Annotated in this window: 158 protein-coding genes, 3 tRNA genes and 1 riboswitch; of the genes, 88 read left to right on the top strand and 73 right to left on the bottom strand. The window is 37.2% G+C overall.

Annotation, left to right across the window (positions count from 1 at the left end; genetic code table 11):
• Window positions 1-576: 576 nt before the first annotated feature.
• Together pruA and GVN22_RS10600 are read right to left on the bottom strand one after the other, a co-directional pair.
• Window positions 577-2,205, bottom strand: a complete 1,629-nt coding sequence (gene pruA, locus GVN22_RS10605) for an L-glutamate gamma-semialdehyde dehydrogenase (RefSeq protein ID WP_166550995.1) — start codon at window positions 2,203-2,205, stop codon at window positions 577-579.
• Window positions 2,206-2,298: 93 nt separating this feature from the next.
• Window positions 2,299-3,228: a helix-hairpin-helix domain-containing protein gene (locus GVN22_RS10600; protein WP_166550994.1), complete on the bottom strand. Its 930-nt coding sequence runs from the start codon at window positions 3,226-3,228 to the stop codon at window positions 2,299-2,301.
• A 219-nt stretch (window positions 3,229-3,447) separates the two neighbouring features.
• Between GVN22_RS10600 and thrC the strand changes: the two genes are divergently transcribed.
• A complete protein-coding gene (thrC, locus tag GVN22_RS10595) occupies window positions 3,448-4,755 on the top strand; it encodes a threonine synthase (RefSeq protein WP_166550993.1) in 1,308 nt (435 codons plus the stop codon).
• A gap of 32 nt (window positions 4,756-4,787) precedes the next feature.
• On the opposite strand, the gene GVN22_RS10590 is transcribed toward thrC, so the two are convergent.
• The 8 genes from GVN22_RS10590 to ybeY all read right to left on the bottom strand — a co-directional run bounded on the left by GVN22_RS10590 (window position 4,788) and on the right by ybeY (window position 16,164).
• Window positions 4,788-6,560, bottom strand: coding sequence for a long-chain fatty acid--CoA ligase (locus GVN22_RS10590; RefSeq protein WP_166550992.1), 1,773 nt, complete (start codon window positions 6,558-6,560; stop codon window positions 4,788-4,790).
• Window positions 6,561-6,778: 218 nt separating this feature from the next.
• On the bottom strand, window positions 6,779-7,879 hold the full coding sequence (locus tag GVN22_RS10585; protein ID WP_166550991.1) for a hypothetical protein: 1,101 nt from the start codon (window positions 7,877-7,879) through the stop codon (window positions 6,779-6,781).
• A 95-nt stretch (window positions 7,880-7,974) separates the two neighbouring features.
• Complete coding sequence (locus GVN22_RS10580; protein ID WP_166550990.1) at window positions 7,975-9,810, bottom strand: tetratricopeptide repeat protein; 1,836 nt, start codon at window positions 9,808-9,810, stop codon at window positions 7,975-7,977.
• A 486-nt stretch (window positions 9,811-10,296) separates the two neighbouring features.
• Window positions 10,297-11,946, bottom strand: a complete 1,650-nt coding sequence (locus GVN22_RS10575) for an Ig-like domain-containing domain (RefSeq protein WP_166550989.1) — start codon at window positions 11,944-11,946, stop codon at window positions 10,297-10,299.
• Between the two features lie 207 nt (window positions 11,947-12,153).
• A complete protein-coding gene (locus GVN22_RS10570) occupies window positions 12,154-13,044 on the bottom strand; it encodes a methyltransferase domain-containing protein (RefSeq protein ID WP_166550988.1) in 891 nt (296 codons plus the stop codon).
• Between the two features lie 271 nt (window positions 13,045-13,315).
• Window positions 13,316-15,178: a tRNA uridine-5-carboxymethylaminomethyl(34) synthesis enzyme MnmG gene (gene mnmG / locus GVN22_RS10565; RefSeq protein WP_166550987.1), complete on the bottom strand. Its 1,863-nt coding sequence runs from the start codon at window positions 15,176-15,178 to the stop codon at window positions 13,316-13,318.
• 1 nt (window position 15,179) lies between these two features.
• Window positions 15,180-15,677 carry a hypothetical protein gene (locus GVN22_RS10560; RefSeq protein ID WP_166550986.1) on the bottom strand — a complete coding sequence of 166 codons (498 nt, stop codon included), beginning with the start codon at window positions 15,675-15,677 and terminating at the stop codon, window positions 15,180-15,182.
• A gap of 55 nt (window positions 15,678-15,732) precedes the next feature.
• A complete protein-coding gene (ybeY, locus tag GVN22_RS10555; RefSeq protein WP_166550985.1) occupies window positions 15,733-16,164 on the bottom strand; it encodes an rRNA maturation RNase YbeY in 432 nt (143 codons plus the stop codon).
• 190 nt (window positions 16,165-16,354) lie between these two features.
• Between ybeY and GVN22_RS10550 the strand changes: the two genes are divergently transcribed.
• Complete coding sequence (locus tag GVN22_RS10550; protein ID WP_166550984.1) at window positions 16,355-17,605, top strand: OmpA family protein; 1,251 nt, start codon at window positions 16,355-16,357, stop codon at window positions 17,603-17,605.
• A gap of 30 nt (window positions 17,606-17,635) precedes the next feature.
• Here the strand turns inward: GVN22_RS10550 and GVN22_RS10545 are convergent, their stop codons facing one another.
• Both GVN22_RS10545 and GVN22_RS10540 read right to left on the bottom strand, forming a co-directional pair.
• Complete coding sequence (locus GVN22_RS10545) at window positions 17,636-20,980, bottom strand: DUF4175 family protein (RefSeq protein ID WP_205690851.1); 3,345 nt, start codon at window positions 20,978-20,980, stop codon at window positions 17,636-17,638.
• 133 nt (window positions 20,981-21,113) lie between these two features.
• Window positions 21,114-21,875, bottom strand: a complete 762-nt coding sequence (locus tag GVN22_RS10540) for an exodeoxyribonuclease III (RefSeq protein ID WP_166550983.1) — start codon at window positions 21,873-21,875, stop codon at window positions 21,114-21,116.
• Between the two features lie 372 nt (window positions 21,876-22,247).
• On the opposite strand from GVN22_RS10540, the gene GVN22_RS10535 reads away from it, so the two are divergent.
• On the top strand, window positions 22,248-23,699 hold the full coding sequence (locus GVN22_RS10535) for an SGNH/GDSL hydrolase family protein (protein ID WP_166550982.1): 1,452 nt from the start codon (window positions 22,248-22,250) through the stop codon (window positions 23,697-23,699).
• A 74-nt stretch (window positions 23,700-23,773) separates the two neighbouring features.
• On the opposite strand, the gene GVN22_RS10530 is transcribed toward GVN22_RS10535, so the two are convergent.
• Together GVN22_RS10530 and GVN22_RS10525 are read right to left on the bottom strand one after the other, a co-directional pair.
• On the bottom strand, window positions 23,774-24,130 hold the full coding sequence (locus GVN22_RS10530) for a hypothetical protein (RefSeq protein ID WP_095163539.1): 357 nt from the start codon (window positions 24,128-24,130) through the stop codon (window positions 23,774-23,776).
• A 47-nt stretch (window positions 24,131-24,177) separates the two neighbouring features.
• Entirely contained in the window at window positions 24,178-24,525 is a 348-nt protein-coding gene (locus GVN22_RS10525; RefSeq protein WP_370520409.1) for a carboxymuconolactone decarboxylase family protein, read from the bottom strand.
• Between the two features lie 111 nt (window positions 24,526-24,636).
• On the opposite strand from GVN22_RS10525, the gene GVN22_RS10520 reads away from it, so the two are divergent.
• Window positions 24,637-25,320, top strand: a complete 684-nt coding sequence (locus GVN22_RS10520; protein ID WP_166550981.1) for a ComF family protein — start codon at window positions 24,637-24,639, stop codon at window positions 25,318-25,320.
• A gap of 50 nt (window positions 25,321-25,370) precedes the next feature.
• Here GVN22_RS10520 and gldJ read toward each other — a convergent pair whose 3' ends face one another.
• The 5 genes from gldJ to GVN22_RS10495 all read right to left on the bottom strand — a co-directional run bounded on the left by gldJ (window position 25,371) and on the right by GVN22_RS10495 (window position 33,556).
• A complete protein-coding gene (gene gldJ, locus GVN22_RS10515; RefSeq protein ID WP_166550980.1) occupies window positions 25,371-26,615 on the bottom strand; it encodes a gliding motility lipoprotein GldJ in 1,245 nt (414 codons plus the stop codon).
• A 154-nt stretch (window positions 26,616-26,769) separates the two neighbouring features.
• Complete coding sequence (mfd, locus tag GVN22_RS10510; RefSeq protein ID WP_166550979.1) at window positions 26,770-30,135, bottom strand: transcription-repair coupling factor; 3,366 nt, start codon at window positions 30,133-30,135, stop codon at window positions 26,770-26,772.
• A 150-nt stretch (window positions 30,136-30,285) separates the two neighbouring features.
• On the bottom strand, window positions 30,286-31,929 hold the full coding sequence (locus GVN22_RS10505) for an OmpA family protein (protein WP_166550978.1): 1,644 nt from the start codon (window positions 31,927-31,929) through the stop codon (window positions 30,286-30,288).
• Window positions 31,930-31,990: 61 nt separating this feature from the next.
• Window positions 31,991-32,572, bottom strand: coding sequence for a TIGR00730 family Rossman fold protein (locus GVN22_RS10500; RefSeq protein WP_166550977.1), 582 nt, complete (start codon window positions 32,570-32,572; stop codon window positions 31,991-31,993).
• A 75-nt stretch (window positions 32,573-32,647) separates the two neighbouring features.
• The gene (locus GVN22_RS10495; RefSeq protein WP_166550976.1) at window positions 32,648-33,556 is read right to left on the bottom strand and encodes a TIGR01777 family oxidoreductase; all 909 of its coding nucleotides are present in this window, start codon (window positions 33,554-33,556) and stop codon (window positions 32,648-32,650) included.
• Window positions 33,557-34,118: 562 nt separating this feature from the next.
• Here GVN22_RS10495 and GVN22_RS10490 point away from each other — a divergent pair.
• Both GVN22_RS10490 and recO read left to right on the top strand, forming a co-directional pair.
• Window positions 34,119-34,922 (top strand): 1-acyl-sn-glycerol-3-phosphate acyltransferase, encoded by an 804-nt coding sequence (locus GVN22_RS10490; protein ID WP_166550975.1) that lies wholly within the window; start codon window positions 34,119-34,121, stop codon window positions 34,920-34,922.
• Window positions 34,923-34,926: 4 nt separating this feature from the next.
• Window positions 34,927-35,610 (top strand): DNA repair protein RecO, encoded by a 684-nt coding sequence (recO, locus tag GVN22_RS10485; RefSeq protein ID WP_166550974.1) that lies wholly within the window; start codon window positions 34,927-34,929, stop codon window positions 35,608-35,610.
• Here recO and lptB read toward each other — a convergent pair.
• Complete coding sequence (gene lptB / locus GVN22_RS10480) at window positions 35,607-36,338, bottom strand: LPS export ABC transporter ATP-binding protein (RefSeq protein ID WP_166550973.1); 732 nt, start codon at window positions 36,336-36,338, stop codon at window positions 35,607-35,609. The two genes, recO and lptB, sit on opposite strands and share 4 nt — an antisense overlap.
• Window positions 36,339-36,443: 105 nt before the next feature.
• Window positions 36,444-38,153: a single-stranded-DNA-specific exonuclease RecJ gene (recJ, locus tag GVN22_RS10475; RefSeq protein ID WP_166550972.1), complete on the bottom strand. Its 1,710-nt coding sequence runs from the start codon at window positions 38,151-38,153 to the stop codon at window positions 36,444-36,446.
• A 168-nt stretch (window positions 38,154-38,321) separates the two neighbouring features.
• On the opposite strand from recJ, the gene GVN22_RS10470 reads away from it, so the two are divergent.
• Window positions 38,322-39,653 carry an alpha-L-fucosidase gene (locus GVN22_RS10470; protein WP_166550971.1) on the top strand — a complete coding sequence of 444 codons (1,332 nt, stop codon included), beginning with the start codon at window positions 38,322-38,324 and terminating at the stop codon, window positions 39,651-39,653.
• Window positions 39,654-39,971: 318 nt separating this feature from the next.
• Here the strand turns inward: GVN22_RS10470 and GVN22_RS10465 are convergent, their stop codons facing one another.
• The gene (locus GVN22_RS10465) at window positions 39,972-40,565 is read right to left on the bottom strand and encodes a NifU family protein (protein ID WP_095163552.1); all 594 of its coding nucleotides are present in this window, start codon (window positions 40,563-40,565) and stop codon (window positions 39,972-39,974) included.
• Window positions 40,566-41,052: 487 nt separating this feature from the next.
• Here GVN22_RS10465 and mutL point away from each other — a divergent pair, with 487 nt between their 5' ends.
• The 4 genes from mutL to GVN22_RS10445 all read left to right on the top strand — a co-directional run bounded on the left by mutL (window position 41,053) and on the right by GVN22_RS10445 (window position 46,126).
• The gene (gene mutL / locus GVN22_RS10460) at window positions 41,053-42,972 is read left to right on the top strand and encodes a DNA mismatch repair endonuclease MutL (RefSeq protein WP_166550970.1); all 1,920 of its coding nucleotides are present in this window, start codon (window positions 41,053-41,055) and stop codon (window positions 42,970-42,972) included.
• A 45-nt stretch (window positions 42,973-43,017) separates the two neighbouring features.
• Window positions 43,018-44,049 (top strand): M28 family peptidase, encoded by a 1,032-nt coding sequence (locus GVN22_RS10455; RefSeq protein ID WP_166550969.1) that lies wholly within the window; start codon window positions 43,018-43,020, stop codon window positions 44,047-44,049.
• 150 nt (window positions 44,050-44,199) lie between these two features.
• Window positions 44,200-45,297, top strand: a complete 1,098-nt coding sequence (gene gcvT / locus GVN22_RS10450) for a glycine cleavage system aminomethyltransferase GcvT (RefSeq protein ID WP_166550968.1) — start codon at window positions 44,200-44,202, stop codon at window positions 45,295-45,297.
• A gap of 124 nt (window positions 45,298-45,421) precedes the next feature.
• Window positions 45,422-46,126 carry a 2-phosphosulfolactate phosphatase gene (locus GVN22_RS10445; RefSeq protein ID WP_166550967.1) on the top strand — a complete coding sequence of 235 codons (705 nt, stop codon included), beginning with the start codon at window positions 45,422-45,424 and terminating at the stop codon, window positions 46,124-46,126.
• 150 nt (window positions 46,127-46,276) lie between these two features.
• Here GVN22_RS10445 and GVN22_RS10440 read toward each other — a convergent pair whose 3' ends face one another.
• The 3 genes from GVN22_RS10440 to GVN22_RS10430 form a co-directional block, all read right to left on the bottom strand.
• Entirely contained in the window at window positions 46,277-47,284 is a 1,008-nt protein-coding gene (locus tag GVN22_RS10440; protein WP_166550966.1) for a S41 family peptidase, read from the bottom strand.
• A gap of 6 nt (window positions 47,285-47,290) precedes the next feature.
• Entirely contained in the window at window positions 47,291-48,064 is a 774-nt protein-coding gene (locus tag GVN22_RS10435; protein ID WP_166550965.1) for a hypothetical protein, read from the bottom strand.
• Between the two features lie 263 nt (window positions 48,065-48,327).
• Entirely contained in the window at window positions 48,328-49,029 is a 702-nt protein-coding gene (locus GVN22_RS10430; RefSeq protein ID WP_166550964.1) for a DsbA family protein, read from the bottom strand.
• Window positions 49,030-49,212: 183 nt separating this feature from the next.
• Between GVN22_RS10430 and GVN22_RS10425 the strand changes: the two genes are divergently transcribed.
• Window positions 49,213-49,800 (top strand): DUF4136 domain-containing protein, encoded by a 588-nt coding sequence (locus GVN22_RS10425; protein WP_166551002.1) that lies wholly within the window; start codon window positions 49,213-49,215, stop codon window positions 49,798-49,800.
• A 332-nt stretch (window positions 49,801-50,132) separates the two neighbouring features.
• Window positions 50,133-50,675 (top strand): DUF4136 domain-containing protein, encoded by a 543-nt coding sequence (locus tag GVN22_RS10420; protein ID WP_166550963.1) that lies wholly within the window; start codon window positions 50,133-50,135, stop codon window positions 50,673-50,675.
• A 260-nt stretch (window positions 50,676-50,935) separates the two neighbouring features.
• On the opposite strand, the gene GVN22_RS10415 is transcribed toward GVN22_RS10420, so the two are convergent.
• Window positions 50,936-51,448 carry a cupin domain-containing protein gene (locus GVN22_RS10415; protein WP_166550962.1) on the bottom strand — a complete coding sequence of 171 codons (513 nt, stop codon included), beginning with the start codon at window positions 51,446-51,448 and terminating at the stop codon, window positions 50,936-50,938.
• Between the two features lie 377 nt (window positions 51,449-51,825).
• On the opposite strand from GVN22_RS10415, the gene GVN22_RS10410 reads away from it, so the two are divergent.
• Genes GVN22_RS10410 through GVN22_RS10400 form a run of 3 tightly spaced genes read left to right on the top strand, consistent with a single transcriptional unit; the run spans window position 51,826 to window position 54,186 of the window.
• Entirely contained in the window at window positions 51,826-52,335 is a 510-nt protein-coding gene (locus GVN22_RS10410; protein WP_205690850.1) for an RNA polymerase sigma factor, read from the top strand.
• A 44-nt stretch (window positions 52,336-52,379) separates the two neighbouring features.
• Window positions 52,380-52,979: a hypothetical protein gene (locus GVN22_RS10405; protein WP_166550961.1), complete on the top strand. Its 600-nt coding sequence runs from the start codon at window positions 52,380-52,382 to the stop codon at window positions 52,977-52,979.
• A complete protein-coding gene (locus GVN22_RS10400; protein ID WP_166550960.1) occupies window positions 52,954-54,186 on the top strand; it encodes a hypothetical protein in 1,233 nt (410 codons plus the stop codon). The genes GVN22_RS10405 and GVN22_RS10400 overlap by 26 nt, the downstream gene beginning before the upstream one ends.
• A gap of 98 nt (window positions 54,187-54,284) precedes the next feature.
• Here GVN22_RS10400 and GVN22_RS10395 read toward each other — a convergent pair whose 3' ends face one another.
• The gene (locus GVN22_RS10395; protein ID WP_166550959.1) at window positions 54,285-55,379 is read right to left on the bottom strand and encodes a DNA replication/repair protein RecF; all 1,095 of its coding nucleotides are present in this window, start codon (window positions 55,377-55,379) and stop codon (window positions 54,285-54,287) included.
• Between the two features lie 409 nt (window positions 55,380-55,788).
• Between GVN22_RS10395 and pdhA the strand changes: the two genes are divergently transcribed.
• Window positions 55,789-56,796 carry a pyruvate dehydrogenase (acetyl-transferring) E1 component subunit alpha gene (gene pdhA / locus GVN22_RS10390; protein ID WP_166550958.1) on the top strand — a complete coding sequence of 336 codons (1,008 nt, stop codon included), beginning with the start codon at window positions 55,789-55,791 and terminating at the stop codon, window positions 56,794-56,796.
• Between the two features lie 83 nt (window positions 56,797-56,879).
• Here the strand turns inward: pdhA and GVN22_RS10385 are convergent, their stop codons facing one another.
• Together GVN22_RS10385 and uvrB are read right to left on the bottom strand one after the other, a co-directional pair.
• Window positions 56,880-57,224, bottom strand: a complete 345-nt coding sequence (locus GVN22_RS10385; protein WP_166550957.1) for an arsenate reductase — start codon at window positions 57,222-57,224, stop codon at window positions 56,880-56,882.
• A 101-nt stretch (window positions 57,225-57,325) separates the two neighbouring features.
• Window positions 57,326-59,353 carry an excinuclease ABC subunit UvrB gene (uvrB, locus tag GVN22_RS10380; RefSeq protein ID WP_166550956.1) on the bottom strand — a complete coding sequence of 676 codons (2,028 nt, stop codon included), beginning with the start codon at window positions 59,351-59,353 and terminating at the stop codon, window positions 57,326-57,328.
• Window positions 59,354-59,722: 369 nt separating this feature from the next.
• Between uvrB and GVN22_RS10375 the strand changes: the two genes are divergently transcribed.
• Window positions 59,723-61,126: an alpha-L-fucosidase gene (locus tag GVN22_RS10375; protein WP_166550955.1), complete on the top strand. Its 1,404-nt coding sequence runs from the start codon at window positions 59,723-59,725 to the stop codon at window positions 61,124-61,126.
• A 93-nt stretch (window positions 61,127-61,219) separates the two neighbouring features.
• On the opposite strand, the gene mazG is transcribed toward GVN22_RS10375, so the two are convergent.
• Both mazG and GVN22_RS10365 read right to left on the bottom strand, forming a co-directional pair.
• Window positions 61,220-62,026: a nucleoside triphosphate pyrophosphohydrolase gene (mazG, locus tag GVN22_RS10370; protein WP_166550954.1), complete on the bottom strand. Its 807-nt coding sequence runs from the start codon at window positions 62,024-62,026 to the stop codon at window positions 61,220-61,222.
• Between the two features lie 194 nt (window positions 62,027-62,220).
• Complete coding sequence (locus GVN22_RS10365) at window positions 62,221-62,868, bottom strand: thioredoxin family protein (RefSeq protein WP_166550953.1); 648 nt, start codon at window positions 62,866-62,868, stop codon at window positions 62,221-62,223.
• A gap of 521 nt (window positions 62,869-63,389) precedes the next feature.
• Between GVN22_RS10365 and rplU the strand changes: the two genes are divergently transcribed.
• Both rplU and rpmA read left to right on the top strand, forming a co-directional pair.
• A complete protein-coding gene (gene rplU / locus GVN22_RS10360) occupies window positions 63,390-63,701 on the top strand; it encodes a 50S ribosomal protein L21 (RefSeq protein ID WP_095160938.1) in 312 nt (103 codons plus the stop codon).
• Window positions 63,702-63,781: 80 nt separating this feature from the next.
• Window positions 63,782-64,042 (top strand): 50S ribosomal protein L27, encoded by a 261-nt coding sequence (gene rpmA, locus GVN22_RS10355; protein ID WP_095160939.1) that lies wholly within the window; start codon window positions 63,782-63,784, stop codon window positions 64,040-64,042.
• Window positions 64,043-64,095: 53 nt separating this feature from the next.
• Here the strand turns inward: rpmA and GVN22_RS10350 are convergent, their stop codons facing one another.
• Together GVN22_RS10350 and GVN22_RS10345 are read right to left on the bottom strand one after the other, a co-directional pair.
• On the bottom strand, window positions 64,096-64,743 hold the full coding sequence (locus GVN22_RS10350; protein WP_166550952.1) for an NAD(P)H-binding protein: 648 nt from the start codon (window positions 64,741-64,743) through the stop codon (window positions 64,096-64,098).
• Window positions 64,743-65,480, bottom strand: coding sequence for a glycosyltransferase family 2 protein (locus GVN22_RS10345; protein ID WP_166550951.1), 738 nt, complete (start codon window positions 65,478-65,480; stop codon window positions 64,743-64,745). The genes GVN22_RS10350 and GVN22_RS10345 overlap by 1 nt, the downstream gene beginning before the upstream one ends.
• A gap of 422 nt (window positions 65,481-65,902) precedes the next feature.
• Here GVN22_RS10345 and GVN22_RS10340 point away from each other — a divergent pair, with 422 nt between their 5' ends.
• From GVN22_RS10340 to GVN22_RS10315, 6 genes are all read left to right on the top strand, one after another.
• Window positions 65,903-69,994 carry an AAA domain-containing protein gene (locus tag GVN22_RS10340; protein WP_205690849.1) on the top strand — a complete coding sequence of 1,364 codons (4,092 nt, stop codon included), beginning with the start codon at window positions 65,903-65,905 and terminating at the stop codon, window positions 69,992-69,994.
• An 86-nt stretch (window positions 69,995-70,080) separates the two neighbouring features.
• Window positions 70,081-70,953 carry a UbiA family prenyltransferase gene (locus GVN22_RS10335; RefSeq protein ID WP_166550950.1) on the top strand — a complete coding sequence of 291 codons (873 nt, stop codon included), beginning with the start codon at window positions 70,081-70,083 and terminating at the stop codon, window positions 70,951-70,953.
• A 171-nt stretch (window positions 70,954-71,124) separates the two neighbouring features.
• A tRNA-Gly gene (locus GVN22_RS10330) sits at window positions 71,125-71,200 on the top strand.
• Between the two features lie 58 nt (window positions 71,201-71,258).
• Window positions 71,259-71,347: transfer RNA gene (locus GVN22_RS10325), tRNA-Leu, on the top strand.
• A gap of 306 nt (window positions 71,348-71,653) precedes the next feature.
• Window positions 71,654-72,451: a DUF2520 domain-containing protein gene (locus GVN22_RS28410; RefSeq protein ID WP_166550949.1), complete on the top strand. Its 798-nt coding sequence runs from the start codon at window positions 71,654-71,656 to the stop codon at window positions 72,449-72,451.
• Window positions 72,448-72,960, top strand: coding sequence for an HAD family hydrolase (locus tag GVN22_RS10315; protein ID WP_166550948.1), 513 nt, complete (start codon window positions 72,448-72,450; stop codon window positions 72,958-72,960). Before GVN22_RS28410 ends, GVN22_RS10315 begins: the two co-directional genes overlap by 4 nt.
• Window positions 72,961-73,086: 126 nt before the next feature.
• On the opposite strand, the gene GVN22_RS10310 is transcribed toward GVN22_RS10315, so the two are convergent.
• The 3 genes from GVN22_RS10310 to GVN22_RS10300 all read right to left on the bottom strand — a co-directional run bounded on the left by GVN22_RS10310 (window position 73,087) and on the right by GVN22_RS10300 (window position 75,499).
• Entirely contained in the window at window positions 73,087-73,809 is a 723-nt protein-coding gene (locus tag GVN22_RS10310; protein WP_166550947.1) for a pirin family protein, read from the bottom strand.
• A 159-nt stretch (window positions 73,810-73,968) separates the two neighbouring features.
• Complete coding sequence (locus GVN22_RS10305) at window positions 73,969-74,496, bottom strand: YceI family protein (RefSeq protein WP_095160946.1); 528 nt, start codon at window positions 74,494-74,496, stop codon at window positions 73,969-73,971.
• 121 nt (window positions 74,497-74,617) lie between these two features.
• Complete coding sequence (locus tag GVN22_RS10300) at window positions 74,618-75,499, bottom strand: AraC family transcriptional regulator (RefSeq protein WP_166550946.1); 882 nt, start codon at window positions 75,497-75,499, stop codon at window positions 74,618-74,620.
• 148 nt (window positions 75,500-75,647) lie between these two features.
• On the opposite strand from GVN22_RS10300, the gene GVN22_RS10295 reads away from it, so the two are divergent.
• From GVN22_RS10295 to serS, 12 genes are all read left to right on the top strand, one after another.
• Complete coding sequence (locus tag GVN22_RS10295; protein WP_166550945.1) at window positions 75,648-76,919, top strand: voltage-gated chloride channel family protein; 1,272 nt, start codon at window positions 75,648-75,650, stop codon at window positions 76,917-76,919.
• 124 nt (window positions 76,920-77,043) lie between these two features.
• Window positions 77,044-78,264 (top strand): M14 family zinc carboxypeptidase, encoded by a 1,221-nt coding sequence (locus GVN22_RS10290; RefSeq protein ID WP_205690848.1) that lies wholly within the window; start codon window positions 77,044-77,046, stop codon window positions 78,262-78,264.
• A 39-nt stretch (window positions 78,265-78,303) separates the two neighbouring features.
• The gene (locus GVN22_RS10285) at window positions 78,304-78,936 is read left to right on the top strand and encodes an acetyltransferase (RefSeq protein ID WP_166550943.1); all 633 of its coding nucleotides are present in this window, start codon (window positions 78,304-78,306) and stop codon (window positions 78,934-78,936) included.
• Window positions 78,937-79,230: 294 nt separating this feature from the next.
• Window positions 79,231-80,964: a tetratricopeptide repeat protein gene (locus GVN22_RS10280; RefSeq protein ID WP_166550942.1), complete on the top strand. Its 1,734-nt coding sequence runs from the start codon at window positions 79,231-79,233 to the stop codon at window positions 80,962-80,964.
• Window positions 80,965-81,018: 54 nt separating this feature from the next.
• Window positions 81,019-81,888, top strand: coding sequence for a DUF4292 domain-containing protein (locus GVN22_RS10275; RefSeq protein ID WP_166550941.1), 870 nt, complete (start codon window positions 81,019-81,021; stop codon window positions 81,886-81,888).
• A 364-nt stretch (window positions 81,889-82,252) separates the two neighbouring features.
• Window positions 82,253-83,530, top strand: coding sequence for a murein hydrolase activator EnvC (locus GVN22_RS10270; RefSeq protein WP_166550940.1), 1,278 nt, complete (start codon window positions 82,253-82,255; stop codon window positions 83,528-83,530).
• A 321-nt stretch (window positions 83,531-83,851) separates the two neighbouring features.
• Window positions 83,852-84,541, top strand: a complete 690-nt coding sequence (locus tag GVN22_RS10265; RefSeq protein ID WP_166550939.1) for a tetratricopeptide repeat protein — start codon at window positions 83,852-83,854, stop codon at window positions 84,539-84,541.
• Window positions 84,542-84,632: 91 nt separating this feature from the next.
• A complete protein-coding gene (gene ribH, locus GVN22_RS10260) occupies window positions 84,633-85,109 on the top strand; it encodes a 6,7-dimethyl-8-ribityllumazine synthase (RefSeq protein ID WP_166550938.1) in 477 nt (158 codons plus the stop codon).
• An 89-nt stretch (window positions 85,110-85,198) separates the two neighbouring features.
• Window positions 85,199-86,557, top strand: a complete 1,359-nt coding sequence (locus tag GVN22_RS10255) for an aspartate kinase (RefSeq protein WP_166550937.1) — start codon at window positions 85,199-85,201, stop codon at window positions 86,555-86,557.
• Between the two features lie 95 nt (window positions 86,558-86,652).
• Window positions 86,653-87,813, top strand: a complete 1,161-nt coding sequence (locus GVN22_RS10250; RefSeq protein WP_166550936.1) for an AAA family ATPase — start codon at window positions 86,653-86,655, stop codon at window positions 87,811-87,813.
• An 8-nt stretch (window positions 87,814-87,821) separates the two neighbouring features.
• Window positions 87,822-88,664 (top strand): DUF4435 domain-containing protein, encoded by an 843-nt coding sequence (locus tag GVN22_RS10245; RefSeq protein ID WP_166550935.1) that lies wholly within the window; start codon window positions 87,822-87,824, stop codon window positions 88,662-88,664.
• Between the two features lie 16 nt (window positions 88,665-88,680).
• On the top strand, window positions 88,681-89,952 hold the full coding sequence (gene serS, locus GVN22_RS10240) for a serine--tRNA ligase (RefSeq protein WP_166550934.1): 1,272 nt from the start codon (window positions 88,681-88,683) through the stop codon (window positions 89,950-89,952).
• Window positions 89,953-90,118: 166 nt separating this feature from the next.
• Here the strand turns inward: serS and hpt are convergent, their stop codons facing one another.
• The gene (hpt, locus tag GVN22_RS10235) at window positions 90,119-90,661 is read right to left on the bottom strand and encodes a hypoxanthine phosphoribosyltransferase (RefSeq protein ID WP_205690847.1); all 543 of its coding nucleotides are present in this window, start codon (window positions 90,659-90,661) and stop codon (window positions 90,119-90,121) included.
• Window positions 90,662-90,949: 288 nt separating this feature from the next.
• Between hpt and GVN22_RS10230 the strand changes: the two genes are divergently transcribed.
• Window positions 90,950-92,161: a lipopolysaccharide assembly protein LapB gene (locus GVN22_RS10230; RefSeq protein ID WP_166550933.1), complete on the top strand. Its 1,212-nt coding sequence runs from the start codon at window positions 90,950-90,952 to the stop codon at window positions 92,159-92,161.
• Between the two features lie 479 nt (window positions 92,162-92,640).
• Window positions 92,641-95,595, top strand: coding sequence for a DEAD/DEAH box helicase (locus tag GVN22_RS10225; RefSeq protein WP_166550932.1), 2,955 nt, complete (start codon window positions 92,641-92,643; stop codon window positions 95,593-95,595).
• A gap of 10 nt (window positions 95,596-95,605) precedes the next feature.
• Here GVN22_RS10225 and GVN22_RS10220 read toward each other — a convergent pair whose 3' ends face one another.
• Genes GVN22_RS10220 through GVN22_RS10210 form a run of 3 tightly spaced genes read right to left on the bottom strand, consistent with a single transcriptional unit; the run spans window position 95,606 to window position 98,461 of the window.
• The gene (locus GVN22_RS10220) at window positions 95,606-96,598 is read right to left on the bottom strand and encodes a VWA domain-containing protein (protein WP_166550931.1); all 993 of its coding nucleotides are present in this window, start codon (window positions 96,596-96,598) and stop codon (window positions 95,606-95,608) included.
• A gap of 48 nt (window positions 96,599-96,646) precedes the next feature.
• Window positions 96,647-97,576 (bottom strand): hypothetical protein, encoded by a 930-nt coding sequence (locus tag GVN22_RS10215; protein ID WP_166550930.1) that lies wholly within the window; start codon window positions 97,574-97,576, stop codon window positions 96,647-96,649.
• A gap of 15 nt (window positions 97,577-97,591) precedes the next feature.
• Window positions 97,592-98,461: a DUF58 domain-containing protein gene (locus tag GVN22_RS10210; protein ID WP_166550929.1), complete on the bottom strand. Its 870-nt coding sequence runs from the start codon at window positions 98,459-98,461 to the stop codon at window positions 97,592-97,594.
• A 170-nt stretch (window positions 98,462-98,631) separates the two neighbouring features.
• Between GVN22_RS10210 and GVN22_RS10205 the strand changes: the two genes are divergently transcribed.
• The 3 genes from GVN22_RS10205 (at window position 98,632) to GVN22_RS10195 (ending at window position 100,510) form a co-directional block, all read left to right on the top strand.
• Entirely contained in the window at window positions 98,632-99,009 is a 378-nt protein-coding gene (locus GVN22_RS10205) for a DUF4296 domain-containing protein (protein ID WP_166550928.1), read from the top strand.
• 217 nt (window positions 99,010-99,226) lie between these two features.
• On the top strand, window positions 99,227-99,958 hold the full coding sequence (locus GVN22_RS10200; RefSeq protein WP_166550927.1) for a polyprenol monophosphomannose synthase: 732 nt from the start codon (window positions 99,227-99,229) through the stop codon (window positions 99,956-99,958).
• A 6-nt stretch (window positions 99,959-99,964) separates the two neighbouring features.
• Window positions 99,965-100,510, top strand: coding sequence for a CopD family protein (locus GVN22_RS10195; protein WP_166550926.1), 546 nt, complete (start codon window positions 99,965-99,967; stop codon window positions 100,508-100,510).
• 101 nt (window positions 100,511-100,611) lie between these two features.
• On the opposite strand, the gene GVN22_RS10190 is transcribed toward GVN22_RS10195, so the two are convergent.
• Together GVN22_RS10190 and GVN22_RS10185 are read right to left on the bottom strand one after the other, a co-directional pair.
• Window positions 100,612-101,484 carry a DUF1080 domain-containing protein gene (locus GVN22_RS10190; RefSeq protein WP_166550925.1) on the bottom strand — a complete coding sequence of 291 codons (873 nt, stop codon included), beginning with the start codon at window positions 101,482-101,484 and terminating at the stop codon, window positions 100,612-100,614.
• 197 nt (window positions 101,485-101,681) lie between these two features.
• On the bottom strand, window positions 101,682-103,154 hold the full coding sequence (locus GVN22_RS10185) for an aldehyde dehydrogenase (NADP(+)) (RefSeq protein ID WP_166550924.1): 1,473 nt from the start codon (window positions 103,152-103,154) through the stop codon (window positions 101,682-101,684).
• A gap of 183 nt (window positions 103,155-103,337) precedes the next feature.
• On the opposite strand from GVN22_RS10185, the gene GVN22_RS10180 reads away from it, so the two are divergent.
• The gene (locus tag GVN22_RS10180) at window positions 103,338-103,517 is read left to right on the top strand and encodes a hypothetical protein (protein ID WP_166550923.1); all 180 of its coding nucleotides are present in this window, start codon (window positions 103,338-103,340) and stop codon (window positions 103,515-103,517) included.
• Here GVN22_RS10180 and GVN22_RS10175 read toward each other — a convergent pair.
• Complete coding sequence (locus GVN22_RS10175; protein WP_166550922.1) at window positions 103,514-104,536, bottom strand: toxin-antitoxin system YwqK family antitoxin; 1,023 nt, start codon at window positions 104,534-104,536, stop codon at window positions 103,514-103,516. The genes GVN22_RS10180 and GVN22_RS10175 overlap by 4 nt on opposite strands.
• A gap of 238 nt (window positions 104,537-104,774) precedes the next feature.
• Here GVN22_RS10175 and GVN22_RS10170 point away from each other — a divergent pair, with 238 nt between their 5' ends.
• Complete coding sequence (locus GVN22_RS10170) at window positions 104,775-105,716, top strand: GDP-L-fucose synthase (RefSeq protein ID WP_166550921.1); 942 nt, start codon at window positions 104,775-104,777, stop codon at window positions 105,714-105,716.
• A gap of 120 nt (window positions 105,717-105,836) precedes the next feature.
• On the top strand, window positions 105,837-106,568 hold the full coding sequence (locus GVN22_RS10165; protein ID WP_166550920.1) for a class I SAM-dependent methyltransferase: 732 nt from the start codon (window positions 105,837-105,839) through the stop codon (window positions 106,566-106,568).
• Between the two features lie 65 nt (window positions 106,569-106,633).
• Here GVN22_RS10165 and GVN22_RS10160 read toward each other — a convergent pair whose 3' ends face one another.
• The gene (locus tag GVN22_RS10160; protein ID WP_205690846.1) at window positions 106,634-107,056 is read right to left on the bottom strand and encodes a YraN family protein; all 423 of its coding nucleotides are present in this window, start codon (window positions 107,054-107,056) and stop codon (window positions 106,634-106,636) included.
• 23 nt (window positions 107,057-107,079) lie between these two features.
• Here GVN22_RS10160 and lipB point away from each other — a divergent pair, with 23 nt between their 5' ends.
• From lipB to GVN22_RS10140, 4 genes are all read left to right on the top strand, one after another.
• On the top strand, window positions 107,080-107,793 hold the full coding sequence (gene lipB / locus GVN22_RS10155) for a lipoyl(octanoyl) transferase LipB (protein WP_166550919.1): 714 nt from the start codon (window positions 107,080-107,082) through the stop codon (window positions 107,791-107,793).
• A 51-nt stretch (window positions 107,794-107,844) separates the two neighbouring features.
• On the top strand, window positions 107,845-108,252 hold the full coding sequence (locus tag GVN22_RS10150; RefSeq protein ID WP_166550918.1) for a hypothetical protein: 408 nt from the start codon (window positions 107,845-107,847) through the stop codon (window positions 108,250-108,252).
• 59 nt (window positions 108,253-108,311) lie between these two features.
• Complete coding sequence (locus GVN22_RS10145) at window positions 108,312-109,040, top strand: 3'-5' exonuclease (protein WP_166550917.1); 729 nt, start codon at window positions 108,312-108,314, stop codon at window positions 109,038-109,040.
• A gap of 266 nt (window positions 109,041-109,306) precedes the next feature.
• Window positions 109,307-110,485, top strand: a complete 1,179-nt coding sequence (locus tag GVN22_RS10140; RefSeq protein ID WP_166550916.1) for a hypothetical protein — start codon at window positions 109,307-109,309, stop codon at window positions 110,483-110,485.
• 437 nt (window positions 110,486-110,922) lie between these two features.
• On the opposite strand, the gene GVN22_RS10135 is transcribed toward GVN22_RS10140, so the two are convergent.
• Window positions 110,923-111,378: a sterol desaturase family protein gene (locus tag GVN22_RS10135; RefSeq protein ID WP_166550915.1), complete on the bottom strand. Its 456-nt coding sequence runs from the start codon at window positions 111,376-111,378 to the stop codon at window positions 110,923-110,925.
• A gap of 263 nt (window positions 111,379-111,641) precedes the next feature.
• On the opposite strand from GVN22_RS10135, the gene GVN22_RS10130 reads away from it, so the two are divergent.
• The 7 genes from GVN22_RS10130 (at window position 111,642) to GVN22_RS10100 (ending at window position 124,234) form a co-directional block, all read left to right on the top strand.
• On the top strand, window positions 111,642-114,272 hold the full coding sequence (locus GVN22_RS10130) for a valine--tRNA ligase (RefSeq protein WP_166550914.1): 2,631 nt from the start codon (window positions 111,642-111,644) through the stop codon (window positions 114,270-114,272).
• 129 nt (window positions 114,273-114,401) lie between these two features.
• Window positions 114,402-115,763, top strand: coding sequence for an AAA family ATPase (locus GVN22_RS10125; RefSeq protein WP_166550913.1), 1,362 nt, complete (start codon window positions 114,402-114,404; stop codon window positions 115,761-115,763).
• Complete coding sequence (locus tag GVN22_RS10120; protein ID WP_166550912.1) at window positions 115,763-116,596, top strand: HNH endonuclease; 834 nt, start codon at window positions 115,763-115,765, stop codon at window positions 116,594-116,596. The genes GVN22_RS10125 and GVN22_RS10120 overlap by 1 nt, the downstream gene beginning before the upstream one ends.
• A 359-nt stretch (window positions 116,597-116,955) precedes the next feature.
• A complete protein-coding gene (locus tag GVN22_RS10115; RefSeq protein WP_166550911.1) occupies window positions 116,956-117,348 on the top strand; it encodes a hypothetical protein in 393 nt (130 codons plus the stop codon).
• Between the two features lie 327 nt (window positions 117,349-117,675).
• Window positions 117,676-122,004 carry a CusA/CzcA family heavy metal efflux RND transporter gene (locus GVN22_RS10110; RefSeq protein ID WP_166550910.1) on the top strand — a complete coding sequence of 1,443 codons (4,329 nt, stop codon included), beginning with the start codon at window positions 117,676-117,678 and terminating at the stop codon, window positions 122,002-122,004.
• The gene (locus GVN22_RS10105) at window positions 121,997-123,151 is read left to right on the top strand and encodes an efflux RND transporter periplasmic adaptor subunit (protein WP_166550909.1); all 1,155 of its coding nucleotides are present in this window, start codon (window positions 121,997-121,999) and stop codon (window positions 123,149-123,151) included. Before GVN22_RS10110 ends, GVN22_RS10105 begins: the two co-directional genes overlap by 8 nt.
• A 309-nt stretch (window positions 123,152-123,460) precedes the next feature.
• Entirely contained in the window at window positions 123,461-124,234 is a 774-nt protein-coding gene (locus GVN22_RS10100) for a hypothetical protein (protein WP_166550908.1), read from the top strand.
• A 177-nt stretch (window positions 124,235-124,411) separates the two neighbouring features.
• Here the strand turns inward: GVN22_RS10100 and GVN22_RS10095 are convergent, their stop codons facing one another.
• The 3 genes from GVN22_RS10095 to GVN22_RS10085 all read right to left on the bottom strand — a co-directional run bounded on the left by GVN22_RS10095 (window position 124,412) and on the right by GVN22_RS10085 (window position 126,775).
• Complete coding sequence (locus tag GVN22_RS10095; RefSeq protein ID WP_166550907.1) at window positions 124,412-124,984, bottom strand: cytochrome c oxidase subunit 3; 573 nt, start codon at window positions 124,982-124,984, stop codon at window positions 124,412-124,414.
• Window positions 124,985-125,018: 34 nt separating this feature from the next.
• Window positions 125,019-125,831 (bottom strand): 4-(cytidine 5'-diphospho)-2-C-methyl-D-erythritol kinase, encoded by an 813-nt coding sequence (ispE, locus tag GVN22_RS10090; RefSeq protein ID WP_166550906.1) that lies wholly within the window; start codon window positions 125,829-125,831, stop codon window positions 125,019-125,021.
• Window positions 125,832-125,941: 110 nt separating this feature from the next.
• Window positions 125,942-126,775 (bottom strand): glycerophosphodiester phosphodiesterase family protein, encoded by an 834-nt coding sequence (locus GVN22_RS10085; RefSeq protein ID WP_166550905.1) that lies wholly within the window; start codon window positions 126,773-126,775, stop codon window positions 125,942-125,944.
• Between the two features lie 264 nt (window positions 126,776-127,039).
• Between GVN22_RS10085 and GVN22_RS10080 the strand changes: the two genes are divergently transcribed.
• The 5 genes from GVN22_RS10080 (at window position 127,040) to GVN22_RS10060 (ending at window position 132,673) form a co-directional block, all read left to right on the top strand.
• Window positions 127,040-129,481: a penicillin acylase family protein gene (locus GVN22_RS10080; RefSeq protein WP_166550904.1), complete on the top strand. Its 2,442-nt coding sequence runs from the start codon at window positions 127,040-127,042 to the stop codon at window positions 129,479-129,481.
• A 56-nt stretch (window positions 129,482-129,537) separates the two neighbouring features.
• Window positions 129,538-129,909, top strand: a complete 372-nt coding sequence (locus tag GVN22_RS10075; RefSeq protein WP_166550903.1) for a hypothetical protein — start codon at window positions 129,538-129,540, stop codon at window positions 129,907-129,909.
• A gap of 237 nt (window positions 129,910-130,146) precedes the next feature.
• Window positions 130,147-130,749 carry an OmpH family outer membrane protein gene (locus tag GVN22_RS10070; protein ID WP_166550902.1) on the top strand — a complete coding sequence of 201 codons (603 nt, stop codon included), beginning with the start codon at window positions 130,147-130,149 and terminating at the stop codon, window positions 130,747-130,749.
• Between the two features lie 327 nt (window positions 130,750-131,076).
• Complete coding sequence (gene smpB, locus GVN22_RS10065; RefSeq protein ID WP_095160986.1) at window positions 131,077-131,532, top strand: SsrA-binding protein SmpB; 456 nt, start codon at window positions 131,077-131,079, stop codon at window positions 131,530-131,532.
• A 121-nt stretch (window positions 131,533-131,653) separates the two neighbouring features.
• Window positions 131,654-132,673, top strand: a complete 1,020-nt coding sequence (locus GVN22_RS10060; RefSeq protein WP_166550901.1) for a GTP-binding protein — start codon at window positions 131,654-131,656, stop codon at window positions 132,671-132,673.
• A 42-nt stretch (window positions 132,674-132,715) separates the two neighbouring features.
• Here the strand turns inward: GVN22_RS10060 and GVN22_RS10055 are convergent, their stop codons facing one another.
• Window positions 132,716-133,585, bottom strand: coding sequence for an AraC family transcriptional regulator (locus tag GVN22_RS10055; protein WP_166550900.1), 870 nt, complete (start codon window positions 133,583-133,585; stop codon window positions 132,716-132,718).
• A gap of 304 nt (window positions 133,586-133,889) precedes the next feature.
• Here GVN22_RS10055 and GVN22_RS10050 point away from each other — a divergent pair, with 304 nt between their 5' ends.
• The 8 genes from GVN22_RS10050 to GVN22_RS10015 all read left to right on the top strand — a co-directional run bounded on the left by GVN22_RS10050 (window position 133,890) and on the right by GVN22_RS10015 (window position 145,133).
• Window positions 133,890-134,810, top strand: a complete 921-nt coding sequence (locus GVN22_RS10050; protein ID WP_205690845.1) for a dihydrodipicolinate synthase family protein — start codon at window positions 133,890-133,892, stop codon at window positions 134,808-134,810.
• Window positions 134,811-135,068: 258 nt separating this feature from the next.
• Window positions 135,069-136,535: an aldehyde dehydrogenase (NADP(+)) gene (locus GVN22_RS10045; protein ID WP_166550899.1), complete on the top strand. Its 1,467-nt coding sequence runs from the start codon at window positions 135,069-135,071 to the stop codon at window positions 136,533-136,535.
• A gap of 320 nt (window positions 136,536-136,855) precedes the next feature.
• Complete coding sequence (locus tag GVN22_RS10040) at window positions 136,856-137,857, top strand: 4-hydroxyproline epimerase (protein ID WP_166550898.1); 1,002 nt, start codon at window positions 136,856-136,858, stop codon at window positions 137,855-137,857.
• 306 nt (window positions 137,858-138,163) lie between these two features.
• Window positions 138,164-139,573, top strand: a complete 1,410-nt coding sequence (locus tag GVN22_RS10035; protein WP_166550897.1) for an APC family permease — start codon at window positions 138,164-138,166, stop codon at window positions 139,571-139,573.
• An 81-nt stretch (window positions 139,574-139,654) separates the two neighbouring features.
• The gene (locus tag GVN22_RS10030) at window positions 139,655-142,042 is read left to right on the top strand and encodes a beta-L-arabinofuranosidase domain-containing protein (protein WP_166550896.1); all 2,388 of its coding nucleotides are present in this window, start codon (window positions 139,655-139,657) and stop codon (window positions 142,040-142,042) included.
• Between the two features lie 293 nt (window positions 142,043-142,335).
• The gene (locus GVN22_RS10025) at window positions 142,336-143,172 is read left to right on the top strand and encodes a hydroxymethylglutaryl-CoA lyase (RefSeq protein ID WP_166550895.1); all 837 of its coding nucleotides are present in this window, start codon (window positions 142,336-142,338) and stop codon (window positions 143,170-143,172) included.
• A 32-nt stretch (window positions 143,173-143,204) separates the two neighbouring features.
• Window positions 143,205-144,401: an acyl-CoA dehydrogenase family protein gene (locus GVN22_RS10020; RefSeq protein ID WP_166550894.1), complete on the top strand. Its 1,197-nt coding sequence runs from the start codon at window positions 143,205-143,207 to the stop codon at window positions 144,399-144,401.
• Window positions 144,402-144,527: 126 nt separating this feature from the next.
• Entirely contained in the window at window positions 144,528-145,133 is a 606-nt protein-coding gene (locus GVN22_RS10015; RefSeq protein WP_166550893.1) for a porin family protein, read from the top strand.
• 237 nt (window positions 145,134-145,370) lie between these two features.
• On the opposite strand, the gene GVN22_RS10010 is transcribed toward GVN22_RS10015, so the two are convergent.
• From GVN22_RS10010 to GVN22_RS09980, 7 genes are all read right to left on the bottom strand, one after another.
• Window positions 145,371-147,797 carry a TonB-dependent receptor gene (locus GVN22_RS10010; protein ID WP_205690844.1) on the bottom strand — a complete coding sequence of 809 codons (2,427 nt, stop codon included), beginning with the start codon at window positions 147,795-147,797 and terminating at the stop codon, window positions 145,371-145,373.
• A 103-nt stretch (window positions 147,798-147,900) separates the two neighbouring features.
• Window positions 147,901-147,997, bottom strand: a riboswitch (TPP riboswitch).
• A gap of 61 nt (window positions 147,998-148,058) precedes the next feature.
• The gene (locus tag GVN22_RS10005) at window positions 148,059-149,036 is read right to left on the bottom strand and encodes a MoxR family ATPase (protein ID WP_166550892.1); all 978 of its coding nucleotides are present in this window, start codon (window positions 149,034-149,036) and stop codon (window positions 148,059-148,061) included.
• A gap of 319 nt (window positions 149,037-149,355) precedes the next feature.
• A complete protein-coding gene (locus GVN22_RS10000; RefSeq protein ID WP_166550891.1) occupies window positions 149,356-150,600 on the bottom strand; it encodes a DUF4350 domain-containing protein in 1,245 nt (414 codons plus the stop codon).
• Between the two features lie 126 nt (window positions 150,601-150,726).
• On the bottom strand, window positions 150,727-151,287 hold the full coding sequence (locus GVN22_RS09995) for a hypothetical protein (protein WP_166550890.1): 561 nt from the start codon (window positions 151,285-151,287) through the stop codon (window positions 150,727-150,729).
• A gap of 22 nt (window positions 151,288-151,309) precedes the next feature.
• Entirely contained in the window at window positions 151,310-152,056 is a 747-nt protein-coding gene (locus GVN22_RS09990; protein WP_166550889.1) for a DUF4129 domain-containing protein, read from the bottom strand.
• Between the two features lie 176 nt (window positions 152,057-152,232).
• Window positions 152,233-153,198 (bottom strand): hypothetical protein, encoded by a 966-nt coding sequence (locus GVN22_RS09985; protein WP_166550888.1) that lies wholly within the window; start codon window positions 153,196-153,198, stop codon window positions 152,233-152,235.
• 161 nt (window positions 153,199-153,359) lie between these two features.
• On the bottom strand, window positions 153,360-154,310 hold the full coding sequence (locus GVN22_RS09980; RefSeq protein WP_166550887.1) for a stage II sporulation protein M: 951 nt from the start codon (window positions 154,308-154,310) through the stop codon (window positions 153,360-153,362).
• Window positions 154,311-154,380: 70 nt separating this feature from the next.
• Between GVN22_RS09980 and GVN22_RS09975 the strand changes: the two genes are divergently transcribed.
• Window positions 154,381-155,115 (top strand): RDD family protein, encoded by a 735-nt coding sequence (locus GVN22_RS09975; protein ID WP_166550886.1) that lies wholly within the window; start codon window positions 154,381-154,383, stop codon window positions 155,113-155,115.
• Here GVN22_RS09975 and GVN22_RS09970 read toward each other — a convergent pair whose 3' ends face one another.
• Window positions 155,116-155,976: an AraC family transcriptional regulator gene (locus tag GVN22_RS09970; RefSeq protein ID WP_166550885.1), complete on the bottom strand. Its 861-nt coding sequence runs from the start codon at window positions 155,974-155,976 to the stop codon at window positions 155,116-155,118.
• Between the two features lie 174 nt (window positions 155,977-156,150).
• On the opposite strand from GVN22_RS09970, the gene GVN22_RS09965 reads away from it, so the two are divergent.
• Window positions 156,151-156,966, top strand: a complete 816-nt coding sequence (locus tag GVN22_RS09965; RefSeq protein WP_166550884.1) for a phytanoyl-CoA dioxygenase family protein — start codon at window positions 156,151-156,153, stop codon at window positions 156,964-156,966.
• Between the two features lie 124 nt (window positions 156,967-157,090).
• Here the strand turns inward: GVN22_RS09965 and GVN22_RS09960 are convergent, their stop codons facing one another.
• A complete protein-coding gene (locus tag GVN22_RS09960) occupies window positions 157,091-157,285 on the bottom strand; it encodes a hypothetical protein (RefSeq protein WP_095160999.1) in 195 nt (64 codons plus the stop codon).
• Window positions 157,286-157,709: 424 nt separating this feature from the next.
• Window positions 157,710-160,805, bottom strand: a complete 3,096-nt coding sequence (locus GVN22_RS09955; RefSeq protein WP_166550883.1) for a TonB-dependent receptor domain-containing protein — start codon at window positions 160,803-160,805, stop codon at window positions 157,710-157,712.
• Between the two features lie 223 nt (window positions 160,806-161,028).
• Between GVN22_RS09955 and GVN22_RS09950 the strand changes: the two genes are divergently transcribed.
• Window positions 161,029-162,054: a DUF3089 domain-containing protein gene (locus GVN22_RS09950; RefSeq protein WP_166550882.1), complete on the top strand. Its 1,026-nt coding sequence runs from the start codon at window positions 161,029-161,031 to the stop codon at window positions 162,052-162,054.
• Window positions 162,055-162,293: 239 nt separating this feature from the next.
• Here GVN22_RS09950 and GVN22_RS09945 read toward each other — a convergent pair whose 3' ends face one another.
• The 4 genes from GVN22_RS09945 to GVN22_RS09930 all read right to left on the bottom strand — a co-directional run bounded on the left by GVN22_RS09945 (window position 162,294) and on the right by GVN22_RS09930 (window position 167,702).
• On the bottom strand, window positions 162,294-163,172 hold the full coding sequence (locus GVN22_RS09945; protein WP_166550881.1) for a MerR family transcriptional regulator: 879 nt from the start codon (window positions 163,170-163,172) through the stop codon (window positions 162,294-162,296).
• 152 nt (window positions 163,173-163,324) lie between these two features.
• Window positions 163,325-164,014, bottom strand: coding sequence for a carotenoid biosynthesis protein (locus GVN22_RS09940; protein WP_166550880.1), 690 nt, complete (start codon window positions 164,012-164,014; stop codon window positions 163,325-163,327).
• Window positions 164,015-164,281: 267 nt separating this feature from the next.
• Window positions 164,282-166,453 carry a 3-hydroxyacyl-CoA dehydrogenase NAD-binding domain-containing protein gene (locus GVN22_RS09935; protein WP_205690843.1) on the bottom strand — a complete coding sequence of 724 codons (2,172 nt, stop codon included), beginning with the start codon at window positions 166,451-166,453 and terminating at the stop codon, window positions 164,282-164,284.
• A gap of 43 nt (window positions 166,454-166,496) precedes the next feature.
• Complete coding sequence (locus GVN22_RS09930; protein ID WP_166550879.1) at window positions 166,497-167,702, bottom strand: acetyl-CoA C-acetyltransferase; 1,206 nt, start codon at window positions 167,700-167,702, stop codon at window positions 166,497-166,499.
• Between the two features lie 344 nt (window positions 167,703-168,046).
• Between GVN22_RS09930 and GVN22_RS09925 the strand changes: the two genes are divergently transcribed.
• Window positions 168,047-168,409: a hypothetical protein gene (locus GVN22_RS09925; RefSeq protein ID WP_166550878.1), complete on the top strand. Its 363-nt coding sequence runs from the start codon at window positions 168,047-168,049 to the stop codon at window positions 168,407-168,409.
• Window positions 168,410-168,693: 284 nt separating this feature from the next.
• Here GVN22_RS09925 and GVN22_RS09920 read toward each other — a convergent pair whose 3' ends face one another.
• Window positions 168,694-169,419 (bottom strand): pyridoxine 5'-phosphate synthase, encoded by a 726-nt coding sequence (locus tag GVN22_RS09920; RefSeq protein WP_166550877.1) that lies wholly within the window; start codon window positions 169,417-169,419, stop codon window positions 168,694-168,696.
• 378 nt (window positions 169,420-169,797) lie between these two features.
• Between GVN22_RS09920 and GVN22_RS09915 the strand changes: the two genes are divergently transcribed.
• The 6 genes from GVN22_RS09915 (at window position 169,798) to GVN22_RS09890 (ending at window position 176,621) form a co-directional block, all read left to right on the top strand.
• Complete coding sequence (locus GVN22_RS09915; protein WP_166550876.1) at window positions 169,798-170,247, top strand: GatB/YqeY domain-containing protein; 450 nt, start codon at window positions 169,798-169,800, stop codon at window positions 170,245-170,247.
• Between the two features lie 73 nt (window positions 170,248-170,320).
• Window positions 170,321-170,845 carry a CvpA family protein gene (locus tag GVN22_RS09910; RefSeq protein ID WP_166550875.1) on the top strand — a complete coding sequence of 175 codons (525 nt, stop codon included), beginning with the start codon at window positions 170,321-170,323 and terminating at the stop codon, window positions 170,843-170,845.
• A 331-nt stretch (window positions 170,846-171,176) separates the two neighbouring features.
• A complete protein-coding gene (gene rlmN, locus GVN22_RS09905) occupies window positions 171,177-172,238 on the top strand; it encodes a 23S rRNA (adenine(2503)-C(2))-methyltransferase RlmN (RefSeq protein WP_166550874.1) in 1,062 nt (353 codons plus the stop codon).
• A gap of 298 nt (window positions 172,239-172,536) precedes the next feature.
• Window positions 172,537-173,604, top strand: coding sequence for an acyl-CoA desaturase (locus tag GVN22_RS09900; protein ID WP_166550873.1), 1,068 nt, complete (start codon window positions 172,537-172,539; stop codon window positions 173,602-173,604).
• 237 nt (window positions 173,605-173,841) lie between these two features.
• A complete protein-coding gene (locus GVN22_RS09895; protein ID WP_166550872.1) occupies window positions 173,842-175,248 on the top strand; it encodes a DUF3500 domain-containing protein in 1,407 nt (468 codons plus the stop codon).
• Between the two features lie 194 nt (window positions 175,249-175,442).
• Window positions 175,443-176,621, top strand: coding sequence for a HupE/UreJ family protein (locus tag GVN22_RS09890; RefSeq protein ID WP_166550871.1), 1,179 nt, complete (start codon window positions 175,443-175,445; stop codon window positions 176,619-176,621).
• A gap of 87 nt (window positions 176,622-176,708) precedes the next feature.
• Here the strand turns inward: GVN22_RS09890 and GVN22_RS09885 are convergent, their stop codons facing one another.
• The 3 genes from GVN22_RS09885 to GVN22_RS09875 form a co-directional block, all read right to left on the bottom strand.
• The gene (locus GVN22_RS09885; protein WP_166550870.1) at window positions 176,709-179,069 is read right to left on the bottom strand and encodes a glycoside hydrolase family 127 protein; all 2,361 of its coding nucleotides are present in this window, start codon (window positions 179,067-179,069) and stop codon (window positions 176,709-176,711) included.
• 64 nt (window positions 179,070-179,133) lie between these two features.
• Complete coding sequence (locus tag GVN22_RS09880; RefSeq protein WP_166550869.1) at window positions 179,134-180,384, bottom strand: FAD-binding oxidoreductase; 1,251 nt, start codon at window positions 180,382-180,384, stop codon at window positions 179,134-179,136.
• An 86-nt stretch (window positions 180,385-180,470) separates the two neighbouring features.
• Entirely contained in the window at window positions 180,471-182,192 is a 1,722-nt protein-coding gene (locus tag GVN22_RS09875; RefSeq protein ID WP_166550868.1) for a DUF885 family protein, read from the bottom strand.
• A 374-nt stretch (window positions 182,193-182,566) separates the two neighbouring features.
• On the opposite strand from GVN22_RS09875, the gene GVN22_RS09870 reads away from it, so the two are divergent.
• The gene (locus GVN22_RS09870; protein WP_166550867.1) at window positions 182,567-183,091 is read left to right on the top strand and encodes a helix-turn-helix domain-containing protein; all 525 of its coding nucleotides are present in this window, start codon (window positions 182,567-182,569) and stop codon (window positions 183,089-183,091) included.
• Here the strand turns inward: GVN22_RS09870 and GVN22_RS09865 are convergent.
• Both GVN22_RS09865 and GVN22_RS09860 read right to left on the bottom strand, forming a co-directional pair.
• Window positions 183,081-184,043, bottom strand: coding sequence for an HNH endonuclease (locus tag GVN22_RS09865; RefSeq protein WP_166550866.1), 963 nt, complete (start codon window positions 184,041-184,043; stop codon window positions 183,081-183,083). The genes GVN22_RS09870 and GVN22_RS09865 overlap by 11 nt on opposite strands.
• A gap of 138 nt (window positions 184,044-184,181) precedes the next feature.
• Window positions 184,182-184,254, bottom strand: a tRNA-Phe gene (locus tag GVN22_RS09860).
• Between the two features lie 367 nt (window positions 184,255-184,621).
• Between GVN22_RS09860 and GVN22_RS09855 the strand changes: the two genes are divergently transcribed.
• The 5 genes from GVN22_RS09855 (at window position 184,622) to GVN22_RS09835 (ending at window position 189,068) form a co-directional block, all read left to right on the top strand.
• A complete protein-coding gene (locus GVN22_RS09855) occupies window positions 184,622-185,950 on the top strand; it encodes a (Fe-S)-binding protein (protein WP_166550865.1) in 1,329 nt (442 codons plus the stop codon).
• Between the two features lie 133 nt (window positions 185,951-186,083).
• Window positions 186,084-187,082 carry a carboxylesterase gene (locus tag GVN22_RS09850; protein ID WP_166550864.1) on the top strand — a complete coding sequence of 333 codons (999 nt, stop codon included), beginning with the start codon at window positions 186,084-186,086 and terminating at the stop codon, window positions 187,080-187,082.
• A gap of 12 nt (window positions 187,083-187,094) precedes the next feature.
• Window positions 187,095-187,889, top strand: coding sequence for a (Fe-S)-binding protein (locus GVN22_RS09845; RefSeq protein ID WP_095161025.1), 795 nt, complete (start codon window positions 187,095-187,097; stop codon window positions 187,887-187,889).
• A gap of 74 nt (window positions 187,890-187,963) precedes the next feature.
• Window positions 187,964-188,455, top strand: a complete 492-nt coding sequence (locus GVN22_RS09840; RefSeq protein ID WP_166550863.1) for a hypothetical protein — start codon at window positions 187,964-187,966, stop codon at window positions 188,453-188,455.
• 127 nt (window positions 188,456-188,582) lie between these two features.
• On the top strand, window positions 188,583-189,068 hold the full coding sequence (locus GVN22_RS09835) for a GAF domain-containing protein (RefSeq protein ID WP_166550862.1): 486 nt from the start codon (window positions 188,583-188,585) through the stop codon (window positions 189,066-189,068).
• Window positions 189,069-189,265: 197 nt separating this feature from the next.
• Here GVN22_RS09835 and GVN22_RS09830 read toward each other — a convergent pair whose 3' ends face one another.
• The gene (locus GVN22_RS09830) at window positions 189,266-189,676 is read right to left on the bottom strand and encodes an Rrf2 family transcriptional regulator (protein ID WP_095161028.1); all 411 of its coding nucleotides are present in this window, start codon (window positions 189,674-189,676) and stop codon (window positions 189,266-189,268) included.
• Window positions 189,677-190,049: 373 nt separating this feature from the next.
• Here GVN22_RS09830 and GVN22_RS09825 point away from each other — a divergent pair, with 373 nt between their 5' ends.
• Together GVN22_RS09825 and GVN22_RS09820 are read left to right on the top strand one after the other, a co-directional pair.
• Window positions 190,050-191,399 carry a flavin monoamine oxidase family protein gene (locus GVN22_RS09825; protein ID WP_166550861.1) on the top strand — a complete coding sequence of 450 codons (1,350 nt, stop codon included), beginning with the start codon at window positions 190,050-190,052 and terminating at the stop codon, window positions 191,397-191,399.
• Between the two features lie 121 nt (window positions 191,400-191,520).
• On the top strand, window positions 191,521-192,234 hold the full coding sequence (locus tag GVN22_RS09820) for an SIMPL domain-containing protein (RefSeq protein WP_166550860.1): 714 nt from the start codon (window positions 191,521-191,523) through the stop codon (window positions 192,232-192,234).
• A 175-nt stretch (window positions 192,235-192,409) separates the two neighbouring features.
• Here the strand turns inward: GVN22_RS09820 and ftsZ are convergent, their stop codons facing one another.
• The 3 genes from ftsZ to GVN22_RS09805 form a co-directional block, all read right to left on the bottom strand.
• Window positions 192,410-193,822, bottom strand: coding sequence for a cell division protein FtsZ (gene ftsZ, locus GVN22_RS09815; RefSeq protein WP_166550859.1), 1,413 nt, complete (start codon window positions 193,820-193,822; stop codon window positions 192,410-192,412).
• A 385-nt stretch (window positions 193,823-194,207) separates the two neighbouring features.
• Window positions 194,208-195,704, bottom strand: coding sequence for a M20/M25/M40 family metallo-hydrolase (locus GVN22_RS09810; protein WP_205690842.1), 1,497 nt, complete (start codon window positions 195,702-195,704; stop codon window positions 194,208-194,210).
• Window positions 195,705-195,817: 113 nt separating this feature from the next.
• Window positions 195,818-195,961: a hypothetical protein gene (locus GVN22_RS09805; protein ID WP_166550858.1), complete on the bottom strand. Its 144-nt coding sequence runs from the start codon at window positions 195,959-195,961 to the stop codon at window positions 195,818-195,820.
• Window positions 195,962-196,244 lie beyond the last annotated feature (283 nt).

Raw genomic sequence — 196,244 nt, 5'->3', positions numbered from 1 at the left:
GTAAATATTTTAATGAAATGTTGTTCTGTCTTATTCTAAAGAATTATAACATCACAACCTATCTTAGAATGTCGTATCTTCTTTTATCTTTTCTTACCAGCTTTTCAAAGAACTCTTTATCCCAAAATAATTAACCAACTTATCGTCAGTGCATTATCTCAAAATTTGTCGTCAAATCTCTTTCGATTTAACCGCTTCCCGTTGTTTGGGAGTGCAAAATTAGTAGCTTTATTTTTAACTTCCAAATGTTTTTGAAAATATTTTTTAAAATTTATTTTCAAAACTCTTAACTCTATCTCTTCGCTACAACTCCTTTCCCGTCATTTGGGAGTGCAAAATTCCCACTTTATTCTCAACCTTCCAAATCTTTTCAACACTATTTTTAAAAGTTTTTTATAAGTCGTTGATTAGTAGAATCATACTATTGAAAGTTTTTTGCCTAGTATAAAACACTCAAATGATTACATTTGAATATATCTTTTTTAGGTACAAAAAGCCCCCCCCAATAATACAAAATAAAAAATCCTCACCTTAATGAAAAGATGAGGATTTCAATTGAAATATTTCTCAATATCCTTATTCGGCTAAGAATGGATACTTATAATCTGTTGGAGATACAAAGTTTTCTTTGATTGTTCTTGGAGAAACCCAACGTAAAAGGTTTAATGATGAACCTGCTTTATCGTTTGTACCAGAAGCACGACCACCACCAAATGGTTGTTGCCCTACCACTGCACCTGTTGGCTTATCATTAATATAGAAGTTACCAGCAGCATTTGTCAGCTTTTTGGTAGCTAATTCTATTGCATAACGATCTTGAGAGAAGATAGCACCAGTTAAGGCATAAGGAGATGTTGTATCTACTAAATGCAATGTTTCCTCAAACTGATCGTCTTCATATAAGTAAATTGTGAGAACAGGTCCGAAGATTTCCTCTGTCATTGTGGTGAACTTAGGATCTTCAGTTAAGATAACAGTTGGTTGAATAAAATATCCCTTTGACTTATCATAGCTTCCACCAGCAATTATTTTAGCTGTATCACTATTTTTTGCCAAATCTATATAAGAAGCTATTTTATCAAAAGCTTTCTCATCTATGACAGCTGTTACAAAGTTGGAGAAATCCTCTACGCTACCCATTTTCAATTCTGCAAGATCTTTTGAGAAATACTCCCAAGTAGATTCCCACAATGATTTTGGAACATAGGCACGAGATGCCGCAGAACATTTTTGTCCTTGGAATTCGAAAGCTCCTCTCAACAAACCAACCGCTAAAGCTTTTGGATCTGCTGAAGTATGAGCAACAACAAAGTCCTTTCCACCTGTTTCACCAACAATTCTCGGATATGATTTATATATATGGATATTCTCTCCGATTGTTTTCCAAATATGTTGGAATACTTTAGTTGAACCAGTAAAGTGAACACCCGCAAATTCAGGATGACGGAAAGCGATATCCCCTGTTAAAGGACCGTCTGTATATATAAGGTTAATAACGCCATCTGGAAGACCTGCTTCTTTTAAGATTTTCATCAAAACATAAGCTGAATAAATCTGAGTTGGAGAAGGCTTCCATACTACAACGTTACCCATCAAGGCTGCTGAAGCTGGAAGGTTTCCTGCAATAGCAGTAAAGTTGAATGGAGTTACGGCAAAAACAAAACCCTCAAGAGGTCTGTATTCAGATCTGTTCCAAACGTACTCAGAAGATTCTGGCTGTTGTGCATAAATTTGAGTAGCAAAATGAGCGTTAAATCTTAAGAAGTCGATCCACTCACATGCTGAGTCAATTTCTGCTTGGAAAGCATTTTTTGATTGTCCTAACATCGTAGCAGCATTTAGCTCCATGCGATATTTTGAAGCAGACAAGTCGGCAGCTTTCAAGAAAATTGATACACGATGTTCCCAGGACATATTAGCCCATTTTTCACGTGCAGCCAAGGATGAGTCAATTGCTTTATTGACATGAGACGCATCACCCTCATAGTAATATCCCAAAACATGTTGGTGGTCATGTGGACTTGTTAAAGGAAGTTTCTTTCCTTCTTTAAGTTCTTCAGAACCGATAAACATAGGAACCTCGATTACTTGAGATTTCATTTCAGCAAGCTTTGCTTTCAATGAAACTCTTTCTTTGCTATTAGGAGCATATCCTAAGATAGGTTCGTTCTTGGGAGTTGGTACATTAAAAAATCCTATGGACATTTGATGAAGTATTTAAATTACACAATTCAAAGTTACGCAGTTGTTTTGGTTCCTCCAACCCTACGATAACTAAGTATTTATAAAGGAATAATGCTAGAACGATAAATATGGTTCTAGCTTTTGGATTATATCTGGCGTTAGAAGTTTAATGGCTTTTAAATCTTGAATAGACTGAAACTTTCCGTGCTGATTTCGGAAGTTAACAATGGCCTTAGCTATGTATGGTTTTAGGTAAGGATGTTTCATTTGTTCGAATGAAGATTCATTAACATTAATTTTTCGAACTTGAGGGTTATTTATGTATCCATATCTTAGGATTTCTTCTACTACTAATGAATCTAGTCCATATACTTCTCGTATCTGTGAAGTGCTTACGAAGCTGCCGAGTACATCTCGGTACTTGACAATTCGAGCTGCCAATTTGCTTCCTATTCCTTTTAGTTGGATTAATCTTGTGGTATCTACCGTATTCAAATCAAATTTTGCAGGTGTTTTGGGCGTTTTTTCTTGCAGAATGAATGAACGTTTGGCAAACTTACCGTTTTGAGGAACGGATATAGTGATGTATGGTATCAATTTCTGATAAAGTGTTTCTGGAAAATCATAAACCTTGAGTAAATCCTCTTTCTTGTAAAACTTTCCTCCTTTGCTTTTGAAACGGTCTATTCTCTTAGCAAGCCACGGTGGCATACCTAATTCTTCCAATTCTTCAACACTTGCTACATTAGGGTCAAATGAATGAAGTCGAATTGGAATAATTGAATAAGCCTCCTCTTCTTTTTTCTCAAAACTTTTAAAGCGACTAGGAGGATTTTCGGCAGTTTCAATCAATGACACTAATTCTGAATTTTGATTGAGTTGATTTTGTGTGAAAGCTAGAGAAGATTTACTTGGGGACAACCATATATATAAGTAAATAGAAAGATAGGTAAATAATAGCATCAATAGTAATATAAAACCTTTTGCTTCGGTACGATTGTAGCCAAAGGCATACTGAATCCATTGCATCCATTGTTTTTTCATAAGGCAGAACTTGTTTTTAGGTGAAGATTTAACTGAAAGTTATACAATTGAAGAGACATTTTGAAGTTTATTCGAGACTTTCTAGTGTCAACATGCTGAATTATATAATGTTTAAAATAATTTTGTACCACAAATTGTCCATCAATTTCAATTGCTAACATATCAAGGAGCACTCTGTCTGCAAAGAAGTTAGCAACGATTTAACCAAAAAACGAGAATATGATACTTTATAGTACCAAGCATGCAAGCCCAGATGTATCGTTGGAAGAGGCGGTATTTAGAGGACTTCCCCCTGATAATGGATTGTATATGCCTTATGAAATACCTACATTACCACAAAGCTTCTTTGATACCATTGGTGATTTAAGTATTTCGGAAATAGCATTTGAAGTAGCAAAAGCTTTGTTGGGTAACGATGTGCCTGAAGGTGATTTAAAAGGTATTATCGAACGTTCAATCAATTTTGAAGCTCCATTGGTTGGCATTGAGCCTAACAAATATGTGCTTGAGTTGTTCCATGGACCGTCTATGGCATTCAAGGATTTTGGTGCAAGATTTATGGCAGCATTGATGTCTTATTTCTTACAAAAATCTCATCAGGATATTCACATTCTTGTGGCAACTTCAGGCGACACAGGAGGAGCTGTAGCACAAGGATTTTATAATACACCTGGTATCAAGGTTACGATTTTGTACCCTACAGGAAAAGTATCTGATATTCAGGAAAAGCAATTGACCACTCTTGGAGGAAATGTTACTGCTTTGGAAGTAGATGGTACCTTTGATGACTGTCAGAGCTTGGTAAAGCAAGCATTCTTGGACCAAGAGCTTTCGTCTAAATACAATTTGGCATCAGCAAACTCGATTAATATTAGTCGATTGATACCTCAATCGTTCTATTATTTCAATGCTTATGCACAATTGAAAAAAGCGGGTGTGGATAAGCCAGTGGTATTCTGTGTACCAAGTGGAAACTTTGGTAATCTTTCGGCTGGGCTTATTGCACAGCGAATGGGATTGCCAGTAAAAATGTTTGTTGCGGCTACGAACATCAATAACATTGTTCCAAATTACTTAGCGAGTGGCGTTTATGAGCCTCGTCCATCACAAGAAACGATTTCGAATGCTATGGATGTGGGCAACCCTTCTAACTTTATCCGTATGCAATTATTGGCTGGTGATGCTTATGAAGAGGTAGTTAAACATATTGCTGGTGATTTTAGCAATGATGATGATACTAGAGTAACGATGAAAGAGGTATATGACAAAACGGGTTATATCATGTGTCCTCACACGGCAGTCGCTTATCGTGGATTGAACTCTTATATGACAGAATTAGGCGAAGATGTAACAGGAGTTTTATTATCTACGGCTCATTATGCGAAGTTTTTGGATGTAGTTGAGGGAACCTTAGGAACAACTGTACCAATTCCAGAACGTCTTTCGGCTTTATTATCTAAAGAGAAAATAGCGATTCCAATGAGTACGAAGTTTAGTGATTTTAAAAACTATTTATTGCAATTATAATTAAAAAGGATGCCCAATTGGGCATCCTTTTTTTATTCGTACATGGATAATATTTCTTGTTGATATTTCGAATGAATAACCTTTCGTCTCAATTTTAGGGTTGGGGTAAGTTCACCGCTATCGATAGAGAATAATTTAGTTAATAATACGACCTTTTTGACTTGTTCATATTTTGCTACATTATTCATCAAGTGCTTTACCTCTTCATCAAACTTCTCTAAAACTTTTGGTTGTTTCACCATTTCGTCATTTGAACCACAAGGAATCTCATGACGTACACACCATTCTTTTAAGGCATTAAATTCAGGAACGAGCAAAGCTGATGGAAACTTTTCGCCCTCGCCAACTACAATTGCCTGTTCTACGAAGATTGATTCCTTTAATTTATTCTCTAATAACTGTGGTGCTACATATTTTCCTCCAGAAGTTTTGAAGATTTCTTTCTTTCTATCTGTAATTTTCAAATATCTTCCTTCGGCAAACTCTCCAATATCGCCTGTATGAAACCAGCCCTCCGAATCAATTACCTCATTCGTTAATTCAGGCTTGTTATAATAGCCTTTCATGATACTTGGTCCTTTTACCAAAATTTCGCCATCTTCGGCAATTTTTACTTGAACATTTGGTAAAACAGTACCCACACAACCAATTCTAAAGTCGGTAATAATACTAGATGAAATTACTGGAGAGGTTTCGGTAAGTCCATAACCTTCGACTATTGGTACGCCTGCTGCCCAAAATACTCTTGAAAGACGAGGTTGTAAGGCTGCGGAACCAGAAGCAATAAATTTGATATTTCCTCCCAGCGCTTCTTGCCACTTACTGAAAATCAATTTTCTGGCTATTTTAAGCTGGATATCATATACTAAACCCATTTCTTTCATTGGGTCGTATTTTAGCCCGAGGTTTAATGCCCAAAAAAACAGTGATTTTTTGACTCCGGTTAACTCATATCCTTTTGCGACAATCTTATCATATACTTTTTCCAATAATCTTGGAACGGTTGCAAAAACGTGTGGCTTTACTTCTTTGAGATTATCGGCGATAGTATCCATGCTTTCGGCATAGTATACCGAAACACCATAACGCAAAAAGACATAAATATCTGTGCGCTCGTAGATATGGCATAATGGCAAAAAGCTCAATGCTTTATCCCCTGCTTCTAGCTCTAAATGTTTTCCTTTGATCAGTCCTTCAACATTGGCAATGATGTTGTTGTGAGTCAGCATCACACCTTTGGGTTTTCCAGTAGTTCCAGAAGTATAGATTAATGTCAATAAATCATCAGGAAGGACCGCCGACTTATGGGCTTCAAGAGATGCCACGTCATCATTCTGAGCTATTTCGAGTACCTCTGTCCAATGTTTTGCTCCTGCAATTTTATCAAAAGTATATATAGCTTCGACCGAATCGATTCCTTTACTAGCTTCTGTCGACTTTTTCAACAAATTCTCATCAGAAACAAAAATCAATTTAATATCTGCATCTGAGAAAATATAATGATAGTCTTCTATCGTGATAGTTGGGTACATAGGAACAGATACAGCGCCTATTTGTTGGATTCCAAGCTCAACAAAATTCCACTCAGGTCGGTTGTTGGAAATTAAAGCAATTTTGTCATCACGCTTTACTCCTAGTTTTAATAGACCAAGACTTATCTTATTAACGGTATCTATAACTTCTTGCGCACTATATTTTCTCCAATTGCCTTGGATTTTACAAGCAAAAACGTCCTCTTTATTCAGTGGTTTAACACTTGTTTCTAATAGGTCAAAAACTCGTGTTGCGGTTTGGTGATTGTTCATATTTGATAGCTTGCTTATTGATGAGACACCAATCTTTTTTTAATACAATTTAAACAAGATTAAGCACAATTCATTTTCTCAAAGATAATAGGTTGTAGAAATTAAAAATAGTATGCATGCATAATTTTTTTAATATTTTTTCACTTAATCTTATTATTTACAAAAGCTTATAAAAAATAAAAAGGATAGGTAAAAAAGCCCTATCCTTTTTGTATGCGTTATTTTGGTATTTTCATAGAGCTTACCTCACCATTTGATTGCACATAATTTAGTTCACGTGGTTGAGCTCCAGACTGATTGATGAGGCGACCCTCTTTTGTTGGGAAGTCATTTTCGAATACTGCTTCCAAATAAATGTTATTAGAAAAGTAATATATCCCATTTCCACTTCGCTTACCACTTTCGTACATACCTTCAAATAGTTTATTTCCATCTGCTTTAAATTGTACACCAATCCCTTCTCTTATTCCATTTTTCCACATTCCTTTATAACTTCCTTGAGATTTGTGGATATAGTATCCATATCCATTGATGCAATCGCCTTCCACACAGCCGTACTTTCCAACTTCTATATTTGAATCTATTTTTTTTGCCTCTGGCTGTGGATAAGTGTTCAAATTCTCAGAAGAGACTATATTATCATCATCTGAAGCAGTTTTATCAGGAATAATAACTTCGTTGTTTTGATATGCTACGACATTTTTTTCTTCTTTCCGTTTTTCTTCTAGCCATCCTTTTGCGATTGCCTTCATACGTTGCGAGCGTGGTGGGTGCGTAGTTGTCCACACTTCTTCTTGGAAATACTGCATGGCAAGTTGTGCTTCCTCAAGGGTTGCGCCCATCTTGTAGAGTGTTGCCCCGGAAAATTCATCAGCTTCTAGTTCTTTTTGATGTTGGCTTCCCTTTTGACTTGTTGGATGATAATAAACCAAATGTCCAACCTCATGAGCCAAAATAGATATAGCAGCCCAATCCTTTTGTGTTACAGTATGAACTCTTTGCAAAAAACTTCTATCATATATAATATAAGGTACTCCTTCTACAAGCGTAGCGTAACAGTTGTCAGTATTGGGGCATTCCATCATTTGAAATGGATTTCTAGAAAGGTGCATCAGTTCTGTAATCTTTTTAACTTCTCTTTCCGCTCGGCTACTTCCATATCCCATTACTGAATTGCATAAATCGCTTTCATTGATTTTTTTGCCATAATAGTGACAAATAAAAAGGGGTGTTGATGTGGTTCGGTTTTGTCCACAAACACCAGTGGATACTGTTATTCCGAGTAGGAATACACAACATTGTGTATAAAATGTTTTCATTGTGGATAAGATATTAACTAGGTTCTAAGAAGTTTTTTGAGGAAAAAAAAGAGGCTCGTATGTGTATACGAACCTCCTAATTACGTGATTTTTATTTAATTTATTGTATCGCCTCTCAAATTTCTGAATCTCTTGCGAGCATCAGCACCGTAAATACTTCCTGGGTATTTCGTGAGTAGTTCTTGATATAGCTTCATTGCCTTTGAAGGCTGGTTTTTCTTTTCTTGATATGTCTTCGCTAAAATATACAAAGCATCATCTCCGAGTATATCTGTGGGGAACTTTTCCACAATTTTCTCTAATTGTTCTATGGCTTCATCTACCTTTCCTTCCTTTAAATAAGTGGTTGCCATTAAGTACATAAATTCGTCTTCGAGTGGATGTCCTTTGTGCTTGGTCACCATACTTTTCATTTCAGCCATAGCTTCTTCATTTCTATGTTGAAAAAGCATTAATTCTACATTGGCATAGTCTTTTAAAGCTTGGTCGGTAGTATCAATACCCGTATTATCTTGAATAAGAAGGCTTAAATTCATGGCATCGTTGGCAATTTCACGAGTGGTAGCCTGTTTGAGAATATCCAACACATCCTTTGCCAGTTCAAAATCGCCTTTGTAATAGGACAATTTAGCATTTCGAAGTTTGGCTTCGTATCCCATTGGGCTATCTTTTTCAGATTTTTCTACTTGTGAATAAAGTAGGGTAGCTTCCCATGGTTCGGACTTTAGTACATAAATATCACCAAGGTCTAATTTACACTTATCCACAAACTCCCTATTGCCTGTGGATAACTTTATAGCACTTTCCAACACAGCTATGGCAGTATCTTTTTCGTTTAGGTAAAAACCATATAAAAGACCTTTACTTCGCAACGCCTCAAGAGTTCTTTGGTTTATTCCCAATTCGTTTAAAAGTTTGGTATATTCCTGAATCAAGATTCTAATATCACTTTGATTCACGGGGTAAGTGTTTTTGATGACCTCTTCTTTTGAGTTTATCAACACTCTTCTCCAAAGTGGATAATTTTGCTGCTTTGGATACTCTTTGACCAAATATTCAAAAACCTTACCTGCACTACTGAAATCTTTGTTCTGATACGCTACAAACCCTAAGTCGGCTACTTGGGCACCTTCACGCTTATATCGCTTGTCTAAGGCCCGTGCTTGGACGAATGCTTTGAAGAATTCCTTCTTTTGAGTGAGATGCCAAATCAACATTTCGCTGAAATAGGGATCTTCTGGAAATTTCTGAACTTTGGCATACAAAACCTTTTCTAAAAGCGCTTGATCGTTTTCGTCTCTAAGCTCATCTTGGAGCATTCCTTGAAGGATTTCTCGGTTTTCTATATCACGTCCAAAATTTAGGTATTCCTCAAGCATTTCTTGAGGTTTTCCAGCCAGTTTGTACAATCTACCTACCTGAAGAGGAAACTTGCTGATATCCTTAAAATAAAGCCTGTTTTTCTCAATCAAGTTAATAGCCCAATCATACTGTTGATAAGTACTCAATTCATTTACCATTTTGAGTGTTAACTCATCTGTAACTTTACATTTTTCGAGTATTTGATTATAAAGTTTATCTGCTTCCTCTTTTTTCTTCTGTTCCTCCAACAAATGTGCATAATCGAGTATATAAAACGGATTTCCATCAGACCACTTGATTTGCTTTTTCAAAAACTTTTCAGCTTCATCCACTTCTTTCAATTTGTACAATGTCTGAAGATAGGGTTTATGAATACTCCCAGCGATGTCTTTATTTTTAGCCAATTTCTGAAAAATGCTTTTTGCTTTTTCATATTCTCCAGCTTTCACATATTCAATCCCCAATTCCACATCTTGTCCACTTGCCTGATATATTCCCGTGATTAGAAAAAAGGCAAAGCACATAAATTTGAAAAAAGGACGATTTAACATACACACTTCACTTTTCATATTTTAGGCGTTAAAGATTTGACATTCATTTCAGTTTTCAACACAACATAATATATATAGTATTTATTTTTTTAATTTTTTAAAAAGAAAGAATATCTATTATGCTTATTATACTGTGGATTTGTGGAATACTTTTGTGAAAAAATATTTTCACGTTGTGATGTGAATAACTTTAATTTTATACACACTTAATATTTAATTTATATACAATTAAAATATTGTTTATCAGCTAATTAACAAAAAATGGCACTTATCCACAGGTTACTTGTGTGGATAAATAGGACTTTTTCAACGGTGTGTTTGTTGGGGGATAAATGGTGTTTTTCTGTGGTATAACTTATCAAGTTATACACTTCGATATTTGGGCTCATTTTCTTTCCACAAACGCTTCAATTCTTTCCACAATTTTTGTACCCAAAATAGGGGTGTTTATCCACAAGATTTATACAGTCTTACACCGAAAAATGGCACTTATCCACAATTAGCCTATTTATCCTCAATTTTGAAGTCAAAACCTGATAGTTCGAAGTTCTGTTTGAGCTTAATCTTGTCTTTGATGTGCAAAATTTCTTCCGCGGGGGTGTTTTTATCCACAATTGCGGCATCCCAGCGTCCATTTTTGTTTGTATCCACAATTAATCGTACCCGATATACCCCTGGTGTCAAGAAATCGAATGTGTATTTCCCCGTTTTAGTGTGGATAAGTTCTTTTACAACTTCTTTTTTATCGTTTAATACTTGTACAATACACTGTTTTCCTTGTGGATTGTTGATTTGTCCTTCTATTAAACCATAATTTTCTGGATCTCGGAGCGGATTAAGCTGCTTGACAATCTTGTTGGTATCACCTTCTATCGACTGAAATGTATTTACGGGAATCTCAAGGGACAAAAACTCCTTTGGTTTTGGCGCTTCAGGGATTTTCAACAATACTTCTGTTTTATCCACATTCCATGAAAAATGCTTTTCAAGAATATCTACCTTTTTGAGGGTATCATTCAGTATTTTAATTTTTTTCCAATCGAAGGTTCCTATTGGTTTACTGAATTTGATGGTATAACCAACTTCTTTTAAATCAACTTGTTGATTATTCTGTGGACTTACCTCATATCTGAACTCCTCTACAAATGAATCTTCTTTTTTACCTTTTGCCTTGAACTTAATTTTCTGCTTAAAATCAAACTTCCTATCCAGTGAATCCACAACGGTCATAGCGATCTTGATAGTATCTTGACTTACTTTCTTCAAGTTATACACACGTACCATATTCTTTTCCACAAGTTGATAAGGAATACTATCTTGAGGATTTTCGAATTTGATATCGACTTTTTTGACACCCTTGTTCAACTCCACATAGTAATAATTGGTGGTTGTGCGTGTTTTACTCACCTTTACGGGAGAGTTATCTGCCTTGGCTACCTTAATTTTTAGTCCACTGACGCTTTTATTAAGTTGCAGTGTATCAGTTATAAAGCCAATTTTTTCCTTTGTTTCATCATATAGAAGATTACTGTTAACATCGGTAATAGCATAAATTCTGTACTTCCCTGCCGCTACGTTCTCAATTCTGAAATTTCCTGTACTATCTGTTTTTGTAAAATAGTAAGGCTTCATCTTATTGATTTTTAGTGTATCCGAATATCTGTACACTCCGACGGTAGCGTCTAACAGCCCTTTATTCTCGATAATATCTTCGACATTTCCTTCTATAGATAGTGAGTCAATCACCCCGCCAGTACTAAATACAATTCTTACGTTTTTGGCTGGGTTTCTTTCAGTTATGTCCTTAATAGCCTCTCTAAAATTGAAACTATAGGTTGTATTTGGCTGAAAGGCATCTTCAAAAGTAATACGAACACCTCTGGGCATTGTTTTAGTAGTAAAAAAAGGCTCCGTACTTGGCGTTATTAATAGCTGTTGTTGAAGGTTATCCACATTGATATACTCATCAAACTGAATCTCGATACTTTTTCCTTTATAGTTTTTGGACTGATTAGCTGGGATACTCATTACTAATTTTGGTGCGAGGGTGTCTTTTTTACCTCCTGTGGGTGCTACAACCTGCGCACAACTAAATAACGCCTCTATGAATAGAAATCCTAGAAAAGTTATCAAGACTATGTTAATTACTTTCATGTGAATATGTTGAAAACTTTGTTGATAATAGAATCGTATGTGTATAACTTTTGCTATTATATTGAAATTGTTTATTTATAAGGTATTTAGTACTTATAATTATCAACAAAAATAATCCCTCGGCAATATATAATCACCGAGGGATGTTGATAAATATGTTAATAAGTATTAAATCTGTGGGAAAATCAGAGAATATGTCGTGGAAAACTACTTTTTCTCGAAGATATAGATGATGCTTGAGTAATTATTGTTCTGCTTCGCTCCTACCCTATTTGATTTGAGTCCGCTTAAAAACGATTCCACATAGTTAGTATTTCCTTGTTGGTATTTTGTGGAGAGCATACTTACATAGAAAGAATCAAATTTCATGGGTAAGTGCTCTTTCAATCTGAATCCGTGATTTTCGAAAAGTTGCTGAATGCTATTTCTCGAAAAATGATACAAGTGTCTTGGTACATCGTAGGCAGCCCAGTGCTCTTGATAAATTTGAGCATCTTGAGATTCATGGTTCGGAACTGCAATAATTACCTTTCCTTTTTGGGTGGATTTTTCCTTTAGGAACTCCACCGTTTCGTTTAGTAAGTGAACATGCTCAAGTACGTGCCACATCGTAATAATATCAAATTGTTGGTATTGATATGAACCAAGAATTTCTGAAGGAATAGAAATCTGATTAATTTCTTCGGCCATTGTTCGAGCGCCATCGCTTGGCTCTACCCCTGAGACTTTCCATCCATTTGTTTTGGCAGCGTTCAAAAACATTCCTGTTCCACAACCAATATCGAGTAAGCTACCTTGTTTTCCTCCGTTGAGTTTATTGATTAAATCTACTTTTTGCTGAAGCGTTATTTTTCTTACTTGGTGGTAGATTTTTGAAATGATTCCTTTCGAGGTGTTGCTATGCGAAATGTAGTTTTCGGACTGATAGTATTTCCCGATAGTGTTGGCTGTTGGTCTTGGATTGGTAAATTTGAAGCCGCATTTTTGACAAGATACAATATCAAATTTTTCATGACTTACAGTGAAGTCCTCGCAGGTAATATATTTTTGGGTTTGGGTATGCTGACAAACTGGACACTTCTCTAGTAATTCTTGCATCGTATTCTGGATTATGTTGATACAACAAATATACTAAAAGTCTATTTATACTTTGGGGTGGAATAATTGATGACACTAAAATGTGTAGAACTATAATTCATTCACCTTTATAGATGAATGAATGTAATCTGATAGTGGTTCTTATTTTCGTTTACATTCTTAGTTCAAAATCTGTTTTAAATACAAAAGCCACTGTGGAAACAGTGGCTTTTGTTAATTGTATTATTCAAATTATATCAATCAGTACAAGCGTTTCGCTAGCATCTACAACTTATCTTCCCATGAATACCATGAGTACAGAAATATCTGAAGCAGAAACACCACTAATTCTGGATGCTTGTCCGATAGTCGCTGGTCTGATTTTACTAAGCTTTTGTCTACCTTCAATCGAAATAGCTGAAAGTCTGCCATAATCAAAATCTGATGGGATTGCCAAATCTTCTAGTTTTTGCATTTTATCAACCATTTGCTGTTCCTTCTCAATATAGCTTTCGTATTTGATATTGATTTCAGCTTGTTCCAATGTCTCTTCTGTATATTGATCTAAATATTCAGAAATCTCCTCACTTAAGTTTTTAATTTCTGCAAGCGTTACATTTGGACGTCTCAGGAGATTCAGCAAAGAAGTACCCTCTTTGAGCGGAGCTGTTCCGATGGCTTCTAGTTTTTCGTTAACCTCGGCTGGTTTTACTTTCTTATGTTTTAATTCATTTACGAGTTGAGCAGTTGTTTCTTTTTTTGCTTTAACTTTTTGTAAACGTTCATCTGAAGCTAATCCAATATTATATCCTCTTTCTGTTAATCGAATATCTGCATTATCTTGACGAAGTAAAGTTCTGTATTCAGCTCTTGACGTAAACATGCGGTACGGCTCTTCGGTACCTTTGTTGATAAGGTCATCGATAAGTACACCAATGTATGCTTCTGAGCGTGATAATACAAAATCCTCTTTATCATGTGCTTTTTGGTGAGCATTGATACCTGCCATCAAGCCTTGACACGCTGCTTCTTCATAACCAGTAGTTCCATTGATTTGACCAGCAAAGAATAAATTACTAATCAATTTTGTCTCTAAAGTTTGTTTTAGCTGTGTTGGTGGGAAATAATCATACTCAATCGCATAGCCTGGACGGAACATTCTTACATTCTCAAAACCTGGAATTTTTTTCAAGGCTGCATATTGTACGTCTTCTGGTAATGAAGTTGAGAAACCATTCACATAAACCTCCACAGTATTCCAACCTTCTGGTTCCACAAAAATTTGATGACGTTCTTTTTCTGCAAAGCGGTTAATCTTATCTTCTACTGATGGGCAATATCTTGGACCAAGTCCTTTGATACGTCCAGCAAACATAGGAGATTTTTCAAAACCTGTTTTTAAGACATCATGAACTTCTTGATTAGTATAGGTAATCCAACAGCTTCTTTGCTCTTTTAATGGTTCTGTGTCTAAATAGGAAAATTTAGCAGGATTTTCGTCTCCTTTTTGTTCTTCCATTTTAGAAAAATCCAAACTGCGCGCATCTACTCTTGGAGGAGTTCCTGTTTTCATTCTACCAGCTTCAAAACCAAGTTCCACCAATTGCTCGGTAATTCCTGTTGCTTTTCCTTCAGCTGTTCTGCCACCTCCAAAGTTTTTTTCACCAATATGAATTAATCCATTCAAGAATGTTCCATTAGTTAGTACGACAGATTTTGCTCGGAATTCTATCCCAAGTTGTGTCTTTACACCAACTACTTGGTTATTTTCCACTATTAATCCTGAAACCATCTCTTGCCAAAAATCTATATTTAGGTTTCTTTCAAGAGCTAATCTCCATTCTTCTGCGAATCGCATACGGTCTGACTGGCAACGTGGCGACCACATAGCAGGACCTTTTGAGCGATTCAACATTCTAAATTGAATCATGGTTTTATCAGAAATAATTCCTGACATACCACCAAGTGCATCTACCTCTCTTACGATTTGTCCTTTTGCCACGCCACCCATGGCTGGGTTACATGACATTTGAGCAATCGTATTCATATTCATGGTAATTAGTAGCACTTTAGAACCCATAGTTGCGGCAGCGTGTGCAGCTTCGCACCCTGCGTGTCCAGCTCCAACTACTATTATGTCATAGTTACTGTGCATCTTATATATAATTTATTTTACTATAAAATTTTAAAAAATCTAAATCATATTGGTATTTACTATGTATATCATCTTCTGATATTATTTTATCGTACAATGACTGTATTATAGGATTGGTTGGTAAATATTTTCTCCTTTTTTCTAATTCAATTTTTGCAAAGTATGTAGAATTTGCTTTTATCTCATTATCCTTACTAAGCATCGGCATTAAGTTTAAAAAATGCCAACACATGCTTAATTCAGCTTTATCAAGCATATTAAACATACTAGTAGGTACTATATGATCGATTTCCCAATCTATACAATAGTTATCCCAACTCATCCCTTCAATAAACTGATTTTGTAAATATTCTCTAAAATCAGTTCTGCTTAGGATAATATACCGCAATATTTCATTGTTTTGGTAGTTGCTAAGATCTATTGATTCTCCTTTTACAAATCGCCTTAAACCAATTGATAATCTCTTTTTGATATGCTTTTGAGTTTCTTTTAGGTGCATGTGAAAGTTGTGATTTTTTGCAAATGTTCCACGTGGAGACTTTTTTCAAAACTACTTATTTGGCAAAGTCTGTTCGGAAAAGTTGAATATACTTTGATTCAATTACTCTCATCTCTGCCTCTTCTTCATCAGTATGGTCATCATAACCACAAAGGTGAAGAAGCCCATGCGCCAGTACTCTAAGTATCTCATCGTCGAACTGCACGTTCAAATCTTTGGCGTTGTCTTCAACACGTTCCACACTTACAAAGATGTCCCCTTCGATGGTTTCCTCTTCTTCTGAATTATCGAAGGTGATAATGTCAGTTAAGGTGTCGTGGTCTAAGTACTCAACATTTATTTGGTGAAGATAGTTGTCTGAGCAAAAGATATAGTTGAGATTACCCATCCTAAATCCCTCTAATTCAGCTACTTTTTTCAACCACGATTTGGTCTTTACTTTATGTTTCAAATTGAATGAGATGTCCTCATTAAAGAATGTAATCATATCGATAAATATTTACCTTGGATATCTTAATAATTGAGAGGCAAAAGATTTGCTGTTTGTAAAAGCGGTTTGGTATGAGCTTTGATGCAAAAGCCTACAAAGATACTACATAAATTCGACGTAGTGAAAATCAAACAATTAGAACGATACTTTGTATCTTAGTTTTTTAGAAAAAGTAGTTTTAAAATTTATGAAACGCCATCTATCGCTAGTCATTTTATTGCTATTTACTCAGGTATGTGTTTCTGAAGCACAGAAAGATAATCTCAGGAGAGATGAGCAAGTAATAGGCACACCATTACCTAATAACTGTGATAAGATTATTTATGCAGTTACGCTTCCTGGCGTGATTTTGTCTTTGGGTACGCAAGACCAAAATCAAGATCGAGTAGAAATGACAGCCCTCCTACCCTTTCGTTGTAATGCTATCGCTAAAACATTTAACAATAAAATTCTGGCAGTGGAAGCCGACAAAAATGTGTCCTTACCAGTGTATGAATTTAGTCCTTCCTCTAAAACAGGTAAATACACAAAATGGAAATTACCCTCACACAATGATGGAGGATGGATTTCGGGAGGAACAGACGGGCTTGGACGCATCTATTTTGCCACGACTACCATGAAATATTTGGTCAGAATAGATTTAAGATTGAATGATGTGGAAGTGATTTGGAGTTCAAAAGAGAAAATAGATGGAGGGAATAAGATAACCTGTGCAGAAGGATGTAATTTTTATGTGAATGAAAAATCTGAAATCCTTATCAAAGAAAATAAGAAAAACATTAGCTACAAGGTAGTGGCGAATGAAAGCCCGTATTTGTATGAAACAAAAACGATGGAAGGCTTTTTCAATGCAATTACTGTAAATGACTGGTATGAGTTTACCAATGATAAGCAGCAAAATACCTCAATGTTTGTCATGAGAGATGGAATTACGGTATTCAAGGATGGTGAGTATAGACCCAAAGTAGTAAAGGTAGATACAATCAGATTTGGGATTGTAACAGATATTGCAGGCTGTGACGCCAAGGAAAATAAAAAGCCTAGGATTATCATTAATGAAAAAAGGGAGAAAGAAATCCTTGAAGCAGCCACTAAAAAGGAAAGTATAAGACTAGAAAAAATCTTATTTAAGTTGGGACTCTCAGAGTTACAAACTACCTCATATCAAGAATTGGATGAATTGGTGATGATTCTTTTGAAAAATAAACAGCTAAAAATCTTATTAGAAGGACACACTGACATATCTGGAGATGCGGATGATAATTTCAAACTATCCATTGAGCGTGTAAATACTTGTAGAGATTACTTGGTAAAATACGGAGTAAGTTCTACAAGAATCAACACAAAAGGATATGGAGGTACCAAGCCATTGGTGAAGGTAGGAAGTGAAAGTGAACGAGCCGTGAATCGAAGAGTTGAAATAAAGTTTGTAGAATAAAAAAAGGCCAGCAAACGCTGGCCTTTTCCTTTATTGAATCTTTTTGAAGTAGTAATCTACTTGTTGCTTGTAATAAGGATTCAGGTTTGGAGGAACTGTTTTGAGCAATTCCGTTTGTTTTTGCTTATCCTTTACATATTGTTGAAATTGTGGAGGAACCTTTCTTTCGTAGTTTTTAGCTGTTTCTGCTTTACGTTTTTGGTCTTCCTCTTGTTCTTTCAAAGCTTTTTCAGATTCGAGCAAACGAGTTAGAAGTTCTTGTTGACGTTTTATTAAATCAGGATTTAGACGTTTATTGACTAGATCAGTTTCAGTTTCTTCCATTTTCTTCAAAAGGTCTTTTACTTCATCTCCTAGCTTTTTCCCAACCTCTGTACCTTTTTGATTATCCATCATATCCTGCAACATCTTTCTGATTTGAGCTTGCTCGCGGGCTAGTTTAGCTAAATCCTCAGACATACCACCTTTGCTTTGAGAACCTTTTTGCAGGGTTTGTTGCATTTTCTGATTCAAATCTTTCTGACTCTGCCCCATTCCTTTTTGATTTCCTTTGTTTTTACCTTTCCCACTTCCAGAACCAGCCATCATCATTTGCTGGTTTTGTTGCATTTGTTTTTGAACGTCAGATAACAAAAGAGCTAAATTGTTCATCGATGTCATGGCAAACTGTTGTTTCGAGGCAGTCATTGCCATTTTACGATCCTTAATGAGTTTAACGGCATCGCCCATATAAGTTTTCATATTGCCCATTTCTCTTGTTACAAATGTTTCAATTTGTAATACTCGTTTCGAAAGGGTGTATAAGCTATCTTCGATAACTTTAGCATCATCCTGAAGCTTGATCTGTTCTTGCGATAATTTCACAAATCGAGGGTCAGAAGGCATAATGCCTCTAAAGTCTTTCATGAGCTGTTCTTGGTCAAAAGAGAGTTTTACAAGGTTTTCTAAGATTTCACGTAATGTTTCTATGTTTTCCTCATTCTCTTTCATCTCAGCTTGTTGTTTCATCTGTGCAAGCTTTTGAGCCATATTCTTCATGTTCTTCGCTGCTTTCTTTTGTTTACCAGCGGCAGACTTATTATCGCCCTTATCCATTTTCTGCTGAGCATCTTTCTGGTCATCCGAAATATCCTCTTGCTGTTGTTTATCTAATTCAAGCGGATCTGAATTTTTGACTTCATTGTTAAGCTTATCAGCATCTTTCAAGTCTTTTTTAACATCGTCAAACTCTTTACTAAGCTTTTCTTGCTCTTTTTTCAAATCTTCTGTTTGCTGCGACTTATCTTGACTTTGAGGCTTTTTGCTAAGCTCCTCGTTTTTCTCCGCTAGATTTTCCTGTTTCTCAGCTTGCTTTTCAAGTTCTTTGATAGCTTTGTCGAGTTTCTGCTCTACCTGAAGTTTCTTAAAAAGGTTTTGCATACGCTCTAGCTCCTTTTCAGTATTACGCTCTTTGTTTCGAAGTTTATCCATCTGATCATTGATATGATTATCTTCTGGATTTTTCTCTAACATTTTTTTCAATTCTTCGTAAAGCTTTTGCGTCTCAGGATCCATCAATTGATTCATCATTTTCTGCAATGCTTCCATTTTCTGTTGCATTTCAGGTTTTTGCTCATTGAATCTTTGTTGTTTATCTGTTAGATTTTGATTTTGCTCTTGAAGCTTTTTGATTTCATTCATCAAATCTTCTTTTTTCTTAGCAATCTCTTCAATGAGTTTTTTATCTTGAAAATCTAGGTCTTTCTTATTTTTCAAGCGATTTTCTAGCGCTGCTAATTCTTTGCGAAGCTTTTGAGCTTTTTCGAGCGTTTTATCTAATTGAGCCTCAGTTTTATCGATAGAGTTATCAATTTCTTTATTAATGTCATTTTTACTTGGAATGGTATAGTTCAATAATTGCGAACGCGTTGATTTTGGCCCATTTACGCCATCATTATCCCAAACTTGAACATAGTACTCAACTTTGTCCGAAGGATTCAATTTTAGGCTATCCATAGCCCATTGTTGATAAAATCCTTGGATTGATTGCGTTTTGTTTACAGGAATATTGAAATTGCGATAATTGCCATTATTAGGCTTTCCATCGCGCAAAATTTTATAAAATACAGCTAAACGGCTTAATCCGTAATCATCAGCTATACTTCCACCTAAAACCATATAGTTATAAAGCGTGGAATCTTTGTATTGTTCAAGACTGATTTGTGGATATTTGTCAGGAATAACATTTAGGTTAAAATCAATTCCTTGGTTTGAACTAGAATATTGGTTTTTGAGCGATACCTGATAAGCGCTCGAACGAGTTGCTTTCAATCTGAAGTCATATCCCCCACCTAGCATTTTCTTCTCCGCAAAATATCGCTTTTTATCTCCGTCAAAAGAAAATACGATAGAGTCTGTATCAGTCACAGTAAAGTTCCAGTCGATAAGTGTGCCTTCGGGTACTGTGATATTACCCATATTTTGTAGTTGCTCATCAGGTTTGTTCAAATAAGCAGGATAATGTAGTGTTACATCGAAGAAGCCAAGGGTTGGTTTATTAACAACTTCTATCTCATAGTTACCTGATTTAAAGCCAGCTGCCTCGAACGTAAAATCTGTATTGTCTTGCAACTTAGAAAACGTAAATGAGTAGTGACGACTATCTATAGCCTCCATTTTCATTTTTCTATCATTAACTAATACATAAACCGCATCAGGAATCGTATTGCCACGAAGAGCAAGATTTACGGTAAAGTCTTCGTTTTTAAAAGCTTTTAGATTTTTGTTTCCTAATTCAAAGCTAAAAGGAGCTTCTTCTTGATATTCGTTTTTGAAGTTGACAATACGTTCAGTACTTTTTGAAAAGAAGGCAGGATAAATCAATAATAACCCAAAAATTACCACAGCAGGTACTGCCATATATTTGAGGTATCTTTTGTTGTGGTCAATCTTAATGGCATCGGCAAAGCGAATAATAGCCAATTGCTGAGATTTCTGAGCAATGGATGCCATTAACAATTCATTTTGCTCATGGCTCAACGCTTTTGAAAGTTGGAGTGTATTGAGCAATTTATCCGAAACTTCTGGAAAGAATTTGCCAATTTGGTCAGCGGCTATTTCGTCACTTAGAGGTTTTCTGTTTCCATAAAGAAACAATAAAGGCTTGATAACCCAAAAGAATGTGGATAACCCAAAAGCTAGAATAAATCCGAAGAAAAGTATTCCACGGAAAAATGAGCCAAAGTGTCCAAAATATTCTAATGTGTTGAATACCAGATAGGCAGACAAAATAACAGCCAAAGAGAAGATAGATCCTTTGACTAATCGGTTTAGATAAAACTTTCGTTTATATTCTTCAATGCGTAACGAAAGTGCGGCAATAGGAGAATTTGTCATAGTAATAAAATCATTTTGCGGATTATATGACCATTACGAGTCCAATAATCATGCTGAAATGGAAATAGTCGCGAATTCCACAGGAAGTTATCCACAAATTTATACAATGTGGATAACTTCCTGTGGAGAATTATTAATCTAATTCCACAACAGACGGACAGTGGTCTGAATGTTTGGCTTCGGGTAATATATAGGCACGTGTTAGTCGGTCTTTCAAGGGTAAAGTAGCGCAATTATAATCGATACGCCAGCCCAAGTTCTTGGCCCTCGCTCCTGCCCTAAAGCTCCACCAAGTGTAATGATGAGGCTCAGGATTGAAATGACGGAATGTATCAATAAATCCACTTTCCAAAAATTGTCCCATCCACTCACGTTCTTCAGGCAAAAAACCAGAACTATTAGCATTGGATTTAGGATTGTGGATATCTATAGGTTGATGACAAATATTATAATCTCCCGAAACAATAAGATTGGGAATTTGTACCTTCAAATCATTGATATACTCTTGGAAATCATTCATCCATTGAAACTTGAATCCTTGACGCTCGTCGCCACTCGAACCTGATGGCATATATACTGACATTAACGAAAAATCCTCAAAATCAGTACGAAGTACACGTCCCTCGTTGTCGTAGGCTTCTATTCCACAGCCATATTCTACATGCTTTGGTAAGACTTTAGTGAAGATTGCTACACCCGAATAGCCTTTTTTTTGTGCAGAATACCAATACAAATGATACCCCAAATCTGTTAAAAGTTGCTTTTCTATTTGATGCTCTTCTGCTTTTAATTCTTGCAAGCAAATCATATCTGGATTGGCAGCCTGAAGCCACTCAATAAAGCCTTTGGAAATAGCCGAACGAATACCGTTGACATTGTAGGTAATGATTTTCATAAAACAAAAAGGATATTGTTGTTGAATATGCTGTTTTAACAAACATTTTATCTCAAAGATAACCTTAAATCATGGCAAAGCCTCAATATTCTATACAGGAAAGATGATAGTTTTTGGGAGGAAAAAGAAGACTGAAATTTAATTACATTAGAAGGATGCAATAAATAAACTGAGGATTGCTATTTTGTATACATTTGTATCTGAGATGCTTTTCTAACGACTCTTGGCTACATCCTAGATAATTACCCAATGTAGAAAATGCTTTTCTTCCCAATTACATGACCAATCTTTCCTGTCTTTCAAATTGAATGCCATAAAGAGTGACTATTGAGGTAGTCACAAAATAAGTATTTACATCTTAAACTAATGATTATGAAACAGATAGTTAAGTTACTACAATTATGTACTACAGTTCTATTAGTAAGTTGTTCATCCGAAGTATTACCTCCGCAAGTCGAGGTTCAGCCAACGACACCTCCTGTAGTCAATCCTCCTAGTATGACAGGTAATGAGACTTTATTACCTCCATTGTATCCTTTTTCTGATAAATCTTACTTTATCAAAGGCGAAAGTTCTGCTACTGCTAGTTTAGATATTTCTGCCTTTTTTCAAGGAAATAATACTCCTAACCTGGGCTCTATTATCAATAATGGAGAAAAGCTAAACATGATTGCGATGGGTGGCGGATTGACGGCTGGCGTCCGCAATGGTGGATTGTATAGAGTTGGACAAATGACAGCGTTTCCAAATCTTGTAGCATGGCAAATGGGAATGAGTAATTTTCAAAGCCCTTTATTTTCTGGTACGGAAGTAAATGGAACAGGGTATTTAGAGCTTATCAATGATGGTTCCTCCTATCCTACTTGGAAGGAAGTAAAAAATAATATAGCAACGGTAAAAGCTGGTACGCCTCCAGCATTAACAAAATATCAAGGAAATTTGGCTCAAAACTACGGTTTACCTGAAAATGGTGGACTTACCATCGCAGGCAGAGTGGTCAATACCGAAACACTTGATTTACTAGGAAACAGATGGAGTATTGGTGGTGTTTTTGCTAGTCGCATCTTACCCGATGGGATTGACGATAAATCAGTATCATTAAGAGAACAAATATTAAAGCAACCCATTAACTTTTATCTATTGGAAGATGATAGTGATATGTTGCTATCACTCATTAAAAATAATGGAAATGCTCTCAGTTCTTATGGGTATGAAAGGTACACGAATGGTCCCAAAATATTAGAAAAAACAATTGAACTGTTGTATGAAAAGGCAAAAGCAGAGAAAGGTGTTGTATTTACATGGCCAATTATCACCGATTTAGCATATTTTAATTGGTACACCTTGGAGGATTTAAAAACTAAAGCAAAAAATATTTCTATCAATGGTAATTCAACCGATATGTTGTTTATCCCAAGTCAAACGGTAGATAATTTGTTTAGAAGTCTTAAAAAGGGAGATGATGTGTTTACTATTTTGCCTACTTCTACCTTCTTGAATACACAAATATTGAACAACAATACCCAGTTTATAAAACTATATAATGATAGAATTAAGACATTGGCAAAAGAAAAAGGATTGGCATTAGTAGATTTGGAGAAAATTTATCATCAAATCCACATCAACCAATATGTTTCAGCAGATGGTTTTAAAATCGACGGTGGAACACGAGGAAACTTCTTTTCAGCAGATGGTATTTATCCTACAGCTATTGGTCAGGCAGTCATCGCCAATGAGGTAATAAAAGCGATAAATCAAACCTACAATGCCTCTATTCCTCAGATTAATCTGCAAGCATATAGTAAGTTTGTCGGCAAAGAATAAGTATTCAATAAAAACTAAAATGGCACAAAACGGTAAAATCTTATCGTTTTGTGCCATTTTAAGTTTACGCTGATTTAACTATTAAAAACTTCTTTTTCGAAATACTCAATTACATGAGCCTTTAAGAGCTTTTCTTGTTCCAATAGATTCACAAAAGGCAAAGGTTGAACCAGTTTCCAATGTGGCCAGCCATCTTGGTCGGTACCTTCTAGTTCGTATATCCCAGAAAAACTAAGCACCTTGCAAATAGCAATATGCATCAAGTCTTGTTTTTCTTCTTTGGTAAAAAAACGATGTCCTTTTCCTAGCTCTTGTACCCCGATTAAAAAAAGTACTGAATTAAGATCAGAAGGACGTTTTTCCATCATTCTTTCGAGTTTATCTAAAAGAATATCCCATTCCTGAGATAGGTTTTCTAATTCTATATCCATGGTTTTGAGAAAATACGGCTTTATTGAGGTCAAAACCGTATTTCTGATTATTGTTCTTGTTGTAAAGCTTCCCAATACTCAACAGCACGGCGTAAGTGAGGTACAACGATTGTACCGCCAATTAGGGTAGCCACTGAGAAAATTTCTTGTACTTCGGCATCAGTTACACCCAATTCGAAGCATTTGCCCAAATGATATTTGACACAATCATCGCAACGCAAAACCATAGAGCAAGCCAAGCCCATCATCTCTTTGGTTTTTTCTGATAAAGCGCCCTCAGCGTAAGTATTGGTATCTAGATTGAAAATACGTTTGATTACTTTATTATCACCAGCTAAAATTTTTTCGTTCATTTTAGCTCTGTAGTCGTTAAATTCTGTGACTAAGCTCATAATGCTATTGTTTGTTTCTGAAAAAAATCGTTAATTCATTTAAAAGAACGCTAATTTACTAATAAAAAGCGCAAAGTCTATTACACCTAATACTCAACACTGATGACACCTAACATGTTCAAAGCATTTCTACAATTGCTCTTCCCAGACGTATGTGTTGCTTGTAACGAGCCACTAGTATCCCAAGAAAAACATCTTTGTACCGACTGCTTGTTTGATTTACCCAAAACAGACTCACATAAAGGACTTTATCATGTTTTGGAAAATCGTTTTGCAGGTAGAATCATGCCTCAATATCAATTTGCGTACCTCAAATTCAAAAAAGCAAGTAACGTTCAACATATCATGCATGCCATAAAATATGGAGGAAATCAAGAGTTAGGGCAAATGCTTGGAAGATGGTTTGGGGCTGAACTCAAAGAAACAGGTTTAGAAAACACTTTTGATGTATATATTCCAATTCCACTACATCAAAAACGACAATTGGAGCGTGGTTACAATCAAGCGACTTGCATTGCGGATGGTTTGGCAGAAAGTTTGGGTGGTATTGTTTTGGAAAATGCTGTTCAACGCGTACGAGCCACAGAATCACAAGTAAGAAAAAAACGTATGGAGCGATTTGAAAATGTTGAGAAGTTATTTGAAGTAATAGCACCAGAAATGCTTGAAAATAAAAGAATTGTGATTGTTGACGATACGCTGACTACTGGAGCAACAATAGAATCTTGTTTTGAGGTCATAAAGGCTGTAAATCCGAAAGAAATCTCAATTATGGTACTTGCATGTGCTGAACAATAAAAAAAGGGCTTAAAATCGAAATTTTAAGCCCTTTTTAAAAATAGAAAATCTTATTTGTTGGTACCAGCGCGAATCATGGCACATCTAAATCCGATAGTCGATGTCGAAGAGTCTTGATCTAGATATCTACGAGTACCTGGTGCTAACCAGTAAGCTACGTCAGCCCAAGAACCACCTTTGTAAACACGAGAACGGTTATCAATTAACGAATTGTTATTTTTTCTATCGTAGTTTTTCGCATTATCCATGAAATCATTTCTACGAATAGGGTTCAAGTCGTTCATATCTTCGTAAGAAAGTGGACGATATAAGTCATATACCCATTCGTTTACGTTACCTGCCATTTGGTACAAACCAAAGTCATTTGCAGGATATTCATAAACTTCAGTTGTAATAATCGCTTTATCGTTACTCTTACCAGCAATACCAGCATAGTCACCACGACCACGTTTGAAGTTGGCCAACATATCTCCTTTGTGTTTACCTCTTGATAAACGCATTGAAGGACCATCCCAAGGGTAAATACGTTGATTTACTTGGTTTTCATCTTCATATTGAGTTCCAATCATGGCTTTAGCAGCGTATTCCCACTCCGCTTCTGTTGGAAGACGGTAAGCAGGCAATACAATTCCTGATTCGATTGGAAGGCGTTGACCAGCAGAGAATGCAGGTGCAGCTTTCACTTCAGCTCCAGCAGCTTTTCCTTTTCTCTTTGTGGTTGACTTCTTACCTTTTTGGTTTTTCATGGCTAAGTCATTATTAACCGCCGCAGTACGCCAAGTACAGTAGTCTGTTGCTTGAGTCCAAGAAACACCCACCAAAGGATACATACGGAAACCTGGATAACGAAGATATTGCTCAACATAAGAGTCGTTGAACGCTAACTCGTCTTTCCAAACCAATGTATCTGGAAGAGCAGACTCATAAAACTCTTGTGAAGAGTCTTTTTGAATGGCGTTGAGATATTCGAGGTAGTGAACGTTGGCAATTTCTGTTTCATCCATGTAGAATGATTGAACAGAAACGGTTCTTTCCAAGTTGTCACGTGTGTTGATAACATCTTCTTCAAGAGCTCCCATCGTAAAGCGTCCACCTTCGATAAACACGAGGTTAGGACCAGTAGGCTGACCTTTGAATTTTTTATCAACTTGGAATCCTCCTTTTTTGTTGTAGGTAATACCAGTAGCAGTACTGTTTTTACCTAACTTAACACTATTCGGCTTTTTGCTTTTGCAACTGCTCACAAGGGCTAAACCCATGAATAAAACAGCTACTGATTTGATAGACAACTTCATTTCTTAAATACTTGGATTGTCGTTGTATAAATATTTAATACTAAAATCGAGTTATTGATTAAACACAAAATTAGTGTTTTTGGTATAAAAAGCGCTGAAGCGACCCAATTTGTTTGCGCTTTTGAACGATGTTTAGGAAAATACCTCCTAAAAGCTATCCTCGAGAGTATATGTCGGTCAGAATTGTTTGAAGTTCGTCAATAGAAGTGACTTTATCAAAGCTAAGGATTAATCGCCCTTTCGCTTCTTTGAGCGAACATTTTTTCGGGTTGACTTTCACATAATCAAGAATCTTGCCAAAAACACTTGATTTATAATACCTTTCGTTCTGTGAGGAAACGAAGAAACAACGCAGGTTATTATTTTTTAGCATAATTTTTTCAATTCCTAAAACTTCTGCTTTCCATCTAACTCTTACGATTTCTATCATATCTTTCACTTCTGGAGGAATTGGTCCAAAACGATCATTGATAGCCCTTTGAAAATTCACTAAATCTTCTTCCGATTTCATATCATCTAGTTGGGTATAAAGCGATAATCTTTCGGAAATAGAGGTTACGTAATTTTCTGGAATGAGTACGTGCATATCTGTCTCTATTTGACAATCTACTTTTAATTTGTTGGCAGATTCAGCCAAATCATTTTCAAATAAGGCTCTAAATTCATTTTCTTTCAGTTCTTGAACTGCTTCATCGAGAATTTTATGATACATTTCGTATCCCAAATCATTGATAAAGCCACTTTGTTCAGCACCGAGTAAATTACCTGCGCCACGAATATCCAAATCTCGCATAGCCACTTTGAATCCATCTCCCAAATCAGAGAATTCTTCCAAAGAACTTAAGCGCTTACGAGCATCTGTAGTTAAGAGAGAAAGTGCTGGTGTTAGCAAATAACAAAAAGCTTTTTTGTTCGAACGCCCTACCCTACCTCGCATTTGGTGCAAATCAGAAAGTCCAAAATGGTTGGCGTGATTGATGATAATCGTGTTGGCATTTGGAATATCAATACCTGACTCGATAATATTCGTAGAAACTAACACATCATAATGACCTTCGATAAAGTTCATCATTACTTTTTCGAGTTTGTCACCATCCATTTGTCCGTGTGCGATACCAATTTTGGCATCAGGAACCATTCTGAGAATTGAGTTTCCAATACTTTCAAGTTCCGCAACACGATTATGAACAAAATATACTTGTCCACCACGTTTTAACTCATAACTCACAGCATCACGAATCAACTGATCACTTAGTACGTGTAATTCGGTAGTTACGGGTTGTCGATTTGGTGGAGGAGTTGCAATTACCGATAAATCCCTTGCGCCCATCAACGAGAAGTGTAGCGTACGTGGAATAGGCGTTGCAGTAAGTGTTAGGACGTCGATATTGACACGCATTTCTTTGAGGCGGTCTTTGACTTTTACCCCAAATTTTTGCTCCTCATCAATAATCATTAAGCCTAAATTTTTGAAAGAAACATCTTTATTCACAATTCGGTGAGTACCAATCAAAATATCAGTTTCGCCATTGGCTACACGTTTTAGGGTTTCTTTGATTTGTTGTGTTGACTTAAAACGGTTGATATATTCAACACGACAAGGGAAATTCTCTAAACGGTCACGGAAGGTACGGAAATGTTGCATGGCCAAAACAGTAGTTGGTACCAAAATAGCCACTTGTTTGGAGTCTGCAACAGCTTTGAATGCCGCACGAATAGCCACTTCAGTTTTTCCAAAACCCACATCACCACAAACTAGCCTATCCATAGGGTTTGGTTTTTCCATATCAGCTTTTACATCGGCCGTAGCTTTTGCTTGATCTGGGGTATCTTCATAGATAAACGAAGATTCCAATTCGGCTTGAAGGAAGCTATCTCTCGAAAAAGCATATCCTTGAGCCAAACGACGTTGGGCGTAAAGGGCAATAAGCTCCTTGGCAATATCCTGAACCTGTTTTTTGATACGGGATTTCTTATTTTCCCATTCAGGCGAACCTAATTTAGACATCGTTGGAGGTCCACCTTCTTTACCCGAAAATTTTGAAATTTTGTGCAAAGAGTGGATAGATACCATCAATACATCGTTGTCTCTAAAAATCAAACGAATGGCTTCTTGTTCAGACTCACCCACTGTTACTTTGTCAAGACCAGCAAAACGTCCTATCCCGTAATCGACATGGGTTACATAATCACCCACTTGTAAGGTACGAAGCTCTTTGAGCGTAAGGGCTTTAGATTTTGAATACTTGCTTTTTTCTTTGAAACGATGAAACCTATCAAATATCTGATGGTCGGTGTAACAAACAATTTTGTTTTGTTCATCAATAAATCCTTCTCGAAGTCCAATGGTTATAGGTTGAAAACGCACATTGGAGTCGATTTCTTCAAAAATCGTGGTCAGGCGCTCTAATTGACGTTGCGATTCGGATGTGATGATATTGGTAAAATAAAAACTCTGATATTCTCGAAGATTGTCTGCCAAGCGCTTGAAGTCTTTGTTGAACGAAGGTTGAGATTTGGCTTGATAGGTCAGTTTTTCGGTTTTTTCTTTAAAATAAAACCTTCTTCCAAATTCAATAGAGCCAAATCCTTTGACTAACTGTAAAAAACTACGGCGACTTTCAAACAGTTGATTAGGGTCAGATACAACTTGAATTCCTCCACTTTTTGCTAAGATTTCTTGAAGACTTTGCTCCACTTTTTCAAAGCATTTTTCCACAATTTCTAAGGCATGTTCAACATCCTTAAACCAAAGGCGTGTATCGGGCGATAAAAATTGAAAAAATGGTTCGCGAGTTTCCTGAATGAGTTTGGTTTGAACATCAGGAATAATATTGATTTTAGAAACGGATTCAATCGAAAGTTGTGAATCTGGGTCGAAGGTACGGATGCTTTCAACTTCGTTGCCAAATAAGTCAATACGATAAGGGAGTTCGTTCGAAAAACTAAAAACATCTACAATACCTCCTCGAATAGAAAACTGCCCTGCTTCGTACACAAAATCAGTTTTTTCGAAGTCATAGCTTAGTAAAATTTCTGCCAAAAAGTTTGTATCCAACTGCTCGTTCAAAGACACTGTAAGCGTATTTTTCATCAAGGAACGCTTGTTGATAACTTTCTCGAAAAGTGCTTCAGGATACGAAACAATGATTTGCCCTGTATTGGTATTATTGTTGATTTTACTCAATACTTCTGCTCTCATCAACACGTTGGCATTGTCAATATCTTGGTATTGATAGGCCTTTTTGTAGGACATTGGAAAAAGCATAGGAACTTCTTCGCCCAAGAGACTTTGGAGGTCGTTGAGAAAATACGCCGCTTCTTCACGGTCTTCAAGAATAAATAAATGGTCTTGTTTAGGGTTCAGTTGGTGTATTGCCGAAGCAATAACGGCATCAAGACTACCAGAAAGCCCTTTTAATTGAATATGAGGGTACTTTTCTCGGTTTTTAGTTTGCTCCGAAATAGTCTGCACAACGCCATCTTCACGGTAGAGCTTCAGGAAATCTTTAACAAGCATGGTTGAAAAAAGCTAGGGTATGTATTTGCTGTAAGGTAATGTTTTTTCAGTTCTGAAAAACACAATTAGCCACAAAGGCTCAAATACCGAATATTTGAGCCTTTGTGGCAATCATTTCACAAAAATAACTGTAAAAAAGAGTAAATAGTTTTAATTCTTCAAAATCTCAAACTCTACACGTCTATTGGTTGCCTGATTTTCGGGCGTATCGTTGGCTACCTTAGGGCGATTTTTACCGTATCCTTTAGCGATGATTCGCTCGGGTGTTACGCCAAAAGTGATGAGTTGATTACGAACTACATCTGCACGTTCTTGTGAAAGTCGGTTATTGACTTCGTCGCTACCCACGTTGTCGGTGTGCCCACTGATTTCGACATTGATTTTATTCTTTTTGATAAACTCAGCAATACGCTTCAACTCAGGAGTGGATTCAGGTTGTAAGGCTGCTTTACCAAATTCAAAGAAAATATTGTTCATCGTTATCTTTGTGCCAGCCTCGATTGGGGCAATGGTAATATCTTTTCCATCTATTTCAAGGTATTTTCCTGAAATTTTACTCAAGTCAATATTCTGAGAAGTTCCTACAAAACCATCTATTTTGGTCGTAATACCGTAATTTTTACCATAAGGCAATACAATTTTGTAGATACCTGTTATTGGGTCTGGACTAGCTTGACCTAATTCTTTTCCAGTAGTCAAATCTTCGTAAATGACTTTGGCATTTTTAGGTACCTTGCCTGTTTTATTATCAATTACTTTACCAGCAACTAATACAACGGGTTCTGATTTCGTAGCATCGGGTGTGGGCTGATTTTTGGTATTTTTAGTACCGGGCTTGTTTGTTGCCACCACTGGTTCGTTACCTGCCTGAATAGGAGACGTTGTACCAGCATCAAGCTTCAAGCGGAAAATATCTTTTTTGCCAAGAGAGCTTTTACCAGAAATAAAATAAGCATAATCACCAGAGGCTGGAATCGTGTAATAGGCATCATATTCATCGGTATTGATAGGTTCGCCGATATTTTGAGGCTCCGTCCAATTGATCCAAGTATCGTCTTTACGTTTACAAACATAAATGTCGTTGCTACCTTTCCCTCCTTCTCTGTTACTGGAGAAATACAAAGTTTTACCGTCGGCTGCCAAAAAAGGTGTCGTTTCTGTGAAGTTGGTATTGATATCATCGCCTAAGTTCATAGGTTCTGACCAAGTACCATCATCTTCCAAAAAAGAAGCGTAGATATCGTCTTCATCAGAGTTTTTCTTTTCTGAAAAGGCCATTAATAAAACCTTTCCATCGGCAGACAAAAAGCCATGTTCGTTTTTACCTCGACTTAGTTTTTCGTATTTAGGAATATCTAATTTGCGTGGAAGTCCCCAGCCTCCCTCTAGCTTTTTAGCGATAGAAAACCCCCGAGTTTCGTATTGCCCATTGAGATAAGCACCTTTCATGAGAATAGTTTGTCCATCGGGAGATATGCTCAAAATACTGTTGTATTGATCTCTATTGAGGTTTTCGGACATACGTCTGGCGGGTGTCCAAGCTCCCATTGTATTTTCTGAAAACCAAATATCTTGAGAGCCTGCTATCTGTTCAGAACCATTGACTCCGTATTTGTTTTGAGGGTGATTTTTTCGTCCAAAATAGAGCGTTTTACCATCTGGAGACATAACTGGACCAAGTTCAGAGTACTCAGTATTAATAGCAGTTCCAAGGTTTTCAGGTTTGTTTTGTGCCATCAAGAATGCAGATGGCATGCACAACAAAACGATAGCAAACGGAGTATAGATTTTCATGAAAATAGCCAATATTAAGGGTTTATATCATAGGCAAACGAACAAAGCTGTAATTGTATTGTTAGGCTTTATTCACCCATTTCCCAACAGGAAAGTCTGGATACTCAGCTTGTTCCATACGATTGAGGAGGCTTTCAAGATTGTCGTCAATCATCAACATATCCAAATTGGTTTGTTTTAGGAAACCCTCTTTGACCATTTTATGAATCATTTCGATCAATGGGTCATAAAAGCCATTGACATTGAGTAAGCCTACAGGCATTTGGTGTAATCCTAATTGTTTCCAAGTAAGAATTTCGAAAAGCTCGTCGAGGGTTCCCCAGCCGCCAGGCAAAGCAACAACTGCATCTGAAATTTCAGCCATTAGTTGCTTACGTTGGTGCATAGTTTCCACTACGTGAATTTGAGTAAGTCCTTTGTGTTGTACCTCAAACTTTTCCATAAAAGAGGGAATTACACCAATCACCTCTCCCCCATTTTCGAGTACTGCATCGGCTATTATACCCATGATACCAACACTCCCTGCACCATAGACAAGTGTTTTGTTTTTTTCTACCAAAAGCTTGCCTGCAGCGATAGCTGTATTTTTATAAATCTCATCGAAGCCGACAGAAGCTCCGCAATACACCAAGATATTTTTCATGTTCAGAGTGTTCAAAAAAATGTTTATTGTTGAATAAAGTCTCACAAAATAACAGTTTTTAAACTCTCTTTACAGCTATTTTTTGAAAATATCACGTAGGGCTGTTTCCAAATCATTGAATTGAAATTGGAATGATGTTTCATTTTTGAGTTTCTTGTTCGACACATAATTGCCACCAAGTACAATAGAAGCCATTTCACCAAAAACAGCTTTGAGGACAAAAGAAGGTACATTGGGTAGCCATAAAGGTCGATTTAACACTCTTGCTAAAACTTGATTGAACGTTCGGTTGTTGATAGGATTATCTGCAACTGCATTAAAAACACCTTGAATAGAAGGGGTAAATAGTGCATGAATAAAGAGTCTACAAAGATCATCAATATGTATCCACGAAAGAAATTGTTCGCCCGTACCGAGTGGAGCGCCAAAGCCAAACTTGGTTGGTGTAGCCATTTTAGGAAGAGCACCGCCTTTGTCGGTAAGTACTATTCCAATACGAAGTTTAGTGGATCTAATCCCAAGTTCAGATATGGGCTCGGAAGCTTTTTCCCATAAAATACAACACTCAGCCACGAAGTCATTGCCCGCTGGAGACTCTTCTGTAATGATCGTACTTCCAGTATCTGTACCATAAAAACCAATACCCGATGCCGAAACAAACCCTTGAATTTTGTGTGGAAGAGTTTTGAGTTTTTGGGAGATCAAACCGAGGGATTTTGTACGAGAATCAATGATTTCTTTTTTACGTTCTGGCGTCCAACGCTCATCCGCAATCCCTGCACCTGCAAGATGAATGATGTAGTCTGCCCCAAGTAGAGCCTCCTCATCAATGAATCCTTTGTCTATATCCCAAACAAAAGTTTTCACGTTTCCTCTCTGTTGAGCCTTGCGGCTCAAATGCCAAACCGAATGACCTTGTTCTGTAAGTAGTTCAGTAAGTCGTGTGCCTACAAGCCCAGTTCCCCCAGTGATTAGTATGTTCATTAGTTTAGGTTTTTACAATAAAAATAGACAGTTCTATGAATAAAATGAAGATTTAAGAGACCTCAATAAAATAAACAAGAAAAAGAATAGAATGGTTATGGTGAAGTTAACTAAAGTGAAATGTATTGATTATTAAGTTTTTATGTTTTGACTGAACGTTCGGTTATTAAACATGAAGGTTAAATAAAACTTATATTATCCATTTGGTTATTTTATTATCTTTTAAAACAAATTCAATATCTAGTGAATAAGAAGGAATAAAAAATCTGTCAATGTAGACTATAAATAGTCGCATGTCATAGCTGTTATTTGAAAGAAAAACAAAGTATTAAAAGTATTGATTGAACGTTCGAATAGTAATACTTCTAGTAATTCCCTCATAAAATGAAATATGCTAAGCTATTTATAAACATAAGTTAGGCATGGCGAGAGCCAAAATAGGGATTGAGATTATTTGTAAAAAAATGTATATCTTCGACCAATTAAGTAATGTCTAAAACGACTCAAAAACCAAACTATTTCTTAGTCATAAATATGGTCTAAGACACTAAAACTGCAAGCAATGAAATTACATATCCGAAATTTTTTATCCATGTTTGATGTCTTTGGAATTGTGGAGAGAGACCCTTTTGGTAATTCGATGTTTCTGAAAAGAATCATCATGTTTACCTTAGGATGGATAACTTATGGAAGATTGAGAGTTTATAATAAAACTAAAATCAGAGGAACAGAGCATCTCGAAAATTTGCCACAGACAGGGGTTCTTTTTCTCTCAAATCACCAGACCTATTTCATGGATGTGATTTGCTTGTATCATGTTTTCTTTAGTATCAAATGGGGATTCAAAAATTCGATAAACTTTCCCATTTATCTATTGGCTCCGAGGTCACGACTGTTTTATGTAGCAGCATCTGAGACAATGAAGGAAGGTGGATTACTCCCAAAGATTTTTTCTCAAGCGGGCGCTATTTTGGTAAATCGCTCTTGGAGAGCTAAAGGGCATGACGTAAAAAGAGAATTGGATACTGCCGCAAACGATAAGGTTGGATTAGGTTTAAAATACGGTTGGGTAGTAAGTTTTCCGCAAGGAACAACCACGCCTTATGCTCCTCTTCGTAAAGGAACAGCGCACTTGATAAAAGCACATAATCCCATTGTAGTGCCTGTCGTAATCAACGGTTTTAGAAGAGCTTTTGATAAGAAAGGGCTTTTGTTTAAAAAACGAAACACAACGCTTTCGGTTACATTCAAAGAGCCAATTCAATTTGATCCAGATATTTCAGTCGATGACATGATGGATATTTTGCGTGAGCAAATAGAACAAAAAATACCTGTCGAAAAATTGAAGTGGAGAAGAGAAGAATAATGTCATGCTAAGTAAAACTCAAGGAATCGTCATCAACTACGTAAAGTATAAAGAAAGCTCGATTATTGCCAAGATCTACACCAAGGAGTTTGGCATACAGTCGTACATTGAAAATGGCGTGAGAAGTGCAAGGGCTAAAAATAAAATAGCGCTTTTCCAACCGCTCACTTTACTCGACCTTGTGATATATCATAAAAAAGGAAAGGATATCCATCGTATTGCAGAAATCAAATGTAATCATCCTTTCGAGACAATTCCTTATGAGATTGCCAAATCGTCGGTAGCGATTTTTGTCACAGAGATTTTAACAAAAACTTTACGAGAAGAAACCCCGAATGAACAACTGTTCGACTTTGTCGAGGAGTCTATATTGTGGCTAGATGGCGCTAATAAGCATTTTGAATGCTTTCATATTCAGTTTTTATTAGCAATGACAGCTTATTTAGGCTTTTTGCCTGAAACGGTCGAAGAAATGGAGGAGGAATTGAGCTTGTACGGGTATCCTCTGACCAAAGGAGCAAAAGCTGGGCTTCAACTCCTTTGGGGATTGGAATATGGAGACGCACCAAGAATCGATCGTCATTCAAGAAATGAAATGGTAGAGATCCTATTACACTGGTACAAAATACATTTGGAGACCTTTGGAGAAATAAAATCTTTGGCTGTTCTCAAAGAGATTCTGCACTAGATTTTACGCTTCAATTCAAAGTGTTTACCCAAATACAAACGACGTACTTGTTCGTCCGAAGCAAGGTCTTCTGGTGTACCTGATTTTAAAATTTTTCCTTCAAATAACAAATATGCACGGTCAGTAATCGATAATGTTTCGTCTACGTTGTGGTCGGTAATAAGGATACCAATATTGCGGTATTTGAGCTTTGCAACAATCCCTTGGATTTCCTCTACAGCAATAGGGTCAACCCCTGCGAAAGGCTCATCTAACAAAATAAATTTAGGATCAACCGCCAAGGCACGGGCAATTTCGGTACGACGACGCTCACCTCCAGATAATACTTGACCAAGGTTTTTACGAACATGAGTCAATGAAAACTCTTCCAGTAATTGCTCAGTTTTTTCTTTTTGTTCTTTTTTAGAAAGACTTGTTAATTCCAACACCGCTAAGATATTTTCTTCAACAGATAGCGTTCTGAAAACAGAAGCTTCCTGTGCTAAATAGCCAATCCCTAAACGTGCTCGTTTGTACATAGGCAAGTTAGTCACATCCAAATCATCGAGATATACTTTTCCAGAATTAGGCTTTACCAAACCTGTTGCCATGTAAAACGAAGTTGTTTTGCCAGCACCATTGGGACCGAGCAAACCTACAATTTCGCCTTGTTCTACTTGGTAGCTTACATTGTTGTTGACCATGCGCTGACCATATTTCTTTACAAGATTTTCTGTTCTTAGTAGCATAATTGCTGTGGCAAAATTCTTTATAATAAACTTGCCTTTTTTATCTATGAATTAAAATAGAATACGATTTTCAAGAGCAAACACAAATTGAAAATACCTGTGCTTTTATTCAAACTTAATATCTTTCAACATTAGTTGAAAACTTTTTTTCCCTTGCCACTCATTGATTTCGATGGTATAACAAATAGAACAAGTTTGAACTTCCAATAATTTATCGAAAAAGTCTTCAACCATACCAAAACCTACGCAGGTAAATGCGGCTGAGCCCTCTTGGAATGCCTGAAACTTTAGATGTTTCTCCTTCATTTTGATTGGCGCACCATACAGTTGTACTTTATGACTGACAAATACAGGCGTCATATTTTGAGGACCAAATGGCGACATTTGACTCATAATACGATGAAACTTGTCGGTAATAGCTGATAGTGGCAATGCCAAGTCTATTTCTATTAGTGGAGACAGTTGTTCTTGTAAAATTTTACGAGAAACAACTTCTTCAAACTTTCTTTTAAAGTTGTCAATTTGGTTAAGCTCTAACGTAAGACCAGCAGCGAAAGTGTGTCCACCAAATTGAATCAAATGCTCTGAGCATTCTTCAATGGCATCATACACATCAAATCCTGGTACTGAGCGAGCCGAGCCAGCGGCATTGCCATGAGATTCTGTCAAGATAATGGTAGGACGATGGTACTTTTCGATACATCTACTTGCTACAATACCAATAACTCCTTTATGCCAAGCTTCATTGAATAATACCGTACTTTTGGCGGCAACCAAATCGCTATTTTGAGCAATCATTTCAAGTGCTTCGGCTGTAATCGATGAATCAAGTCCTTTGCGGTCGGTATTATGTTGACCAATCACGCGGGCAAATTCTTCAGCTTTTTGTTCGTCTTCAGATAACATTAAGTCAACAGCATCATAAGCATGGCGAATTCTTCCTGCTGCATTGATTCGTGGACCTAATCCAAATACCACTTTGGTAATATCCATTTTGCCTTCGAGCGAAGCGGATTTAATCAACGCTTTTAGTCCAGTTCTTGGATTGGTATTGAGCTGTTGTAAACCATAAAATGCCAAAACTCGGTTTTCGCCTACAATCGGAACAATATCACAACTAATACTCGTCACAACCAAATCCAAATAGGGCAACAACAAATTGACATCAATATCTTTAACTTGACAATAAGCTTGTAATAACTTGAATCCCACGCCACAACCAGTCAATTCCTTAAATGGATACTGACAGTCCTCACGTTTGGGGTCTAATACCGCTACTGCATCTGGTAACTCGTCACCTGGGCGGTGGTGGTCGCATATAATAAAGTCTACGGCATGTTCTTTTGCCCAAGCTACCTTATCAACAGATTTGATTCCGCAGTCGAGGCTTACGATGAGGGCAAAACCATTTTCGGCGGCATATTCAATTCCTTTTTGCGAAACACCATATCCTTCGGCATAACGATCGGGAATATAAAATTCAATGTTCTGATGAATATACTTTTGTAAAAATCCATAAAACATAGCAACCGAAGTAGTACCGTCTACATCATAATCACCATATATTAGTATTTTCTCATTTTGCTCAACAGCTTTACTCAATCGTTCAACCGCAACGGTCATATCGGCCATCAAAAATGGGTCGTATAAATCTGATAAGCTAGGACGAAAAAAATGCTTGGCTTCATCAAATGTACCAACGCCTCGCTGACCTAATAAAGTAGCGATTTCATAACTAACACCTAATTCTTTTGATAGGGTATCTACTATTTCTGAAGAGGGTAATTTTTTATAATTCCAACGTTTTTCGACCATGGATTGTTGACTGTGGATAATAAGATGTTGATTATTAAATAGCAAAGTTATACTTAAATATAGGAGACTTGCAAAGAAGGACTGTGACTATAAGATTTTTTAAGAAATTCACCCTTCATTCTTTGTATTTGAACACTCAATTTTCAAACATTAACAAGTTTATTTTCTATGAAAAGATTATTAACATTTTTATCAACACTCTGTTATTTGAGTTTTAACCTACAAGCTCAGAACAAAACATCACCCAGCTCCTTGCAAGAACGGATGCAGTGGTTTCAGGACGGGAAGTTAGGTGTCTTTATCCACTGGGGTATTTATTCTGTAAAGGGAGTCGATGAAAGTTGGAGCTTTCACAACCACAAAATATCCTACAAAGACTATATGGCGCAGCTCAATGGATTTACGGCAAGTAAGTATAATCCCGAAGAATGGGCTGCCTTAATTAAAGAGAGTGGCGCAAGATATGCTGTTATTACCACCAAGCATCATGATGGTGTAGCACTTTGGCCAACTAAAGAAAAACATTTTAGTACTGTAAAAAACACTCCTGCCAAAAGAGACTTGATAAAGCCCTTTTTTAATGCTCTTGAAAAACAAGGGATTAAAAAAGGTGCCTATTTTTCTTTAATTGATTGGAGTCATCCTGATTATCCAGCTATTTTGAGAGATAGTAATCGTTATAAAATGCAAGATGATTTGGCTCGCTGGGGGCGTTTCAAAACTTTTGCTCATAATCAAATAGATGAATTGTTGGCTAGTTATAACCCTGACCTTTGGTGGTTTGACGGCGAGTGGGAACATAGTTCGAAGGAATGGGAATCTGAAAAAATCAAAGATAAAATCTTGAAAGCTCAACCTTGGGCTATTGCCAACGACCGCCTTTTGGATTTTGGACATTATGAAACTTATGAGCAAACAATCCCTCCTACCCGACCAAAGAAGTTTCCTTACTGGGAAGCTTGTATGACGTCTAATCTCAATTGGGGATATCACCCTGACGATACCAATTACAAAACCCCATTTCAGGTTATCTCAATCTTTGCGGATGTGATTAGTAATGGCGGAGTTTACCTATTTGATATTGGTCCTAAAGAGGACGGTACAATTCCTGCCGAACAAGTTCATATTTTGAAAGAACTAGGGAAATGGAATAAGAAACACGAGGAGGCTGTTTTTGGAACCATTGCAGGTATCGAAGCAGGGCATTTTTATGGACCAACTACGTTGTCTAAAGATTCAACAACTCTGTATTTGTTTCTACAACCACAATCCTCGGGGCAAGTTATGTTGAAAGGATTGAACAATAAAATCAATAAAATAAGGGTCGTAGGAACAAATCACGAACTAACTCATCAAGTACAAAGCAAAATGACTTGGGGTAATGTGCCAGGCATTGTATTCATTGATGTTCCTGCAAAAGTAAATGATACTTATATGACTGTATTAGCGCTAGAACTCGAAAAACCAATTAGTATTTATAAAAGTGATGGAGAGAAATAGGGGCTAATTTGAAGATGTGTCAATTTGAAGATTTGAAAATGTGTTAAATTTCACTTTGAGACGATTATCAAAATAGGCATGAGTCATTCCTAATGGATTGATTTAATGTATATTAAAATTTGTTTCCTAGCAGTAGAGACGCAATGATTGCGTCTCAATCCAAGTGAGATCTAGCATGGAGGTATAAAAAAGGCGTTCGAAAAACTTATTTCGAACGCCTTGATACTATATTTCAAAATGACACCTCTTTAGACGCAAAGCATTGCGTCTCTACATGGCTCAATTATTCAAAACTCTGCACTCAAAACTCTACACTTACTAGACTCCTTCAGCTACTACTTCTTTTACGTCAGGAACCATTCTTGTCAAAAGGTTTTCGATACCAGCCTTCAAAGTCATCGTTGAAGAAGGGCATCCTGAGCATGAGCCTTGGAGTAATACCTTTACTGTGCCTTCGTTGAATGAGTGGAAACTAATAGCGCCACCGTCTGACTCAACGGCAGGACGCACGTATTGGTCAAGAACAGCTTTGATTTTGATAACAGTATCTGAATCTGGCTCGCCCGAAGGATTAGTTTCGTGAGCTTTTATGGTTGATTGAGCAAAAACTTCTTTTTTATCCTCGAAGAATTTTTTCAAAAACTGCTTCAAGTTGAATAATTCATCTTCCCATTTAGTTTCTTCATCTTTCGTTACAGTCACAAAGTTGGAAGAAATGAATACTCTTTTTACAAAATCAAAACCAAATAACTCAACTGCTAAAGGAGAGTTTTTTTCTTCCGAAATTGCTTCTGAAGGTGTTGCGTAGTCGAAAGAAGCACCTTCTGGCGCCAATTCAAAGTTCAACACAAACTTCATTGAATTAGGATTGGGAGTTGATTCTGTATAAATAAATATCTGAGATTTTAACATGATGCCTGTTTAGTTTGATTAGCTATTATGGTTGTTATAACAAAGGATGTCCAAAATTAGTTTGGAAAGTTTGATAATTGCGAATGCTTTCTTTCAAAAATTTGATTTTTGGTACAAATCCTATGGAATAATCTGATAATGAGACTATAGACTAATTACGGGTAGAACGATTACTGAGCGGATCATTTATTGAATGGTCAACTAAAATTTATACCTGCCAAAGGTTTTCTAAGTGCTTTTATACAGAGTGTTCAGACAAGTTAATGTATTGTTAATGAGAATCTTTTCTATCAAAAGATGATATTTTATCGTATTTTTGTAAAGTTTTTTTCCTGAAAAAAGATACCTGATTTACAAGCACTCTGAGTTCAAATGTCGTTTTTTTGTTGGGAATCCCTTCATTAATGCCGAACTTAGTAGAGTGATTGTAGAAAATGAATGTTTTAAAGACATGAGTTTTCAAACCCTAAAAATTTAGCTGATACAAATGTTAGATATAATTCAACTGCTTCCTGATTCGATTGCGAACCAGATTGCTGCTGGGGAGGTAGTTCAAAGACCTTCTTCTGTGGTGAAGGAGTTGTTAGAGAATTCTATAGATGCCGAAGCCACTCAGGTTCAATTGATTGTGAGAGAGGCAGGCAAAACCCTCATTCAGGTTATCGACAACGGTAAAGGTATGTCCGAAACCGATGCACGAATGTGCTTTGAGCGCCACGCTACTTCCAAAATCCGTACTTCCGACGATTTGTTTAAAATCCGTACCATGGGATTTAGAGGCGAAGCTATGGCCTCAATTGCAGCGGTATCTCAGGTAGAGCTAAAAACCCGACGCAATACCGAAGAACTAGGTACAATGGTAAGAATTGAAGCTTCTGAACTAAAAGCGCAAGAGGCTATTTCGACACCTGAGGGCACCAATCTTTTGGTCAAGAACCTTTTTTACAATGTTCCTGCTCGTCGTAATTTCTTAAAGTCAAACCCTGTAGAAATGCGTCATATTATCGACGAGTTTCAACGTGTGGCTTTGGCTAATCCTGATATTGCTTTTTCATTGTACCACAACGATGCCGAAATTTATAATCTGCCTTCTGGCAAATTAAGTCGCCGTATTGTGGATTTGTTTGGCAAAAGCTATCGTGAGCAATTAGCACCTTGCGAGGAGGAAACATCATTTGTCACAGTTCGTGGATTTGTGGGAAAACCTCAGTTTGCCAAGAAAACTCGTGGCGAGCAGTTTTTCTTTGCCAATAATCGTTTTATCAAAAATAGTTATCTCAATCATGCGGTGATGTCGGCGTTTGAAGGATTGATGCCTGAAGGCTCACATCCTTTCTATGTTCTATTTATTGAGATAGACCCCGTTCATATTGATATAAACGTACACCCTACTAAAACAGAAATCAAATTTGATGACGAACGTACCGTTTATGCCATTGTGCAAGCTGCTGTGCGTAAATCGATGAGCCAGCATAATTTGGCGCCATCACTCGACTTTGATACCAATATCAATTACTCCAATCAGTTTTTTAGCTTTAATAATGCTCCTACTCCAACGTCTACGGCTGTTCCGAGCAAAATGAACCAAGCTGATTTTGACAGTGAAAGACCTTTTGCGAAGCCAGAAATGTCGCCTCGTGAAAAAAGCAATCTTTCAAATTGGAACAAATTGTACGAAGGATTAGATAATACCGTTGAAAGTTTTGAGCAAAAAAGAGTGGAACAATCGTCTTTCAATTTTAGAAACGAAGAAGATTATCCAGAGACTCAACCTTTCACGCTCAAAAGCAAAGCCAATGATTTGTTGGAGTCTCGACCACTACGCAGTTCTCAGGATTCAGACGCAACAACTTTCCAGATTCACAACCGATATATTATTTCTCAGGTAAAATCAGGTATGTTGTTGATTGACCAGCGTGCGGCTTATGAGCGTATTTTGTATGAGAAATTTGTACAATATCTTCAAAAAAATAATGGAACATCCCAGCAATTGCTTTTTCCATCAACAATTAAGTTAACTCCTGCGGATTTCCATTTATTAGTCGAAATCCAAGATGAAGTTCGTAATCTAGGTTTTGATTTAAGTGTCATTGGACATGATTCATTTATTGTTAATGGCATTCCCGCAGATTCGCCCGATGAAAATGAACAAGCTTTGATTGAAGGTTTATTAGAGCAATTCAAACGCAACGAATCGGAGTTACATCTCGACAGAGTTGAAAATTTAGCTAGGTCTATGGCAAAACGTTCGGCAGGAAGATTTGGCATGTCACGTTTGTCAAACCAAGAAATGAATACTTTAGTCGAGCAACTTTTTGCCTCATCTAATCCAAGCTATTCGCCAAGCGGTGAGCTTACCATGAAAATTTTGGGATTAGCAGAAATTGCCAATATATTTCAAAAATAAAATTTCCTCCAAGGCATCTTCAAAAGGTGCCTTATTTATATGTATATGAAAACGTCTAAAATCGCTCTTGTTTTGCTAGGCATATTTGTTTTTTCTGGCGTAGGAGTTTATCTCAAATCTTGTCAAGAAAAATCTAGTTCAACAACCGAACAAGCAAGTACCCAAACCCCAGCAGCCGATCAAGGGCTATTGCCAGCTGCTACCTTCAATGCAGATTCTGCTTATAAGTTTGTAGCAAAGCAAGTTGAATTTGGTCCCAGAGTTCCTAATACCAAGTCACACAAAGCTTGTGCTGCATGGTTAGCCGACCAATTAAAAGCTTACGGATGTCAGGTTATCAATCAAGACTTTGTAGCCACTACTTACGATGGTAAAAAGCTTAATGCTGTAAATATCATTGGAACTTATAACCCTGGAGCAGCCAAAAGAATATTGTTGGCAGCACACTGGGATACAAGACCTATTGCAGATAAAGACACTAAAGATAAAGATAAGCCCATCGATGGAGCCAATGATGGTGCAAGTGGTGTAGGCGTTTTGTTAGAAATTGCAAGAGCTATTAAAGATGCCCAAAGCAAACCTAATGTTGGGATTGACTTTATCTTATTTGATGCCGAGGACAATGGTGAGCCAAATGAGTACCGTGGCGATTCGGGCAATCAGGTATGGTGGTGCTTAGGTTCACAGTATTGGGCTGCTAACAAACACGTGCCGAATTATCAAGCATATTATGGTATCTTGTTGGATATGGTTGGCGCAAAGGGTGCTGTTTTTCCACATGAAGGATTATCAATGCAATATGCTCCTATCTTAACAAGAAGTATTTGGGATATTGCCTCAAGACTTGGTTATGGCAATTTATTTATTGATGCCGATGGTGGTGCATTAACCGATGACCATGCTTTTGTGAACGATATTGGTAAAATTCAAATGATTGATATTGTGGAGCTTCGACCAAACGATCCTAAAACTTTTGGCTCGTATCATCATACTCATAATGACAATATGAATGTAATTGATAAAAATACTTTAAAAGCTGTTGGTCAAACAGTTTTGACAGCTTTGTATCAAGAATAGTGCTTTTCGAAGCATTTTGATGATCCCAAAAAATGCAGATTCGTGTTTTTTGGGATTTTTTTGTGGATAAATGCAAAAGCCTTGCTTTTGACACTCGATGGATATAGATACTTTCCGTACCTTTGTGCATCTTTTTCAACCAACTACCAAATGGAACAAACAGAACAATTAAAACTCGTATTTCTCAACGATGTACATGTCGCATTAGGAGCTAAAATGGTACCTTTTGCAGGATATTCAATGCCAGTTTTATATACCAACTTGATTCAGGAACACCTTGCTGTTCGTAATTCAGTTGGGGTATTTGATGTATCTCACATGGGTGAATTTGTGGTAAAGGGCGAGCGTGCGACTGAATTTTTACAGTATGTTACCTCAAATGACGTAGCTGCTTTGTACGATGGCAAAGTGCAATACTCTTGCTTGCCAAACGACAAAGGTGGTATCGTAGACGATTTATTGATTTACCGCCGTTCGGAAAACGAATACTTTGTGGTAGTAAATGCTTCTAACATCGAAAAGGACTGGAACTGGATGCAGAGCCACAATACTTTTGATGTTGAGATGCAAAATATTAGTGATGGAATCAGTCTATTTGCTGTGCAAGGACCTAAAGGGGTAGCTACCATGCAAAAATTGACTGACCTTGACCTTGGTTCTATGGAGTACTATACTTTCAAAGAAGGTACAGTTGCAGGTATCGAAAACGTACTTATTGCCACAACTGGTTATACTGGTGCTGGTGGTATGGAAGTATATGTAAAAAATGAAGATGCAAAAGCCATGTGGGACGCTATTTTTGCAGCAGGAGCTGAATTTGGTATTGTGCCAGTAGGCTTAGGTGCTCGTGATACTTTGCGTACAGAAATGGGATATTGCTTGTATGGCAACGATATTGATGATACAACCTCTCCTATCGAGGCTGGTTTGGGCTGGATTACAAAATTCAATAAAGAATTTGTGAACTCAGCTTTCCACAAACAAATCAAAGAAAATGGTCCAACTAAGAAATTGGTAGCATTTGAAATGGTAGATCGTGGTATTCCTCGTCAGCATTACGAAATTATGGATGCAACTGGTAATATCATCGGTGAAGTTACTTCTGGGACACAGTCGCCTTCGTTGAATAAAGGTATCGGATTAGGCTATGTAGCTAAGGAATTCAGTAAATTAGGTACAGAAGTTTATATCAATATCCGTAACAAATATTTGAAAGCTCAAGTGGTAAAATTACCATTTCTTAAATAAGTCTTTCCGCACTAGGCCATTAGCTACAAGCTTAAAGACTAAAGCATAATAATACCAAGTCAAAAATTTAACCTTTTCGAGCAAGAAGTCTTAGGGCTTTTTGCTCGAAACATTTTGTCCAATCATGAAAACCATTGATGTTTGTTTAACGCCAGAATTATTACATCTTCATAATATCGAAAACTCAATCGTAGTGGTTGTGGATATTTTCAGAGCTACCTCTTGTATGACAACGGCATTTGCCAATGGAGTGGGGTCTATTATCCCAGTTGCTACCATTGACGAATGTGTTGCCTATCAACAACAGGGCTATTTAGCTGCTGCTGAGCGCGACGGAAAAACGCCAGAAGGTTTCGATTTCGATAATTCGCCATTTAGTTATATGGTCGATAAAGTGAAAGATGCAACAATTTGTGTGACTACTACCAATGGTACTTTGGCTATTACAAAATCAAAATCTGCGGTAAAAGTAATGGTTGGGGCATTCCTAAACCTAGGCGCATTGGCAACTTACTTGAAAGACCAACAATATGATGTATTGATTTTGTGTGCTGGTTGGAAAGGCAAACCTAATTTGGAAGATACTCTTTTTGCAGGAGCATTAGTGGAGCGTTTGAAAGAGGAATTTATGATTGAGGAAGATTCTGCTTTGATGGCACTACGTCAATACCAGAATGCAAAAGATGATTTGTTATCTTATGTGGCATCTTCATCACACGTTCGTCGTTTACAAAGATTAGGTATCCAAAAAGATATTGCTTACTGTTTACAACATGACTTATATGACGTTTTACCTGTACTAAGAGGTAATGCTTTGGTAAATATGTAAGGTATTTGTTAACAGTGTCAGGATATATTGTTGATAATATTGATGAAATATATTCAGTACTTGAGCGAATGAGTGATTGTTTTTAAAATAAATATCACCTGTCCAAACGCAATCTTTTGTGTCCAGGCAAGTGTGATAAATAACAATCACTCAATTCAAGAGCGCCATTGCTTTTTCTAAGATTGTATCAATTTTAGCTGTCTCATCCTTTGTGGTAATGTTTACTCGATAATCGGGTTTGATCCCATTCTCAATGTCTTCTTTTTTAGTGTTGGAAAACGCTACAGCCGAAAATCGATATAGCCAACCGTTGGGTAATTCTCCGCCAATAGGTCCAGCTCCTCCTCCTCCTGTAATATCGCCAACTAAAGTCACTTGACTTTGCTCTGCCATAGCCGAAGCAAACATATTGGCTGCACTAAACACTCGTCGGTTGGTTAGTACAATGATTTTTTTCCCATAAAACGAACCACTGGGTTCCACATACACAGGAGTATAGTCTTTAAAATCGTTGAGAGTTGCGCTATTTTTGCTTCGGGTATAACCTATTAGCTTTTTTTCCAAAATAAAGTGTTGCATAAGGCGCTTGATATTTTCTACCGAACCACCGTTGTTGTCTCTAATGTCAATAATTAAACCTTTGGTAATTACCATTTTATTAATAATACTGTTCCACTCATCTTCATCTAAAGTAGTCGAAAAACTGCCATAATAGATATAGCCTATATTTTCATTCAAAATAGTACTTCTTACTTTTTGCCCATAACCAAATTTGAGGTATTGGTTGGTTAAAATACTATCATTAAAATTATGGGCATAGCCTCTCAGCAAGCCTAAAGACGAATAATATGTGTAACTATATCGAGTATTGGGGATTTGCAAATTGACATGACCATCATGAAGCTCATTCATCATTTGACTCACAATGGTAAAAAAGGCATCCTGAGTTAGTTGATCATTTACTTTTGGTCTGTATTTGTCATAAATACTTTGCCAATTAATTCCTTTCAGTTCAAAGTAACAGTACTTATCTCTGACTGTTTTCCACAGCAAATCAAAGTTTTCGGTAGGGGTATTGGGTGGGTTAGGAGAAATAAAGAGCTTTTCACAACTCAAAAATGTGAATCCCAATAGTATTAATAGAATGAATTTTTTCATAGAAAATTAAAATGTAATTACTTTACCAACTGTCAAAGACGTATTTCCAAGTGATAATTCCGAAGGAGCTGTATAATGCCTAAAACTCCATTCAATGCCAACACGCCAAGAAGATTTTCGTTTAGGATGCTTGGCGTTAGCACATTCCTTTTCTCCAAAATACAAGGTAGCTCGATTAGTATAAAAGAAATATTTGTGGATACCCCCAACGTATATGTAGTCGCCCAAGTACTTCCATAACTCTTCCTTGAAGTACGCGTCGTGTGCGTATCCCGAACGCCCTAGTACACTGATTAAAGGCATCATAAAAAAGTTTCGAAATTGTACTTTTCTATGAAAGATACGCATTGATTTCCAATAACTTAAGGCTACTCCAGCTCTTAAGCCCGCATCTACCGATACCTCATTATTTCCGTATCCAAGGTTATAAATATCCGAAAATCTTGCAGCAATATTGAGCCCAGTAAACCCTCCTAAATACAAATGAGTATTAGGTGAATGAAGCATATCATACTGCTTGGCAAAGTAAATATTGAGTTCTCCTGTAGCGACTTTTAGGGTATTTGGGCGAGAAGGAACTCCTAAAGACATTGTGGATAACAATGTGGATAACTTTTGGTTTTTTTGATGTTGTTGTTGAAATTCTAGCCCAATAGCATACAAATCATACCTTAGTGGGCTAATAAAGTCATCTCTAAATGACGTTGAACCTATTTTTCCAGTAAAAGTCCGATAGGTTGTTGATAATGCACTATCAACTTTTGATTGTGCATAACTCATTGATGATACTGCTAATAAACAATAAAAGGTAAATGGTCTCATCCAATATTGTAAGTAATAAGAAAGAATTGTTAAATCGGGTGATTAGAGTATTTAGGAAAGCAATTAAGATAGGTTTGTTTTACAAATAAAAAAGGAATACTTCGGATTTGCTAATAATCTGACCTGATGATGTCAAACTTTGTATAGCAAATCAAAAATATTCCTTTTATAAAGATTATTAAACGCTTATGTCAAATTGGATATTATTAAGGTGGGATTAATTAGCATTCACCTGTTTCTATATCGCAGCTATTACTCTCCGCTTGAACTGTAATTCCTTCTTCTTGCATGATTTGTTGGAATACTTGTTCAAACACGTCACTTGGCTGAGCTCCTGATAGCGCATACTTTTTATTAAAAATGTAAAAAGGAACGCCTCCTACACCATGTTGTCTGAAATAGTGCATTTCTTCTTTTACACTATCGGTAGCTTCATCAGAGTTAAAAAGCGCTAACGTTTTATCTTCTGACCAACCTATTTGCCCTAGTATCTTGATTAACTCTTCCTTTTTACTCAAGTCGACACGGTCGATAAAATAAGCTTTCAGAAAAAGTTCTTTTAGCTCGGCTTGCTTGCCTTCCATAGCAGCAATTGTCAGGAAGCGATGCAAATGGAATGTATTGATCGCTTTTGGCAAAGCTTCAAACTCAAAATCTAGTCCTACGGATTTACCTGCATTTTCGACTTGTGTAAATTTTTGTAAATAGCCATCCCCAAAACGATTTTCTGCGTATGTATTGAAGTCAACCCCTTCGTTCGGAATAGAAGGATCTAACTGAAAAGGGTGATAGATAATTTGCACATTATCAGAAATTTGTGTATTTTCAATAGCCTGTTCAATTCTACGTTTTCCGATGTAACACCATGGGCAAGCTACATCTGATACTACATCTATACGGATTTTCGATTTTTCTTGATTCATTTTCTTGAATTTTATTTATTATCAAAACACCTATCGCTCTCATTAAATTCCTATTCCTGTTTTTTGCTAATAATTCTTTTTTGAAACAATCTAATAGTCAAATAGTTATAAAAATTGTTTAGTCTGTTTGTTATATTTCAAATGTGATTATGCACTCCGTAATCACTCTAAATTTTGAGAATTATGAGGAAAGTTTATTTCATCGCTATCACTGCTATGTTTATGTTGAGTGCGTGCAATCGCCACGACTTTCAAATTGGTACGGCTTGTCATCGAGAAATTGAGGATGAGGTTTTCAAACCAAACTATGAATCTTTTACCTGTATCGAAAAACAGCTCACCATTGTCGATACCACCTATCGGTTTGATGCTGTAATTGATGAGATTGATACTCAAATGCGACTCAGAGGGTATCAAGATACTAAAGAGCGTCCCAACTTGATTGTATTTTACGCACTTTTTCCAACAGAAGTCAATTTGTCAGTTCTTCAGCGCTCGTTTAGGGGTTTGGGAAAGGAAAATATGAGCGAAGAACTCAAGCGAATTAAACTTAGAAAAGGAACCTTATTGTTGCAATTTGTCGAAAATGATTCCAATCGCCCAATTTGGATGGGCTATGCTGCGGGTATTGCAGAAGAGAAAACCAATGATATAGATGAAAAATCACTTCGTTCGGCCACAAGACAAATTTTTGATAACTATAAGATTTTCGCAAAAAACTATTTGACCAATCAGCCTGTTACTGCAATGGTACTGGCACCTAGCAAATAATGGTCAAGCTTCAGCAAATGGATTTTAGTCTTCACTGGTGATTTATATATCGTTTTAAGTATAAGAATATTGGCGTCTTGGTTTTGGCAAAAAATCGTTTTTGCACAGACTATGACGCCTTTTTATATTGTCCACAATACGATAATAGATAGATTATAGTGTAATAGCTTTTAGGAATTCATACTTCTAAAAATTTAATATTAAATAATTGTTAAATTTTTGTAATATTATCATTAAGTCATGGTGGTAAAAAGGTGTTTTAAGCACTGAAGCCGATACCTCCTTTGGTATATGACAGTAATGAAATGTTGGACCATTAACCCAATAGCAAAATGAAACAATTATTCTATTTATTACTACTTGCGACAGTAATCATGTCATGTAGCAATCAGAAATTTGCTGTTCGTGCTAATAATGATCATTTGATGGTAAATAATCTCAATCAGACTTATCAGATTGTTATTGGGCAAAGTGAAGCAAAATTGTCAGAAGAAACCGAACGTGCTATTCAAGATGAAGTCGAAAATCAAATGGAGGCTCGAGGTTTTGTCCGTACAAGCAAATCTCCTGATATCGTAGTTGTATGCTCAGTTTTCGAAACCAAATTAAAAATTAAAGATAGTCGTAAGTTAGAGGAAGATAAATCGGAGTATACTACTCGTAGAATAACACTCAACGGCGGAACTTTAATGATTCAAATGATTGACGAAAACTTGAATAAATCCGTTTGGCTGGGTATGGCATCTGGTTTTATCAAACCTAATAAGTCAATCGAAGAGCGCCAATTAAAGGCTATTACTCGTAGTATTTTTGATGAATACAAATTGGTAGCGTATGGATATATGCCTAAGCAAGAAATGACAGCTACTCGTTAGTTTTTAAACTATAAAGTAAAACATGAGTCATTCCGAATCTTTAGGATTGGGATTATTCTCCAAGTTTTTATCAAAAAAGGGGTCGAAAAATATTTTTCGACCCCTTTTTTGATGCTACAATGCTAAATATGACTTGGCTTAAGACGCAGTCATTGCGTCTCTACTGATGGAATATAAATTTTAAATTAATCACTCATTCATTCAATCGCTAAATCACTAAATTCGGGACGACTCATGTTTGGCTAAACCGAAATATCTCTTTACCTCGTCAAGCCTTCAATCAAATGATGATGCTGAGGAAAAATTGCTTGCAAACTAGCACGCTCGGCTAGTTCGAATCCTTCAAAATCAAAACCTGGCGCTACCGTACAACCAACCAATGAATAAGCCGAATCTTTCTGTGGCTTTGATGCAAACCAATATCCTGCTGGAACTACCGCCTGAAATACTTGTCCTTCGTCGGGATTATTACCCAAATGAATCATGTCGAGTTGACCATCTGGACTAATCATAAATACATCAAGAGCACCACCTGCATAAAAATGCCACATCTCATCAGCTTCTATCCTATGGAAAGCAGAAAAATGATGATTTTCTAGTAAAAAATAAATACCTGTCGAGAAAACTCTTTTTCCTTTAAATCTTTCTGGTAAAGCTTCCTGAGGAATACTTTCTGTTGAACGATAAGTTTCGGCAAAATATCCGCCTTCAGGATGTTCTAGCATCTCAAACTTTTCGACCCAATACTGGGCATTTTTTATAATTTGATTCATTGACAATGATATTTTGAATAAAAGAAGGCATAATTTAATAAGAAAGCTTTTATTTGTATTCGGTTAGCAATCAAATGGTTGATTCCTAAAAATACTTTTATCAGAAATGATAAATTACTAACTCTCCAAAATAGCTTCTAGGCTAACATTTCTGGAAAATGAAAATTCCTTGCTACAAAAAAAATCATATTTTTTTAATTCTCATGCAACATTAGAATAGCCAAATGTTTCATTAGCATGAAATTCAGTTAATTGTTATTCGCAAATAAGCCTCTAAAGACTATCGAAGATTGACGATTAACCAACCAACTAAGTTTATTCACGAATAACAATTTAATACACTGGAACAAACGCTATACATAGACAGAAATGTTCATTTGGTTGAGGCTTGTCGCAGGGGCGAACGCAAGGCTCAGTATGAGATTTATCGTCTCTACTCAAAGTCTATGTTCAATGTGGCTGTCCGAATACTGAATCATGTCGGCGAGGCCGAAGATGTACTGCAAGAGGCATTTTTGGACGCATTTATCAAAATTCATGAGTTTCGTCAAACAAGTACCTTTGGCGCTTGGCTCAAACAAATTGTAATCAATCGGGCTCTCAATCAGCTCAGGCAGCGTAAAGTTGCTTTTCAGGACATCGATGGTGTGCCTGATGATTTTGAGGACGAGCAATTTGATGACGAGGAAATAGAATGGGAAGTAACTAAGGTGCAGCGCGCGATGCATCAACTTCCCGATGGCTTTAGAACAGTTCTAAGCTTGTATCTTTTTGAAGGATACGACCATGAAGAAATTGCGGAAATTTTGCAAGTAGCAGAATCCACTTCAAGAACTCAGTATATAAGAGCCAAAAAACGTTTATTAGAAATACTTAAAAAGGCATAATTGATTGTCGATTTTATTTTCAACAAAAGATATGTCATAGTCTTATGAATCAGTCAAAAAAAGCATCAAATCGTTTAGAAAGGTTTGTTAGAGACCATCGAGATGAATTTGAAAATCTTGAGCCATCATTGGATTTGTGGGAAAAATTAGAAGCTAAATTACCTAACGATACCACATTGGTTCAACCAGTAGAGAAAAATACCATTATTCCATTTTTTCCTAAGATTCAGCGTTATTGGCGCGTTGCTGCTAGTGTGGCTGTAATTATCGGAGCATTAGGGTTATGGTATGCCAATCAACCTTCGAGCAATTCGGACATAATCGTGAGCCAAGTTGGCGATCAGTACAAACAACAAATGGTACATTACGCTAGCTTAATAGAAACAAAGAGGGATGAAATCCGACAAATTGCCGATAATGAACCTGCTTTGTACCAAGAATTTTCATCAGAAATCGAACGTCTCAACAAAGACTATCAAAGCTTGAAGGCGGAACTGCCCCAAACGCCCAATCAAGAAGAGTTAGTAAAAGCTATGATTCAAAATTTACAATTACAATTAGATATTTTGAATCAACAATTATCAATCATTCAACGTGTAAAAGAAGCAAAACAAGGCCATGGAAAAAGTATGCAAACTATTTAAGGTAGTGGTTGTCATGTACGGGGTGTTGATTATATCCCCGAGTATGGCACAGCAAATGCGAGTTACGGCCTCTGCTAATGGCAATGTATATGCCAGCAATAAAAATAGTAGAACTATTACCGTAACTGTTAATTCTAATAACAATACAACAGTTAGTTGCCAGGAGGCAGCCTCTGTCGAAAAAGGAGAATCTGTAGCTTTGGTCGAAAAAAAGAAGTTGATTACCAAGGTATATTCCGTTGAACCGAAGGATTTGTTACAAATTAATAATCAGCATGGTTATGTAAATGTTGAGCTATGGAATCGTAATGAAATAAAAATAGAAATCAATATCGTAGGGCACGGCAGTACTGAAGAAAAAGCACAAGCGTACGTAGATGGAGTAGATATTGCAGAGGCTCGAGTAAGAAACAAAATTACCTTGCGTACAAATATCAGCTCTGAAAATGGTGGTGACTGGTGGGATAAGTTATCATTCAGAAGTAGTAGCAAAGACTCTGACAACGAGAAACAAGGCGTAGAAGTCAACTATCAGGTATATATGCCCAAGAATAATCCTCTTATGGTGTCGAATAGATACGGCAATACAAACGTTCCTGAGTTTTCAGCTCCTTTGTCAATTGTTACTTCTTATGGAAACTTTGTAAGTGACCGCCTTTCTGGCAATGAAAAAAGTATCAATGTTCAGTATGGTAAAGCTAATATTAAACAATTAGACGAAGCAGAATTGAAAATATCTTATTCAAAATTGAATATTGATAAAGCTAATATTATCAAACTCGCCAATATGTTTGGCTCTGTAACACTTGATCAAGTCAATACATTCGATGGAAATCTTCAGTATTCAAATGGAAAAATAGGTACCATAAAAGAAAACGGAAAAATTTTCATTAGTTACTCTGATGGATTAGAGCTTCGTGAATTACCAAATTCGTTGAAGTCCCTAGATTTGAAATGTAATTATACGACTGTAAAATTACCTGTGACTTCAGACTGTAATGCAGACTTTGATGTTACGGTGAATTATGCCAACTTCAAATATCCATCAGATAAGTGTACACTTACTGTGAATCCTGACGAAGAAAATGCCCAAAAACGAATGGGATTCATCCCTCAAAAGAATTATAAAGGTAAAATCGGTAAAGGTACAGGAACCAAAATCGTCATTCACTCAAATTATGGTGGCGTAAAGTTTTTGGAGAAATAGTAAACGCTCAAAATATATTTTACTAATATAAAAGCTGTATGCGACAGGAGACAAGATATAAGCTCGGAGGTATATCTTACTCGAAGCATACAGCTTTTTTATTTTCCTTGAGTCACATCAAAATAACACACTTCTACAGTCAAATGACTCAATAACTGTTGTGTTCTTTCGGGGCGCGCATCTGTCAAAAAAACCTGTTGAAAAGTACCATCTACCATCATGTTTATTAACTGCTGAATACGCCTGTCATCAAGTTTATCAAAAATATCATCGAGTAATAATATCGGCTGAAAACCCTTTTCAAGTGCTAAAATCTCAAACTGAGCTAATTTTAGCGCAATTACATAGGATTTTTGCTGTCCTTGCGAACCATATTTTTTGAGAGGAAAAGCACTTATCTCAAAGGTAAAATCATCTTTATGAATCCCAAAAGTTGTACGCTGTGCAGCTAAATCCCTAGGTCGATTTTTGGTAAAATCATGTCTAAAAGTATCTGCATTGACATCGGTTTCATAGACCAGTTTTACTTCTTCTCTACTTTCTGACAGATTTGCATAGTGTTTTTGGAAGATTGGGGTAAATTTTGACAAAAACTCCGTTCTTTTTTTCTGTAAAATTATCCCGTATTCAATAATTGGGTCAGAATAAATATCTAATAAATCAGCGTCAAAATAATTTTTTTCAGCAAATTGCTTTAAAAGAGCATTTCGTTGAAGTAATACCTTATTGTATTGAATTAAGGTTTCGAGATAATCACGGTCAATTTGTGAAATCACACCATCAAAAAACTTTCTACGCTCTTCGCTCCCATCTCTTACTATATCGGTATCATTGGGTGAAATCAATACCACAGGATAAAGCCCGATATGTTCTGAAATTTTCTCATAAGGCTTTTTATCATGTAGTACAGCCTTTTTTTGTCCTTTTTGAAAAGAACAGGTAATTTGAGCATCCCCTTTGGGTCCCTCTACAAAAGTACCATCAATCATCATAAAGTCAGCCTCATGTGTAACACACAGGGCATCTTGCGAGCTAATGGAGCTTTTGGTTAAAGCCAAAAAGTAAATGGCATCTAGCAGGTTGGTTTTGCCACTGCCATTTTCACCCACAATACAGTTTACACGATTAGTAAACTTAAAATCGCCAAAGTCATAGCTTTTAAAGTTTGTTAAACTGATGCGTTGTAAATACATATTTGGATGAGTAAGAAAGCTTAGGTAATTGACTTTATTAAATGAGCAAAATGCCAAAGGCATAGTGCTTGAGGCGAAATAATATCTAACAGATAGCCGATAATCTATATCCCAAAGCGATTAAGATAAGCTATTTAGTTCTGATGCCTGTCAGATAAATAGTTAAGAAACTTGTTTATAACTAATAATCAAGAGTCTATTGTGATATTTTTTTGGTCGGTTCTTGGTTTTGTACTAATTTCGCATTGCAAATTAACGCCTGTTTCGGGGGATTACAAAATCCTATGTGGCCCACAATGGGATAGCAGTTCCAGGTGAGCAAGAGCGAATAAGACGTTTATTTTATTCCCTCATTTACTTAATCGTAAGATTCAACGCAAGTTAATCACTCATTCACTCATTTTGAAAAATGGCAAAGAAAGCTGAAAACAAAGTAAAATACTCGAAAGAGACCTACATGGAATGGTACGAGTCAATGATGCTTCAACGTAAATTTGAAGAACGTACTGGTCAATTGTATGGTCAACAAAAGATTCGTGGTTTTTGCCACCTTTACATCGGACAAGAGGCTTGTTCTTCAGGAGCAGCGTCGGCACTTCGTAAAGGCGACAAATATATTACAGCTTACCGTGACCATGGTATTCCATTGGCTTTAGGTTCAGACCCTAACACTATCATGGCGGAAATGTTCGGAAAAGCTACTGGTATTTCGAAAGGTAAAGGTGGATCAATGCACATTTTCGATAAATCAGTGGGTTTTGTAGGTGGTCATGGTATCGTAGGTGCTCAAATTCCTCTTGGAGCGGGTTTGGCATTTGCTGAAAAATATAACAAAACTGGAAACGTTTGTATCTGTTACTTCGGTGACGGTGCGGTTCGTCAGGGTGCATTGCACGAGGCCTTCAACATGGCTATGACTTGGAAGTTGCCTGCAATCTTTGTTGTTGAAAACAACGGATACGCTATGGGTACTTCGGTTACTCGTACATCAAACGTTACAGATCTTTACACAATTGGTGAGGCGTATGACATGCCATCTGAGCCAGTTGACGCGATGAGCGTAGAGGCAGTTCATGAGGCAGTTTCTCGTGCAGCTGAGCGTGCTCGTGCAGGCGAAGGTCCAACATTCTTAGAATTCAAAACTTACCGTTATAGAGGTCACTCTATGTCTGACCCTCAGAAGTACCGTACTAAAGAGGAAGTAGAGGCATACAAAATGCGTGACCCAATCGAGCAAGTTAGACAAGCAATCTTGGAAAATGAATTTGCTACAGAAGAAGATTTAGCAGCTATCGATGCTAAAATCAAGGCAAGAGTTGAAGAGTCTGTTAAATTTGCAGAAGAGTCTCCTTGGCCAGATGCTTCTGAAGCATACAAAGATGTATATGTAGACGAATATCCATTCCCAGTGGAATAATCATCTTACATGATAAAAGCCCCAATAGTTTTACGTGAGTAAAGCTATTGGGGCTTTTTTTATTTTCTTCTCAATAAACCACTTTATGATTGAAAGATACCTTCATATAATTCAGGCTTAAAACCTACCGAAATAATCTCCTCTTTTTCCAAAACAGGACGCTTGATTACCGAAGTTTGTTCCATCATCAATTGAATAGCCGATGCCGTATCAGTTGCCTTTTGACTTTCGTCTAGTTTTTTCCAAGTTGTACCTGCTTTATTCACAAGGGCTTCCCAAGGATATTTTTCTAACCAAGCTTCCAATTTTTCTTGCGAGATTCCTTCTTTTTTGAAGTTATGAAATTCAAAAGGAATATCGTGTTCCTTGAGCCAAGTAAGGGCTTTTTTTACCGTATCACAATTCGGTATTCCGTAAACTTTGTACATGGGGTGTTTTTTTTATATGAAAATTTACTTCCAGATGATATAGTCCGTCAATAGAGTTTTTTAGGCAAGGACAAAAGAAAACTCTCCACTCCGCACTCGATTTATTTTCCTTCCAATAATTTCTTTAATCCAAACATTTCGTCTCTTAGGCGCGCTGCTGCGACAAAGTCAAGTTCTTTGGCAGCCTTATCCATTTCATTTTGCACTTTCTTGATTTGTGCTTCAATTTCTGGTTTAGACATATAAGCCAGTACTGGATCGGCAGCCATCTGTACATCCTGCGGTTCAACGTAGTAATTGGTCTTTGTTGTCTTACCCATTACATCGGCAATGGATGTTTGTTCAATAATAGCTTGTTTCGAGCGAAGGATTGTTTTCGGCGTTATACCATGCTCAATGTTGTACTCCATTTGGATAGCTCTACGTCGATTGGTCTCTTCGATAGCCTTTTGCATAGAACCTGTAATGCGGTCGGCATACATGAGTACTTTCCCTTGGTCATTTCTAGCCGCACGTCCAATGGTTTGGATTAATGAGCGAATATCCCGCAAGAAACCTTCTTTGTCGGCGTCCATGATGGCAACCAACGAAACCTCTGGCAAATCCAAACCTTCACGTAAAAGGTTTACCCCAACCAAAACATCAAATACGCCAAGTCGTAGTTCTCTTAAAATTTCTACACGCTCTAAGGTTTTTACCTCCGAGTGAATATAGCGACATTTGACTCCCACACGTTCCATATATTTCGACAGCTCTTCGGCCATACGCTTGGTAAGTGTCGTAATCAGTACCCTTTCTTCTCGTTTTATTCTTATATGTACTTCTTCCAATAAATCATCAATTTGGTTCAGACTTGGTCGCACTTCTATTTCAGGGTCGAGCAAGCCCGTAGGTCTAATGATTTGTTCTACGACAACTCCCTCCGAACGACGTAGCTCATAGTCGGCTGGTGTAGCACTTACGAAAATACTTTGTCCACTAATGTCTTCAAACTCTTGAAAGGTCAAAGGACGGTTGTCCATCGCACTTGGCAAACGGAAGCCATAGTCTACCAAAGATTCTTTTCTTGAGCGGTCGCCACCCCACATCGCTCTGATTTGAGGAATAGTTACGTGGCTTTCATCTACTACCAATAAAAAATCGTCTGGGAAAAAGTCTAATAAACAGAATGGTCTTTGTCCCGCTTGTCTTCTATCAAAATATCTTGAGTAATTTTCGATACCCGAACAGTAGCCCAATTCTCGCATCATTTCCATATCAAACTCCGTTCGCTGTTTGATGCGCTCGGCTTCTGATGTTCTACCTTCTGCTTCAAAATACTTAATCTGTCCAACAAGGTCATCCTGTATTTCATTGATGGCTCTCATCAATACATCTCTGCCTGTGACAAACAAATTGGCAGGGAAGATTGCCACCATTTTTTCTTCAGATAATTTTTTCCCAGAAATTGGGTCTATGCGTTGAATAGCTTCAATTTCGTCGCCGAAGAAAATAATACGATAGCCAAAATCAGCATAAGGGACATAGATATCCACAGTGTCTCCTTTTACTCGAAAATTACCTCTTTGAAATTCTGCTTCAGTTCTGGAATAAAGGATTTCTACAAGTCTAAATAAAAATTGATTTCGAGAAATAATTTCTCCTACCCCAATTCGTAAAATACTTTTTTGGTATTCTTCTGGATTTCCCATACCATATATACAAGATACCGAGGCAATTACGATAATGTCTCGTCGCCCCGACATTAAGGACGAAGTTGTAGAAAGTCGTAACTTATCAATTTCTTCGTTGATGGCAAGGTCTTTTTCTATATAGGTATTGGTGGTAGCGATATAGGCTTCGGGCTGATAGTAGTCGTAGTAAGAAATGAAATATTCAACTGCGTTATTTGGGAAAAACTGTTTAAACTCACCATAAAGTTGAGCCGCTAAAGTTTTGTTATGACTCAATATCAGCGTAGGTCTATTGATTTGAGCAATAGTATTGGCTACGGTAAACGTTTTACCAGACCCCGTCACCCCTAATAGCGTTTGTGCTTGCTCTCCATTTTGGATTCCTTCTACCAACTGTGCGATGGCTTTTGGCTGGTCGCCAGTAGGCTGATATTCTGAACAAAGTTGAAATTCCATTCCGCTTGATTTTTTGTTTATAAAATTAAGTGTAATCTAATAATGAGCCAATCGAATAGATAAGTTTATATTGATGATTAAAAAGAAGTTATTAGTTAATAGAATATCAGTTACTGGGGTGTGCTCATAATCAGAGGAATATGATACAAGTGTGCCACGGATAAATTTTCCTATTACTTAAATAATCCTTTCTTATAAAATCTAGGGCATACTCTAAATAGGTAAAATCCCATCTAGTAATAACGACAAAGAAAACACTTTGGTTTCAGACTTGTAAACCCAAATATTTAATACCCCTATCTCTCAAACCCTAACAGAGTATTAATAGGTGTTTTGTACTTTTCTGAATAAAACCAATTTCCTCATTCTATGAAAAGAAAATTTTTAAAAACTTGTTTGACAGCACTTTGTGGTGGACTACTAGGTTTATTCACAACCAATGCCCAACAATACCAAGCCAATTGGGCGTCCATAGACACTCGTCCTATTCCCAACTGGTTTGAAGATGCCAAATTCGGAATCTTTATCCATTGGGGACTCTTCTCTGTACCTGCTTGGGGACCAACTGCCAAAAATAATGTAGGTATCTATGACCGATATTCAGAATGGTATTGGCAAACCTTGACTAATGCCAAAAGACCGGGGTATCCTTCTACCCTAGCCTTTCATGAAAAAGCATTTGGAAAAGATTTTAAGTATCAAGATTTTGCCAAAGGGTTTACTTGTGAAATGTACGACCCTAGCGACTGGGCAAATATTTTTGAGAATGCTGGAGCCAAATATGTCGTGCTGACTTCAAAGCATCATGAAGGATATACGCTTTGGCCTAGTGCACAGGCTTGGAATTGGAATGCTGTTGATTTAAACCCTCATCGTGATATTGCTGGTGATCTGACAAAGGCTGTGAAAGGCAAAGGCTTGCGCATGGGTTTTTATTATTCTTTGTATGAATGGTTTAATCCTTTGTATAAAAAAGACGTAGATACTTATGTGACTTCGCACATGATTCCGCAAATGAAAGATTTGGTGATGCGATATACGCCAGATATTCTGTGGACTGATGGCGAATGGGATCATCCTTCCGAAAAGTGGAAAAGTACGGAGTTTTTGGCATGGCTTTATAACGACTCTCCTTCAAAAGCAGAGGTGGTAGTAAATGACCGTTGGGGAAAAGAAACTCGTAGCAAACACGGAGGAATTTATACTACCGAATATGACTTGGTACACGATGCTAATTCAAGCAGTATGGAAATAGCCCATCCTTGGGAAGAGTGTAGAGGTATTGGCTCTTCTTTTGGCTATAATAGAAATGAAAATTTAGAAGATTATTCCTCGTCAAAGCAGTTAATAGATATTCTTATTGACAAAGTAGCTCGTGGAGGAAACTTGTTACTAAATGTTGGTCCAACAGCCGATGGACGAATTCCAGTAATTATGCAACAACGTTTGGCAGATATGGGAAAATGGTTGAAAATTAACGGAGATGCTATTTATGGTACTCGTAAATGGGAAAAATCACCGAAGGTTACTCCAGAAACTAAGGTTTTCTTTACTAAGAAAAATAAAGATTTATATGTACTATTGACTCAATGGAAAAATACGCCTGTTACTATTGAAGGCATTTCGGGTGGGACAGTAAGTATGTTAGGATACAACGGAGCTATCAAAGTTCAGAAAAAAGGAAATGCTTTGACAATAACGCCTCCTACGCTTACGCCTGATGTCAATCCAAGTGAATATGCTTGGGTCTTTAAGATTTCTGGTGCGTTGTAAAAAATAAAAACCCGAAGGCTACAAGCTAACGGGTTTCTGGTTTCACTCTCAAAATTAAATTTTGAATCTTTGACTTGAACGTTGTTCGTTCAATTACAGCCTTTTCGCCTCTTCCCAATACACATCCATCTCGGCTAGGGTCATATCTTGTAAGGTTTTACCTTGTTCTTTTGCTCTTGATTCAATATGCTGGAATCGTTTGATGAACTTTTTATTAGTTCTTTCTAAAGCTGATTCAACATTGATATTGACAAATCTTGCGTAATTGACTAGAGAAAACAATAAATCTCCAAATTCAGCTTCGGCCTTTTCGGTATCGATGGCTGATTTTTCAACTACATTAAACTCAGCTTTGAATTCCTGCATTTCTTCTTCGACTTTCTCCCAAACCTGCTCTTTTTCCTCCCAATCGAAGCCAGCTCCACGAGCCTTTTCTTGAATACGCATAGCCTTTACTAAGGCTGGAAGCGATTTTGGTACACCAGCCAATACAGACTTGTTACCTTCTTTCATCTTGAGTGCTTCCCAATTTTGCTTGACTTGCTCCTCGGTTTCAGCTTTTACATCACCATAAATATGTGGATGACGGAAAATCAGTTTTTCACAAAGACCATTCAATACGTCAGCAATATCAAAAGTGTTGGTTTCGGAAGCAATTTTTGAATAAAACACCATGTGAAGCATAATATCGCCGATTTCTTTTTTGATTTCAGGCAAATCTCCTTCTATAATGGCATCCGAAAGTTCGTAGGTTTCTTCAATCGTCAAGTGACGCAATGAATCGATGGTTTGTTTTTTGTCCCAAGGACATTGCTCTCTTAACTCATCCATAATTGTTAAGAGGCGGTTAAACGCCATCAACTGTTCCTTTCTTCTTTCGGGTAAAGCTTCAAATTCCATCCTTTCCTGTTCCCAATACGTTTGTTGTGCTTACAAAGTTAGTGAAAGTTATTTATAAAATCCCCAATGTATAATAGGACTTTTTGGGTTTTGTGGGAATAAAACTCAAAAAAATATACATTTTCTCGTTGGTTAGATACAAAAAATAGGGCATCGCTAAGCCATGCCCTATTTTTTGTATCTAAATTGCTGTATTAGAACCCTTTCCATTTAATAGCACAACCAACAGCTTTAGTATTATTTACCATTACTGGGCGCCCACTCAATAGATTGTTGACGGCATCTTCTACAAACTTTTTGTTTACAGCACTTGCGTCTTGCGTATTGTCGTCTATCGCCCCAATATATTGTACCGTAAATCGATCTCCTTCTTTTTTGAGTACGAAGCACGAAGGTGTTCTGGTTGCACCAAAAGCCTTGGCTACTTCTTGGGTTTCATCTTGTAAATACGGAAACGTAAAACCTTTGCTCGGTGCTGTCAGACGCATATTAGCAAATGAATCTTCTTCGTAAGCATTTGGGTCGTTTGGATTAATAGCAATGACTGGATATCCTTTTGAAGCGAACTTGCTATGCAAATCCACAATTCTTGAATCGTATGCCTTCGAAAATGGACAGTGATTACAAGTAAATACCACGATATATCCTTTTACATTGCGATTGTCGCTCAAGGATAACATGCGACCATCAATATTTTTTAGTTGAAAATCGCTAACAGTTTGCCCAATGTTATAACCAGATTGGGCATTAATAGTGCCTATAGTAGCCAACAGAGTAATGATAATGAATAAAGAGTTGGCGAAAAAGGCTTTTTTGATGATATGATGAATGACTGATTTCATTTTAGATAGTGTATTAAAGAGCGCACAAAATAGTACAAAATGCCAGACAAATAAATAATTACTACAAGATAATTACCAGAATTGAAAAAACTGACTGGTTGTGAATGGATATGAGAAGTGCTACATGTGTGAAAAAGAGTAGGTAAATTGTGCTTTAATTACAATGCAAATACGTAATAATAAAAGACTTAGTTCATTTTTGATTGAGGATTTTATTATTAAACGTAAGACTTTTTAAAAAGGTACTATTCTTGAAAAAATATTTACTAAACGGTCTATTTTTGAATGAATGCGTAAGTAAAATAACCTACAAAAGCCAAGTACTTATGCCTGAGAGTCTAAAGTTTTGATTGTTAGTTGATTATATTTCTAAAAAAGTCGTTACAAGATTTCGAAAATTCAAAATCTCTTGTTAAATTTGCATCCCTTTTAGGGGCAAATGGCATTTGTCAAACCCTCTAATTAGCTTCATTAAATCCATTTGCTTGAATTATAGCTAGTTAGTTTAAAAATACAATACAATGTACGCAATCGTAGAAATCGCTGGTCAGCAATTTAAAGTTGAGAAAGACCGTTACCTTTACACGCATCGTTTGGCGGGTGAGGAAGGCGCTGCACTAGTTTTCGACAAGGTTCTTCTTGTTGACAATGATGGAGATATTAAAGTAGGTGCTCCAATCGTTGAAGGTGCAACTGTATCAGGTAAAATTTTGGCTCACGTTCGTGGCGAAAAAGTTATCGTTTTCAAAAAGAAACGTCGTAAAGGCTATCAAAAACAAAACGGTCACCGTCAAGACTTGACTAAAGTTTTAATCGAAGGTATTACATTCTAATTTAGTCTTAAGTTATTAGTTGAAAGACTTCTGGTTTAGGTCGTATTATTCATAACTTAACGTAAAAACATTACAAAAAAATGGCACACAAGAAAGGTGCGGGTAGTTCGAAGAACGGCCGTGAGTCACATAGCAAACGCTTAGGCGTTAAAATCTACGGTGGTCAACCTGCTATTGCTGGTAATATCATCATCCGTCAGAGAGGTACTGCTCACAATCCTGGCAAAAACGTAGGTATCGGTAAAGACCATACTTTGTTTGCTTTGGTTAGTGGTACTGTACAATTCAAAAAAGGTTTTAAAGGTCGTTCTTTCGTAGAAGTTATTCCTGCTGAAGCTTAGTAACGATTTTACCCATAAAAAAGGATGCTTGTTTAACAAGCATCCTTTTTGCTTTATAAGCCATATATTGCATCAGATTCGATAAATGTTGTTTTCTTTTGAAAGCTTTCTTTAGAAGCCTTTATCAACATTCTTACTATTTTGTCTACATGAACTCCTCGGTATTTCTTTAATGGACCAATCATGAGAGGACTTAAAATCGTATCTAAAACTACTCCCAATTTCTCACCCAAACGAAATTCTTCACGATTTCCTAAAATCAATGACGGTCGAACACAAACGAGCTTGGCAAATCCTAATGCACTAAGTTTTTGTTCTAACTCACCTTTGGTTCTCAAATAAAAACCAGAAGAATTGGCATCCGCTCCTATCGACGATACAAGTATATAACTTTCGATTCCATTCGATTTGGCTATTTGACCGACTCTGTAAGGATACTCGCAATCAATCAAATACTGAGCTTCTTTGCTTCCCGCTTTCTTGAGAGTTGTCCCCATCGCACAGAATAACACATCTCCTTTTACTTTGCTAGTATCTGGATGCTCAAAATCAAAAATGACTTGTTCTAGTTTAGGATTTGTAATAGAGAGAGGCTTGCGAACTAATAGGGTTACTTTTGAGAAGTAATCATCTTGAAGAAGCTGTTGAGTAAGTGTGCTACCGACTAAGCCAGTAGCACCAATGATAATAGCATGTTTCATTATCCTAGAATATTCCATTTGATGCCCCACTTGGCTAAGCGGTACAATATAGAAACGCGAAGTACGCCAAGTCCATATTTAGAGCTTCTCATAAAATTGATGGAAGAAGCCTCTTCAAAATATTTGGTTGGACAGGTTACTTCTGCAATCTCAAATCCATGCCAAAAGATTTGAGCAATCATTTCGTTATCAAATACAAAGTCGTCGTCGCAACGTTCAAATGGTACTTTTTGAAGAACCTCTCTTGAGAACGCACGGTAGCCTGTATGGTATTCAGAAAGCTTTTGACCTAACAAAACGTTTTGGAAAAACGTTAGAAATCTGTTAGCAATGTATTTGTACATAGGCATGCCTCCTTTGAGTGCACCCATGCCCAAGATACGTGAACCAAATACGACTGGATATAACTCATTACCGATGATAGAAATCATCGCAGTAAGCAACATCGGCGTATATTGATAGTCTGGGTGTAACATAATAACAATGTCACCGCCCAACTCCAATGCTTTGTTGTAACAAGTTTTTTGATTACCACCGTAACCTTTGTTTTTGTCATGGCGAATTACATGTTTGATTCCCAGTGATTTAGCTACATCTACGGTATTGTCAGGGCTGTGGTCATCTACTAAAATTACCTCATCGACAAGGTCGAAGGGTATTTCACGATATGTTCGTTCAAGTGTCAACGAAGCCTTATAGGCTGGCATTACAACGATAACTTTTTTGTTGTTATACATTTTTAATCAATTTTCTATGAATCAATAATTGAGTCAAATTTAAAGTAAAAATAGTCGCAAAAATACCTGAAAATCAATACAGTGAAAAGAAATGGAGCTATTAATATGCTCGAAGATTACAAGTGGTATATATTGGTATGACTAAAAGTTTGGCAATTTAAGATTTTACTAAATTTTAAACAAAATCAAGGCCAAACTTATATTTATCTCTCGCTTGTTGTCAATTCCTTTATCTTTGTGTTTTTTTGCCCTTTTACGAATCATTAAAAGCTATCAGTATAACGAGTAAATATTTGTAACAACTTGTAGCTTAGATTATTGACAAAAATAGTACTTTGCAAAGTTTACCATTGCCTATCTTTTCCTGTTAATTATTCATTTGAATTTTCGGAGTCGTACGACTCTTTAAAAATATTTTGTACGTGATAGATTATTCCTTACAAACCATACTCAAAGCTTATGCAAAACGCTTGACCAACCTAAGCGCCAAGAATAAGTCTTTGCTATTATTAAATCTCCCCACTGAGCAGTTTATAGACTTACACGAACTTGATTTTTTACATAATCAACCCTCGTTTATGTTAATTGAGCAGCTTATTGCTCAAAAAAATGCTATTTCTCTGTGTGATACGCTAGACCCTCGAAATGTAAAAGTTAACGAGGTAAGCAAAAGACTGAAGAAGATTTCTCGTACCGAAAAATTTATTGAGGAAGAGCGTGGAGCCAAAGATTTATATGTTGGGTATCCGATGGTAAAAGGGAAGCTGATGGACGGCACTGTAGTACGCTGTCCATTATTATTTTTCCCAGTTACGCTTACGCAAAAAGCACAGCGTTTGTCGCTCAATTCGAGTACCGATACTGGTTCTGGGATTAAGTGGCACTTGCAGCGCCGAGAAGAGCCAGTGACCTTTAACCGTAGTTTTTTGTTGGCATATTCGCACTTTAATGAGATTAAAATTTTTGATAATTTTTTAGAATATACCTTTGAAGATTTTTCAAAAACATCGCTTGAGTTTAGAACACAACTCTATGAATTACTGAAAGTTTCGCCTTTAAATGTGAATTTTAATCAAGAGCTTTTTACTAACCAATTACAGTATTTTGAAAAAAGTACAAAGGCTGATTTAGAGCAAATTGAAAAGAATGGAGAACTAAAATTATATCCTCAGGCAGTACTTGGAATATTCCCTCAAGCAGGCTCATTTTTAGTACCTGATTATGATTTCTTGATAGAAGAATCCCAAAATAATATTACTGGATTATTCCGTGAAGGTGAGGCACAGTGGCTACACCCTAGCTTAAGCATGATTCAGCCCACTAAAATCCGAGAAGAGAAGCTATTAACTCCGCTGGCGATAGATGCTTCACAGGAAGAAATTATTCGGGAAGTAAAGATTGGGAAATCGCTTGTGGTGCAAGGCCCTCCAGGTACAGGCAAGTCACAGTTGATATGCAACTTGGTCGCTGACTTTACTGCACGTGGTAAATCGGTTTTGGTTGTGTCGCAGAAACGAGCAGCCCTCGATGTAGTTTATGAACGTTTGCGCCAAATTGGGATGGAACAATTTGTAGGAAGTGTTCACGATTTTAAGAATGATAGAAAAGCACTGTACAGTCAAATTTTGCATCAAGTAGAGCAAATAGACGCCTATAAAAAGCATAATTATAGTTTAGATAGTATCTTTTTGGAGCGCAGTTTTGATCAAGAATCTCGTCGGATTGACAAAATTGTCGAAGAATTGGATTCTTTCAAAATGGCATTGTTTGATACCTCGTTATGTGGAGTTTCAGTCAAAGAATTATATCTCACTAGTTCGACTGATGTTTCTTATATCGATTTGAACAATTTCTACCAAGACTACCGTTTTGACCAGTTGGACGATTTTTTGACACGTTTTCAAAAATATTGTCAATATACCCGTCTATTTCGCCACGATTCGATTGGGAAGAATTTTTGGAATAAAAGAAAGCGATTCAATAGTCTGACATTCTCGGATGTAAAACACTGGCAAGAACTTTTTTCCAAGACCTATAAAGCTACACAAAGCGCCTTTCAAGAATTAGAAAGCCTATTAGAGTCAAAAATTCAATATGATGATTTGCTCAATCTTATTCAAGAAAAGGATGAACTGAAAAGTATTAGCGCTATTTTGACCTCAGGTAGCTATTTTGATGCACTAAAGTATCGAAAACAACAAAAACACTCACTTAGAGCCTTAGAGTTTTCACAACTTTTTGAGCAAATCAAAGCAATATTTGGTGCAGAAGGTATTGAAATTACCTTGGATTCCTCAGCATTAAAACCATTTTTACATAAGCTAATTGAGGCACTCGATGCCAAATCAAATGCTATCGGAGGAATGGTTTGGTCGCTATTTTCTAAACAAAAAAAGGATATACAAGACGTGGTCATAGCCAATGGGCTGACGATGTCTGCCGATGATTTGAGACGCTTACAAATGCGCATTCAAAACCGTATTCAACTTGAGCAATGGTGGACAGAGTTTGGTCATTTATTTTGGGTAAAATCTCAAGGAAATACTTCTACAGAACGTCCTATCTGGTTAGGAAAAGGCTTTAGGTGGTTTGAACGCCATTTTGAGATGATGCACAAGGCGATTCAGACAGATATGATTTGGCAAGAAACGCACTTAAGTTTGTTATTAGATATTTCGTCATTCGATTATGATTCAGTAAAAAACCTTTTAGAAGACATACACGCAGCACTTGAGGATTACTCAGAGGCGTATGTCTATTCACAACCTTATCTTGCGGATTCTCAGTTAGAAATGTTGGCAAATATCAAAGCTTCGGAGGCAAGTGATATTATCGCTTATCTTGATGAACACTTTGATTTGATGCTCGAAGCAGATGAAATCCATCGCTCCTTTTCTACCAGAGAAATGGATTTAATTAGCTTGCTAGAAAGAGAGGCTAATCTTGAAGATTCGCCTATCGAACTATTCACTAATAATTTAAAACTAGCTTGGATTGAAGCCATAGAGCAGCGTTATCCTATTCTACGTGGTGCTAGTACGCTTAAGTTACAGCAGCTAGAAGAAGATTTACAAAAAGCAATCGAACAAAAGCAACAGCTTAGTAAAGAGATTTTGCAACTCAAACTTCGTGAGAAAACCTATCAATCTCTAGAAGTCAATAGGCTTCAAAATGTTACTACGTATCGTGATTTAAAGCATCAGGTTTCGAAAAAACGTAAGATTTGGTCTATCCGAAAACTTATTGCAGAACTTTCAGATGAAGTATTCAATCTGATTCCTTGTTGGCTGGCTTCACCTGAGACTGTTTCGGCAATATTTCCTTTGACGACTCATAATTTGGCTATTTCGGAGAAAAATTCTACAGGATTTCACCCTGTTATCTTTGATTTAGTCATTTTTGATGAAGCTTCCCAATGTTACGCTGAGCAAGGAATCCCTTCAATTTTTAGAGGAAAACAAACTGTAATTGCTGGAGATTCTAAGCAATTACAACCCTCCGATTTGTATCGCATTCGTTTTGAAGACGACCTCGAAGATATTCCTGCTTTAGAAGTAGATTCGTTCCTAGATTTAGGATGTCAATTTTTACCACAAATGCAGTTACGTGGGCATTATCGAAGCCGTTCGCTAGATTTGATCGATTTCTCTAATCAACATTTTTATAACAATTCTCTTCAGCTTTTACCGCGATTTGAAGATATGAACGATGGAGATGCCTCTATTGAGTATATTCAAGTTTCAGATGGTATTTGGAATAATCATTGCAACGCCGTTGAGGCTGATGTTATTTTGACCTTGGTAAAAGAATTACGGGCAAATACACCTGATAAATCCATCGGAATCGTAACTTTCAACTATCGTCAGCAGGTTTATATTCAAGATTTGTTGGAACAGCATTTACATGCTCAGGAGAAATCAACTAAAAATGGGCAAGAGCCTATTTTTGTCAAGAATATAGAAAATGTTCAAGGAGACGAAAGAGATATTATTATTTTCTCGGTAGGCTATGCTCCCGATGCTTCAGGGCGTTTTACGATGAACTTTGGTGCATTGAATATGGCTGGAGGGGAAAATCGCTTAAACGTTGCTGTAACACGCGCCAGAGAGCGTGTATATGTAATCACGAGTATTGCCCCTGAGCAACTCAAAGTAGAGGATGCCACACACGAAGGTCCAAAATTATTAAAACAGTATTTAGAATATGCTCGTCGAGTTTCGGAAGGAATATATTCACCTCAGCCTCATATTTCAAAAAACTATTGGGCTGAATGGCTGTTAAAAGAACAATTAAGCAAGAAAGTTGTTTCGTTCGTAAAAGAACTTCCTTTTGCGGATTTGACAATTAAATCTTCGCAGCAATACCAAGGTGTTGTCCTGACCGACGATGATTTGTTTTATGATTCTCGTTCTGTGAAGGAATCCTTTGCGTATTTGCCTATGGAATTACAGCGTAAAGGGTGGAGTTTTACTCGTTACTATAGCCGTCAGCTTTGGAAAAAGGTCATTCCTTGATTTTGAGTATGAAGGTTTTGAATCTCTAAGATTGAATCTGTCTCAACGAGACAGGTTCAATATACAATTATTTAACCTTCAAACTCATGAAAAGCACTTTACTACATTTGAGGATTCCTTTTTCGTTTTTTTTGATGCCAGTGTATTGGTTTGCCCTTAGCCAATCATCTACTCTACATACTGATAAAGCTGTTTTAGTCTTTATTCTCTTACATTTATTGATATACCCTGCCTCCAACGCTTACAATAGTTTTTATGATAAAGACGAGTCCTCTATTGGTGGATTAGAAAATCCCCCGCCAGTAACCAAGGGCTTGTATTATACCGCTTGGAGCCTTGATATTGCAGCCTTTATTTTAGCTTGGGTTTTCGATTCTTGGATTTTAGCACTGGGCTTATTGTTGTACAGCACAGTCTCCAAAGCTTATTCTTATGATAAAGTTCGTTTGAAAAAATATCCAATAATTAGTTGGTTGACAGTCGGTGTCTTTCAAGGAGGATTTACCTATTTATTAGTATTGCAATCCGTCGGGCAATTGACTTGGTCAGAATTATTTTCTTCAAATAACCTTTTGCCAGCAGTATTGAGTACTTGTAATCTTTTAGGGTTTTATCCGATGACACAAGTGTATCAGCATGAAGAAGACGCAAAACGCGGAGATTTGACGATAAGTAGACTTTTAGGAATTAGAGGAACATTTTTATTTACAGCAGGGATTTTTTCCTTAGTTACGATTGGCTTTTATTTCTTTTTTGTGGGAAAAATGATTTTTGGACTTCCTATTTTTCTTATTTATTTACTGATTTTGTCTCCAGTTTTACTTTTTTTCAACTTATGGTTCATGAAAGTTTTGAAAAATGAAGCATTTGCAAACTTCAAAAATACCATGATTTTGAATTTTTTGGGTGGAATTTGCTTAAATGCCTTTTTTATCTTGATTTTTTTGAAAAAAAGTTAACAAATTAGTGATTTTACAAGAAAATGATAATCAGTAAATTACGGAAACATTACCAAATAATTTAAAAAAAAGTTAAATTTTTTTTCATCAAACACTTGCATAGTAAAATTATACCCCCTAATTTTGCATCACAATTCAGCGACAAAGTAACGCTGATAACAAAAAGAAAATGCGAAAGTAGCTCAGCTGGTAGAGCGCAACCTTGCCAAGGTTGAGGTCGCGGGTTCGAACCCCGTCTTTCGCTCCACTTTAAAGCACCAATCTGGTGCTTTTTAAGTTTAGTAGGTCAGTGTAAATTGACTGAAGCCAGGGTGGTGGAACTGGTAGACACGCAGGACTTAAAATCCTGTGAGCCGCAACGCTCGTACGGGTTCGATTCCCGTCCCCGGTACCACTTCTAAAGAGAGTAATCAGCAATGATTACTCTCTTTTCTCTTTTATAAGCTTTTCTATCAGCTTTGAGTTTAGCCAAAATATTCCTTTCCAGCACTTTGCTAAAGTATTTTCTGAAAATGTAATTTATACTGAGGCCAAATACCGATGCAGCAACTACTTTAATTTTTCAATTGATCCTTTCGCAGTGACCACTGAATAGTATTTAAATCGATAAAGTACCGTTCCATAACTTATTTATCATAAAATTCTATTGAATAGCCTTATCTTTGTTAGATACAGTTAATCATTTATTCTTTACAAACAGGTGAAAATATCATTCATTGGAGCTGGCAATGTGGCTTGGCATCTTTCTCAAGCACTCGAAACCGCTAATTACGATATTGAGACGGTTTATAGTCGAAATCCTTCTAACGCTCGTGCTCTTACGCAACAACTGTACAATGCGCAAGTACATCGAGGTTTAGATTTTTTGGATTCTAATTCTGATATATTCTTCCTTTGTGTATCAGATGATGCAATGGAGGAAGTTATTCGTAATTTATCACTTCCATCTGGTGCTATTTTGGTACATACTTCTGGCTCAAAAACACTCAACGAATTACAAGAGTTGGTAGACGTATATTTGGATGAGACTATACGTACAGGAGTGTTCTATCCTTTACAAACTTTTACAAAAATGTTCCACGTGAATTTTTCTGAAATTCCTATATGTCTGGAATCCAGTAATTTAGATGTGGAAAACTTGTTAATAACTCTCGCGCAGTCCATTTCTGACGTTACTTATGCTGTAAATTCAGAGGAAAGAAAGAGGATACATTTAGCTGCCGTTTACGCTTGTAATTTTACGAATCACCTTTGGGGAATTGCGCAGGATTTGATGAAAAAGAATGATTTGGAGTTTAAATTATTAGAACCTCTTATCAAAGAAACCTTGAGAAAAGCTTTAGAATCGGAAGATATCTTTGCCGTGCAAACAGGTCCTGCAAGACGAAATGACCAGAAGATTATACAGCGACAAATAGGGTCTTTAAAAGACCATACTGGTTATAAAAAGATTTACGAAAGTATTACTGAAGATATTATTGATAAAAATACGATATGATTGACGCTCAAAAATTACAAAAAATAACCACATTCGTATTCGACATAGATGGTGTGATGACCGATGGGTCTGTTCATGTGCTAGAAACAGGAGAACATTACCGTACTTTTTATATCCGTGATGGCTATGCTTTGGAAAGAGCCATTCAGGCAGGATATCATATCTGTGTGATTACAGGTGGCAAACACGAGGGTGTGCGTAAAAGATTACAAAATCTCAAAATCCAAGATGTATTCATGGGTTCGGGAGGAAAAAGTAAGCTGGAAATTTATACGCAATGGCTGGAAGATTCTGGTATTTCGGAGGATGAAATTTTATATATGGGCGATGATATTCCCGATTATCAGGTAATGTCAAGAGAAAATCTATATGCTACCTGCCCAGCAGACGCTTGTGAAGAGATTCTAGGTATTTCTCAATATGTTTCACCTCATAATGGAGGTCGTGGAGCTGTGAGAGATATCATAGAACAGGTGATGAGAGCACAAGAAAAATGGTTAGTTTTTTAGGAGCTATCGAAGTACTAGTAAAACAAAAAAGCCTTAGTATATCAAAATACTAAGGCTTTTTACTTTATCACAAATCCATGAATGGATAAAAAATTAAACTAAAAGCTGACAGCTCAATGCCGCAAGCTATTGTGGAACTTCCATCAACAACAGTTCTACGCCGCTAGTGGTTTTGAAATGTGCTTCTTGGAGATTTTCCAATCCCAATCCATCTCTTGACTTCAAATTTTCCTCGGCAACTTGCACTTCTCCTTCTATCACAAATACATATAAGCCATTGTCTGGGCGCTTAATTTGATAGGAAAAATCCTGCCCTGCTTCAAAATTACCAATGCTAAAATAAGCATCTTGGTAAATCCAAAGAGCATCTTCCTGTTGATCGTCGGCTGGTGTAACTACCGTTTGGAAACGATTGTGACGAGCCGCTACATCAAAAGATTGCTGAGCATATCGAGGTTTGACATTTTCTTCATTGGGAAATAACCAAATTTGAAATAAAGTCAAAGGCTCGTTTTGTTTATGGTTGAACTCTGAATGATAAATACCTGTTCCGGCACTCATTACTTGAATTTCGCCCGCCGTTATAGTTCCATAATTACCAAAGCTATCTTTGTGTGCCACTACCCCACTAGTCGGAATCGTAATGATTTCCATATTATCGTGTGGGTGCATTCCAAAGCCCATTCCTCCTGCGATATAGTCATCGTTTAGCACTCGCAAGGCACCAAAATGGATGCGAGAAGGGTCATGATAGTTTGAGAACGAAAAGGTATGTTTTGCTTTGAGCCAACCATGATCGGCTTTTCCTCTTGTATCTGCAAGATGGAGTGTTTTTTTTAGCGGTTTCATAAGAAACTCCTTTCTGGGAATAGGCCCTCAACATTTAGTATATCAAATACCACAAATGCTTTACTGAAAGCCTAATAAATAAAATTTAATTTGAGAGTGACAAAATAAGCAGGCTATAAACTTTGTGCTTTGTAGCCAGTTCCCTCCTTGCCTATTATATTAAGCTTGTTTTACCAACTGAATGTTAGCTACTAGTTTAACTTCTTCACTTACCAATGCACTACCAGCTTCTGTGATGGCGTTCCAAGTCAAACCGAAATCTTTACGGTTGATTTTACCTGTTACTTCAAAACCAGCTTTTACATTACCCCAAGGGTCAGTAGCAACACCTTCGAAGTCAACGTCTAATGTAACTGGAAGTGTTACTCCTTTGATAGTCAAATCACCTTTCAATTCAAAATCGCTACCGTCTTTTACAAATGATGTAGATTTGAATGATAAGGTAGGAAATTGTTCAACGTCGAAAAAGTCAGCACTTTTCAAGTGACCGTCACGTTGTTCGCTTTTTGTATTGATAGATGCCGTGTTAGCTTCGAATGAAATGCTTGCATTTTCAAATCCTTCTTCTGCTTCTACTGCACCCGAAAACTCTTCGAAATGACCTGTTACGGTAGTGATTACTAAGTGTTTTACTTTGAATTGGATTTCTGAGTGTGAAGGGTCGATTGCCCAAGTGTTAGTTGCCATGACTTTGTATGTTTAAATGTTGTTTGTTTTAATTTGATAATGCAAATCTATGTATATACATTAAATGTTGTGATATATAATTTACGGATAAACTTGTCGATTTTACGGATTATCAAAAAAATTAGCGTTTTGAGTGGCTGGCAAGCTGTTTTTTATACTCAGAAAAGGTTTGTCCTGTATAATTTTTGAAGTATTTAGAAAAGTGTGCTTCATCTTCGAAGCCCAAATCGAAGGCAATTTCTTTGGCTGATACCATTCCAAAATTGGCTTTTCGTTTAATTTCCAGAATAACACGTTGCTTGATGTGTTCGGAGGCTGGTTGTCCTGTTACTTTTTTGACAGTATCGTTCAAATGGCTTGGTGTAACACTCAGTTGGTCGGCGTAATCAGCAACTTTGTTTTTTTGACTAAAACGAAGTTCTACCAAATCCTGAAATCGTCTGACCAAACAAACAGACTTTGAAGATTCATCATGTGTCGGAGCTAATTGGCTCGAAAATAAGCGTGCGCATTGTATCAAAAACATTTTGATTAAGCTTCTCAGCATATCTTCTTGGTAAATACCATCACGATTTTGATATTCGGCTTGAATGTTTTGAAGGATATTCTCTAAACCAAAAGTAAGAGAGGTATCTAATGTGAAAGGCTTAAACTGAAAAGTATTGTGGAAAAGTCCAGTGTCAATCAGGAGTTCTCTATTATTTTCATAAGTAAAGAAAAAATCACTATCGAACGAAATAACATACCCACTAGGAGGCGATTGAAAATGAAAAGCGTGCGCTTGACCTGGTGAAAGAAACCAAAAAGTTTGAGGATGTAATTCGAATTGTTGAAAATCAACCGTATGTGTACCTGTGCCTTCTTTTACCCAAATAATCACATAGTAATCATGCTTGTGCATTTCGTTGGACTGCTCAGAACGGTGTTCTTCTAGCCACTGCATGGTATTGAGTTCAAAATGAAGTTTAGAAGGCGTCACCTCTTCAAGTCGAAGTGTTTTCATAGAAATTAAAAAATTAAAAATCAGACGAGCTTTGTTTCTACGATTGGTGGTTGAATGGCATAGATATTCAAATATACTAAATCTTTGAAAGGGATAAGGCGATTTATGGAAAATTGGCTGTTTTAAATCAACAACTTAACTTTGCAATATGAATTTACAACTTGTTTCACTTCAGTTTGTCATCAAGTGGCTATTGATATGTATTGTAGTCGGGTTTGTGGTAGGAAGTGCGTCAGCTTTTTTTCTGCTTGCATTAGATTGGGCTACGCATTATCATGAAAATCATACATGGCTAATCTGGCTATTACCTCTGGCAGGCATGGTGGTAGGTGGTATTTATCATTATTGGGGGGCATCTGTTGCCAAAGGAAATAATCAGCTAATAGAGGAATTACAAAAATCGACTCAAACGATTCCTTTGCTAATGATGCCTATGATCCTTGTGACAACTGTCATAACCCATTTATTTGGTGGCTCCGCTGGTCGTGAAGGTACTGCGGTCCAAATGGGTGGAGCATTGGCGGATAACTTGTATCTCTGGGGTTCTAAACTTACTGGAAAACTAGGGTTTAAAAGAGATACCACTCATTTTGATAGAAAAATCATACTCATTGTGGGTATCAGTGCAGGTTTTGCCTCAGTATTTGGAACACCCTTGGCGGGAACAGTCTTTGCCTTGGAAGTGGCCATTATTGGCAAAATGCGCTACGAGGCTATTTTACCAAGTTTATTGGGTGCAATTATAGCAGATTATGTTTGTCAGTCGGTTTGGCATGTAGGGCACACACATTATGTAGTGAGCGAACAAACGCCATTGATACCGACGTCACTCGTATGGGCAATGCTGGCTGGAGCTATCTTTGGACTGATGGGTTTGATATTTGCCAAAATGACACATGCTTGGGGGAATTTTTTCAAGCAAAAAGTATCCTATCCCCCTCTTCGTGCCGTAATTGGGGGCGTGCTTGTGGCAATTCTTTTGATTGGTTTCAAAGCTGAACGATATAGCGGATTGGGCGTGCCAGTAATTGTAGAAGCTTTTCAAAAGTCGGTTAATTGGTATGATTTTCTGGGGAAAACTTTTTTTACTTCTCTTACGCTCGGTTCAGGGTTTAAAGGTGGCGAAGTAACACCTTTGTTTTATATAGGAGCTACTTTAGGAAATACGCTTTCTACGATAATTCCTTTACCTTTGAGTTTATTAGCTGCGATGGGTTTTGTAGGAGTGTTTTCGGGTGCTTCTAATACGCCGTTGGCGTGTACTCTCATGGGTATCGAACTTTTTGGAGCCGAATCGGCTGTATTTATTGCTATCTCATGTATTACGGCGTATTTATTTTCTGGGCATATTGGTATTTATGCTGCTCAGATTGTTGGAGGAAATAAGGCTCCCATGAATGAAATCAATGAATTTTTTTAGATAAATACTAAAGTGATTTTATCAGAGATGTTTTTGTTCAGAGAATAAATGGGTAAATTTAGGATACCCCCTTTTATTCCTCTATCGTCTCATGCGAAATTTTTTAATACTGGTAATTATTTTAATGACACAACTTACCCAGATAAATGCACAAGAATTGCAGAAAAATCTGTTTGATTCTTATGAGCAGTTTCAAGAAAAAGCGATTACCAAACGTCGTTTTGGGCATGCTACTTTGGTAAATTTACTAGAAAAACTAAAGGCAAATCCGTTGTTTGATGTCCAAATTGCAGAAAAATCGACTGAAGGACGAGCTATTTATCAAGTCAAAATAGGAAATGGACCAATCAAAGTACTTTTATGGTCGCAGATGCATGGCAATGAGGCCACTGCTACAATGGCTTTGATGGATATTTTCAATTTTTTTGGAAAAGATACACCTTCATATACGGATTTTAAAAAGACATTGCTCGAAAAATGTACTTTTTATTTTGTGCCAATGCTCAATCCTGACGGTGCCGAAGCATGGTCGAGATACACCGCTTTGGGCATAGATATGAACCGTGATGCTTTGGCTTTACAAACCCCTGAAGGGCGTTTGTTGAAAAAATTGGTCAAAACCTTAAAACCTGATTTTGGTTTTAACCTGCACGATAAAGACCGTAGATATTCGGCTGGACAAACGGGTAATCTAGCAACGATGTCATTTTTGGCAACAGCTTACAACGAGGCTCAAGAAGTAAACAATGTTCGCAAAAAAGCAATGCAAGTAATTGTACAGATGAACCGTGGTTTGCAACAATATTTACCGAATTGTGTGGGCAAGTGGCCATCAGATTTTGAACCAAGAGCTTTTGGGGATAATATCCAAAAATGGGGAACTTCGCTGATACTGATCGAATCTGGAGGATTTAAAAACGACCCCGAGAAACAGTATATTCGTAAGCTAAATTATATTTCTATTTTATCTGCCTTAAATTCGGTTGCTACAAAGTCCTACGTCAACGAAACTACTGAGACTTATGATGCTTTGCCCGTAAATGGGAAGGCAATTTTTGATTTAATTATCAGAAATGTAACTATCCAAAAAGGTAAAGTAAGTTATGTCGCAGATATTGCCATCAATCGTGGCGAAGAACCCGTTAGTGGAGATGATGATTTTGTCAATACAAGTACAGTCGAAGAAATCGGAGATATGTCTGTCTTTTTTGGAACAGATGAAATCGATGGGAAAGGATTGACAATACAAGCAAAAAAAGAAATTAGTTTAGGAATGAAAGCCGATTTTACTTTGTTGAAAAATGACGAAGTAAAATATGTGATAAAAAATGGAGTGATTCAATAAGCTCCGAAAGTCTAGAGACAGTCTAATTCAATCAAACAAATGGAAAATCCAGTGATTATTATTGGTGCAAGCGGTTTGGGCGCAGTGGCACTTGATATTTTTAAGAGAAACAATGTCGTAGTATATGCTTTTTTGGACGATAACGAAAAGCTACACAATACCGAAATAGATGATATTACTGTATTAGGCTCACCTGACGATGAGGGATATACCAAATTGATTGGTAAAAAATGTGAAGCATTTGTCGCAATCGACGAAACAAAGGTGCGTAAAAACATTGTAGAAATGCTTCATGATGTGCGCAAAGTACAGCCTGTCAATGCTATTCATGACCAGTCTATCATTGCTTCAACGGCATCAATTGGTCATGGGAACTTGATTGCAGCAGGTGCAATTATCAACCCAAGAGCTGAAATTGGTAATCATAATATTTTACACAGTAGAGTATTGATAGATGTAGATGCGAAGGTGGGCGATTTTGTTCAAATCGGAGCAGGAACAGTCATTGGTGCAGGAGCAGTAATCGAGGACAATGCCTTTATTGGAACAGGTGTAACAATTGTAGGTGGAGTAAAAATTGGCAAAAGCGCTAGAATTGGCGCTGGTTCTGTCGTAATCGAAGATGTAAAAGCCAAAGAAACGGTATTTGGTAACCCTGCGAAAAAAGTATAAGAAAAAATTGGCTTTGAGTGGACGGGGCTTCAAAATTGAGAACCGATTGCTCAAAGCCAAGCATTTTTATACCAGATATTTATAATTCTACGTTATTGCCCTAAACTATACTCAGATAATTTTATAGCAAAAGAGCAGCCAATAGCTAACAAGTCTAAAGCCATAAAATACCGAATGATTTAGCGAATTGCTTTGATTTCAAGGACTTGAAAATTATTTTAGTAACTTTGAAAAAGATTCCCTGTAGTGCTTCATTTGCCACCACAGAACCACCGAATGTACTACCCAAACAATATGCATATTACATTAAGAAATACTATCCTTGTGGGGGCTGTGTTTGTCATGAGCCATCAAATAGGATTTGCTCAAAAGAAAGATGCCTCTACCAAAAAGATTGAAATTACCCCTGCACAACAATTAGAGGCAGAGGGGCATTTTACTGATGGGATGAAGTACTTCATGATGGAAGATTATGACAAAGCGATTGCTCCTTTGGAAAAAGCATTGTCGATAACTCCCCAAAATAGTGGTATTCTTTATGCTTTAGGGAAAGTATATCGTAAGTTGGAAGCCGAAGATAAAGCCATAGGATATGTGCAAAAAGCGATAGAGCTAGATCCAAACAATGCTAGTTATAACGAGCTTTTAGCAGATTTGTATGTCAAAAACAAACAATTTTCTGAAGCACAAACCGTGTATCAAAAATTGGTAAATCTGTTTCCAAACAATCCTGAATACTATCTGCAACAAGGGGCCTTGTATATCTTCGATAATCGTTTGGATGATGCCGTAAAAGCATTTGATAGAGCCGAAAAAGTATTAGGTATTAGTGAAGAACTTTCTCGCCAAAAACAAGCGGTATTGTTAAAAATAGGAAAAGTAGATGATGCTATCAAGGAAGGAGAAAAACTGATTGCCTCCGACCCCGAAGAAATAGATTATATCATAGACCAAGCCGAGTTATTGATTGCCAACAAAAGAAATGACCAAGCTATCCCCTATCTTGAAAAGATTCTGAAAATGAATTCTGGCAATGCGCAGGCACACGTAATGTTGGCGCAATTGTATCAAGAGAAAGGCGATATGGATAAGTGCAACAAGGAGTTAGAGCTGGCTTTTGCTGACCCCAACTTAGATGTCAATGCCAAAGCTCGTATTCTTATGAGCTACGTGTCGATGATGAAGGATGAGAAGTCGAAACAAATGGCATTCAACCTAGTTAAATCTTTAATTGTAGCTAATCCCAAAGATCCCAAATCTCATGCAATTTATGGAGATTTGTTGTTTCAAAAAGGTGAAGTTGCCGAAGCACGCAACGAATATGTGAAGGCTGCTCACTTAGACCCTTCTGTCAATGAGGTATGGGGACGAATCATTCAGTTAGACTTTGACCTGAATCAAATTGATAGTGCCATTGTGCACTCGGAGGAGGCTATCGAAGTGTTTCCCAATCAGTCTATTTTTTGGTATCTGAATGGCTCAGCACATTATCGTAAACGCAACAACGAAAAAGCTATTGAAGCGCTCGAAGAAGCTAAGCGATTGGCTCCAGAGGGATATGAGCTTGCACAACATATTTTTGCCCAATTAGGTGATACCTACAATAGTATCGGCAAACATGAAAAGTCTGATGAGGCTTATGAAGCTGCCTTGAAAGAAGATCCTGACAATGACCATGTGCTTAATAATTACAGCTATTTTTTGTCTTTGAGAAAAGTAAAACTCGAAAAGGCTGCTCAAATGGCTAATAGGTTAGTTGAACGTCATCCTAATAATGGAACATATTTGGATACTTACGCTTGGGTATTGTATGAAATGAAAGACTTTGCCAAGGCGAAAATTTATCTAGAAAAAGCCGTAGAAAATAACGTCAATAAAAGTGGAACAGTCGTTGAGCATTATGGAGATGTACTTTTTCAATTAGGCGAAGTTGCCAAAGCCGTAGAGCAATGGAAAAAAGCAAAAGCTATTGGAGGAACAAGCCATAATCTCGATCAAAAAATTTCGCAACAAAAGCTAATAGAATAATTCACAGCAAGCATAAATTAAAAACCACAGGTTTGCTTTATTGATAACAGACAAATGAATAAACTAATCATTGGAGGTATCGCATTGATGTTGGGTATTGCTTCTTGTAAAAAACCAGCAATTAATAAATCTCCTGAACTTGTTTCAACAACCACAGACTCGTTAAAAAATGGAACTTCGAATGTTGTAGTGGCTCCCACCACAGACTCCTCGAAAGTAAGTGTGGACAATGCTCCTAAAACAGAAGATGCTGAAATAGAAAAAGTAAGCGTCGATGAAGTAGATTTTAAATACCTTAAAGGAAAAGCCAAAGTAGGAATCAAAAGTGCAGATGTAAACCAGACAGTCAATATGGACATTCGCGCTAAAAAGGATAGCGTGATTTGGTTGAACTTGTCTGTTCCAGGACTTCCTGTGTCAATTGCAACAGCCGTTTTTACGAAAGATTCTGTAAAAATTCATAACAAGTATGAAGGCTCGTACAATGTGTACAGATATGACCATTTTTCAGAAAAATTCAAATTCAATTTGACCTTTGATATTCTTCAAGCTTTGATTGTAGGAAATCGCCCTTTCAAGAAAAATAAATCAAGAGTTATTCGTGAAAATGAATACTTTTTGCTCAAACAACACGAAGGCAAAGTACAGATTGATAATTACATCGGTCAGGATAAAAAGCTAAAAAAGCTTTTAGTAACACAAGATGTAACCAATACCAAACTCGAAATGGATTTTGCTGATTTTACGGCACTGAATAATACGCTTTTCCCGCTTTCAAACTTGATTACAGTTGAGTATAAATCAGAGAAAGACCAGAAAATTTATCAGACAGTAATCAATATCAAGCATACCAAAGTTGAGTTGTTAGACGAGCCATTACAGTTTCCTTTTAAAGTACCAGAAAAGCTTTTGAAGAAAAACTAAAACTTAATAAGATAAGCTTTAAGCAATATTGTCTTTAAAGCTTATCTTGCATTTTTAAAAGATTTCAACATATTACTGGTAATCCTCATTTACCCATATCACTAACACTATTGAATCAAACCCTCAAGTAAGTAAATGAAGCTATAGAGTTGAGGTTAGTTTATTACTGATAAACTCATTATTACTTATTTTAGCAAAAGAAAAATTCATTTAAAGGCATATCTGTAACAGATTTTATTCAAATAACGGATATACAATTAACTGATATAGTTCCTAATAGTGTGAAATGGACGTGGTGAGTTTGGTTTTCAAAATTTCATAAATACCTAAAGCCATTATAGCACAAGTGCAACATATCTACCGAATGAAGGCAGCCCTGAGAGTATTCACAGGACTGTTTGTTGTTTTCTTGGGGTTATACCTCACTCCTACCTATGCGCAACAAACCAAGCGTAAGAAAATAAATCGAGCTAAACTAGAAGCAGAAAAGCAGGCTAACATTCGTAAGATCAACGAGCTTAATGCAATTATTGCCAAAACCGAGCAAAAAAAGGAAGTGAGTGTTGGCAAACTCAATGCATTGGGTGAGCGTATCAATAAACAAAGTAAACAGATCAACTTACTGACTGAAAACCAAGAGCTTTTGGATATCGAAGTAAGTGAGTTAACCCGTGAAAGTGGTCAGCTTTCAGGAAATTTGGAAAAACTCAAGCAAGAGTATGCCAAAATGGTTTTTAATGCTGCCAAAGTGAGTAACAAGTATAATCAGTTGAGCTTTTTGTTTTCGGCTCCCTCATTCAATAAGCTTGTCAAGCGATATAAATACCTTCGTCAATACTCTGAATCAAGAATAAGACAAGCTACTTTGATTGAAAGTGTAAGAGAACAGCTAAGATTAGAACAGCTAAAGATTCTTCAGAAAAAGCAAGAACAGGCTAATGTTTTGAAAGAAAAAATTCAAGAAACTCAAAATCTTGAAGATTTGAAGGTCAAGCAAACTGGCGTAGTGGCAGAGCTGAACCAAAAAGAACAACAGTTAAAAGAACAACTTGATGCCAATAAGAGAGCCGTCGAAAAGTTAGAAAATATGATAGCTCAGATGGTAGAGAGAGAAATAAAGCGTTCTCAGCAACGAATCAAGAATAGAGAAAAAGATACCAATAATGCAAGTTCGGAAAGTAAAGTTAGTTCTAAAACCATCGAGCTAAGTCCAGAAGAACGCAAAGTAGCAACGTCATTTTCTCAACTCAAAGGAAGAATGCCGTGGCCAGTACAAAGTGGCTTTATTTCTGACCGCTTTGGAGTACATAATCACCCTGTTTTAAGAGGAGTCAAGCTTAATAATGATGGCGTAGATATTCAGACCAATTCGGGTAATTCTGTTTACGCTGTTTATGACGGAATCGTACGTTCAGTAGTAAATATTCAAGGCGTTAATACCATTGTAGCTATTCAGCATGGAGACTACTTTACGGTTTATGGCAAATTGTCTAATGTTACAGTACGCGAAGGACAAAGTGTATCGTCAAGTCAAAAAATAGGACAAGTAGCAACTGATGGCGATGGTACCTCAGAAATCAAATTTCAGGTTTGGAAAAACAATGCAAAACAGAATCCAGAATCTTGGTTAAGAAATCGCTAAAGCTGTTTTATAAGGCATTCATAGAGAAGGAGTTTTAGGTGTTTTCTATAAAAAAAAGGGTTTAAAAAGGCGAAAAAAAAGCAGTTTTTGGTCTATGCTCCAAAAGATTACAGAAAAACCTTTAAAATTCCAATAGAATTCATAATTTTGCAGTCCAAATTTTTACTAGCCTACAAAGGTCAAATTGGTAGATAAAAAGAAGTACTTTGAAGAGGAAAAGGTTCATTTACCAACTAAATACAAAATTACATAGAAAGTTGTTTATTAATACATTTCATCCAATTTGGTAAACAACCCTAAACGAATAATTACAAAACCCCAATGGCAAAAAAAGAAGAACACAAAAACCTTGAATTTTTGGAGAGTCCAGAAGGATTGAAGCAAGAATTAGGACACGACATCGAAAAAGTACAACAAGCCGTAGAAAAAAATAAAGGTTTAGTTTCTGGTGTAGCTGGTGCGATTATCGTAGCAGTGATTGGCTATTTCGGTTATAAATATTATGTTGCTACTCAAGATGAAGCAGCACAAGCGAAAATGTTCAATGCTGTTTACAAATTTGAAGCTGATTCAAACAAAGTAGCGGCACAAGAGTTTTCTAAATTAGCGAATGAGTTCGGCGGACATGCTGGTAACTTGGCTAATTTTTATGCAGGTGTTGCAGAGTTGAAAGAAGGTAAATATGATGCTGCTATCGACCACTTAAAGTCATTCAGTAGCTCAGATTTATTGGTTCAAGCTCGTGCATACTCTTTAATTGGAGATGCTTACGCTGAGAAAAAATCTTTCGGCGATGCTATCGACTATTACAAAAAAGCTTCTGAATACAAATCAAACAAATTCTTTACTCCATCATATTTGATGAAGTTGGCTGCTGCTTACGAGGCAAACAAGCAAAACAAAGAAGCTTTGGATGTTTACAACGAAATCGTAGAGAAGTACGCAGAGTCAGCTGAATATATCAACGCCAAGAAATACAAGGCGGTGTTAGAAGGCTCTGTCTCTGAATAAGGAATAAATCAAAATATTGATTACATCAGAAGGGATAAGAGCTTAAGTTCTTGTCCCTTTTTTGTTATAACTTTTACAAAACAATCATAGAATGTCATCGGCCCACAAAAATCTCAGCATTTTTTCAACAGATAATTTACCAGATATTACAGAAAAAAGATTTGCTATCGTTGTAGCAGAATGGAACGAGGAAGTTACCAACGCATTGGCAGATGGTGCTCATAAAACGCTTTTGACTTATGGTGCGCAAGAAGATAATATCTTACGCGTTACTGTACCAGGAAGTTATGAATTAAGCTTTGGTGCGCAAAAAATGGCTCAACGTGAGGATATCGATGCGGTTATTTGTATTGGTTGTGTAATTCAAGGCGAAACCAAACACAATGATTACATCAACCATGCGGTTGCACAAGGACTTACCAATGTAAGTTTGAAATACGACAAACCTGTTGTATTTGGTGTGTTAACGCCAAATACCGAGCAACAAGCTCTTGATCGTGCGGGTGGTATCCATGGCAATAAAGGTGACGAAGCTGCCATTACAGCAGTTAAAATGTTGAAGTTTTAAGCGTACAAAATAAATGGGAAAAGGTTTTACCCATTACCACGACAATCTCAAGCATATAATAACCAGAAAATCAATAATTCACAATAACAATGCAAGTTTGGAAATTTGGGGGAACTTCCGTAGGGAAGCCCGAGCGAATGCACTCGATTAGAAATTTGATTACCGAAGATAGCACACGTAAGATCGTGGTATTGTCAGCTCTTTCGGGAACCACAAACGCCTTGATTTCGATTGGGGAATCATTAAAGGCGAATAATGATGCAGAAGCAACTCAAAAAATCGAAGAGTTGTACGCACATTATGAAACATTTATCAAAGAACTTTACAAAACTCCTGCTGGATATGCAGAAGGTAAAGCAATCATTGATAAAGAATTTTCATTCATTCGCTCGTTGGTAAGCATCAAACCTTTTAGCGTTAAGCAAGAAAAAGAAATCGTTGCTGAAGGTGAATTGCTTTCAACTCAAATGTTCGAAGCATACTTGCGTGAAGAAGGTATCAATGCGGTATTGTTGCCAGCATTAGACTTTATGCTAATCGATGCAGATAATGAGCCTGTATTGAAGTTTACAGAAGAAAAATTGAGCTCTATCCTTTCGCAATTAGAGGATAAACAAGTCTTCATCACACAAGGATTTATCTGCCGTAACCCACGTGGCGAAGTAGATAACCTTAAACGTGGTGGTTCTGACTATACCGCTTCATTGATTGGTGGTGCTATTGTAGCTGAAGAAGTTCAAATCTGGACAGACATCGACGGTATGCACAACAACGACCCACGAATTGTGAAAAAAACATTCCCAATTCGTGAGTTGACATTCGAAGAAGCTGCTGAATTAGCTTATTTTGGGGCTAAAATTTTGCACCCAAGCACGATTACTCCTGCTAAATTGAAAGGTGTTCCTGTTCGTTTGAAAAATACGATGGAGCCTTCAGCTTATGGTACTTTGATTGCAGATAAAACATCTGATCGTGAAATCAAAGCTATCGCAGCGAAAGATAACCTTACGGCTATTTATATCCACTCTACTCGTATGTTAAATGCTTACGGCTTTTTGCGTAGAGTATTTGAAGTATTCGAGAAATACAAAACTCCAGTGGATATGATTACTACTTCTGAAGTATCGGTATCGGTAACAATCGACAGCGATGAGCACTTAGAAGAAATCATGGCAGAATTGAGACAATTTGCTGACCTAGAAGAATGCGATAAAGATCAAACTATCGTTTGTATCGTAGGTAACTTCTCGGCAGACAAAGAAGGTATTGCCTTGAAAGTATTGGATGCCATGAAAAACATCCCTATTCGTATGATATCCTACGGTGCGTCCGAGCACAATATCTCCTTGTTGATTCACGGCAAGCACAAGGCAGAAGCGCTAAATGCACTTAACGAGCGTTGTTTTTTATATGAAGATGCTATGAAAAGTATTTTCTCAGCGCCCTAAGTGATAAAAAGCAATAAATACTAATAGCCGTGTCGTCAGAAGCTTACGCCACGGCTATTTTTTTTATCTTTGTTCTCACAAAAAAATAAAAGCAAATGAAACTATCAAAAATCGAAATAAAAGGTCTTTTCGACATATTTGATTATTCTATTCCTCTTCATAATGAAGAGAGCTTGTCTATTATTACAGGACCAAATGGTTTTGGAAAGACTATGATTTTGAATATCATTGATAGTTTGTTTAATAATAACCTTGCGTTTTTTCAAACTCTAGTTTTTGAGAGTATTTTGATAGAAACCGAAGATAAGACCAAACTTTCCCTAGTGAAAGATCAAGATTATGTATTACTACAATTAGAAAAACTTGATATTGTTTTAGCTAATTATAAACTGGAACAAAATATTAATAAACTTTTTAGTGCTGAGGAACAAGACAATCAATTATCATTTTTTTATCAGAAACTGAATGAAGTTTTAAATTCACCCAAAGTTCACCTAATTAAAGAGCAACGATTAATTAATAGAAGTTCACTCTTTGTAAGTGGCAATTTATTAGAGTTAGATGAAGAAGAATTGACAATCGATACGATTCATAGATGTGCTATTGAATTAAAAGGGTTACTAGATAGATATACACAGCAGTCTTATATTATCAATCAGCAAATAGATAGTACTTTTCCCAAAAGATTACTTACTGAAAACGAAAAAATATCAATTGAAGAGTTTAATAATCGTTTCAGAATACTTAGAATGAAACATGAAAAACTTCAATCTTTTGGGCTTATGGAAAGTATTCAAGAAATACCAATCTATGATGAAAGGAATGCTAATGTGCTGTTAGTTTATTTGAAAGACTCAGAAGATAAGATTAAAGTTTTTGAGGGATTATTGGCAAGGTTAGAGCTTTTTACCAGTATCTTAAACAGTAGTCGATTTATTTATAAAACGATTAAGATAGACCGAAAAAAGGGATTTGTTTTTATTACCAATAAAGGTAAAGAATTAAAGTTAACAGAACTTTCATCTGGCGAACAACATGAGGTTGTGATGTTATACGAGCTAATCTTTAAGACTACCCTAAATACATTAGTACTAATAGACGAACCGGAGCTTTCGTTACATGTGACTTGGCAAAAAGGTTTTTTGAACGACATTTTGCAAATAATGAAGCTTCAGAAAATGCAAGTCATTATAGCGACACATTCGCCGCAAATTATCAATGATAGATGGGACTTAGTATTTAATTTAGAAACTTAATCATTGTGATGAAAAAAGAAGACATTACACCTGCCCAAAAAATAACAGAACTACGCCTCGATATGTCTCACCCTTTAAATAAAGAGAAAGTATTTATTTTACTGGAAGGGGAAAGTGATGTGAGATTTTATCGAAAATTCTTTTATCCTGATATTACAAAGGTAGAATACATTCCTGGCGGAAAAAACTCTTTAGAGCAAGGTATAAAACTACTAAGTAATAAATCAAAGCTGATGGGTATCAGAGATGCTGATTTTTTACATTTGGAAGGGATAAAAAGTACTTACAGTAATTTGTTTCTTTCGGATTATCACGATGAAGAAATGATGATTGTGGCAAATAAGGATGCCATATACTCAGTAATTAGTGAATATAATGGAGATATTAGGTATAGTGAAATGAATGGGTTTGTAACAAAACTCCTGAATGCAATCCAATTTATCGGATATTTGAGGTGGTATAATGAAAGAAATGAATGCGAGTTTAGATTTTCTCCTTTAAATATTAGCAACTTTGTTGATAAAGAATCTTTGATAGTTTATGGGGAAACGCAAATAGTAGAAAAAATACTTTCATTTTCTCCCAATGCAAAGAATAGAAATATTGAAAGTATTATAAGTGGTGTAAAAGCCTTGTATCACGACTCTCATAATTTACTTCAAGTATGCAACGGGCATGATTTTATGAAAGTTTTAGCATTTTTCTGTTCAGGAAATGGTAAAGATATAAGTGAAAAAAATATTGCTGCTCAATGTCGCATTAGCTACAGCCTTGAGCATTTCAAACAAACTCAGCTATTTCGGGATACCTCCAACTGGGCTTTGCAAAACAACTGTGTCATATATCGCTAGTATATAATTAGAATCCATGTTACAAATTCAACAAATCAAGGAAAACAAAGAAGCCACTATTGCTGGCTTGAAAAAAAAGCATTTTAAAAATGCTGAAGAAGCTGTTGAGCAAATCATCGTGCTGGATGATAAGCGTCGCGAAACCCAAAATGAGTTAGACTCTACTCTCGCTAAATCAAACGCTTTAGCCAAAGAGATTGGCGGTTTGATGAAAGCTGGTAAAAAAGAGGAAGCCGAAGCTGCCAAAGCTGAAACTTCTACCTTGAAAACTCGCTCTAAAGAATTGGATGAGACGCTAAAATCTATCGAATCTGAGCTTTATGAGGTATTGGTAACTTTGCCAAACTTACCACATAGCAGTGTTCCTGAAGGTAAAACGCCAGAAGAAAATGAGATAATTCTTGAAAATGGTACTGTTCCAACTCTTGCTGAAGATGCTTTGGCTCACTGGGACTTGATTAAGAAATACGATATTATTGATTTCGAATTAGGAAATAAAATCACAGGGGCTGGTTTCCCAGTGTATAAAGGAAAAGGTGCTCGTATCCAACGTGCGTTGATTAACTTTTTCTTGGACGAAGCTATTGCTGCGGGTTACGCCGAAGTACAACCTCCTATCTTGATTAACAAGGATTCTGGCTTTGGTACGGGTCAATTACCTGATAAGGATGGACAAATGTACCATGCAACTGTAGATGATTTGTATTTGATTCCAACGGCTGAGGTGCCTATTACCAACTTGTATCGTGATGTGATTTTGCAAGAAGCAGAATTGCCTGTTAAAAACGCAGGTTATACACCATGTTTCCGTCGTGAGGCGGGCTCTTGGGGCGCTCACGTTCGTGGACTAAACCGTTTGCACCAATTCGATAAAGTAGAAATTGTACGTATTGAAAAGCCTGAAAATTCTTATGCGGCTTTGGAAGAAATGTCATTGCATGTGCAAGGCTTGTTGCAAAAGTTAGAATTGCCATATCGTGTGCTTCGTCTTTGTGGTGGCGATATGAGCTTCACATCTGCTTTGACGTACGATATGGAAGTATTCTCTGGTGCACAAAAACGTTGGTTGGAAGTTAGTTCTGTATCTAACTTCGAAACATATCAAGCTAACCGTTTGAAACTTCGTATGAAAACTGAAGGAAAGTCTCAGTTGTTGCATACGCTTAATGGTTCGGCATTGGCTTTACCACGTATTTTGGCAGCTATTCTCGAAAATAACCAAACACCAGAAGGTATTCGTATTCCAAAAGCATTGGTACCATACTGTGGATTTGATATGATTGCGTAGATAATGGTGAATGAGTGAATTGTGAATTAGTGAATATTTTTATTTGAATTTTACACATAGAGACTAATGATTTGTGTCTCTCATGCTAAAACACAAATTTTATAAAATCACTAATTCACAATTCACAACCCACTTAATATCTGTGGAAAATTACCTGATAAGCTTATTAGGCTTCATGTAAAACGTATAAATCTGGTAAATTTCTACCTAAACCATCATAGTCTAGTCCATAACCTAATACAAAACGATTTTCAAGCTCAAAACCTAAATAGGCTATGTCAATTGGAGTTTTGAGAGCTTCTGGTTTTTGGAATAAAGAAGCAACTTTTAGAGATTTTGGATTTTTACCTAATAATTGCTCCTGTATTTTCGCCATAGTAAGCCCTGTATCGATAATATCTTCAAGAATAATTACATCACGATCGGTGATGTCCTCTTTTAAACCTAATACTTCTGTTATTTTCCCTGTCGAAGTGGTCGAGTGATAAGATGAAACACGCAAGAACGTGATTTCACAATCGATAGATACAGACTTCATGAGCTCGGCAGCAAATAGAAAAGATCCATTCAAAATCGCTAAGAAAATTGGACATTTGCCTTCATAATCTTTACTGATTTCTTGTGCCATTTGGCGTATTTTATCCTCAATGATTTCTTGCTTAATAAAAATTTCGAACTGCTTGTCGTGAAGTTGGATGATTGGTTTCATCGGATTGGTCTCGTTATAATAGAATAAATCAAAAGTGAAATTACTGTCTATCAGGCAATATTCAAGATTTTGAAGAAATTTTTTAATTAGTTTTTAATATTTCAAATAAGATTTACGTTAACTACTTGAGTAGCTTGCAAGCCTCCCACTGATTGTTGTATGCCTAAGGAAGGTTAATTCCAATATTCACCGACTAATTGTGGATAACAGGACGATATATCTTCAAAAGAGTGATAATTTTGAATCCGAAAAATAAACCAACTCAATCAACCAAGCCAAGTGAATACGATGAAGTCCCTAATTGCTTTTTTGTGTAGTGTATTATTGGTCATCAATACGAGCCAAGCTCAATGGTGGAAAGATACCGAAAAAGCCGAACAAGAGCGTTCGAAAGGAATGCTTTTGCTGACTACAGAGGTGCAGATTGAGGCTACCACGGCCATCAATCACATGTATAATTTTAAATTTTACGAAGCAGAAAGAGAATTTAATTATTTGAAAATCAAACACCCTAATCATCCACTCCCCGATTTTTTGTTGGGATTGATGGAATGGTGGAAAATTGTACCTAACACCGACAACGTACTTTATGACGAAAAGTGTTTGGAATATATGGACGAAAGTATCCGAAAAGCAGAGGTGATTTGGGATGATACCGAAAACCCCGAAGCGGCCTTCTTTATGGCAGCAGCGTATGCTTTTAAAGGACGTTTGCATTCAGAACGTAAACATTGGACAAAAGCGACCTTAGCAGCCAAAAATGCCTTAAAATACTTAGATAAATCAAGAAGTTTCTCAGATTTTAGTCCAGAGCTGATGTTTGGCGATGGTTTGTACAATTATTACTTCCAGTATGTCAAAGATAATTACCCATTGCTCCGTCCTGTGCTTTGGCTATTTCCAAAAGGCGACAAACCAAAAGGTATTGGTCAGCTCGAAAAAGTAAGCTATAATGCCTTTTATACGCGTACCGAAGCACGTTATTTCTTACTTCAGATTTATGGCATGGAAAACATGAATGAGAAGGCTTATGAGTTGTCGAAATACACACATGAGACCTATCCCGATAATCCATTTTTTCATCGATTCCATGCTCGTTCAGCATTTGTGGCAGGACGTGTAGCAGAAGCGGAAAAAGAAGCAAAAGGGATTTTACAAAAAATTGAAGAGCACTATCCTGGCTACGAAGGTGTAAGCGGACGCTATGCAAGCTATATTTTGGGGTATTATGCCTTCAATTATAACCGCGATTATGCAGAAGCAAAGAAATATTACCAAAAAACCATCGATTTTGCTACTTTAACCAATTCTACAAAATCAGGGTATTATCTTTCGTCAAAACTGACTTTAGGCAAAATTGCCTCTATGGAAAAAGATTATGATAAGGCGATTGATTATTTCAAGGAAGTATTAGACGACTCCGAACGTAAATCTAGCCAGCACGACGAGGCTAAAAAGTTGTTGTCAGAAACCAAAAAATTACGTCGTAAGAGTAGATAATCATTGCGTATAACTTAAGAAGGTGAGTGCTCAAATTCCTGTAAAAGAATTTCTTTTACAGGAATTTGCTTTTTGTGGCAATGATGACTGATTTTTAGAAATACAAAAAAACTATTTCCATAAACTCAAATTAGTGCTATAAATCGTGCTATTTAATTGATTTTATTTATATTTACTATTCAGACAAATTCAGAATTTAATCGTTTTGAGTTTAATACACTGCTTTTGAAAGCTTTCTAAATGTTAAAAAAACGATTGTATGGCTGTCAACTGCCATTTTGCAATACCAATAAACCTAATAGCCAAATTTTCATCAACTGCCCAAATTTTAAAGATTGATTGTAGCTATTCGCCTCCGAATCTACTAAAATGAGTTTGATAGGTTTCATTTTCCTTACTGAGAACCAATCAGCTTAGAGGTTATAACATTAACAGACGTCTTTGAGAGTCCTCAAAGACTTAAACAACTTGTAAATCGTATGAAAGTTTCTACAACACAGCCTTTTCAAATTATCTATACGATACTGAGTCATGAGTATCTTGGATATTTATTTGAGGCTTTTGTAGTACAATTGGACGCCAAAGGCGAACTTACTTTACTGAACCAAAATATTTCTACTAAAAATATCCGTGAATTTTGCGAAGGACTTAGCGAATACCAGCCCGATGAAAATGACTTTAAGTTGGTCAAACTAATCGACTCGATTCAGCAAGATGCTATCTTTAAAAAATTTGGAGGAACCAAAAAACGGACTATTGTAGATTTTTTCCTCAAAACGTATGACGTTCAGAAAGGAGATAAAGCGCTTCAAGAGCTAATTACGGATTATAACGAGCGTGTAAAAGCTGAAATCATGCCTTTGTTGCTCAATAAGCAGCTTTTCATTATGGGAAGCGATGGTAATCCTGTGTGGCAAAAAGTAGATGTATTGTCTGAAAGTGCAACGGTTCTTTTCCATTTTATGCGCAACGCTGATAATACACATTACTTTCCGACGATTAAATATGCTGGACAGAAAGTAGATTTTCAGTACAAAAACGCCTTTATTGTTTGTGAAGAGCCTGCTTGGATGATTTTGGAAAATAAATTGTACCATTTTGAAAAAGATGTGGATGGTAAAAAACTTCGTCCTTTTCTCAATAAAAAATTCATAGTTATTCCAAAAAGTATTGAGGAAGACTATTACCGTAAATTCGTCACATCAATCATTACGATGTTTGATGTATATGCTAAAGGATTTGATATTCATTCTGAAAATTATCGTTGTGTGCCAGTTTTGAGTATTTCTGAACAAAAAACGAAAAACCAACTGGTACTTGTAGATAGCGATTCGGGCGCGCCAGAAGAAGATACCAGCGAAACACAAGTTGTGCTGAGTCTAGCTTTTCAGTATGGAAAATATACTTTTCGATTCGATAGTTTCTCGGCATCGTCCAATGTAAGTATGGAAAAGAAGGGTGATGATTATATTTTTCATAAAGTAAAAAGAGATTTACCATTAGAAAAAGAGAAGTTAAAAGTGTTGCAAAGTTTGGGAATGAGTCTCCAAAACGGTAAAATGCTTTTACCCAAAACGGAAGCTTTTTCTTGGCTACAAGCTAGTTACCCACAGCTAATCGAAGCAGGTTTTGAGATTTCTCAACAGGTAGAATCTGACGGAAAGAAATACTTTTTGGGTTATTCTAAAATCGAGGTTACCATCACTGAAGGCAACGACTGGTTTGACATTCATACGTTGGTAAAATTTGGAGATTTTGAAATACCATTCCTAAAACTCCGCAATTTGATTCTTCAGCGAAAGAAAGAATTTGCTTTACCCAATGGCGAAATTGCGGTTATTCCAGAGGTATGGTTTACGCAATACTCAGAGCTATTTGCCTTTGTTGAGCATCATCACAATGATGGTTTTATTCTAAAAAAACATCATTTGTCTTTGGTGCAAGATATGGAACGTGATTCGTTAGCAACGACAATCATGAGCCGAAAACTGCAAAAGCTCCGTGATTTTGAAGAAATTCAAGAGTATTCTGTTCCCAAAGGCTTTGCAGGGAACCTTCGCCCCTACCAAAAAGCAGGCTATGATTGGATGCGCTTTTTGAATGATTACAACTTCGGTGGTTGCTTGGCGGATGATATGGGCTTGGGAAAAACGGTTCAAACTTTGGCACTTTTGCAATCTCAAAAAGAAAGTGGTGTTGCCAGTCCATCGTTATTGGTCATGCCTACTTCCCTAATTTATAACTGGGAGGCCGAAGCACGTAAATTTGCTCCAGAACTTAAGGTTTTGACCTACACAGGTACCTATCGTGATAAAAATATCGAGCAATTTGACAATTATGATGTGGTTTTGACTTCGTATGGCATCGTACGAATTGATATAGATATTCTCAAAAATTATCGTTTTCATTATGCCATTTTAGATGAATCTCAGTCTATCAAAAACCCTTCGTCGTTTATTACCAAAGCTGTTATGCAATTGAATACTCGACATAGGTTGGTGTTGACTGGTACTCCGCTCGAAAACAGTACAATGGATTTGTGGTCACAAATGACCTTTGTAAATCCTGGATTGTTGGGTACACAACATTTTTTCAAAAACGAATTTCAAATTCCGATTGAAAAGAAAAGTGATGAGCTCAAAATACAGCGCCTTTATTCGATTATCAAGCCCTTTATGCTGAGAAGGCACAAATCGCAAGTGGCGACTGAATTACCACCAAAAATTGAAAGTATACATTATGCAAAAATGACCGAATTACAGGAAAAAGAATACGAAGAGGCAAAATCCTATTATCGTAATCTCATCTTGGAGCATATCGATACCGAAGGAATGGCAAAATCACAAATGGTAGTTTTACAAGGTTTGACCAAACTTCGTCAAATAGCCAATCACCCACGCCTTACGGATCATGAGTACGATGGCGATTCGGGCAAATTAGATGATGTATTAGAAAAACTCGAAACTGTCTTGGAAGAGGGACACAAGGTGTTGATATTTAGCCAATTTGTAAAACACTTGGATTTGTTTAGAGAGCGCCTCGACCAAGAAAAACGCCGTTATGCCTATTTGGATGGGAGCACTTATGATCGACAAGCTCAGGTACAGCTATTTCAAGAAAATGATGATGTAAAAATCTTCTTGATTTCTTTAAAAGCAGGAGGTTTGGGTCTCAATCTTACCGCAGCGGATTATGTGTTTATTTTGGACCCTTGGTGGAATCCAGCTATTGAAGCGCAAGCGGTAGATAGGGCTCACCGTATTGGGCAAGTAAAAACGGTATTTACCTATAAGTTTATTACCAAAAATTCTGTGGAAGAAAAGATTTTGTCACTACAACAAAACAAACAAAAGCTAGCTTCAGAGCTTATTACAACGGAAGAACATTTCGTAAAATCGTTGAGTAAAGATGACGTAATAGCTTTATTGGAATAAAAGTATGGCATTAATCTTCCAAAATATTACCCATAAATGTGTTTTTGCAAGCAAAAGAGAGCAATAATAGCATAATTGCCCAACGAAGATAATTATGGTAGAAATCACGTAGATTCTTATAACGATTTTGCTTGATTTCTACTTTTTCTAAACGGTTAATTTCTTTAAAAATATTCTCCAAAGAACGTGCATCCGTTGCTCGGAAAAATTTACCGTTACCAATAGTAGCAATATTTCGAAGAGCACTTTCATCAACTTTTTCGGTATTGAGTTTATTCGAACCAACTGCAATCGTGTATAATTTCATCCCGAAAGCACGAGCCATTTGTGCCGAAAGTGCAGGGTCGAGATTTCCCGCAGTGTTGTCTCCATCCGAAAGCAAAATAATCACTTTTGATTTAGAGGTAATTTCTCGCATTCGGTTGATACACATACCCAATGCATTGCCCAGCGCAGTACCCGAGGTTGCTATCAACGAAGGATGTATCTCATCGATATAATCTTTGAGCATATCATAATCATTGGTGAGTGGACAAAGAGAAAATGGTTCTCCCGCAAAAATGACCATGCCAATTCTATCCTGAAAACGTCCTTCGATAAACTTTTTGGCTACCTTTCTAGCAACGCCTAATCTACTTGGAGGAATATCGGTAGCTTCCATTGATGCCGAAATATCTAATGCCAACATAATGTCAATACCTTCTGAAACTTCTTCCTGTGTAGAAATAGCTCTTTGAGGACGAGCTAAGGCTACTAAAATTAGCATAATACTCAAAACAAGCAATAGTCCAGGAACAAATCGAAGAGCACTTATCCAGCTGGAGCGAAATTGCTGCGCAGGAAATGCAACGTTGAGTTTTTGTACGTTGTTGCCAACGATCCAGTTACGTATTATAAATAGAAAAGGTATGGCAGGGATACAATACAGATAAAACGGTTGTGCCCATTCAAATGATGAAAGAGTTTGAATACTAAACCAATATTTTGAATACCAAGCCTCCATGTGCTATTAATTGCTGAGAAATGAATGTTGAATTGATACAAAACAACATTAAACTGGACTGTCGATAAGGTCTTGGCGATGTTCGCGGTAAAGACCTTCGGCTAGTTCTTGTAAAATTGCTAAAGATGAAACCGTTTTTTTGGAAAAGTTACCTCCATAAATAGTTGCGTCGATTTCTCGAAGAGCTTCTGGCAAACGAGCATCTTTGATATTGTCGAGAATTTCTTTGGTGGTAAATGTGGTAAAGGGTTTCTCCTCAAGACGTTCAATATATTTTTTCCAAAGCACAAGTGCTTTTTCTACATTTTCTAATCTTCTATTTAGCTCATTTGTGTCTTTGCTAAGGCGCTGAAATACACGCTGATACTCGTCAAATCTTCTACGAAATTGGAAAAGTTTGATTTGTCGTTTAATGGGCTTTCCGAATAACCAAAAAATAATCATACCAAATGCTCCTAAGCCCATAAAAACCATAATCGTCAAAGGATAATTGGCTTGTTGCGACAAGTGAATAGGCTGGGTATCCATTTTGAGCTGCAAAGTGTCTATTTGAGCTTTGGCAGGAATCATCGACTGAAAGTAAATCGAGTCTTCGAGTGGCATCACCTTCGTACAGTCACTTTTGGTACGGATATAAACAGGCAACTGAAGTTTTTGAATCGGTTTTACTTCAAATGAAATCAAGGTATAAATAACACTATCAAGACTAATACCTTTTTGTGTTGAAGTGGGAGTATATTCCCTTTTAACTAGTTCGAATGGCGCAAAATTATAGGTAGAATCTGGGAAAAAAACATCAAATTTTTCTGGATGCTTAAAACTTAGAATATATTTAACAGGAATGCCAATACCAATACTATCTTCCATAAACTTACCCTTTACCTGTGCCCAAGCTGATGTATGAGCCAATAATAAAGCCCATACCAGACCAAAGACCTTGATATAACGATAGATATTGTGAGAGGATAATAGCTTCATAAAAATTTTGCCTACTTATTTTTTGCGAACTTTAAATAATTTAATGAGCTTATTAACGTAATCTTCGGAGGCATCGATGGATAAATAATTGGCTTTATTTTGCTTACAAAGTTGTTCGAGTGTTTTGGAGTTATCTTCAAAAAGATTTTTCATACGATTTCTAAACCAACTAGATGATGCATTGACCCAAATGGTTTTTTTACTTTCGGTATCAAATACAGGAATAATGCCCAAACGAGGTAAGTTGGTTTCACGCTGGTCGTATAGGTGAATCACCACCAAATCATGTTTTCTAGCTAGTGCTTTTAGGTTGTCTTCGTAGCCAGTATCAATAAAATCAGAAACGATAAAAATAAGGCTACGTCGTTTGATAACCTCCAAACCAAACAAAATCATCTTTTTGAGGTTGGTTCCTGCTGATTCAGGTTTGAGTTTGAAAAGCTCCAAAATCGTTCTATAGCCATGTTTGAGGGTGTTGGCGGGTTTGATGTATTTTTCTTTTTGGTCCGAAAAACAAAGCAACCCTACGTGACTGGCTTCTTTGATGGCAGATAGAGTTAGAACGCCACAAATTTCTTTAGCAGTATCTAATTTTGAGCGATCAGAGCGTCCTACATCTTGCGAAGCACTCACATCGACCATAAAAAATACGGTTTGTTCTTTTTCTTCCTTAAAGATTTTGACAAAAGTACCATGACCTTTAGCAGTGGTATTCCAGTCGATTAGGCGGACGTCATCGCCATATTGATATAAACGTAAGTCGCTGAATTCTAGCCCAGAACCTTTAAATACAGAGTTGAAGTTACCTCGCATTTGGGAAGTAACCGCTTTGCGAATACGAATTTCAAATTTATGTAATTTCGCTAAAAAAGCCTGTGGGTTCATAGCCTTCTGAGTAGATGGAATTATTTCTAATTAAGAGAAATAACTCGAAACGCTGAAAGGAGTTCACACTTTTATAAAGTGAACCAAGTACTTGTAGATAAAAGTGTTAATAATTCCTAATTATCCAAGAATTGCTTTAAAACTACCTAAAATCCCTGTAATTTTGAAATGTGAGAGCAAGAATTCTTCTACTAATAGGGCTTTTGTCGGCATGTAGCACATCTGACAAACCCGAAAATTTGATTCCAGAGGACAAAATGATTACCCTTCTGGAAGAGGTGCATATCGCTGAAAACCAAGTGAATAATTTACACATGGGCAGCGCAGATTCGGCATTGGTAGTCTATAAAGGGCTAGAAAAAGAAATTTTTAAGAAATACAGTATCGACACGGCTATTTATCATGCAAGCTTTAAATATTATGTGGCTCGACCAGAGCAATTTAAAGCTATGTACGAAAAAGTTGTGAAAGATCTCGAAGCCAAAAATGAACGTTATCTAAAAAAGCAACGTACGTCAAAACCTGATTCTACCAAAAAGCCAATCTAAAAAATGGCATGATAAAATTGTATCAGAGGCCAATACTTTCAAACACCTGCAAGAATGCACTTAAAATAAGTTTTTCTATTATCTGACAAAATTCAGTGGATTTGGGCTTATTTTAGGAAGTTATTCAAGTTTTGAATCATTATTCTATCATTCTACTAATACAAAACCAAAGAGCTCTATAGTTTTTTGAGAAAGAGCTATTAAAATCGTTTTATCAATGAACAATCGTATCGTCATTATCCCAACGTACAACGAAATTGAAAATATTGAAGCTATTATTCATAAAGTAATGAGTCTAGAACCAAGTTTTGACTTGTTAATTGTGGATGATGGCTCTCCAGATGGGACTGCACTCAAGGTAAAAGAATTGCAAGTGCAATATGGTGAGAGACTTCATTTGCAAGAACGAAAAGGAAAGTTAGGACTAGGAACCGCCTATATCCATGGGTTCAAATATGCGTTGGCTCGTGGTTTTGAGTATATCTTTGAAATGGACGCCGACTTTTCTCACAATCCTGATGACTTAGTTCGTCTTTACAACGCTTGTGCCGTAGGAGGCGCGGATTTGGCCATAGGTTCACGTTATATCAAGGGTGTTAATGTTGTAAACTGGCCAATGGGACGTGTTTTGATGTCTTATTTTGCTGGATATTATGTGCGATTTATCACTCAAATGACTATTATGGATGTCACAGCAGGTTTTAAGTGCTACCGTGATACCGTTTTAAAAACGATTGATCTAGATAAAATTCGATTTGTAGGATACGCCTTTCAGGTAGAAATGAAATTTACGACTTGGAAGTACGGATTCAAAATCGAAGAAGTTCCAATAATCTTTACCGACCGTACCAAAGGAGAATCTAAAATGTCAGCAAATATCTTTAAAGAAGCTGTATTTGGAGTTCTTCAGATGAAATGGTTGAGTTTATTCAAATCATACAAACGCTAGTCAGAAATGGATTATAACCATATCAAGGCCATACATATTATTTTTGTGGTGAGCTGGTTCGCTGGATTATTCTATTTGCCACGCTTATTTGTTTATCATACCGAAGCCAATACCAAGCCTGAACTCGAACGAGATATTATCCAAGAGCAGTTCAAGAAGATGGAAAAGGTTTTGTTCAATGCCATCATGGTTCCCGCTATGTGGTTGACCCTGATTTCGGGAGCGACGTTGGTATATTGGTCTTGGTGGGATAGTTTCGCACAACATGGCTGGTTACATCTTAAATTAAGCTTTGTGGTAGGACTTTTAATTTACCATTTTCTTTGCCGAAAAATCATTTTTGAGCTTAGAGAAGGTAAATTTCGATTTACAAGCTTTCAATTAAGACTTTATAACGAAGTAGCAACGATATTCCTTTTTGCAATTGTTTTTCTAGTAATCCTAAAAAATACCATCGACTGGATTTGGGGTGTAGTAGGGTTATTAGTCTTTGCGGTACTGATTATGACAGCCGTAAAAATTGCCAAATCACTCAGAGAGAAGAGAAAATAGCTTGAGAGTGACAAAGCTATTAAGGCACAAAGGCACAAAGTGAAAATAAACACTACACTTTGTGCCTTTGTTACTTTATGCCTTTGCCACTTTCCTAATACTTACTTTTTACCCTTTTTCTTAGCGTATTTGCAGGTATTAGGTAAAGATTTGATAAAATAAGACTTATAGTTCAAAGCTTTAGGATCTGTACAACCTTCTAATTGTAACACTTCAACTTTGCGGAATTCAACAGGATGACTTTCGCTTTGGAGTGAAATATATCCCTCATTCAATAGCTTTCCATCAGGTTTGAAGGCAGGATTATAAGCATCAACATTGCCCCCTCCTACTTGAGGTTTTTGATATTCCAAAACCATTTCTCCATTTACATAATGTCTTACCAATGAATCACCCAAGACCATTACTTCGGCTCTTACCCATTGGTCACCGTCGTATGTTTTTGATTTGGAGTTGATACAGTGTGGTGTAAATAACTTGCCATTCATTTCTACATTTGTTCCTGGGGTACAAAGATTACAAGTAGTACGTTCGCCCTTGCCTGAGCCACCTAAAAGCTGTACTTCAATCGAAATTGGAAAATCTTGGTCTTTCCCCATTGATGCTGCTGGCTGACAGTGAAGCATGATACCGCTGTTACGATATGCCCATCCTGGTCCTTCAGGCGCTTGCTCGCCTACAAAACGATATTCAGTAGCGATGATGTAGTTGGAGAATTTCTTTTTGTAGAAAATATGACCAAATTTTTCATCAAACTTATCGTAACCATCATACGACACAACCAATTTCCCGTCTTTTACACGAAACGTGTTGGCAAAGTTGTCGTTCAAATCATAATGGCGGATTTTGATGTCCCAGCCATCTAAGTTTTTTCCATTAAATAGTTGCTCCCATTCTTTTGTATCGCTCTTTTTTTGTCCAAAAGTCATACACGAAAGCCCTAAAAGCAGAGAGGTAATCAGACGTTTTTTCATTGTTATTGATAGTTGGTAATTAATTTCAGTAAATTCAGTAGGTAAAATAAAATTTAATTTTGAGCCTTTGGCTTTCAGCTTTGGGGATTCGGCAAAAACATATCTATCGTTACTAAAAAACATTTCAACACTCTTTGCCTTGTGCCTGTTGCCTTGTCCCTAAAACACAAAACTTAAATATAATTCAGCACTAATATCTATCTGGTCCATTCATCGTTGACAATCCTCCAGATATTCAGCGGATTTTGACTTTGTAGTTCGGCTGGTAATAGTTTTTCTGGAAAATTTTGAAAACTGGCTGGGCGTACCCAACGTTTGATGGCGTCAGGTCCTACTGCACCAAAACGAGCATCAGTAGTTGCTGGAAATGGCCCACCGTGTTGCATGGCATAACATACTTCCACACCAGTAGGCACACCATTGAAAATCAGTCGACCACAGATATTTCTCAGTGTTTCAACAATTTCAGGATTGTCTTGTAGCTCCTTTTCTGTAGCCATCAAGGTAGAGGTTAGTTGACCTTCTAAATGTTGGATAACCTGCAATAAGTTGTCTAGATCCGTACATTTCACAATCAAGGAATAAGGACCAAATACTTCTTGGTGTAAAGTAGGATTTTCTAAAAATATACTACTCGATACCGAGGCTATGGTTGGAATAGCCTGAATAATACCAGTTTTTTCGACTAATGATTCTACCTCTGTTTTGACACCTTCTTGTGACAGCGCTACCGTTCTTTTTCCTTCAAAATTTTGATAAATGCCTGCATTGAGCATAGCTGCTGGTGCTACCTGTTCAACGGCTTTACTGAGCGTTTCGATGAAAGTATCTAAATCTGGATGATCTATTGCCAGAATTAGCCCAGGATTAGTGCAAAACTGCCCCATACCCAAAGTAATTGAATTGGCATAAGTAAGAGCCACTTGCGATGCTTCAGCTTTGAGTTTTTCTGGCATTAACACTACAGGATTGATACTTCCCATTTCTGAAAATACAGGAATTGGCTCAGGACGCTGATTGGCCAAATCAAAAAGTGCTTTTCCTCCATTGAGTGACCCCGTAAAACCAACGGCTTTGGTTATAGGATGCAATACCAATGCTCGACCAACTTCAAAGCTGTGTCCAGCCACGTGTGCAAATGTACCATCTGGTAAACCACAAGTTGATACAGCTTTTAAAACAGCTTCCGCTACCATTTCGGAGGTTTTGGCATGAGCAGGGTGACCTTTTACCACAACGGGACAACCAGCAGCCAAAGCCGAGGCGGTATCGCCTCCAGCAGTAGAATAAGCAAAAGGAAAATTACTAGCACCAAAAACCACGACTGGACCAATCGGAATCAACATTTTGCGAATATCTGGGCGAGGCATCGGCGCTCGTTCAGGCAATGCGGTATCAATACGAGCCTCAACCCACGAGCCTTCCTCTAGCAAACGGGCATTGGTTTCAAGCTGAAAGCAGGTACGTGTGCGCTCGCCTATGAGTCGAGCCTCTGGAATATTAGTTTCTTGATGTGCTGTTTGAATTAAACTACCACCTAAATCCAAGATATTTTGTGCAATTGTTCTGAGAAAAATAGCTTTATCTTTTCCTGAAACTTTACGATATATCTTAAAAGCCTGAGAGGCTTTTTGCATGACTGAATCAATATGTTGCTGAAGATTTTCCATGAGTTTGTTTTTTGTAAAGAACTAAAGAGAGGACTAAGACATAGAAAAAAGCTATTTCCCACATTTTGGTGCTCTAAAATCATTTCATGAGCAATTTAACAGCCTATCTGTAATTTAGTGTTCTTGACTGAAGATTATCTTTTATAAATGGAGATTACTCTCATATTTCAACTGCATACAATCATGATAAAATACAAAAAGCCTAAGGGATACCCCTCAGGCTTAAAAAATATTTTTAATGCTTTAGGCAGTAAGCTACAGGCATTAAGCAAAAGCTTTACTTATTCTGAAAAATACTTTTTAACTTTTAGCTTATGGCATAAAGTCTATAGCTTAATGCAGGTAAAATTATTACTCACTTAATTGTCGTCATCCTCTGCCTTACGCTTTTGTTGTTTGGGTGCTTCATAAATCAATTTTCCTGTATTATCTCTCTCTTGAAGAACAACCGCTTCGCCTTTTTCGAATTTATCTTTGGGATACATCGTTTCTTTTTTCAGACGACCCATAGCACCAAATTGATGATATTCTCTCCAACGACCCACCTTGATACTGTCTTCAAATTTCCCTTCTTCTTTGAGCTGTCCTCCATCATAAAATGAACGATATTCACCCGTTACTTTCCCAAATTTTACAGGGATTACTTCTTTTAATTTCTTTTGTTCTTTGTCATAATACGAAAAATGAGACTCTGCTGGAAAGCCATTTTTGTATTTATCTTTTGTCAAAAGAATATACTCTTGATTGTAAGTTTCCCAACGACCATCTTTTACGCCAACATAAAAAAAGCCTTCTTCAACCAATTCATCGTTGACGTATTTCTTGTAAGGACCATGACAGACTTCACCATAATCTAAGTCTTTACGAGGAGTATTGGTAATACGACGTAGTTTGGGATCATACCACCAAATTTCTTTGGCATAAGTACTTGGAGTAGCCTCGTCAGGGTTTCTCAGAACATTGATTTCTTCCACAGTGAAGCGGTTTCCCGTACCATATTCACCGATACGGCGTTCAAACTTGATTCCCGAATATTCGTCTTTAGGTGCTTTTTTTACTTTTTTACCTTTCTTGGTATCTTTTTTTACTTTCAAACCAAGGTCACCGCTTAAGTCAGCTGAAAACTCTTCGGCTTTTTCTTTATTATTTTTTATATCGTCTTTTACGTCCGAAATAGTCTTCTTTGCATTTTTGATATTATCGAGCACATCAGTCTGGATAAGTCCTCCCAAAATCCCTTTTTTGCGAGCGGTAGTATCGGTTTTGGGCTTACTACTCGACTTAAATTCGTCTTTTTGTTGGGCAATACAAGTTACAGTACTATGAAGTAGTAAGATGGAAATCAAAGAGATAAAAGTAGTGGGAAAGGATAAACTTCTCATGGGTAGCACGTAGTCAAAGGCTAATCTATTACTTTTGCAAACGAAAAATTTGCTTATTTATTTTTAAACAAAAGAAGGAAGAGAAATCTTGTTATCCAAATTTCAACAAAAAGCCTTCTGGCAAAACTCTTGAATTTAGGTGATATTTGTAAACTTTTGTTTGGCAAAAAAATGTTATTTAAGATATAAATCGCTGGAAATGATTCTGTTTTCCAGAACATCAATAATCAATTAACCCGTGGAAAAAGACGCAAAAATCTATGTAGCAGGACATCGTGGAATGGTGGGTTCTGCCATTTTACGAGCATTACAAAAAGCAGGATATACCAATTTTCTGCTTCGTACATCTAAGGAATTAGACTTACGCAACCAACAGGCAGTAGCCGATTTCTTTGCTGCCGAAAAACCTGACTATGTATTCCTTGCTGCTGCCAAAGTGGGTGGTATTGTAGCTAATAACACTTATCGTGCCGATTTCTTGTACGAAAACCTTTCGATACAGAACAATGTCATTCATAGTGCTTATGTGAATAAGGTGACGAAATTGATGTTTTTGGGTTCTTCTTGTATTTATCCAAAATTAGCGCCACAGCCTTTAAAAGAAGAATACTTGTTAAGTGGCTATTTGGAATATACTAATGAGCCTTATGCTATTGCCAAAATTGCTGGTATCAAAATGTGTGAAGAATATCGCAACCAGTATGGCTGTAATTTTATATCGGCAATGCCTACCAATTTGTATGGTCCTAATGATAATTATGACTTACAAAATTCTCACGTATTGCCAGCAATGATTCGTAAATTTCATGAGGCAAAAATCAACGGTGCTCCCAACGTAACACTTTGGGGTACAGGCTCTCCTATGCGTGAGTTCTTACACGCTGACGATTTGGCAGAAGCATGCTTATATTTGATGGAAAATTACAACGAGCGTGAGTTGGTAAATATAGGAACAGGTACCGACGTAACCATTAAAGAATTGGCGAATACCGTAAAGAATGTTGTAGGTTTTGAAGGTGAACTAGTTTGGGATACCTCTAAACCAGATGGTACACCACGTAAGTTGATGGATGTGTCCAAATTGCACAGTTATGGTTGGAAACATAAAATTGAATTAGAAGAGGGAATTGGTTTGGCTTATCAAGATTTCTTGACCAATCATGACGCTTTAAGATTGTAAAAAATAGCTTAAGGTTAATCACAACCAATAACCTGAAGTAAAATAGTAATAGAGTTATCATCAAAAGCTTACAAACCTTCCTGATAACATATCACTATTCACCAGTAACAAACATTTACAATGATGACGAAAGAATGGTTTAGCTCGTGGTTTGACTCGCCTTATTATCACATTCTTTACAAAGAACGTGATGACAAGGAAGCTCAGCTTTTTATGGACCAACTATCATCGTATTTACAAATTCAGCCAGAACATCATATTATGGATTTGGCCTGTGGTAAGGGGCGTCACGCTATTTATCTCAATCAAAAAGGGTTTGAGGTAACAGGCGTTGACTTATCGCCACAGAGTATTGCTTTTGCTAAAATTTACGAAAATGCACATCTTCATTTTTTTGTGCACGATATGCGTGAAGTTTTTGAAGAAAGATATTTCGATTTTATCCTAAACCTATTTACAAGTTTTGGGTATCTCGAAAATCACGACGAAAATATCAAGGCATTTCAGGCGGCAGCTCGCAACCTGCGTAAAGGAGGTATTTTTGTGATGGATTTTTTCAATACAGAATACGTGAAAAAACAATTATTACCTTTTCAGGTAAAAGAAATTGACGGTATTCGTTTTGAGATTACTAAAACCTTACAAGATGGCTTTATCATCAAAGATATAGATTTTATGGATGAGGGTCATGAGTATCACTTTCATGAAAAAGTACAGGCTATTTCATTGACTGATTTCCAACATTATTTCTCGGCGGCGGGTTTAAAACTCAAGCAAATTTTTGGGGATTATCATCTCAATGCTTTTGATATTGAAACATCGCCACGAATGATTTTTATTTTAGAAAAATAGCGTAAACTTAACCAAAAGGGACAAAGCAAAGCTTTGTGAATAGGCTTTGCCCCTTTTGCTAACATCTAATAAAAGGCATCTTCAAAGTGCTTGATTTCGAAACCATCTGAGCGAAAAACAATCGAAATGACATCAAATCGTATTTGTTTGTGCCAATTGGTTTTGTAAACATAAAAATCAGCGGCACGTTTTACCAAGGAAACTTTGAGTTTGCTAACTGCGGCTTCGGGCATTCCAAATTTGATATTCTTGCGGGATTTTACCTCAACAAAGACTAAAAAAATGCCTTTTCGGATAATTAAATCCACTTCGGCATGACCATAACGGTAATTTCGGGCTACAATTTCGTAGCCTTTGTCGATTAAATAGGACGCTGCCAAGTCTTCTGCTTCGCGACCAGTGTCTAGGTGTTCGGCCATTGAATTATCTACTAGGGTTTGTTGTTTGATAAGAAAATAAATATTTTTTACTTTAAATTTCTTTGGCACTAGAAAGAACAGTGTTGTGAAAAATGGAACAGCATAAAAAGGTAAAGTTTCAGAGTTTAGGAGTAATAGATTACCAAGAAGCTTGGGATTATCAAGAAAAACTCCATGCTGAAATAGTAGAGATTAAACTACAAAACCGTAAAATTAGTCCTGAGGAAACCCCAAGGGCAACGCCTAACTATCTTTTGTTTTGTCAGCATCCGCATGTATATACGCTAGGAAAAAGTGGTAAACCAGAGCATTTATTGTTGGACGACGAAGGTTTGGAGAAGTATCATGCCCAGTATTTTAAAATCAACCGAGGGGGCGACATTACCTATCATGGTTACGGTCAGTTAGTAGGTTATCCGATTTTTGATTTAGAAAATTTCTTTACCGATATTCATCGATATATGCGTTTTATGGAAGAAGCCGTGATTCGTACTTGTGCAGATTACGGTATCGAAGCAGGTCGTATCGATGGGCTCACAGGTGTATGGATTGATTTTGTTGAACAAAAAAATCCTCGTAAAATCTGTGCAATGGGTGTAAAAGCTAGTCGTTGGGTCACTATGCACGGTTTTGCTTTGAATGTAAATACTGACTTGAGTTATTTTTCTCATATTGTACCCTGTGGAATCGACGATAAAGCTGTGACTTCAATTTCGTTGGAAGTTGGTCGCGAGATAGAAATGGCTGAAGTAGAAAGCCGTATGCTAGGGCATTTGAAAGATATATTTGAATTTGAAGTAGCGTAAAATTAGGTTTAAAAAGCTGTTTAAAACAGCTAACCACACAACAAAGCATTTATGAAAAAAGATATAATCCATCCTACCGTTGATGGCGTAAAAGTAGCGGTTGCACGTCGTCAGGATGAACTTGGAAATATCCTTTGGGATGTATATTTAATTAATCGCTTGAAAAACCCTATTGATACCGTATTTGTAACATCAAGTGGTTATGGCATTGATTTGGAAGGAAACAAAATCAAAACGGCTTCTTTACGTCATTTTTTTAAAGAAATTCCTGCTGAAGAAATTGTCAGAATAGAGCCTATCTCCCCTGATGTTTTTCATATTAATAATGAATATTGGGTAAGTTATTATATTGGAAATCAGATTTTTGATAAAAAGTTTATCTTTGTTCCAGAAAGTATTCGAGAAGAAAACCTAATTCCAATAGCTCAATTGGAGCTTGAAGGGGTACTTCATGAATAATCATTTTGGCTGATAGTAATCTATCAGCCAGTTTTACTACACTTTAACCATAACCTTCTATGCTTGACTTAGCTAAAATCGCAAAAAATCTCTTATTTATTGATATCGAAACTGTTTCTGCTCACGGAAGTTGGGACAAATTACCTACACGTATGCAAGAATTTTGGTCAAAAAAAGCAAGTTATATGCAAAACCCTCACCAATACGATGAGGGAAAATTGTATTTTGAACGAGCAGGGATTTATGCTGAGTTTGGTAAAGTCGTAGCGATTGGCTTAGGCTTTTTTCATTGGGACGACGACAATCAACTTTGTTTTAAGGTGAAAACGCTTACTGCCGATTCGGAAACAGAACTTCTATCGCAGTTCTCATCACTCATTGAATCCAAATATAAAGGTAACAGTCTCATGCTTTGTGCACACAACGGCAAGGAGTTTGATTACCCATATCTATGTAGACGAATGTTGGTAAATGGCGTTAATATTCCCAAATCCTTACAATTAGCAGGTAAGAAACCATGGGAAATACCTCATTTGGATACTTTAGAGTTGTGGAAGTTTGGTGATAAGAAAAATTATACTTCATTAGATTTACTCGCAGCCATTTTCAATATACCAAGTAGTAAGGTTGAGTTGAGTGGCGATTTGGTAAATCACACCTATTATGTGGAAAAAGACCTTCCTAAAATTGCCAGATATTGCCAAGAAGATGTGGTCGTATTAGCGCAGCTCTATCTCAAATTTCATAATCTCCCTTTAGTTCCTGAGGACAATATCGAAAGAATTTAAGTAAAAAGAAGTTACAAGTTAATAGTAGATCAGTTATTGGATTTTGGCAGTATAACCTACTTTTGGGAAGTAATAAAGGTGAGTTTTCATATTTCCGAAATCAAAAATCTCAAATCCGAAATAACACATTCACTAAATCATAACTCACTCAATAGCAATAAGTATTAGTACTTATTCAACCGATGTACCTACAGGGAAAAATCAGGAATATAGAGTTCATATCCTTAAATTCTCTAAATTTGATGTTTTAATGCTATCAATAAGCCATGAAACATTATATACTCTTAATCACTAGCCTCCTATATCTGCTTGGTATTAATTACAGCCACGCGCAGTTATATACTCAACCCAAAGCCGAAAAAGCTCTTCAGACCTATCGTGAAGAATTATTAGGCTTTAGAAAAGAACACCCCAAAAAGCGTAATCTTCCCGATGCTAAGTTTTTCTTTTTCGGAATGGGTAATCGTCCTAAAATGTTTTATAAGGACGGACGTATTATTTCACTAAGCGATAAACGTGTGATTCGCCGTTGGAAAGTAAAATCTGCCCTGATTGTACCTTCGGAATATTTGGTTCATTTGGAGTTGCAAGACGGACGTGCTGTCGATATTCAAGAAGATGAAACAGGTATTTATGTGTATGAAAATAGCCTTCAGATTATTCTTGCCGAAAGTCCTATTACCTTACCAACCTTTAGTGATAAAAAATTCCCTACGGTATTAAGAACGCTACATCATGAACTGTTGGTAAATATTCAAGATGGGAAACCGCTAGTAAATACCACAGTTTATACCAAACCTTGGTTTAAAAGTGCCGCAATCATCACAATGGCGCTAAAAAAGACGAATAATTTACCGTTGGTAGAAGCTTGGATTAAAGGCTTGAATACGCCTTTCGACCGTAATAATAATGCTGGCTATGCAGAGGCTGACAACCTAGGGCAGGTATTATATATGCTTTCGACTGTTGCTGATAAAAAGCATCCTTTGGTGAGTAAAATTTTGGATGAAGCCGATAATTTTGATAAAGGAGGTTTCATTGAAGGTCGTACTGCTGATATGCTTCCGCATCCTGTTTATCAGACAAAATGGTTGAAATTTGGCTTGAAAGAGATGCAGTTGCCCGATAAATACAAAATTCCCGCACAATATGATTCGTTCTCTTCTCTGATTTGGTGGGATTTTCAAAAAGACTATGTGAAAGGAGATCAAGTCGATGATAACTTAGCCTTAAACTCTCCACAATATGTATGGGCCGAAGATCATTTTTTCAAACAAAATAAAGGTCCAATCTCAGCACGTGAATATCCTTTGACTTGGGAAGCAGAAGTAACAGATTTGAAATACGAATCACTCGGTATTATTGACCAAACCTTGGTGGATTTACGCATTGCTCCAACCAACGCTTGGCAGGCTGCTGAAATGTTGTTGCTTTTGTTGGAGTAGAATATTGTAAGGACAAAGTGTCAAGTAGCAAAGGTACAAAGTGGATAATGAAATTATCTATTTCGGATTTCTGATGTAGGATTTCGGAAGTGTAATCTAATCTATTTCATGGTATGTTATCTCTAAATTGAGTTCATGAATGATTATGGTAAAATTTTGTGCTAACTGTAGATACGTAATTCTTACGTACCAATCCAAGTCAACTCTAGCATAATAATATTAAAAAAGCGGTCGAAAAAAATAATTTTCAACCGCTTTTTTAATGACTTTTGCTGATATTATCAATCAAAATTCTACCGATTTAGATGCAAAGTATTGCGTCTCTACAAGTAAAATTCAAATAGAAGTTCTGAGCACCTGTCATTAGATTTGGAATGATTCATGTTTGAGAAAATTCTATTAAACTCCGCACTCCTAACTCCGCATTCCGCACTCGACTAGATTCTTTCTTTTCCTCCTTCGTATTTTTTGGGAGCATACAAAAAACCAAATGCTTCTGCTCCATCGCGTGTATGTACTTTGTGGTGAATAAAGTGGGCACGCATAATCCTTTTCATATATTTGCTTTTGGCGACGTATTTAATTTTGAGACGACGATGAACAATAATATCGTGGAAAATAAAGTAAAATGTGCCGTAAAGCGCCACCCCTAGCCCTATCCAGAACAAAAACCATAACTCTGGCACCAAATCCCCTACTATAATTGTAACAGTAGAAACCAGACCAAATACCACCGAAAACAAATCATTTTTTTCAAGTACTTCATTGTGATGCACATGATGGGATTCATGCCAGTTCCACATGATTCCGTGCATAATGTATTTATGAGTAAACCACGCAAATCCTTCCATGAAGAAAAACGTGCCGAAGAATAATCCAAGTTTGAGTAACATAATTTTGAGTAGATGTCTGGTTAAAATCTAAAGGATTAACCAATAAAGAAATATAATTGTTTGGTGAAGATACATGCAGATTTATAAAAAGCGTACTCTTGAAAATCACTTTATTAGCCTGCCATTGCGCCAAAATCCCTATCTTTGCAAACTAAAATTTGTTAGGCAAGATAATCTAAGCTTTTGGTATTCATAATTTTTATCCTAAAACCATGTTATTGAAGGCTGAACTATTTTGCCCAATGCAATAGATTCATACAAATATGATTTCAAAAACGTACACTCCACAAGAAATTGAAGCCAAATGGTATCAATATTGGCTTGACAACAAGCTATTTGCATCCAAGCCTAATCCTGATAAAGAACCTTATTCAATAGTCATTCCACCACCAAACGTCACAGGCGTTTTGCACATGGGACACATGTTGAATAATACCATCCAAGACGTCCTTATTCGTAAGGCTCGTATGGAAGGTAAGGAGGCTTGTTGGGTGCCTGGTACTGACCACGCTTCGATTGCAACTGAAGCTAAAGTCGTGGCAATGTTGAAAGAGAGAGGTATCGAGAAAAAAGATATTACTCGTGAGGAGTTTTTGGAATATGCTCACGAATGGAAAGATAAATACGGCGGTATTATCCTTGATCAATTGAAAAAGCTAGGTGCTTCTTGTGACTGGGATAGAACTCGCTTTACCATGGAGCCATCTTTGTACGAAGCCGTAATCGATACGTTTGTTCGTTTGTACGGAAAAGGACAAATTTACCGTGGCGTTCGTATGGTAAACTGGGATCCACAAGGCAAAACGGCGCTTTCAGATGAAGAGGTAATCGAGAAAGACGTTCAGGCAAAACTTTTCCATATCAAATATCCAGTAGTTGGTGCTGATGGTGAGTTTTTGACGATTGCAACTACGCGCCCTGAAACCATCATGGCCGATACTGCTATCTGTGTGAATCCAAACGATGAGCGTTATGTAGCCTATCACGGAAAATCAGTGGAGATTCCATTGTTGGGTCGTGCCATACCTGTGATTACCGACGAATACGTAGCCATGGATTTTGGTACAGGTTGTTTGAAAGTAACACCTGCACACGATTTGAATGACTATGAATTAGGCTTGAAGCACAAATTACCTGTTATCGATATTCTGGATGACGCTGGTTTCTTGAATGAAAAAGCTGTCCTATATGTTGGTCAAGATCGTTTTGCGGCTCGTCGCAATATCGTAAAAGACTTAGAAGAAGCAGGATTTTTAGTAAAAGTTGAAGAATATAAATCAATCGTTAAAACTTCAGAACGTACTGGTGCTGTAATCGAGCCAAAGTTATCGTTGCAGTGGTTCTTGAAAATGGAAGACATTTCAAAACCTGCACTCGAAAACGTAATGAATGACAACATTAAGTTGTATCCTTCAAAATTCAAAAATACCTACCGCTCATGGATGGAAAATGTTCATGATTGGTGTATTAGCCGTCAGCTTTGGTGGGGACAACAAATTCCGGCTTTCTATTTGCAAGATGGTACGGTAATCGTTGCTAAAAATAAGCGTGAAGCTTTACGCAAAGCTCAACACGAATTACAATTGTTTGCCTTGACCGAAGAGGATTTGACACAAGACCCAGACGTATTGGATACTTGGTTCTCGTCTTGGTTGTGGCCAATTTCGGTATTTGATGGTATCGAAAACCCTGAAAACGAAGATATTAAATACTACTACCCTACCAATGATTTGGTAACTGGACCAGATATTTTGTTCTTCTGGGTAGCTCGTATGATTATCGCAGGTTATGAATGGCGTGACGAATTGCCATTCCGCAATGTGTACTTGACAGGTATTGTGCGTGATAAGCAAGGTCGCAAAATGTCCAAATCATTGGGTAACTCTCCAGACCCATTAGATTTAATTGCGCAGTACGGTGCCGATGGCGTTCGTACGGGCTTGTTGGTTTCAGCACCTGCGGGTAATGACTTACTTTTTGATGAAAAACTGTGTGAACAAGGACGTAACTTCTGTAACAAAGTTTGGAATGCATTCCGTTTGGTAAAAGGTTGGGAAATTGCCGATGCAGAACAACCAACAGGTAATACATTAGCGATTAAATGGTTTAACTCAAAAATCAGTCAGGTTGTAATTGAAGTTCAAGACCATTTTAGCAAATTCCGTATTTCGGATGCCTTGTTGTCGATTTATAACTTGATTTGGGATGATTTCTGTGGACAATACCTCGAAATTATCAAACCTGCTTTTGGTTCACCAATCGACCAAGCTACGTATGATGCTACTATCGAAATTTTTGAAAAATTAATGGCTTTGGCTCACCCATATATGCCATTTATTACCGAAGAAATCTGGCAAGCAATTGCAGAACGTCAAGAAGGCGAAAGTATTTGTCGTGCTGCTTATCCAGTAGTTGGCGAAATCGATACACAAGTCTTGGCTGATTTTGAAATCTTGTTCGGAATCGTTTCAAAAGTGCGTGATACTCGTAACACTAAGCAAATTTCACCAAAGACAGAGTTGCCATTGGCGATTAAAACCGAAGATGTAGCCCGTTACAAACAATTAGAATCTATCATCGTGAAGCTTGCTAACACCTTTGCGATTGAGTACGTTTCTAGCAATGTTGAAAACGCTATTTCTTTTGTATTAAAAGCTGATGAATTCTTTATTAGTCTTGAAGGAGAACTAGATGTAGAAGCAGAATTAGCAAATGCGACCAAAGAGTTAGAATATAACTTAGGGTTCAAAAAATCAGTAGAAGCAAAATTGTCGAATGAAAGATTTGTCAACAACGCCAAACCTGATGTAGTAGAAAAAGAACGCCAAAAGTTAGCCGATGCGGAGTCAAAGATTAAGGCATTGGAAGAGACTATCGCTCGTTTGAAAAAATAATTTTATTACAACAATAAAAAGCATTAAATTACTCTTGGCATCTAAGTGGCGTCAAGAGTAATTTTTTGGTAGATACCTCAGTGCAGCACTCATTTCAAAATGAGCTATTATAAAATAAACCTTTGTTTTATGAAACTAAAAGAATTGAAAATCAAAAACTTTAGATGTTTTGAACAATATTACATTTCATTTGCCGCACAATCTACCATATTGATTGGTAAAAATGGAACGGGGAAAACAACATTATTGAACGCTATAAAAGCATCTTTGAGTTTTATTTTTTCGAAGTATCAAACAAAAAATGAATCCTTTAAGCTTTTAGGAACAAATGCCTATTTGAGCTTAGTAACTCTAAAAGAAACTGATGCTTTTTTTAATATCGATAAAAAACTTTATGAGTATCCTATTGATATACATGCCATAGCGAATTTTGAACAAACGATTATTGATTGGGCCATCGTTAAAAATACCTCTAATAGTAAATTGCTTGATACTAAATATAGAGAGGCCTTTATGTCTTTTATAAAACAATATAATCAAGACTTACAGAATTCACCACTGCCAGTTCTGGCTTATTTTTCTGATTCTTATCCACATACTAAAACCAATATTGGTTCTTATGCCAAAGGAGTTTTAGAAAGTGGAAATATTCCACGAGCCTTTGGGTATTACCAATGGGATGCCGATACAAGTTGTGCTGAGATTTGGCAAAATAGATACGTTTCTCAATACAGCAAGGTAAACGATTTTAAAAGAACAGAAGAAGATACAAAAGCAGAAAGAGATGAGATTGAGTTTATTGATAATCGGATAAAGATATTTACTGAGCAATTGGAGGGTAATTATGACTTTATCAATCCGGAATTTAAGGTTAATAAGATTGTAATGGATAGACCATTGAAAAATTCTAATTCTGTATCTATTAAATTTATTTTTGAGAATAGAAGGGAGATTTTCTTTGAACATTTACCTCAAGGATATAATCGTCTATTATCCATTGTATTTGATATTGCCTATCGAAGTTATATTTTAAATGGTCTTCATGAACCCCAAGGAATTGTAATTATCGACGAATTGGAGTTGCATTTACATCCTACCCTACAACAAGAAGTTCTTCAGCGGTTTCAGAAAACTTTTCCGCAAATACAGTTTATCATTAGCACTCACTCCCCTTTGATTATCAGTAATCAGAAGGCGGATGGTGAAACAAGTAAAATCATCAAATTAGAAAATGATGGAGATAATTACACAAATCAAGATATTGATAATATTTATGGGATAGATTACTCCACTAATTTATCAGAAATCATGGAAGTTGCTCCTCGTTCTACGACTATCGATAAATACATCAATGCCTATTTATTTTTGTATGGAAAAAATAAGCAAGAAGAAGCTGATAAGATGTTGAAAAAACTGGAACAATATGTTGGTGGTGAAATTCCCAGTGTTTTAAAAGAAGAAATTAACCAACTCAAGAAATCGTATAAGTAATGCAGTATATAGATAAATCTACACATCGTATCGAAGGGCATCAGATTATTGATAGTTTCCTTGAAAGTTCATGGATAGCTCAAAATCGAGAGTACAGTAATTTTGACTATGATAATGGGTTACGTATAAGAAAGATTATTTTGCCTGGTAATCAAGATATATCATACTATTCGTCTTTGAAGTTGGTTATTCTACAAAATCAGAATAACTACTGTTGTTATTGTATGAAAGAAATATCAGATGCAGATACAACATTAGAACATATAATTCCTCATAAAACGAAAACACAGGACAAGTTTAATCAATATATAGGAATAGGATTCGATGAACTAGATAGGTATGTGATTTTTCGTGTAAATTTTGACAGGTTTACCTATAGAGCTACGCATCCTCAATATCCTCATGATATAGCTTATTATAATTTAGTTGCGTCTTGTAAGAGTAATGTTCATTGTAATCATGAAAGAGGAAGTAAATTCTTAAAACCTCTTTTTTATGATAGAAATATTCAAAATAAAGTAAGCTATGATCAGGAAGGAAGAGCTTTTGCTGAGGCATATGAAAACGAGCTAGCAATTTTAAAAATTTCAACTAATAATAATTTGATTGTCTACAGAAGAATTTGGAATGAATTGGCAAATGTTGACTTATATCCTAATCCTACTTCTGATGATAACATCAATGCTGCTATCCTAAAGGTTGCTCTCTCAAGAAATGATACAGAGCTAATATTAAATAATTTTTGGGATCAGAATAGAAATTTAATTCCTACTAAGAAAGATGATTTAATGAAGTACAAGTGGTTTTTAACATATTTCAATCTAAATATGTAAGTATTTATTATAGACCACAACAGTTATAAGACCTCCTTAGAATCGTTATAAATAATTAGCCCAATTTAGGACGTTTGACATAAAATCGGCTAAAAAAGACTTATCCACAATTAGGGGCTTTTCCACAGTGGATAAGTTTGCAATGTGGATAACTTTTGTGGAAAATTGTTAGTTTTTCATTAAAAACGGATAGATACGGTTATAAAACTGTCTGTTTTTCAACATTTTTGTAAAAAGAAGCAATAAGATTAAACTTTTTCATCTTATTGGGCTCCAACCAAAAAATAAAAATAATCCAATCTGGAAAAGTTTTTATGGCGAAATACTTTTGGATTGGATTTAACAACTACCTTTGTTTCATGAAACAAATTATTGCCATATTTCTAAGTGTCACTATCCTTTTGGGAAGTCTTTTTCCAAAGGTAGATACTTTGCAGTTGGCAAAAATAGGCGAGTTAGTGAAGCATTACCAATGGCATTGCAAAACTGAGAAGAGCAATATGAGTTTTTTGAGCTTTTTAGCAATGCACTATTCGGCAGCCTCAAATCATACCAAAACTGCCAAGCACTCGCATTCACACTTGCCTAGTCTGGACTCTCAGGCGGTTCATGCCTTTTTGCCATCCTTTTTTCAGCAAATTTCGTTGAAATTTAAGCCCATTATTAGGGGTTTTGTTGGTCCCAACTTTGCTTGGCAAAACCTTTACGACTTCCTATTAGCCTCGTCGCTACTCAATCCACCCCGATTCTAATCGAATATCTTCCTTTTATTTCAAATTAACATTCTCGGCTCTTTATTGAGAGAAAGTGAATGAGTGATTTACTATTGAGTATTTTGTGGTTAAATACGTAGATGAATTTTAATAATATCATCCAAACTTCATGTATTTACCCTTTTCTCAATAATCAGCATGACTATAAGTTTGAGTGTAGTAATGAGTTTAAACGATTCAAATCACTACACAGCCCTCCTACTTGTATTGATGTTTTTGAGAGATTCATAAACGATTATAATCACTCAATCGCTCCATCACCAATTCCCTCAATAACCAGCCTCACTACCTTTATTTTAAAAACTAATGATAGATTCATTAATTCGATTCAGCATAAATCAAAAGCTGATTATTGGATTATTTGTCTTGAGCTTAATTGCTTGGGGTGGAATTTCCTTGACTCAGCTTACCGTAGATGCCCTGCCAGATATTACATCTAACCAAGTGCAGGTAATCACTCAATCTCCCGCTTTACCTGCTACTGAGGTTGAAAAATTTATCACTATTCCACTAGAAATCTCATTAAGAACCGTTCCAAATACGAAGGAAATTCGCTCTTTTTCGAGAATGGGCTTGTCAATTATTACGGTAGTCTTTGAAGACGACGTACCTATAGAAAAAGCTCGTCAGCAAGTAACTGAAAAGCTTAAAGAAGCCGAACCTAATCTAATTGCAGGAGCTGGGCGTCCCGAATTAGCACCTATTACGACAGGGCTTGGCGAATTTTATCAATATACGTTAGCAGTTGATCCAAAATTTAAAAATAACTATTCTCTCACCGAGCTTCGTACGATTCAAGATTGGATTGTGAAACGACAATTGCTTGGTATCAAGGGCGTTGTAGAGGTTAGTTCTTTTGGTGGAAATCTAAAACAATACGAAGTTGCCATTAATCCCGAACGCCTTAGTGCGGCCAATATTACCCTAAACGAACTGTTTACGGCGTTACAAGATAACAACTCGAACTCGGGTGGTAGCTATATCGAGAAAGGTACAGATGCCTATTTTATCCGCTCTGAAGGGATGGTAAAAAATGTCGAGGACATTGGCAATATTGTAGTAGCTAATCGAGGAGGGATTCCTGTATTAGTTAAAGATGTGGCTACCGTACAGTTTGGACACGCTGTTCGTTATGGAGCAATGACGCGTAATGGCGAAGGAGAGGCTGTCGGAGCGGTGGTATTATTACTCAAAGGCGCTTCGGCTCAGGTCGTAACTCAAGACGTAAAAGCTAGAATCAAAGAAATTCAAAAATCACTTCCAGAAGGTATTACAATTCAACCTTTCTTGGATCGTAGTAAATTGATTGACAAGGCGATAGGTACCGTAGAGAAAAACCTTGTAGAAGGTGGTTTGATTGTGATTTTTGTCTTGGTTTTACTCTTAGGAAATCTTCGTGCTGGGCTTGTGGTAGCCTCTGTGATTCCTCTGTGCTTGTTGTTTTCATTTAGTATGATGAACCTCTTTGGCGTATCGGCCAACTTGATGTCATTGGGTGCTATTGACTTTGGGTTGATTGTGGATGGCGCCGTGATTATTGTCGAAGCTATCATTCATCATTTACACGAAAGAGCTCAGAAGTCAGGAACACATACCCTAACGTTGACGCAACAGGAAATGAACGACGAAGTATATCATTCTGCCGTAACAATTCGTAAGTCAGCAGCTTTTGGAGAGATTATCATTTTGATTGTGTATTTCCCGATATTAGCCTTGACGGGTATTGAAGGAAAAATGTTTAAGCCCATGGCGCAAACGGTTGGTTTTGCCATAATCGGAGCCTTGATTTTATCATTGACTTATGTTCCAATGATGTCGTCTTTGTTATTGAGCAAAAAAGTCAATTTGAAAGAGACAATTTCTGATAAAATCATCAACTTTTTATACAAATTCTACGCCCCTATTATTCGCTGGGTATTGCATAACAAGGCGGTGGTAGTTGGTGGAGCAGTGGCGATGTTTGCGGGTAGTTTATTGTTATTCAATTCATTGGGAGGTGAGTTTATTCCAGAGTTAAACGAAGGCGATTTTGCGGTTGAGACGCTTTTGCATAGCAATGCTTCTTTATCGCAAAGTATCAAAATGAACAACCAAGCTCAACAAATTATACTTCGTGAGTTTCCAGATGAGGTAAGTCAAGTGGTATCTCGTATTGGAGCATCCGAAATACCTACTGATCCTATGGGAATCAATTCATGTGATTTAATTATTGAATTAAAAGACATGAAGCACTGGAAAAAAGCAGAAACGATGGAAGAGCTTTCTGCCAAAATGGATGATGCCTTGTCAGAATTACCTGGGGTAAATTTTGAATTCACACAACCTATTCAAATGCGTTTTAATGAGCTAATAGCAGGAACGAAATCTGATGTTGCGATTAAAATTTTTGGAGAGGACTTGGATATTTTATACCAAAAAGCACAAGAAAGTGCCAAGCATATTGCCAAAATCGAAGGTGTTGGAGATTTGAAAGTACAACAAATTGAAGGCGTTCCGCAAATGGTTGTGGACTATAATCGTGAGAAAATAGCTCAGTATGGTCTCAAAATAAAAGAACTCAACGCTCTTGTTAAGACTGCTTTTGCTGGCGAAGAAGCAGGTGTTGTATATGAAGGAGAAAAACGTTTTGGGTTAGTTGTTCGCCTTGATTCTGCGTATCGCAAAGATTTACAAAATATCAGCGATTTGTATGTTGATTTACCCAATGGTGGTAAAATTCCGTTATCGCAAGTTGCCAATATTTCATACCAAGATGCTCCTACCGAAATTGCTCGTGATAACGCTCGCCGTCGTATTACAATTGGGATTAATGTTCGTAATCGTGATGTCGAAAGTCTGGTACATGAAATTCAACAAGTATTAGACAAAAAAGTGGAACTTCCTGCAGGCTACAACTTTGTATATGGAGGAGCTTTTGAAAACCTCAATGCCGCCAAAAGTCGTTTGGCAATAGCGGTTCCTGTTGCGCTATTTCTCATTTTTGCTTTACTGTTTTTTACTTTTAATTCTCTCAAAGAAGCGCTTATTATTTTTGCTGCTATTCCGCTATCTGCTATTGGCGGTGTAATGGCGCTATGGCTTCGTGGAATGCCGTTTTCTGTGTCGGCAGGTATTGGTTTTATAGCTTTGTTTGGTGTAGCTGTACTCAACGGGATTGTATTGATAGCCTATTTCAATAGTCTCGAAAAGCAAGGCATTACTGATATTTATGAGCGAATTATTGAAGGAACTAAAACTCGTTTTCGTCCTGTGGTAATGACAGCCGCAGTAGCCTCTTTAGGCTTTTTGCCAATGGCACTTTCACATTCGCCAGGTGCTGAGGTACAACGTCCTTTGGCAACGGTAGTTATCGGAGGGTTGATTTCTGCAACGTTATTGACCTTAGTCGTATTGCCTGCTATTTATAGTCTAGCGGCCTCTAGAATAAAAGTAAAACCTTCGGTAGTAATCATTATTGTACTGTTAGGTTTTGGGGTAGGAAATACTACAAACGCTCAAAATTCTCCAGTGCTAACGCTTGATCATTGTATTGAAAAAGCGATTCAACAAAATCAGAGCTTACAAGTAGGAAAACTAGAGATTTCAGGAAATAGGGCTTTGGAAAAAACAGCAAAGGACTTACCCAAAACCAGTTTTGATACCCAATTTGGTCGTACACAGACGTATACAAACAATGATGTGACTTTTAGTTTGGGTCAATCATTTGCCTTTCCGTCTTTGTATAAAGCACAAGAGAATTTGTTGAAAAGTCATACAGCTTCGTCCGAAAAGCGTTTGAATATGACAAAGAATCAAGTAGTAGCAGAGGTAAAAAGTTTGTATTATCAAATTTTACTCAATACCCAATTACTCAAGGTGGTTCAGCAACAAGATAGTTTGTACCAAAGTGCTTTCAAGGCGGCGTCTTTACGCTATCAAACGGGTGAAACCAATTTACTCGAAAAGGTTTCGACCGAAACTCGTTTGCATGAAATCCAAAATAGAATTCAAAGTATTTTGTCTGATGAAAAGAGTCTATATCAGAGTCTTTCATTTTTGTTAAATATTACTGCTGATTTTGTGATTGATACGCAGACCAATATGCAAAAACCTTTGCAACTTCAAATAACAGAATTGAGCAATAATCCATATCTGGAATTGCTTAGACAGCAAATTGAAGTAAGTCAATTACAAACAAAACTCGAAAAAGAGCGTTTGAAACCTGATTTTAAAGTTGGGATTACCAACCAGAGTATTGAGCGAAACTATAACCAAAATTTTGTTCAGGCAGGACTCAATTTTCCCCTTTTTGCGAAGGCACAAAAGGCACGTATTAATGCAGCAGGTATCAACGAGCAAATTGCTAAAGAAAGTTTGTCTCTAGCCGAACAGCAAACTGCCAAGCAATTACAATCGCTAAAGATTCAGCTAGAAAAGCTAAGGAAATCAGTACAGTATTATCAAAGTTCTGCTATTCCGCAGGCTAATTTGATGATTAGCACTGCGCATAAAAGCTATCAAGCTGGAGAAATAGAATACGTGGAGTTTGTCCAAAGCATTACGCAGGCTTGGCAAATCAAAGAAATGTATTTGAGCGAAGTCCATAATTTAAATCAAGTAATTATCAATATCGAAACTCTTGTAGGTCATGAATAAGAAAGCCCCTATATATATTGCACTTTTGTCGAGTTTACTTTTATGGAACTGTTCAAAAGACCCCAAATCTGAAGCAAATGCTGAATCGACAGCCGAAAAAGTAGTCGATATCGTTCATGTGAGCGAGGCACAAGCCAAAAATATTCAATTACCAGTAGGTGGTTTTGAACAAACCATTGTAGGCGAAGAGGTTACTGCTAATGGTAAAGTAGAAGTACCGCCACAACAAATGATTTCGGTGAGTGTTCCGATTGCAGGTTTTGTCAAAAGCTTTAGCCTATTGCCAGGTACGCCCGTTCGTAAAGGACAAGTGCTAGCAGTAGTACAGAGTATGGAATATGTTCAGCTACAACAAGAATATTTGCAAGCGTTGAGCAAACAAAAATTCCAAGAGCAGGATTTGAGCCGCCAAGAAACCCTGAACCAAGAAAATGTAGGTTCAAAAAAGAAATTGCAGCAGATTGATTCTGAGTATCAGACAGGTAAAGCAATGATAAAAGGCTTGGAAGAAAAACTAAAGCTGATAGGATGTAATATCGCTAAGCTCAAAGCTGGGAATATTACACCCTCTATCAATGTGATTTCTCCTATTAATGGTGTAACCAAAATGGTTTATGTCAATATTGGAAAAAACATCGCTCCTACCGATGTCATGATGGAATTAGTGAGCCGTGAGCACATGCACTTAGAATTGAATGTTTTTGAAAAAGATGCTAATAAAGTGCAAGTAGGTCAAACATTATTACTCGAAAATCCGAGATTAGCAGATAAGCCTTTAACAGGAAAAGTGATTTTGGTAGGACAAACCATCGAAGGCCCAACCAAAGCTATTCTGGTTCATGGACACTTGGATAATGAAGTACTAGAGCAGAAACTAGTGGTGGGTCAGTATGTCAATACCAAAATTTTGACAGGTAAAAAAGCCGTACAAACTTTACCAGAAGATGCTGTTGTGCGTCGTGGAGAAGGCGGTTTTATCTTTGTAAGACTCAAAACAAATAGCTATCAACAAGTACCTGTGAAATTAGGAATTACAGAAAATGGCATGGTAGAAATCATCCTTGAAAAAACGCTTCCATCAAAAGAAATTGTCAAAGCAAATGCTTCTATTTTACAGGCTATGCTAGCAGGAGGCGAAGGAGAATAGTAGGGTGTTTTATTGAAACATGAATCTTTAGTAGTAGAGACGCAATGCTTTGCGTCTAAAAAGGGGTCGAAAATTATTTTTTCGACCCCTTTTTTTGATTTAGATACGATTGAGCTTTAGACGAAAGCATTGCGTCTCTACAATTAATCACTCATCTACTCAATCTTAATTTACTAAATACCTCACAAGAGTAAGTTTCTGAAAATCAAATGTGAATATATCTTTCCACTTACTCAGAAACCTTCTGTTTTTTTGTAGAACGCTTCATAATGAGCTATTTTAGTTTTGTATTAATCCTAAACTCTCAGTATGAAAACGCTCATATATCTATCTTTTTTCTTTATGTCTTTATTTGAAACGATCGCTCAAAATTTTATTGGTAACTGGCAAGGACAAGTTCAGGGCAGTGGAGGTGCTTTACAAGCCGAAATGTCCATTTCAAGTGCTGGGAATAACCAAATTGTTGGCCAACTACATGTGCACTCAGGTGCAAATCTTGAAAGCTATGAATTAAAATGTATCGTCAATACCTATAACGCATCTGGTACACTTTCATACAAAGATGGAACCGTATTTGGTCTTGAAATGATTTGGCAAAACAACACAATCCAACAACAAATTAGTTATAATAATCAGGTTATTCTACAAGGAAGCTTTTCTAAGAAAACAGAGGCTACAAAGCCTGCTGTCACATCTACAAAACCTGATGGATTATTTCGTGACCCTAACCTTGTTGGTACATGGACGCACCACGAAAATTACTCGTCAAACGGAGGGTTCTATGGCGGGAGTAGTACTTCCATCGTTCTCAATGCCGATGGGACGATAGACGATGGTGGCTCGAGCGCTTACGTAAGTGGACCTAATAGCTCTGGAAATTCCTCAGGCGGAGATAACTCTGTAATTGCTCAAATCAAAGCAGCGGGAGCACGTTGGTTTACCAAAGGGAATATGTTGTACTGGCGTATTACCATTAATGGCAAAGTCACAGATGTACCCAACTCGAAATACTACATCGACAAAGGAGCTTTACTGTTGACGGATTATAACACGGGTAAAAAAATGCTGTATTACAAGAAATAAGTATTAATGCACCATAAAATTGCATTAGTAAGCTTTAAGCGGTAAGCCGTAGGCATTAGGCAATAAATGTATTCATGATTTTATTAGAAACACTTTTATACCTTCAGCAATAGGGATAGCGCTTAATGCCTATTGCGAGTAAAATTAAAATTATCGCTCACAATTCAGCATTTATATCTAATTCTGCCACCATAGATACAAAAATAGGATTACCCAGAGAATATCTACAAAATGCCAATAGAACACGATTAAGTTGACTTTGAGCTGATTGGGAGGATTGACCGAATACACAAAAGATTCTACATAAGAGAGTCGTTTGAGCGATTCAATAAAGATTTTTACCAAAAAAATCAATCCCACAACGATATGAAGAATATGTAGTCCCGAAATCATGACAATAAATCCTCGGGAGGTTCGAATCGCTGAGTTGGCATTGAGTTCAAACAACTCCTTCCAACCTAATAGCTGCATGACAATAAAGCAAATACCAAGGGCGAGCGTGCTACCCATATAGAATCGATAGCTTTTAAAATTGTGCTTATCAAAACTCCATTCGGCAAGATATAACGTAAGACTGCTGATGAGCATTAATAAAGTACTTGCCCAAAAAATTTCAGGCAAAATCAGTTTACCAAAACCAGCTTCGGGTCTGCTCAAAATGGTATAGAATACCAATAAGCCCAAAAACAATAAGCCACTTCCAAACATGGCTAACTGTAGCATAAACTTAAACGGTTCTTTGCGTTGCATAATTTTAACTTGAAGGAAGACAATACCTCTGTACTTATTCCAAAGGACCTTGCCAAACCATATATTCTTTAAATGCTTGTTTTATTGCTGGGGTATTTTCAAAAATACCAAATACCGTTGAGCCCGATCCTGTCATGCAGGCATATTCAGCCCCAAGGCTATAAAGTTGATTTTTGATGTCTTGAATGATAGGATATTTGGGCGCGAGACTTATCTCAAAATCATTTAGTACGGACTCTTTCCAAGTACCTAAGGATTGAGACAAAGCTATTTGCAAATCGACATTGGCTGGCTTAGGCTTAATAGAGCTGTATGCTTCAGCCGTTGAAATATGAATATTGGGATTGACCAATACAATATATTTCCCTTTTAGTGAAACAGCTATTTCATCAAATTGGTCTCCTTTTCCGAAACAATATTTTGGTTTATTTTCGATAAAAAAGGCACAATCACTCCCCAACTGACTCGCATACGCCTGCATGGCTTTATCGTCAAGACCTAAACTAAACAATGAGTTGAGTGATTTAATGGTAAATGCACAGTCTGCCGACCCTCCTCCCAAACCTGCTCCAATTGGTACAACCTTGTGTAAATGAATACGTACAGGAGGCATTTCTGGAAAATCCTTTTTGAGTAAATGATAGGCTTTCAAACAGAGATTTTGACTGGCATCTCCAGGAATATCAATACCTGTACTCTCAAAACTCAAAGTTTCTGCTGGTAATATCTCTAGCGCATCGCTCCAACCCACAGGATAAAAACATGAACTTAAATTATGGAATCCATCAGCACGTTTCTCGGTGATATAAAGCCCTATATTAATCTTAGCGTTGGGAAAAGTTAGCATTTTGAGTAATTCTAATAAGTTTAATGTTTAATAGTCACAAATATACTAGAGGTGTAGGTTAAGTCTATACACTCTAATTCAAGTCTCAGACTAATTTTTTGTAAAGTTTATCAACTTAAAATATCATCTATCCTATTCGGATAATCAGTGATAATTCCATCGACGCCCATCATAATCAAACGACGCATATCTTCAATTTCATTAATCGTCCAAGGCACCACACGAATTCCTTTTTGGTGACAAATCTCTATTTTACCTTCCGTTAAACTTTTGAAGTAAGGGCTAAAATAATCAGGTAAAAATCCCAACTTTTCTAAAGATGGACGAACCCCTTCATTAGTCACTAAAGCCGAAAGTTGTACTTTAGGATAAACTCCCAAATCCATTTGTTGTTTGCAGTATTTCAAAATATTAAAGTCAAAACTCTGAACAATAACATGCTCAGGATTAATATTTTTGAAGACTTCAAATACTTTGTCACAAAATACCTTGACATCGTATGGCTGGCTAATCCCATATTCTTTCTCTTCAGATTTTATCTCAATATTGTATCCAAAATCAGGGTATTTTTTACGTTGAGCTTCACAAGCCTTTAACATTTCAGCAAGCAAGGGTTTGTAAGCTGCCATTGGCTTTTGCTCTGGAAATAACTTATTTCCTCTTTGGCCAACATCAAAACTGCGAATTTGTTCATAAGAAAGCTGAAACAAATTAAGGTTTTTCTCCTCGCTTTTACGCACCGCTTTACCTGTTGGATAAGAAGAAAAAAGTGAGTTGATATACGGTTCATGTGAAACTACTACATCGAGATCTCTACTCAGACAAACATCTAATTCCAGATAGTCAATAGGATACTTCAAAGCCTCCAAGAAGGCTGGAATAGTATTTTCTGGTAAAAGTCCTCTACAACCTCTATGTCCTTGAAAAATAATGGATTGTATCATGATATAACGTGGGATTTTATATGTTTTTGCAAAAAAGACAATATATTTAAGCTAAAGTACTATCGAATAGAAGCTTTATTTTAATAATAGCTTGTTAGGAATTAAAGCCTATCTTACTGAAAAAGCATTGCTAAATACTCAATGTAATCAATCTACTAATTGTTCTTCTGTTTCTAATGTTTATATTTATAAAAAATATTGCAATTGTTCAATTGTTGAACGCTGTAAACTTACCGATTCACCAAACTAAAACGCAAACACCCAATGAAAGTTGTTAAAACTCTTGTCACTGTTGGAATTACTGTAGGTCTTTGCTATGCCCTAAACCGTGGCTGGGGAAATATTCCTCCGATGGGAAATTTTCTAAGTCCATTTACAGGCTTCTGGACCAATGCCGAGGCTATTGCTCCCAAATCTGAGCTTCAAATATTAAATATCCCAGGCTTACAAGACGAAGTTACGGTAGAGTATGACGAAACTGGTGTGCCGCATATTTTTGCTCAAAACGATCACGACTTGTATTTGGCTCAAGGATATGTTACAGCCAAAGACCGCCTCTGGCAAATGGAGTTTCAGACTCATTTTGCCGCAGGTCGCTTAACTGAAATCGTGGGTGAAAAAGCCCTCGAGCAAGACCGCTATCAACGAAGAATGGGGTCGGTTTTTGGTGCAGAAAAATCATTCGAAGGAATGATGGAAGATCCCAAAGGCAAAGTGGCACTCGAAGCCTATTCTGACGGGATCAATGCCTATATTTCTCAACTAAAACCAAGAGATTATCCCGTAGAATATAAATTGTTGGGCTATGCTCCCGAACCTTGGACTCCCATTAAAAGTGCTTTGTTCCTCAAAAATATGTCATTTGTCCTTGCGTCTGGAACAGACGATTTGCGCATGACGAATATTTTAGGGAAATATGGTAAAGCCATAGCCGAAGAGCTTTTTCCTAACTATCCTTTCAAAGAAAGTCCTATTATTCCAGAAGGAACGCCTTTAGATTTTAAACCAATTCCATTACCCAAAGCTCCTGTAGATTTTGTTGGAATGGGAAGTAACAAAGTAGCCGAAGAACGTGACAAAGGAATAGGCTCCAACAACTGGGCTGTAGGTGGCGAAAAGTCCGTGACAGGCTTACCAATTTTATCTAATGACCCACATCTTACCTTGAGTTTACCATCTATTTGGTATCAAGTTCAGTTGACAGCGCCAGGGGTAAATGTTTATGGCTCCACTATGCCAGGAACACCCAATGTAATCATCGGTTTCAATAACGATATTGCGTGGGGTGTAACCAATGTTGGTGCCGATGTTGTAGACTGGTATCAAGTAAAATTTAAGGATGCTAAGAAAGAAGAATATTGGCACGACAACCAATGGAAAAAAATCCAGAAACGAATAGAAACCTATACCGTAAAAGGTGGAAAAACTGTAGTGGATACCGTTCTTTATACACATCATGGTCCTGTAGTGTATTTGGATAATGAAAAGCCTATCCGTGACAATATCCCGACTGGTCACGCTTTGCGTTGGATTGCTCATGAAAAATCACAGGAGTTGAGTGCTTTTTATCATTTGAACCGTGCCAAAAACTATGATGAATATGTGAAGGCTTTAGGATATTATTCGGCTCCTGCTCAAAACTTTATTTTTGCCAGTAATCAAAACGATATTGCCTTGTGGGTCAATGGGAAATTCCCACTAAAAGCTCGTGAGCAAGGCAAATACATTTTGGATGGAACCAACCCTGCAGCTGATTGGCAAGGTTTTATCCCTCAGTTGCATAATCCACATGTGAAAAATCCTAAACGTGGTTTTGTGAGCTCTGCAAACCAATCGTCAACTGACCCTAAGTATCCTTACTATATCAACTGGGAATTTGCTCCTGCCGAGCGTGGACGCCGTATCAATACTCGTTTGCAAACCATGAACAAAGCAACGGTTGATAGTTTGAGAGAATTGCAAAACGATAATTATAACCTTAAGGCAGAAGATTGGTTGCCAACGATGTTGAGTTTTGTACAAAAGCCTTCCCAAAAACAAATGGCTGCGGTACGCGTGTTACAACTCTGGAACAAATTCAATAATCCAGATGAAATAGGACCAACAATATTTACGGTTTGGGTAGAATTACTGAACAACGCTATTTGGGAAGACGACTTTGGCTATGACAAAAACATTCCAATGAAATCGCCATCGCATGCACGCACACTTCAGTTAATCTTAAAGCAACCAGATGCTAAATGGTTTGATGATGTAAGAACTAAAGATAAGAAAGAGACCTTGACAGAATTGGCCAATGTGACACTTAATGCTACAATCGATAGTTTGACAAAATGGCAAAATGCACCAATGGGAACCGCTTGGGCTTGGGAAAAATATAAATCAACGGACATTAAACACTTGATTCCGGGCTTAGATGCTTTGAGTAAAATGGATGTTAAAATCGGCGGTGGAAGTGGAATAGTCAATGCTACAACGGGTCGTACGGGACCATCTTGGCGTATGATTGTACAGTTAGGCAAAGACAAATCGGTAAAAGGATATGGCGTATTCCCTGGTGGACAGTCAGGAAACCCAGGAAGCCCACATTATGACGATATGATCGAAACTTGGCGTAAGGGAGAATTAAATTCTTTACTTTTCTTACAAAACAAAGAAGAAAAAAGTGAACGAATCAAACAAACCTTAGTCTTGAAAAAGAAATAGTAAGAATCTCCATTCATGTCATTTTACGATGTTTTATTCAAAATAGTAGAAAGCAAATGAGCGCATTTTCAAATAACAAAATATTCAGTCCTTTTGCAGGGCTATTGTTGGCTTTGGTCATCTTATTTCAATATTTATTACCATGGTGGTCTATGGCTTTGGCAAGCGCTATTGCGGCGTTTTTATTGGCAGGTTCGGCAGGAGGTGCTTTCCGCATTGGTGCATTCATCAACATACTCGTTTGGTTAGCTATAGCTTTCTGGAGCCATTGGCGAAGTGAAGGTATTTTGACGACCAAAATTGCAGGAGTTTTACCTTTGGGTGGCAGTGCTATTGCCCTATTTGTAGTGACTCTTGTAGTAGGAGGATTAATCGGCGGTTTAGGAGCATTAAGTGGTTTTCAGGTAAGGCAATTAATAAAGAAATAAGGGTAGAATTCCCCCTTCTACTTCTAAAAGTAGCTATTACCAAACCTCAATTTGCATTTTTGGGTCAAGAATGATTATCTTGTCAAAGATTAGCATCAGATAGATAGGCAGTCACCCACACCAATACCATGCTGAGTAACAGTGAGAAAACGATGGATAATTCCTAAAAAAAACTATCTTTGCGAACATTTTTTAACAAGTATCATCTGATTTATCAATACTATTAACAATTTAAAAATGAAAAAATTATCCCTAATTTTGTGTGGAGGTTTGGCAATTGCAACAACTTTATTCTCTTGTAACAAAGGCGAAGAAAAAGCAAGTACAGCTTCTTCATCCTCTGCTGCAATCTCAGTTGACGGAAAAAAAGTAGTTTTTGTAAATACAGATTCTTTGTTGACGAACTATCAATTTTACAAAGACGCTCAAAAAGAATTTGAAAACAAAGGTTACCGTTTGCAAGTTGATTTAGGTCAACGTGAGCGTGCACTTCAAACTGAAGGTTCTGCTATCCAACAACGTGCTCAAGCAATGACTCAAGCAGAATTGCAAGCAGCAGACATGATGTTGAGAAAGAAAGCTGGTGAATTGCAACAATACAGCCAACAAAAGCAAGCTGCTTTGGCTCAAGAGCAAGCTAAAAAACAAGAAGAACTTTATACAAACATTCGTGAGTATATCAAAAAGCACAATGCCGAGAACAAATACGAGTTTGTTTTAGGTTATAGTTCAAATGGTGGTGGTATTCTATATGCTGACAACGCAGTAGATGTAACACAGCAAATTATCGACGGTCTTAACAAAGAATACGCTGAGAAAAAAGGCGCAGCTAAGAAATAATCTTATTTGCCCGACTTAGCTATAAGTCTTTTGCTCATAAAGCCATACAGCCATAAACTGTATGGCTTTTTTTGTCATACCTAGAGCAAAAAACTATTTATGAAATTGAAATGAATGAGATAAATCTCTTATTAGGGCTGTACGAATGACTTCAAACTATTGCAGATTTGGGATTTCTGATTTCGGAAATAAAGTAAAACACCTTTGTTTTTTGCAAAATATAGAAGATTATACTTCCGAAATCCAACATCCGACATAAACAGTTTTTATAATCCTTCGTACAGTACCAATCTCTCATTCATCATTCACACAATCACAATTAAAAAAATGGGAAAAGAAAAAATTGAAAAAAGTATTAACATCAAAAACAAAAGAGCCTCTTTTGAATACTTTTTCCTAGAAACCTATACGGCAGGAATTATGCTCATGGGAACCGAAATCAAATCTATTCGTCAAGGAAAAGTAAATCTTACAGATGCGTATTGCGTGTTTTTGAATGAAGAACTTTTTATCCGTCAGATGAATATTTCGAAATATAGCGAAGGAACTCACTACAATCACGAACCTCTTCGTGATAGAAAATTGTTGTTAACCAAACGTGAGTTAGGCAAGTTACAAAACAAACTAAAAGATCAAGGTTTAACCATGGTTCCCACACGTATGTATATTTCGGATAGAGGTTTTGCTAAGGTTGAAATCGCTTTGGCGAAAGGTAAAAAGCTTTACGATAAACGTGAAACCATTAAGGAAAAAGATGTAAAACGTAATATGGAACGAGAATAAGTGTTGAATTGTGAGTGCTGAGTTTTGAATTGTCCTTTGTCCTTGCCTAAAAAGCTTAAACTCATAATTCACCCATTCGTAATTCATCATCAAAATGCACGTTTCCGTAAAAGATAAAATTATGTTGGAAAGAATACCAGTCAATTTGATTACTGGCTATTTAGGAGTTGGAAAAACAACCGCTATCGTTAACTTGCTCAAGCAGAAGCCAGAAGATGAAAAATGGACAGTATTGGTCAATGACTTTGGAGAAGTCTCAATTGATCATCTTACGTTAGCATCCGAAGGTGATAAGGATTTACAAGTTTTGGAAGTAGAAGGAGGCTGTATTTGTTGCTCAGCGGCACAAAATATGCACTTTTCGCTTCAAATGATGCTCACACGTTTGCGTCCTAATCGCATTTTGATTGAACCAACAGGGATGGGGCATCCAGCGAGTATTTTGGATTTGCTACGAAGCCGTGCCTTTTCCAACGATATCTATGTTGACACCACAATTTGTATCTTGAATCCAGCACAATTGAGTCGTGAGCGTTATCAAACCGATGGCACTTATCTCGACCAGATTTCTCTGGCAGATGTGTTGGTCGCTAATAAAACTGATTTGTGTACCGAGGAGGAACTTGAATTTTTTTGGGAATATGCCGATGAGATATATCCACCCAAATTAGTTGTAGATAGGATTGAGCAAGGACGTCTAAAGCCAGAATGGCTAAGTTTAGGAATTGATGAAAATCGTTTACCTCAATTCCCAAATGAGCATTTAGAGCACGAGTCGCCTGTAGAAAATCATACGACTCAATCAGTTTTATTTCAGCAAGTTCCAAGAGTAGGTAAGCCAATCATGAAACCCAACAAAGGCTTGGGAAGTTATTCATGTGGCTGGATTTTTTCTCATAAAGAGGTATTCGACCTCAACAAACTCAATATGTTGATAGTACGCTGGTATTTTGACAATAAAATTCATCGAGCTAAAGGAATCTTACGAACAGGCGAAGATTGGTATTTGTACAATTGCGTAGAAGGTATGCCAACGAGCCATTATTTGGCATACAGAAGGGATAGCCGTCTAGAGCTCATTTCGTCAGAGCCACTCGATTGGAAAGCATTACAAGTACAGATTCTGGAGTGTATTGTATGATAGATAACTATAGCATATTCAAAACTTAACATTCCCAATTCCTCACTTAAAAAACTCCTCCAAATACTCACTTGGGGATTTGCCCTTGATGCGTTTGAAGATACGGTTGAAGTTGGTAATACTATTAAAACCACAACTGTAGGCTACTTGTGCAATACCAATGGGAGATTCGTTGGTGAGTTTTTTACAGGCTTCATTAATACGTACTTCATTTAGGAACGATAAAAAGGTATGACCTGTGTGCTTTTTGAAATATCTACAAAAAGCATGCGGAGTCATGTGCGCTTTATTAGCTGCATCTTCGAGAGTAATAGGCTTTTCAAATTCTTGAATGATAAAATTATAGATATTACTCATTCTCAAGCCCTCGTTTTCACTGTAAAGTTTTGGTCTTGAGCCTTCCGAAAGTGCATCCAGTGGTTCTATGCTAGAAATTAGCCTCAGCAAATCCATAAAATGAATCATTTGCTCGATACCGATATGTTCGTGAATGAGCATCATTTTGGTCGAAATCTCCTCCGCTTTTTCTGCTGGTATCTTAAATCCGTTGGGATTTTGTTGTAAAAAGCGTTTTACATTGAGCATTTCGGGTAAGTTAAACAAAGCCGCTAATGGTCCATGAGGATTAAAAAATAGTACCAAGGCTTGAATCTCTAATTCGCTTTTAGGTAAAAAATAGCTCGGATCACTCTTAAACATGTGCGGTTGATTGGCACCCAACCAAAAAATATCATTCGATTTGAAGGTGTGCATATTATTATCCGCAATCAAAGTTCCTTCACCTTGTTGCACCCATGTAATCTGTATTTCCTCATGTCTATGCAAATGTGGATAGAAATAAGGCATGATGTCCTGCTGAACGATAATCGTATGATCGTGCGGTACGGGAATAGTAAATTGTAATACTTTCATTTGCTCATTAAATACTATTTAAAAGGATTCAACGTCTGTCTTGGTTTTGAATCTACAGGTACTCAATCTATGAGTCTATCACAAAATAACATTTAAACTCCGCTACCCAAATCCAATACCCAAAAGCTAAAATTAGTTTGCCTTCATGCTACCCGAACACTCTTTTCTACTAATTAGCTAAATATAAACAACTTTATAGATATATCACACATAAACAGGTTAATATCTGGCTATAATTGATTAAAAATCAACCTTTGACCCGCTTATGTTTTGGGTAATTTTGATAAAAAACAACAACAGAACTATGGCAATCAATTGGCAAGGCGTATTTCCCGCTGTGACGACAAAGTTTGGTGCAGATGACCAACTTGATTTTGAATTATTTGACAAAAACTTGCAATTCCAACTTGAGGCAGGTGTCGACGGTATCATTCTTGGCGGAACCTTAGGTGAGGCAAGTGTACTGAGTCTAGAAGAAAAAGGAGCGTTGGTAAAGTTTACCGTTGAAAAGGTAGCTGGACGTGTTCCAGTAGTTTTAAATATTGCTGAAGGAGCTACCAGAGATGCAATTCAATTGGCTAAACTAGCCGAAGAGTGGGGTGCCGCTGGTTTGATGATGCTTCCTCCGATGCGCTACAAAGCTGATGACTTCGAAACAGTAGAATATTTCAAAGCGGTAGCCAATTCAACTACACTTCCTATTATGATTTACAATAACCCTGTAGATTATAAAATTGAAGTAACATTGGATATGTTTGCTGCCTTGGCTGAGTGCGAAAACATTCAGGCAGTAAAAGAATCTACGCGTGATTTGACCAACGTAACCAGAATGCGTAATCGTTTTGGCGACAGATTCAAAATCATGTGTGGTGTAGATACCATTGCTATGGAACAATTGGTGATGGGTGCTGATGGATGGGTTGCAGGTTTGGTATGTGCCTTCCCTGAGGAAACGGTGGCCATTTATAAATTAGTAAAAGCTGGTCGCTACGAAGAAGCTCTTAGCATTTACCGTTGGTTCATGCCATTGTTAGAATTAGATATTCATCCAAAATTAGTACAATACATCAAGTTGGCTGAATCAAGAGTTGATTTGGGTAGTGAAGCGGTGCGCCCACCACGTTTGGTACTTAGCGGTGCTGAAAGAGAACGCATTTTAGCACTTATTGATGGCGCTATTGCAATCAGACCAACTTTGCCAGATTATAAGGCGATTGTATTATAATTTGGGGATTTGAAGATTTGAAAATGTATCGTTTAATTATTTTCAAATCTTCAAATTAACTCATTTTCAAACTTAAAAGGCTGTACTTGACCTTTGGCTATTAGATTAGAGGTGATGAAGGGGATAGTCTTTTGTCTATTATCGTTTGAGAATTTGAGGATTTGAAATTTTAAAAATGTGTCGTTTAATTATTTTCAAATCTTCAAATTAACTCATCTTCAAATCTTGAAGATTAACGCATTTTCAAATTTAAAAAAAATGTCTCAAATCATTTCAACGGTAATGCAACAAGCACAAGAGGCATTTGAGCATTACCGCCAAGTATCGGGTAAAAACCGTGCTATTTTTTTAGAAACCATCGCAGAAGAAATAGAAGCATTGAAAGATTCATTGGTGACTATTGCACATCAAGAAACTAATCTTCCATTGCCAAGGCTTCAAGGAGAAATTGGACGAACAACAGGTCAATTACGCATGTTTGCTCGTCTTATTGCCGAAGGCTCTTGGGTTGAAGCCTGTATCGATACAGCCAATCCTGACCGAGTACCACCTAAGCCAGATACCCGTAAAATGCTTGTACCGATTGGCCCTGTGGCTATTTTTGGTGCTAGCAATTTTCCGTTTGCTTTTTCTACCGCAGGCGGTGATACCGCAAGTGCTTTGGCTGCTGGTGTTTCGGTAGTCATTAAAGCACATCCTGCCCATCCTGAAACTTCAGCATTGATGTTCTCGGCGATGGAAAAAGCCATTTCACGCTGTCAAATACATCCTTTTACAATACAGCATATTAGTGATGTTAGTAACGAAACAGGTAAAGCATTGGTGATGCATCCACTCACTACAGCAGTTGGTTTTACAGGCTCACAAGCTGGAGGTAAAGCTCTCAAAGCGTACGCCGACCAAAGGGAAGTTCCTATTCCTGTCTTCGCCGAAATGAGTAGTATCAATCCTGTAGTTTTATTCCCTGAATCATTAAACCAAACTAATACAACGTTAGCAAAAACCCTTGCAGGTTCTATTTCGCTAGGGATGGGACAGTTTTGTACCAAACCGGGCTTGCTTTTGGCAATCGATAGTCCTGCATTAAGTACTTTTTCAGAGACCTTAGAACAAGAGCTTACACAGGTTGCCTTGCATCCTATGTTGCACTCTGGTATTGCAAAGGCATTTGATAAAGCACGCTACACTATTACATCGCAAGCAGGAGTAGCTTCTGAAGCTTCTCTGGCTGTGGTTGAGGATTTAGAAAAACCTACTCCTAGTCTTGCGAAGGTTTCAGCAAAGGATTTCATCGAAAATCCACTTTTACATGAGGAAGCATTTGGGCCTTTTGCATTACTTGTGATTTGTCAAGATGTACAAGAACTTTCACAAGCCCTCAAAGCACTTGGTGGACAACTTACCACTACCTTAATGGCGACAGAACAGGATGTTGAAAACTATCCTGAAATATTGACGCTACAATGCTCTCTGGCTGGTCGTGTGATTTTAAACGCCGCCCCAACAGGTGTGGAGGTTGCTGGTAGCATGGTTCATGGAGGAGCGTACCCTTCCACTTTCGACGCTCGCTATACTTCGGTAGGTACAAGCGCCATTAAGCGTTGGGTTAGACCAATTTGTTTACAAGGATTCAAAGATTGGATGTTACCAGAAGAATTAAAAGATGGTAATCCATTAAAAATTTGGCGTTTGGTCAATGATACATTTACCAACGAAACAATTTAGTTAGTAAGTTAATGAATGATTACGTGATTAGTTATTACTGCTTAGGCACTCGAAATAAGCGACTATGAGCTTTTGACTATTAGGTGTATGTATGTGGAAAACCTTTTACTGTCGACTACTCACTGTTCAATACAATTCCTTCGGTGCCTTTGCCGTAATTTTTAACATTGGAAGTGGAGTCTTTTATATTTTGTAAAAATTAAAGGTATTTTACTTTTTTCCGAAATCAGAAATCCCAAATCTGAAATAGTTGGAAATCTTTCGTACAGTACTAATTCACAACTCCCAATTCAGCACTCATTCTTACCCCTGATAAAACTATGAAAAAAACATTTTTTTGTGTAGACGCCCATACTTGTGGTAATCCCGTGAGACTAGTGGCAGGAGGTGGGCCTGTGCTTGAAGGAAGTAATATGAGCGAAAAACGCCAGTATTTCCTTCAAAATTACGATTGGATTCGAAAAGGGCTTATGTTCGAGCCTCGTGGTCATGATATGATGAGCGGAAGTATTTTGTATCCTCCTCATGACCCAGAAAATGACGTAGCGGTATTGTTTATCGAAACAAGTGGCTGTCTGCCCATGTGTGGACATGGTACAATCGGAACAATCACTATTGCCGTAGAAGAAGGATTAATTACACCAAAAGTAGAAGGAAAAATCCGTATGGAAGCTCCTGCTGGTTTGGTGTTAATTGACTATAAACAGGAAGGTAAAAAGGTAAAAAGTGTAAAACTCACCAACGTATCTTCTTTCTTAGCAGCTACCGATTTGAGTGTAGAATGTCCTGATTTAGGTCCTATCAAAGTAGATGTTTCGTATGGTGGTAACTTTTATGCCATTGTTGATGTTCAAGAAAATTTCAAAGGCTTGCAACATTACAGCGCTGACCAGCTTATTAGTTGGAGTAGAACCTTACGTAACCGCATCAATGAGCAATATTCTTTTGTGCATCCCGAAAATGATACCATCAAAGGTTGTTCGCATATCTTGTGGACTGGCGATGTATTAGACCCAACCTCTACAGCTCGTAATGCGGTATTTTACGGAGACAAAGCCATTGACCGCTCGCCATGTGGTACGGGTACTTCGGCACGTATGGCGCAATGGTATGCCAAAGGTAAATTGAAGAAAGGGGATGAGTTTATTCATGAAAGTATCATCGGTTCAAAATTTATTGGAAGAATAGAAGAAGAAACGACCGTAGGAGGAAAGCCCGCCATGAAACCAAGTATAGAGGGCTGGGCAAGAATCTATGGCTACAATACCATCAATATCGACCCAGAGGATGATCCTTATGCTTATGGGTTTCAAGTACTTTAGCATTAATGTTGAGTGGTGAATTGCGAGTTGCGAATTCAAAATGTAAGATTTTAATTATCAGCACCTTGCATCCACAATCACTCAAAATTTTAATTTGTAGGATTACCCTCATAAGTATGCAAGATATATCTGAGCTTCTTTGAGCATATTTTACCTAATGCCTAAGGCTTACAGCCTAAAGCAATATGATTTTATTTTGCATTAATACCTGACTTTATTGAGTGATTGAGTGGTGGAGCGGTGGAGTGAGTATGAAGATTTGCACTTATTCAATCACTCATTCATCAATCACTAAATCACTCAACTATGTCTCAAGAACAACCATCCTTCAAACGCTCCTTTCGCCTCTTCGATGCCACAATGATTGTGGCGGGCTCCATGATCGGGTCAGGGATTTTTATTGTAAGTTCTGATATTGTCCGAAATGTAGGTTCTGCTGGAGGGTTACTTTTAGTATGGGTTCTTACTGGATTACTCACTGTAGCGGCGGCCGTTAGTTATGGCGAGCTAAGTGGTATGTTTCCCAAAGCAGGAGGGCAATATATTTATCTCAAAGAGGCCTTCAATCCTCTGATTGGGTTCTTGTATGGTTGGAGCTTTTTTACCGTAATCCAAACAGGCTCTATCGCAGCCGTTGGGGTTGCCTTTAGCAAATTTTCAGCCTATCTTTTTCCTGTTTTAAGCGAAAAAAATATTCTATTCTCTGTCCTAGAACTCAATATTTCAGCAGCACAGCTTACCTCTATAGCCCTTATCATTTTTCTTTCGTTTATCAACACGCGTGGTGTTCAATACGGAAAATATGTCCAGTCAATTTTTACAGTGACCAAACTGCTTGCCTTATTTGGATTAGTTATTTTTGGGTTTATTCTTACGGCTAATACCGAAACTTGGCATCATAACTGGGAAACAGGCTTTTCTATTCAACAACTTACCTCTTCAGGATTTTTACCATACACAGGTTGGGCTGCCTTCGGAGCAATCGCCGCTAGTATGGTCGGAAGTTTGTTTAGTAGTGATTCTTGGAATAATGTGACATTTATCGCTGGCGAAATCCAAAATCCACAACGCAATATTGGTCTAAGTCTTTTCCTCGGAACACTCATTGTAACAAGCATTTATTTGCTCACCAATATCATGTATGTTTCGGTATTAGATTTACCGTCGATTGCTTTTGCAGAAAATGATCGAGTGGGGGTAGTAGCTTCTCAACATATTTTTGGAGAAGAGGGCACTATGATTGTTGCCATTTTCTTAATGATTTCGACTTTTGGTTGTGATAATGGACTTATCTTAGCTGGCGCCCGTGTGTATTACACGATGGCAAATGATGGTCTATTCTTCAAAAAAGTAGGAGAACTGAACAAAAATGGTGTTCCCGAAAAAGCACTATGGATTCAATGTGCTTGGGCTTCGGTTTTATGTTTGAGTGGTAAGTACGGCGAACTCCTCGACTATGTGATTTTTGCAGTACTCATTTTTTATGCACTTACCATTCTAGGAATTATTCGTTTACGAATCAAAAAACCAGAACTTGAAAGACCTTACAAAGCATTTGGATATCCATTTGTGCCATTACTGTATATTTTTACAGCAACTTGTATTTGTATTTTATTACTTATTTATAAACCCAATTATACTTGGCCAGGCTTAGGTTTAGTATTACTAGGGATTCCTGTTTTTTATATATTGAAAAAAAATAATAGCGAATTATAAATGAGTGTCTGGAGAGTAAATATTATTTAAAATGATATCTGCTCAAACTGGATCTTCATTCAAGCATTCGCGCCATAGAATATGATACACAAAACGATACTTTTCTGCTTTTTTTGTTTAGGAGTTTTTGCCCAAAAAGGCGATTATCCTATTCAGCCTGTGGCATTTACACAAGTTCATTTTAAAGATAATTTTTGGACGCCCAAAATGCAGGTGAACGCCAATGTGACTATTCCTTACACGCTTAATCAGTGTAAAATCACAGGACGTATTGACAATTTCCGTAAAGCAGCAAAGCAAATCCCTGCCGATAAAAGCACTTCTTTTACGTTTGATGATACCGACCTTTATAAAGTCATTGAAGGGGCTTCTTACAGTCTACAAACACAGAAAAACCCTCAACTAGAAGCCTATCTTGATTCCTTGATTACGATTATTGGCTCAGCGCAAGAGGCAGATGGCTATTTATATACTTTTAGAACCATGCCTATCCAAAAACCTCATGAATGGCTTGGCGCTAAACGTTGGGAAAAAGAAGAAGATTTGAGTCATGAACTCTATAATGCTGGTCACTTATTCGAGTCAGCAGTTGCGCATTATCAGGCAACAGGCAAAAAGAACCTTTTGAATATTGCCATCAGAAACGCTGATTTATTGGTAAAAACCTTTGGCTGGGGAAAAGAAGAACGCTTTCCTGGACACCAAATCGTAGAAACAGGTTTGACAAAATTGTATAGAGTCACTGGCAAAAAAGCCTATCTTGATTTAGCTAAGTTCTTTTTAGATTTAAGAGGAAAAGAAGGACACTTCAATCAAGAATATAGCCAGTCACACAAAAAAGTCGTAGATCAACATACAGCTGTTGGTCACGCGGTACGTGCCACCTATATGTACACAGGAATGGCCGATGTGGCAGCGCTTACTGGCGACAAAGCTTACTTGTCTGCGATTGATGATATTTGGCATGACGTAGTTGATAAAAAACTCTACATCACAGGAGGAATCGGTGCGACAGGCAATGGCGAGGCTTTTGGCGACGATTATGATTTGCCAAACATGAGTGCTTACGCAGAAACCTGTGCTGCTATTGCGAATGTCTATTGGAATCAGCGTATGTTTTTATTACACGGCGATGCACAATATGTTGATGTTCTTGAAAGAACACTTTACAACGGTTTGCTTTCAGGTATTTCATTGAGTGGGGATAAGTTTTTTTACCCAAATCCACTGGCGTCTATGGGGCAACATCAGCGTCGTGCGTGGTGGGATTGTGCTTGCTGTGTTTCAAATATGACTCGCTTCCTACCTTCAGTACCGGGATATACGTATGCTCAAAATCAAAAAAATCTTTATGTCAATCTTTTTGTAGGAGGGACTGCCACTATTCAATTACCCAATACAGCTGTGACGATCACCCAACAAACAGCATATCCTTGGGAAGGGAAAAATGACATTACGATTGCTCCTGCAAAAACAGCACAATTTGCTTTACGCATTCGTATTCCGGGTTGGGCATTAAGTAAACCATCATCAGGTGATTTGTACAAAGATGAAACACCAGAAAGCCCAATCCAGCTTTTGGTAAATGGTAAAGTATTTTCTTATAAAATGGAAAAAGGCTATGCTGTAGTTGATAGAATTTGGAAAAAAGGTGATAAAGTAAGCTTCACACTTCCTATGGATGTAAGAAAAATTTTGGCTAACAATAATGTAAAAGCTGACAAATCAAAATTCGCCTTACAAAGAGGTCCAATGGTATATTGTTTGGAAGGAAATGATAATACCTCAGCATCAGTCATGAGTTTGGTTGTGGATAAAAGTGCTCCTGTTACAGCCTCTTATCAACAAGATTTGTTGAGCGGAGTAATGACTTTGAACATGAAAGGTTTCACCACACAAAGACAAGTAGGTTCTGAAGAATTGGTAAAGAAAACAACAGACATCAAGGCGATACCCTACTATTCTTGGGCCAATCGTGGAGCTACCGAAATGACAGTTTGGATTCCGTATGAAGCAACGGCAGCACGCCCAACGCCTGCGCCAACTATTGCCAGTAAAAGTAAGGTGTCAGGTTCTGTGAGCAATCCATTGATGCTCAAAGCACTAAATGACCAATATGAAGTAGAAAACTCGAATGACAAAAGTGCCAATTTCTTGCACTGGTGGCCTAAAAAGAATACGACAGAATATCTTCAATATGACTTTGACCAAACTTACACGGTATCCTCGTCAAGTATTTATTGGTTGGATGATAGTCCTTGGGGAGGCTGTCGTATTCCTGCTTCTTACAAGATTTACTACCAAAAAGATGGTGAATGGATTCCTGTAAAAGTCATTAATCAAAGCCCTATTGCCAAAGACCAGCTCAATACTATACAATTTGAGTCCGTAACAACCAAGGTAATCAAAATGGAAGTGCAACTACCTGTTGATAATGCTGCTGGGGTTATAGAGTGGGCTGTGAAGTAGATTTAAGCTATACAGCAAGCAAAATAGATAATGCTCTTTTGCTTGCTGTATCAAGTAATCATATTACCTTGTATATCCCAAATCATAAATCCTCAATCCAATATTATACTAAGAGCTTTGTGTTAGACGTTTTAATAACAAATACTTTCACTCTCAAAAAAAGACATTTTCTAATTACCTAACCATTGTAATTGCATGAATCCCAGTCAGAAATCTTCTGATTGGGATTTTTTGTTTTTTCACAAGAATCAATCATATTGAGTACTGAAACAATCATCAATAAACAAAAACCTATGAAAATTATCGAATGTCCAAGAGATGCCATTCAAGGCTGGAAATCACCTGTTGCTACAGCATTGAAGGTAGAATATCTCAATACACTACTACAAGTAGGATTTGACACATTGGATTTTGGCAGTTTTGTCTCTCCCAAAGCGATTCCTCAAATGGCCGACACAGCGGAGGTATATCATCAACTGCAATTGGAAGGTATTTCAACTAAATTATTAGCAATCATTGCCAACCTAAAAGGAGCCGAACAAGCAGTTTTGTTTGAGCACATTACCTATTTAGGATTTCCCTTTTCTATTTCTGAAACCTTCCAACAACGCAATACCAATAGCTCAATTACTCAAGCTTTCGAAACAGTTAAGGCAATACAAGCATTATGTCTCAAACATGATAAAAAACTAGTAGTTTATTTCTCTATGGGTTTTGGTAATCCCTACGGCGACCCATATAGCCCTGATATTGTTGGAGAATGGGCTGAAAAAATGGCTTTATTGGGTGTTGAAATAATTGCTTTATCAGATACCGTTGGCGTTGCAGAATCTTCATTGATTGGACAATTATTTAGCCATTTAATTCCGCTTTATCCTCAAATCGAATTTGGAGCACATTTTCATGCGAGCCCTTTTAATTGGGAAGACAAAATTCAAGCAGCCTATCAGGCAGGTTGTCGTCGTTTTGATGGAGCGCTTGGAGGCTTTGGTGGCTGTCCTATGGCTAACGACGAACTTGTGGGAAACATTAATACCATAAATCTTATTGAAAAATTCAGAGACATATATCCTATCAATCATCAAGCTTGGCAGAAAGCGGTGGAATTGAGTAAGAAAATATTTATTTAGCTTTGACAGCTTATCTTAAAACAAACAAAACCATGGAATTTTATCAATCAAACAAAGTGGATAACTTCGAATCCCCCGATTTTTATCAAATAGATGATTTATTGACCGAAGAACACCTCTTAATACGCCAATCAGTAAGAGATTTTATTAAAAAAGAAGTGTCTCCTATTATTGAAGATGCTGCTCAAAAAGCTGTCTTTCCTGCTTACTTGGTTAAAAAGTTTGGAGAAATGGGACTTTTTGGCCCAACAATTCCTGAAAAATATGGGGCTGGAGGATTGGATTATATCGCTTATGGTTTGATGATGCAGGAAGTTGAAAGAGGCGATTCAGGTTTGCGCTCAATGGCTTCTGTCCAAGGCTCGTTGGTGATGTATCCTATCTATGAATATGGCTCAGAGTCACAAAAGCAAAAGTATTTACCCAAATTAGCCTCAGGTGAATATCTAGGTTGTTTTGGTTTGACCGAACCAGATTTTGGCTCAAATCCTGCGGGTATGAAAACTCGAATCGAAGATAAAGGAGATTACTATTTGCTTAATGGCTCAAAGATGTGGATATCCAATGCGCCAATGGCAGATATTGCCGTAGTATGGGCAAAAAACGAACAAGGTCGTATCAAAGGACTTATCGTAGAACGTGGTATGGAAGGCTTTTCGACCCCAGAAATACATCAAAAATGGTCTCTTCGAGCGAGTTGTACGGGCGAATTGGTATTCGATAATGTCAGAGTTCCTAAAGAAAATTTATTGCCTAATGCCGATGGCTTGCGTGGTCCTTTGGGTTGTTTGGATTCGGCACGTTATGGCATAGCTTGGGGTGCTTTGGGCGCTGCTATGGATTGCTATGATTCCGCCAAAAAGTATGCTTTGGAAAGAGTTCAGTTTGATAAACCTATCGCTTCTTTTCAATTGGTGCAAAAAAAATTGGCGGAAATGCTTACCGAGATTACCAAAGCTCAATTGATTTGCTGGCGTTTGGGGATGCTCAAAAACGCAGGAAAAGCCACTACCGCACAGATTTCATTGGCCAAGCGCAATAATGTTGATATGGCCTTGAAAATAGCTCGTGAGGCACGCCAACTACATGGAGGTATGGGCATTACAGGCGAATACCCCATTATGAGACACCTCATGAACCTCGAATCAGTGGTTACTTATGAGGGTACACACGATATTCATCTCTTGATTTTAGGTGCTGAAATAACGGGGATTTCGGCATTCAAGTAATAAACCGCTTACTCAATCAAGCAAAAGGTGCTCAATAATTCGAGATAATTTTGGGTTTTATAGTCAAACAGCGACTCAGCTGGGTATGTCGTGATTGTTTAATTTTTCATTAAAATCCTTAATCTTATGCGTAACATTAAAAAATTCGCCATCCTTGCTTTATTGTGTGTATGTTCGCCAATTTTAAAAGCACAAAATTTATCTTTTGGCCCTACAATTGGGGTAAACTCTTCAAGTCTCTCAGGACTTTCTGACACAAAATCAAGAACAGGGCTTTCTACAGGACTTTTCCTGAATTATAGCTCTACTTCTCACTGGGGCTTCGGAATGCAAGTATTGTATAGCCAACAAGGCGCCAATTATGAGAGAAGCGATGATTATCTCAAATTAGATTATGTACAGGTGCCTTTGCTTGCAACGTACTATTTTGGTTCACAAAAAACAACAGGTTCTTGGAGACCAAAAGTATTTGCTGGTCCTCAAATAGGCTTTTTAACAAGTGTAGCCAATAAGAGTGGATATGACTATGCAGGTAGTTATAGTTCAACAGATGTAAGTGCTGTTTTGGGGGCAGGTGTAAATTATGCACTAAGCCAAAAAATGTGGTTGAATTTGGATGCGCGTTATGCACTAGGGCTTACAGATATTGCCAAAAGTCCAACTTTAGATGTATCCAATCGTGTGTTTAGTGTTAACGTAGGACTAAGTTTTCCTCTTGGTACATACAAATAAAAAAGCTCGTAAGTAACCTTACGAGCCTGTGAACCACTTACTAGGAATAACTTTATAGATTATAGAAGTATTAATTTGCATTAAGGAAAAGACGCATGTGTACACGTTTTGTATACTTCCGAAAAATAGCAAATATTCATTAGGTAGTGGTAGCGAATCTTATTAAACGGTCGCACTTTATGCAAAAGCCCCGAAATATCAGTATTTCGGGGCTTTTATTTTGCAAGCTGTCAGGTTTTAAAACTTAATGTTCACACCTAGCAAAAAGTTAAATCCTGCTTGTGGGTAATAAAAGTTTTCAGTAACAGTTTTGCCCTCGTAGATATAGCTATAAGTATAACCATTTGATTCGTAAAGCGTATTGAAAATGTTGTTGCCCAATAAACTCAACCCTAACTCTTTACAAAAAGAAGGTTTAAATGTATAAAGAATTCGTAAATCGTTGGTGAAATAAGCATTCAACTTACGGTTTTCATTGCTTGTGTTGTCCATATATTGCTTTCCTACGTATTTCGACAACAATCCTAATTCAAGTCCTTTTGTTGGTGTATACAACAATTGCGAACCACCGATTACATTGGGTGAAAAGGCTATGTCTGTTTTAGCAAACTTATTTTCCACATCAATATAAGGTTCATCATAACTTGGGACTACCTCTGTAAAATTATTGATTTTGTTGCTTGAAAGAGTAGCATTTACATTCCATTTCAATGCTTTTGTTAATTGAACTCCTGCTTGCAACTCAAGTCCCATTCTGTAGCTACTTGGTACATTGACACGTATTGGAGTACCTACATCGTTTAATTTTCCTGTCAAAACCAATTGGTTTTTGTAATCCATCCAATAAGCATTTGCCTCAAAAGCTACTTTTCCTTTTTGTGTTTTAAAACCTGCTTCTAAATCACGCAAGGTTTCTGCTTGTGGTGCTTTTCCTGGATTATCTACAAAGTCCGAACGGTTCGGCTCTTTGTTACCAATACTATATGACAAAAATGCAGATGTTCCTGCCGAAACCTGATAAGTTAAGCCCATTTTTGGGTTAAAGAAATTGTAGTTTTTACTTTGTGAAATATCTACCAAATTATCGTCAATTCCTTTAATGCTATAGCCAACAGTACGATATTGCAAATCAGCAAATGCATTTAATTGCTCGCTCAATTGATAATATACTTTTCCATAAATATTAAAGTCTGTTTTTAGAGCTGTGCCACTGTAGTATTTATCACCTAGCTTAGCTGTTGAAGCATATTGTGCCCAAATAATTTGTCCGTAATGACGACCATCATATTGGTTCCAAGCACCACCAATGTTGGCACTCAAGCGATTATTACCTTTATAATCGAATGAAAATGTACTTCCATAAAAATCATTGTCTAACCATTTCTGGCGAACCAAGTCCGTTTTTGTGATAGTCGTATTGCCAATAACAACATTGGGTAAACCGTATTTCGAGAATTTGTCTTGCTCCTTAAATTGCTCATAGTAGCCACGTCCGTAAGTATAATGCAAGTTGAAATTAAATGTCCAGTTCGACGAAAGGCTATGCGATGATAATAATTGATAATGGTCTTGCTGATAATTATCGGTTTGGTTTGGATAGGTATAAGGATTGTAAGTACGGTTAGTGCTCAACAAATACTCAGGAACACCTTCCCAAGCTTGGTAAGTTTTTTCTTTTCCAGAAAACACATTCAAACGATAAAAAGATTTTTTGGTAAAGTACGCACCTGATAAGTAAAACGAACGAAGGTCTGAAGAAGCACGATCGATATAACCATCAGATTTAAGTCTCGACAAACGTGCATCTACTGTAAAACGATTATTCAAAAGACCTGAACCTACTAAAACGGTATTTTTGAAAGTATTAAATGATCCAAACGAGTTGTTTGATTCTGCATAAGGGTCTTTTCTAAATTCGTTTGTAGACATATTGACACTTGCCCCAAACGCTCCAGCTCCGTTGGTAGACGTACCCACGCCACGCTGAATCTGAATAGAGTTGGTCGAGCTAGCAAAGTCTGGCATGTTTACCCAATAAACTCCTTGTGATTCGGCATCGTTGAGCGGAATCCCATTGATGGTAACATTGATACGGGTAGCGTCTGTACCACGAATACGAATACCCGTGTAACCAATCCCAGCCCCTGCATCCGAGGTAGTTACCAACGAAGGCGTAAAGTTGAGCAATTGTGGAATATCCTGACCCAGATTTTGTTTTTGAAGGTCTTCTTTGCTCACATTGGTGTAAGCTACAGCAGATTTTTCATTAGCACGAGTAGCACTTACCACTACTTCGTCGGCCATAAAAGAGCTTTTTTGAAGCGAAAAAGAAATGTTAGTATTTTGCTGAAGCTCGATAGCATTACTTTGCTTTTCAAAACCTACGAAGCTTACTTTGATGGTATAAGTGCCTTTTTTGAGGTTTTTGATAACAAAATTACCTTGTGCATCAGTAATCGTTCCACGCATCGTATTGTCGATGGTAAGGGTTGCGCCAGCCAATCCTTTTTTGGTTTCGCTGTCTGTTACTTTACCCGAAATACTCAATTGTGCATAAGCCGATATGGTCAGGCTGCACAATAACATAACCATAAAAGCTTTTTGCGCCAACTCGCTTAGAAGAGTTTTTGCGAAAAAGCGCTCAGTCGTTAAATTTTTCATCATTTTTGAAAACATAACGACAGGTAAAGGAGCCAAATCCTGTCCGATTTAACAATAATAATAACCCGTAAAAAATTGATTGATTGAATGATAGAAAGATTGTATCACGATCTATCATCAAAATCCCTTCGACAGCATTACCTGTATCAGGTTCAATGGGTATAATCTCAGCCCGTTGTTATGAGGCACCCCTTTTTTGTGATTGTGACAACAAAGGTATGATGAAAAGTGATACAATCGATTTTGAAGCTAGAAAAGTTTGAATTATCGTGGTACTTCTATTTTTTGTACAATTCCTTTGAGAACATCTTCTACATTAGCTCCTTCCATTTCTTTTTCGGGCGTAAGTGCCACACGATGACGAAGAATAGCAGGTAATAATTCTTGAATATCTTCTGGCGTAACAAAATCTCGTCCACGAATGGCCGCAAAGGCTTTAGATGCTTGCAACATGGCTACCGAAGCACGTGGAGAGGCGCCTAAATAGAGGAATTTTGAACGACGGGTTTCGTGAATCAACTTGGCAATGTATTCCAAAATATTTTCCTCTACAATAACCTGTTTCACTTTTGTTCTCAAGCTATACAATTGCTCAGATGACAAAACGGACGAAATACTTTCTTCTACTTTGCCTGCATCCTCTTTAGCGCGACTTTGATGACCTTTCAAAATATCAATTTCTTCACTGAGATTGGGGTATCCTACCAAAATCTTGAACATAAAACGGTCAAGTTGTGCTTCTGGGAGGCGATATGTTCCTTCTTGCTCAATAGGGTTTTGAGTAGCAATCACCAAAAACGGAAATGACATTGGATATGTAGTACCCGCATTGGTAATCTGACGTTCTTCCATCACCTCAAACAAAGCCGATTGTGTTTTGGCAGGTGAGCGATTGATTTCATCGATTAGTACAATATTGGAAAAAATAGGACCTTTTCTAAACTCAAAGTCACTGACTTTGGGATTAAAAACGGCCGTGCCTATTACATCCGAAGGCATCATATCGGGCGTAAATTGAATACGGCTAAAGTCTACCGAAATCGTGCGTGACAAAAGTTTTGCCATCAAGGTTTTGGCAACGCCAGGCACGCCTTCCAAAAGAATATGTCCATCGGCTAAAAGTGCTGTAAGCAACAAATCAATCGTTTGTGGCTGACCAACAACAATTTTGCCTATTTGTTCGCGTATTTCTGTAACCGCCTGATGTAATTCGCTTAAATCTATGCGTGATTCAAAATTCATAATTTTGGTAAAAGAGCGTGAAATGGTATCAATAAGTATAAGTTACAAGGTGAAGTTTCACCACCACTTGAGTAATGTATTAGTAGGCATAAGTGGCAGAGGCACAAAGGCACAAAGGGGTTTCACCATCACCTGAGTAATGTATTAATCAGTTTCAAAAGCTTTGTAGGAGCTTTTGAAAAGACTTATCGCTGAAAAAATCCTAATAAGCAGACATATTAATCATCAGCTTTAAGCGATATGTTATAGGCTGAATTATTCATTTTAATAATACTGCCAAAATCCGATTGCTCAAAGCTGACCGCCGAAAGCCTATCTTTTATGCTTTGACCGTTTGATAAAACTCTTCAATGGTTTTATTGAGTTCAATAAGTTCTTTTTCAGAAATGCTATTCACCGTATTCAAATGCTGAATCGTATGAAAAAGAGCTTGCAGTTTGCCTAATTCTAACCCAGATTTATTACTCAATTCCGTCAAAAAATCTTCATCTATTTGATAGGTATTGAGATAAAATTTATCTCTGATAAAGTGTAACAAATGAGTTACTTTCTTTTGTGCAATAGTCAAATGTTCTTTTTTGTTAAAATATAACTGACCTATGGTCTTGACAAATATGACGGAGGTATTTTGAGGAATATCAATAATAGGAATAATCCGTTGACGACGTTTGGCCTCAAAAACCATAAAAAGGACAAGAGCCAAAAGCGTTAGATAATAAGCCCATCGCAGGGCTGGTTGACTTACGATAAACCTAAAAGGTGATTCGTCGTAAGAAGCCTCGCTGGCTTTACGAATAGACTTGTTCATTACCCTAAAACGAGAACCAATAGAAGGCGCCTGATAATATTCATCCCAATAAATAGTTTGCTGTGGAAGATAGCGCAAGGCATTTATCGCAAAATAACAATTTTGAGGCTTGATGAGATAATAGTTACTAAAGGCTCTGGGTGTAGAATTGAGTAATAAAGTGCCTTTCCCCCATTTTGCCTTCATAAAAGTAGGCTTTTTGAGATGATTGTAAGCAAGAACGGTCCATGGTACTGTAGATTTAGTAGTATCAACAAAAAAAGCTTCTGCGTCTTCCATTCTAAAGTTAAAGGGCTTTTTTTGACGGAGTTCTGGATGGGTAAAATTAAGTGATGTTGCTGTACCCTTTTTCAGAATACTGATATAATCTGTCGAAAGATGCAGTGTATCGCCAAGCGAGCCAAAATCTTCGGCTGAAATAAAGGCCGTATTTCCCATTGACACAAACCTTAACAGCTTTATCAATGAAATAGAATCTAGCGTAAAAGTATTACAAATGTTAATATAAGAAGTGTGTTGTAAATCAACACTTTGCTCTGTGTGTCGGGCTAAAACAGGGAATTTTTCGTCATGAATTTCCTGCGAAGGAAAAAGCTCAGGGAGAATTTTGTATAATATTTCACCTCCAAATGGTATATCGTCTTGGTTTGAATAGGTAGATGTCCAAATGACTGGCTTGGGCTTATATATTTCGACTAATATAAAACCCAATAATGTAATACCCAATACAATAAGATATTTAGTTTTCTGCGTCATTCAGCGGTGCGATGTGGTTTTGTGTTGATAAAAGATGGTCTTACATTCCTTACACACTTTTTCCACAAATCTATGAATCTATGTCAAATAAAAAAGCATTTGAGCTAACTCAAATGCTTTTTTATTTTATTCTTCCTCTTCTTCGTCATCAGTCACCGTAGTGATACTTTTGACCTTTGAGTTTTCACAATAAATTTCTAGGAACGAATCCGAGCTACCAAACTGTACACTAATAGTAATCCAAGATGGATTAAACTCGTCTATATCACGGATTTTGTAAGATTTAGGAAACATCTTTTTCACCTTTGCAATAGGGTCTCCTACTTTCAATCCTCCAAGGTTATCAAGTTGGAATTTTGTCGATTTTAACTCAAAACCGCTTACCATTTCGTCCATTACGTAGAAAGAATCTTTTCCATAAAGATAGATTTCAAAATGGTCACTATTTTGTGCATCAGGAGTTTCTTCTTTTCTAACAGAATCTGGAGATCCTAATTTTTCTAATAAAGCGCCATAAGGACCTCCTAATTTTACACCAGAAATGATTGTTGATTCAAAATTGATGGTATCATATTCAACTTCCTCAATGCGTCTATATTGGCTTGTTTCTACAATAGTGGTTTTAAAAGAGCTGAATGTTAGGGCTGTTGAAACTCCCAACAAAATAATTAAGCTTATCTTTTTCATGTTATTATCACGCGTTTTGAGGCTATCGCCTACTTCGTGTTATACTGCGATTAAAGTTGGAAAATTGATTTTGTATAGATTCAAATTCGATGGCACTAATCAAAAAATCTCCGTACCAGATGTATTCAAAAAGAGTAGTAAGAGATTCAAATTCTTGACGTAATTCGGTTGATTGTAATTCGTAAATATAACTCCGATTGGTTTTGTTCAATCGCCACTCAATTAGGTCTTGATTACTCAAGGATTTTAATACTTGTAAATAGTACAAGCGAGTGGCCAACCTAAACTGTTGAGTAGACAAAGCGCCCTCAATTGCTTTTTCAAAATCTAACGCATGAATATCTTGTTCTAGTACTTGATAATCAATAGAAATAGATTGGTCTTTGCGTCCGAAGATATTTGCAAATTCAATACCAATTAGCTTCATAATGACAAAGATTATCACAATTGCTAAAAAAACATACATACCTATCTTCAACGATTTGCCTGTAGTGCTTTTTTCGAAAAACTGCGCAATCCAACGTAAAAACATCATCCAAAGCCTACCACTCCACGACATTTGCTCAATAGGAACGGTTTGATACTGATACTTTTTTTGCTTTCGAAGACTCGTCAACGTTTTGTCTGGTTGCTTGAGCGGACTCAGTTGTGTGAGCGAATCTACACGGCTTATTTGCCCTTGAAGACGGCAAATAGGCAGTAGAGTCACCCAAAAACATAGTATGACGTATTTTAAAATAATAGGAATATGTCTTTTTTTGACACTCATTTTTGAGTTAGAAAAATAATGATCCAGTTTCAAATCATTAAAGATTTGGGGATTTCGGAAATATTAAAACATACCTTCATTTTACATAAAGCGCAATCCAGTATCCGAAATGGATGCTTTATAAAAGCCTTTGCAAACGACTATATTACAAGCTTGACATTGGAAGTTCAAAGCCATTAGTGACTACCCAAATTATTGATTTGTTTGAATAGACTATTACCGTCTTTTTTCTCGACAAGATTAAAATACTGGAATCCTAAAGCGATATAGGTAATAGCCGATAAAATAGACGAGCCCACCATCGAAATTACGGTTGATACCACAACCACCCAGTCGCTAGTCATGCTAGATTGGATACCAAGTATTTTTAACACGGATAAGATACCCGCAGGCAGGCTAAATACAAGACTAATAAAGTAAACTATGATAGACACAATCATGACTAGTCCGAAAGTCGACCACCATTTGCCTTCGATAAGGTACTTGGCTCTACGAAGCGAAAAACTAGGACTAGCATCTTCAAAAACGATAATAGCTGGACTCAGCAAAAACATAATCATAAAATAAATCATGACTGCAAAAATCACTAAGCCAAAAATACCAATAATCATTGGACCTGCTACACCACCCACAGCTACACCCAAGGCTCCAATAGCAAGTGATGCCAAAATAATAATGCCAAAGAACACCAGTAATACCAAGAAAAAGCCTCTAAAAACAGGGAGGAAATGTATTTTTACTTTTTCTGTTACTCTTTCTACTGTAATTCGTGATACTGAATCCTCCAAATAGCATTGCATATAGCTATAAACCGTTACGACTAAGAGCACCATTGAAATCACGGTAGCAAACAATAAGATAAAATAGGCGGGTCCGATGATATCGATACCACTTTTACTAAATCTTCTTAATATTTCTTCGACACCAGCGTTGGCATCCATGGGTGTGTCAGAGGCTGTGCTATTTAATACATTGATTTGATGGAATCCACCAGCAATGCCTGCAACAAGCAAAACGGGACCCACGATAAACAATAAAGCAAGAAATAAATCTTTGAAATTGAGACGAACAAAAGAGAAAGTATCGTTAATTTTTTGACTAAAATCACGCTCTCTTTCAAGAGGTAGGTACTGTTTTTCCATAATAGTTGTATTGGTAGTAATCGGGGAAATAAGCTAAAAATAAGGTTTCTGAAAATAGAATAAGCTTTTGCTCAATGGTCTTTTCGTAAATATTGTGTAAAATGGCAAGTGGAGATTTTTCAAATTTTAAACTCAAAATTCATTCCTATTAGTGTTGTATTTTAAGACAACTGACTTTTTTGAAATACTTTTTGAGGATATACGATAAAATACCACACAATAAATAGGAAAGACGGTACAATTATGAGCAAACTGTAAAAGATATTTAGATGCTGGCGTGTAATAAAACTTTCGATAAAGCCAGCCATAATAAACAAAGGTACTAAAGCAATAACGATTTTAATGCCATTTTTTGCGCCAATCTTGAAAGATTCCATACGCGAATAGGTTCGAGGAAATAAAAGGCTATTCCCCATCACTAATCCCGCACACCCTGCCACAATTATCGAAGAGATTTCTAAAACGCCATGCAACCAAATTGTCAATAAAGATACTTTTAGAAAACCTTGCTGATAACAAAAATATTGAAATACTCCTAGCATAATTCCATTGGTGATAAGCATATACGCAGTGCCTGCCGAGAAAAAACAGCCCATTACAAAACAAACAAAAGATACTTTGATATTATTTGAGGTAATCTCCAAAAACATCATTAGCGGATCGCTACCTCCATACACTGCCAAAGGGTCTCCTTTTCGAATGTTTTCAAGCGTCATATCGATATAATCATCGCCTAAAATCAGTCGAGCAAAAGTATCGTCGTGTGCCACCGATATAGCCCCAATTACTGCCGAAATAAATGTAATACAGAAAGCTACCCAAAGCTCTTTTCGAAAACGAAACAAGAGATAAGGCACTTCAAACTTCCAAAACTCAACAAAACGATTGGAGGATTCTTTCTTATTGGCGTAAATTTTTCGATAAAATTGAGCCGTTAATTCATTCAAATAACGAGTAGTCGTTGAACTAGGGTAAAACGTTTGAGCATAGGCCAAATCGTCGGTTAATTCTATAAATCTTTCGGCTAGTGTATCAGAATGAATACTTTGTACATCTTCTTCAAAAGATTGCCATTTATCAAGATTTTGTTTCTTAAATAATGCCTCTCTCATGGTGGATTTTTGCTTAAGGTAGTTTAATTTTAAGCAATATATCAAAATAACTTTACCACTGTGATAGATAATGAGTAAAATAAAAATACGGACAGCTCAAAATGTCGAAGTAGCTTTTACACCAGCTAGTATCGGAGATAGAATTATCGCATATTTGATTGATTTGGTAGTCTATTTCGCTTGGATTCTTGTTTTTTCTTTAATTGCTACATGGTTGGATGACAGTCTATTCAACAACAGAATCAGAACTATTCTTTTCTTTGGATTTGGTATTTTGCCCCTCTTTTTTTATGATTTAATTTGCGAAATTTGGCTCAATGGACAAAGCATTGGGAAAAGAGCTCGAAATATCAAAGTGATTAAGTTGGATGGTAGTGCCCCTACTATTGGCGCCTATATCTTACGTTGGATTTTTAGAATTATTGATTTTAGTATTTTTGGTCAATGGGTTGGTGTAGTAGCCATTGCAGCAGGTGGTAAAGGGCAACGTTTGGGAGATATGGTAGCTGGTACTACTGTTGTGCGTATAGAGCCCAAGGTTTCACTCGATGCGCTCCGACAGCCAGTACTCGATGAAGCCTACGAAGTCATGATTCCAGAAGTAAGCTTATTGTCTGATGCCGATATTGAAATTATCCGTCAAGTAATTCAAAGAGTCGAAGAAACACAAGATGAGCGCTTGCAGAGTCAAACAGCCCAAAAGCTGAAAGAAATCATGCAAATAGAGTCAAGTCTTGACGATAATGCCTTTTTGACACAAGTTATAAATGACCATACTTTCTTGATGGCTTATGGTGACGAATAATCACATTGTTTGAAAAAGTTTACGATATCCAAGCGGACTTTGTCCTGTAAAGGTTTTGAATTGCTTGTTGAAATGTGATACATTGCCAAAACCACTTTCAAAACATACTTCCGCTACTTGTTTGTCGGTACCAATCAACAAATTACAAGCGTGTTTGATACGATATTCAGTAACTACATCGAGAAAGGTTTTCTTCGTAACTTTTTTGAAATATCGACAAAAAGCCGTTTCGGTCATATTGGCCAAATACGCGGCTGTTTCCAAGTGAACTTCCTGCGTATAGTTTTCAATCACATACGCATAAACCTTATTGATTCGCTCTAAATCGACTTTTGCTAATTGATATGCTTGATTTTGACTTTCTAAAATCTGATAATCTTGTGGCGCTTGTGCTATGGTATTTAACAAATCTAACAAGCCTAAAACTTTCTGAACAGGGGGGACATTGAGTAAGAAAATTAATTCCTTCGCAATTCTATTTCTCGTTTTTCCTGTGATAACCAAACCCGAAGCCGATTTATCTAATAAATGACTAACCGCTTGCATTTCGGGTATGGAGAAAAATTTTTCTCCCAAAAAATCTGCTTTAAATTGTACCACTACAGCCTGTGACGAATCTTCCATGCCTATCGTTTCATTTTTCCAACAATGAGGCAGATTAGGACCCATCAAAACCAAATCGCCAGCACTAAAATCTGCTACATGATTCCCTATGTATCTTTTGCCTTCACTTTTTACAATGAGAGTTAACTCATATTCAGGATGAAAATGGTAAGGAGCGTCAAAATATGGCAAACTAAAATGTCTGAACCCTAAGGATTGATTCAAACCATTATCTAATTGCTCTAAGGAGGCTTTCATTTTGATAAAAATTATACTCAATATAAGGATATTGATAGGGAATAGGTAAAAATGCACAAATATTGGTAAAAAACGACAAAATTCTCCTGAAAAAATTCATGTTATTTTGCCTTCATCAAAAATCAAGAATACAGTATTAGAACTGAAACTTGTTATTATTTTACTATTAAATGTATGGTTAGTTTATCCTTTCCCGACTTATCATCTATGTATCCGATTAATGCTCAACAACAGTCAGAATATCAGCAAAATGGACATATTTTGTTGCATAACATAGTCAACTCTGAAGACATAAAACTTTACAGACACTTAATCCATAATGGAGTAGAAAGATTCAATACTGAATTTCGTGACATGTCAGAGCGAGACACTTATGGCAAAGCGTTTCTGCAAGTGATGAATCTTTGGGAAGTAGATGAAGACATCAAGAAATTTACTTTTGCCAAACGATTTGCTCAAATCGCTGCTGATTTGATGGGGGTCGAAAAAGTACGTTTGTACCATGACCAAGCGCTTTTTAAAGAAGCAGGCGGCGGTCATACGCCATGGCATCAAGACCAGTATTATTGGCCTATCGATACCAGCAATACGATTACAATGTGGATGCCTTTGATAGATATTTCGGAAGAAATGGGTATGCTTACCTTTGCCTCAGGCTCACATGAATTAGGCTTTTTAGGTAACCTCGCCATTTCTGATAAGTCGGACGATGTGCTAAAGAATATTGTAGAAGAAAAAGGCTATCCTATTGTAAGAGCCTCCTCCATGAAAGCAGGCGATGCTACTTTTCATGCTGGCTGGACTTTGCACAATGCTCCAGGAAATAACTCTTCAAAGACAAGGGAAGTGATGACGATTATTTTTGTAGCCGATGGAGCAAAAGTTTCTGAACCGCAAAATACTCATCAAGAAGCTGACCGTCAGCGATGGATAAAGGGTTTACCTGTTGGTAGCTTAGTAGCATCTGAGTTAAATCCTATTTTGAATTAAGATGTGTAAGTAGAAGTAAGTAATATGTGGTACACTTGTGTAGGTGTATCGCTTTACATAAATAATCCGTTCAGATTAAACTTCTGAACGGATTATTTATTTTTCATGCTATGATGTAATAGTCTTAATGTTTGGGACAGCCGCAGTCTTTTTTACGGAACAAACCCCATAAAAATCCTTTTTTACGTCTTCTTTTATATGTGCTTTTGGTAGTTGATGCTGAGATATGTGTTTCGGCAGACTTATATTCTACCGTATTAGCTTCCGATTCTAGTTGTAAGCAACATATAGCAAAACCCAATAAAATTACCTTTTTCATAAGTGCTTGGCGTTGTTATATAGGAAAATGACTGAGTGATAACGGACAAAATTAAAAGCAAAGTAAATAGATATTGCTGAATTAGTAGTTCTTAGATAACGAAAGCTTTGAGATTTAAGTATAAAAAAAGGGAGGCATTCCTAATTTAGTGATTTACAATTGAGTGAATGAGTGATTATTCTAAAATTTGTATTTTAGCTGTAGAGACGCAAAGCATTGCGTCCTATGCCAAGTAAAACATAGCATAGTAATATCAAAAAGGGCGGTCGAAAAACTAATTTCGACCGCCCTTTTTGATACTATATTTCAGAATGATAACTCTTTAGTCGCAAAACATTGCGTCTCTACAAGTAAAATTCACATTAAAAATAATCACTCATTCGCTCAATCACTAAATATGAGATGACTCATATTCACCAAAATATTATTTGTTTAATAATTCATCGAAAGTAATACCAATGTAGTACGTTGAACCTACCGAAGCACTACCATACGCTTGGAAATATGGATTACCAAATAGGTTAGTTGCACCCACTTTGATAATCGACTTAATTGGCGCTACTTTATAGCTGAATTGTGCATCCAAGTTATTGATAGCAGGAACAACTGTATTTGTGAAAATAGGTACATCAGTTGTTGTCGGCAATGGGAAGCTCGATTCCCAAGTAAATGCATCTTGATGACGGAATGATACATTATAACCCCATTTGCTACCACTTGTGATACGCTTACCAAAGTTAAACTTCATGCTGTATGATGGTGTGTTAAAACCAGCATAAGGTACTTCTGTAGAGGCAACGAAATTATTCATTTGGTTATGTGAGATATTTGCACCTACTGAGTAACCTTTGTCTAATGAGTAGTTCAAACCCGCTGACCATCCCGAAATGGTAATATCTTCGTCAGAGTTGGCTACTCTTGAATAACCAGCGCGAGTACTACCGCTACCCAAACCTGATTCGATTGGTAAGCCAGGACCAGCCGCTGCTGTAGGTACTACGATAGTTGCACCACCAATAAAGTTTTTGTAAACACTATAGTAATATGATGCATCAACAAACAAGCGTTTTGCAATTAAGCCTTTGTAACCAATTTCGTAAGACTGAATTTTTTCAGTAGTCAATGGTTTTGCTTTGTATTTAGGCAATGCGGCTAAAGCGTAAGCTGGAGTTACTTGAGTAGCTACTTCTGTTACTTTTTGTTTAACCGTATTTTGAACGTTTGTCTGAATTAAAGTTTGTACTGGAGCAGAAGACATTTGTTGCGTTACACCTGCTTGGATTGCCGCTGGTGCATTGGCAGCTGGAAGTTGACCTGCTGCTACTGCTGCTTGTACTTGTGCTGTTACTGCTGCTGTTACTTGAGCTTGTACTGCTGCAATTACTGCTTGTTGAATAGTTGCCAATTGCGCTGTTACTGCTGCTGTTGCATATTGTACAGCGGCAGCTTTTACTGCGTCTGTAAGGTATTTTGAATTAGCACCATTCTTAGCAAGGTCTGAAGCAAAAGCTGTCAAGGTCTCACGAGTTACACCCGTTGCTAATTTATAGCGAGCATCAAATTCTGGTAATCCACCAATCAATGTTCCTGCTGGAGTAGCTAGGTCGATATATTGGTTTTGAGTAGTAGGAATACGGAAACCTGTTTGGTATGACAAACGGAAGTTATGGTCTTGGTTAGGTGATAATACCGCAGAGAAACGTGGTGTGTATTGTCCCTCAAAATTCTGGTTTTTATCATATCTCAACGACCCTGTTAGTTTTAAGTGGTCGTTTAATAGATTTTTTGATGCTTGGATAAAACCACCGTATTCATTAATAGAAATTGAGCCGTTTCTTCCCTCTTTCATATCCGAGAATAATGTCCCTGCCGAGCGCAATTCATAATTACGGAAGTTAGCGCCTACTGTCAAATCCAAAAACTTGATTTCATTTTTGAAGTTGTAGAAACCTTCTACATGGTACATATTACTTCTATCTGCAAAAGCACCACCACCTTGTGTAATAGGAAGGTTACGGTATTTTTCTAGTAAAGTATTAAAAGCAGCCGAACCTGGAGCTGGCATATTGCGGTCTGCAAACTGACGAGCAGCTAGGTGTGCTGCATCTTCTGCCGCACCTGCCTGACGAGCTTGTAAAAATGCACCTGTATATTCGGTATACCAAGCAGTATTCGATTTGATTTCGTTGAGCATACCTACCGCAGCTAAACCAGCAGTGTACGAACCACCTGAACGCTCCTGAGTAGTATAGGCACGCAAGTTGAAGTTGTCGCCACGTAATTCTAATTTCGCTTGAGTAATATTGAAGTCACGCAACGAATAACGACCAGTACCAGTATAAAGCGTAGTACCTTCACCGTAGTTTAATTGAGCAATTGCTTCTACTTTTTCTGTTAAACGATAATGTACAGCACCATTAAATTTCAAAGATTTCGTATTGTTGTCTACCAAGTCTTTTTCCATATAACCTGTACGGCTCACGTTTGCATTTGGCAACGCTGCATTCAACGAATTCAAATTAGTTTGAATTTCATCGCCATACACGTTCATACCGTCATAGTCAGTTTTTGTACCCGCTCCACGGCTAGGATCTGCATTACCTCCTAAGTTGAGGTTGGTATAATTAGTAGCTTCCCAGTCTTTCGCACGGATATACGAGAAGTTTAATTTGAAGGCAATTTTGTTATTAAATGCTTTCGCAAAACGAACCGACATATCTGTAAACGGAGTCGTTGCCGTACTACGGTTGCTAGCGTGCATAATACCCGATTTTACGTTTGCGCTCAAACCTTGATATAAGAATGGGCTTTTACTATTCATCAAAACCAAACCGTTGATAGCATTTGGACCGTAAAGCGCTGATGCAGCACCAGGCAATACCTCTACATTTTCAACGTCTAGTTCTGGCATACCAATGATGTTATCTACTGCAAAATTCAAACCTGGAGCAGAGTTATCCATTCCATCAATCATTTGAACAATACGAGGGTTACCTGTCGAGCCAAATCCACGCATATTGATAGATTTGAATAACAACCCTTGTGTAGCCATATCAACGCCTTTCAAGTTGGCTAAGCCGTCATAAAAGTTATTTGAGGCTGTTTGTTGGATAGCTTTCAAATCCATTTTTTCCACAGAAACAGGCGATTTCATTACGCTTTCTTCTACTCTGGAAGCAGCAACTACTACTTCTTGTCCCATTACAGTTTGTTCTTCTAAAGCAATAGAGAAATCCGAAGTTTTATCTGTCACCTTAAGTTCCTGAGTAGCATAACCCACACTTGATACCGCAATTGTGAAAGGAACAGGCGTGTTTGTTTTTAAAGAGAAATTTCCCTTGGCATCTGTAATTGTACCAATCACTTTTCCTTTTACCGCAATACTAACCCCGATGAGCTTTTCTTTAGTAGCAGAGTCAAAAACCTTACCTGTAATAACAGTCTGCGAAAAGCTTGTGAATGCACAGAATAGAAATAAGACACTGGTAAGTAGTCTTATTGTAGTAGATAGTTTGTTCATACGTTTTTTAGTGAATTAAGATTACGAAAACTGTTTACTTCAAAAAGAATAGTAGATTTACAATTGTTTGAAAACTATACCGTTTGTGTTTCAAAACGATTTTAAACTCTTCTCAACTAAACAGTTGTTTGATTCGTAAATCTAACTAATGTTTAGAGAATTTAGTTAATATAAAAATGGTTTTTTTACAAATTTTTCAAAAAATCATACAATAAGATAACTTATGCGTTTTTACCTCCTGATTTTTGCATGGCTTATTCTTTCTTGTCAAAGAGTTCCTTATCAAATACAGAGCCATTATAATGAAAATACGAATCCTTCCAAGCCAAATTATGCCTTGAAGGAGCATTGGGCATCGTTACCTGACAAAAATGATCCTGCCGACCAAGTGCCCTTGAAGTCAGATTTTGCTGATAATCAGGCACAAGCTAAGGTGGATGTTTTTTTTATTCACCCTACTATTTACACACAAAAGCCTCAAGGTCCATCTGATTGGAATGCCGATGTGAATGATGCCGATATGAATCAAAAAGTAGATGAATCTACCATTCTCAATCAGGCGTCGGTATTTAATGGCTCGTGTCGTGTATATGCGCCGCGTTATCGTCAGGCACATTATCATGCGTTTGTTACCAAGGATTTGACCGATAAAGTAAAATCCTTAGATTTGGCGTATTCGGACGTAAAGGCGTCTTTTGAATATTACCTTCAACATTACAATCAAGGTCGCCCTATTGTGATTGCTTCGCATAGCCAAGGAACTGTACATGCTAAAAGATTGATAAAAGAGTTTTTTGATCTAAAACCTCTACAGAAACAATTTGTAGCGGCTTATTTGGTGGGTATTGCCACGCAACTTAATACTTTTGAGTCAATCAAAGCTTGTGAAAATGGAGACCAAACAGGCTGTTTTGTCTCGTGGAATACCTATGCTAGAGATTATTATCCATCATGGTACAACGAAGGGCTTAATACTTCGATTAGTACCAACCCATTGACATGGAAACTTGATGAGGAATTTGCTCCTCGTTCTTTGAGTAAAGGAGGTGTGGGACTCAAATTTACTTATGTGCCTGAAGCTGTAGATGCTCAAAACCATGCAGGAATGCTCTGGATTAATAAGCCTTATGTAAAAGGTAGATTTTTGCTAAATACCAAAATTTGGCATCGTGCTGACTATAATTTATTCTATGGAAATATTAGAGAAAATGTAAAAAATAGAGTGGAAAACTATTGGCGAGACAAGTAATTGATAGGTAAGTTAGTAGGCAAAATTAAAATAAATTTTACCCGCATTAAGCTCTAGGCTTTATGCTGTAGGCTAAAAGTTGAAATGAATTTCTCATGAAATAATTTAAGCTCTTTTGCCTAATGCCTACGGCTTACAGCGTATTAATGAATAAAGGCACAAAGTAACTAATCACTTTGTGCCTTTATTCATTGATGATTTTAAAACCGCAAACTAAATTGCTAACGACTAAACAAAACCTACTCTTCTGCAAAAGAAATAAGATGCTTTACTTGTGTTAAAATCTCAACGTTATCAGGGCAGTCAAGGTCTTGACCGATAACTTGATAACCAGTAATCAAGATTTTGGTATTAGGAAAAGTATGAGCTAATTTATATACATACTTTTGAATTTCGTCTTGTGCAGGTACGCTTGTAATGACTGTAAACAAATAGTCTGGCTTGTGTACATTATAAGCAAATACGAGTTCTTCGAAAGGAAGACTTTGTCCTAAATACACCACTTTGTTTTGTCGTGCACGTACTAAATAGTTAGCAAATAATAAACTTGTTTCATGTAATTCGCCCTCAGGTAAAAATAAAAGATACTTTTTTGCCCCAACTTTTAACGAGGGTAATTGTCCATCTATTGCTACGATAATTTTCTGACGAATCAAATTTGAGATAAAATGCTCTTGCGCAGGTCCAATCGAACCTGTCATCCATAGCGTACCAATACGGCTTAAGAAGGGATGAATGATGTTTATCATCATATTTTCAAACCCAAACTGTAAAGTATTAGTACTGATAATTTTTTCGAAACGCTCCTCATCTAAGTCCAACATCGAAATCGTTAAGGCATGTATTTGATCAGGATAATTCATTTGCTTATCCGAAATAACCATCACCTCACGAGCCATCGATTCAGCACTCATTTGAGCAATTTCCGAAATTTTATAGCCGTGTTCCTTCAGCAACGCAATATTCAATACCAGCTTCAAATCTACATCATCATAAGTCCTAATATTAGTATCTGTACGTGTAGGTTTGAGAATATCATATCGTTGCTCCCAAATTCTGAGAGTATGTGCTTTTATACCCGATAACTGTTCGAGATCCTTGATAGAATAATTGCTCATGGTTGTGGTATTGTTAGTCTTGTTGCCCTTGCACCCGAACTAGAAAAAGAGGAATTCTAGTCTTGATTTCTTTTTGTTTGAGATATTTATCCAAATAGTAAGAGGTAAAGCCTTTGTTCAATAAAAAGGTTTTATTTTTCAACAAAATTAATTCAATTATTCAACATAAATAAAATTGTATGCCCTGAGAAGAAAAAGCATTGTAAAAAAAGTAGTAAAATAGCTAATGGGTTATGCTTATCAAACTTACTAATACTAAAGTAATAACCTAAGATGGCGGCAATAATCCACCAAGCGACATAATTACGAATAGGGATAATATTATTTTCCCATTGCCAAAAATCTAAAGCTATCGCTACAGGCTCTATGAGGTAATCCAAGCTAGTCATTATAGTTCCAATAAAAATTCCTTGGATAATGGGATGCCATGAAAGCTTGAAATACTCTTTGAATTTTTCCCCAAAAATACCGCTACAATACACCAATATGAACCAATTTGTACCAATTACCAGCGGTACTTTAAATAGCTTTGTGCCTAAACCTGCACCATATTGATACACTCCAAAAATAACGCCCGTGTGTACTCCAATTACTTCAATCCAATAGCCCACTAAATAGCAAATGACACCTAGAATGATAAAGTTTTTATGAAAATCTTGATGGAAAATCAACAGTAAACCAGCAGACACCCATAAATTAAAAGCCGATAATTCTTGAAAAATAGGCTTTAACACAGGAACCTGCAACCCAATTAACCCTACAACATACATCAAGGTTAGAATGAACTGGGTTGTTTTTGTATATTTTTCGGTGAGTAATTGCCGTAGCGAACGTATTGTCATAAATGTTCTTAATCAAAAAAAGTCTAGTTGAGATTTGTATGTTTGTTGAGTGAAAGTTACACACATAAGCAATATATGCCTTTATTAGATTAACATATCTAAGACCGAAAGGTTTAAAATGGAGGGAGTATATAAAAAAGTAGGCTTCGAGAAAATCTCAAAGCCTAGCATTTTAAATTTAGTCAAGGTAAAAAAAGTTTATCAAATATTGAGATATGAAAAGTCGGTTCTTTAAGAATGTCTCGTTCAATAATCTCTAGTCAGAAATCAATAAAATCCTTTGTTCGCTTTAGCCATTTCACGAAGTTGGGTTGTTGGTCTAAAACGTTCTCCGTAGGTATCAGCCAATCTATCACATTCTTTTACAAAATTCACAATTCCCACTGTATCCACAAAAGAAAGTGTTCCTCCCAAATAAGCAGGAAATCCCCAAGCAAAAATAGATCCCAAATCGGCATCGAGTGGGGTTCTAAGAACTCCCTCTTCAAAACACTTTACCGTTTCGAGTACTTGACGATAAAAAAGTCGCTGTTTGATGTCTTCGGCAGAAGGCTGGAATGAATTTAAGGGAAATAATTGAGATAACCCTTCCCAAAGATACTTTTTCTTTCCTGTAGATGGGTCAGGGTATTCATAAAAGCCTGCTTTGGCTTTTTTACCTAAACGTCCCATTTCGGTAAACTGCTTACTGATTTGATACGCCGTATCGTCTGGCGATAGTACGCCAGCTTGTACAGACTCGTGCGAAATTTTGTAAGCCAAATCTAACGCAACCTCATCTGAAACTGCCAATGGTCCAACAGGAAAGCCCATTTGCTTAGCCACATTTTCAATTACCACAGGATTTACGCCATCTTTTAACAACTCTAATCCTTCAGAAGTATAAGTGCTAAATACTCTCGAAGTATAAAAACCTCTCGAGTCATTTACGACAATTGGCGTCTTGCGGATTTTCTTGACGTAATCCATTGCCATAGCGAGAGCATATTCACTGGTTTGTTTACCAACGATAATCTCTACCAATTGCATTTTATCTACAGGTGAAAAGAAGTGAATACCTATAAAGTTCTCTTGTTTTTGGGTAGCTTTTGCCAGTTCTGTAATAGGAAGCGTGGAAGTATTTGAAGCAAATAAGCCATCTTCTCGTAGGAATTGTTCTGCCTCTTGTGTAACACTAGCCTTAAGGTTAGGATTTTCAAACACCGCCTCAATAATCAAATCTACGCCCTGAAGTGGTTCGTAAATATCGGTCGTATGAATAAGCGTTAAAATTTGCTCTGCTTTTTCGGCAGTCATTTTACCACGCTCAATACCTTTTTGTAGTAGTTTACGAGAGTAATCTTTACCCTTTTCCGCATTTTCAAGTGAAGTATCTTTTAATACCACTTTCAAACCTGCCAACGCCGATACATAAGCAATACCAGCGCCCATCATGCCAGCACCTAAAATTCCGATACTGTTGATTTGCGTTGGTGGGACATTTTTGGGTCTTCCTGCTCCTTTATTGACTTCGTTGAGTCCAAAAAAGGTCGTTCTGATAAGATTTTTGGCAACTGTCGAGTTGGCTACTTTTACGAAATGACGAGCTTCGATAACAATACCTCGGTCAATATTGACGAGTAAGCCCTCGTACACACATGACATAATTTCGATAGGTGCAGGATAATTTCCTTGGGTTTTGGTAAGGGTCATGGCAGTACCGCCCATCATCAACTGAACACCTTTAGGCGTTAAGACATTTCCTCCTGGCACTTTAAAATTTTCTCTTGCCTTAATCTTACCTGTTTTTTTATCCACTTCATCCCAAGGCTGTACAGCAATAGGATGAGTTTCTATCCATTCTACGGCTTTTTGTAACATTTCTTCGGGCGAGTCAGCTAATTGGTCGACCATACCTAGTGCCAAAGCATCTTTAGGCGAAACTCTTTTCCCTTCGAGCAATAGCGGCGCGGCCGCCTCCATTCCAATCATACGGGGTAGACGTTGTGTACCGCCTCCACCTGGCAACAAGCCAATGGTTACTTCTGGTAAACCAATAATGGATTTTGGATTATTGAGTGCAACCCGATGATGACAAGCCAAACAAACCTCATAGCCTCCGCCTAATGCCGTACCATTCATAGCTGCCACGATAGGTTTGCCGTTGGTTTCCATTTTTCGGAAAATGGTATTCAGACTCATAGAAAGTTTGAAAAGTTCTTCTGGCGCTCGTCCATTATTTTGAAGAATCATTTTCAAATCTGCCCCTGCAATAAACTCAGGTCGTTCTGAGGTCAGAATAATTCCTTTAACATCAGGATTGGTATACACTTTTTCAAGTGCTTCGGACAATGCAGGAATAGATTCATTGTTGAGCACATTCATAGGCTGATTGGCAATATTAATGCCTAGGACAGCTATATTGTTTTGGATATTGATAGTAATCATTTGTGTCTTCATTAAATAGAAATTGAATCATCATTTAAGTATTGTAGAGCAAACTCTAAATACGCTCAATAACGGTGGCGATTCCCATACCTCCTCCAATACATAAGCTGGCAAGTCCAGTGCCTTTGCCTGTACGCTCCAATTCATCAAGTAATGTCATCAAAATGATTGCCCCTGTAGCACCAAGTGGATGTCCCAAAGCAATAGCTCCTCCGTTTACGTTAACTTTACTGTGATCAACTCCCAAAACGTCCATAAATAACATGGGAATAGCTGCAAATGCCTCATTTATCTCAAATAAGTCTATATCCTGAATGTTCATCCCGTTGCGTTTGAGCACTTTTTGTGTAGCAGGAATCGGACCTGTTAGCATTATAGTAGGCTCAGAACCACAAACTCCAAAGGCAGAAATTTTAGCTCTTGGTTTCAATCCCAATTTTTCACCAATGGCTTTATTTCCTATCAATATTCCAGCAGAACCATCTACAATTTGTGAGGAATTTCCTGCGTGATGTACGTGATTGATTTCATTAAGTTCTGGATATTTCATCAGTGCCAAATGGTCGAGTCCCATTTGTCCCATCATTTCAAAAGAAGGGCGAAGTTTTGCCAAACCATCTACTGTGGTATCGGGTCGCATACCTTCATCATAGTTGAGCACCTCAATTCCTATTTCATCTTTTACCCCAAACATTGAATGGTTGAAGCGTCCATCTGCATGAGCTATTGCTGCACGTTGTTGTGATATAACCGCAAATTGGTCAACAGCTTGACGTGAGTAACCATATTTGGTGGCAATCAAATCTGCTGAGATACCTTGAGGAACAAATTTGTGGGTTGCGATAAGTTGTGGATTCATCATCATTGCACCACCATCGGCACCCATCGCCACACGTGACATTGATTCGATACCTCCTGCAATCATCAATTCTTGCTGACCAGACATGATATAAGCAGCAGCCATGTTGACGGCCTCCAAACCCGACGAGCAAAAACGGTTGATTTGTACCCCTGCGACTGATTGTGGATAACCCGCAGCCAAAACAGCTGTCCGAGCTATATCAGCACCTTGTTCACCAATAGGCGTTACACAGCCCATAATCACATCATCGACCAACGAAGTATCAAGTTGGTTGCGGTCGCGGAGTTGTTCTAATACTTGTTGCGCTAATTGTACAGGTTGAATATCGTGAAGTGAGCCATCAGACTTACCTCTACCACGAGGTGTGCGAACGGCATCATAGATATAAGCTTCGTTCATAGTTAAAGCTAGTTTTTGATGATTTGAATACCAGAGAAGAATAACAATGCTAAGTTAAAGTAAATAGGTATGCTTGCATAATAATTTTATGTAATTTTTTTAATAATAAATTTAGTTTTGTAGAGAATTTGGTATCTTGTTGGTGAAAAATCTTCTTTAGATATTTATGTATAGAAGAGCTTAGCAAGGAGTATAATTTTTGTGGATAAATGATTCTTGCTTCCTATACCAAGAATCATTCTGTTGAAAAAAGTAAAATTTATGTTCTTGTTAAATCTTTGAAAATGAATTGATAGTCTAGGATTTCTTTCCCAAATTTCTTAATCAACTCAAACATTTTAACCATGCATCATTTACTTATCGCTTCACTGCTTTCGGTAGGACAGCCTACAGCTCAGTTGTCTGACATGACGATTTCTCAGACTATTTCAGTACAAGCTGATTCATTGAGTTTCAAAGACTATTTTGGGAGTTATAAAATGCAAGCCAACGACCAGATTCCTAAAATTAAGATTTATTATAAAAATGGCTCATTGGTGGCTTTGGCAGGGGATTATCCTGAAACCAAATTGAGTAAAAAACAAGATGACGAATTTGAAGAAGCTAATTATGGCGCTGCTGTATTTTTTATCAGAAAAGATGGAAATGTGGTTGGCATTAAAGTAGTCGTACAAGGACAAGAAATGCTTGGCGATAAGGAGATATAAAAAAACTTCTGACAAGACAGAACACAATTATCCAAAGCCGCCACTTTGTACAATAAGTTTGTTTAGTTTGTCAGAAGTTGTATCAATTTTAATTAACCCTTTACTCAGCCGCCACTAAGCAAGTTGGTTCAACAATTTTGTGATTAGTTATTTAGTAAATACAAATTTATTTGTCGCAACATATATTGACAAAAGTCAATGGTTGAATTATTAATTTATTTTATAGTTGCTGAAAATTGATGTTAAATGGAAAAGGTGTCAAGTAAAGCCTCGACACCTTTTCTTTAATCTATTGCCTTTGTCTCTCTTAGATACAATTGCACTGTATTTTCGAGTCCATAATAGAGTGCATCGCACACTAAAGCGTGACCAATAGATACCTCTAAGAGGTTAGGAATATTTTGTTGGAAGTAACGAAGATTTTCCAAACTCAAATCATGTCCAGCATTGATACCCAAACCTAGTTGATTGGCAACTTGGGCAGCACTTACAAAATCTTTAATAGCTGCTTCACGGTTTTGTATATAATGCTCAGCATAAGGCTCAGTATAAAGCTCAATACGGTCAGTGCCCGTCTCTTTAGCTCCTTCAACCATGCGCTCGTCAGCATCCACAAAAATTGATGTACGAATACCTGCTTCTTTAAACATCGCAATTAAATCTTGTAAGCGACTTTTGTGCGCAATTGTATCCCATCCTGCATTGGAAGTAATAGCACCAAGTGCATCAGGTACGAGCGTTACTTGAGTAGGTTTGGTTGCCAACACTAACTCTACAAACTTACCTTCGGTAGGGTTACCTTCGATATTGAATTCTGTAGTGACGATTTCTTTTAAATCATACACATCCTGATAACGAATATGGCGCTCGTCGGGACGAGGGTGTACGGTAATGCCTTCTGCACCAAATCGTTCGCAGTCCATAGCTACTTTAACTACATTAGGATTGTTGCCACCTCTGGAGTTGCGAATAGTAGCTATCTTGTTGATATTTACACTAAGTTTAGTCATAGTATTCAAAAGCAATGCTCGACAAAAGTGCTTGAATGTCGAGAGTAATGGTGAATGATTGAATAGTTTTGTATTTTTGTAAAAACTGTACAAAATTTCTGTGAAGTTATAGCATAGCTCCTGTTATGGAAATGTTTTGCGAATGATTTTTGTTCAAAAGTAAGAAACAGTATTTTGGGTATTGGATTTCAGCTATCGGTTTTCGAGTCAATGAGAGAGAGTTGATGATATGCCTTTGGCTAATACCTACGACTTACAGCTTAATGCGTATTAAGGCAATTTTATTTTGCATTAATACTAAACCATTAGTTAGCCTATAGCCTAATGCTTACAGCTAATACCCCTTAATTTTAAAACAATTATTTATCAAATAGAACCATGTCACTAAAAACAAATATCGAAAGTGGTATCAAAGATGCCATGCGTGCCAAAGATCAAGATCGTTTGAGAGCGCTTCGTGCTATCAAATCTTTGATTTTGTTAGAAGAAACATCAGGCAACAGTACAGGCGAATTGACTACAGATGCTGAAATGAAAATTTTGACAAAAGCAGCCAAACAACGTAAAGATTCAATGGAAGTATTCGTGGCGCAAGGTCGCAACGACTTGGCTGAAAAAGAACAAGCAGAGTTGACTGTAATTGAAGAATTTTTGCCAAAACAATTAACAGAAGAAGAATTAAAAGCAAAATTGTCTGAAATCATTGCTCGTGTAGGTGCTTCTGCTCCTTCAGACATGGGTAAAGTAATGGGCGTTGCTACCAAAGAATTGGCGGGTTTGGCAGATGGAAAAGTTATTTCTGCTACAGTAAAAGCGCTTTTAGGATAATTTTTCTTAAATTTTTGACTGTTGATTTTGATACATTTATTCAAAATCAACAGTTTTTTCAACCTTCTATTTCGTGAAAGTCATTGATATTTTTATACTTCTTCCAATCCTTTGGGGAGCTTTTATTGGCTACCAACGAGGTATTATTATTGAAGTAATTTCTATTTTGGCTTTTATTATTTCTGTCATTATTGGCTTCAAAACGCTAGGTGTAGCTTCGGACTGGTTATCGCCCTATATGACAAGCAAGGTAACAGATAGGGTATTGCCCTATGTTGGTTTTGGGGCGGTCTTCTTCCCGATTGTGTATCTTATCAACAAATTAGGTTGGGTACTTCGCAAATCTATCAAAGCAACGGTATTGGGGCAGTTTGATTCCTTGGTAGGTGCGTTGGTTGGTGGCATGACTTGGGCTTTTGGTATTAGTATTATCCTATGGCTTGGCTCAGCAATAGGTATGCAGATTCCTCCCAAAAATGAGAAAGGTCCTTACTATTTATTACCCATTGTAAAACCATTTGCTCCTTCAATTATAGAAAAAGCAGTGGATAAAGTCCCTACACAAATCAAGAGGTTTAGTGAGCCACATAAATCCTAAAATTGTTTTCCCACAACAAACTAATAGAATGTTATTAAATTGTAAAAAACTGTATAGCAATTGTTTATAAGTTTTTAAAAAAATACAATGAATCCATAAAATGCGATAAATCATTATATTTAACTACCTCTCTGAATATCAATCCCATAAAAATTAGTCGTACCTTTGCAAAATCAATCACTTGTTTATTAAAACTAGACTATCCTAGGGTAGTTGTAGCCACAAAAGACATGAGTAGCGCATTGAATTAGAAATGTGGAGTGCCGTCGAAAGTGTGCACAAAATGATAGCGCTAATATTTACTCATATCGATTTAAGTATAAAGTTTATTATGGAAGTTGTAGTAGCTAACAAAAAAGATATTAGAAAGCTGAGTCTTAGCCAAATTAAAGAGTTTTTGGTAGAAAAAGGCGAGCAAGGATTTAGAGCCAAGCAAGTATATGAGTGGCTTTGGAAGAAATCCGTACAAAGTTTTGACGAAATGACAAATCTCTCTAAAAAAATGAGAGAGGTATTGGACGAAAATTTTGAAATTCGTGCGGTTACAGTAGCTGAAAAACAAGTGTCATCGGACAAAACGATTAAATCCTCTTTTCAGTTATTTGACCAAAATTTGGTAGAAGGCGTACTTATTCCAGCAGATGACCGTATGACTGCTTGTGTATCCTCACAAGTGGGTTGTTCTTTAACTTGTAAGTTTTGTGCTACAGGTTATATGGATCGCAAGCGCAACCTTGATCCTGCTGAGATTTATGACCAAGTGGTGCGTATTCGTGATCAAGCAGAAGGGCATTATCAAACACCATTGACCAACATCGTGTACATGGGTATGGGCGAGCCGTTGTTGAATTATGCCAATGTATTACAGTCAATCGAGCATATTACATCGCCTGAGGGTTTGGGAATGTCGCCCAAACGTATCACAGTTTCTACAGCAGGGATTGCCAAAATGATTAAGAAATTGGGCGAAGATGAAGTAAAGTTCAACTTGGCTTTGTCTTTACATGCTGCTAATGATGTGAAGCGAAATCAAATCATGCCTATCAATGAGAGCAATACCTTAGATGCACTCAAAGAAGCATTACAGTATTTTTATAAGAAAACAGGAAGTAGAATTACACTCGAATATATTGTGTTTTACCGCTTTAACGATACTTTGGAAGATGCTAAAGAGCTTTGGCAATTTGCTAAGCAATTTCCATGTAAAATCAATATTATTGAATACAATCCTATTGCGGAGGCAAACTATACTAACACAGACCCATTGACTTTGGAAAAATTTGCAAAGTTTTTGGAAGAAAAAGGAATGGTCGTAAATGTGCGTCGCTCGAGAGGAAAAGATATTGATGCAGCTTGTGGGCAACTTGCAGGTAAAAAAAAGACTGAAAATTAATACATTTGTAGTGCCACATATTTATGGTACATTTTTTAAACAAAAAAATTAACAACTAGTTAAGTATAAATGCAAAATAAAATTGCATTAACACACTTTAGGCAGTAAGCCATAGGCATTAGGCAAAAAAGTTGCTATTACTTCATGAGAAATACTATTTAACTTTAACCTACCAAAGCCTAAAGCGAATAAGATTATTTTAATTTTGCCCACTAACTAATACTCAATAACCCTATAATCTTTGAAAATAAAGCTCTGTAAAGGGATTTAAAATTGATTATACAAGAAAACCATCTCAATGGAAAAAGTAAGTTTCAACAACAAGAACAGTGTTTTTTTTAATGCATTACGCAAAAAAGTAAACGATTATTTTCAAACAAACCAAATTAAGCCAACAGGTAATTTTAAGCTGTATTTCAAATCAACGACCCTGCTTGCGAGTGCGGTAGCATTATATTTGATTTTGGTGTTTTTTACACCAACAGCTTGGGTGTCTATTTTACTTTCAGCTTTATTAGGTTTTAATATGGCTGCGATTGGATTTAACATCATGCACGATGGCGCTCATGGAAGCTTTTCGGAGCGTAAATGGGTAAATGAATTGATGGGGTATTCATTGAATATGATTGGCGGAAGTGTGTATCTGTGGAAATTTAAACATAATTTCAACCACCACTCATTTACTAATATCGATGGGATGGACGATGATATTGATATTAAACCTTGGATTCGCGTAAGCTCAACTCAGGAAAAATATTGGTTTCACCGTTTTCAGTACATTTATTGGGTGTTTTTGTATGGTTGGACGTACTTGTTATGGATTTACTGGCAAGATTTTCAAAAATATTTTACAGGAAAAGTAGGTGAAACAAAATTCAGAAAGATGGATACCAAAGAGCATCTTATTTTCTGGGGTACAAAGATTGCTTATGTGGCAGTTTTTGTAGTATTACCAATTTACCGTTTGGGAATTGTAGATGCAATGATTGGCTATTTTGTTATTGCCTTTGTTTGTGGTTTTGTAAGTGCAGTTGTATTCCAGTTGGCGCACGTTGTAGAGCATACAAGCTTTCCAATGCCAGATGAGGAAACTTCTAAGATTAATGTAGAATGGGCTATTCACCAAATCCAGACTACTGCTAATTTTGCCACTCGTAGTAAAATTGTTTCATGGTTTACTGGAGGTCTTAATTTTCAGGTAGAACACCACCTTTTCCCTAAAATTAGCCATATTCACTATCCAAAAATCAACGAATTAGTAAGAGAAACTTGTCAACAATTTGGCATTGAATATCTTGAATATCCAAGTGTTTTGAGTGCTTTACGTTCACATGTGATGTATTTGAAACAAGTTGGAGTAGCATAAGTAATAGCGAGTTATTAACTCTATTTGATTATAAAAAGTCCATTGTGTCATTTTTGATGCAATGGACTTTTACTTTTAAAATGGTCTATTAAAATAGATAGTTTGTCGTGCAAAATCTTCTTTTGGGCGATTCACCTACTGATTTTTCCTTTTCACTTTTAATCACCTATTTTTCAATAACGAATCCTCATATCCACAAGTCACAAGTATTGTAATCAATCAAAACCCATCAAGGATATGAAATTCAAAATCACGATTGCAAGTGCAATTTTATTTACTACATTGATAGCCATAAGCTGCAAGCAGGACGAATCCGTAGTCTCGACTTCAGCTACAGCGTCTATTTCTGCCTTAAACTGCTCATCTACCACCTTTTCGGCTACTCCTGTATCTGGAACTGCCTTTACAGGAACCGCCACTGTGCCTTATACGGGTGGCAATGGAGGTGCTTATGCTACTGGTACTGCTGTAGCTTCATCGGGCGTAACAGGTTTGACAGCTACGCTTGCTGCAGGAACATTGGCATCGGGAGCAGGCTCTGTCACCTTTGCCATTACAGGAACCCCAGCTTCAAGTGGTACTGCTACTTTTGCTATTACGGTGGCAGGTCAATCATGTACATTTTCTTTAACAGTCAATACCGCCGGTTCAGGTTCTTCTTCTGGGTCAAATGGTACTGGAACAACATGGTCTGTAGACACCGATATTACTAATATTGTAGCTATGGCAGAAGCATTCAAAGCAACGCTTACGTCTACGCAAATCACCTCATTACAAGATACCTACAACAAAGCTCATGCACAAAAATGGTCAAATCTACCTGAAGGATTGTATCGAGGTCGTTCAGGTTTGCAATCAAGTACATTTAGTACTGCTCAATGGACAGCTTTTTACAATCTTCTTAAAGTGGCAACCAGTTCTGTAACCAGTGAAGGTAATGCGGAATATTTAGGGATTTTGGCAGCAGATGATTACTTGAATTCTATTGGAGGAGGCTCTGACTATGGATCAGGCAATTATTATATTGCTTTTATAGGAACTCCAAGTACAACTGGACTTTGGTGCTTGCAGATAGGCGGTCACCACGGTACCATCATTTATACTTACAATGGAGGAAAAATGACGGGAGGTACACCTTCTTTCCGCTCTACTGAGCCATTTCCTACCTATACTTGGAAAACAGTGACTTACAACCCAATTCAACAAGAACTGACGGCTTTATCAAATATGTTAAAAGGCTTAAGTTCGAGTGAATTGACTACAGCAAAACGTTCTGCGGCACAAAATGATTTGATTTTAGGCCCAGCGCAGGATGATAAATTTCCAACGACGAAGACAGGTGTAAAAGCTGGTAACTTGACTTCGGCACAACAAGAGTTGGTGTTGGCTGCTATCAAAACCTATACAGATGATTTGGATGATAAAGCTGCAGCTGCCATTTATGCTAAATACAAAGCGGATATTGCAGATACCTATATTTCGTATTATGGTACAACTGACTTGACCACCAAAGGTGATTATGTATTAATTGATGGTCCGAATGTATGGATTGAGTTTTCGATGCAAGGCGGTGTAATCGTCAAAACAGCGAATCACCCTCACTCAGTTTGGAGAGATAGAAAAGCTGATTATGGTAGCAACTAAGTATGAATGTTGAATGTAAAATTGCATTAATAATGCTTTAAGCAATAAGCCGTAGGCACTAAGTAAAAATATATTCATGATTTTATTAGAAACACATTCATACTTTTAGCCTACGGCAAATGGCTTAATGCCTACTGCAGATAAAATTACCCACATACTTAAACTCAATATTCCTAAACTCGCCACTTTTACTTATGTCGTCCGTTAATCTTAAATATATATACCTTTTCATAGCATTTCTTACGAGTATTCAGCTTTTTGGGCATCCTATGCCAAGCTCGATGGTGGCACTCAAGGTGCATGAAAAAAGTATTTCTGGAGAAATACAATTACCCTTAGGCGAGCTCCAATCAGCTATTGGTATGGGAGTTGACGACCATTCGGAGCACTTGGTAGAACGCCTTGGTGATACACTTCGTCATTATTTAATGGCACATATTCGTCCAAGAAGCTTTGATGGAAAAGCTTGGACTGTAACCTTAGGGAAAATGTGGGTAACTGAGGAGAAAGCCAATCGAGCAACGGGCGATTATAGAGAGTTGATTGTGATGTTTTCGATGGTGCCTCCTGAGCATTATGATTTACGAAATTTTTATTTTGACTATGATGTGATTTTACATCAAGTAGCGAGTCACCAGATTTTAGTAAACATTAAAGAGGATTGGCAACAAGGTTTGGTTTCGGAAGATTCAACTTTACAACAAATTGGCATAATAGCTCTGGATATTCCAAGTGGTAAGATACCTGTTTTTCAAGTAAGCTTACAACAAGGTAGTACTTGGCAAGGCTTCAAGAATATGGTAGTGCTGGGTATTGACCATATTGCAGAGGGTACAGATCATATTTTGTTTATTTTGACCTTGTTATTGCCAGCGATGCTTATGGTTGAAGATAAAAAATGGGGCGCTTATAAAGGGTTCAAACCAAGCACATTGACATTACTTAAAATAGTCACAGCCTTTACCATTGGACATTCATTAACCTTACTGTTGGGGGCTTCGCAATGGTTGAATTTACCCGTAAAACCTATTGAAGTCTGTATTGCTATTACGATTTTGATTTCTGCAATACATGCGTTTAAACCCATTTATCCTAAAAGAGAAGTCTTAATTGCAGGAAGTTTTGGGTTAATTCATGGAATGGCTTTTGCCGAAACTTTGACTAATTTGGAGCTTTCAGTCAAACAAATGGTATTAAGTATTTTGGGCTTTAATATAGGAATCGAACTGATGCAATTATGTATTATTTTAGTAATATTTCCTCTATTACTTTTACTCTCTCAAACTCGACATTATACCATTTTCCGTCAAATTGGGGCAGTGATAATGATTGTAATGGCAATAGGCTGGATGGTTGAAAGAATAATTGAGTAAGCAATGAGTAAAGTATTTTCTAGTAGCAGGGGACTTTACCTCGCTACTAGAAATATCTTTTAGATAAAAGTAGTTTATCACTTACCATTAATCAAGGCTCCGCACTCCAAAAACTCTTCCTGCGGTTTTGCCTGTGTGTGCTTTGATGGTTACTCTGATTTTATCCTTATTCGCAGTAAAAGAAGTATTAAGCGGATAAGATATATCATAAAACTTGCCAGTTGCTCCACCTTTCAACTCTTGTGTTGCCAATACTTGACCGTCTACTAAAATATCGAAGAAACGACCTTTGTCATCACCAATATAAGTCATCAAAATCGATGCTTGGGTTGAATTAGCTTTGATTTTTAGGTCAAATGAAAAAGAGCCTCCTTTTCTGACTTCGCGACCTGTACGCCCTAGTGCGTCGCTCACATAAGATTCGCCATCGATGGTAAGGTTGTGGTCACGCTCGGGTTGCATTTCGCCAATTCTGAAATTGTCTACTGTTTTATCTTCTATCTCGTTCTGACGTTTTTTCTCTGCTTCATAAGCTGCCTTTTTCTCTTCCCAACCAGCTTTGGTAAAATAATCCCAATACACGCTGTAATGTTGTTGATAACTTTGATAAAAAGGAATCAGGGTTACTTCAAAAGGAACAGCTACTTGTTGGGTTTTGAAAGTTAAGGGAGAGTTTTCCACACTTTTTACCCACTGATTTACATTTTTATTATCCGTCAATAAAACAGGAATGCCATACACTGGATCGGGGTTTTCTTTGCCTAATTGTCCTGCCAAAACCAAAGGTCCGTACAATAAAGCGATACGGTCTTTGTTGTCAGGCATACTTTCGCTGTAAACCTGCATAGGCATATCGAGTGTCACTTGGTCACGATTATTCCATGTTCTTTCTACGACAATATAGCCATTGGCATCTGGCTCCGAAGTGACCGACTGTCCATTAACTTTTACTTGAACGCCGTTGGTCGCCCACCAAGGTTTACGAATTTTAAGGGCAAATTTTTGAGACTTGCGAAGTTCTAAAGTGAGTTGTGAATTGCCTTGAGTCGGATATTGTGTTTGTTGAGTCAATACCAAGCCTTTATCTTTCCAATTCAGACGAGAAGGAATGAATAAGTTCACAAACAGACTGCCATCAGCACCTTGAAAATAAATACTTTCGTTGTACTTCACATGGTTTTCCATTCCACTGCCAACACAACAAGTAAAGGTATTGAACTGGTCGCTGAAATCTTTTTTAGTACCCATTCTCAAGGGCACAAAATAGCACATCATGCCACTTTCAGGATTTTGTGACGCCAAAATATGGTTGTAAAGCGCTCTTTCATAATAGTTCGTCAACTCGCTATTGGGTTGCCAAGTAAACAAATGGCGAGTCAGCTTAAGCATATTGTAGGTATTACAGGTTTCGCAAGTGTTGTCACTTAAATGTTCGCTTAATTTGTCAGGCTCGCCGCAGTATTCGTAATTACTATTTCCGCCAATCACATAAGTATGATGGTGTACCATAATATCCCAGAAAAAGCTTGCGATAGTTTTATCAGACTCCAGTCCTGTTAGTTCGTATTGTCGGGCACTTCCAATGGCTTTGGGTACATTGGTATTCGAATGTTTGCCAGCCATCGGATTAATACGTTTTGACAAAGGCACCATCACAAAGTCGTCATAGAATTTATAAGACAAATCGAGATACTCTTTTTTACCCGTAATCGCATATAAGTTAGCCAAAACCTCAGCCATTCCGCCGTATTCGCATTTAAGCATTTTTTGTAATAACTCTGGCGAAAGTGGGTTAACTGTTTTTCCTGTCCAATCGGCCATACCTGTCACTACGGCTAAAGCTTGTTGGTTGCCACAATACAAGTACGCATCTAACAAACCCGCCATGACTTTATGAACTGTGTACCAAGGGCTCCAACCACCGTTGAGGTCAAAACCTCCAGACTTAATTTCGCCACGCGATACTTTCGTGAAAATAGAATCTTCTTTTGGAATAGCACCTACATAGCCCGTTTTACGTGCTTTTTGGCATTCTGCCAAAGCTGTTACCATTTCGTTGACACGGTCTTTAAACACTTTTTGTTGCGACGAAGCATACATCATCGCACATGCCGAAAGATAGTGCCCAAGCGTATGTCCCGAAAGACCTTCACTTTCCCATCCGCCATACACTGCGCCTTTGGTAGGTAAGCCCGCATTGAGATAAAAACGATGTAACAAGCGTTGTGGCTCGATACTCAACAAATACGCTGCATCTTTGTCTATCGCATTTTTGAATGGCGAACCTTCTAGTAAAGTTACTTCGTCCAAGTCGAATGGATAGGCCTGTAAGGTAACTTTGGGTTGTACTTTAAAGCGTTTGTCAACTTTGAGAGGAGTATAATTTTGGGCATTTATTTTTCCCAAAAACAATAAATAAAAAATAGAGAGAAGGGTGAGTTTTTTCATAGAGGAGAAGATAAAGAAAGGCTTTTATCTAAGAATGATGTCATGAGATAAAAGCCTTTACTTTTTAGTCAAATCGTTGTGGATTGAATGCTTGAATATCGATACTGGTAGGTTTTTCGCTGATAATTTCTTCGACCAATTTTCCTGTACCTGGCCCTAAACTAAGTCCCATCATCGAGTGCCCTGTAGCAATTACGACGTTGTCATAAGTACTAGTACGACCGATATAAGGCAAACCGTCCGCCGAGCAAGGTCGGAAACCATGCCAGATGTCTTTTTCGGCAGGAAATGCGATATCAAAAGTTGGTAAAAAGCTTTTGACTGATTGTAAAATTCCTTTTACACGTTGGAAATTCGGAGGAGTGTTTGTCGAAACCACTTCCATAGTACCTCCCATACGAATCTTGTTGCCATCCATAGGCGTTAATGCCACACGACCTTCTGCCAAAATAATAGGATGGTTGATTTGATGAGGACTATTTTCCAAAGTCAACGAGTATCCTCTACCCGCCATCAGTGGAAGTGTAATATCGACCAACTCTGCTAGTTCACGGCTCCAAGAACCCGCCGCTACCACTACTCCATCGGTAGCATATTGCTGTTTGTTGGAACGGATATGAGTGACTTTCCCATTCTTTTTCTCAAAACCCGTAATACTTTCATTCGTTTTGATTTCGATACCTTTTTGCTGTAAATCTGCGATAAGATTTTTCATTAAAAGGTTCGGATAAACATGAGTATCACAATTAAACTGTAGTCCCCCAATGGCATTGAGGGGCGTTTGTGGTTCTAATGCCTGTAACTGTGCTTTATCAAGATATTTTACATCAAGACCTAATTCATGTGCTTTTTCGACGGTATGGTGTGCGTGGGCTGCCACGGCTTCTGTTTGGAATATCTCAAGCATACCTTTACGCTCATAGCCAAAGTCAAAAGCAGCGTTCGCCTCCCATTCTTCAAATAGTTTTTGACTCAATAAAGAAATATCTCTCAAAGGCACTGCCGAATTCTCTACATGTTGAGGATTGGCGCTTTGCATAAATTTGAAACCCCAATTGATTAATGCTTTATTCAAAGAAGGTTTTACGTAAAAAGGACTCAAAGGATTAAACATCCATTTGATTCCTTGCCAAATAATCCCAGGTGCTGCCAAAGGCACAAAATGGCTTGGACATACATAGCCTGCATTACCATAAGAACAGTTATCCGATAAATCTCCTTTATCAAATACCGTCACCTTATAGCCCGCTTCATGCAAATAATAAGCAGAACTTAATCCTACAATCCCCCCGCCAATAATTGAAATGTGATTCATGGTATGTTGATTTGAAAATTTGAAGATTTGGAAATTTGAAGATGAGTAATCACATTTTCAAATTTCCAAATCTTCAAATTCTCCTATTATTTAAGTGAATAAAATCTCCAGTTGGTTTGATAATCTTTCGGTAAAAGTTTGCGAGAAAGGATAGCGCGCATCATTTCGATGGGGAGCTTGTTCTCCTGCATAAATTGATCATGAAATTGTTGGTAGGTCATTTTTTTCGTACCTACCAATTCATCTTTCAACGCTCTGATTTGTAAGCCTCCAATCATATAGGCGATTTGGTATAATGGGTCATAACCTCCTACAAACGAACGGCGTACTTCGCCCTCGGCATTGGCATATTCGTGACCTACACGGTCTACCAAAAAGTCGATACACTCTTGCGGCGACCATTTGCCAATATGATAATTGAGCGAGAAAATAATACGAGCACAGCGGTGCATACGCCAAAATAGCATCCCAACTCGGTCTTCTGCCGAACGAGGGAATTTCAAATCATATAACAGCATTTCCCAATACAATGACCAGCCTTCTACCCAAAATGGTGTTTCGAAATGACGATAGGTTTTGTATCTACGTGTCATAAACGATTGTAAACCGTGTCCAGCAATGAGTTCATGATGTACGGTAGCTCTCGAAAAATGAGGGTTGTTACCACGCATACTCATCATTTTTTGGTCATGCGTCATCGTATTGGTAGGATACGAAACAATAAACTCTTCACCGCCTAAGAAAAAAGGATTAACCAATTGACGCTCAGGACTCATCATCGACAAGCGCCAAGTTTCTTCCGCCAATGGTGGAATCGTAATCAAGTTGTTGTCTTTCAAGAAAGCGATAGATTCCTCATATAATTTGACCATCGCCGCAGGCTGTTGTCCAGGCGGAACGGCCGTTTGCTTTACTTTTTCTAAAGCAGCCTTCCAATTATCGCCAAAACCCATCTCACGACTAGCCTTGAGCATTTCGGCATCGCACCAAGCAAATTCCTTGTTGGCTATCTCCACCAGTTCTTCTGGCGAGTAAGGAATCATTTCTAATTTCAGTTTACGCGTGAGCTCTTCTTTGCCAATAGGATTGCCTACAATTCCCGAAGCATCGTTTTTGACTTGAGAACTTATGGTGGTAGCTTTCAGAAAAGCCGAAGAATAGCCCTTTAAGACGCTATCTAACTCGGCATAAGGTTTTGCCATCCACCAAGTAAACATCGGGTCATAGCCATTATAAAAACTATAAACAGAGTTCAAGGCAGATTTTAACCCCAAAGCAATACGACTACCTCGGTTAGATAAATCCTTGGTAAGGGTTTTTGTTTCCTTTAATTTGGCTTGTAGACTAGCAATTTGTTTCACACATTGATTAAGCTCCAATGCCAATTTAGGCGAATCGGGCATTAGACCTCTGCGGCGAGCCTTTTCTGCATCATAAATTACCTGTGCAAACGGAAACCAGTTTGCCAACTGCTGAAAGGCGGTAGCTTCTTCTTGACTTTGATAAATGACATCTTCCCAATCCCTTTTAATCAATAAGTAGTCCACACGCCCGCCAGCATCGAGGGCATTATAGTCTATTGGCTGTAGTTGCGTAAGATAAGACTGAGCTAGGGTTTTGAATCGCTCTCTACGCTCAGGAGAATGGTCAATCGTGTAAAAACGCTGTAAGTTGCCACGATCGGCATGATACATCTCGATAAGTTGTCTCAAAGCATCATTAGCAGCTATTTTCTGTGCCCAGCTAGGACCCGCACACAGCAAAAGCATCCCCAAAGTAATAAAGTATAATTTGACGAAGTGTTTCATACATAATGATAGTTAAGATGCCTAAGACGGTTTCCCAAGATAAATGGGTATAATGTAAAATTACTTTATTCAAGAAGGAAGCGCTATGTACATTTTATCAAGATATAATCAAATATTAACCAAGGATATAAGGAATTGTTGGAAATGGTGGTAATAAATAGGTATTGGGAAATTTAGATAATGAGAATTATGGTGAAAGTATTATTCTGATTCATGATAGCAGAATAGCGTAAGTAGAAAATAATCAGAGGGTTAATGTTGAGATTTTTTATAAATTCATTAGTATTGTGAGTGATGTTACCTAATTAGGCAACATTTTGCAATTGGATAAAAATATTATTGAAGGACTATATCAAATAATAGATTTCGACGCCATGAATAAATTACCCCGTATTGCTAAGATATTAATAGTTGAGCCGTATAAAATTACTGTAGTTTGGACTACGGCTGAGATACGAGTGATAGATTTCGAGCCATTTTTTCAACAATGGAATAAAAACGCTAACGCACATCTTCTAGCACTGAAAGATTGGGAGGTATTCAAGCATGTGGCAGTGAGTGAATCAAAAACATTAGAATGGTCGAATCATACCTCTGTTATAAATTTTAGAAATAAGCGTATTGAAGTTCCCACTAGCCTCGACCCAGACGTGCTTTATGAACAAAGTCTTTTCATCAAGAACATAGATACAATACCTGTAGGTGTTATGTTGAAAGAAGCCCGAGAAAAAGCAGGTCTTAGCCAAGCAGAAGTAGCTTTGAGCGCAGGTACAACCAGAAACTATATTTCAAGAATTGAAAACGGTAAAAGCGATATTCAATTAGAAACCCTTCACAAAATTGTAGCATTAGGTTTGGGAAAGGAATTGAAGGTGGAGGTGGTAGATTCTAATCTTTAAAGATATGCTCTCGATGCCAACGAATATTCTCAATATTAGGGTAGTGTTTTGATCCAAATGGCATCATAATCTTTTTTTGACGTAATTGTGCCAAACTGTAAGGGTGTTCTGTATTTTCACTAATTTGTGAAGAAACCAAAATCCTAAAATGGTCATCAATACTTACAAGACCTTTATCAAACGCTGTATGTAGGTTTGGACAAAGGGCTAATCCATTCGTGACTTTATCATCTTTTGAAACACTAAACGGGATGATGTGGGCAGCTTCAATTAAATCTCCACCAAAATCAGTGATAAGTTTCATTCCTGACATACAACAAGTGGAGGAGTAAACCTTTCTGATTAGGCGTGGAAATAAACCGCTTCTTACAAAAACTTCTTCTTCATCGATTGAGTTGAAGCCAATGTCATAAGTTGGAGCCTCTTTTTCGTTCAACAAAAAGCCTTCTAAATCGTTGATGTATCCTTTCCCAAATTGTTTGGCGATGACGAATTTTTCCTTCGTTTTTGTAAAATATGTGTCAAGAATAGTACGTTGGGCTAAAAGTCTAAATTCTGAATTTTGTAATAAGTGATAAAAGTCTTCCTGAAATGACGCGTATTTAACTACGTCCTTTAAAACATTAATGCTTTTGATGTGATTTGTGAGGGTGAAACCAAAATTGAGATGAAGTTTCCAAAAAGGCTCTCCCACTAGCTTTTCGTTTTGAAGATAATAAAAAGGCTGAGTGAAGTCTGGACTATGTGCTGTATCAACCAAAAGAGTCCAGTTTTCTCTAAAATGTGCTACAAAGTCAGGGTCAATGTAAAATTCATTCTTTAGAAAGTGCCCGTTTTCAATTAACTCGATAATAGTCAGGATCAGAATAAGCTTATGTGGAGCATTTCCATATTTGGAAGTGCCTTGTCGAATTGATTTGAGTTTTTGAATAGAACTTCGAACATCAATCATTTAAAAATGAGTTAAGATGTGAGATAAATAAGATTTAGAAATAAAATATAGTAACAATTATTGTAGAGAGAAAGAAAACGTTCATTTTTCCCCTAAAATCACAAAACCCCCTCAGAAATGAATCTGAGAGGGTTTTTGTGGTAAAGGGCGGACTCGAACCGCCGACACACGGATTTTCAGTCCGATGCTCTACCAACTGAGCTACTTCACCGTTCTGATTTCCCGTCACATTTTCGTGTTTTGTTCGTGTGTTTCGGGACTGCAAAATTAGTAGACAGAAATTAAAAACCAAAATGTTTTCGCAAAAAAAATGAAAAAAAAATGCGAAATTTTTAAAATTAGGGGCTTTTTGTTTGATTTTCAGAAAGTTACATCGATAAAAATTTTTACAAAAAAATAGAAAAAAATTAAAATAGTATGCTTGCATACTATTTTAATTTTACCCATCTTTGCAATATGCAGTTTTTTCATGAAAAAATATTAATTGAATATATTTGGTAGCTTTTTAAGGCAAAGTCAAGTGGTTTTCTCAAGATTTTGTCCCTATCAAAAGTAATCAGCAATAATCTCAACTTACTATGCAAGTCGTACAACAAATTCTATTTCTGTTAGCATTAGCTGCGGCAGGGTATTTTATCGGACAACGAATCAAAACTATTCGCAACACGATTTTACTAGGTCGTGACGAAGACCGTAGCGACCGCCCCGAAGAACGTCGTGCCATGATGCTACGAATTGCTTTTGGACAGCAAAAGATGTTTGATCGTCCGTTGATTGGTTTAATGCACTTCGTGATTTATGCAGGTTTTTTGCTAATCAATGTCGAGGTGCTCGAAATTGTCTTAGACGGTCTCTTGGGTACTCACCGTCTATTCGCTCCAATTTTGGGTGATACCTATCCCCTTTTGATTAATTTTTTCGAAACAATGGCATTTGGGGTATTGGTCGTATGTGTAATTTTCTTAGTTCGTAGAAATATCACCAAAGTAGAACGCCTTCAATCTACTCGTCACCGCGAGTTGAGTGGTTTTCCAGAAATTGATGCCAATACGATTTTGTTTTCTGAAATTATCTTAATGTTTTTTCTTTTGAGCATGAACGCTGCCGATAGTGTTTTGCAATCGAGAGGTGTTGAGCATTATCATCATGTAGGAACTTTTGCATTTAGTGGATTTCTCAAACCGATTTTTGAGGGATGGAATACAACCGCTTTGATTGCGTATGAGCGTTTGGCTTGGTGGTTGCACATTCTGGGAATTTTGGCTTTTGCCGTATATGTGACTTATTCAAAACATTTGCATATTTTCTTGGCGTTTCCCAATACCTATTTTTCCAACTTGGAAGCTAAAGGACAAATGGCTAATATGCCCTCGGTGACGCAAGAAGTAAAAATCATGTTAGGGCTCGAACAACCTGCCTCGGACGCACCTGCTGAAATTGGTCGTTTTGGCGCGAAAGACATCAAGGATTTGACTTGGAAAAACTTGATGGATGCTTATTCTTGCACCGAATGTGGTCGTTGTACTTCGCAATGTCCTGCCAATCTTACAGGAAAGGCGTTGTCGCCACGAAAAATCATGATGGATACTCGCGACCGTCTGGAAGAGGTTGGACGCAATATGACGCAAAATAAAGGGCAATTCGTGGATGATGGAAAGTCGTTGTACGGCGATTATATCTCAGCCGAAGAATTACGCGCTTGTACTACGTGTAATGCCTGCGTACAAGAATGTCCTATTAATATTTCTCCAGTAGATATTATTCTCCAATTGCGTCGATACCAAATCATGGAAGAATCTGATGCCCCAGGCTCATGGAATGCAATGTTTTCGAACTTAGAAAACAATCAGGCTCCTTGGAAATTCTCGCCAGCAGATCGATTCAATTGGGCGCAGAAAGAAGGATAAGGTTCAAAGGCACAAAGTGTTTGTTTCATTCGAAAAAATTTGAGCTATAAAATTAACTTTCACTTTGTGCCTATGCGCCTCTGCCACTTTGTGCCTCACAAAAAAACTTTTAACTCAAAAAACAAAACATAATATGCGTCGCTTCATCAGCATACTTTTCGGGGTCATCGGGTTTGGTGGTATTCTCTACTTGTTGGGTCCCAAACCTGATGCTCCAACTTTGAAAGACTACAGCTTTAGTCTTCCCGATTCTTTGAATGCTCTCGAAGCTCAAATAAATGCCGAAGAAAAAACCGTGAAGGGTATTAGAGAAGACAATCAGGCAAGAATTATTTGGGCCGATTCTTTACAAAAAAAGCCGACAGATGTTGCGCTTTTGTATGTTCATGGTTTTTCGGCAAGTCAAGAAGAAGGTGACCCAGTTCATACCAATTTGGCAAAAAAGTACCATGCCAACTTGTACCTCGCACGTCTCGCTGGGCATGGGATTGATTTGGGCGATAGCACCATGAAAAACCTTACAACAGACCAAGTATTAGAGTCGGTAGAAAAGGCTTTGGCTATTACTAAAAAACTAGGCAAGGAAGTTATTGTTGTAGGCACGTCGTTTGGCGGAGCGCTAACCTTATATCTTGCTTCGAGACATCCAGAAATCAAAGCAATAGTATTGTATTCGCCTTGTATTGAGATATTTGATAAAAATGCAGCAGCACTTGATAATCCTTGGGGTAAAAAATTAGCTACTGCTATTATGGGTTCAGAAATACGAGATTTTAAACCCTATAATCCGCTTCATGCCAAATATTGGTCAACACATTATCACGTTGATGGCTTAATTGCTTTACAAAATTTCTTGACTCATGTGATGACACCAGAGACATTTGCGAAAGTAAAATGCCCAACTTATTTGGCCTATTATTATAAAAATGAGCAAGAACAGGATAAAGTAGTATCAGTGCCTGCTATGCTCAAAATGTATGATGAATTAGGCGTTGATGCTTCGAAAAAGGAGAAACAAGTATTCCCGAATGCAGGCAACCACGTAATAGCCTCGTATGTACTTTCGAAAGATTATGAAGGAGTACAAAAAGGCACAGAAAAGTTTTTAGACGAAAAGGTTTTCCGACCATAAAATATTCAACAGATGTCACAAGCGCTAGAATTCAAAGTACCAACTATGGCTGATATGGCCATGCAAGGTGAAACCCCTGAAATTTTGTTTTGGGTAGGTTGTGCAGGGTCATTTGATGACCGATATAAAAAAGTTACGATTGCTTTTGCCAAAATTCTCAATCGTGTAGGAATCAAATTTGCGGTTTTAGGTACCGAAGAATCCTGTACTGGCGACCCAGCACGTCGTGCAGGTAATGAGTTTTTGTTCCAAATGCAAGCGACGATGAACATCCAAGTGCTGGATGGTTATGGCATCAAGAAAATTGTAACAGCTTGCCCGCATTGCTTTAATACCCTCAAAAATGAATATCCAGCTCTGGGAGGAAATTATGAGGTATTGCACCATTCGGAGTATTTGCAACAGTTGATTAACGATGGTAAAGTCAAAATGGCTGAAGGCGGTAGTTTCAAGGGTAAAAAGATTACCTATCATGATTCTTGCTATTTGGGTCGTGCCAATGAGGTTTATGAGGCGCCAAGAGCAGTATTAGAAGCCCTCGATGCCGAATTGGTAGAAATGAAGCGTTGTCGCACCAAAGGTTTATGTTGTGGTGCGGGTGGTGCACAAATGTTTAAAGAGCCTGAAAAAGGTAATAAGGATATTAACGTAGAACGCATCGAAGACGCCCTAGAAACTGGTGCACAAACCATTGCTGTAGCTTGTCCATTTTGTATGGTCATGATGTCGGATGGGGTGAAAAATAAAGAAAAAGAAGACTCCGTAAAAGTTTATGACCTAGCGGAACTCATTGACGCAAGTATGTAGTTGTTGGTGTAGGCTTTGGCAAAGAGATTCCCTATTTTTATCTTTGTCAAAGCTTACTAAAAGCCATTACAATTATGTACGTAGCATTCGAAAATATATCTCCTTCGGCACGTGTTTGGGTTTATCAAACAGAACGCCTTCTTTCATCTGACGAAACAGCTTTTGTTGGTCAATATCTTCAACAACAAATTGAACAATGGGCAGCACACGGTGCACCCCTGTTGGGAGCTTTTCAGATTATTCAAAATCGATTTATTATTGTAGCCGCCGACGAACAGCAAAACGCTGCTTCGGGATGCTCTATTGATGCCTCTGGGCGTTGGTTTAAGGAGTTAACACAACACCTCAATGTCAATTTCTTTGATCGCTCAATTGCCTATTTTAAAGGCGATACCATCGAAACTGTTGAGATGTTGAAAATCAGAGGATTGGTAACTTCTGGCGAGATTACGTCTGAAACTCCTATCGTCAATACGCTTGTCGCTACAGTGGCTGAGTTCCAACAGAAATGGACGCTTCCTGCAGGTGATTCATGGATGGCGAGATATTTTAAGCAATTAGTTTAGTTTATAGGGCTAAGGGTTTAGGCAAAGAGGCAATAGTGTATTGGGCTTACAAACATACATTTTACTGAAAGCTGATATCTCAAAGCCAAAAGCCAATCAGGCACATCAACAAACAATTAAAATCAAAATGGCTGAGAATTTATTTATTCCAGAAACAAAAGATAGAAAAGAAATATACGAGGCTGTTATCCCACAGATTGAAGCGCTAATCAGTACCGAAAGTGATTTAATTGCCAATTTGGCAAATATTGCAGCAGTCCTAAAAGAAGCATTCGGTTTTTTCTGGGTAGGTTTTTATTTAACCAAAGGAAATCAACTCGTTTTAGGGCCATTCCAAGGACCTTTGGCATGTACACGTATCAACTTTAATAAAGGCGTTTGTGGACATTGTTACACCACAAAAGAAACGGTAATCGTACCTGATGTTGAAGCTTTTCCAGGGCATATTGCTTGCTCTTCGGCGTCAAAATCGGAGATTGTACTACCAGTTTTTGATAAAGAAGGAAATGTGGCAATGGTATTGGACGTAGATTCTGATTTGCTCAATGACTTTTCGGAAGTAGATGCAGAAGGTTTAGGAAAAATCATGAAAGCCTTGGAAAAAACGCTCTAAATTTCTGTAATGCTGAATCGTCTCTAATTTATTGAATGACTGATTATTTTGCGTCAGTAGAGACGCAATCATTGCGTCTAAATCCAAGTTATATTACCAAAAAAGCGGTCGAAAATTATTTTTCGACCGCTTTTTTGGGTAATAATTGGAGAGTAATCCTAAAATCACTCAATAAGAAATGACTGATGCTGGTTGATTTATTTAATCAAATCAGCCAAGGTAGTGTCTTCCAATACCGTAAGGTTTGCATCACGCCATTTTTCCATCACACTACGAAGTGAACATGCTTCTTCACTCACACAGTCGTCACACTTGCCATAGAAATGCAAGGAGACACAAAGTGTTGGAGAAATTGGACCATCTATAATGCGGATAATTTTAGCAAAAGTTACTTGATCGGGAGACATTCTAAGATAGTATCCGCCTCCTTTTCCTTTTTGACTTTGCAAAATGCCATGGTTTCTGAGTTCCAATAGAATAGCCTCTAAGAATTTCTTTGGAATGTGCTCTGATTCAGCAATATTGGCAATCAACAAAGGACCTTTCTCATATTCACGAGCTAGTACTTTTAAAGCTTTTAAAGCGTATTTGGCTTTCTTGGAAATCATATTCTGTTTAGTTTCTTGATGCTTGAATCTTTTACTAAGGGATTTTTGGGCTCGAATCAATGGAAGCCTTTCTCCTCCATAACAAATCCAGTATCCAGAGTAGTTCTATTTGCTTTATAGACAAAGCTACATAAAATTTATGGGATTTGATAATTTTTCTAAAATTTGAATATGCCCAAAAAATGACTATATTTCAGTGAAAATGCTAATTTTTTCGTAAAATAATTATAGTTATAAGGTGAATGGAAAATGATTTTTATCATAAAACTGTATCACCTGTCATCGACTAGCAAAGAGTAGGACAACAATGAATATATCCTCATAACCTGTTGTCGCCATATATCATTTCAATTGAGATAAAAACTTTCTTTTCATGAATAACTCCACAGATGTCATAATTGTTGGAGCTGGTTTTGCGGGACTTACTGCCGCCAAAGCTTTGCTACAAGCTGGAAAAACGGTGCGGATTCTCGAAGCCCGCTCTCGTGTAGGCGGACGCGTACATACCGAGCATTTTGACGACTTCTATCTGGACATGGGTGGAACTTGGGTTGGTCCCTCGCAAGATAGAGTTTATGCCATGTTGAAAGAATATCAACTAGCCACATTCCCAACTTATGATGAAGGAAAAAGTACCTTAATGATGAATGGGAAACGTAAAAACTATAAAGGATTAATACCCCCCTTGCCTATTCCTGCGTTGCTGAGTTTAGATTTTGCGATAAAGAAAATCAATAAGTTATCTAAAACTGTGGATCTTTCAAGTCCTTGGAATACGCCGAATGCGCAGCATTGGGATAGTATGACTTTACAGACATGGATGAATCAACAGATGCGTTTTAAAACTGCTCGAAAACTTTTTGGAATAGCTTCTGAGGCTATTTGGGCAGCGCATCCAAACGAAGTTTCCATGCTTCATGCTTTATTTTATACTAAATCGGGACGAGATTTTGATACCTTGATGAATGTAAAAAATGGAGCTCAAGAAGAACGAATTTTGGGTGGAGCACAAACTTTAGCCCTCAAAATAGCGGATGACTTACCCGAAAATACGATTCTCTTAAATCATCGTGTAGACTCAATCGTGCAAGATGAACAAGGAGTTGAAGTCATTGGGAAGGATTTTCATTATCACGCTTCCAAGGTTGTTGTAGCAATTCCGCCTACCCTCACGCACAAAATACAGTTTTCGCCAGCATTGCCAGCCAACCGACAGCAGTTGGTTCAGCGAATGCCGATGGGGAGTGTTTGGAAATGTTATGCGGTATATGAAAAACCATTTTGGCGAGCAAAAGAACTCAACGGTTTAGCTGCAAGCGATGAAGGATATGTGAGTGTAACTTTTGATAATTCTCCCAAAGATGGCTCAAAAGGAATTATGATGGGATTTGTATTAGCAAATCAAGCAAAGGCTTTTTCTCTTTTGTCAGAGGCGCAACGTAAGGAAGTAGTGCTAAAACAGTTTACCCAATTTTTTGGCAAAGAAGCTCAAGCTCCCCTATTCTATGTGGATAAATCTTGGGCAGAAGAAGAGTTTTCGGGTGGATGCTACGCTGGACTGATGCCTACAGGAGCGTGGACAAGCTTGGGAAAACACCTTCGTGAACCTATAAAAAACATCCATTGGGCAGGTACAGAAACTGCCGAAATTTGGAATGGATATATCGATGGCGCCATTCGTTCGGGTGAAAGAGTCGCTGATGAAATCTTAGGGAAAATATAAAAATAGCCTCACGATTGATTTTTCGGCTATTTGTTAAACTTTTGTTAATATATACTTGAGTTATCCAAAGCCCGTTGTAAAGACATAAATTGATGTTTCAAAAACAAATCTTTGTACTATTATGAAAAAGTTAATGATGGCCTTGGCAATGTTTGGTGGAGTTTTATTTTCTACGCAAGCACAAAATAATGATAAAGCCCCTGTGAAAAAAATTGAAGTGACTGGTACAGCCGAAGAAGAGGTATTGCCAGATAAAATCTTTGTTTCGGTTACTTTGAGAGAATATTTCAAAGATAAAGACAACAAGAACCGAGTAGATATTTTGGTATTAGAACAGCAATTACAAAAAGCTGTGGCTGATGCAGGTTTATCTAAAGAAGCCTTAACAGTTGGAGGTATCAACGGTTATCGTGAATGGTGGGGTAAGAAAAAGCCTACTAATTTTCTAGAAAGTAAAACTTACACTTTGGCGTTAGCAAATCTTTCAAAAATTGATGCTATTCTGAATCGTGTTGATGAAAAAGGGATTTTCTCCACGAATATCGAGCGCTTTGAATATTCGAAAATTGAGGAGCTAAAAAAACAAGTAAAAATCAAGGCTCTTCAAAATGCTAAAGAAAAAGCTAGCTATTTATTAGCGGGTATTGGCGAGCAGTTGGGTGAAGCTTTGGAGATTTACGAAATCGATAATGGCTATTATCCGCAACCCGTATATGCTGCGATGAAACGAGAAATGACAATGGCAGCAGATACAGCTCCAATGCAAGAGAGTACAGTAGATGTACAAAAAATCAAGGTAAGATTTGATATGAAAGCTGTGTTTAAAATCAAATAAGGTGTTGAGTATTAATGCAAATACGCTTTAGGCTATAAGCAGTAGGCGTTAGGCAAAATAGAAACGCTTTTAAACTTTTAGCTTACGGTATATAGCGTACAGCCTATTGCAAGTTAAATTACAATTATTCAGGTGATTATATCAAAAAAGGGTATCGATTCCGATACCCTTTTTTTTATTCGTACAATGGCTGGTCAAATAACTCAACTTCAGGAACTTGACTTATATCTATCAAAGGCACTTTGTGTCTTAAATAAGCAGGAGTCTCAAGGTCTGTTTCATTAGGTATTTTTTGACAAAAACTATCTATCATACGTCTAATACGAAGCGTGTCATCTTCATGCTTGTAATAAAACGTTGGTTTATGTTCCGTTCTTTCTTCCTCTTCTTCATAAACATCCTCTTCTTCATAAACCACTACAGGTGGTTGAGGTTGAGGCTGGGTTTGAGGAACAGGCACTCTTTGTGGGTTATTGAAATTACCTACAGGTTTTGGTGATAATGGTCTATCAACAAGGTCTTTAATGGTAGTAGGCTTAGGTTTAGGAGCCACAATATGCTCTTTTTCTTCACCATTTTTACCATTGACAGGTAGTGGAGCATCGTCGCCCAAGTCAAATCCTGCGGCGATAACCGTTACACGCATTTCTTCGTCCAAATCATCATCTAGGATAAAACCAAGTTTGAAACCAGCAGGAGCTTCGCCGATTTCTCGCATGATATAGTCTGTGATAATTTGTTGTTCTTTCACGCCCATAACTTTTGCTTTACTAGTAGCTACAGTTACAAGGATACGTTTTGCACCTTTGATGTCTTTGTTATTAAGCAACGGCGAATCGAGGGCACTTTTGATTACTTCTGATGCACGATTTTGTCCTTTAGCTGAAGCTGTACTCATTACCGCTTGACCAGCGTTGCTAAGTACTTTTTTAACATCCTTAAAGTCGGCGTTGATTTTACCAGACTTGGTAATTACTTCAGCTACTGATTTGGCGGCATTGGCCAATACATCATCAGCGTGTTCAAATGCTTCGAGTATATTTAGATCTTCATAAATCTCAAGTAATTTATCGTTAAGTACTACCAAAACTGTATCACAAGTACGTTGTAGTTCCTCGATACCACGCATAGCAGCATCGATTTTTTCTGTTCCTTCCCACGAGTAAGGAGCAGTAACAATAGCAACCGTAAGAATATCAAGACTTTTGGCAACCTTAGCAATAACAGGTGCTGCCCCAGTACCTGTACCACCACCCATACCTGCGGTGATAAATACCATCTTGGTGCCACCTTCCAACAACGCTGTAATCTGAGCTGCACTTTCTTCGGCGGCTAATCTACCTTGTTCTGGTTCGGTACCCGCTCCAAGACCTTCGGTAAGAATGGCTCCTAACTGAAGTTTTGTAGGCACAGAATTATCATTCAAGGCTTGTAAATCGGTATTACAAACCACGAAATCAACATCCTGAATTTTCATTTCATACATGTGACGAACAGCATTGCTACCGCCACCACCAACGCCTATGACTTTGATAATATTAGAAGGCTTATCATCCTTTAGTTCGATATTATGATCAAAAAATGCCATACGCTTAAACGGGTTAAGGATTAATAATATTCAGTAAGGATAAGTTAGGGATTATGCTAGTCGCAAAGACAGGATAATCAAGTAATAGATGGTCGCTACCTCGGTCAGTTTACTTTGGTGTGCCAACCGCAAATTTAAGCTCCCAAAATTACAAATAATTTTAAATTACTCAGGTATTGTAAGTACCTATCAATATGACATATACTATAAAATTACATAAAAGTTGCCAGATTGATACATTATGCTTTTGATAATCAGCATATTTTAGTGAGTGGTCAATTTATAAACTTAAAAATCCTTTTTATTCGTATGATTTGAAACCATAAAAGTTGGAGTTCGGTGAAGGAGGTTTTGCTAACCGAGCCCCAACTTTTATGAAATATTGTTATTCGCTAGCGCCCCATTTCCATTCACGACCAAGCTCTAGTTCTTTGCGAAGATTTTGCTTAATGAAAAAATCACGTGTTGAGTAATAATCCATCTTTTTGGCAGGAATTTCTTCTGCATTTGCCATCGCATATAACATCATAGCTGTGTAACGAACGGTATTATTGATTTCATCCTTTTTAATCAAATCAAATTTGTCACAATTGGCATGATAGCAACCAATAGCTTCTGGTGCAATACTACCGATTGGCGACGCCGTAGGAATACCTTCAAGCATAAATGTTTGATGGTCGGAGTGCAAGCCTGCTTGATTGATGACTGTATTTTTGTAAGAAGGTTCAACTTTCTGAATGACCTGCCCAAATCTTGTAAATAGAGGTACCATTTCGTCACGCCCCGATGTATTGAATCCATTGGCGTTGTTTGCCATATCAAGGTTGAACATAAAAGCCACTTTGTTGATCGCATTGCTTTTGTTGAGCTTTTCGATCATGGCTTTTGAGCCTAGTAGACCTTCTTCTTCACCCATAAACATCACAAACTCGATCGTTCTTTTAGGTTTAAGTTTCAGTGCTTGGAAGGTACGAGCAATATCCAAAATTGAGAAAGACCCGATGCCATTATCTAATGCACCATGTGCCAAATCCCATGAGTCGAGGTGACCGCCAATGACAATTTTCTCATCTTGATGACGTTTGCTACTACCTTTGAGCGTTGCAATCACATTGCGAGCTTTAATCATGCGACTAAAGTTTTTCATGTCAATCATCGCTACCAAATTTGGTTCTTGACTCAACCACGCACGAAGTTCCATACCACTTTCGAGCGATACACAAACGGCTGGGATTTCAATCAGACTTCCTGTTACAGAGGCAGTACCTGTCAATAGGACATTCCCTTTTACTGTATTCACAAAAATGACCCCAACAGCGCCATATTGCATAGCTAGGGCAGTTTTCTCGGAACGGTGCAAATTACGTGGTCCTTTGATAGGTGCTAACAGACCAATGTTGACAAGGGCAATTTTGCCAGATAGCTTATCTTTCACTGCTTGAAAATCACCTTCTAAACCATTACCAACGTCAACTATTTCAGACGTAACTTTTGCCTCCACAGGAGTCATGGCTAACGAAACGACTTCGACATCACGGAAATTATCGCTTTTACGTGGCGCAATCGCTAACGTAACGGTATCGCGTGACCATGCTTCTACCTGAAATGGTTGGTATTTGACATCGCTAAAACCGTAGGATTTTAGTAATGCGTGTGCATATTCTTCCGCTTTTTTACCATTGCTACTGCCAGTAAGGCGATGACCAATGGTTTTGCAAGCTTGTCCTAGCGTTTCGTAAGCTTTCCCATTTGACAAAACTTCGGTATTGATTTGGCGAAAGATTTCTTCTAATTCGTCGGTTTCGTCTTTGATAGGGTTATAGGCAGCGGTACCAATGAGTAATACTACGGCAAGCAGACTCAAAAAACTTTTTTTCATCATGTTATGTTAAACAAAATTTGCTAAGAGTGGACACCCAATAGAATCAATTAAAACGAAATGGCAATAGTTCACACAAGAATAGTATGCAATCTAAAGTAAGAATTCAAAATTGGCTACGAAAGGGCGATGGTAGTTTTTGGAATGTTGACTACAATTTTATACAAATGACTATACTCTCCTAATTTATCGTACAAATAATTGATTCCCAAAGAAAAGCAATTTAAGGCTATGTGAAGCTCTACTCTTACTCCGTTCATTGGAATATGTATTTATCGAAATTTACAAAAAAAACCTTGTGTAGTAAATGCTTAGCAATCAAAATTTAGTATGTGTATGGTTTGGTTATTATTTACCTTATAACATTAGGTAAAGGTAATTTTAATGTTAGTCGGCAAAATTAAATAAATTTTACCCGCAATAGGCATTAAGCTATATGCTACTATACCCAGCTTTTTTAAGTAGACATATTTTTTTGATAATGAGACATTTGCATTTTTATCCATCTTAAAAAGCTGAATATTCTATTCTCAATAGCTGTAT

Source organism: Cellulophaga sp. BC115SP (assembly GCF_009905545.1).
Lineage (GTDB): Bacteria > Bacteroidota > Bacteroidia > Cytophagales > Spirosomataceae > Flectobacillus > Flectobacillus rivi.
The sequence above is the reverse complement of the archived record's forward strand: the minus strand, read 5'-3'. Positions and strand labels throughout refer to the sequence as shown.

Coding starts and splice junctions, on each gene's coding strand:
- rpmA (WP_095160939.1), top strand. CDS start 63,782: ATGGCACACAAGAAAGGTGCGGGTAGTTCGAAGAACGGCCGTGAGTCA.
- GVN22_RS09945 (WP_166550881.1), bottom strand. CDS start 163,172: ATGAGCAATTATTCTATCAAGGATCTCGAACAGTTATCGGGTATAAAA.
- GVN22_RS09855 (WP_166550865.1), top strand. CDS start 184,622: ATGCAAGTCGTACAACAAATTCTATTTCTGTTAGCATTAGCTGCGGCA.
- ftsZ (WP_166550859.1), bottom strand. CDS start 193,822: ATGGCATTTTTTGATCATAATATCGAACTAAAGGATGATAAGCCTTCT.
- GVN22_RS09850 (WP_166550864.1), top strand. CDS start 186,084: ATGCGTCGCTTCATCAGCATACTTTTCGGGGTCATCGGGTTTGGTGGT.
- GVN22_RS10580 (WP_166550990.1), bottom strand. CDS start 9,810: ATGAAAAGTGAAGTGTGTATGTTAAATCGTCCTTTTTTCAAATTTATG.
- recO (WP_166550974.1), top strand. CDS start 34,927: ATGCTAAGTAAAACTCAAGGAATCGTCATCAACTACGTAAAGTATAAA.
- ribH (WP_166550938.1), top strand. CDS start 84,633: ATGTCATCGGCCCACAAAAATCTCAGCATTTTTTCAACAGATAATTTA.
- GVN22_RS10305 (WP_095160946.1), bottom strand. CDS start 74,496: ATGGCAACTAACACTTGGGCAATCGACCCTTCACACTCAGAAATCCAA.
- GVN22_RS09840 (WP_166550863.1), top strand. CDS start 187,964: ATGTACGTAGCATTCGAAAATATATCTCCTTCGGCACGTGTTTGGGTT.
- GVN22_RS09830 (WP_095161028.1), bottom strand. CDS start 189,676: ATGATTTCCAAGAAAGCCAAATACGCTTTAAAAGCTTTAAAAGTACTA.
- pruA (WP_166550995.1), bottom strand. CDS start 2,205: ATGTCCATAGGATTTTTTAATGTACCAACTCCCAAGAACGAACCTATC.
- GVN22_RS10455 (WP_166550969.1), top strand. CDS start 43,018: ATGAAAACGTCTAAAATCGCTCTTGTTTTGCTAGGCATATTTGTTTTT.
- GVN22_RS10175 (WP_166550922.1), bottom strand. CDS start 104,536: ATGAGAAGTTTATCCTTTCCCACTACTTTTATCTCTTTGATTTCCATC.
- GVN22_RS10290 (WP_205690848.1), top strand. CDS start 77,044: ATGACACAACTTACCCAGATAAATGCACAAGAATTGCAGAAAAATCTG.
- GVN22_RS09865 (WP_166550866.1), bottom strand. CDS start 184,043: ATGATTGATGTTCGAAGTTCTATTCAAAAACTCAAATCAATTCGACAA.
- GVN22_RS10085 (WP_166550905.1), bottom strand. CDS start 126,775: ATGATACAATCCATTATTTTTCAAGGACATAGAGGTTGTAGAGGACTT.
- GVN22_RS10585 (WP_166550991.1), bottom strand. CDS start 7,879: ATGAAAACATTTTATACACAATGTTGTGTATTCCTACTCGGAATAACA.
- GVN22_RS10225 (WP_166550932.1), top strand. CDS start 92,641: ATGAAAGTTTCTACAACACAGCCTTTTCAAATTATCTATACGATACTG.
- mazG (WP_166550954.1), bottom strand. CDS start 62,026: ATGGAATTTGAAGCTTTACCCGAAAGAAGAAAGGAACAGTTGATGGCG.
- GVN22_RS09900 (WP_166550873.1), top strand. CDS start 172,537: ATGGAAAAAGTAAGTTTCAACAACAAGAACAGTGTTTTTTTTAATGCA.
- GVN22_RS10400 (WP_166550960.1), top strand. CDS start 52,954: ATGGAAAAAGTATGCAAACTATTTAAGGTAGTGGTTGTCATGTACGGG.
- GVN22_RS10350 (WP_166550952.1), bottom strand. CDS start 64,743: ATGAAACATGCTATTATCATTGGTGCTACTGGCTTAGTCGGTAGCACA.
- GVN22_RS10105 (WP_166550909.1), top strand. CDS start 121,997: ATGAATAAGAAAGCCCCTATATATATTGCACTTTTGTCGAGTTTACTT.
- GVN22_RS09875 (WP_166550868.1), bottom strand. CDS start 182,192: ATGAAACACTTCGTCAAATTATACTTTATTACTTTGGGGATGCTTTTG.
- GVN22_RS10295 (WP_166550945.1), top strand. CDS start 75,648: ATGAATTTACAACTTGTTTCACTTCAGTTTGTCATCAAGTGGCTATTG.
- GVN22_RS10425 (WP_166551002.1), top strand. CDS start 49,213: ATGAGGAAAGTTTATTTCATCGCTATCACTGCTATGTTTATGTTGAGT.
- GVN22_RS10540 (WP_166550983.1), bottom strand. CDS start 21,875: ATGAAAATCATTACCTACAATGTCAACGGTATTCGTTCGGCTATTTCC.
- GVN22_RS09820 (WP_166550860.1), top strand. CDS start 191,521: ATGAAAAAGTTAATGATGGCCTTGGCAATGTTTGGTGGAGTTTTATTT.
- GVN22_RS09805 (WP_166550858.1), bottom strand. CDS start 195,961: ATGAACGGAGTAAGAGTAGAGCTTCACATAGCCTTAAATTGCTTTTCT.
- GVN22_RS10200 (WP_166550927.1), top strand. CDS start 99,227: ATGAACAATCGTATCGTCATTATCCCAACGTACAACGAAATTGAAAAT.
- GVN22_RS10440 (WP_166550966.1), bottom strand. CDS start 47,284: ATGAAAAAATTCATTCTATTAATACTATTGGGATTCACATTTTTGAGT.
- GVN22_RS10520 (WP_166550981.1), top strand. CDS start 24,637: ATGTTCAAAGCATTTCTACAATTGCTCTTCCCAGACGTATGTGTTGCT.
- GVN22_RS09965 (WP_166550884.1), top strand. CDS start 156,151: ATGGTTAGTTTATCCTTTCCCGACTTATCATCTATGTATCCGATTAAT.
- GVN22_RS10405 (WP_166550961.1), top strand. CDS start 52,380: ATGAATCAGTCAAAAAAAGCATCAAATCGTTTAGAAAGGTTTGTTAGA.
- GVN22_RS10230 (WP_166550933.1), top strand. CDS start 90,950: ATGAAGTCCCTAATTGCTTTTTTGTGTAGTGTATTATTGGTCATCAAT.
- GVN22_RS10140 (WP_166550916.1), top strand. CDS start 109,307: ATGAAACATTATATACTCTTAATCACTAGCCTCCTATATCTGCTTGGT.
- pdhA (WP_166550958.1), top strand. CDS start 55,789: ATGGCAAAGAAAGCTGAAAACAAAGTAAAATACTCGAAAGAGACCTAC.
- GVN22_RS09885 (WP_166550870.1), bottom strand. CDS start 179,069: ATGAAAAAACTCACCCTTCTCTCTATTTTTTATTTATTGTTTTTGGGA.
- GVN22_RS09920 (WP_166550877.1), bottom strand. CDS start 169,419: ATGACTAAACTTAGTGTAAATATCAACAAGATAGCTACTATTCGCAAC.
- GVN22_RS10575 (WP_166550989.1), bottom strand. CDS start 11,946: ATGAAAGTAATTAACATAGTCTTGATAACTTTTCTAGGATTTCTATTC.
- GVN22_RS10345 (WP_166550951.1), bottom strand. CDS start 65,480: ATGTATAACAACAAAAAAGTTATCGTTGTAATGCCAGCCTATAAGGCT.
- gldJ (WP_166550980.1), bottom strand. CDS start 26,615: ATGAAGTTGTCTATCAAATCAGTAGCTGTTTTATTCATGGGTTTAGCC.
- lipB (WP_166550919.1), top strand. CDS start 107,080: ATGGAACAGCATAAAAAGGTAAAGTTTCAGAGTTTAGGAGTAATAGAT.
- GVN22_RS09930 (WP_166550879.1), bottom strand. CDS start 167,702: ATGAACGAAGCTTATATCTATGATGCCGTTCGCACACCTCGTGGTAGA.
- GVN22_RS10245 (WP_166550935.1), top strand. CDS start 87,822: ATGAAAAAAGAAGACATTACACCTGCCCAAAAAATAACAGAACTACGC.
- GVN22_RS10005 (WP_166550892.1), bottom strand. CDS start 149,036: ATGAATTTTGAATCACGCATAGATTTAAGCGAATTACATCAGGCGGTT.
- mutL (WP_166550970.1), top strand. CDS start 41,053: ATGTTAGATATAATTCAACTGCTTCCTGATTCGATTGCGAACCAGATT.
- GVN22_RS10420 (WP_166550963.1), top strand. CDS start 50,133: ATGAAACAATTATTCTATTTATTACTACTTGCGACAGTAATCATGTCA.
- GVN22_RS10315 (WP_166550948.1), top strand. CDS start 72,448: ATGATTGACGCTCAAAAATTACAAAAAATAACCACATTCGTATTCGAC.
- recJ (WP_166550972.1), bottom strand. CDS start 38,153: ATGGTCGAAAAACGTTGGAATTATAAAAAATTACCCTCTTCAGAAATA.
- GVN22_RS09960 (WP_095160999.1), bottom strand. CDS start 157,285: ATGAAAAAGGTAATTTTATTGGGTTTTGCTATATGTTGCTTACAACTA.
- GVN22_RS09940 (WP_166550880.1), bottom strand. CDS start 164,014: ATGACAATACGTTCGCTACGGCAATTACTCACCGAAAAATATACAAAA.
- GVN22_RS10310 (WP_166550947.1), bottom strand. CDS start 73,809: ATGAAACCGCTAAAAAAAACACTCCATCTTGCAGATACAAGAGGAAAA.
- GVN22_RS10125 (WP_166550913.1), top strand. CDS start 114,402: ATGAAACTAAAAGAATTGAAAATCAAAAACTTTAGATGTTTTGAACAA.
- GVN22_RS09995 (WP_166550890.1), bottom strand. CDS start 151,287: ATGAAAAAGATAAGCTTAATTATTTTGTTGGGAGTTTCAACAGCCCTA.
- GVN22_RS09990 (WP_166550889.1), bottom strand. CDS start 152,056: ATGAGTGTCAAAAAAAGACATATTCCTATTATTTTAAAATACGTCATA.
- gcvT (WP_166550968.1), top strand. CDS start 44,200: ATGGAACAAACAGAACAATTAAAACTCGTATTTCTCAACGATGTACAT.
- GVN22_RS10500 (WP_166550977.1), bottom strand. CDS start 32,572: ATGAAAAATATCTTGGTGTATTGCGGAGCTTCTGTCGGCTTCGATGAG.
- GVN22_RS10590 (WP_166550992.1), bottom strand. CDS start 6,560: ATGAACAATCACCAAACCGCAACACGAGTTTTTGACCTATTAGAAACA.
- GVN22_RS10135 (WP_166550915.1), bottom strand. CDS start 111,378: ATGTTACTCAAACTTGGATTATTCTTCGGCACGTTTTTCTTCATGGAA.
- GVN22_RS10030 (WP_166550896.1), top strand. CDS start 139,655: ATGATACACAAAACGATACTTTTCTGCTTTTTTTGTTTAGGAGTTTTT.
- GVN22_RS09970 (WP_166550885.1), bottom strand. CDS start 155,976: ATGAAAGCCTCCTTAGAGCAATTAGATAATGGTTTGAATCAATCCTTA.
- GVN22_RS10070 (WP_166550902.1), top strand. CDS start 130,147: ATGAAAAAATTATCCCTAATTTTGTGTGGAGGTTTGGCAATTGCAACA.
- GVN22_RS10055 (WP_166550900.1), bottom strand. CDS start 133,585: ATGAAAGTATTACAATTTACTATTCCCGTACCGCACGATCATACGATT.
- GVN22_RS09950 (WP_166550882.1), top strand. CDS start 161,029: ATGCGTTTTTACCTCCTGATTTTTGCATGGCTTATTCTTTCTTGTCAA.
- GVN22_RS09980 (WP_166550887.1), bottom strand. CDS start 154,310: ATGAGAGAGGCATTATTTAAGAAACAAAATCTTGATAAATGGCAATCT.
- GVN22_RS10365 (WP_166550953.1), bottom strand. CDS start 62,868: ATGAAATCAGTCATTCATCATATCATCAAAAAAGCCTTTTTCGCCAAC.
- GVN22_RS09845 (WP_095161025.1), top strand. CDS start 187,095: ATGTCACAAGCGCTAGAATTCAAAGTACCAACTATGGCTGATATGGCC.
- GVN22_RS09810 (WP_205690842.1), bottom strand. CDS start 195,704: ATGATGAAAAAAAGTTTTTTGAGTCTGCTTGCCGTAGTATTACTCATT.
- GVN22_RS10095 (WP_166550907.1), bottom strand. CDS start 124,984: ATGCAACGCAAAGAACCGTTTAAGTTTATGCTACAGTTAGCCATGTTT.
- GVN22_RS09915 (WP_166550876.1), top strand. CDS start 169,798: ATGTCACTAAAAACAAATATCGAAAGTGGTATCAAAGATGCCATGCGT.
- GVN22_RS10025 (WP_166550895.1), top strand. CDS start 142,336: ATGAAAATTATCGAATGTCCAAGAGATGCCATTCAAGGCTGGAAATCA.
- lptB (WP_166550973.1), bottom strand. CDS start 36,338: ATGCTACTAAGAACAGAAAATCTTGTAAAGAAATATGGTCAGCGCATG.
- GVN22_RS10300 (WP_166550946.1), bottom strand. CDS start 75,499: ATGAAAACACTTCGACTTGAAGAGGTGACGCCTTCTAAACTTCATTTT.
- GVN22_RS10100 (WP_166550908.1), top strand. CDS start 123,461: ATGAAAACGCTCATATATCTATCTTTTTTCTTTATGTCTTTATTTGAA.
- GVN22_RS10255 (WP_166550937.1), top strand. CDS start 85,199: ATGCAAGTTTGGAAATTTGGGGGAACTTCCGTAGGGAAGCCCGAGCGA.
- GVN22_RS09870 (WP_166550867.1), top strand. CDS start 182,567: ATGAATAAATTACCCCGTATTGCTAAGATATTAATAGTTGAGCCGTAT.
- GVN22_RS10335 (WP_166550950.1), top strand. CDS start 70,081: ATGAAAAGCACTTTACTACATTTGAGGATTCCTTTTTCGTTTTTTTTG.
- GVN22_RS10415 (WP_166550962.1), bottom strand. CDS start 51,448: ATGAATCAAATTATAAAAAATGCCCAGTATTGGGTCGAAAAGTTTGAG.
- GVN22_RS10040 (WP_166550898.1), top strand. CDS start 136,856: ATGAAAAAAACATTTTTTTGTGTAGACGCCCATACTTGTGGTAATCCC.
- GVN22_RS10570 (WP_166550988.1), bottom strand. CDS start 13,044: ATGCAAGAATTACTAGAGAAGTGTCCAGTTTGTCAGCATACCCAAACC.
- GVN22_RS10035 (WP_166550897.1), top strand. CDS start 138,164: ATGTCTCAAGAACAACCATCCTTCAAACGCTCCTTTCGCCTCTTCGAT.
- hpt (WP_205690847.1), bottom strand. CDS start 90,661: ATGAAACCAATCATCCAACTTCACGACAAGCAGTTCGAAATTTTTATT.
- rplU (WP_095160938.1), top strand. CDS start 63,390: ATGTACGCAATCGTAGAAATCGCTGGTCAGCAATTTAAAGTTGAGAAA.
- GVN22_RS10285 (WP_166550943.1), top strand. CDS start 78,304: ATGGAAAATCCAGTGATTATTATTGGTGCAAGCGGTTTGGGCGCAGTG.
- GVN22_RS10280 (WP_166550942.1), top strand. CDS start 79,231: ATGCATATTACATTAAGAAATACTATCCTTGTGGGGGCTGTGTTTGTC.
- GVN22_RS10490 (WP_166550975.1), top strand. CDS start 34,119: ATGAAATTACATATCCGAAATTTTTTATCCATGTTTGATGTCTTTGGA.
- GVN22_RS10445 (WP_166550967.1), top strand. CDS start 45,422: ATGAAAACCATTGATGTTTGTTTAACGCCAGAATTATTACATCTTCAT.
- GVN22_RS10010 (WP_205690844.1), bottom strand. CDS start 147,797: ATGATGAAAAATTTAACGACTGAGCGCTTTTTCGCAAAAACTCTTCTA.
- ybeY (WP_166550985.1), bottom strand. CDS start 16,164: ATGATTACATTCTTTAATGAGGACATCTCATTCAATTTGAAACATAAA.
- GVN22_RS09935 (WP_205690843.1), bottom strand. CDS start 166,453: ATGAAGACACAAATGATTACTATCAATATCCAAAACAATATAGCTGTC.
- mfd (WP_166550979.1), bottom strand. CDS start 30,135: ATGCTTGTTAAAGATTTCCTGAAGCTCTACCGTGAAGATGGCGTTGTG.
- thrC (WP_166550993.1), top strand. CDS start 3,448: ATGATACTTTATAGTACCAAGCATGCAAGCCCAGATGTATCGTTGGAA.
- GVN22_RS10435 (WP_166550965.1), bottom strand. CDS start 48,064: ATGAGTTATGCACAATCAAAAGTTGATAGTGCATTATCAACAACCTAT.
- GVN22_RS10465 (WP_095163552.1), bottom strand. CDS start 40,565: ATGTTAAAATCTCAGATATTTATTTATACAGAATCAACTCCCAATCCT.
- GVN22_RS10530 (WP_095163539.1), bottom strand. CDS start 24,130: ATGGATATAGAATTAGAAAACCTATCTCAGGAATGGGATATTCTTTTA.
- GVN22_RS10395 (WP_166550959.1), bottom strand. CDS start 55,379: ATGTATTTACAACGCATCAGTTTAACAAACTTTAAAAGCTATGACTTT.
- GVN22_RS10075 (WP_166550903.1), top strand. CDS start 129,538: ATGAGCGCATTTTCAAATAACAAAATATTCAGTCCTTTTGCAGGGCTA.
- GVN22_RS10080 (WP_166550904.1), top strand. CDS start 127,040: ATGAAAGTTGTTAAAACTCTTGTCACTGTTGGAATTACTGTAGGTCTT.
- GVN22_RS10120 (WP_166550912.1), top strand. CDS start 115,763: ATGCAGTATATAGATAAATCTACACATCGTATCGAAGGGCATCAGATT.
- GVN22_RS10600 (WP_166550994.1), bottom strand. CDS start 3,228: ATGAAAAAACAATGGATGCAATGGATTCAGTATGCCTTTGGCTACAAT.
- GVN22_RS09895 (WP_166550872.1), top strand. CDS start 173,842: ATGAAATTCAAAATCACGATTGCAAGTGCAATTTTATTTACTACATTG.
- GVN22_RS10110 (WP_166550910.1), top strand. CDS start 117,676: ATGATAGATTCATTAATTCGATTCAGCATAAATCAAAAGCTGATTATT.
- GVN22_RS10470 (WP_166550971.1), top strand. CDS start 38,322: ATGAAAAGATTATTAACATTTTTATCAACACTCTGTTATTTGAGTTTT.
- GVN22_RS10535 (WP_166550982.1), top strand. CDS start 22,248: ATGAAACAGATAGTTAAGTTACTACAATTATGTACTACAGTTCTATTA.
- ispE (WP_166550906.1), bottom strand. CDS start 125,831: ATGCTAACTTTTCCCAACGCTAAGATTAATATAGGGCTTTATATCACC.
- GVN22_RS10560 (WP_166550986.1), bottom strand. CDS start 15,677: ATGCACCTAAAAGAAACTCAAAAGCATATCAAAAAGAGATTATCAATT.
- GVN22_RS10115 (WP_166550911.1), top strand. CDS start 116,956: ATGAAACAAATTATTGCCATATTTCTAAGTGTCACTATCCTTTTGGGA.
- GVN22_RS10430 (WP_166550964.1), bottom strand. CDS start 49,029: ATGAATCAAGAAAAATCGAAAATCCGTATAGATGTAGTATCAGATGTA.
- GVN22_RS10000 (WP_166550891.1), bottom strand. CDS start 150,600: ATGACGCAGAAAACTAAATATCTTATTGTATTGGGTATTACATTATTG.
- uvrB (WP_166550956.1), bottom strand. CDS start 59,353: ATGGAATTTCAACTTTGTTCAGAATATCAGCCTACTGGCGACCAGCCA.
- GVN22_RS10385 (WP_166550957.1), bottom strand. CDS start 57,224: ATGTACAAAGTTTACGGAATACCGAATTGTGATACGGTAAAAAAAGCC.
- GVN22_RS10215 (WP_166550930.1), bottom strand. CDS start 97,576: ATGAAGCTATTATCCTCTCACAATATCTATCGTTATATCAAGGTCTTT.
- GVN22_RS10265 (WP_166550939.1), top strand. CDS start 83,852: ATGGCAAAAAAAGAAGAACACAAAAACCTTGAATTTTTGGAGAGTCCA.
- GVN22_RS09975 (WP_166550886.1), top strand. CDS start 154,381: ATGAGTAAAATAAAAATACGGACAGCTCAAAATGTCGAAGTAGCTTTT.
- rlmN (WP_166550874.1), top strand. CDS start 171,177: ATGGAAGTTGTAGTAGCTAACAAAAAAGATATTAGAAAGCTGAGTCTT.
- GVN22_RS10060 (WP_166550901.1), top strand. CDS start 131,654: ATGTTGGAAAGAATACCAGTCAATTTGATTACTGGCTATTTAGGAGTT.
- GVN22_RS10165 (WP_166550920.1), top strand. CDS start 105,837: ATGATGACGAAAGAATGGTTTAGCTCGTGGTTTGACTCGCCTTATTAT.
- GVN22_RS10495 (WP_166550976.1), bottom strand. CDS start 33,556: ATGAACATACTAATCACTGGGGGAACTGGGCTTGTAGGCACACGACTT.
- serS (WP_166550934.1), top strand. CDS start 88,681: ATGTTACAAATTCAACAAATCAAGGAAAACAAAGAAGCCACTATTGCT.
- GVN22_RS10195 (WP_166550926.1), top strand. CDS start 99,965: ATGGATTATAACCATATCAAGGCCATACATATTATTTTTGTGGTGAGC.
- GVN22_RS09825 (WP_166550861.1), top strand. CDS start 190,050: ATGAATAACTCCACAGATGTCATAATTGTTGGAGCTGGTTTTGCGGGA.
- GVN22_RS10250 (WP_166550936.1), top strand. CDS start 86,653: ATGAAACTATCAAAAATCGAAATAAAAGGTCTTTTCGACATATTTGAT.
- GVN22_RS09880 (WP_166550869.1), bottom strand. CDS start 180,384: ATGAATCACATTTCAATTATTGGCGGGGGGATTGTAGGATTAAGTTCT.
- GVN22_RS10150 (WP_166550918.1), top strand. CDS start 107,845: ATGAAAAAAGATATAATCCATCCTACCGTTGATGGCGTAAAAGTAGCG.
- GVN22_RS10505 (WP_166550978.1), bottom strand. CDS start 31,929: ATGAAAATCTATACTCCGTTTGCTATCGTTTTGTTGTGCATGCCATCT.
- GVN22_RS09985 (WP_166550888.1), bottom strand. CDS start 153,198: ATGGAAAAACAGTACCTACCTCTTGAAAGAGAGCGTGATTTTAGTCAA.
- GVN22_RS10050 (WP_205690845.1), top strand. CDS start 133,890: ATGGCAATCAATTGGCAAGGCGTATTTCCCGCTGTGACGACAAAGTTT.
- GVN22_RS10275 (WP_166550941.1), top strand. CDS start 81,019: ATGAATAAACTAATCATTGGAGGTATCGCATTGATGTTGGGTATTGCT.
- GVN22_RS10020 (WP_166550894.1), top strand. CDS start 143,205: ATGGAATTTTATCAATCAAACAAAGTGGATAACTTCGAATCCCCCGAT.
- GVN22_RS10190 (WP_166550925.1), bottom strand. CDS start 101,484: ATGAAAAAACGTCTGATTACCTCTCTGCTTTTAGGGCTTTCGTGTATG.
- GVN22_RS10015 (WP_166550893.1), top strand. CDS start 144,528: ATGCGTAACATTAAAAAATTCGCCATCCTTGCTTTATTGTGTGTATGT.
- GVN22_RS10550 (WP_166550984.1), top strand. CDS start 16,355: ATGAAACGCCATCTATCGCTAGTCATTTTATTGCTATTTACTCAGGTA.
- GVN22_RS10545 (WP_205690851.1), bottom strand. CDS start 20,980: ATGACAAATTCTCCTATTGCCGCACTTTCGTTACGCATTGAAGAATAT.
- GVN22_RS10180 (WP_166550923.1), top strand. CDS start 103,338: ATGATAAAATACAAAAAGCCTAAGGGATACCCCTCAGGCTTAAAAAAT.
- mnmG (WP_166550987.1), bottom strand. CDS start 15,178: ATGCACAGTAACTATGACATAATAGTAGTTGGAGCTGGACACGCAGGG.
- GVN22_RS09925 (WP_166550878.1), top strand. CDS start 168,047: ATGCATCATTTACTTATCGCTTCACTGCTTTCGGTAGGACAGCCTACA.
- GVN22_RS10045 (WP_166550899.1), top strand. CDS start 135,069: ATGTCTCAAATCATTTCAACGGTAATGCAACAAGCACAAGAGGCATTT.
- GVN22_RS10130 (WP_166550914.1), top strand. CDS start 111,642: ATGATTTCAAAAACGTACACTCCACAAGAAATTGAAGCCAAATGGTAT.
- GVN22_RS09955 (WP_166550883.1), bottom strand. CDS start 160,805: ATGAACAAACTATCTACTACAATAAGACTACTTACCAGTGTCTTATTT.
- GVN22_RS10270 (WP_166550940.1), top strand. CDS start 82,253: ATGAAGGCAGCCCTGAGAGTATTCACAGGACTGTTTGTTGTTTTCTTG.
- GVN22_RS10220 (WP_166550931.1), bottom strand. CDS start 96,598: ATGGAGGCTTGGTATTCAAAATATTGGTTTAGTATTCAAACTCTTTCA.
- GVN22_RS10210 (WP_166550929.1), bottom strand. CDS start 98,461: ATGAACCCACAGGCTTTTTTAGCGAAATTACATAAATTTGAAATTCGT.
- GVN22_RS09835 (WP_166550862.1), top strand. CDS start 188,583: ATGGCTGAGAATTTATTTATTCCAGAAACAAAAGATAGAAAAGAAATA.
- smpB (WP_095160986.1), top strand. CDS start 131,077: ATGGGAAAAGAAAAAATTGAAAAAAGTATTAACATCAAAAACAAAAGA.
- GVN22_RS10145 (WP_166550917.1), top strand. CDS start 108,312: ATGCTTGACTTAGCTAAAATCGCAAAAAATCTCTTATTTATTGATATC.
- GVN22_RS10375 (WP_166550955.1), top strand. CDS start 59,723: ATGAAAAGAAAATTTTTAAAAACTTGTTTGACAGCACTTTGTGGTGGA.
- GVN22_RS10185 (WP_166550924.1), bottom strand. CDS start 103,154: ATGGAAAATCTTCAGCAACATATTGATTCAGTCATGCAAAAAGCCTCT.
- GVN22_RS09890 (WP_166550871.1), top strand. CDS start 175,443: ATGTCGTCCGTTAATCTTAAATATATATACCTTTTCATAGCATTTCTT.